Genomic DNA, 177,589 nt, shown 5'->3' with positions numbered 1-177,589 from the left:
CGGGGTGATCCCCGGCATGAAGTCGGGCGACATTCTGGGCCATGAATTCATGGGCGAAGTCGTGGAAGTGGGTCCCACGGTGACGTAGAAGACGTCGACGGCCTTTTCGCCATAGGTGCCGATATGGGCCGAGCCGATGGTGAGCGACAGATCTGAGATCTCGCGGGTCAGTGCATAAAGAAGGCCGATACGGTCGAGGCCGGAAACCTCGATGACAGTGAATTTTTCCGAGATGGCGTTGGACACCGAGACCTGCGCGGGCAGGCTGAAAGGCCTCAAGCGCTTGTTGTGGCGCGATTCCTTGCCCAGGTCGATCAGCACCTGGCGCTTGCCCTGGAGCAGTTGCTTGACCGTATCGACGATGCGGGTGGCGCGGACCTTTTCGTCCTCGTCGGAGGTGAAGGCGCGGCGGAGGCGGAAGGTGTCGATGGCGCGGCCGTCGCGGGTGGAGAAGATCTGCGCGCCGATGATCGAGGCATCCTGCATGGTGCAGGCGCCGGCGATCAGCGACAAGAGCCGCGGATGGTCGGGCGTATAGAAGCTGACCTCGGTAATGCCTTCGAAGGCCTTGACCTTGATCGAGCCGGCAAAGGCCTGCTCGGTGGTATCGGCATTGCGGATCATCCGCGCATGTTCGAGCTGCAGTTCGGGCTCGGCGCGCAGCCAGTAGTGGTCGTAGTGGCGGGCGGTATAGGCTTCCACGTCGGCCGGCGGCCAGGTGCTGAGGCCCGCGGCCAGGGCATGGCGGGCGGCGCCGACGCGGTCGGACTGGCTGACCTGCGAATGCCCGCCCGAAAGCATGGGCTCGGTCGCATAGTAGAGCGCGCGCAGCAGCGAGCCCTTCCAGCCCGTCCAGGTGCCCGGACCCACCGCGCGGATGTCGCAGGCGGTGAGGATCATCAGCAGCGCTAGGCGCTGGGGTGACTGCACCACGTCGGCAAAGGCCTTGGCGGTTTCCGGATCCTGGATATCGCGGGCCTGGGCGATCTCGCTCATCAGGAGGTGATATTCGATCAGCCAGGCGACGGTGTCGGTTTCGGCGTCGTTGAGGCCGAAGCGCGGGCAAAGCTTGCGCGCGATGCGGGCGCCGGCAATGGAATGATCCTCGGGGCGGCCCTTGGCGATGTCGTGGAGGAACAGCGCCACATATAGGAGGCGCGTGTCGTTGAGCTGGGGCAGCAGTTCGTGGGTCAGCGGCAGCTCGTTGCGGAGGCCCCCATTGGCGATCTCGGCCATGACCCCGACGGAGCGGATCAGGTGCTCGTCCACCGTATAGTGGTGGTACATGTTGAACTGCATCAAAGCGACGATCTTGCCGAAATCGGGCACGAACTTGCCCAGGACGCCGCTCTCGTTCATCTGCCTGAGGATGCGCTCGACATAGAGCGGGCTCGTCAGGATGGTCAGGAAATAGGCATTGGCCTTGGGGTCGTTGCGCACCTTGTTGTCGATCAGCGCCAGGCTGTCGCGGATATGCTTGATGGCATCGGGGTGAAACAGCAGTTCCTCGCGCCCGGCCACCATGAAGGCGCGGATGAGGTTGACCGGGTCCTTTTCGAACACGTCGGGCGCCGCGATGTTGAGGCGCCCGGTATCGACGATGAAGGCGGTCTCGCCCTTGATCCTGGCCTTGCCCGAGCGGAACGGGGCCAGGACGCGGCCCACGAGGTCCATGTCCTTGGCGTGGTGGAATTCGAGGCTGGCGCAGATGATGCGGGTGAGGTCCCCCACATCCTTGGCGACGAGGAAATAGCGCTTCATGAAGCGCTCCACCCCCAGCATGCCGAGCCGCTCGGCATAGCCCATGCGGCGCGCCAGTTCGGGCTGCACGTCGAAGGTCAGCTTCTCGTCGGCGCGGCCGGTGATGAAATGGAGGTGACAGCGCACCGCCCAGAGGAAATCCTCGGCGCGTGAGAACAGCCGGTTCTCGGTCTCGGTCAGCACGCCCTTGGCGACGAGGTCGTGGCTGGTCTTGACCTGGTAAAAGTACTTTCCGATCCAGAACAGGGTGTTGAGATCCCTGAGCCCGCCCTTGCCGTCCTTGATATTGGGTTCGACCACGTAGCGGGTATTGCCCATCTGCTTGTGGCGCTCGTCCCGCTCGGCCATCTTGGCGGCGATGAATTCCGGGCCGGTCCTGGGCATGATCTCGGTTTCGAACCGATGCACCAATTGCTCGTAAAGCGCCCGGTCGCCGGTAAGGAACCGCGCCTCGAGCGTTGCGGTGCGCACGGTCATGTCGGCGCGGGCCATGCGGATGCATTCATCCACCGAGCGCACGGCGTGCCCGACCTTCTGGCCCAGGTCCCAGAGCATGTAGAGGATATATTCGGTGACCTGTTCGCCCCAGGGGGTCTGCTTGTAGGGCAGGATGAACAGGAGATCGATATCGGAGCCCGGCGCCAGCGTGCCACGGCCGTAGCCGCCCACGGCGGAAAGGGCGATGGCCTCGGCGCCGGAGGGATTGTCGACCGGATAGACCCGCGTCGTGGCGAAGCGATGCACGGCGGTGATGATCTCGTCCTGCGCGGCCGAGATATTCTGGGCGCAGCGGGTGCCCTTGTTGTGGGCCAGAAGTTCGGCCTCGGCGCTGGCACGGGCCTCGGCAAGGGTCTGGCGGATATGGCCGAGCACGGCGGCGCGGGCCGTGGGAGAGCGTGCCGGTTCCTCGCCCAGGAGGGCGTCGAACTCGGCCAGCAGCGTGTCTGCGGTCTTGAGCGCGAACTGCGGCTTTTTCGGCCGTGCCTCAGTTTCGGCGAGCGTCATCGCGGAGTTTCTTCAAATTATACAGCGCCTCGATAGCCTGCCTCGGCGTCATCTCGTCCGGGCGGACGGCATCGAGCGCTTCGTGAACGGGATCCTTGCCCTTGGGGACCGGGGCCGGCTGATGGGCAAAGAGCGGCAGATCGTCTAGCACGCTGGCCTTGTCCTTGGAAGATGCGGTGCCCACCGAGCGCTGCTCGAGCACATCAAGAACCTGTTTGGCGCGGGCAATGACAGGTTCGGGCAGGCCGGCCAGGCGCGCCACCTGGATGCCGTAGGAGCGGTCGGCGGCGCCGGGCCCGACCTCGTGGAGGAAAACCACCTCACCCTCCCATTCGCGCACTTTCATGGTGACGTTGGCGACGCGGGAGAGCGTCTTGGCGAGGCTGGTCAGTTCGTGAAAATGCGTCGCGAACAGCGCCCTGCAGCCGGTGGTTTCGTGGAGGGCCTCGACCGCAGCCCAGGCGATGGAGAGGCCGTCGAAGGTGGCGGTGCCGCGGCCGATCTCGTCGAGCACCACGAGACTGCGCCGCGTGGCGCGATTGAGGATGGCGGCGGTCTCGACCATTTCGACCATGAAGGTCGATCGGCCATGGGCAATGTCGTCGCTGGCCCCGACGCGGGAAAACAGCCGATCGACCACCCCGATATGGGCAGAGTCCGCCGGCACGTAACAGCCCATCTGTGCGAGGATGGCGATCAGCGCGTTCTGCCGGAGGAAAGTGGACTTACCACCCATGTTCGGGCCGGTGACCAGCCAGAGCGAGCCACCGCCGATGGTTTCGCTGCCCGAGAGATCGGCGTCATTGGCGACAAAGCTCTGGCCCTCGGCCTTGACCATCAGCTCGACCACCGGGTGGCGCCCGCCGGCAATGGCAAAGGCGAGGCTGTCATCGACCAAGGGGCGGCAATAACCACGCATCGCCGACACTTCGGCGAGAGCGGCGGTGACATCGAGTTCGGCCAAGGCATCGGCGAGGCCCTGCAACTGCGTCGTGCGCTCCAGCACCGCCTCGCGCATGCGGGCGAAGATCGCGAGCTCTATCTCGAGCGCCGCATCCTGGGCGCGGGCGATGCGGCCTTCGAGTTCGGCCAGCTCGGTCGTGGTGAAGCGCATGGCATTGGCCATGGTCTGGCGATGGATGAAGGTTTCGCGATGCGGCGGCTCGAGCAGCTTCTGGCCATGCGCGGCCGGCACTTCGACGAAGAAGCCGAGCACGCCATTGTGCTTGATCTTCAAGCTACGCACATCGGTCTCATCCATCAGCCGCGCCTGGAGGGCCGCGACCACGGCGCGGGTTTCAGAGCCCAGCGCCCGCTCCTCGTCGAGCTTGCCGTCATAAGCGGGGCGCACGAAGCCGCCATCGCGGCTCAAAAGCGGCAGGTCGTCGTCCAGCGCCAGCGCCAGTTCGCTGGCGAGAGCGCGCGGCGCGGCGCCCAGCGTGGCGGCGAGCCGCGCCAGCACCGGCGGCAAGTCTGGCTGGCGGGTGAGGTGAATGGCCAGTTCCAGCGCCGCCGCGACGGCCTTGCCGATGGCATTGAGATCGCGCGGGCCGCCGCGCTCCAGCGCCAGGCGCGAGAGGGCGCGGGCGAGGTCCGGGGCGCTCTTCAAATCCTGCCGTAACCGGGAGCGCAGCAGCGTATCGTCAACCAGCCGCGTGACCGCATCGAGCCGCTCGTTGATGGCCCCGGCCTGGCGGAGGGGCGCCGCGAGGCGATTGGCAAGGAGCCGCGCGCCGGGCGCCGTGACGGTGAGGTCGATGGATTGCCGGAGCGAGCCCTTGGACTGTCCGCGCTGGGTCAGGAGAATTTCGAGCGAGGCGCGGGTTGCCGCGTCGATGCTCATCGCCGTCTCCGCAGGATTGCCGACCGGCGCGCGAAGCGGCGCGGTGCGGCCCTTCTGGCTATCCCCGACATAACCCACCAGCGCCCCCAGCGCGGCGCGACCGGCGCGGCTGAGGGCGCTGGGATCGAAGACGCCGATGTCGAAGGCGGCGCGCAACAGCGGCATGGCGGCCTCGCTGCTGGCAGCCTCGGGCGGGATGGTCGTGGCAATGGCCGCCCAGGCCGGCGCGAAGAGGTGCTGCTCCGCCAGCGCCTGCCAGGTGGCCGCGGTGAGCAGCAATTCGGCCGGCGCCACGCGCGCCAGTTCGTCGCCGAGCTGGTCGGCCGAAAGGTCGGAAACGAAAGTCTCACCGGTGGAAATATCGGCCCAGGCGAGGGCGAAGTCGCTTTCGCCGTGGCGCACCATGGCGAGCGCCGCGAGATAATTGGCGCTGCGAGCGTCGAGGTGGTCGTCCTCGGTCAGCGTGCCCGGCGTGACGAGGCGCACGACATCGCGCTTGACCACCGATTTCGAGCCGCGCTTCTTGGCTTCGGCCGGGTCTTCCACCTGCTCGCAGATGGCGACGCGATGCCCGAGCTTGATGAGCTTGTTGAGATAGTCGTTGGCGGCGTGGATGGGCACGCCGCACATGCCGATATCTTCGCCCAGATGCTTGCCGCGCTTGGTGAGGACAATACCCAGGGCGGCGCTGGCGATCTCGGCGTCCTCGAAGAACAGCTCGTAGAAATCGCCCATGCGATAGAACAGCAGATAACCGGGATTGACGGCCTTGATCTCGAAATACTGCGCCATCATCGGCGTCAGCACCGCAGGCGCGGGGCCGGGATCGGCCTCGAATTGGGTCTGGTCCATGGGGCGCAAGAGCTGTCCGGGCTCGGAAAATCAGGCCCGGACCTTAGGCGGTTCACGGGCAAAATCAACCGGCAAGGCCGGCTTTGCCCCAGTTGTCACGGGCACCAGCTGGGCGGATCCGCAGGGACGGCCGCCGTCACCTGTCGATTTGGGCCAATATGGCGTCGACGACATCCGAAACCGGGCCCGTCGTATCGATGACAATGCCAGGCGGGTGATAGCCAGGGCGCCGGTGATGCCGCAACACCACCGCGCGTTCCTCGGGCACAAAACCCGGCTCGCCGGGCCGTCCCTCTATCCGCCTGTTCAACGTCTCGACATCGAGGTCGAGCACGAAGACCTTGTCGAAGACATCGAGAAGCCGGTGAAAATTGCGGGTGTCGCCGCAAAAGAACGTGGCTGCATGGGTCGTATCGGCCGCGGCCTCGCGCACCGCGTCGACGCGCCAGATCCAGTGGGCATAGCCCCAGGCAACCGGATCGACATCCGGGGGTGGCCCGGCCAGCGCCTCACCGGTCTCGGGGTCACCCCTATAGGCCAGCACCCGGTCGCCGTGAACGACGTGATGACCCCGACGCTCGAGTTCGGTCGCCACCGCTGTCTTGCCGGTGCCCGAACTGCCGATGACCAGATAATTCCTGATGCCCATAGCGCGCATTACCACGCGGCACGCCCCCGCAGGAAGCGCACCAAAGGCTGCGCCTAAAAAGTGGACACATAGCCCAAGCATGTTCAAATTCTAGGCATACATGGTCGGTTGCACACGGTAGAGGCCCAATAATCCAGCCCAAACAAACTGGCACGCTCATTGCATTCAAAATTGCATGCAATCGGAGACGTGCTTATGGGACTGATAGAAGGGACGGGCCTCGACAAGGTCTATTCAACCGCAACCGGACCGCTGGTGGCGCTGACCAATGTGTCCTTCACCATCAACGAGGGCGAGTTCATTTCGCTGGTGGGTCCCAGTGGCTGCGGCAAGTCCACGCTGCTCTCCATCCTGGGCGGGCTCGAACAGAAAACCGATGGTGACCTGGTGCTTGCCGGCCAGCATCACGATGCGCCGCGCCGCGACATCGGCATGATGTTCCAGACCTCGGTGCTGTTTCCCTGGCGCACCATCCGCCAGAACGTGCGGCTGCCGGGGGAAATCCTCGGGCTCGACCGGAAGCAGCAGGCCGAGCGCACCGACGAACTGCTCGATCTTGTTGGCCTCAACGGCTTTGGCGACCGCTATCCGAGCGAACTCTCGGGCGGCATGCGCCAGCGCGTCGCCCTGGCGCGGCTGCTCGCCCACGATCCGCGCGTGCTGCTGATGGACGAGCCGTTCGGCGCACTCGACGAATTCACCCGCGAAACCATGAATGTGGAGCTGCTCCGCATCTGGGAAAAGACCGGCAAGACCGTGGTTTTCGTCACCCACAATATCGGCGAGGCGGTGTTTCTCTCGGACCGCATCTTCGTGATGACGCCGCGCCCCGGCCGGCTCGAAGGCATTGTGGAGGTCGACCTGCCCCGTCCGCGCACCACCGAGGTCATGCGCGACCCCCGCTACACCGAACACGTCTACGACATCCGCCGCATGCTCGGCGTCGACCACTAAGGAGATCGCCATGGACATGACCGCTCAGGCCACCCTCCCCGGCACATCTGCCGCCGCGCGCGAAGATGCCGTGGCCCGCTTCATCGCCGCCGAAAAACGCAGACAGCAGCAAAGGCTGATCCGCAATCGCCTCCTGGCCATCGGCTTCGGCCTCCTGGTCATCGCCATCTGGTATGTGGCGACCGAATACGGCTTCGTGCACCGGCTCATCATCCCCTCGCCCGTCGACACCTTCTGGGCCACCGGCCGGGTGATGAGCGCCGACTATTTCTGGCCCAATGTCGGGGTGACGCTGTCGGAAATCGCCTGGGGTTTCGGCATCGGCCTCACCAGTGGCGTCGTCTTCGGCGTGCTGGTGGCCATGTTCGACACGGTGCGCGCCACCCTTTACCCCTATCTCGTCGCGCTGCAGGCGCCGCCCAAGATCGTGCTCGCGCCCATCTTCGTCACCTGGTTCGGCTTCGACCAGCCCAGCAAAATCGCCGTCGCCGTGGTGATGAGCTTCTTTCCGATGTTTCTCAACACGTTGACGGGCCTCTCTTCGGTCGATCCGAATGCGGTCAAGCTGATGCGCTCGCTGACCGCCGGCCGCTGGAAGACCTTCCGCCACCTGCTGCTGCCCAATGCGCTGCCGATCATGATGGCGGGCGTCAAGCTCTGCTGGACCCTCGCCGTGCTCGGCGTGATCGTGGGCGAATTCGTCGGCGCCTCGGCCGGCATCGGCTACCTCATCTACGCGATGAACTTCCAGCTCGATATCGCTGGCGTGTTCTCGCTCATCATCCTGCTCTCGGTGTTCACGCTGGTCATCTACCAGCTCATCGAATGGCTCGAGAGCCGGATCATCTTCTGGAAGCAGCTCTAAACGCAAAAGAACCGTGCGCCCCGGCACGGCAGGGAGAAACCTGGTCAAATGGAGAAAACCGCAATGAAATCCCGCCTTATCGTCACCGGCCTCATGCTGGCTGCCCTCATGGGTTCCGCCTCGGCCCAGGAGCTCGTAAAATTCCACGGCGTCACCGCCCAGGGCGGCCCGACCGCCCAGATGTTCCCCATCTTCATGGCCCAGGAGCAGGGCTTCTACGAGGATGAAGGGCTCGACGTGGTGCTCAACTATTCCAAGGGCTCGTCCGACGCGGCGCGCCAGCTCGCCGCCGGCAATGTCGACTGGGGCATCTTCTCCTCGGCCGCCACGATGCAGACCGTGCAGCGCGGCTTTCCGCTGAAGGCCATCATGCAGATCTACTATCCCGATACGTTCGACATCGTCGTGCCGGCCGATAGCGATATCCAGTCCATGGCCGACATGTCCGGCAAGACCATCGGTCTTTCCGACCTCGCCGGTGGTGAAGTGCCGATGACTCGCGCCTCGATCGTCGAGACGGGGCTGCGCGAAGGCGCCGACGTCAAGCTGGTCGTGGCCGGCGAAGGCGACGCCACCACTGTCCGCTCCTTCACCGAAGGCCGCATCCAGGCCTATGCCGGCGCCAAGCGCGACCTGCTGCTGATCCCGGCCCAGGGCGTCGAAACCCGCTCGATCACGCCCGAAGCCATTGCCCGCTTCCCGGGCGATGCCCTCTCGGTGCGGGCCGAGACCTTCGAGAGCGATCCGGAATTGCTGGTGAAATTCGTGCGCGCCACGCTCAAGGGCTGGGCCTGGGGCATGGCCAACGACGCGGAGGCCTTCGAGCTCTTGAAGACCAAGTACGCCGCCGCCTCGCTCGGCGACAATCCGGTGGCCCCGGAATTCTGGGAGCTGGTCAAATCCTACTACACGGCGCCCGAAGGCGTGGCCCAGCACGGCACCTTCCTGCCGGAGGCCTGGGACTTCTACATGACCTACCTGCAGCTCGGCGAAGGCGAACAGCAGGCGCTGGCCGGCCCCGTCGATCTCACCACGATCCTGACCGACGACATCGTCGTCGAGGCCTGGAACGGGCTCGACCTGGCCGCCGTCGAGTAGCATCTGCCTATCGGGGAGCCGCGGCGGCTCCCCACCCCCTTTTTCCGGAGATTGTCATGACTGTCCCTTCCGCTGCGCCGGAGACGATTGCGCTCGTCGTCGTGGGCGCCCATCTCAGCGGCATGCCGCTCAACCGCGAACTGCAGGCGCTCGAAGCCACGCTAATGCGGGCGACGCGCACTGCACCCAGCTACCGCTTCTATGCCCTGGCGGGCACTGTCCCGCCCAAGCCGGGCCTGCTGCGCGTCGCCGAAGGCGGGGTCGGCATAGATGTCGAGGTGTGGTCCCTGTCGCCGGCCGCATTCGGGCTTTTCGTCTCGCGTATTCCGAGCCCCCTGGGCATCGGTACGCTGACGCTGGAAGACGGTTCCTCGGCCAAGGGCTTCCTGGTCGAGGCCGTGGCCGTGGAAGGGGCGCGCGATATTTCGGAATTCGGCGGCTGGCGCAACTATATCGCCAGCCTCACGCCGGTGGACGCGGCGGTCTGATCAGTTCCCCAGAGCCGGTGCGACCTTGTCGACGCTGGTGCGCACATAGCCGAGGTGGTCGCGCATGGTCGCGGCCGCCGTGTCGGCATCGCCGGCCAGGATGGCCGCCACCACCGCCTCATGCTCTTCCACCGAACGCACCAGGCGTCCGAGGCTCTGGAACTGGGCCCGCCGGAACGGCGCCACGCGATTGCGGACACCCACCGTCACCTCGGCCAGAAAGCTGTTATGGCCGATGGCATAGATGGTTTCGTGGAAGCGGATATTGAGATCGTAATAAAGCGCCACATCGCCCTCATGGGCGGCATCGCGGCAGGCCTCGTGCGCCTCGACGAGCTTGCGCTTGTCGGCCTCGGTGGCAGCTTCCGCGGCAAGGCGGGCGCAAAGCGCTTCCAGTTCGGCCATGACCAGAAAAATCTCGTTGAGCTTTTCCGGCGTGAAGAGCGGCACGACGGCCCCGCGATGCGGCCGCGCCTCGGCAAAGCCGATGGCCTCGAGCTGGCGGATGGCTTCGCGCACCGGGGTGCGGGACACTTCAAAGCGCTGGGCTATGCTGGCTTCGTCGAGCGGCACGCCCGGCCCGATGACGCCGCGAACGATCTCATCTGCCAGCGCCAGCCGGACCCTGTCCACTGCCGTCATTCGTTTCGGTTTCGGGGCCATCACGCGCTCATTATGCAATCTTGCATGCTTTTAAGATGGGGCTTCGACGAAGTCCATGCGCCCGGAAGGCTGATCCCCCGCTTGTAGCAGAAGTGGAACAATGACGGCCGGCCACCCATTGAGGGGGACGTTTCATGGCCGGCGCCGCCCGGTCGAGACACCCCGGAGGCCCCATGCCCATTCCGCCCCGATCGCCGCAGATCTATTCGCCCGAACTCGAAGTCATCGAGCCCGATGAAGCGCAGCTTGCCCGGGAGCTGGCCGAGACCATGCTGTCGATCTCGCGAAAAGTGCATGAGGATAGCGGCCATGCCGAGCGCAGCGTCCATGCCAAGAGCCATGGCCTGCTGACGGCGCGCCTCGATGTCCTGCCCGATCTTCCCGAAGCGCTGGCGCAGGGCCTGTTCGCCCGACCGGCCAGCCACGACTGCATCCTCCGCTTTTCCACCATTCCGGGCGATATCCTCCCCGACACAGTGTCGACGCCCCGCGGCGTGGCGATCAAGGTGCTCGATGTCGGCGGCGCGCGCCTGCCCGGCTCCGAGGACGACAGCGTCCAGGATTTCATCCTCGTCAATGGCAAGCAGTTCAGTGCTCCCAATGCCAGGGCATTCCTCGCGAACCTCAAACTCCTGGCGAGCACCACCGACAAGGCCGAGGGCCTCAAGGTGGTCTTGTCCGGTGCGCTGCGCGGGCTCGAAAAGGCGGTTGAGGCTGTGGGCGGCCAAAGCGCCGTACTCAAGGCTTTGGGCGGCGAGCCGGAGCGGCATATTCTGGGCGAAAGTTACTTTTCCCAGTTGGCGCTGCGCCATGGCAAATACATCGCCAAGCTGGCTTTGGTGCCGGTTTCGGACAATCTCAAGGCGCTGACGGGGGAGCTCGTCGATATCGGCCACGACGACGACGCCATCCGCTCGGCCGTGGAAAACTTCTTTGCCCGGGAGACAGGAGTCTGGGAGCTCCAGGCCCAGCTCTGCTCGGACATTGCGACCATGCCGATCGAGGACGCGGCCGCGCAATGGGACGAGGCCATCAGCCCTTTTACCAGCGTGGCGAGCATCACCGCCCGCCCGCAGCCGGCCTGGAGCCCGGGGCGGTCGCAAGCGGTGGACGAGCGGATGGGTTTTTCCCCCTGGCATGGCATCGAAGATCATCGCCCGCTGGGCAGCATCATGCGGCTGCGGCGCCTCGCCTATGCCGAGGCCCAGCGCTTTCGCGCCCGGGCCAATGGCGTAGAAGTGGCCAGCTCGCCCAGCCTTGCCGACATTCCGGGCGAGGCGTGACCCTCAGCGCGAGAAGGTGAGGTGAACCGTGCCGCTTTCGGCGGTTTCGGCGGTGACCTTGTAACCGGTGTCGAAGCCCCGCAGGTCGTCCCAGAGATTGATGCCGCGGCCGAGGAGGATGGGGGCGATGCCGACATGCAGCCGGTCCACCAGCCCTGCCTTGAGAAATTCGCGCACCGTCGAGGCGCCGCCGCCAACGCGGATATCCTTGCCCCCGGCCGTGGCCCGGGCCGTTTCCAGTGCCTCGGCAGGGCTGGCATTGAGGAAGTGGAACACCGTGCCATTGGCAAAGCTGATCGACGGACGCGGCTTGTGGGTCAGCACATGCACCGGAATGCGGAACGGCGGCTCCTCGCCCCACCAGCCGCGCCAGTTCGGATCATCGGGGTTGTTGTGGAGGCCGAACATGCCTGCACCCATGATCTCGGCGCCCACCTCGTCGAAATAGGCGGAGGCATATTTGTCGTCGACGCCCGTGGTGCCCGAGCCGTCCTTGATGTGGAGCACGCGGTCGCGAAACGTCCGCGTGGCGCCGTAAGCGGCGGTCAACCGCATCCAGTCCTCGCCGAACGGCTTTTCGGGAGTCTGGTCGGTGGTGGTGGCGAAACCATCGAGGGAAATGTTGAGATCGACGCGTACGGCCATCAGGCCCTCCTGCTGTTATACTAAGGTGATTGCCTTTGTATCATGGCCAGACGCTAAGGCAAGTACCTAATTGTCGTTGACCGGAGAGCCTCGTCGCTGTAGAAAAGGCCATGCCGCATCATTCCACCCCGCTCGACCTTGCCTTTCACGCCCTCAGCGATCCGACGCGGCGGGCCGTCGTGTCGCGGCTGGCCGAGAGCGAGGCGCCGGTGAGCGTTCTGGCCGAGCCCTTCGACATGGCGCTGCCGAGCTTTGCCCAGCACCTGAAAGTGCTCGAGGATTGCGGCTTGATCGCGAGCGAAAAACGCGGGCGCAGCCGCTGGTGCTGGCTGGTGCGACCGCGCTTCGACGAGGCTGCGGACTGGATGGAAGCCGAGCGCCGACGGGCAGCCGATCGCCTCGACCGGCTGGAGGCCTATCTCGACAGGACGGACGATGACAAAGCTCTTTGAAACCTGGTCGCTGGAGCGCGAAATCGTGCTGGTGAAGGTGCTCAAGCACCGGCGCGAGAAGGTGTTTGCCGCCTGGATGGATCCTGCGGCCCTGGCGCAGTGGTATGGACCCGAAGGGCTTGCCATCGACAGCCACGAGGCCGATATCCGCGCCGGCGGCCACTGGCGCTTCGATATGGTGGGGCATTTCGAGGGCAAGGAGCAGCGCTTCCCCAACCTCATGCGTTTTCTGGAAATCGTGCCCAACGAAAGAATCGTTGCCGACTATGGCACGCCCGACCCCGAGGATCCCGACCGCTTCCGCGTCACCGTGACCTTTGACGAGCAGTCCGACGGCAAGACCGTGCTGACCATGCGCCAGCTCCATCCCAGCCGCGAACGGCGCCAGGTGGTCATGGCCTTTGGCGCCGTCGAATATGGCCAGCAGACGCTGGACGGGCTGGCAGCCTGGCTCGAGAGCTAGGTGCCGCGGATCAGCGAGGCCGGCTCCACCAGCTTGCGATAAAGGTGCCAGGTGGCGTGGCCGAGAATGGGTAGCACCACCGCAAGCCCGATAAACACCGGCAGCGAGGCGAGGAACACCGCCGCGCCGACGATGACGCCCCAGAGGAAGAGCGGCACGCGGTTATAGAGCACCGCCCGGAACGAGGTTTCCACCGCCACATAGGCGCCGACATCGCGATCGACCAGCAGCGGAAAGGCGATCACTGTGGTGCAGAGCACCACTAGCGCAAACAACGCCCCGAGACCCGTGCCGATGGCGAGAAGGGTGATGCCGCCCGGATCGTTCACGACCTGGTTGACGAGACCCATGAGCGTGCGGGGCGGAGAAAAGCCGAACAGCGTCTCGTAGAGCGCCTGGGCGCTGGCCATCCACAGCGTGAACAGCACGAAGAGCATGGCCCCGACGGCGAGAATCGAGCCGATCGCCGGTGAGCGCAGCACGCTGAAGGCATCGGCCCAGCCCGGCTCTTCGCCCAGTTCGCGCCGCCGCGACACTTCATAGAGCGGCAGGGCGGCGATGGGCCCGATCAAGGCAAAGCCCCCGATCAGCGGATAAAGCAGGGTCCAGGCGTGCCAGCCGTTCATCCACACCGTCAGGACGATGCCGATAATGGGATAGATCAGCATCAGGAGGACATAGTGGCTGGGCTTGGCCCAGAAGTCGGCGGCGCCGCGCCGCAGCACGTCGCCAAGATCGGCAATGGTGATCTGATGGATGACGGGCATGTCCAGCTTGTCGCCGGCGCCGGCCATGATGTGCATTCGGGCCATGTGCAGCACTCCTCCAAAATGGAGGTCGCAAGACCTGCGTGGCGCTGCCCCGGGCGCGAGACGCAGAAACTGCGACCGCTATGACGCCATACTAGGCGCGAAACCGGGAGCTTGTCGCCCCCGGTTCGGAAATTTGTGATCAGGCGGCGCCGTAGCCGCGGCCTTTGACCAGATCCTCGACCTCGTAGCGATCGGAGGGATCGTGCTGCGGGCGGTAGGTGAAGTATTCGAAGGTGGCGGGGCTCGCCGTGCCATTGAGGTCGTGCGCCGCGACGCCGACAAAGGCACCGGTGAAGCTGCCATGCGCCTGGTGGCCGCCGCACTCGTCCGACAGGATGGAGGCGTCGAGGACCGGTCCGATGGGCTGCAGGTCCTGTCCCTCGAGGGCGTAGAAGAACTGCAGCTTTTTCCCGCGGATGGTCAGCGCCAGCTTCACCTTGCCCTCGTTGGGGATCTGCACCGGGGCGGCGGGGAATTTCAAATTCCCATCCGGCCAGGACACTTCCGAACTCATCAGCAGCAGCTCGCGCTGTCCGTCGGAATGGGCGGTGACGGCCAGGTAGAAGAAGTTGTAGCGGCTGTAATAGGCCGTCAGCCCCGCCATGGTGCGCTCGTCGGTGGCGGTGAAATTCACCACGGTCTCGGCATCATAGGAAAAATGCTGCTGCCGGCGGGCGACCAGCGCCTGCTCGAACCAGGAGCCGATGGATTCGCGGCCGAACAGTGTCAGCTTGCCCCCACCGGTTGAAAAGATGCGATCGGTATCGGGCGTCCGGAGCCACTGGAAGTCCATGGGCAGGCCGTTTTCGAAGGTGTAGCGCTGCTCGGCGAAATACTTGGCCTCGTCGCGGGTGCCGGGCACCTCCACATGCAGCGACGGCACCGGGCCGTTCTTCACATAGAGCCAGTCGTCGTCGCCCCAATAGGCTTCCTGAATGGCTGTTTCGCGCCCGAGCACGCAGCGGCGTTCCTGCGTCGTCGGACGGCCGGTCAGATGCACCAGATAGGTCTTGCCCTCGGGCGTCTCGACGATGTCACCATGGCCGGCGCGCTGCAGGGCGGCCAGCGGCGCGTCTTTCGAGGTGAGGATATGCTTGTCCGGATGGGTCTCGTAGGGGCCATCGAGATTGCGCGAGCGGGCAAAGGTGCAGGCATGGTCATAGGCCGTGCCACCCTCGGCGGTCAGCAGATAATACCAGCCATTGCGCTTGTAGAGATGCGGGCCCTCGACGAGCTTGAGGTCCGTGCCCTTGTAGATGTTCTTGCTCGGCCCGACGAGCTTGCCCTGTGCCGGGTCGAATTCCTGGAGGGCAATGCCGGCGAACTTCAGCGGGCGGGTCCTATGGTCCCATAGCATGTTGACGAACCATTTTTTCCCATCGTCGTCATGGAAAAGACTCGGGTCAAAACCGGAGGAATTGACATAGACCGGGTCGCTCCACGGGCCTTCGATCGTGTCGGACCAGACGATGTAATTGTGCGCGTCCTTGAACGAGCCGTCCTTGCGCTTGACGTCGGTATAGACCAGCCAGAACTTTTCCCCGTCATGAGTGAGGCAGGGCGCCCAGACGCCGCACGAATCCGGATCGCCGCGCATGTCGAGCTGCGTCTTGCGATTGAGCGGGCGGGTGATCAGCTCCCAGTTGGCCAGGTCCTTGGAGTGATGGATCTGCACGCCCGGGAACCACTCGAAGGTGGAGGTGGCGATGTAATAGTCGTCGCCCACGCGAAGGATGGACGGGTCCGGATTGAAGCCGGGGAGAATAGGGTTTGTCAGTTGCGGCATGGTGCCTCCTGTTCTTCTCCCCATTGGGGAGAAGTTGGCGCGCAGCGCCGGATGAGGGGAAGGTCATGAAATGTGTAAGGGGGCGTCGTGAACACCCCCTCACCCGTCTCGGGCTCACGCCCGATCCACCCTCTCCCCAATGGGGAGAGGAATGGGCGCCGGCGCTCAAACGAACCGGTTGACCAGGTTTTCGAGATATTCCTGGCGGCCGGATTTGGGCTGCGGATTGATGCCGTCGGCGTGAACCTTCTTTGCAATATCAGCCAGGCTGAGCTTGCCGCCGAGGATGTCCTTGCCGAGGCCATTGTCCCAGCCGGCATAACGATCGTCGAGCAGCTTGTCGAATTCGCCGTCTTCGATCAGCGCCGCAGCGCCCTTGAGGCCACGGGCCAGCGTGTCGAGGCCGCCAATGTGGCCATAGAGCAGATCCGCCGGATCGAGCGACTGGCGGCGCACCTTGGCGTCAAAATTGAAGCCGCCCTTGCCGAGGCCGCCCTGCTTTAGGATGTAGTAGAAGGCCAGCGCCATTTCCCCGGCATTGTTGGGGAAGTGGTCGGTATCCCAGCCCGACTGGAGGTCGTTGCGGTTGGCGTCGACCGAGCCGAGCATGCCCAGTGAGCTGGCGACCGCCAGTTCGTGCTCGAAGGAGTGGCCAGCGAGGAAAGCGTGGCCGACCTCGATATTGCACTTCACCCGGCTTTCGAGGCCATAGCGCTGGAGGAAGCCGTAGACCGTGGCGACGTCGAAGTCATACTGGTGCTTGGATGGCTCCTGCGGCTTGGGCTCGATCAGGATCTGGCCCTTGAAGCCGATCTTGTCGGCATGCTCGATGACGAGGCTCAGGAACTTTGCCATCTGGTCGGCTTCCTGGCCGACCTTGGTGTTGAGCAGGGTTTCGTAGCCCTCGCGGCCGCCCCAGAGCACATAATTTTCGCCGCCCAGTTCATGGGTCAGCTCCAGCACGTTCTGCACCTGGCCGGCGGCATAGGCGAAGACTTCCGGATCGGGATTGGTGGCGGCGCCCGCCATGTAGCGGCGGTTGGAGAAGAGGTTGGCCGTGCCCCAGAGCAGCTTCTTGCCGGTCTCCTGCATCTTCCTGGCAAAGATGTCGCCGATGACGCGGACATTCTTGTTCGATTCGGCCAGCGTCGCGCCTTCGGGGGCAATGTCGACGTCGTGGAAGCAGTAATAGGGCACATCGATCAGGTCGAAGAATTCAAACGCCACTTCGGCCTTGAGCTTGGCGCCCTCGATGCCCTTGTCGAACCAGGGGCGATCGAAGGTTCTGCCGCCAAAGGGGTCGCCGCCTTCCTGGGCAAAGGTGTGCCAATAGGCGATGGCCGGGCGGATATGGTCTTCCATCCTTTTGCCGGCGACGATCTCGTCCTTGTTGTAGTGACGGAAGGCCAGCGGGTTCTTGCTGGTCTCGCCTTCATACTTGACCTTGCTCAGGCCCTTGAAAAAATCGCTCACTGCCGTGCCTCCTCGATGGCGGGATAAAGGGCGCGATATCGCGCATATTGATCGGAATAGGCGGCCGACAGCTTCGTGTCGGGCGCAATCGTGGTTCTGACGGGCGGCATGGTCATGACCTCCGCCGCTTTCGCCCCGGTGGCGGCACAGAGGCCGAGCCGGGCCGCGCCCAGCGCGCCACCGAAATCGCCGTCTTCGGGCAGGGCGATTTCCATGTCGAGATTGGTGGCCAGCATGTTGAGCCACAGGTTCGACTTCGAGCCCCCGCCCACCGCCAGCAGGCGATTGATGGAGGTGCCGGCATCGGCAAGGACGCGCTGGCAATCGCGCATGGCAAAGCTCACGCCTTCCATCACCGCCTGGGCCAGTTGGGCCGTATCGGTGGATTGCGAAAGGCCGGTGAAGGAGCCGCGCGCGCCGGCATTGTTGTGCGGCGTGCGTTCGCCCGAGAGATAGGGCAGGAAGATCGCTTCGCCCGGCCCGATGAATTGCGCCTCGGCTTCGCCCGAAAGTTCGGCCTGCTTCTTGCCGGTAATGCGGGAAAGCCAGTTGAGCGAATCCGTGGCCGAGAGGATGACGCCCATCTGGTGCCAGGTGTCGGGAATGGCGTGGCAGAAGGCGTGCACCGCCCCTTCGGTATTGGGGCTGAATGTTTCGTTGGAAACGAAGAGCACGCCCGAGGTGCCGAGCGAGACAAAGCCTTCGCCTGGGCGGATGGCGCCAATGCCGCAGGCGGCTGCCGCATTGTCGCCGGCGCCGCCGGCCACGACCACCGGGCCGCTCATGCCCCAGCGGGAAACGAATTCCGGCTTCAACTGCGCCGACACAGCCGAGCCTTCCACAAGGCGCGGCATGTGATCGCGGGTGAGGCCGGTCACGCCCAGCAGCGCATCGGACCAGTCGCGCTTGGCGACATCGAGCCACAGCGTGCCTGATGCGTCGGACATGTCCTCGACATGCTCGCCCGTCAGCAACAGCCGCACATAGGCTTTCGGCAACAGCACCTTGCGGATGCGGGCATAGATGTCGGGCTCGTGCTTCCGGACCCAGGCGATCTTGGGTGCGGTGAAGCCGGGCATGGCGATATTGCCGGCGATTTTCCTGAGGCTCGGAAGTGCCTGTTCCATCTCGCCGCATTCGGCAGCCGAGCGCCCGTCATTCCAGAGGATGCAGGGCCGCAGCACGTCGTCATTGTCGCCCAGCAGCGTTGCGCCATGCATGTGACCGGAAAGGCCGATACCCTTGACCGCGGCCAGCGCCTTGCCATGGCTTTGCTGGAGCTTGTCCACCGCATCGAGCGTTGCCGTCCACCAGTCGGCCGGGTTCTGCTCCGACCAGCCTGGCTGAGGGCGAACCGGCTCGACGGCGGGAGCGGAGGCCTCGCCGATTGCCCTGCCGTTGTCATCGATCAGCAGCGCCTTGACGCCTGACGTACCGATATCAATACCGAGAAAGGTCATGAGGCACGTACCTCATTCACATCAAACCGAAACATCCGAACGTCCTCCCACCCCCTTCGGGGCCACGCCGATTTCAAGATTGGCGTCGTGTTTAGCGCAGATTGTCGCGCAGGAAAATCCCAATTTCAATGGCATCCGCTGCCGCCGCCCGCCCGGCCTGCAGCGCCAGGGCTCGCGCGGCAGCGATGGCTTCGCGAATTTCGCCATCGGGATTCTGGTCGAGCACCACGTCGATGGCGCCGCTTCGGAGGCCGGCGCGCGTCGACGCCGTCAATTCGTGAGCAATGACACGCAGCGCGCCAGCACGACCCGAGGCTTCCAGGGCCTCGACCAGGCCGGCATTGCCGGCGCCGAGATTGTAGATCCCGGCGAGATCGGCATGCCTGGCCAGGAGCCGGGCGACGATGGCGGCGGTTTCGGTGCGCTCATCATGCCCTTCCACCGGGCCAATGATGGAAATTGCCGGAAACTCCGCGCCGAGCGCGGCTTCAAAGCCTTCGAGCCGCTCGGCATGGTCGCGCAGATGCAGCGAGCCGGCCACCACGGCCACCTTGCCACCGCCGGGGAGGAAGCGGCCCAGCAGCGAGGCCGCGGTGCGTCCGGCTGCGACATTGTCGATGCCGATGAACCTTTGTCGTGCCGAGCCCGGCAGATCGGAGACCAGGGTCATGACGACGATGCCGCGCCGATGCGCGGCCTCGATGGCTGATATGACCTTGGGTTCGTCGCTGGAGACCACCACGGCGCAGTCGCATTGGCGCGGATCAAGGCCATCGAGCCCTTCGGCCAGCGCCTCGGCATCGAGCGCCCGCACCCGGCGCATGTCGAGATGCATGCGGTCGGCCAGGGCCGACGCAGAGCGGCGCTCCACCGCCTGGGCGAGGCTGTCCATGAATTCGTTGGACCCGTCGGGGATGAAGAAAACCACTGAAAGATCGCGCGCCCGCGCCATCAGCGAGGCATTGAGATCGCGCGAGAAACCGAGCTGGGCAATGGCCGCCTCGACCTTTTCGGCCGTCGCTGCCCGCACGCCCGGGCGGCCGTTGAGCACACGGTCGACGGTGGCCAGCGAAACGCCCGCCGCTCGCGCCACGTCATGGACCGTCGCCCGGCGCCGCATCGTTTCTTCGCTCAAACCGCTTCCCCCCGGCCATGCCGCCTCGGCCTTCACACTCCCCACGCCTCACGCAAAGGTCAAGTGCGGCGTTGCGGCCGGGGGGCGAATAGCGCTACAGCTCCCGCCCGGAGCGAGAGGGACGGGAGATCACAATGGCCATCGCGGTTTCAACCTTTGGCGAACATGCCGGACAGCGGGTGGACCAGTTCCGCCTCACCAGCGATACCGGCGTCACCGTCGACATCATCGGCTATGGCGTCGCCGTGCGCGACTGGCGGGTGCCCGTTTCCGGCGGCGAGCGCTCCGTTGTTCTCGGCTTTGACCAATTTGAAGCCTATCCGGCCCACAGCCCGCATTTCGGCTCGCTGGCCGGCCGCGTCGCCAACCGCATTTCCAATGCGCGCTTCGACCTCGATGGCGTGACCTACCAACTGCCCCCCAATGCCGGCGATCTGCAATTGCATGGCGGCGCCGAGGGGCTGGGACGCCAGGTCTGGCAGGGCGAGGCCGACAGCGCCAACAACACGGTCCGGTTCACGCATTTTTCGCCCGATGGCGCCATGGGCTATCCGGGCAATGTCAACTTTGCCGCGACCTATACGCTGGATGGCAATCGCCTCCGGCTCGAGCTCAGCGCCACGACCGACCGGCCGACCCCGATCAGCCTTGTCCAGCACCAGTATTTCAACCTCGGCACCACGGACACCGTTCTCGACCACCTCTATCAGGTCAATTCCTCGGCCTATACCGAGCTCGGCGGCAACCTCGCGCCCACCGGCGCCATCCTGCCCTCGAAGAACACGATCTATGATCTCCGCGCGCCCCGCACCATGCGCGATGCCAATGGCGCGCCGGTCGACTACGATATCGGCATGGTGCTCGACACCGGCCGCCGCCACGGTGACCCGATCGCCACCGTGGTTTCGCCCGATAGGGACCTGACCCTGAGGCTCTGGAGCGACCGCCCGGGCGTCCAGGTCTATAATGGCGTCTGGACCGACGTGCCGGTGCCCGGTCTCAACGGCAGGACGTATAAGAAGCATGCCGGCTTCTGCCTCGAGGACCAGAGCCCGGCCGATGCGGTCAACAATCCGCACTTCCCCAATGTCATCCATTCGCCCGACCGGCCCTATAGCCATTGGTGCGAATTCGAGATCGCGTGAGGACTGCCGACTTCCCCGAGGTGCGCAGCCTGCTGACATTTTCCGTCAGATGTGACAGCGATGCTCACGCTCCTGTGAACGAAGCGGACGCGGCGGAGACATCTCATGGACAAGACTGAACGGCTGTTTTCCATCATGGATGCGCTGAGGCGGCATCGCCGGCCGATCACGGCTGCGGCGCTGGCCGAAGAGCAGAATGTCTCGGTCCGCACCCTTTATCGCGACATCCAGACCCTGATCGGCCTCGGCGCCCCGATCGATGGCGAAGCGGGCGTGGGCTATATGCTCAAGTCCGGATTTTTCCTGCCGCCGCTGATGTTCAGCCCGGAAGAGCTCGAGGCCCTGGTGCTGGGCGCGCGCTGGGTCGAGACGCAGCCGGACGATGGCCTGGGCGCCGCGGCGCGCAATGCGCTGGCCAAGATTGCGACCGCCTCGCCCGAGGACCTGCGCGACCGCATCAGCGATACCGCGCTCTGGCCGGTGGCCATCTGGGGCCAGCGCAAGCCGATCCCGGTGCTGGGCGATATCCGCCTCGCCATGCGGCAGGAAAAGGCCGTTTCCATCGACTATGCGGACGAGCAGGGGCGGCCCACGACTCGCACCATCTGGCCGGTGGGTCTGGCATTCTACGAAGGAAAGCAGACCATTGCCGCCTGGTGCCTGTTGCGCAACGACTTCCGCAATTTCCGCACCGACCGCATTGTCTGCCTCACCATCACCGAGGAGCGCTACGGCAAGCGCCGCTCGACGCTGGAGCGGGAATGGCGGGCGAGCTGGGTCAACGATCGCCGCCACCAGGACAGCGAGGCCGGTGACACCGGCTCCTGATCCGTCAAAGCCGAAACCCTCTAGCGCATCCGCGCGTAGAGGCTTTCGGGCCGGACCGTATCGTCGATGCGAAACCGGTGATAGGCGGGGGGATGGGCCCGCTGCCCGCATTCCATGCGCGGACAGATGCGGCAGCCGACCCCGATCGGCACGACCTGCTGCTGGCTCGAAAAATCGATGCCGTCGGAATAGATCATCTCGCGCGCGTGATGGACGGCGCAGCCAAGGCCAACCGACAGGTAGCGCCTGGGCGCATTGTAGCGATAGTCACCCTTGGTGATGGTTCGCGCGATGCAGAAGAAGCTCTGCCCATCGGGCATCTGGCTGACCTGCACATTGATGCGCTCGGGCGCGAGGAATGCCGCGTAGATGTTCCAGCGGGGACAGGCGCCGGAATGGCGCGGAATATGGATGCCCGAGAGCGAGAAGCGCTTGGAAATATTGCCGGCAATGTCGGTGCGCACCAGGTGCAGCGGAATGCCCGAAGCACCCTTCCGCTGCAGCGTCGTCATGCGGTGGCAGACCTGCTCGAAGCTGGCGCCGAAGCGCCTTCCCAGCCGCTCGATATCGTAGCGATAATCACGACAGGCCTTGAGGAAAGGCGCATAGGGCATGATCAGGGCGGCGGCGAAATAGGCCGAGAGCACGTTGCGCGCCAGGGCTGGCGCATCGCCCTCTGCCAGATCCGATTGCGCGATGATGTCGGTGATTTCGCCCTGTGCCGCCAATTGCCCGACCTGCTGGGCGAGGAGAAAATTGGCGCTCTCTGCCGGCAGCAGATCGGAAATCAGCAAGTGCCGCCTGTTTGCGTCGAGCTGCCGGGCAATGCCGTGGGGCAGGGAGGCGAGGCGCACTTCGAGGCCGAAGACATTGAAGAGATAGGTGCGGAGGCCGGCCTCGAAACTGTCACCTGACGTATCGATATCCTCGCGCACCCGATCCGCGCTGTCCTCGAGAAGAGGAAAGTGGTTGGCGTTCTCCTGGAGGAAGTCGGAAATCGCGTCCGTGGCGAGGTGAAAGTGCTCCCCGTCGCCGGTCGTCTGCGGCGCCGGGGCGCCCGCGGTGGCGAGCCGATAGCGATCGTAGAGCTTGAGCACGGCGCGGGCCGCCGCCGGATTGGCTTGGGCAAGGTCACGGATTTCGAGATTGGTCAGGTCGCTATCGGCAAAGATGTCGTCTCCGAAAACTTCCATCAGGTCACCGGCCAGCCGGCCCTCGTCGCCATCGACCAGCTCGCCGGGCTCGACGCCGAAATAGCCGGCGATGGAAAACAGCAGCGGCACGGTGACCTTGCGGCGATTGTGCTCGATGAGATTGAGATAGCTGGCGGAAATGCCCAGCGCCTGCGCCAGATCCGCCTGATTGAGATGGCGCTGCCGCCGCAGCCGTCTGATACGCCCGCCGACCTGGTTTTCCCCCGCGTCCATCGCCCTCTCCTTTACAGAGATTTACAGAAACTGATCGATCCTTGACTGTCGATTTACAGCTTTACTGCGCCTCTTGCGGCTATTTCTTGCATATCCGGCGTTGTTGTCAAATATTTACAACCAGCAGCGAGGAGAAATGAATGTCCCCCATGATCGAGCAGCGCGACGAGTACATCACCATCATCGCCCCCACCGCGACCGAAGCCATGGCACAGTTCAAGGCGCGGGGTCTGAGCGAACAGGGCTTTGCGATTGCCGGCAGGATCGGCAGGCATCAGTTCACCCTTGTGGGCGGGGAAGATGCGCAGGAACTGTTCTCCGGCGCTGGCATGATCGCCGCCACCTTCTGCCGGAAAGTGGCCATCTAGCGACCCGCGTCCGCCGGACCCCCCAAACCCAAAATGTTCCACGTGAATCCGTGTTGCCTGGCGCAGCACCAGTACAGCCATGTCCAATGAGGAGACAGATATGCTCGACAAACCCAACCAACCAGAGAGCTTTCCGGCGCCGGATTATGCGCCCGATCGCTGGCGCAATATCGCCCGCACCTATTCACCCGATGACGTGCGGCGCCTCGCCGGATCGCTGCCGATCCGCCATTCGTTGGCCGAGAATGGCGCGAAAAAACTCTGGCAATTGCTGCACTCGGAAGTCTTTGTGCCAACGCTGGGCACGTTTACCGGCAACCAGGCGGTGCAGCAGGTCAAGGCGGGGTTGAAGGCCATCTACCTTTCCGGCTGGCAGGTGGCGGCCGATGCCAATTCCTCGGGCAACATGTATCCCGACCAGTCGCTTTATCCGGTCGACAGCGTGCCATCAGTGGTCACGCGCATCAACAAGGCGCTGCAACGCGCCGACCAGATCCAGGCCATGGAGCGCCACGACGGCGTGGCGACCACCGATCTCGATTTCTTCGTGCCCATTATTGCCGATGCCGAAGCCGGGTTTGGCGGCGCGCTCAACGTGTTCGAGCTGATGAAGGCCATGATCGAGGCCGGGGCGGCCGCCGTGCATTTCGAGGACCAGTTGGCCTCGGAAAAGAAATGCGGGCATCTGGGCGGCAAGGTGCTGGTGCCGACCAGCCAGTTCATCCGCACCCTCAATGCGGCGCGGCTCGCCGCCGATGTCATGGGCGTGCCGACGCTGATCATGGCCCGCACCGATGCCGAAGCGGCGCGGCTCATCACCTCCGACATCGACGACTGCGACCGGCCCTTCGTCACCGGCGAGCGCACGGCCGAAGGGTTCTATCGGCTCAAGGGCGGGCTCGACTGCGCCATCGCAAGGGGCCTCGCCTATGCGCCCTATGCCGATCTCATCTGGTGCGAGACGTCAAAGCCCGACCTTGGTGAAGCCAGGCGGTTCGCCGAAGCCATCCGCGCGAAGTTTCCCGAGCAGATGCTGGCCTATAACTGCTCGCCCAGCTTCAACTGGGCCAAGCATATGGACGAGGCCGACATGGCAAAATTCCAGAGCGAACTGGGCGCCATGGGCTACAAATACCAGTTCATCACACTGGCTGGCTTTCACAATCTCAGCCTCACCACGTTCGAGCTGGCACGCAGCTACAAGGAGAGCGGCATGGCCGGTTACTCGAAACTGCAACAGGCCGAATTCGCCGCCGAAACCCATGGCTTTTCCGCGGTGCGGCACCAGCGCGAAGTGGGCACCAGCTATTTCGATGCCGTGTCGCTGACCGTCAGCGAGGGACAGAGCGCCACCACCGCCATGGCGGAGAGCACCGAAGCGGCGCAATTCCACTGAGCCGCACCGGCGGGTCGTTCAAGGCGTCCCGCCGATTCACGTGAAACACTTGTCCACAGCTTATCCACTGATGCCCAGGATCGGAGCCATGTCTGCGACGAGCTGCCGGGCATCGACCAGCCCGGTCGCAAAGCCAACCAGCCAGAGCAGATGCACAGCCAAGATCAGCACGGTCGCGGTGACATAACCTGGCTTGCGGGTCTTGTGGCGGAAGGTGGCCTGACCAAGGAGGCCACCCACAATGCCGAAAGCGAGGTCGAGGCCCAGAAGCGTCACCTCGCTGATGCGCCAGTGGCCGTTCTCGGCGTAGCGCTTGTCGGCGTGGCAGGCGAGGAAGGAAATGATCCCCATGCCGAGATAGGCCAGCGCTACGGCAATGGGCAATCGGTCGAGAGCGACCCCCGCAACGACGAAGACGATCAGGATCAGGGACAGCGGATAGCGCCAGTTCAGGGACGTGGCCGGCGTCGCGACGGCACCGCGGCGGCGGATTGCGAGCCCGGGCGCTGGATTGGCACCCAGAATCTCTACTGCTCGGGCCTGGAGTCGTCCGTCTTCGCCGCGCGCCGGGACAAAGGAGACGCTGTCGCCGATGCGCGGCCGGGTGGCAATGCGGGCGATGGCCGAAATATGAACGAAATGCCTTTGGCCATCGCGGCCTTCGACAAAGCCGAAGCCGCGCTCGTCATTCCATTGCACCAGCAGCCCATGTTCCGGCATGTCATCCTCCGAGGTACCTCAGCCCAAGGCTAAGACACGAGGATTAACGAGGCTGTCAGGGCGAGTCGGCAATTGCGCTCAAAAGATCGACCGCCGCAAAGGCAGTTTGATCGGTGCCGGAAAGCCGGTCGCGAGCTCGTCCCAGAAGCGGGTGCGGAGCACTTCGGGGAAGACGTGGCCCTGGGGCAGGGCGTCGCGCGCGAACCAGCCCGCTTCGCTGATGGCTTCGCCCTCGGCCGGGTTGGCAGAAACGTCGATTTCGCCCGAAACATAGTCGGCGAGGAACCAGAATTTCACGATCCGGCCCCAGCCGTCGACCAGCTCATCGATATAGGCCATGTTGCGCGTCCGGACGCGGATGCCGGCCTCTTCAAAGGCCTCGCGCTCGGCGGCCTGATGCAATTCTTCGCTGCCCTCCACGCCACCGCCGGGACCGGCCCAGAAATCGTGCCTGCCGGGCCGAAAGTGCCGGACCAGCAGGATGCGGTTGTCGCGCAGCGCCAGAACGCCGGCAGAAATGCGATGCTTCATCGAGGGTCCGATCAGGCGGCGCCGAAATTGAGCCGATAGCTCAGGGCCTCGGCAATATGGGGTCGGGCGACCTTATCGGAGGCAGAGAGATCGGCAAGGGTACGCGCCACCTTGAGCACCCGGTGATAGGCGCGGGCCGAGAGATTGAAGCGCTCCGCAGCCTGGAGGAGCAGCGACTGGCTCTCGCGATCCGGCGCCACCAGCTTTTCGATGACAGCGGACGGCGCCGCGGCATTGGTCCAAATCTGCGGGTGGCCGGCCGAGGCATAGCGCTCCGCCTGACGCTGGCGCGCGCCGGCAACGCGCCTCGCCACTTCGGCCGAACTTTCGGGCGGAGCACTGGGCGCGATCATGTCGGCGGCAGACACGGCGGGCAAGTCGATGCGGATATCGATGCGATCGAGAAAGGGGCCAGACAAGCGCGCCTGATAGTCCGCGGCACAGGCGGGCCCGCGCTTGCAGATATGGCCGGGCGTGCCGGCCATACCGCATTTGCACGGATTCATCGCCGCCACGAGCTGGAAGCGGCTGGGATAGGCAACCCGCGCGTTGGCCCGGGCGATAACGGTTTCGCCGCTTTCCAGCGGCTGGCGCAGGCTGTCGAGCACGCTGGGCGCGAATTCAGGCAGTTCATCGAGAAACAGCACGCCATTATGCGCAAGGCTCGCTTCGCCCGGCCGCACCTTCAACCCACCGCCGACGAGGGCGGCCATCGAGGCGGAATGGTGCGGCGCGCGGAAGGGCCGGCGATCGGACAGGGCGCCATTGGCCAGTTCCCCGGCAATGGACTGGATCATGGAAACATCGAGCAGCTCGCGCGGGGAAAGCGGCGGCAGGATGGAGGGGAGACGGGCCGCCAGCATGGACTTGCCGGCGCCGGGCGGACCGATCATCAGGAGGTTGTGGCCGCCCGCTGCCGCCACTTCCAGCGCCCGGCGGGCGACCGCCTGCCCGCGCACATCCACGAGATCGGGCAGGTCGCCGGGAGCGGCCAGTTGCCTTCCCGGCTTTGGCCGCGCCTGCAACTGATGCCCGGTCAGGTGATTGGCCAGCGCGATGAGGCTGTCGGCCGCGATGATGTCGATTTCCTCGCCGGCCCAGGCGGCTTCCGGGCCCGAGGCAGTGGGGCAAACGATCCCCATGCCCCTGGCGCTGGCGGCCATGGCCGCCGGCAGGACGCCGCCGACATGCGCGATGCGCCCGTCGAGCCCCAGCTCGCCCAGCGCCATATAGCCATCGAGTGCATCCTGCGGGATCGCGCCCAGGGCGCCCATCAGCGCCAGGGCAATGGGAAGGTCGTAATGACTGCCTTCCTTGGGCAGGTCCGCCGGGGCCAGATTGATGGTGATGCGCTTGGGCGGCAGGCCGAGGCCGGACGCGGTCAGCGCCGCACGCACCCGCTCGCCACTTTCACGCACCGCCTTGTCGGGCAAGCCGACGAGCACGAGTGCGGGAAATCCGGGGGCGATATGCGCCTGCACATCGACCGGCACCGCCTCGATGCCCTGAAACGCCACAGTCGTTACGCGCGCGACCATTTGCCGAGCCCCCAACCCTGGCCTGAGGCTAGCAGAGTAAGCAGGGCTCAGCAAGAACGTATAGCGAACAGAAAACGGAACGTTAACCATCCGCGCTGCCACACTGGTTACCCTAAAACTCCATTAACCGCGCCATGTTGAATCAATGGCAGTCCAGTTTTGCGTTCCGAGTATTCCGACCCATGGCCCTTACTGCCCGCCGCTCCGTCTCCGCCGCTCTGCGTGGCGCCGTTCTGAGCCTCGCCGTTGTGGCGCTGGTCGCCTGCGGCAGCGTGGGCGGGCTCTATAATGCCATTCCCGGCGACAACCGGCCCCATGCCAAGGTCGACCGGGCCCGCGGCATGCCGATCCAGGGGATCGACGTGGCGCGCTACCAGGAAAATGTCGATTTCGCCAAGGCCCGCGCCGCCGGTATCCATTTCGTCTTCATGAAGGCGACTGAGGGCAGGGACTATATCGACCCCGATTTCCGCGCCAACTGGGTCCGGGCCCGCGATGCCGGCATGCCACGCGGCGCTTATCACTTCATGACCTGGTGCTCGCTGGCGTCGGAACAGGCCGCCTGGTTTGCCCAGAACGTGCCCTTCGACCCCAGCGCCCTGCCGCCGGTGCTCGATCTCGAATGGAACAATCACTCGAGCTGCAAGACCAAGCCGAGCAAGGCCGATGCGCTCGAAAAGATCCGCTTCATGCTCGATGCGATGGAGCGGCATACCGGCAAGTTGCCGATCATCTATACCGACATGAACTTCCACCGCGACATTCTCGACGGCGAGTATTTCCCCAATGCCTTCTGGCTGCGCTCGACCGCTGCCGAGCCGCACGAGCGCTACAACAACCGCCCCTGGACCTTCTGGCAATACACCCAGACCGGCGTGGTGCCCGGCGTTCGCGGGGAAGTCGACCGCAATGTCTATTACGGCTCGACCGAGGACTGGCTGATGTTCCTCTATACCGGCTGCGACCCGCGTGCCGTCGCCGCCCTCCAGGCCACCGGCCGCTGTCTGCCGGCCAAGTAGGCCCCGGTCCAAAAAGCGGCTACTCAAGCCCGGCCGCGCCACATAAATTGCGGTGCGCAGGGCAGGAAGGGAGCGGCGGATGGATTTTCTCAGTGACTTTGGCCTCGACGGGCTCAGCATCGTGCTGATCGGCCTCGGCATCCTCGCCATTCTGGTGCTGTTCGCCGGCGCCAAGACGGTGCCGCAAGGCTACAACTACACCATCGAGCGCTTCGGCAAATATACCCGCACGCTGAAGCCCGGGCTCAATCTGATCGTGCCGTTCATCGATACGATCGGCAAGAAGATGAACGTGATGGAGCAGGTGCTGGACGTGCCGCACCAGGAAGTCATCACCCGCGACAATGCCACGGTGACCGCCAATGGCGTCACCTTCTACCAGATCCTCGATGCCGCTTCGGCGGCCTATGAGGTGACCCATCTCGAACATGCCATCCTCAACCTCACCATGACCAATATCCGCTCGGTCATGGGCTCGATGGATCTCGACGAACTCCTCAGCCATCGCGATCAGATCAATGACCGGGTACTGCGCGTCGTCGATACGGCGGTGGCGCCCTGGGGCATCAAGATCACCCGCATCGAGATCAAGGATATCGATCCGCCCAAGGACCTCGTCGATTCCATGGGCAGGCAGATGAAGGCGGAGCGCGAAAAGCGCGCCACCATTCTCGAAGCCGAAGGCCGAAGGCAGGCCGCCATTCTCAAGGCCGAGGGCGAAAAGCAGGCGCAGGTGCTGGAAGCCGAGGGCCGGCGCGAAGCGGCCTTCCGCGACGCCGAGGCCCGCGAGCGCGCGGCTGAAGCCGAGGCCAAGGCGACCCAGCTCGTGTCCGACGCCATCGCCTCGGGCAATGTCCAGGCCATCAACTATTTCGTCGCCAACAACTACATCAAGGCGCTGGAGGGCATCGCCACCGCGCCCAACCAGAAGCTGCTGATGCTGCCGGTCGAGGCGGCCAGCGTCATCGGCGCCATTGGCGGCATTGCCGAGATCGCGCGCGAGACTTTTGGCACCGACAAGCCTGCCCAGCCGCCGCGTGCGTCGAGCCGGCCGCCCTCATCCGCGCCGGACCGGGGCTGAGGCAGGCCCATGCAGATCATCGCCTATCTGGGTCAGAACGCCCCCTGGAGCTGGATGATTGCCGGCCTCGTGCTCTTGGCGCTCGAACTCGTGGTGCCGGGCGGCTACCTGCTCTGGATGGGCATTGCCGGCATTCTGACGGGCCTCCTCGTCATGTTCCAGCCGCTGGACTGGCCGCTGCAATGGCTGGTCTTCGGTGTGCTGTCGCTGGTGTCCATCCTGATCTGGGTGCGGGTGTCGCGCCGACGCGGCAGCCAGACCGACCGGCCACTGCTCAACCATCGGGCCGAGCAGTTCATCGGGCAGGAAGCAGTGCTCGACCGGCCCATAGAAGGCGGGTTCGGACGGCTGGCGCTGGGCGACAGCATCTGGCGCATTGCCGGCCCAGACCTGCCCGTCGGCCAGAGGGTACGGATCGTCAGCGCCGAGGGACCGGTGCTGCGGGTCGAGGCCGTGTAACCCCGCAAGGGTTCATTAACCATAAACTGAAAGGATGCCGCGACGGCCCCAAGGGGCACGGCCGGCGTTTCTTTGCCTGCCGTTGACGAGCGGAGCAGGGCGTGGGCCGGCGATTTCTTGGAGTGCTGAGCCTTTTGGCGGGAAGCGTAGCGCTGCCCGGCATGGTGCAGGCCGACCCGCTGATCATCGACGAAACCGCCCTTGCCAATGACCGCCTGACACCGGGAATATACCCATCTGCGCCCATGCCCGAAGGCTTTTCGGTGCCCAGCGAACCGAGCCATCCGCCAGTCGAGATCGACTGGTCGGTCGGGCTCAAGGGCAGCTACACGGCCTCAAGCGCCGGCAACGCCTTCGTCACCACGCTCAAGCCCGCCTTCACGGCGACGCATCAGGGCGTACGCACCGACCTCGTGCTTGATGGCAGTGCCGAACTGGCGCGGGCTCCCGATGGCAGCTTTGTGGTTGACGCGCTGAGCCTCAAGCTCGACGGCACCACCATGCTCGGCAGCGACACGACCGTATCAGGCACGGCCGGCCTCAGGCTGACGCAGGATCTGCCGGGCCTGCCGGGCGCCAATCCGCTGGTCAGCGTGCCGCCGCAGGTCTTGACCGGCACGCTGGGCGGGGGACTCGATCGGCAGTTCGGCCGCTTCAATGTCGGGCTCAAGGGCAACCTCGAGCGCACGCTCTATGGTCCCACCACACGGCGCGATACTGGCCTCACCGACAATGGGCAGCAGAATGTCTGGGAAGGCGATGGCACATTGCGGCTCGGCTTTGCGGCCACGCCCATCATCGAAGTGTTCGGCGAGGCGGGCCTCGGCCGCGACTGGTTCGACCAGCGGGGCGCCGATGCCACCAGCCGCAGTTTGCGCGCCGGCATAGCGGGCCAGTGGAACGGCATCTGGTCGGCCAGCGCCTCGTTCGGCGTCGGCCAGCATGATTTCGACAATGCCGGCCTCACCGACATCACCACCCAGCTCTACGACGCCAGCATCACCTATTCGCCCGACTCGACCGTCAGCCTCACGGCGGCCCTCGCCACCGCCATCACGCCCACGGGCGCCGATACCGGTGGCACGGCGAAAGTCGCGCACACGGCGTCGGCCGATGCCAGCTATACGATCAATTCCTGGCTGCGGCTGCGCGCCTCGGCCGATTGGGGCCATGCGCGCATCGAAGGCAGTGGTGAAACCGAAACCAGCCACGGCCTTGGCGCCGGCGCCGATTATCGCTTCAATTCCCGCGCCACGCTATCGGCCGACTACGGCTATGTGCACCGCGACAACAGCCTGTCCGGCACGTTCGACAGCCACACGGTCAGCCTCGGCCTGACGGTTCGGCGCTAGGGCGCCATAAGCGGGCGCCACCCCCACCCATCCTCCCCCGGCTACGGGGAGGAGCGGCACCGTGTCAGCCAAACTTATCCCCCGCCCGCAATACACCCCGTATTCTCCCCACATCAGCCGGGTGGAGATGGGGTTGCAACGATCAACCGTCCGGCGACAGTCGGGAGGGCTCTGAATTGTTACGGAGCCTGGGGCCGGGGATGGGAAATTCCGGTGTGAGCCGGCCCTAGCGAAACCCCCTGTCAGAAAGCCCGGCGCCCCGAGGCGGTTCTCGTCTCACTATACCAAAATCTCGGAGGCGAAAGCCGTCTCGGAGCTCTCATCGTCCAAACGTCACCGGGAAGCGGCAGCTTGTCCGGGGCTTCGGCCTGCCCGCGGGCAGGCGGAAGGATCTTTGAACCATCGCCTTGGCTGCGATGACCGAGGACTATTTAGAGCTCGTCACCCAGATCGAGCTTTTTCAGCTCGTCGATGAAACCGGGGCGGATATCGTCGCGATCGAGGGCGAAGACCACATTGGCGGTAAGAAAGCCAAGCTTGGAGCCGCAGTCATAGACCTTGCCCTGATACTTCACGCCGGTGAAGCGCTGCTGGCCCATCAGCGTCTGCATGGCGTCGGTGAGCTGGATCTCGCCGCCGGCGCCGCGGGTCTGCTCGGCCAGAAGGGCAAAGATTTCGGGCTGCAGGATGTAGCGGCCGGAAATGAAGAGGTTTGACGGCGCCTGGTCGCGGGCCGGCTTTTCCACCATGCCGTTGATGGCAAAGCCGGTATCGGGGCCGTCGCCGCGCACCACGACGCCATAGGAGGAAACGTCCTCCCAGGCGCATTCCTCGACGCCGATGACATTGCCGGCGCTTTCCTCATAGGCGTCCATCATCTGCCGGAGCACGCCGGGCTTGGCCTGGAAGATCATGTCGGGGAGGAGGAGGGCAAAGGGCTGGTTGCCGACGATGTCGCGGGCGCACCACACGGCATGGCCCAGGCCCAGGGGCTCCTGCTGGCGGGTAAAACTGGTCCGTCCCGCCGATGGCAGATCCTTGCGCAATTCGTCGAGCGCGGCGCTCTTGCCGCGGCTTTCCAGCGTTGCCTCGAGCTCGAACTGGCGATCGAAGTGGTCCTCGATGACGCCCTTGTTGCGGCCCGTCACGAAGACGAAGTGCTCGATGCCCGCCTCGCGGGCCTCATCCACCGCATATTGGATCAGGGGCCGGTCGACTACCGTGAGCATTTCCTTGGGCATGGCCTTGGTGGCCGGCAGGAAACGGGTTCCCAGGCCCGCGACGGGGAAAACGGCAGTGCGAACGCGGTTGGACAAGAGGCTTTCTCCCTGATGGACGCCGATCGGTCATAAAGCTAAATCAACGTCTGGCATATATAGTTGCTGCCCAATAGCATTTCCGAAACGGAGAGACAAAGCATGACCGTCCTGGTAACCGGCGGCGCCGGCTATATCGGCAGCCACATGGTGCTCGAACTGGCCGATGCCGGCGAAAACGTCGTGGTGCTGGACAACCTCGTGACCGGCTTCGACTGGGCCATCGACGGTCGGGCTACGTTCGAGCCCGGCAATGCCGGCGACATCGACCATGTGGTCAAGCTGATCGAAAAACACGGCATCACCGAAATCATCCACTTTGCCGGTTCTATCGTGGTCCCGGAATCGGTGACAAATCCGCTCAAATACTATGCCAACAACACCGCCACCTCCCGCAATCTCATCGAGGCCGCGGTCAAGGGCGGCGTGAAGCACTTCATCTTTTCCTCCACCGCCGCCGTTTATGGCATGACCGGGCTCGCGCCCGTGGTCGAGGACACGCCGCTCAATCCGATGTCGCCCTATGGGCGAAGCAAGCTGATGACCGAATGGATGCTGGCCGACGTCGCCGCCGCCCATGACATCACCTATGGCGTCCTGCGCTATTTCAACGTTGCCGGGGCCGATCCGGGCCGCCGCTCGGGCCAGTCCACGCCCGAGGCGACCCATCTTATCAAGGTGGCCTGCCAGACGGCGCTGGGCTCGCGCGAGAAGATGGACATTTTCGGCACCGACTACGAAACGCCCGACGGCACCTGCGTGCGCGACTATATCCACGTCACCGACCTGATCGCCGCCCATGCGCTGCTGCTCAAGCACCTGCGCGCCGGTGGCGAGAGCACCACGCTCAACTGCGCCTATGGGCGCGGCTATTCGGTGCGCGAAGTGGTCGACACGGTGCGCAAGGTTTCCGGGATCGACCTCAGGGCCGACGAGGGTCCGCGCCGGGCCGGCGATCCGCCCTCGATCACCGCGACGGGTGAGAAGGTCAGGAGCCTCCTCGGCTGGGTGCCCCGGCATGATGCGCTCGATGAAATCGTCGAAACCGCCTATTCCTGGGAGCGCCACCTGCTGACGCGCAACCGCTAGGGCGTTCTCGGCAAAGGTGGCCACGCGACAAAGCAGGTAGAGGGGAGTTCGATCCATGCGGTGGATGGTCCTGATCTGGCTGGCGCTGACGGCGCCGGCTCTCTCCCAACCGGTGGACAGCTTTGCCGGTTTCCTCGCGCAGTTTCGCGCCGAGGCCGTGGCGCAAGGGGTCGACGGCGCCTTCTATGACGCCATAACTGCGGGGCTGACGCCCGATCCCAGCGTGCCCAACCTCGTCGAGACCCAGCCCGAATTCACCACGCCGGTCTGGGACTATCTCGACACCCGCATCAATGCCGGGCGCATCGAGCGCGGCAAGGCGGCCATGGCGCGCAATTCCGCGCTCTTCAGCCAGGTCGGCCAGGCCTATGGCGTCGATCCCTATGTGCTGGGCGCCATCTGGGGCATGGAAACCGACTATGGCGCGGTGCTGGGCAATGACCGGCTGATCCGGCCCATCGTGCGCTCGCTGGCCACCGTAGCCTGGCAGCGCCGCAGCCGCTTTGTCGAGGACAAGGCCGATTTCGTGGCGGCGCTGAAGCTGGCGGCGGCCAATGGCGGTGTGTCGCCCATCGGCTCCTGGGCCGGCGCCATCGGGCACTTGCAGGTCAATCCCTCCAACGTGGTCGCGAATGGCACCGATGGGGACGGCGACGGGCGCGTCGACCTCCACAATTCGCTCCCCGATGCCCTGGCCACCAGCGCCGCCTATCTGCGCCGCCTCGGCTACCAGCCGGGCATGGACTGGGGTTTCGAGGTCGAGGTGCCTGAGGGCTTCGACTATCTCTTGGCAACGCGCGATCAGTTGCGGCCCATCTCGTTCTTTGCCGAGCGCGGCATCGTCAGGGTAAGCGGGCGGCAGTTTTCCGAGCTGTCGACGCCTGTCTTCCTTTATGTCCCGGCAGGCAAGGACGGGCCGAAATTCCTGATGACCGGCAATTACCTGGTGTTCAAGGGCTACAACTTTTCCGACAGCTATGCGCTGGCGATTGCCCACCTGACCGACCGCCTCAAGGGTGGCGGGTCCTTTGCCACCCCGTGGCCGCGCCAGACGCAATTCCCCGACCTGGCGCAGCGCCGGGAAATCCAGCAGGCCCTGGTGACGCTCGGGCTCTATGACGGGGTGGTGGATGGCCGCATCGGGCCGGTCACCCAGGCAGCCTATGCGCGCTTCCAGGCCATGCAGGGCCAAGTTGCCGACGGGTTTGTCACCCGTGCCTCCCACGCCGCCCTCGTGGCCGCGGCGCGGTAACGCTCGAGCGATCAACGTGGCCTTGCGGTGGGACCGGTGTTAAAAAGGCACCCATGCTGATGCGGACAAAAGTATGAAGCGGCTCGTTCTGGCTATCCTGATTGGCGTCCTGGCGCTGGCCGAGGCCGGCCCGGCTCTGGCGCAAGCGGCCGATGACACACTGGTCGTCGCCCAAGCCGAGGAGGGGCGCCGGCGCACGCTGTTCGATCTGCTGTTCGGCGAGGAGCCGCAGCCGGCGCCACAGGTCCAGCAGACACAGCCGCGAGCCCAGCCACAGCCTTCGGCAGCACCCGCTCCGGCTCCGCCTCCCGCGGCGCCGGCCATCGACAAGGCGGCCGATGCCACGCGGCTCGCCGTGTTCGGCGATTCGCTGGCCATCGACCTCACCAAGGCGCTGGAGCGCTTTTACGCCGAGGATCCCAATCTGGTGGTGATCGGGCAGGGTGTCAGTTCCTCGGGCTTCGTGCGCGACGACTTTTTCGACTGGAATGCCGCCATTGCCGAACAGATCGCGGCCGACAGTTTTGACATTGCCGTGGTCATCATCGGCATCAACGACCGCCAGGAAATCACCGCCAATGGGCAGACCTACGAGCCGCTCAGCGATGGATGGAACACGGTCTACCAGGGCCGCATCAACGCCTTTCTCGGGCAACTTCGGGCGGCTCGGAAGCCGGTGATCTGGATGGGCCTGCCGCCCATGGCGCGCAGCCAGTATTCGGCCGCCATCAACCAGATCAGTGCCCTCCATCGCATGGCGGCCTTTTCGGGCGGCGCCGAATTCATCGACATTTTTGACCGCTTTGCCGACCAGGAGGGCAAGTATGCCGCCTATGGTCCTGACGTGAACGGGCAGAATGCGCTGATGCGCAAGGATGACGGCATCCACTATTCCGCCGCCGGATCGGACAAGCTGGCCTTTTACATCAGCCAGTCGATGCGCACCTTTTATCGCGGCGGCAGGGTGAGCGTCGCGGTGGTCGATCCGTTGCAGGGCACCGACGCCGCCAGCATGTTGCGCCCGCCCTATCAGGGCCTGGGTCAGATCCGGCTTCTGGAAGTGGCGGGGGCGGTCACTCCCCTCAGTCGCGCGCCGGATCGTGCCACCGACCTGGTGGTCAATGCGGACTTCCGCGAGGTCGCGCCGGCTTTTCCGCTCGAGCAGTTGATCCAGGCGCCGGTCGGCCGGGTCGATGCGTTTGGCCTGGGTATCGTCCCGGGCGAGGACGACGCGCCGAACGCGGGCGAGGCTCAATAAGGGCCGACGGCCTCGGCGATCGGTGACAGCATTTCGGACCGCGCGGCGCCGGTCCCGGCCACGCTCGTGGCCATGATGGCAAAAATCAGCAGAACCAGAGCAGCGGCAAGACGCATAGGGAATTTTCCCATTGGGATTGCTGCGACTTCCTTGCGCCTCCAGGCAGCGGGTTGCAACGACAGCGTTAAGCTTTGCTTAACGTCTAAAGTTTTCAGAAATTTGACGAAAATCCCGTCAGGCGCCGAGTAGACCGCTCGACTTGATGCCGTCGAACACGAACTGCACGGCCAGCGCCGCGAGCAGAATGCCGACCATGCGCGAAACGACGGACAGGCCGGTGAGGCCGAGCAGCCGCTGGATCGGGATGGCGATCAGCAGGGTCAGCCAGCACAGCGCCAGGATGACGACAATGGCGGCCAGCACCAGCCAGAATTCGAGATCGGACTTGGCGCCGGTGGTGAGCAGGATGACCGCCGAGATTGCGCCTGGGCCAGCCATCAGCGGCATGGCGAGCGGAAAGACCGAAATGTCGTGGCTCTGGCGCGCTTCGCTTTCTTCCTCGTCGGTCGTGCCGGTGCCGCCCGAATGACGGGCGAACACCATGTCGATGGCGATGAGCAGGAGGAGGATGCCGCCGGCCGTACGCAGCGCCGGAATAGTGATGCCGAAGACATCGAGGATGGCATTGCCGAGCACAGCGAAGAACAGCAGGATGCCGAGCGCCACGAGCACACCACGGGTCGCGAAGATGCGCCGTTGCTCGGGCGTATTGTCCTTGGTGAGCGCCGCGAAGATAAAGGCGATGTCGGCAACGCCGACCGTCGCGAACAGCGTGGCGAATGCGACAAGGAAGGTGTTCATCTCTGCCCCCGGACCCAAAGCAAAGCACTAGGGCATTTGCCCCGTCGCGCCAAGTCTGGCGCTAGCTGCGGCGCTTCTCGATGGCGTCCCAGATCAAGACGGCAATATCGGGTCCGCCAAAACGCTTGATCTCGCGAATGCCGGTGGGTGAGGTGACGTTGATCTCGGTGAGGTAGCCGCCGATGACGTCGATGCCGACAAAGATCATGTCGCGCTCTTTCAGCGCCGGACGGATGGCGGCGCAGATCTCCTGCTCGCGCTCGGTGAGCGGGCTGAGTTCAGGGCGGCCGCCGACATGCATGTTGGAGCGCGCCTCGCCATCGGCGGGAATGCGATTGAGACCCATGACCGGCTCGCCATCGATGATGATGATGCGCTTGTCGCCCTTGCGCACGTCCGGCAGGTATTTCTGGATCATGAACGGCTCGCGATAATTCTGCTCGAACAGCTCAAGCAGGCTCGCCAGGTTATGGTCGCCTTCCTGGATGAAGAAGACGCCGGCCCCGCCATTGCCGTAGAGCGGCTTGACGATGATGTTGCCGTGCTCCTTGCGGAAGGCGTGAATCTCGGCCCGGTCGCGCGTCACGAGGGTCGGCGGCATCAGGTCGGGGAATTCGGTGACGAGAATTTTTTCCGGCGCATTGCGCACGGCTGCGGGCGGGTTGACCACGAGGGTCTTGGGATGGATGCGCTCGAGCAGGTGGGTAAGCGTGATGTAGTTCATGTCGAAGGGCGGGTCCTGGCGCATCAGCACCACGTCCTGGGTGGACAAATCCACCCGCCGCGCGTCGCCCAAAGTAAAATGCTGGCCCTTTTCCGCGTCGGTCACCGTGATGGGCTGGGCCAGCGCAGAGACCTTGTTGTCGCGCATGGAGAGGGTGTCGGGCGTATAGTGCAGCAGTTCATGTCCGCGCGCCTGCGCTTCGAGCATCATGGCGAAGGTCGAATCGCCGCGCGGATTGATGGTTGCGACATGGTCCATCTGGACGGCGACTTTGAGCGTCATGAGATTTCTCAGTAAGCGGAAAAGGCATTGATGAGATGGCGCGGCCAGCGGCCGGGCGCAAGCAGAATTACGTCGAAGCGGAAATCGCGGCCCTGCGCCTCGGGATTTTTCGCCAGCCACAGATGCGCCGCGCGGATGATGCGGTCGCGGTGGATGGAGGCATAGGTCAGCGCCTCGTCGGCGTCGCGGGCTCTTTGCTTGACCTCGACGAAGACGATGGTCTTGCCCTTTTCGGCGACGAGGTCGATCTCGCCCGGCGCGGTTTTGAAGCGTCGCTCGCGGATGCGGTAGAGCTTTGCCTGCAGCCAGAGCGCCGCCAGCGCTTCGCCGCGATGGCCGCGCTGGTAGGCGGCGAGGCGCTTGCTACTGGGCGTTTTTGAGGGCGAGCGCGGCATCGTAGACGTCCTTGCGCTTGAGACCGAACCGGGTGGACACCTCGTCGACCGCAGCGCGCAGCGGCTGGTCCGTCATGGCCTGAGACAGGGCCGATTGCCAATCCTCGGCGGAAGGCCCGCTGGGCTCGGCGGCACCGGCCACCGAGATGACCGCTTCGCCCTTGGTTTCTTCGGCAGCGAACTGGGCCGCGAGCTCCGCGAGAGTGCCGCGAAATGTGCGCTCGAAACGCTTGGTCAGCTCGAGGGAGACGGCGGCCTGTCGTTCGCCCAACTGTTCATTCATGGCAGCCAGGGTGTCGGCCAGGCGCCGGGGGGACTCATAAAAGACCAGTGTTTCACGTGAATCGACGTGCTTCTTCAACGCGTTGGCGCGGGCACCGGCCTTGGGGGGCAAGAAACCATGGAAGGCAAAGGCATCGGTGGGCAGGCCCGCAACGACCAGCGCGGAGAGCAGGGCGGAAGCGCCGGGAATGGGAAAGACCGGAAGGCTCTGTTCGGCGAGGGTGCGCAAAAGCGGGAAGCCAGGATCGGAAAGGAGGGGTGTTCCGGCGTCGGAAATCAGCGCGATGGCCGCGCCGCCAGCAATGCGGCCGGCAATGTAGTCGGCCTTGTCGCGCTCGTTATGCTCATGAAAAGCCTGGCGTTTTGCCGAGATGCCATAGTGGTCGAGCAGCTTGGCCGATGTACGCGTGTCCTCGCAGAGGACAAGTTCCACAGCGGCCAGGGTTTCCAGGGCGCGGAGGGTGATATCGCGCAGATTGCCGATGGGGGTGGCCACGACATAAAGGCCCGGCGCCAGGGCAGGGGCGGTGAAACGGCTGCCGGCGATGAAATAGTCGGTGTTTTCCTCGCCCATGCCGCGCCTTTCCGTTCTCAACCCTTGGTTAATCAATTGGGAGGAATTTGTTAACAGACTGTGAGCGCTAGGGACCGCATTCAGTGGGAAAAGGTGAAATCGCGGGGAGGCTGACGCGCCGCTCGGTTCTGCTCGGGCTGGCGGCTTCGCTTGCCGCCTGTTCGCCGGGCGGAATGCAATGGGGATCGCGATCGCTCAGCCTGCCCTGGGGCGGCGGTGCCGGCGCTGACACGGGCGCGGGCGCCATGACGCCCATGGCCACGACCCCGTCGGAGCGGTTCGGGCGCGGTCCGGTGACGGTAGCCTTGCTGCTGCCGCTTTCGGGCGAGCCCACGCTGGCGCAACTTGGCCTGGCGCTGGCCAATGCCTCCAAGCTGGCCATCGGGTTTATCGAAGCCAATCCCAATATCGCGGAGAACATCACCATCTCGCTGCGCGACACCGGCAGCACGGCGGCCGGCGCCACGAGTGCCGCCCAGGCCGCCGTCGCCGAGGGGGCCAAGCTGGTGCTGGGTCCGCTGACCTCCGAACAGATCACGGCGGCAGCGGGGGTGACCCGCCCGGCCAATATCCCGATGATCGGCTTTGCCAATAATGGCAGCGTCGCCGGTGCAAACGTCTACGTGCTCAATGTCTTGCCCGAAGCAGAGATGAAGCGGGCGCTGACCTATATGATGAGCCAGGGCCGGCGGGGACCGGCCGGCATTTTTCCGTCGACACCCTATGGCGAGGCGCTGGCCGCCGCCTTCCGCACCCAGGCCATTGCCGTCGGCTTCAATCCCAGCGCCGTCTATACCTTTTCCGATATCAGCGAAGCGCAATCGATCATTGCCCAGGCCAAGCCGATCGTGGACAAGGGCATGCTCGACGCCCTGTTCATCCCCGACCGGGCCAGCGCCCCGACCTTTGCGGGCCTTCTTGCGCAATCGGGCGTGCGGCCGGACGATGTGCAATTGGTCGGCTCGGCCGATTGGGCCAATGATCCGGGCCTCCTTGCCAATCCGGCGCTGGTCGGCGCCGTGTTCCCGGCTGTGGACGAGGTCGGGCTCAACGCGATCAGGGCGGACTACCAGGGCCGGTTCGGCTCAGCACCGCCGCAGATGGCCACCATTGCCTATACGGCGACGATCCTCGCCAATGTGAACACGCTTTCCATGGCCACGCCGCCGTATAATCCGCAGCTCATGACCAATCCATCCGGCTTTGCGGGCCGCGATGGGCTGTTCCGCTTCAACAGCAACGGCCGCAGCGATTATGCGCTGGTGATCAAGAAGATCGGGGCAGGGGGCGTGGTCAGCGTTGCGGATGCGGCGAAGCTTTAGGGTTCCTATGAAGGCCCCCTCACCCGGCCTTCGGCCGACCTCTCCCCAGAGGGAGAGGTGTCGCTGCGCGACTAAGCCGCGAGGTCCGCGACCACGGCGTCCAGCACCGGAAAACCCTTATCCGTGACGCGGATATTGCCGTTAGGGAGAGTTTCGACGAAGCCGTAGCCCTTCAAGGCCATGATCTGTTGCTCGGAAATGCCGCGGCCGGAAATGGACATGAAACGGCTGGGCGAGATGCCTTCCTTGAGCCTCAGGCCCATGACCAGGAACTCGTCGCCCTGTTCTTCCCAGGTCAGCACGTCATCGGTGACCATGCCATGGCCCTGGCTGTTGACCAGTTTCAGCCATTCAAAGGGCATGCGCTCGGTGGCGGTGGCGTGGCGCTGGTGGTTGACCATGAGGCGGCCGTGGGCGCCCGGGCCGATGCCGGCATATTCGCCGTAGCGCCAATAGAGCATGTTGTGCCGCGATTCCTGGCCCGGCACGGCATGATTGGAAATCTCATAGGCCGGCAGGCCGGCCTGCGCCGTCAGCTCTGCGGTGAGCTCATAGAAATCGGCGGCCAGGTCCTCGTCGGGCATTTTGAGCTTGCCGGCCTGATGCAGGTCGAAATAGCGCGTGCCCTGCTCGATGGTGAGCATATAGAGGCTGATATGGCCTTGGGCGAGCCAGAGACCTTCCTTGAGCTCGTCCTCCCAATCTTCCAGCGTCTGCTTGGGACGCCCATAGATGAGATCGAAGCTCGAGCGGTCGAACACCGACTGGGCAATGCGCACGGCGGCGACGGCCTCGTCGACTGTGTGGCGGCGCCCGAGTTCGGCCAGCGGGCCTTCGCGCAGAGATTGCACGCCGAGCGACACGCGGTTGATGCCGGCGGCGCGGAAACCCCGGAAGCGATCGACCTCGACCGAGGTCGGGTTGGCCTCCAGCGTGATCTCGGCATTGCGGTCGATCTGCCACTCTTCGGCAATGGCATCGAGAATGGTGCCAACGGCCTTGGGCGACATCAACGAGGGCGTGCCGCCGCCAAAAAACACCGACTGCACCAGCCGCCCCGGGGACAGCGCCGCCATATGGGCGATCTCACGCTTGTAGCCCTCGACAAAGGCGTCCTCGTCGAAGGGGCCGCGATGGACGTGCGAATTGAAATCGCAATAGGGGCATTTCGAGGCGCAGAAGGGCCAGTGGACGTAGATGCCGAAGAGGTCGTTGGGGTTGGTCATCTTCGACCTCGCGACATGGCCTCCCTCCCCCCTTGAGGGGGAGGGTTGGGGTGGGGGGTGGTGAGGTGGGACACGACAACGACCCCCTCCCCAGCTCTGCTAGGGTCCTTCGGACCCAGCGGCGCTACCCTCCCCTCAAGGGGGAGGGTGAGCACGCGCCAAAGCTGCTGGGCGTTGTTGTCACCCATGTTCAATCTGCTGCTCGACAAACTGCGCGAAGGCGCGGGCGCGGTGGGACAGGCCCTGCTGGCCCGGAGACCAGGAATGCTTGGTTTCGGCGGCCATTTCCCCAAAGGTCTGGTCGTGGCCGTCGGGCATGAACATGGGATCGTAGCCATGGCCGATATCGCCGCGCGGCGGCCAGACCAGGGTGCCGTCGCAGCGGCCGACATAAAGCACATCGCGTCCGTCGGGATGGGCGAGGCAAAGCGTGGCGTTGAACGAGCCGCGCCGCTGGCCCGGCGAAATGGCGCCGGCGGCCTGGAGGGCATCTTCGACGCGCTTCATGGCGCGGGTGAAGTCGCGCGGCACACCGGCCCAGTCGGCTGTATAGACGCCGGGATCGCCGTTGAGTGCATCGACGCACAGACCCGAATCATCTGACAGCGCCAGCATGTTGGCGCCCCGCGCCGCCGCATGGGCCTTGGTGCGGGCGTTTTCGGCAAAAGTGGTGCCGGTTTCTTCCGGCTCGGGCAGGCCCAGTTCGCCGGCGGAGACCAGTTCGAGGCCGAAGGGTTCGAACAAGTCTCGGAATTCGCGGAGCTTACCGGCGTTGTGGGTGGCGATGCAGAGGCGATCGCCGGGGCGTAGGCGGGGAATGGTGGTCATTTGGCCTCCAGCGCGCGGCGGATGTCGTTCCAGATGGCGCAGTTCTGCTGGTCAAAGGCTGCGTCCTGACGGAAGGCTCCCTCACCCGCTGCGTTGCGGCGACCTCTCCCCCAGAGGGAGAGGTGTCGCTGCGAGACGCCATGCACCCCCTGCACCTCTCCCTGGGGGGAGAGGTCGACGGCGGAGCCGGCGGGTGAGGGGGCCTTGAACCGGAAAAACATCATGCGTCCAGCGCCGCCTTCTGCAGGGCGGAGAGTTCGCCGATGCCCTGTTCGGCCAGGGCCATGAGGCTGGCGAGTTCCTCCCGACTGAACGGCGCGCCTTCGGCAGTGCCCTGGATTTCGACGAACTTGCCCGAGCCGGTCATAACGAAATTGGCGTCGGTCTCGGCTTCGACGTCTTCGAGATAATCGAGATCGAGCACCGGCGTGCCGCGATAAATGCCGCAGGAAACGGCAGCGACCGAATCCTTGAGCACCTGGCCCTTGGTGAGCTTGCGCTCGTCCATCCAGCGGATCGCATCAACCAGAGCCACATAGGCGCCGGTGATGGAGGCGGTGCGGGTGCCGCCATCGGCCTCCAGCACGTCGCAATCGAGCGTGACCTGAACTTCGCCCAGCGCTTCGAGATCGACCACGGCGCGCAGCGAGCGGCCGATGAGGCGCTGGATTTCCTGGGTGCGGCCGGATTGCTTGCCGGCGGTCGCCTCACGACGGGTGCGCGAACCGGTGGCACGGGGCAGCATGCCATATTCGGCGGTGACCCAGCCCTGGCCCTTGCCGCGCAGCCAACCGGGGACACTGGTTTCGACCGAAGCGGTGCAGAGGACCTTGGTATTGCCGAAGGCGACGAGGCAGGAGCCTTCGGCCTTCATGGCGACATTGCGCTCGAGGGTTACCGCCCGCATATCGCTCGGCTGACGTCCGGATGGCCGCATCATGATTCCAGAAATAATTGCAGTTAACCGCCTCTTAACCCTCATGGGGCCCGCTCACAAGCGCCCGGCGCTTGGCGGATGGGGACGAAGGGCCTAAATGAAGGGTCAGGGTTAAAGTCGAGAAGTTTAATCAAAGCACCATGACACGGCCGGCCGAAGACTTCCTCTCGGTGCTCAATTCCCGCAGCCAGGAGATTTTCCGGCGCCTGGTCGAGCGTTATCTCGATACCGGGGTGCCGGTGGGGTCGCGCGACCTGAGCCGCCTCCTGCAGGTGGAGCTCTCCCCCGCCTCTGTCCGAAATGTGATGGCCGACCTCGAAGACCTGGGGCTGATCGCAGCGCCGCACACCTCTGCGGGCCGGGCGCCAACCCAGCAGGGCCTGCGGTTCTTTGTCGATTCCATGCTCGAAATCGGCACCGTCAACGAGAGCGAACGCAGCCAGATTTCGCGCCATATCGAAGGCACGGCGGGACATGCCCGGGTCGAGGATGTGCTGGCTGAAGCGTCATCACTCCTGTCGGGCCTCAGCCAGGGGGCAGGCGTGGTGATCGCCACCAAGGCCGACATGGTGCTCAAGCATATCGAATTCGTGCGGCTCGATGCCTCTCGCGCCATGGCGATCCTGGTGGGCGAGGACGGACAGGTGGAGAACCGCATTCTTGACCTGCCGCCGGGCTATACCGCCAGCGCACTGCAACAGGCGGGCAATTACCTCGCCAATTATGTCGTGGGCAGGACGCTGTCGGAAGCGCGAAAAGTGCTCAACGAGCGCCGCGCCGAGCAGCGGGCGGAGCTGGACGAGCTGACGCAGAAGCTGGTCGATGCCGGCATCGCGACGCTGTCCGCGCCGGATGGGAACAATGCGCCGACGGTGATCGTGCGTGGCCGGGCCAATCTCATCAACGACGCCATGGCCAGCGACGAGCTGTTGCGCATGCGGCAATTGTTCGACGAGCTGGAAAGCAAGGACGGGCTGCTCGACCTCCTGGGCGATGCCGAGCGGGGCCAGGGCGTGCGCATCTTTATCGGCTCGGAAAACAAGCTCTTTTCGCTGTCCGGCTCGTCGGTGATCCTTTCCCCCTACAAGGATGCCAATGACCGGATCGTGGGCGTGCTTGGGGTGATCGGGCCGACGCGGCTCAATTATGCGCGTATCGTGCCTGTCGTGGACTATACCGCCAATGTCATCTCCTCGATGATGGCGCGGAAGCGGAAATAGTCACGCGCCGCCCCTCAGGCATGGCCTTCGTGGCCTTCCCGCCTCAAGTCGCTCCACTGGAGCGATTTGCCCTGCGGGACGGCGGCAAGGGTTGAAACTTCCAGCCGCTTGGCCGATATGGCGGGCAAGAGATTTACCCAATTGGGAAAGAAGACCAGATGAGCGACGAAAACGCCGCCCAGGGCGATACGCCGGAAACCGAAATCCCCGCGACCGAGACGCCGGAAGTCGATCCCGTCGAGGCGCTGCGCGCCGAGAATGCCGAGCTCAAGGATCGCGTCCTGCGCAGCCATGCCGAGATGGAAAACCTCCGCAAGCGCACCGAGCGCGACGTGGCCGATACGCGATCCTATGCCATTGCCGGCTTTGCCCGCGACATGCTGACCGCCACCGATGCGCTGAGCCGCGCGCTGATGGTGATCCCGGCCGAAGTGCGCGAAACCGCCGATGGGTCGCTCAAGAGCCTGATCGACGGCATCGAGCTTGCCGACCGCGAAATGCAGCGGCTTTTGGCCAAGCATGGCGTCAAGCCGATCGAAGCGGCGGGCCAGAAGTTCGACCCGCACAAGCACCAGGCCATGTTCGAAGTGCCCAACCCCAATGTTCCCGAGGGAACGGTGGTGCAGGTGGTGCAGGAAGGCTTTGCCATCGGCGAGCGCGTGCTGCGTCCGGCCATGGTGGGCGTGGCGAAGGGCGGCGCGGCTGCCCCTGCCGGCGACGATGGCGTCGACAAGAGCGCCTGAGATTTTGGGATTGCGGATTTGGAAAGGGCGTCCGGCGGGCGCCCTTTTTGTTGTGGGTGGGGGATCGCCACAAACTCGATCCGGCGCCTCCCCCGTGACGGGGGAGGTTGGGAGGGGGTGCGCCACAAGCAAGGTGCGAGCCGGTCCCCCTCCCTAGCTTTGCTAAGGCCTGGCGGCCTAGCGGCGCTACCCTCCCCGCAAGGGGGAGGGTGAAGAGGGCTACCCCAAAATCTCGCGGCTGATGACCCGCTCGACGCCGGCTTCTTCCATGTCGGTCCAGGCCCTTGCCAGTGATCCGTTGGAATCGATGGCGCGGGTCGCGTCCTCGATGACGGTGACATCAAAGCCGCCGGCGGCGGCGTCCAGCGCGGTCCAGGCGACGCAGAAATCAGTAGCGAGGCCGACGATGTAAAGCCGGCCGACATCGCGTTCCCCAAGATAGCCGGCAAGGCCGGTCAGGGTTTCACGGTCGGCTTCCTGGAAGCCGGAATAGCTGTCGATGCTCCGGTTATGGCCCTTGCGGATGATCAGTTGGGCGTGGGGGATTTTGAGGTCGTGCGAGATCTCGGCGCCGCGGGTCTGCCAGACGCAATGGTCGGGCCAGAGCACCTGGGTGCCGTAATGGAGTTCCGTGGTCTCGAAGGGTGCCTTGCCGGGATGCTGGCTGGCAAAGGAAATGTGGTCGGCCGGGTGCCAGTCCTGTGTGAGGATGACATGCGAGAAGCGCGTGGCAAGCTGGTTGATCAGCGGCACGATCTCGTCGCCACCCGCTACGGCGAGACTGCCGCCGGGCAGGAAATCGTATTGCACGTCGACGACGACGAGGACGTCTTCGGGGCTTATGGCAATGGTCATGTGGTCTCCCGGTCTACCCATTCTGCCGGCACGAGGCCGCGCACGGAATTGCCCAGCCAGATTGCCTCGGCAAGGCGAAGGTCGGCAAGGGTGAGGACCCCTTCTTCTGCCTTGCCCGTGGCGAGGAGCTCGGCCCGCAACGTGCCGGGGAGGAGGCCGGAGGCGAGCGGCGGGGTGACGAGGCGGCCGGCCCGCTCGACGAAGAGATTGGTAAAACTGCCTTCGGTCAGCTCGCCGCGCTCGTTGAGGAAGACGACTTCGTCGAGCCCCCTCTCGTCATGGGCGCGCTGGCGCGGCTCGTCGTAAAAGGCGCGGTTGGTCGTCTTGTGCGCGAGCCAGATCGAGGCCGAATCGAGACGGTGCTCCGCAATGGCGAAGCGGAACTTTTCCGGGGTCGGGGGCAGGGGCACGGCGGTGAGGCCAAGGCCCGTGCCGCCAAGCGTCAGGCGCACACGCATGGGGCCGGTCCAGTCCCCGGCTTTCTCCGCAAGAAAAGCCGTGGCGGAGGCGCGGGTGACGGGCAGGGCGAAATAGGTGGCGGAGCCGAGGAGCCGGTCGAGGTGGCGATCAAGGAGCGCGTAGCCTTCGTCCGGCGTCCATTTGAAGGTTTCGATCAGCGTCACCGGCGGGGCGGGATCGGACAGGAATTTGAGCTTGAGCAGCGCCTCGTCATATTCGTCGCGCGCCGTGGAATCGGCGACAATGCCGCCGCCGATGCCGATGACCCCATTGCCGGACGCATCGATGACGGCGGTGCGGATGGCAACGTTGAAGGCGAAATCGCCATCGGGCGCGATATAGCCGACCGAACCGGTATAGAGGCCGCGGGCCTCGGTCTCCACCTCGTGGATGATCTCCATGGCCCGCAATTTGGGGGCGCCGGTGACCGAGCCGCAGGGAAAGAGATTTTCCAGCACGTCGAGAATGCCGATATCGGGCAGTTTGCGCGCCTCGATCCCAGAGGTCATGGTGTGAAGGCTCGAAAAGGTTTCCACCGTGAAGAGGTCGGTGACCTCGACCGAGCCCACTCGGGCGATGCGGCCGAGATCGTTGCGCAGAAGATCGACGATCATCAGGTTTTCGGCGCGATTTTTCTCGTCGGCGGCCAGGGCGACGCGGCCGGCTTCGTCCTCGGCCAGGGTGCGGCCGCGTTTCAAGGTGCCCTTCATCGGGCGCGCCTTGAGCCGGTCCCCTGTGCCGGAGACGAAAAGCTCGGGCGAACGCGACAAGGCATAATGATCGCCGGCATGGATATAGGCGCCATAGGCGACGCGCTGGCTCTGGGCGAGGGTCCGGTAGAGGCCGAGAGGATCGCCCTCAAGCGCAAAGCGGGCGCGCAGGGTGAGGTTGACCTGATAGGTATCGCCGGCCGCGATTAGTGCCTCGACCCGCTCGAAGGCCTGCCTATAGGTTTCGAAGTCAAGCGAGGGTGAAAGCCCAGTGGCTCTGCCCTCGGCAGCGCCATCGAGCAGCGTCGCGACGCCGGCGACGTTGGGGCGCTCGGGCGCGTCGTAAAGCCCGAACCACAGAAGCGGCGTGGCGCTTCGCTCGGGCAACAGCGCTTCCAGCCGCTCCTCGAACAGGAAGCCCAGTTCGTAGGCCAGGTAGCCGGCGGCCCACAGACCGTCCCTGCCGGCCTCGGCGAGGCGGGCGAGGGCCTGGCGCGCCCCGGCGGCATCATGGGCCACCAGCACTTCGCGGGGCCGCGAAAACAGCAGGCTTTGGCCGTCGGGATCAAGATTGTCGTGCAGCAGCACGGTGCCGGGTGTGGTCATGGCCCGCTTCTAGCCAATTTCGCGGACCGGCGGAATGCGCTCCTGCGGTTAACCGCGCCCCGCGACGGGGGCTTGGCGACTTACTTCGGCAGTGGCAGATAATACTGATCCGGGGGCAGAACGCGTCCGGTTTGAGGGACACATCATGAAAACGCATCTGCTGGGTGGCCTTGCCGCCCTTGCGCTCGTGGCCGGCATTGCGCCCGCCGCGGCACAGACCGTGGAATTCACGGTCATCAACAACTCTTCCTACGACCTGCACTATTTCTACACGACACCGAGCAACGAGGACTACTGGGGCGAGGACCTGCTGGGCGATAGCGGCATTCTCGAAGCCGGCTACCAGGCGACCGCCACCATTGGCGACGGCTCCGACCAGTGCCTCTATGACTTCAAGTTCGTGATGGACAACGGCGCCGAACTGATCGAACCGTCGATCGATATCTGCAGCCTCAATTCCTATACGATCAACGACTGATCCAGCGACGGGCCGCCTGACGCAATCGGGCGGCCCACGTACAGCCTGCCCCTGCCACTTTTGCTCGAAACGCTTCCGCGCCGTGCTTGAAGCCTTCCCGGCACCCCCCTATATACCCCCCGAGGCCCCGAAGGGGGCGATTTGAAACCTACGAGGGACCCCGGCCCTTAGAGGGGCCAGGAAGCTGCTTTCGCTGAGAGGGCTTCGTGGTGGGTTCGCTGAATGAGAGGCAAGAGTTATGGCAAAAGTTATCGGTATCGACCTCGGCACGACCAATAGCTGCGTGGCCGTCATGGACGGCTCCAATCCCAAGGTGATCGAGAATGCGGAAGGCGCGCGCACGACGCCGTCCATGGTCGCGTTCTCCAAGGACGGCGAGCGCCTCGTCGGCCAGCCGGCCAAGCGCCAGGCGGTCACCAATCCCGAAAATACCCTGTTCGCCGTCAAGCGCCTGATCGGCCGTCGCTATGACGACAAGGTCGTGGCCAAGGACAAGGACCTGGTGCCCTTCAAGATCACCAAGGCCGACAATGGCGACGCCTGGGTCGAAGCCAATGGCGACAAGTATTCGCCCAGCCAGGTTTCGGCCATGGTGCTGCAGAAGATGAAGGAAACCGCCGAAAGCTATCTCGGCGAGACCGTGACCCAGGCCGTGATCACCGTGCCGGCCTATTTCAACGATTCGCAGCGCCAGGCCACCAAGGACGCGGGCAAGATTGCCGGCCTCGAAGTGCTGCGCATCATCAACGAGCCGACTGCGGCCGCACTGGCCTACGGCCTCGACAAGAAGAATTCGGGCACCATCGCGGTCTATGACCTCGGCGGCGGTACCTTCGACGTGTCGATCCTCGAGATCGGCGATGGCGTCTTCGAGGTGAAGTCCACCAATGGCGACACCTTCCTCGGTGGCGAAGATTTCGACATGCGCCTCGTCGATTATCTGGCCGACGAGTTCAAGAAGGAGCAGGGCATCGACCTCAGGTCCGACAAGCTCGCGCTGCAGCGCCTCAAGGAAGCTGCCGAAAAGGCCAAGATCGAGCTTTCGAGCGCGACGCAGACCGAAATCAACCTGCCCTTCATCACCGCCGACGCTTCGGGTCCGAAGCACCTGACCCTCAAGCTCTCGCGCTCCAAGCTCGAAAGCCTCGTGGATGACTTGATCCAGCGCACCATCGACCCGTGCAAGCAGGCGATGAAGGATGCCGGCGTTTCGGCCAGCCAGATCGACGAAGTTGTGCTGGTGGGCGGCATGAGCCGCATGCCCAAGGTGCAGGAAGCGGTTAAGCAGCTGTTCGGCAAGGAGCCGCACAAGGGCGTCAACCCGGACGAAGTCGTGGCGCTTGGCGCTGCCATCCAGGGCGGCGTGCTGCAGGGCGACGTCAAGGACGTGCTGCTGCTCGACGTGACGCCGCTGTCGCTGGGTATCGAAACGCTGGGTGGCGTCTTCACCCGCCTCATCGATCGCAATACCACGATCCCGACCAAGAAGAGCCAGACCTTCTCGACTGCCGAAGACAACCAGAATGCGGTGACCATCCGCGTCTTCCAGGGCGAGCGCGAAATGGCGGCTGACAACAAGCTGCTCGGCAACTTCGACCTGGCCGGCATTCCGCCCGCCCCGCGCGGCGTGCCGCAGATCGAAGTGACCTTCGACATCGACGCCAATGGCATCGTCAACGTGTCGGCCAAGGACAAGGGCACCGGCAAGGAACAGCAGATCCGCATCCAGGCCTCGGGTGGTCTCAGCGACGCCGACATCGAAAAGATGGTCAAGGACGCCGAGGCCAATGCCGAAGCCGACAAGCGCAAGCGCGAAGCGGTGGAAGCCCGGAACCAGGGCGAGTCGCTGGTCCACTCGACTGAAAAGTCGCTCAAGGACTATGGCGACAAGGTTTCGGCCGAGGACAAGGGTGCCATCGAAACTGCCATTGCCGACCTCAAGTCGGTGCTGGATGGGGACGATGCCGAAGCCATCAAGGAAAAGACCGCGACCCTGGCGGAAGCCTCGATGAAGCTTGGCGAAGCCATGTACAAGGCATCGCAGGCCGAAGCCGAAGCCAAGGCCAACGGCACCCGCGACGAGGATGAAGACGACGTCGTCGACGCCGACTTTGAAGAGGTCAAGGACGACGGCGACGACAAGAAGTCGGCGTAAGTTTGATCTGAGTGAATGACGAGGCCCCGGTGGAAACACCGGGGTCTTTGTTTTTGGGGGACAAGGAAGGTGGATTGCCGGTCCCCGGGTCAGGCCCGAGGATAGCCGGCAATGACGAAGGCGGGGACAGTCCCCGCTTCCACCCCCATCGTCACCACCCGGCTTGTCCGGGTGGTCCATTTCGCGGCAAGCTCATTGCATGAGGGGGGATACGTCTACATTCTCGCGTCCAAGAAAAACGGCACGCTCTATACAGGCGTGACCTCCAACCCTTCGCGTCGCTGGTTCGAGCACCAGCACAGCCTGACGCCGGGATTTACGTCTCGCTACGGCGTCAAAACACTAGTCTGGATCGAGCAGCATGATCTCGTGGTTGCGGCCATCCGGCGAGAAAAAGAAATCAATCGGTGGCCTCGGCAATGGAAGGTCAACCTCATCGAGGCCGCCAATCCCGAGTGGAAAGACGTTTCGGACTGGTTGTTGGGAATTTGAGGCATGGCATGGATTGCCCGGACGAGCCGGGCAACGACGAGGGAATGGAGGGATTCGTGGATCCGCCATGGCCCGCCCACACTTCTTCGTTTCACGTGAATCCTTGTCCCGCCCCGCCACCCTTGCTAATACCCGCGCGCCTGCCCATATGCGGGTAAACGGGCCGGCCTAGCCGGCTTTTGCATATTCCCACCAGCGCGACGACCAGACCGGCGCGGCGAATTTGAAAGAATAGACCTTGGCCAAACGCGATTTCTACGAGGTGCTCGGCTGCCAGAAGGGCGCCGACGACGCGGCCCTCAAGAGTGCCTATCGCAAGCTCGCCATGCAGTTTCACCCGGACCGCAATCCGGGCAATGCAGAGGCGGAAGGCAAGTTCAAGGAAATCAACGAAGCTTATGACACGCTGAAGGACCCGCAGAAGCGCGCCGCCTATGACCGCTTCGGCCACGCGGCCTTCGAGAATGGCGGCCGGGGCGGCGGCGGTGGCTTCGGGCCTGAATTCACCTCGTCCATGTCCGACATTTTCGAGGACATTTTCGGCGACTTCATGGGTGGCGGAGGCCGCCGCGGTGGAGGCGGTGGCGCCGCGCGGATGCGGGGCTCGGACCTCAGGTACAATCTCGAGATCGACCTCGAGGAAAGTTTCGAGGGCCGCACCGTCGAGATCGACGTGCCGACCCTGGCATCCTGCGAGACCTGCGAGGGTTCCGGCGCCAAGCCCGGCACCGGCACCCATACCTGCCGGCAGTGCAACGGCCATGGCAAGGTGCGTGCAGCCCAGGGCTTTTTCACCATCGAGCGCACCTGCCCGGTCTGCCAGGGCCGTGGCCAGATGATGGACCAGCCCTGCACCGATTGCGGTGGCCAGGGCCGCAGGCAGCAGAACCGGAAGCTTTCGGTCGACGTGCCCAAGGGCATCGAGGACGGCACCCGCATCCGGCTTGCCAATGAAGGCGAGGCCGGCTTGCGCGGCGGACCGCCGGGCGACCTCTACATCTTTGTTTCGATCAAGCCGCACCAATTGTTCCAGCGCGATGGCGCCGACCTTTATGCCCGCGTGCCCATTGCCATGACCACGGCGGCCCTGGGCGGCGAATTCGAAGTGCCGACGCTCGACCAGTCGCGCGCCAAGGTGAAGGTGCCGGCCGGCACCCAGCCGGGCCAGCGCGTCCGCCTCAAGGGCAAGGGCATGCCGGTGCTGCGTTCGAAGGATGTCGGCGATCTCTATGTGCAGCTCGACATCGAGACGCCGCAGAACCTCAGCAAGCGCCAGCGCGAGCTGCTGGAAGAATTCGCGCGGCTCGAAACCGAGGAGACCAACCCGACCTCGGGCGGCTTCTTCGACAAGCTCAAGAAAATGTTCGAGGCTTGAGCCCGGCGCTGCGCGCCAAATCACGCCAGTGGCGTGATTTGAGGGCTCAAGGCCACGAGACCTAAGGTCGAGTGGCACGAAGGCGCGGCTCACTCGGGCCCCGCGCAGCAGGTCTGGGGGACCACACGCCGTGCATGACATCGTCCTGACCTTTGACGACAATTTCTGGGGACCGGGCTATGCGACCATGCGCTCGCTCTGCCTCACCAGCCGCGACCCGAAGAGCCTGCGCTTCCACGTGTTCCATACCGGTCTTCTGCCGGAGAACCGTGCGCCGATCGAATCCATCGCCGCGGACTATGGCGCCGAGGTCCGGCTGGTGGATCTCAAGGAAAGCGACATCCTGGGCGGGCGCATCGCCGCCTTTCCGCGCATCCGCATGAAGCGGCTCAACCCAATCGTCTATGTGCGGCTGTTCCTGGCGGAAATGCTGCCGGCAGAGACGAAACGCGTCCTTTATATCGACGCCGATACCTTTGTGCGCAATCCGATCGAAAATCTCCTTTCGATGGACATGCAGGGCAAGGTCATAGCCGCCGTGCTGCAGCCGGACCGGATGCATTGCATTGCCGGCACCGACCTTCGGGCGCGTTCGGCCTTTTCCATGACCGAGCCCTATTACAATGCCGGGGTCATGCTGATCGATCTCGAGCGCTATGCGAGGATCGACTTCGTCGCCGGCATCAGCGCGCTGCCGGCCGAGGAGCTGGAGCAGTTCTACTACGACCAGGACATTCTCAACTATGTGCTGAAGGGGCAGTTCCTGGAGCTCGATCCGCGCTGGAACATGCAGAATCCCGAGCCGGCGCATGAGGTCTTCGACCCGCACATCCTGCACTATTCGTCGGACAGCCGGCCCTGGTGGCCCTGGTCGCGCGTCGCCTTCAAGCGCACCTACCGGCACCTGATGACCAATGCCCACTTCTACCGCTACCAGCGCGAGCAATATAAGCGGCTCGTCCGGCGCTGGCTTCGCCTCGGTTAGGGCAGGGCCGGCCAGACCGGCCCCGCACCGGTCTTATTCGGTCGGGAACTGGCTCATGTCCATCCAGGTATATTCCCAGACATGGCCATCGAGATCGGCGATGGCGCGGCCATACATGAAGCCGTAGTCCTGAGCCTCCCGCTGCTCGGTGCCACCAGCCTTGAGCGCGGCGTCGGCAAGGCGGTCGACATGTTCGCGGCTGTCGCAGGTGAGGGCATAGAGCGCAGCGATCTGCGTCCTGGCATCGGGAACCGGCTTGCCGGAAAACTCGGTGAACTTATCGTGAGTCAAGAGCATCACGTAGATCGTGTCGCTGATGACGATGGAAGCCGCGGTCTCGTCGGTGAACTGGGGATTGTGGTCGAAACCCAGCGCCTTGAAATAGGCCTTGGAGGCTTCAAGATCGCGCACGGGGACGTTGATGAAAATCGACGTGGACATGATGGTTTCCTCAATGATCTGATGAGCCTAGCTTCGTGCAGTCGCTCTGCCAAGGCGACGAGGGAGCGGCGCCGGGTTCGACATTGATTATCGACGGAGACGAAATGAAGACGGCGCTCACCCTTTCGGGGTCCATCCGCAAGGGGTCCTATAACCGCGTGCTGCAACAGCATATGGGTCGCAAGCTCGGCGCTGCCGGCGTGGCGGTGACCGAAATCGACCTCGCGGATTTCGACATGCCCATCTTCAACGAGGATCTCGAGCCGGACAATGTGCCCGAGGCGGCAGGGCGGCTGGCCGAGATGTGGCGCAGCCACGACATCGTCTTCATCGCCACGCCCGAATATAATGGCGGCGTGCCGCCGCTCTTGGTCAATACCGTGACCTGGCTCTCGCGGCAGAAGCCGAGCCCGTTCCGCCACGCCGTGTTCGGCATTGGCGGCGTTTCCTCGGGAAAGTATGGCACCATATGGTCCTTGAGCCACCTGCGTGACAGCCTCACCAAGGTGGGGACACTGATTGTCCCGACGCTGCTCGGCATCGGCCCGGCCGAGGATGCCTTCGACGCCAAGGGCGACCCGGTGGAGCCGGCCATCATCCGCAAGGTCGACCAAATGGTCAGCGAACTCACCCATTTCAGCCGGGGATAGGATTGCGCGCGCTCTATCTCACCCATCCCCAGGTCCAGATCGATGCGGCCGTACCGGTGCCGCTGTGGGGGCTGTCTCCCGTCGGCCGGGCCCGTGCCGAGGCCTTTGCCGGGCGTGGGGTGATCCCTATAGGGGCCATGGTGTTTTCGAGCCGCGAGACCAAGGCACTGGAACTGGCCGAGCTCGTCGCCGCCGCTGCCGGCACGCCCGTCATGTCGGACCACCAGATGGGCGAGAACGACCGCAGCGCCACCGGCTTCCTGCCGCCGGCTTTATTTGAAGCCCATGCCGACCGGTTCTTTGCCCAGCCGCAGCAAAGCGCCGATGGCTGGGAGCGGGCCATTGACGCCCAGGCGCGGATCGTTGCCACCGTGCGCACCGCATTGGCCTCGGTCCCGGTTGGGACGTCGGTGATCTTCTGCGGCCATGGCGCGGTGGGCACTCTGCTCAAATGCCGGATCGGCGATCGGCGGATTTCGCGCGAGGAAGACCAGGGCAGGATCGGCGCGCCAGGCGGCGGCAATGGCTTTCTCTTCGATCTCGCGACCAAGCAGTTGCTGACCGACTGGACGCCGATGGAGGAAATCGGACGCGACTGGTTCGCCTGAACCCTATCGCCCGGTCCAAGGCTCGAGGCCAAAAAGCTCCAGCGCGTCGCCAAGGGCCGGGGCGAGCCGATCAAGGCGGTCGGTTTCGCCCTCGACATCGCGCAACCGCATGGGGCCGGCCATGGGCATGGCGGCAACCAGCGCCGACCCGGCTTCGGTGATCGAGACATTGCGGGCGCGCCGGTCCTCGGGATTGGAGCGCACCTGGCACAAGCCCTTGCGTCGCAAATCATCGACCGCCTGCCCGAGGGTCGCGGCATGGGCCAGCAGCGCCTTGCGCAGGGCGGCGAGGGGAATGTGCGGACGCTCGGAGACGATGTGCAGCACGGCCAGTTGCAGCGTGGTGATGTTGTATCGCCGCTTGAGATCGAGTTCGAAGGCCTTGAGAGCGGTGTCGAGCCGCATCCAGGCCACCATGGCCGCCAATGCCTGCTGCTGCATGTCAAAATCCTGAAAGCCCAAGCGAAAGCCGCCTGATATGACGCCATAGCAAGGCGCCGCAAGCCCGTTATGGCGCCATAGGATCAAGACGGGGCTTGCTCTTGCGAGCGATGTGTGAGAGCGGAGAGCAAATCAGCACAAAGGATGAAGACCATGGCTGGCCAGTTGATCGTGGGCCTCGACGTTTCGTCACGCGCGCGCGCGGAGGAGATCGTCGCACTGCTGGGAGACAGCGTCGACTTCTACAAGATCGGCTACCAGTGCTTTTATGGCGCAGACGGCTACAACCTGGGCAAGGCGCTGATCGCGGCGGGCAAGAAGGTGTTCTTCGATCTCAAACTGCTCGACATCGACAACACCGTCGAAAAGGGCGTCGCCGCCTTTGCCGAAACCGGCGCGGCCATGCTGACCGTCCACGCCTATCCCAAAACCATGCGCGCCGCGCAGAAGGCGGCCCAAGGATCGAGCCTGACCGTGCTCGGCGTCACCGTGCTGACCTCGATGGACGACGAGGACGTCAAGGAAGCCGGCTATGCCCGCGACGCGTCCGGTCTCGTGGCGCTCCGCGCCCAGCAGGCCAAGGAAGCCGGCATAGGCGGCATCGTCGCCTCCGGGCAGGAAGCCGAAATGGTGCGCACCATTGTCGGCTCGAAAATGGCTGTCGTGACGCCCGGCATCCGTCCCGTCGGCGCGGAACTCGGCGATCAGAAGCGCGCCATGACTCCGGTCGACGCGCTCAATGCCGGCGCCTCGCACCTGGTGGTGGCGCGCCCGATCATCGGCGCCGCCGATCCCGCCGCAGCGGCGAAAGCGATTTTGGCGGAGATGGATGGGAAGACGGGGCAACGGGTGAGCGTGGCTTAGAAGCGCTCTCAGGCGAACCCCTCCACCGGAAACGCGATTGGCCTCCAAAGGTGTCCCACCTTCCAACGCTCGGCCTGAAGCCTCTCACATTCCCTGAGCAGAACGGCAACCCTGTTGCCGTCCCTCGCTCGCACCAGGTCCAGCAGCTGTGCGTGATAGGCATGGCATTCCACACCGTCCGGCGCCACATCGAAATACCGCGCCGGCATGCCTGGGTTTGCCGCCCGCCGTGATACGGGATCGTCAGCCAAGTCCTGCGCAAGCAGGGGCTCGGCTTCATCGAAACGGCCCATAGCGGCCAAGGCCCGACCATAGCGGCCGTTGTAATTCGGCAAGGCACTTGGACCAAAAAACCGCGAACTGACCCTGCTGTTTTCTTCGACAAACGCCTCAATAGACGTAATTTCCGCTAAGCCCAATCGAAGGCCGTCCTCAAGAGCCATCTCGAATTGCTTTTGAAAGCTCGGATCGTCGGAAGGCGGGACATCCAACTGTCTGCTCCACATGAATGCAGGCACATGGTGCATTTCGTATAGCGGATCATCAAAACAATGCACTGTTGCCAGCTGTTTCGAGCTGGTCCGGTCGATGAAGAAACCCGAATGAAATGATCCACCTCAGGCAGAACGATCAGTCGGCCGATCTGAGCGAAATCAGGATGGCGCGCCAGGAACGGGCGCGTCCAGCGCTTGACCTCAACGATTGTGGTCATTGGGTTTGATCTCAATGATGTAGATGGTGGCGTTGGGGTATCGTATCGCGAGTCTCATGGCCTGCCGCAAGAGTTGATCACCCCGTTGGAACGGGATGATCGCATTGCAGCCGGATGGGTGGATAAGTCGGCTACTTCACCAGTGGCACAGGCCGACTGTGTTCACCGGGTCTGCGCTTGCAATGCGCCGCACCAAGTTGGCGCTATTGATTGCCTAGAGGCGAGTAGTCGTACCCCACCAGCCCGTGCTTCTGGGTCAGTTCGGACAGGTCGATCTGCGGCCTTGCGCCGATGTGGCTGATGACTTCGGAGGCGGCGAGGCATCCGGTCTTGAGTGCCGAATCCATTGTCTGGCCGCGGGCGAGGCCGAGGAGGAAGCCGGAGGCGAAGAGGTCGCCGGCGCCGGTGGCATCCACCACCTTGTCGACCGGGTAGGCCGGGACCGAGATGACTTCGCCATTGAACACGGCCATGGCGCCCTCGGCGCCCATGGTGATGGCGGCGACTTCCGCATCCTTGGCGATTTCGCGCACGGCGGTGCCGAGGTCATCGGTTTCGTACAGGGACTTGAGCTCATTCACATTGGCAAAGACGTAGTCGATGGTCTTCGAGCGGATGAGATCGAGGAATTCGGCGCGATAGCGATCGACACAGAACGGGTCGGACAGAGTGAAGGCGGCAGCGCGCTCGTTCTTGTGGGCATAGTGGGCGGCCAGGACGAAGGCTTTCTTGGCCTCGACCGGATCCCACAAAAAGCCTTCCATATAGGTGATGGCCGAGCCGCCGATTTCATCGGGGTTGATGTCGCGCTCGGTCAGTTCGTGGCAGGCACCGAGATAGGTATTCATGGTGCGCTCGCCATCGGGTGAGACGAAGATCATCGAACGGGCGGTGAGCGCGCCATTCTTGAGGCGCGAGGTATTGTAGTGGACACCGATCTGGGTGAGGTCGGCATCGAACACGTCGCCCAGGGGATCGTCGGCCACCTTGCCGACAAACGCGGCACGGCCGCCCAGCGAGGCGACACCCGCGGCGGTATTGGCGGCCGAGCCACCGGAAATCTGCTGCCGGCCCAGCGGCATCTTGGAATAGAGGTCCTCGGCCCGATCGGTATCGATCAGGTGCATGATCCCCTCTTTCATGCCCTCGCGCTCGATAAAGCCGGGTTCGACCGGAGCGATGATGTCGACAATGGCATTGCCGATGGTCAGCACGTCGAAGCGGGTCTGGGTCATGTGGGGGACGGTCCGGGTTTGGGTCAAAAGGGCCGTGAGCCGGTTTAGAGCATGATGGCGCAGCGGGCAACGGTTTCCGGGCATTCCGGTATGTGCCGCCGGCCGCAGGACCGTGCCGTCAACCTCTCGTTCACCATGTCATCCTGGCGGGGGAACTGACGTCGGCGTCCAAGGTTTTCGCTGACAGGAGACAGGGACACGCCATGCTGACTTCCCAGGAGCTGGACAACAGGCTGAAACATTCATGCCGCAAGCTGCGCGCCTGGGCCTGGATGAGCACGGTATCGACGCAGAAGGAGGACATTATCGACATCCTCCACGACGAGGCGCGCGAGCTGGTCGACCTGGGGTTGCAGCACCCCGATCACGCCAAGCGTATCGGCTCGATCATCGTCTATTACCGCCGCCTCATCGAGCAAGTGCGCGATCGGACCGCCAACGCCGCCTGAACAGGTCAAAGGCTCGACAGAATTTCCTCGATCAACGCCTCGGTGTCTTCGCCGGCGCGCAAGGCGATCTGACCATCGAGCAGCAGCACGGCAAGGCCATGGACCTTGGCCCAGGCGGCCAGCGCCCTGATGCGGCCCGAGCCGACATCGCCGCCGATGACATGACGCAACGTATCGAAGGCGGCATTAGCGGCCATGGCCAGGCCCGGCCGGGCGTCCTTCTTCAACTGCGGCGAGAACATCAGGCGAAAGAGATTGGCGTTTTGAAGGGCAAAGACGACATAGGTCTTGCCCATGGCCGCCATCGGATTTTCCGGCTCGGAAGCCGCCACTGCCTCCATGCGCGCCGAAAAACGCTGGAAGCCAGTTACGGCCAGCGCTTCGAGCAGGGCGGCGCGGCTGTCGAAGTGACGATAGGGGGCGGCCGGCGACACGCCGACGGCGCGCGCCAGATCGCGCAGTCCGAGCCCGGCCTCGCCCTGCTTGTCGAGGATGATCAACGCTGCCTCAAGCAGCGCCTGGCGCAGGTTGCCATGGTGATAGGGGCCGTTGGAAGGTGATGTTGACATTGATTACATGCTGATTCAAATTGTAAGCACTGTCAACATGGAGCCAAGGCATGGATTGGGATCTGGTTCTGGCCTCGGCGCATCACCTGGCGGTCTTTACCCTTGTGGCCCTTTTTGCCGCCGAGTTCGCGCTGCTGCGGCCCGGCCTTGCCGGCGCCCGGATCGGGCAGCTCGCGCGGATCGACGCCGCTTATGGCGCGGTGGCGGGCGTAGTCATCGTGGTGGGCATCATCCGGGTGATCTTCGGAGCCGTCGGCTGGGAATATTATGTCGGCAACCACGCCTTCTGGGGCAAGATGGGCGCGTTCCTCGTCATGGGCCTCCTCACCATGCCGCCGACCATGGCGGTGCGGCGCTGGGTCAAAGCCGGGGAAGGCATTGCCGAATATGCTCCGCCCGCCGAGGAGATTTCCCGCAACCGACGCTTCCTGCACCTCCAGGCCGCAGTGCTGGTGCTGATCCCGATCTTTGCCGCGATGATGGCGCGGGGCTATGGGAGCTAGCCCCGCACCTTCGGAACGCCATCACTTCCTTCGTCATTGCCCGGCTTGACCGGGCAATCCATGGACCACCCGGTCAAGCCGGGTGGTGACGACGAACATATGAGCCCTGCTACCGTCCCACCGGCAAGGGCGTCTTGGGCTTGAACAGGCACCACTCCCGGATCGGGCAGCGCCAGCATTCGGGCTTGCGGGCCTTACAGATATAGCGGCCATGCAGGATCAGCCAGTGATGGGCGTGGAGCATGAAGCGCTCGGGCACCTGTTTGGTCAGCGCCTTTTCCACATCGAGCGGCGTCTTGCCGGGCGCGAGGCCGGTGCGATTGCCGACGCGGAAGAGGTGGGTATCCACCGCGATGGTCGGCTGCTTGAAGTAGATATTGAGCACCACATTGGCGGTCTTGCGGCCGACGCCGGGCAGCGCTTCGAGGGCTTCGCGGTCGGCAGGGACTTCGCCGCCATGCCGTTCGATCAGCAGTTGGGAGAGGGCGAAGACGTTCTTCGCCTTGCCACGATAAAGCCCGATGGTCTTGACCAGTTCGGTGATCTGTTCGACGCCCAGCACCACCATGGCCTCGGGAGACGGCGCCAATTCGAAGAGGCGTTTGGTCGCCTTGTTCACTCCCGCATCGGTAGCCTGGGCCGAGAGCACCACCGCCACAAGGAGGGTGAAGGCATTGACATAATCGAGCTCGCCCTTGGGCTCTGGCTCGATCTCGTGGAAGCGCTCGAAGATGGCTTCCGCCGCCGCCCGGCCCAGCATTTTCACTTTTTTGGGTCTCGGCATTCTCTCGGCCCCGTTTTTCTGGCAGTATTTCAGCCAAGAGGCGAAGCGATGCAAGTCACCACAACCAGCCCGCTATTTGCCGCCACCCTGCGGCCCGATGGATCGCTCCGCACGACAGGCGGATGGATTGCGCTGGTGGTTGCCGCGATCGTGGGCACGCCCTTCCTCATTGCCATTCCCGAATTCGTGGTGCCCGGCCTTGTCGCCTATGGCCTCGCCGCCGGCGGGCTCGTGGCCATGAGTCTCCGGCAATCGCGCCAGCAACGCGTCAGCCAGCAGGTGACGCTCTGGCCCGACCAGTTGGAAGTGACCACGAGTGCTCCGGGCCTCGAGCGGCAATTGCAGCGTTTCGACCCGGCCCAGGTACGGCTGCGGCTGCAACGCGATTCGTTCGAGCGGACGACCGGCGTTTTCCTGCGCTCGGGCCAGGGGGAAGTGGAACTCGGGGCGTTCTTGTCCACCGCCGACAAATCAAGTTTCGCCAAGGCCTTTGGCGTGGCCCTGCGCCGGGCACGGCGCAGCCACTAGCGCAGAGTCAAAACCGGGTCGCGGCCCCCGACGACAGGCGCTAATTTGTCGGGACATTCGTGACAGGAAAGACCCGGACATGAACCAGCACATGACGCTTGCGCCGGACAGCGACTACGACACCATTCGCGCTGCCATCCGCTATCTCAGCGAGAACGGCCCCGACGCCACCGATCTTGCGCGCTTTTCCCGCGCCCTCGGCCTTACCGAGCGGCAGTTGACCGACCTTTTCCGCCGCTGGTGCGGCCTGTCGCCGAAGAGCTTTGCCCAGGCGGTGGCGTTGGACCATGCCAAGAGCCTGCTGCGCGATCAGGTCAGCGTGCTCGACACCACCTATGAAGTGGGGCTCTCGTCCACCTCGCGGCTGCATGACCTGTTCGTGACCTATGAAGCCATGCCGCCTGGCGTGTTCCGGGCCGGCGGGGCGGGGATCGACATGGTGTGGGGCGTCGCGCCGTCGCCCTTCGGGCTCGCCGTGGTGACGGCGACCGATTACGGAATTTCCGGCCTCGGTTTTGCCGACGCCGACATGAGCATCGAGGATGCCTTTGCCGACCTCGCCAATCGCTGGCCCAAGGCGCGGTTTACGCGCGACGATGCGCGGATTGCCCCGCTCGTGGCTGGTATTTTCGAGCCCCAGCGCTGGTCAGCCGACCAGCCGGTGCGCGTGGTGCTGATCGGCACCGACTTCGAGGTAAAAGTCTGGGAGACGCTCCTCAAGATCCCGGTGGGGAAGGCGGTGACCTATTCGGGTGTCGCCAACCATATCGGCCGGCCCAGCGCCTCGCGTGCCGTGGGCGCCGCCGTGGGCAAGAACCCGATCAGCTTCGTCGTCCCCTGCCATCGCGTCGTCGGTACGTCAGGGGCGCTGACCGGCTACCACTGGGGCGTACCGCGCAAGCGGGCGATTTTGGGCTGGGAAGCGGGCGTGGTTTCGGCGGCGCATTGAGCCATTCGCGCATTGCTCTCATGGCCATCATCACCGGAGCGAATTGCCTTCGGCACGGTTCGACGTTTCACGTGAATCGGCAGCAGGCTGGAACTCAATCGTCCTCGAAGGCATAGTGCTTGCACAATCGACTTGGGGGGCTGTCATGCCGGTGGAAGTCCGCGCCATTGTCACCGGCGTTTTCGTAGCGGCCGCGCTGATGCTGGCATGGTTCCTGTCACACACGATCCTCATCATTTTCGCCGGGGTGCTGATTGCCTGTGTGTTGGATGCGGCTGTGCGGGGCCTGCGCCGCCTCGTTCCGGCGCCAAGACCCTTGCTGCTGGTCATCGTCAGCGTGCTGATCCTCGCCGTGGCGTTGGCGGCTCTGTCGTTCGGCGGCGTGAGCCTTATTCTTTCGGTGCAGGATCTCTGGCGCATGCTCTCCAAGGAAGTGATGCGGCTCTACAACCTGGCGATCGATTCGGGTGTCCTCGATACGTTCAGCCGCGCCGAACTCGAAAGCATGATGCAGAACTTCCTGCCGGATCCGGGCGGGCTGGTGTCGCAGGCAGGATCCTTCTTCGGCAGCACACTGGGTGTGCTCAGCAATGTCGTGGTGATCATCTTTCTGGGGCTGTTCTTTGCCATCAACCCCGCCGTCTATCGCGACGGGTTCCTGCTGCTGATGCCGCAGCGGCACCGTCCGCTGATACTCTCGGCGCTGACGGAAACGGGCGAGGCCCTGCGTGGCTGGATGGTGACGCAGCTGGCGATGATGGTTCTGATCGGTACGCTGGTAGGGCTGATGCTCTGGGCGCTGGGGGTCCCCAATGCGCTGGTGCTGGGGCTGCTGGCGGGATCGCTCAACTTCATCCCGTTTCTGGGGCCCATCTTCTCGGCCGTACCGGTGCTGCTGACGCTGGCGGCCGAAGACACCAATGTGCTGATCCTGGGTGCGGTCGGCCTGCTTCTGATCCAGAATCTCGAGGGCTATATCCTCACCCCGATGCTGCAGCAGCGCATCATCAAGCTTTCGCCCGCCTGGTCGCTCAGCATAATGGCCGCAATGGGCGCACTGTTCGGGATCACCGGCATCGCCCTGGCGACGCCGGTCTATGCCGTGGCACGGGTATTGGTGCTCAAGCTCTATGTCGAGCCACGCGAGGGGCGGGCCGTATCGCTGGGCCGCGAACAGCGGCGCCTGATCATCACCCCGCCCGCCAGCACGCCTAAAGCGTGACGCGCTCGATCAGCTTGCCATCCGGGCCGATGCGATAGGTAGTCGGCTCGCCGGTGCCGATTTCGCGGGCGAGGATTTCGTCGGGGGTGAGACCCTCGATGGCCATGACCAGGGCGCGCAGGGAATTGCCGTGCGCGGCGACCAGCACGGTCTTGCCGCCCTTGAGCTGGGGCAGGATTTCAGCCTCGTAATAGGGCAGGGTGCGGGCTGCCGTATCCTTGAGCGACTCGCCGCCCGGAGGGGGCACGTCGTAGGACCGGCGCCAGATCAGCACCTGCTCTTCCCCCCACTTGACCCGAGCATCATCCTTGTTGAGGCCCGAAAGGTCGCCATAGTCGCGCTCGTTCAGAGCGACATTGCGCGTGATGGTGACGTTGAGGATGCCCATTTCCTCGAGCATCAGGTCGAGCGTGTGCTGGGCGCGGCGGAGAGCCGAGGTGTAGTAGAGATCGGGGACGATACCGGCGGCCTTCAGCGCCTTGCCCGTGGCGCGGGCCTCGCCTTCGCCCTTTTCGGTGAGGTTCGGATTGCGCCAGCCGGTGAAGAGGTTCTTGAGGTTCCATTCGCTCTGGCCGTGGCGAACGAGGATCAGCGTGCCGCTCATATTTTTGGTCCTTGAATCGAAGTTGGTTCAGTCACTAAGGCCGAGCACGTCAGCCATGGAATAGAGGCCCGGTTGCTGCCCGGCGGCCCAGCGCACGGCCTTGATGGCGCCATTGGCATAGATGGTACGGTCCTGGGCGCGGTGGTTGAGCTCGATGCGCTCGGACGGGCCGGCGAGGATCACCATGTGGTCGCCGATGACATTGCCGCCGCGCAGGGTGGCAAAGCCGATGGTGCCGGCTTCACGCGGGCCGGTATGGCCGTCGCGCACGCGCACCGAATGGTCCTTCAAAGCGATATTGCGGCCCTGGGCCGCTGCTTCGCCCAGCATCAGCGCTGTGCCCGAGGGGGCATCCACCTTCTTGTTGTGATGCATTTCGAGGATTTCGACATCGTAGTCGCTGAGCGCCCGCGCGGCCTTTTCGACCAGCGCCGTCAGCGCCACCATGCCGGGCGAGAAATTGCCGGATTTGACGATGCGGGCGCCGGCACTGCCCGATGCGGCAATGGCCGCGTCGTCGGCTTCCGAGCAGCCGGTGGTGCCGATGATGTGCACAAGGCCCTTTTCCGCCGCCAGCCTTGCCAGCGCCACGCTGGCCGCCGGGGCGGTGAAGTCGATGATGGCGTCAGTCTTATCGAGCAGGGCGGACGCGTCGTCGGTGACGGGGACACCAAGCGCCTCGATACCGGCAAGCGTGCCCGCATCCTTGCCGATGGCCGCCGAACCGGCGCGATCCAGCGCGCCCACCAGCTCGACGCCGTCATGGGCGGCAACCGCCGCGATATTGGCGGCGCCCATGCGTCCGCCCGCTCCGGCCACGATGATGCGCAGACTGGTCATGGGGTACCTCCTCAAACACCCCGCCTATAGCAGCGCCGCACCGCGCCGCCAACCGGGATGCCGCAGCAGCCGGCTCTGTGCTACGATTCGGCAAAACCAAGAAGAGAAGTGGAGGCGTCCATGACCCTCACCAATGTGCTGGCCGGTGTCGCCGTGGAAGACCTCGGCCACTCCCTGGTCTGGTACGAATACCTGTTCGGCCGCCCGGCCGATGCGCGGACCATGGTCGACGTGGCCGAATGGAAACTGCCCGGCGGAGGCTGGGTGCATGTGATGAGCGATGCCGACCGGGCCGGGGCGAGCGTGGTCATGCTGATCGTCGACGACATTGCCGAGGAACTGGCGCGGCTCGAGCTTCATGGCATCAAGCCGGTGGCCAAGGCGATCGGAGATTTCTTCAAGACCGCCAAGCTCAGGGATCCGGACGGGAACCTGATCATTTTGAGCCAGCCGCAGCAGGGGACGTATTAGGGGCGGCCACGGAGCTTCTCCCTCCCCCTTGCGGGGAGGGCAGCGGAGCTTGGCGAAGCCTTAGCGAAGCTGGGTGGGGGGATGGCGGACATCCAGTTCGTGGGCACCCCACCCCAACCCTCCCCGTCAAGGGGAGGGAGTTGGATCGAGCGCGCCCAGGTCCTAAAGCCGCTTCAGCTTTACCTCTTCGACGCGGTGGTTCTTGCCCTTTTTCAGGATCAGGTCGGCGCGGCCGCGGGTAGGGAGGACGTTTTCGAGCAGGTTGGGCAGGTTGATGGTCTTCCAGACATTGCGCCCGAAAATGCCGGCCTCTTCCTCGCTCATTTCCGAGAACTTGCGGAAGAAGGAACTGGGATCGCGGAAGGCGGTTTCGCGCAGGCGGAAGAAGCGCGTGAGATACCAGTCGCGCAGGTCGTCCACGTCGGCGTCGATATAGATCGAAAAATCGATGAAGTCCGAGGCGAAGAGGATGGGCTTGCCGTCGCGCGGCAGTTCGCCGGGCTGGAGGATGTTGAGACCTTCAACGATGAGGATATCGGGCCGGTCGATGATGACCTCCTCGCCCGCCACGACGTCATAGACGAGGTGGGAATAGACCGGCACGGCGACCTTTTCCTTGCCCGACTTGATATCGGCCAGAAAATTGACGAAGCGCGCCCGGTCATAGCTTTCGGGAAAACCCTTGCGGTGCATGAGGCCACGATCTTCCAGCACCTTGTTGGGGTGGAGGAAGCCGTCGGTAGTAACGAGATCGACTTTTGGGCTCGAAGGCCAGCGCGACAGCAGCGCCTGGAGGATACGCGAAGTGGTCGACTTGCCCACCGCCACTGACCCCGCGACGCCGATGATGAAGGGGACCTTGTCGCCCGGCGTGTTGAGGAAGCGCGATGAGACGCGGTGGAGACCCTGGATGGCCTCGACATAATAGGCCAGCAGCCGCGAGAGCGGCAGGTAGACTTCCTCGGCTTCGGCCAGCGAGATTGGGTCGGTCAGGGCGCGCAGCCGTTCGATATCGCCGGCGTCGAGCGTCATCGGCTGGCCGTTCCTCAGATCGCTCCACTGCTGCTTGGTGAAGGTCTGGTAGGGGTCGAGGGCGGGAACACGCTTGGCCATTACGCGCCGGTCCCCCGATTGGCCTTTTCGACGAGGCCTGACTGCGCTGTGCGCGCGTCGAGCTCGGCCATGACTTCGGAGAGCGGCACGCCTTCGGCTTTGAGCACAACCAGCAGGTGGTAGAGCACGTCGGCACTTTCCTTGACGAGCTCGGCCCGGTTGTGGGTCACCGCCGCGATCACCGCCTCGGTGGCTTCCTCGCCCAGTTTCTGGGCAGCCTTCTCAATGCCGCGGGCGATCAGCTTGGCGGTGTAGCTCTCCTCGGGAGAGGCGGCAGCGCGCAGGGCAATGCGCGCTTCGAGGTCTTCAAGGGTCATATTTTTTGTCCCATCCACCGGATGTCACCTCGGCGAAGGCCGGGGCCCAACTTGAGATCTCAGGATGGATCCCGGCCTTCGCCGGGATGACAGTCTGAGGGTGTTTAGATCATGAGTTGAACGGCGTCGTCATCCGCAACCTTCGGCTCAGGCCATGCGCATGGCAATGCCGCGCTCGGCCATATAGGCCTTGGCCTGCGGAATGGTAAAAGTGCCGAAGTGGAAGATGGAGGCTGCCAGCACGGCGCTGGCATGGCCTTCCGTGACCCCATCGACGAGGTCTTGCAGCGTGCCGACGCCGCCCGAGGCGATGACCGGCACTTCCACCGAATCGGCAATGGCGCGGGTGAGCTTGAGATCGAAACCCGACTTGGTGCCGTCGCGATCCATCGATGTCACCAGCAATTCGCCGGCGCCGCGCTCGACCATGCGGGCAGCGAATTCCACCGCATCGATGCCGGTCGGCTTGCGCCCGCCATGGGTGTAGATTTCCCATTCCGACCTGTTATCGCCGCCCACTTTCGCATCGAGCCGCTGCTTGGCATCGACCGAAACAACGATGCACTGATTGCCGAACTTGTCGGCGGCGCGGGCGATGAAATCGGGATCGCTCACCGCCGCCGAATTGATCGCGACCTTGTCGGCGCCAGCCAGCAGGAGCTTTCGGATATCGTCGATGGAGCGGACGCCACCGCCGACGGTTACCGGCATGAAGCAATGCTCGGCCGTGCGCGCCACGACTTCAAAGATCGTGTCGCGGCCTTCGTGGCTGGCGGTGATGTCGAGGAAGGTCAACTCGTCCGCCCCGGCGGCGTCATAGGCCATGGCCGCCTCGACCGGATCGCCGGCATCGACCAGGTCGACGAAATTGACGCCCTTCACCACGCGGCCGCCGGCGACGTCGAGGCAGGGAATAATGCGGGTCTTGAGGCTCATGGATTTGCCTTCTGCATCCGCCCCCAGGCGATGCGATGGATGATGAGAATGACCAGCCAGACGATCAGCGCGCCACCCCCAAGGGGAATGGTCGCCAGCATGAACCAGCCCATGACGCCCGTGAAATAGAGAAGGCCGCCCACGTCCATGCCCAGCACGATACAGGGATGGACAGTGGCCTCGTTGACCGTGCAGGCATTGGCGTCGGCGACGAGATAGGTGAAGTAGACCGAGAGCAGCGGCGCGGCAGCGAAGAGCGCGATCACCACGAAGAGGATCGCATAGGTTCGCCAGGGAAAGCGCGCCGGCCGCCTGTCGCTCATGCAGCCCTCAGCCGTGCCAGTGCTTCACGTGAATCAATGCGCCCGTCATAAAGGGCGCGGCCGGAAATGGCGCCTTCGAGCACCTGGTATTCCGGCTGGGTCATGCGCTCGATATCGTCCATCGAGGCAAGGCCGCCCGAGGCAATGACCGGGATTGAGGTGGAGCGTGCGAGCTCCAGGGTCGAGGGCCAGTTGATGCCGGCGAGAATGCCGTCGCGGTCTATATCGGTATAGATGATGGCGGCGACGCCGGCGCCTTCGAAGCGCTTGGCCAGTTCGATAATGGAGAGCTCAGAGGTCTCGGCCCAGCCCTCAACCGCCACCATGCCGCCCTTGGCGTCGGTGCCGACGGCCACCTGGCCCGGCCACTTGTTCGCGGCTTCCTTGACCAGCTCGGGATTGCGCACGGCGACGGTGCCGAGGATGACGCGGGCGAGACCCTTGTCGAGCCAGGCCTCGATATGTCCGAGCGTGCGAATGCCGCCACCGAGCTGCACCGGAAAGTTCACCGTCTTGAGGATGGCTTCCACCGCAGCGCCATTGACGCTCTCGCCGGCAAAGGCACCGTTGAGGTCGACGACGTGGAGATATTCAAAACCCTGGTCTTCGAACGACTTGGCCTGGGCAGCGGGGTCGTCGTTGAAGACGGTGGCCTGGTCCATGTCGCCGAGCTTGAGGCGCACGCACTGGCCGTCTTTCAGGTCGATGGCGGGGAAGAGGATCATGCAAACGACTCCGGCATGGAAAAAGGCCCCCTCACCCGCCGCTGCGCGGCGACCTCTCCCCCAAAGGGAGAGGTGAAGAAGCGACGGCGCCCTCCTACCACCTCTCCCTGGGGGGAGAGGTCGGGTCGAAGGCCCGGGTGAGGGGGCCTTGGTGGGGCCATCATCACGGCGCCCATCCCAAAAAATTCTCGATCAGTTTCAGGCCCAAGGCTTGGCTCTTTTCGGGGTGGAACTGGGTGCCGAAAATGTTGTCGCGGCCGACGCAGGCGGTCAGCGCGCCACCGTAATTGGTGGTGGCGACGAGGTCGGAAGGATTGTCCGTCTTCAGGTGATAGGAGTGGACGAAGTAGGCGTGGAGCCCATTCTCGCCTGTCTCGATGCCATCGAGCAGGACATGCGGGCGCGCGGGAAAAATCGTGTTCCAGCCCATATGCGGGATCTTGAGGCCGCGATCCGATGGCGCGATCTTTTCGACGGCGCCGGGAATCCAGCCGAGGCCCTTGGTGACAACCTTTTCGCGGCCCTCGCTGGCCAGGAGCTGCATGCCCACGCAGACGCCGAGGAAAGGCGTGCCGCCGCGGATGACGCGCTCGTCAAGCAGGTCGATCATGCCGGGAACGGCCTCGAGGCCGGCCATGCAATCGGCAAAGGCACCGACGCCGGGCAGCATGATGCGATCGGCCTTGCGCACCACATCGGGATCAGCGGTGACGGTGATGACATCGCTCTGGCCGCGTTCGGCGGCGACACGCTCGAAAGCATTGGCGGCGGAGCGCAAATTGCCCGCGCCATAGTCGATGATGGCGACGGTCGTCATTTCGCGGCCTCCAGAACTGCAATCCGCGCCAGATCGGCATCGGTGGCAAAGCGATAGCCTTCGGGCCGATAGCCGCGCCGCTGCCAGGACCGGCGCAGGGCCCCGGGCGCGGCAAAGCCGCAGGCGATCGCCAGGAGGATATAGAGCCAGATGGCAGCATCCGGTCCGGTCCAGCGCGCGGCCACGACGATGCTCCCCAGGCCGAGCACGAACAGCGCCAACTGATCCCAGAGGCGATGGGCCAAGGCATGGACGGGCGGCAGCAGCGTCGCGGACCAGGAGAACTTTTCCGGCACCGCCTGGGGCAGGGCCTCGGTTCCGGGCTTGGGCGCGAGGATGGCGTAGAGGGTCACAATTGTCTCCAAAACCCCGATGTCATCCCGGCGAAAGCCGGGATCCATCTTGAGATCTCAGGATGGGCCCCGGCTCAAAGCCGGGGTGACACCCGTGGTTGGGGGTGACTTAGTGCAAAAGCGCCCGCAGTGAAAGGGCTAGAGCACGCCCTTGGTGCTCGGCACGCGGTCGGCCGTGCGGGGATCGATCTCGACGGCATCGCGCAAGGCGCGGGCGACGGCCTTGAACATGGACTCGGCCAGGTGGTGATTGTTATCGAAATAGAAGTTTTCGATGTGGAGCGTGATGCCGGCATTGACGGCAAAAGCCTGGAAGAATTCGCGGAACAGCTCGGTGTCGATGTCGCCGATCTTGCCTTGCGAAAACTCGGCCTTGAAGACGAGGAAAGCGCGGCCGGAGACGTCCAGCGCGGCGCGGGTCAGCGTGCCGTCCATGGGCAGGTCGCAGCTCGCATAGCGGCGGATGCCCTTCTTGTCGCCCAGCGCCTCCTTAATGGCCTGGCCCAGGGCAATGCCGACATCTTCCACCGTGTGGTGAAAATCGATGTGCAGGTCGCCCTTGCAGGTCACGTCCATGTCGATGAGCGAGTGGCGCGAGAGCTGGTCGAGCATGTGATCGAAAAAGCCGACGCCGGTCGCCATCTTGTGCGCGCCGGTGCCGTCGAGATCGATCGAGACGGAGATCTCGGTCTCGTTGGTCTTGCGGGCGATTTTTGCGGTGCGCATGGCAGGTCTCCGGAATTCGGACGCTGAGTACCAGATAGGCATGAGCGCGTGAAGATTGGGTTTCTTCACTCTCCTTTTGGGGGAGAGGTCGGGTTGCGGAGCAAACCGGGTGAGGGGGCCTCATCGGCTGCTTTCGAGAAAGGCCCCCTCACCCGCCGCTTCGCGTCGACCTCTCCCCCAGAGGGAGAGGTGGGCTCCACCCGGTTGCAATCGCTTCATGCCGCCCTAAATATCACTCAACAGTTCGGAGTAATTCCCCCAATGAGTGAACATCAATCCCCCGGCTGGCACGGGACGACCATCGTTTCCGTGCGAAAGGGCAACAAGGTCGTGGTGGCTGGCGACGGCCAGGTTTCCATGGGCCAGACGGTGATGAAGCACGGCGCCAAGAAGGTGCGGCGGCTCGCCGGCGGCAAGGTGATCGGCGGCTTTGCCGGATCGACCGCCGATGCCTTTACCCTGTTCGAGCGCCTCGAAGGCAAGCTCGAGCAGTATCCCGACCAGTTGATGCGTGCCGCCGTGGAACTGGCCAAGGACTGGCGCACCGACCGGTATCTCAGAAAGCTCGAAGCCATGATGATCGTGGCCGATGCCAAGGACACGCTGGTGCTGACCGGCAATGGCGACGTGCTGACCCCCGATCATGGCGTCATCGCCATCGGCTCGGGTGGCAATTATGCGCATTCGGCCGCGCTGGCCCTCCATCAGGCCACCGATCTCGATGCCGAGGACATTGCCCGCCGCGCCATGAAGATTGCCGAGGAAATCTGCGTCTATACCAATGGCAATGTGACGGTCGAGACCATCGAGTTCTGATCCGGTGACCTATTCGATCAGACGCCTGGGCGCGGAGGACTTGGCCGCCTATCGCGCAATTCGCCACGAGGCCCTGGCGAATCATCCGGAGGCCTTTGTCGCCACGGCGGAGGCCTTTGCGCAGAAAGGCGACGATGAGATCCGGCAGACGCTGGAAACGCTGACCGTCTTCGGGGCGATCCTGCCCGATGGACGCCTGGGTGGCATCAATGCCTTCCTGCGCGATGGCGGCGCCAAGGAGCGGCATCGCGGCTGGATGATCCAGGTCTATGTGCGGCCCGAACATCGCGGCACCGGCATGTCCCGGGCGCTGGTCGAACATCTGGTCGATCACGCGAGGAGTCAGGTGATCCAGATCCATCTCGGCGTCTGGTCGGAGAACGAACCGGCCATCCGCCTCTACCAGAAGCTCGGCTTCCAAACCTATGGCACCGAGCCCCGCTATCTCTTCGTGAACGGTCGATACATCGACGAACACCTGATGGTGCGCTTTCTCGACAAGGCACCAGGAAAGACAAGCAATGAGTGAAACCAATTTTTCGCCGCGCGAGATCGTCTCCGAGCTCGATCGCCACATCGTGGGACAGGCCGACGCCAAGCGCGCAGTCGCCGTTGCCTTGCGCAATCGCTGGCGCCGGCAGCAATTGCCGGCCGAACTCCGCCGCGAGGTGAGCCCCAAGAACATTCTGATGATCGGACCGACCGGTGTCGGCAAGACCGAGATCTCGCGCCGCCTCGCCCGGCTGGCGCAGGCGCCCTTCGTCAAGGTCGAAGCGACCAAGTTCACCGAGGTCGGCTATGTCGGCCGCGACGTCGAGCAGATCGTCCGTGACCTCGTCGAAGCCGGCATCACCGTCTTGCGCGACAAGCGCCGGCGCGACGTGCAGGCCCAGGCGCACCACAATGCCGAGGAGCGGGTGCTCGACGCCCTGGTCGGCACGTCCGCGACGCCGTCGACCCGCGAGAGCTTCCGCAAGAAGCTGAGGGACAACGAACTCGACGACAAGGAAGTCGAGATCGAGATGCAGCCCTCGCCCGGCGCCGGCGGCTTCGAAATCCCCGGCATGCCCAATGGCGGCATCGGCATGATCAATCTTTCCGACATGTTCAAGCAGGCCATGGGCGGGCGCGGGGTCAAGCGCAAGATCAAGGTCAAGGATGCCTATGAGCCGCTGATCGCCGAGGAAGCCGACAAGCTGCTCGACCAGGACCAGCTCAAGGCCGAGGCCATCGAGCTGGTGGAAAATCACGGCATCGTCTTTATCGACGAGATCGATAAGGTCGCGGCCCGTGAGGGTGGCGTGCAGGGCGGCCCGTCGCGCGAAGGCGTGCAGCGGGACCTGCTGCCGCTGATCGAAGGCACGACCGTCGCGACCAAGTATGGACCGGTCAAGACCGACCATATTCTCTTCATCGCCTCGGGCGCCTTCCATGTGAGCAAGCCCTCGGACCTGCTGCCCGAATTGCAGGGCCGCCTGCCGATCCGGGTGGAACTCAAGGCGCTGACGCGCGAGGATTTCATCGGCATTCTGAGCGACACCGAGGCCAGCCTCATCAAGCAATATGTGGCATTGATGGGCACCGAGGGCGTGACCCTCAGCGTGACGCAGGACGCCATCGAGGCGATTGCCGATGCCGCGGTGAAGGTCAATTCCAGCGTCGAGAATATCGGCGCCCGTCGCCTGCAGACGGTGATGGAACGGCTGGTCGAGGAGATCAGCTTCGACGCGCCTGACCGTAACGGCCAGACCATCACCATCGACGCCGCCTTTGTCCGCGAAAAGGTCGGCGTGCTGGCCGGGGATACGGATTTGAGCAAGTTCGTGTTGTAGGCCAAGGCATCAGCTACACAGTGCCACCCCGGGCCGAGCCCGGGGTGTTTTCATGTGGAGCACCAAAACTGGCGACACCCACCGGGTCATCCCGGTGCAGGCCGGAACCCATATCCGATCACAGGTCGGCTCTGAACTCCCGGACAGCACGCAGCATGGATCCCGGCCTACGCCGGGATGACATCGTGCTTGGGGTGTCTGCCGCGATTAGCGCTTCCGCGCCGCCCGCTTCACCAGTTCATCGCGCAGAAATCGCAAGTCCTCGGGCTCCAACCGCTCGATATTGTCGCGCAGGCGGTTGGCCAGTTCCGTCGCCTCGGGCACGAGGCCGCCCGTGTCGATGGTGACCTTGGGATCGGAGATTTCGGCCAGGCGCTGCAGTTCCTCGGCTTCGTCCCAGATGACATTGAAATAGGCGATCATGCGGTGGAGGAGGAAGCTCGTCGGCTGGCCGCGCTTACCGTGTTCGAGGGCAGACAGATAGGCCGAGGACACATTCAGAGCCGCCGCCATTTCCTTGAGGGAAATGCCGCGCGCCTCGCGCAGGGCCCGCAATTTGGCGCCGAGCGGGGTCATTGGCGCCGCAGGCGCACATACCACGCCCCCTCTCCGCCATGGCCACGCGCCGCCACGCTCCAGCCCGAGATCAGATGCGACAGGCCCGGCTCGCTGAGCCAGATCGGCAGCATGGTTCTGAGGATGCCGCGCTCGGTCATGGCGGCGATGTAGTCATTGTCGGTCTTGACCCCCTTGCCGGTGATGACCAGCACGGTGCGGTCGCCGCGAGCCGCCCGCGCACCGATGAAGCGCCGCAGCGTCTCGCGGGCCTCGTTCTGGGTCATGCCATGAAGGTCGATCCTGCCATCGATATCGATGCGGCCACGCCGGACCTTCTTGTGGATGGCGGGATCGACACCCTTTTCCACCACCGGGACCGGGCTGGCCGGCGCCTGGTAAGGCGCGAGAAAAGGCTTGCCGGATGTGAGCGGCTTGGGCGGTGACTTAACCCGTGGGGCTGGGTCCGGCTCGGGTACAGGCAAGGTGCCGTGACCCAGTTTCAAGAGACCCTTGCGCCGCAGCGGTTCCACGGTCTCGGCGACCGTGGTCCAGAGATGGAAGTCGTGCGGCAGGCGCTTCGAGTGGCGCTTGGACATGGTCGGGCCTGCCGGGAGAAGATCAATCGAGCTGGCTGGTTGCCACGACCTTCCAGTTCGGATCGCGCGACTTGGGATTGCGCGCAAAGGTCCATTCATCGGCGATGGTCTGGACCTGGTCGGCATTGCCCTCGACGAGATTGCCGTCCTTGTCGCGCGTGGCCGAAACCACTTCGGCGTGGAAATCGACCGTGACGGTGACGTCCTTGCGGTCGTATTCGGCATCGACGATGGCGATCTTGGGCAGGCCGACAAAGGTAAAGTCGACCGTGTGGCCGGCGGCTTCACGATCGGCGATGGCGCGCTGGAAGCTTTCGAAGATCGGCTTGTCGAGGAGATCGCGCAGGGTCTGGCGATCGCCGGCCGCATAGGCCGTCACGATCATCTCATAGGCCTGCTTGGCGCCTTCAAGGAAACCCTTGGGCGAGAAGGTGGAATCAGCCTCGACCACGGCGCGCAGGCCGGCCGCGAGCTCGGCATTGCCGGCGGCAGCCTGTTCAATCTCGGCCTCGGTCTTGCGGGCGCGGCGTTCATCATCAAGGTCCGGCTGGGCGGGACGCGGCCGCAATGGCACCACCGTTTCGTCCTTGGCATCCGTCGGCTTGTCCGGGCGCGACGAGCGCGTGCGATCCACAGGCGGGCGTTCATTGCCTGTACGGGTGCCGAGCACCGACCGCAGCCGGAACAGCACGAAAACAGCAACGGCAATGGCGATGAGTGTCGGCAGATCGAGGAAACCGTCCATGAAATGGGCACCTTGCGCGGGAAGCGTCGACAAAAAACTGATGGGGGCGCTCGTTCTGCGCCGCGACTTTCCTATATATAGGGAAAGCTTTAGCCCGAAACCAGTTCACGTTGGGGCGAGTTGCGTTTTTGCCGCGCCCCACCGCGCGAAGAGACAGAGATAAGACCTTGGGCCGCCTGATCGGTATTTGTTTTCTGCTGCTGCCGCTGATCGAGATCGCGCTGTTCATCGTCGTCGGACGGACGATTGGCCTCCTGCCGACGCTGGGCCTCGTGATCCTTGCCGGCATTGCCGGCGGGCTTATCCTGCGCCAGCAGGGCCTGCAGGCAATTGCCCGCCTCAGGAACAATGTCAGCGCCGGCACCATTCCCGGCCGCACCATGTTCGACGGCATGCTGGTCGGGCTGGCGGGAATCCTGTTGATCGTTCCGGGTTTCCTCAGCGACCTCGTGGCGCTGACCCTGCTCGCGCCCCCGGTTCGCGGCTGGCTGTTCTCGTCCCTCGCCGGACGGGTCCGGGTAGTCGAGACCACGACGACCTATCGCCGCTACGAGCAACCCACCGCATACCCGGATGACGAGATCCGATCAATCGAGCTCCGCGATGAGGACTGGCGTGACAAGCGCGACTAGGCCGCTTGGCTTGTCCGTCTCAGCCAAAAGTGTTAGCCACTCGCCCAATTGCCTGAACTCGCCACTTAAAAGGACCAGATAATGGCCGATGAAAACCAGGGCGCGGCAGCGCCGCAGCCCGGCCAAGCGCCCAGCATGAACCTTGTGGGTCAGTATATCCGCGACCTTTCCTTCGAAAATCCCGGCGCGCCGACCACGCTGCTCAGCGGCGGCGCCAATCCGGCCTTCAACGTCTCGATCTCGGTTGGCGTCAAGAAGCAGAACGACGAAATCTATGCGGTCGAGCTGACGCTCAATGCCAAGGCCAATCGCGACGAAACCGTGCTGTTCAATGTCGAGCTCGTCTATGGCGGCATCTTCCGCCTCAAGAACGTGCCGGAAAACCAGCTTTCGCCGTTGCTGATGATCGAATGCCCGCGGCTGATCTTCCCGTTTGCCCGCCAGGTCCTGGCCAGCGTCACCCAGCAGGGCGGCTTCCCGCCGCTGATGATGGAGCCGGTCGATTTCTCCGCCATCTATCGGCAGAACCTGGCCAAGCTGGCCCAGCAGAATGGCGGCACTGCTGCGCCGCTGGTCGAGCCGGCCAAGCCGAACTGATCGCGACATCAGTCACAAACCAAAAACCCCGGTGCGAACCGGGGTTTTTCTTTTTGCCAGTGGGTGGATAGCCTATTCGGCCGCGGCCTGCTCTTCATACTGCGCCCAGATGGCGCTTTCGCCCATCTTGGCCACGAAAGCAGCGTGCGCCACCGCCTCGGCGTCGGAAATGCGACTGGGCAGGGCGACCGGCCGCTGCGCCACGGCGATGCGCGCCACGGTCGCGCCCGAAACCGTGGTTTCCACTTCGGCCACCAGCGCCAGGCTAACCTGCTTGCCGCCGATCAGCTCCAGATAGACTTCCGCGAGGATTTCGCTGTCGAGCAGCGCTCCATGCAGGGTGCGGCGGGAATTATCGATGCCGTAATGCTTGCAGAGCGCATCGAGGCTGACGCGGGCGCCCGGATGCTTCTGGCGGGCCACCATGACCGTGTCGATCACCGCATTGTCGAGCGTCTTGCGGCCGATGAGCTCAAGCTGGTGGTTGAGAAAGCCCATGTCGAAGGGGGCATTGTGGATGACGAGGGTCGCGTCGCCGATAAAGGCGAGAAAATCGTCGGCTACGTCCCTGAAGACAGGCTTATCGGCCAGGAATTCCTCGCTGAGCCCATGCACGCGAAACGCCTCTTCGGGCATGGAGCGCTGGGGATTGATGTAGACGTGAAAGTTCTTGCCGGTGGGAATGTGGTTGATCAGTTCGACACAGCCGATTTCCACCAGCCGATCGCCGCCGGTTGGCGAAAGGCCCGTGGTTTCGGTGTCGAGTACGATTTCCCTGATCATGGATCCTGCCGTCTCAAGTCCGCCACGAGGTCGGCGACCTGTGCTTCGATCTGCTCGGGCGCCTGCGCCGTATCGAAGAGCCAGGTGGCCCGTCGCTTCTTTTCGGCCTGTGGCATCTGACGGGCAAGGAGGGTCTCGAGCTTTTCCACGGTCATGCCCGGCCGGGCCAGAACCCGTTGGCGCTGGATCGTGTCGTCGACATGGGTGACGGCAATGGCATCAAACCCATAGTCATGGCCGCTTTCGAACAATAGCGGCACTTCCACCGCGGCCGCCACGTGCCCGTCACGCTCGGCGGCATCGAGGAAGTCTGCAATTTTCCGGCGGACCAGGGGATGCACCACGGCCTCGAGCCGCTTGAACCCGGAAGAATCGGCGGCAAGACGGCGCGACAGCTCCTGGCGGTCGATGATGCCGTCGCGGCTCACACCTGGAAACAGCGCCTCCACCGGGGCCACTGCCTCGCCGGCATAAAGCGCGGCCACCGCCGCATCGGCGGAAAAGACCGGCACGCCAACGGCAGCAAAGGCCTCAAGCAGGGTCGACTTGCCGGTGGCGATCGAGCCGGTGACGCCGATCCGCTGCATGGCTCAGTGATCCAGCGTTTTTTCCACCAGCGCCCGTAATTGCGGGGTGACGGTGGGGGTGACGCCGAACCAGGCGGCAAAGCCGGGCACGGCCTGGTGCAGCAGCATGCCCAAGCCATCCACGGTGCGCAGGCCATGCGCGCGCGCCTCGGCCAGGAGCGGGGTTTCGAGTGGCGTATAGACGATGTCGGTTACGAGCGTAGTCCTGGGCAACAGGCCCATGTCGAGCCAGTCGAACCGCGTGCCATGCATGCCGATGGAGCTGGTATTGACCACAAGGCCGATGCGCGGCGCCAATTCGTCGAAGGCCTCGAAGCCGTGCGCCTCGAAGGGACCATCGATCTCCTCGATCAGCGCCTGGGCATTAGCCAGGGTGCGGTTGAGGACGTGGACCTGGCCGCCATTGCGGCGCCGCAGCGCCACAAGCACGGCCCGTGCCGCCCCACCGGCGCCGATGATGAGGGCGTCCTTGGGACCATCCGACCAAGTAGGGGCATTGGCGTCGAGATTGCCGAGAAAGCCCAGATAGTCGGTATTAGTGCCGTGCACCTTGCCGTCGCGAACCACAAGCGTGTTGACGGCGCCGATCATGCGGGCGAGGTCGTCGACGCTGTCACACAGGGCAAAGACCGCTTCCTTGTGGGGAATGGTCACATTGCCGCCGGCAAATTCCCCGGCGCGCAGCCGCTCGAAAAAGGCCGGCAGGTCGGCCGGCGCCACGTCGATGGCCTCGTAGCTGCCATCGATGCCGTGCTCGGCCAGCCAGGTGCCGTGAATCAGCGGGGAACGGGAGTGGGCGATGGGATGCCCGATGACGAAGGCCCTGGTGGTCAACGCTCAGTCCTGATGTTCAAGGAGTTCGGGTGCGATATCGCGCAATGCCGCAAGCAGAGGAAGCAGCGGCAGCCCGAGAATGGTGAAATAATCGCCGCTGACGGTGTCAAAGAGCCTGATGCTCGGGCCTTCGAGCCGATAACTGCCGACCGAGGCAAGAATGGCACCGCCTTCGAGATCGAGTACCTGGTCGCGCTCCTCGGTGGAAAAGCTGCGCATCGTCAGCTCGGCTGTCTGCAGATCCGACCACAGCATGATCCCGTCCCGCACCAGTGTCACGGCGGCATGGAGGCGATGGGTCTTGCCGCGCAACCGGTCGAGCTGGGCCTCGGCCTCCTGGCGCGAGGATGGCTTGTGCAAAAGCTCCGGCCCCAGCGCCAGGGTCTGGTCGGCGCCGATCACGATGGCGCCGGGATGGAGCGCGGAAATCCCCTCGGCCTTGCGCCGCGCCAGCAGCAAAGCGACATCCCGCGCATCGCCACCAGCCTCGAGCGCCACGGTTTCGAGACCACGTTCGTCGATGGTCGCCGCAGCGCTGAGGAAGCGCAACCCGGCCTTGTCCAGCAGGGCTTTGCGGGTGGCACTGGCGGAAGCGAGGATAAGCATGGGACGAGTTTTTCCACACAGTCATCCCCAGCTCAAGGCCGAACTGTGGACGAATGGGAGCAAGTTTTCGAGGGGAGCGGACTTGTTCGACCTCGCTCATAATTTGTTAACAGATGGTTTCGACGGGTGCTGCCGAGGCCCGGTGGAAAGCTCTGGGGAAAGCGGTCCGGAGCGCGGAAGGGATATACGCAGCCCCGTCCACAGCCTGAATCGAATCGTTGACTCGGGAGTCGGCGGATTAACCTCTCGTTAAGAGGTGTGGCGGCGTTAAGCTTTGGGTAAGGTTTAAGAGCTGTTCACACCTCGTTAACTTCCGCCTGCGCGCAAGTGTCACCGAAGGCCGAGATTGTGGGTGACGCTGAATTCCAGCTAAACACCGCCATAAAGATAAAGAAGCGAAGCTAAGAAAGACTCTTTATCGGGTTTTGAAGGGATGAACGCATGGCTCCGGTGACCGACAGGAAATTGCTCGCCACTGTCCTTGGACAGCGGCAAGAGCGCCCCCCGATCTGGATCATGCGTCAGGCCGGACGCTATCTGCCCGAGTATCGCCAGACCCGGACCCAGGCCAGGGACTTCCTCGAACTCTGCTATACGCCCGATCTTGCCGTGGAAGTGACGCTGCAGCCGCTGCGCCGCTTCGACCTCGACGCAGCTATTCTCTTTTCCGACATTCTCGTCATTCCCGACGCCCTGGGTCAGCAAGTGCGTTTTGCCACCGGCGAAGGCCCGCTGCTCGAGGCTTTGGATGAGAAGGGCGTCGTGGGGCTTCAACCCGAAAGGGCCATGGCGCATCTGGCGCCGGTACTGGAGACGGTCAGGCGACTTCGCGCTCAACTGCCTGCCGACAAGACGCTGATCGGCTTTTGCGGCGCTCCCTGGACCGTGGCGACCTATATGCTGGGCGGCCGCGGCTCGCCCGACCAGTGGGTGGCCCGGAAATTCGCGCTCGAGCATCCCGCTGCTTTCGACCGGCTCATGGATGTGCTGGTTGAAACCTCGATCACCTACCTTGCCGCCCAGTTCGAGGCGGGTGCCGACGTCGTGCAGCTCTTTGAGAGCTGGGCGCTCAATCTCGACGATGCAAGCTTTGCCCGGAACGTGATGGAGCCCAACCGGCGTATCGTCGAGGGTTTGCGCCAGCGCGTGCCCAATGCGCCGATCATCGGTTTTCCGCGCGGCGCGGCCGGGAACCTCCGGCGGTATGCGGCGACGACCGGGGTCAATGCGCTGGGCGTGGATTTCGCCACCCCGCTGGACTTCGTGCGAGATGCGCTGCCGGCGAGCCTTCCCGTGCAGGGCAATCTCGATCCGCTGCGGCTGGTCGTGGGTGGCGACGCCATGGAAAGCCAGGCGCGTGCCATCATCGAGGCTTTTGCCGACCGCCCGCATATTTTCAATCTGGGGCATGGCATCGTGCCGGAAACCCCGATTGCCCATGTCGAGCGCCTAATCGACCTGGTCAAGAACGGCTAATTCGCCACCGAACTGTTGAGGAGTTCGCCATGTATGAATGGGTCAAGGCGCTGCATGTCATCTCGGTCATCGCCTGGATGGCCGGGATGATGTATCTGCCGCGCCTCTTCGTCTACCACGCCGATTGCGCGGTCGGCTCGGAGAAGTCTGAAACCTTCAAGGTCATGGAGCGCCGGCTTTATCGGGGCATCATGACCCCGGCCATGATCGCGACCTGGATCTTCGGGCTCTGGCTAGCCTTCGGTTTCGGCATTGTCGATTTTTCCCAAGGCTGGATGTGGCTCAAGGCGGTGATGGTCATTGCCCTCAGCGGTGTACATGGGCTTTACGGGTCGCTGTTGCGCGCCTTCCAGCAGGATCGGAACACGAGGAGCCACAAGTTCTTCCGGGCGATCAACGAAATTCCCTTCGTCATCGCCATCGTCATTGTCATCGCGGTGATCGTGAAGCCGTTCTAGCTTACTCGTCCGCTGCGTTTCACGTGAATCCGGTCCGGCGATTTTGATTCGCGTCCGGCAGGAAGTCTTGAAACTGCGGCCGGATCAGGCTAAATGAATGCAACGGCATCCCCTGATTGCGCGACCGCCCGGTTGCTGCGCGGGTGCCGAACTTCCCCTTCCTTTGTGACTGTCCAGTCTTACCGATATCCCTCAAGGGTCGTTTCGCATACATGCAGAATATCAAGCTCAGTGAGCTCAAGGCCAAATCCCCGGCTGAACTCTTGGCATTCGCCGAGGAACTCGAGGTCGAAAACGCGTCGACCATGCGCAAGCAGGAGTTGATGTTCGCCATTCTCAAGGAATTGGCAGCCCAGGACATCAACATCGTTGGCGAAGGCGTGGTCGAGGTGCTCCCCGACGGGTTCGGCTTCCTGCGCTCGCCCGATGCGAACTATCTTCCCGGCCCCGACGACATCTATGTCAGCCCCAGCCAGATCCGCCGCTTTGGCCTTCGCACGGGCGATACGGTCGAGGGCGAAATCCGCTCTCCCAAGGAAGGCGAGCGCTATTTCGCCCTTCTCAAGGTTTCGACCATCAATTTCGAAGATCCCGAGGCCGTCCGCCACAAGGTGAACTTCGACAACCTCACCCCACTTTATCCCGAAGAGCGGCTTCGCATGGAGCTGCCCGATCCCACCATCAAGGATCGCTCGGCTCGCCTCCTCGATCTCGTGGCGCCACTGGGCAAGGGACAGCGCGCCCTGATCGTTGCTCCGCCGCGTACTGGTAAGACCGTATTGTTACAAAATATCGCACAATCGATCGCCACCAATCATCCCGAATGCTACCTCATCGTGCTCCTGATCGACGAGCGCCCGGAAGAAGTGACCGACATGCAGCGCTCGGTGCGTGGCGAAGTCATCTCCTCTACCTTCGACGAGCCGGCCTCCCGCCACGTCCAGGTCGCCGAAATGGTGATCGAAAAGGCCAAGCGTCTGGTGGAACACAAACGCGATGTCGTCATCCTGCTCGACTCCATCACCCGTCTCGGACGCGCGTACAACACGGTCGTACCGAGCTCTGGCAAGGTGCTGACCGGCGGCGTCGACGCCAATGCCTTGCAGCGCCCGAAGCGCTTCTTCGGTGCCGCGCGTAATATCGAAGATGGCGGTTCGTTGACGATTATTTCCACGGCACTGATCGATACCGGCAGCCGCATGGACGAAGTGATCTTCGAAGAATTCAAGGGCACGGGTAACTCGGAAATCGTGCTCGACCGCAAGGTTGCCGACAAGCGCGTCTTCCCGGCCATCGACATCAACAAGTCCGGTACCCGCAAGGAAGAGTTGCTGGTCGAGCCCGATATCCTCCGGAAGATGTATGTGCTCCGCCGCATTCTCAATCCGATGGGCACGATCGACGCCATGGAATTCCTCACCGACAAGGTCCGCCAGACCAAGACGAATTCCGATTTCTTCGACTCGATGAACACCTAGCCGGCCGCCATGCGGTCAGGCGACACGATCATGGCACTGTCCTCCGGCACCCTGCCGGCGGGAGTGGCGGTTATACGCCTGTCCGGGCCGCTGGTCCGGACCGCTTTAGACGCCGTTGCTGGCGGTATTCCCCGACCGCGTCATATGAGCCTTCGCCATATCGGCCATTCTAGGCGCCTCGATCAGGGCCTCGTGGCCTACTTTCCCGCCCCGAACAGCTTCACCGGTGAAGACTGTGCCGAACTCCAGGTGCATGGGTCTTCGGCTGGCGTAAAAGCAATTCTCAACGACCTTAGGGCGTTAGGACTGCGCCTGGCTGAAGCCGGCGAGTTCACCCGGCGTGCCTTCGAGAACGGCAAGCTGAATCTCGTGGAGATCGAAGGCCTGGGCGATCTTCTCAATGCAGACACGGAGAAGCAGCGCCAGCAGGCGCTCGCCCGGTTTGACGGCGGCCTCAGCCGTGAGATCGATCAGTGGCGCGACACCCTTCTGGATCTACGCGCAGAAATCGAAGCGCGCCTCGATTTTTCCGATGAAGGCGACGTTTCTGACGACCTGCCGGTAAGTTGGCAGGCTCAGCTTGAGGACCTGGAACACGCGATCGGCAAGGCGCTGGCGTCGGTGGATTCCGGCAGGATCGTGCGCGAGGGTATCCGCGTCGCGCTGGCGGGAGCACCCAATGCCGGCAAATCCAGCCTGATCAACGCCTTGGCCAAATCCGATATTGCCATCGTTTCCGACGAGGCGGGGACTACCCGCGACGTCCGAGAAGTGCCGCTCGATATTGGCGGGCAGCTTTTCATCCTGCTCGATCTGGCCGGTCTTCGCGACACCGAAAGCCGTGCCGAGGCCGAGGGGATTCGTCGTGCCGAACAGGCAATCGCTCAGTCCGACATCGTTCTCTGGCTCCGAGCACCCGATGCTGATGACGTCGCCAAGCCAGCAACCCATGGTCGCGTTCTGACTGTAGCCACCAAGGCCGATCTCGGACCTCTTACGGGCCAGGACCTCGTCGTGTCGACCGAGACCGGCGCCGGGCTAGATGACGTGATAAACCGGTTGCGAAGTCTTGGGGAAGACCTGGCGGGTGGTGAGCCCGCTCTTGTGAGCCACGCGCGAGATAGGGACGCACTCACGGCGGCCCTGGCTGGCCTGGATGAAACGAAGCGCGCCTTCGGTGATTGGGAGCTGGCGGCTGAAAGTCTGCGGCACACTTCAGCGGCCTTGGAACGACTCATTGGTCGCATTGATGCCGAGCGCGTGCTCGACCGACTTTTTGCGAGTTTCTGTATCGGCAAGTGACGGGCGAAAGTGATTCACGTGAAACATTCGGCGTCGATCCACACGGCGAAGACAATTGATTCACGTGAAACATTGGCCTATGTCAGGCGCCTTGGAGAAATTGCCATGACTGACTATGCCGTCATTGTTGTCGGCGGGGGCCATGCCGGCTCGGAGGCCGCTGCGGCTTCGGCCCGGCTAGGCGTTCCAACGGCGTTGATCACCCATCGCTTCGCTACCATTGGTGAGATGAGCTGCAATCCTGCTATCGGCGGATTGGGCAAGGGTCATCTCGTCCGCGAAATCGACGCGATGGACGGGTTGATGGGACACGTCGCCGACCAGGCTGGCATCCAGTTCCGTGTGCTCAACCGGCGCAAGGGTCCGGCCGTGCGCGGGCCGCGTGCCCAGGCCGATCGCAAGCTCTACCGCGAAGCCATGCAGGCCGCGATTGTCACCCAGCCGAACCTCGAAGTCATCGAGGGCGAAGTTGACGATATCGAAGTCACCAATGGCGTCGTCTCCGCCGTCCGTCTGCTCGATGGCCGTCGCTACGGTACGAAGGCCGTGGTGCTGACGACAGGCACGTTCCTGCGCGGCCTCATTCACCGCGGTGAAGAAACCACACCAGCCGGGCGCTTGGGTGAGAAGCCGGTGCTCGGCCTCTCGACCCGCCTCGAAAATCTCGGCCTGGCGCTCGGGCGCCTGAAGACCGGGACGCCGGCGCGCCTTGAAGGCAAGAGCATTGACTATTCTGTTCTTGAGGAACAGCCAGGCGACACGCCGCCTGAGCCGTTCTCAGCGCTGACCAGCTCCATCACCACGCCCCAGATATCCTGCCATATCACCCGCACCACGGCGGAAACCCACAAGATCATCGCCGACAACATCCATCGCTCGGCCATGTATTCCGGGCGTATCCAATCGCGCGGGCCGCGCTATTGTCCATCGATCGAGGACAAGATCGTCCGCTTCGCCGATCGCAACAGCCACCAGATTTTTCTGGAGCCTGAAGGGTTGGATGACAGCACTGTCTATCCGAACGGCTTGTCGACGTCGCTTCCTGCTGACGTGCAGGAGGCCTTCCTCCGTTCCATGCCCGGCCTTGAGCAGGTCGAGATCATCCGCCCGGGCTACGCGATCGAATACGATTATGTCGATCCGCGGGAACTCCGGCCGACCCTCGAGGTCAAGAAGCAACCCGGCCTCTACCTGGCTGGCCAGATCAATGGCACGACGGGTTATGAAGAGGCGGGGGCGCAGGGTCTTCTGGCTGGCGCCAATGCGGCGCTGGCCTCGAAGTGCGCCGAACCGATGATCCTTTCGCGCACCGAGAGCTATCTCGGCGTCATGATCGATGACCTGGTGACCCGCGGCGTGAGCGAACCTTATCGCATGTTCACGTCGCGCGCGGAGTTCCGCCTGCACCTGCGTGCCGACAATGCAGACCAGCGACTCACCGATCTTGGCTTGGACAAGGGTCTGGTCGGCGAGAAGAGGGAGGCGGTCTACCGCAGAAAATCCGATGCGCTGAAGGCCGGGCGGATACTGCTGGGCACCCTCTCCGCATCGCCTAGCGAAGCACGCAGGGCTGGTCTCACCGTCAATGAGGACGGCAAGCGCCGTAGTGCATTCGAGCTTCTTTCTTATCCGGATATTGAGGCGGATGACCTGACACGTCTGTGGCCGGAAGTGGCGGATATCGCGCCCTCCATTCTGGAACAGGTGGCCATCGACGCGCAGTATGCGGTCTATCTCGATCGCCAGAAGGCGGATATCGAGAGCGTCCGTCGCGACGAACAACGTTCGATTCCCGATGACATTGACTACGTCGCCATTCCCGGGCTTTCCATGGAACTGCGTCAGAAGCTCAGCCAGCAGCGTCCGCAGACAATCGCGCAGGCGCAGGCGATGGATGGCATGACTCCGGCAGCAATTACCCTTCTGCTAGCGGTCATCAGACGCGGCACCGTGCGCAAGGCGAGCTGATGGCGGATATCTCGGCCATCCGACCCTATGCGGATTTCCTCTCCCGGCCTGTCGAGGCCGTGGCGGCTGACCTGGAATCCTATGCCAAACTGCTGACCAAATGGCAGGCCGTGCAGAATCTTGTTTCACGTGAAACACTGAGCCAGGTCTGGACGCGGCATTTTGCCGATAGTCTACAGGTTTTGTCCCTCATCAAGCCGTCAGATCGATTGTTCCTCGATTTCGGCAGCGGTGGCGGCTTCCCCGCTCTCCCTATGGCAATTGGGTCGAAGGGAACCGACCGGCATTTCGTGCTGATTGAACCGACGGCGCGAAAAGTCAGCTTCCTGCGGACGGTGGCCCGCGAACTCGATCTCAGCGTCACGGTCATCGGCCGGCGCAGCGACCAGATTGATTCACGTGAAACAGGTGTGCCTGACGTAATCACATCGCGCGCGCTGGCGGCAATGCCGCAATTGTGCGCTTGGATCGCACCATTTTTCGGCCCCCAAACGCGTGCCTTGTTGCACAAGGGGCGAGAACATGTTGAAGAGCTCGCGGAATCGAGTGCGCAGTGGCACCATGACGTGATAGTAACTAAGAGTGATACCGATCCGGGCGGCGTGATCGTCGAGATTACCAACTTGCGCGGGAAATCAGTAAGTTAGCGGCAGACGGAGGCCAATTTGGCACCCCGGATATTGACTTTGGCCAATCAGAAAGGCGGCGTGGGCAAAACCACGACAGCCATCAACCTGGCAACCGCGCTGGCGGCTATTGGCGAGCGCGTCCTGATCGTCGATCTCGACCCGCAAGGCAATGCTTCGACGGGTCTCGGAATTTCGCGTAACGATCGCGCCGTTTCCGCCTATGACGTGCTGGTCGGCGAAGCCACGGTGCCGCAAGCGGCGATCATGACCAGCGTCCCCAACGTGGCCATCGTGCCCTCGACCATGGACCTCCTCGGCGTTGAACTGACGATTGCCGGTCAGGCTGATCGCGCCTTCAAACTGCGCAACGCCTTCAAGCAGCTCGACGAGCTCCGGATCAACGACCAGGAGGTCAGTTACATTCTCATTGACTGTCCGCCATCGCTGAACTTGCTGACCGTCAATTCCCTCGTGGCCGCAGACGCGGTGCTGGTGCCGTTGCAGTGTGAATTCTTCGCGCTGGAAGGTCTCAGCCAGCTTCTGCAGACGATCGAGCAGATTCGCTCGACGCTCAACCCGCGCCTTTCCATCCAGGGCGTGGTTATGACCATGTTCGACAAGCGCAACAATCTCAGCGAGCAGGTCCTCCACGACGTGCGCAGCGAGATGGGTGAGCTGGTCTATGAGACCGTCATCCCCCGCAATGTCCGCCTCAGCGAAGCGCCATCCTATGGCAAGCCGGCTTTGCTCTACGATCTGAAATGTGCTGGGAGCCAGGCCTATCTGCGCCTCGCCACTGAAGTCATCCGCCGCGAACGGCGGCTGGCCGCTGCCTAGGAGCTGATATGACCGACAAACCAACGCGTCTGGGCCGGGGCCTTGCGGCATTGATTGGCGACATGGCGGCCATCGAGGGGGCGCGTGTCACCGAAATGGGTTCCGGCGGCAAGAAGCTGCCGGTCGATTTCATTATCGCCAATCGCGCCAATCCGCGCCGTACCTTTGATGCCGAGCAGCTCGAGGAACTGACGAACTCGATCCGTGAAAAAGGGGTCATGTCGCCGCTGCTGGTGCGGCCGACCGACGACCCCAACATTTTCGAGCTGATCGCCGGCGAGCGTCGCTGGCGCGCTGCGCAGAAGGCGGGTCTGCACGACGTTCCGGTGATCATTCGGGACGTCGACGACAAGGAAGCGCTCGAACTCGCCATCATCGAGAACGTGCAGCGCGCCGATCTCAACCCGCTGGAAGAAGCCATGGGCTATGGCCAGCTGATCGAACAGTTCGACTACACCCAGCAGGATCTGGCCCAAGTCATCGGCAAGTCCCGATCACACGTGGCCAACACATTGCGCCTGCTGCGCCTGCCGGAGGACGTGCGGGGCATGGTGGCGTCAGGCACGCTGACGGCTGGCCACGCCCGGACGCTCATTACCGTCGAGGATCCGGCTGCCCTGGCGCGGCAGATCGTCGACAAGGGCCTCTCGGTGCGCGAGGCAGAAGCCCTCAGTCAGCAGCGAGACCTGCCGCGGAAAAAGCCCGTGGTGGATACGGAAGCGCGTGATGCGGATACGCTGGCGCTGGAGCGCAAGCTGGCTGACGCTCTCGGTTTGAGCGTGGCGCTCAATCATTCCGAACGTGGCGGCAAGCTGGAAATCCGCTACAAGACTCTCGAGCAGCTCGACGACATCTGCCTGAGGCTCATCGGCCGCGTGAACTAAGGTCTTGTTCTGAAAGCTGTTCCACGTGAAACCGCCCTGTTGAGGGCGGTTTTTTGCTAATGCGTGGCTGCCATCATGCAGAGCGCCAGGGTCGTCCGACGCAGAACCGCATCGGCCAGTTGCGGACGTCGGCGCGTGTCGGAAACGGCCTGCAACAGCCTCTCGGTGGCGGTCGCAAGGCTTGGATCCGTCCAGAGCCGCAATTGCTGCTCTAGGGCACCCAGACGCGAAAAATGCGGCTTGGGCCTTAAACCATCGAGCACGGATCGCGGCGACTTGCCCGCATCCACTTCGACGCGCCAGCGCCGCAGGTTGCCAAAATGCGTATTGAGCATGGCAAGCAATTGCTGCGGATTGACATTGGCGGCCAGAGCCCGATTGAGGGCCAGTTCGAGCTTTTCGGCGTGGCCGCCGCCGGTGGAATCCAGGATGGCGTCGATGGCCAGCGCGCCGTTGTCGGCGCACAGCAACAGCACGTCCTCGCGGGTCAGCGTCTTGTTTGACGCCGCATAGAGCACCAGCTTTTCCAGTTCTCGTCTGGTGATCTCGCGGTCATTGCCGAGGATGTCGCGCAGGGTGGGCGCGACGTCGGCGTCCGCGCGGATGCCGGCCTGATTGAACGTGTCCCGCATGAGCGCCAGCAGCGTTTCGTCGGTATCCGGGTAGCAGGGAAGGGCGCGACCCAGCTTTGCCGCCTCCACCAGGGCTCTCAAGGCATCGCGTGGGGGGAGGTTATCGGCCTCAAGCACAATCGCAGTACCACCCGGATCGTCGCGCAGCTCCGTGAGGGGCATGACGATGCTCTTGGTGGCATTGCGCACGCGGATGATGCGCTTGCCACCGAACAGCGACACCGAGCGCGCTTCGAGCACCAGTAGAGATGGGTCGGCCTGCAGCTCCGGCCCATCGAATATGGTGACATTGGCTGAGGCCGGATCGTCGCCGCTGAAATAGCGGATCAGCCGCTGGGCAGTTTCCCGCACCAGGCCGCCATCGGGCCCATAGGCGAGAAAAATTCCCTCGCTGAGATCGGGACGCGCCAGGTAGCGCGCCACTTCATGGGCTTTGAGCGCCGTCATCTCAAACGACGATGTTGACGATGCGGTCTTGCACGACAACGACCTTTTTGGGTGTCTTGCCGTCGAGAGCCTTCTGAACCACGTCCAGCGCCAGAACCTGCGTTTCCACCTCCGCCGCCGCCATGCCCTTGGGCACGGTGATTTCGCCGCGGCGCTTGCCGTTGACCTGGATGGGCAAGGTTACTTCGTCGTCGACGAGCAGCGCCGGATCGACTTCGGGCCAACCGGCATCGGCCACAAGTCCTTGTTTCCCAAGAACTTCCCAGCAGGATTCGGCCAGATGCGGCATCATCGGGTTGATCAGCTGCACCAGCCTCTCGACGCCTTCGGCCAGCGCAAATGCGAGGGCTGGGCCGGGCTGGCTGTCGCGGGCCTTGGCCAGCGCGTTGGTCAGCTCGTAAATGCGGGCGACCGCGCGGTTGAAGCCGAGACCCTCGATATCGGTGGCAACGCCGGCGACGGCGCGGTGTACGATCTTCCGCAACGCCTTGGCATCGGCATCATCTGGCGCAACAGTGCCGGTGGGTTGTTTCGAAATTTCAACACTATCGTTGACCAGGCGCCAGACACGCTGCTGGAAACGGCTGGCGCCTTCGACGCCGGCTTCTGTCCATTGCACGTCGCGTTCCGGCGGCGAATCCGACAGCATGAACCAGCGCGCCGTATCAGCGCCGTAGGTGGCGACGATCTGGTCGGGGTCCACGACGTTCTTCTTGGACTTGCTCATCTTTTCGACCGAGCCAATGGCAATGGGCACGCCGGTCTGGATGTGCCTGGCGGTGCGCGCCTCGCCACCGCTGTCGATGATCACGTCGGTCGGCGGCACCCATTCGCCCTGCTGACCCTTATAGGTCTCATGCGTCACCATGCCTTGCGTGAACATGCCCTTGAAGGGTTCGTCCAGCCCGACATGGCCGGTGGCCTTCATGGCGCGGGTGAAAAAGCGCGAATAGAGCAAGTGCAGGATCGCATGCTCGATGCCACCGATATACTGGTCCACCGGCAGCCAGCGATTGGCGACATCGGGGATGGTCGGCGTATCGGCCTGCGGGGCGGTGAAGCGGGCGAAATACCACGAACTATCCACGAAGGTGTCCATGGTATCGGTCTCGCGCCGGGCCGCAGCGCCGCAATGCGGGCAGTGAACATGCTTCCAGGTCGGATGGTGGTCCAGCGCATTGCCGGGCTTGTCGAAGTTGACATCCTCGGGCAGCACCACCGGCAGGTCCTTCTTGGGCACGGGAATGGTGCCGCAGACCTCACAGTGAATCACCGGTATCGGGCAGCCCCAGTAACGCTGGCGGGAAATGCCCCAGTCGCGCAGGCGATAATTGGTTTCGATCCTGCCCTGCGGCTTGCCGTCGACGCTTCGCGCGCCGAAATATTGAGCGATTTTGCTCTTGGCCTCGTCGATGGAAAGGCCGTCGAGGAAGGTGGAATTGAAGATGTTGCCAGCGTCAACATAGGCTTCGTCGCCGACGGCAAAGCTCGCCGGATCGGCGCCCGGCGGCAGCACGACGGGGATCACGGACAGGCCGTATTTGCGGGCCAGGTCGAGGTCGCGCTGATCATGCGCCGGACAGCCGAAAATGGCGCCGGTGCCGTAGTCCATGAGAATGAAATTGGCGACGTAAACCGGCAGAGTTTCGCCCTCGATGACCGGGTGTTTCACGCGCAGGCCGGTGTCAAAGCCCTGCTTTTCTGCTTTTTCCAGCGTTTCGGTGGCGGTGCCATGGCGATGGCATTCGGCCACGAAGGCGGCGAGGGCAGGGTTATTGGCAGCCAGTTCGGTGGTCAGCGGGTGGTCGGGCGAGAGGCCGATGAAGGAGGCACCGAAAATGGTGTCCGGACGCGTGGTGAAGACTTCCACGCTGGTCGCAGCGGTCTTGTCGGAGGCCACCAGTTCGAACAGCAGCCGCAGGCCCTCAGACTTGCCGATCCAGTTGCGCTGCATGGTGCGCACCTTTTCCGGCCAGCCGGTGAGGCCGTCGAGCGCTTCCAGCAAGTCCTCGGCATAGTCGGAAATCTTGAAGAACCATTGGGTCAGTTCGCGCTGCTCGACCACGGCGCCGGAGCGCCAGCCCTTGCCGTCAATCACCTGCTCGTTGGCCAGCACAGTCATGTCGACCGGGTCCCAGTTGACCTTGGACGACTTGCGGGTGATGAGCCCGGCGGCCAGCATGTCGATGAACATGGCCTGCTGGTGCTTGTAATAGTCGGGCGAGCAGGTGGCGATCTCGCGCGTCCAGTCGATGGACAGCCCCATCGACTTCAACTGGGCCTTCATCGCCTCGATATTCTGGTAGGTCCAGGTGCCCGGATGGGTCTTGCGCTCGATGGCGGCATTCTCGGCCGGCAGGCCGAAGGCGTCCCAGCCCATGGGGTGCAGCACATTCTTGCCGCGGGCGCGATGGTAGCGGGCCACCACGTCGCCCATGGAATAGTTGCGCACATGGCCCATGTGAATGCGCCCGGACGGATAGGGAAACATTTCGAGGACGTAGTAAGGCTCGCGCGGATCGTCATTGGCGGTGACGAAGCTCTTCTGCTCGTCCCACACCTTCTGCCATTTCGGTTCGCTTTCGCGCGGATTGTAGCGTTCGCCGCTCACTTGTCGTCGTCCTTGCAAGATTTGACGCTTGGCGTGCCGCAAGGGGCGGCGCAGCTTGCGTTTTTAAGGGTTTTTGGCTACCCGGACCATCACCAGAAATCCCCTTTAAGGTCAACAGAAACGGGGCCTTCCTATGGCCGATCGCGTCGACGCCGCTGCCACAGCTCTCGGCTATATCAAAACCCGCATGGAAAAGGCGCGCCGCCGCTTCGGCGCCCCGCCCGAGCATGTTGAGCTGGTGGCGGTCTCCAAAACCTTTGGGGCTGACGCCATCGCACCCTTCCTGAAGGCGGGGCAGCGTGTGTTCGGTGAAAACCGCGTGCAGGAAGCCAAGGAAAAGTGGCCTGCCCTGCGCGAGCGCTATCGCGATCTTGAACTTCACCTGATCGGCCCGCTCCAGACCAACAAGGCCCGCGAGGCGGTGGCCCTGTTCGACGTCATCGAGACGGTCGACCGCGACAAGCTGGCGGCGATGCTCGCCGAGGAGATGTCGAGGGCCAGGCGGCGCCTGCCATGTTTCGTGCAGGTCAATATCGGTGGCGAGGAGCAGAAGGCCGGCATCCCGACCAACGAGGCCGTGGCCTTTGTCGAGCGCTGCCGCACGGTCCACGGGCTCGATATCGTGGGACTGATGTGCATTCCGCCCGACGGGCAACCCGCGGGCCCCTATTTCGCGCTTCTCGCACAACTGGGGAAGGAGGCCAGCGTAGCGAGCCTCTCCATGGGCATGAGCGGCGATTTCGAAACGGCCATCGCCATGGGCGCAACGCATGTGCGGGTGGGGTCGGCACTTTTCGGCAAGCGCTGAAGTCGTTCCGCGCGCCTTCGCCTTGCCCCAATAGCCAGGTCTTCTCGACCCGGCCCGCAACTATTTCGCGCTTTGATACGTTGCTTGCGGTTGAATAACGCCGTTGTGATTGGCTGGCCAAAAACACGTCGCAATACAGTGACTGTGGTTAGTCCGGACGCAAAAAGACCGGAGAATACAATGAACAAGCGACGCATTCTGGTCGTGGATGACGATGCGGACCTGCGCCAAACCCTGGTGGACCAACTACAAGGCGAGCCGGATTTCGATATTCTCCAGGCCGGTACGGCCAATGACGCGCTGACCGCCGTCCGGCAGAACAATATCGAGCTGACCATTCTCGATGTCGGCCTGCCCGACATGGATGGCCGAGAGGCCGTCAAGCTGATGCGCCAGGAGGGCTACAAGAGCCCGGTGCTGATGCTGACCGGCCATGACACCGATGCCGACGAGATCAAGGGTCTCGAGGCCGGGGCCAATGACTATCTCACCAAGCCCTTCCGTTATCCGGTCCTGCTCGCGCGCATCAATTCGGCGTTGCGGCAGCGCGACCAGAGCGAAGATGCAGTCTTCACCATCGGCCAATACAGCTTTCAGCCCGCCGCCAAGGTGCTCGAGACCAATGACGGCATCAAGGTCCGCCTGACCGACAAGGAAACCTCGATCCTCAAATACCTCTATCGCCAGGGTCCCAAGACGATCACGCGCGATGTGCTCCTCAAGGAAGTTTGGGGCTACAATAACCGCGTCACCACCCATACGCTCGAAACCCATATCTATCGTCTGCGGCAGAAGATCGAGCGCGATCCGTCCAATGCGCGCCTGCTGGTGACCGAGGACGGCGGCTATCGGCTTGTCCCCTGATATCAGGACAAGGCCGTTCATTTCCGGTCCGAACTGACTTATAGCTTGGCGAACGGCCGCCCGCATGCAGTGGGCGGCCATTGGCGCATCGGGTCTGGTTCTCATGAGAATGGATGATGCGGCCGGGGTCCTGGCCCGGGCCGACTTCTTCGACATCTGCGACGAAGAGCAATTGCGCATGCTCGGCTTTGCCGGCGACCGCAAGCATTTCGAGGCCGATGCCGTCATCTACAAGGCCGGCGACACGCCCACGGGAGCCTTTGTGCTGATCGACGGCACCGTCAAGGCCCGCCACGAAGGCGCCGAGGCGGGGAAGCCCTATGCGCTTTCCGAACCCGGCAGCGTCATTTCCCCCACCGCGCTGATCATCGACAAGCCACGGCCGGTGACCTTCACCGCCGTCACCGATTGCGAACTGCTGTTCGTGCCCCGCGCGGCCTTCATGAAGCTGGCACGGCAACATCCGGAACTGGCCGAACGCGCCGCCCAGCGCATCCAGCAGGACCTCGGGCGCTACATGCACGCGCTCGAGCCCCTCAAGGGCAAGATGAAGGGGGCATAGTTCCTCTCCCGTTTACGGGAGAGGGGGACCGCCGGCAGGCGGTGGAGAGGGGTGCAGCACGCACCATCTCTCCTGATCGTTCCATCTCATTCAATGCTTTTGGCACCCCCCGCCACCACGCTTCGCGTGGTCCCCCTCCCCCGCGAGCGGGGGAGGATGGCATCGGTGCCGTCCGGCCGATCTAGGCCCGCGCAAACCGCGCGATCACCGGCACGTGGTCGCTGGGCTGCGGGTCATAGCCGCGATAGGCCTTGATGATCTCGACGCCCACCGAGCGTTCGGCCACATCGGCGGTCGACCAGATATGGTCGAGCCGCCGGCCCTTGTTGGCCAGTTCCCAGTTGGCGCTGCGATAGCTCCACCAGGAATAGAGCTTTTGGTCGTAGGGCACGTGCTTGCGCACGAGGTCGGTCCAGCCGTGGCCACCCTGGAGGATGGCGTTGAGCGCCTCGGTCTCGACCGGAGTATGGCTGACGATCTTGAGGAGCTGCTTGTGGCTCCAGACGTCGTTTTCGTGCGGCGCGATGTTGAAGTCGCCCGCGATCAGGTGCCCGCGCTGGAACACCGGCTCGGTGAACCAGGTGGTCAGTTCAGAGAGGAAACCCAGCTTGTGCTTGAACTTGGGGTTGATCTCCGGATCCGGTTCGTCGCCGCCGGCGGGAATATAGAAATTGTGGAGCGTGAACGGCCCGTGGCCCATATCCACCAGCGCCGAAACGTGGCGCGACTCCTCGATCTCGCAGAAGACCCGGCTCGACACGTCGGTCAGCGGGAATTTCGAGACGATGGCGACGCCGTGATAGCCCTTCTGGCCATGCACGGCCATGTGCGGATAGCCCGCCTCGATGAAGGCATTGCGCGGAAACTGGTCGTTGGTGCACTTGATCTCCTGCAGCATCAGCACGTCGGGCTGATATTTTGCGAGGAAGTCCAGCACCATCGGCAGGCGCAGACGAACCGAGTTGATGTTCCAGGTGACGATGGAATGGGTCATGGGGACGTCCGATAGTCAGCGGCAGGCTGCGCTCTTATCGCCAAGTGTGCGCAAGGGGTAAAGCCGGAAATGGCTGTTAGGTGGAGACTGCTGACGGGCTGTGTCAGTGTTGACCCAAGGAGCGTCCTGCATACTCCACTGACATCCCGGCGAAGGCGGGGGATGCATCCTGAGATCTCAAGCTGGGCCCCGGCCTTCGCCGGGGTGACAGGCGGTGGATGAGCGGTGAAGCCCGGGCAGCCTCCATGCTTCACGTGAATCACAACAAAAAGCCCGACCTTGCGGCCGGGCTTTTCAATTCGACAATGCGAAAGAGCTTATTCGCTCTTGGCTTCGCCTTCAGCGGCAGCGGCCTGCTCGGCGGCGGCAGCAGCGGCTGCGGCTTCCGCATCCTTGGCAGCCTGCTCGGCGGCAAAAGCCTCGGCAGCGGCGATCTTCTCGGCTTCGCGGGCATCCTTGGCGGCCTGGGCAGCCGAACGCTCGGAGGCTTCGATCTTGCGGGTACGCGAATTGGTCGATTCGAAAATACGAGCCGACTTGCCGCGGCGATCGCGCAGGTAATAGAGCTTGGCGCGACGGACCTTGCCGCGCTTGATCACTTCCACCGAAGCGATATTGGGCGAGAAGATCGGGAACACGCGTTCCACGCCTTCGCCATAGGAAATCTTGCGGACGGTGAAGCTTTCCATGATGCCGCCGCCGGAGCGGGCGATCACGACGCCTTCATAGGCCTGGAGACGTTCCTTGTCGCCTTCGCGGATCTTGACCCACACCTTGACGGTATCGCCATGGGTGAAATCGGGAAGTTCGCGCTTTGCGGCGAGTTCCGCCACGTGCTCGGCATTGAGCTGTTCGATGATGTTCATGTTCGATCCGTTCGATCTTTTCATAGGAGCGATTTCCGGGGTTTTGACCCCGTCGCCCGGTCTTGGTTGGTAACGGAAGGGCAGTCTTCTTGGTCTTTTCCGGTGCCGGTCCGAAACGCCGGCACGCGAATGGGCGGCTCATAGGGGAATTTTGTTGGAGAGTCTAGTTGTTTTAGACCAGTTCGGGTCTCGATACCGGCCAGAAATACAATGCCGCCCTCGGGCTTGACCCGAGGGCCACTTCAAGCGCACCGGGTGTGGAAGCAGGTCCTCGGATCAAGTCCGAGTACGGCTCGGTGTGTGGCGCGGTATCGCGGTCTACTTCAGCAAATCTGGCCGCCGCGCCTCGGTCAGTTCCAGCGACTGCTCGTGCCGCCATTTCGCGATCTTGCCGTGGTCGCCCGAGGTCAGCACGGCCGGGATGTCACGGCCTTCAAAGCTTTGTGGCCGCGTATAGTGCGGATATTCGAGCAGGCCATTTTCAAAGCTTTCCTCGTCGCGGCTGTCCAGCGCGCCGAGGACGCCGGGAATGAGCCGCACCACGGCCTCCAGCAGCACCATGGCGGCCACTTCGCCGCCGGCCAGCACATAGTCGCCGATGGAAATCTCTTCGAGCTCCCTGCTATCGATGACGCGCTGATCGACGCCTTCGAAGCGGCCGCAGACGATGATGGCGCCGGGGCCGGTGGCGAGCTCATGGGCGCGGGCCTGGGTCAGCGGAGTGCCGCGCGGCGACATCAGGATGCGCGGCCGCGGATCGCCCTCGGGTGCCACGGTATCGATGGCCCTGGCCAGGATATCGGGCTTGAGCACCATGCCGGCGCCCCCGCCTGAAGGTGTATCGTCGACGGTGCGATGCCGATCCGTCGCAAAGTCGCGCAGTTGCGTCGCCTTGAGGCTCCACAGCCCGTCGGCCATGCCACGTCCGAGCACCGAAGCGCCGAGCGGTCCCGGAAAGAGCTCGGGGAAGAGCGTGATGATATCGGCCGAGAACATCAGTCGGGCTCTTCCTCGCCCGGATCGGCGTCGAGCGGCGGGGCAATCACCAGGTAGCCATCGGCGACGCGGATGGTGGGCACCACGGCCTTCGTGAAGGGATAAAGGAAGGTGTCGCCCGAACGCGGGTCGCGCACCTCCAGGATGTCGCCGGCGCCGTGGTCGTAGATGGCGCTGACGGCGCCGATCGAGACGCCGCTGTCGAGCCGCGCATCGAGACCGATGAGGTCGGTGTGATAGAAATCGTTCTCGTCGTCGATCTCCGGCAATTGGCTGCGCTCGACATAGAGTTCGACGCCATTGAGCAATTCGGCGGCATTGCGGTCGCGCACGCCCTCTACGCGCGCGACGAGCACGGTCTTCTGCAGGCGCGCGCTTTCGATGGTGATGCTGAGGCCCGGCCGGTTGGTGGAAAGCGGACCATAATCGGCAATGGCCTCGGGGTCCGCGGTATGGGAGGCGATGCGGACCTCGCCCTTGATGCCATGCGCGGCGCCGATCGTGCCCATCAGGATGCGGGAAGTGTCTTTGCTCATGGCATGCTCACTGCGTTTGTCTGGCTCCATTAGCAGCGCGGGCGCGGCGCGCAAGCCCTGTCAGTCGACAGGCACCAGTTCGATGACGTCATGGGTCGATTCCAGGAGCGGCAACGGCAATTCGAGCCGATAGATGCGCGGACCATCGCCGGAGATCCGGTAAATGCAGCCCACCTGGTTGCGCTCCGGATCAGCGTCATAGGCGATCGGCTGCTCGTCGCCATAGTGCAGTGCGCCCCAATAGAAGACGGCCTGTCCGGCGGAGGCCAGGCTGCCGGAAAAGCGCTGCGAGCCGCTGGTCTTGTCGATGCGGCTGCCGCCTTCGGAAACCGTGCAGTCGAAATAGCCATAGGCGGTGAGCGGCAGGATGCCGCCGAGCTTGATGGTGCGGCAGCGATAGTCGCCATCGGGAATGGCGTCGATAAAGCGGTCGCCGGTGGCGAAAAGGTCCGCGACCAGCGCGCGGTCCGCCGCCGAGGGCGACAGCAGGGCCTCGGCAAGGCCCTGCGAGCGGGCGCGCAGAAAATCGAACATGCGGTTGGAATCTGTCTCGCTGACGGTGACATCTGCGGGCACGTCGCAGGCCAGCGCGGCCACGGGCTCCAGGGCGAGGATCAAGGCCATGGCGATAGACGGGAGGCGCAGGGTCGTATGGATCACGGGTCATCTCCTTGGCGAGCGAGGGAACCTTGCACGACAGCCAGGCTTTCTCAAGGACAGCCAAAAGCGAGGTAGTTCCATGTCCCAGATCCTCACCGAACGCGACGCCATCCGCCAGTGGGTGGAGGCGCGGGGCGGCAACCCCATGCTGATGGATGTGCCCGATGGCTCGCAGAACCGGACCGTGCTGCAACTGACCTTCGGCCAGCATGCGCTCAATGCCGATGGCAATGAAGGCCCGGACCGGGTTGGTGGCTTTCGCCTGGTGAGCTGGGAAGAATGGTTCACGGCGCTCGAGGAGGGCAAGCTGGCCCTTCGCGTTTCCGACGACCCGGCCGGCGGCAATGAGGCGGAATTCGAGTTCGTCGAACGCGGCTGAGGCCGGTCAGTCCCTGGGAAAAGCCTCGATGCCATCGGCGTCGGCCTGGGCTTCGAGCGCTTCCATATCCTCGTCGGAAAAGCCGAAATGGTGCCCGAGTTCGTGCACCAGCACGTGGGTGACGATCTCGCCCAGCGTGTTGTCGTCATGCTCGGCCCAATAGTCGAGAATGGCGCGGCGGTAGAGGTAGACGGTATTGGGCATCTGCCCGGTCTGCGGCACGGCGCCATCTTCGGTCAGACCGATGCCGGTAAAGAGCCCCATCAGCTCGAACGGGCTCTCCATGCCAAAGCCTTCGAGAATGTCGTCTTCGGCAAATTCGGCCACCGAGCAGGTGACATCAGCAGCCAATGACCGGAATGGCTCGGGCAGGGTGGCCAGGGCGTGGCTCGCCATGGCCTCTATGTCGTCGAGGGTCGGCGCGTAACGGTTTTGCCAATCGACGTTCGTCATGCTCATCCCGCACGCCTCTCCAGGTCATTGCCCGGCTTGTCCGGGCAATCCATCTCACCGACTTGCCAAAGAATGGATCACCCGGACAAGCCGGGTGATGACGAAGGATCAGGTATCAGCGTCTCACCGCCACTCGCGGATGTCGACGAAGTGGCCGGCAATGGCGGCGGCAGCGGCCATGGCGGGCGACACGAGATGGGTGCGGCCCTTGAAACCCTGGCGGCCCTCAAAGTTGCGGTTCGAGGTCGAGGCGCAGCGCTCGCCCGGCGCCAGCTTGTCGGGGTTCATGGCAAGGCACATGGAGCAGCCCGGTTCGCGCCATTCAAAGCCGGCATTCTTGAAGATGACGTCGAGGCCTTCTTCTTCGGCCTGAGCCTTCACGAGGCCCGAGCCCGGCACGATCATGGCCGAGACGTGGCTGGCGACCTTGCGATCGCCAATGACGGCGGCGGCAGCGCGCAGGTCTTCGATGCGGCCATTCGTGCAGGAGCCGACAAAGACGCGGTCGAGCTTGATGTCGGTGATCTTGGTGCCGGGCTTCAAACCCATGTAATCCAGGGCCCGCCACTTGGAAGCGCGCTTGGTCTCGTCGGCAATGTCATCGGGATTGGGGACGATGCCCTGCACCGAGATGACGTCCTCGGGCGAGGAGCCCCAGGAAACGATGGGCGGCAGCTTGGCTGCGTCGAGGATGACGACCTTGTCGTAATGGGCGCCTTCGTCGGTTTGCAGCGTCTTCCAGTAGTCGAGCGCCATGTCCCAGGCCGCACCCTTGGGCGCGCGCGGACGGTCCTTCACATAGGCAAAGGTGGTTTCGTCGGGGGCGATGAGGCCGGCGCGGGCGCCGCCTTCGATGGTCATGTTGCAGACCGTCATGCGGCCTTCCATCGACAGCGAGCGAATGGCTTCGCCGGCAAATTCGATGACGTGACCATTGCCGCCGGCCGTGCCGATTTCGCCGATAATGGCGAGGATGATGTCCTTGGCGGTGACGCCCGGCGGCAGCTGGCCGTCGACGCGCACCAGCATGTTCTTGGCCTTCTGCTGGATCAGCGTCTGGGTGGCCAGGACGTGTTCGACTTCGGAGGTGCCGATGCCGTGCGCCAAGGCGCCAAAGGCGCCGTGGGTCGAGGTATGCGAGTCGCCGCAGACAATGGTCATGCCGGGCAGGGTAAAGCCCTGTTCGGGGCCGACGATGTGGACGACGCCCTGACGCTTGTCGAAGGGGTCATAGTATTCGATGCCGAAATCGCGGGTGTTTTCGGCCAGAGCGGCGATCTGGATGGCGCTTTCCGGATCCGGATTGGGCAGCGAACGGTCGGTGGTGGGCACGTTGTGATCGACCACCGCCAGGGTGCGCTCGGGATGGCGCACCTTGCGGCCATTCATGCGCAGACCCTCGAAGGCCTGGGGGCTGGTCACTTCGTGTACCAGGTGCCGGTCGATATAGAGAAGGCTGGTGCCGTCGGGATTGTTCTGGACCAGATGGTCGTCCCAGATCTTGTCGTAGAGCGTGCGCGCCTTGGTCATAGCCATGTGTTCCGGGGCAGGAATGGATAATATTGGAGTGGTTCTAAGCCCAAGCCGGGGCAGGGGTCAAGCATAACCGTACTCACGGGTACGGCACCGGTGGCCCTCTCAGGTGGCGGGGGCGTCGGTCAGCCGGCGGACGGCAAAAAGGCCAATGAGGCTGGTGTCGAGTCCGATGCGATGGCGGCACCAAAGCGCAATGCCGAGCTGGGCGACGACGCGCGAGCCCATGTTGACGGCGGCGGCGCCCACCAGCCCCCAGACCGGAATGACGAGGATCTGCAGCAGAAAGCCCAGCGCCATGATGCCGCCGAATATGCCCACATAGGCCCGCTCGTGCCCGGTCATCATCATCACGATCTTGGAGGGGCCGGTTACGGCATCGAACAGGAGGCCGAAGGACAGCAGCATCAGGATCAGCCAGCCATCGGCATAGGACGGGCCGAAAAGGCCGAGGATTTCGGTACCGAACAGTCCGAAGCCCGCGAAGATGCCGAGGGAAAAGACAAATCCCGCCCAGGAACAAAGCGCCGTGATGGCCTGGGCCTTGCGCATATTGCCGGCATGGAAATGCTCGGCCACCATGGGGGCGATGACCAGTTCGATGGCAAAGGTAAAAAGCGTCATCAGTCCGGCGGTGCGGAAGGCGTTGAAATAAAGGCCCGAGCTCTCGAGGTCGAGCATGAGGCCGACGAGGATAACGTCGGCATTGAGCGTGAAGGTCTCGATCAGCGCCCCGAGCAGCAGCCACTTGCTGAGATTGCCCCAACGCTGCCAATGGGCGCGTATCGGAGCCAAAGCCGGCAGGATCACATAGCCGTGCCGTGTCGCCATCCACATCTGCAGCGCCAGTACGCCGAGCAGCAGGCCCGCCGCCAGCGTCAGCGCATCGGGGCCGCTGAGCACGATGCCGACGGCAAAGAGGGCCAGCACCAGCGCCGGCAGGGCCAGGCGCCAGAAAATGTCGCGCGGCAGCAGGGCCGTCCACAGCGAACCCTGGGCACGCAGGGCGGAAGAATTATATTCGGCCAGCGCCAGGGGCAGGATCAGGAAAGCGGCGCCGATGAAATGCATGGCGGTGACGCCGGGCACGAGAAAGGGCAGGGAGGCCAGCGTGCCAAAGCAGAGCAGGGCCGCGATCAGGAGGCTTGCCCCGATGGTAAGGCCCGATCCGGCCGCCAGGGCCTCGCTGGCGCCGGACGCATCACCCTTGCTGCGCCGTTCGGCCCAGAGCCGCAGGATGGCGAGGGGCTGACCGGAGCCGGCAAGAATGGCTAATACCGTTGCCAGCGACAGGCCAAAGGCAAAATGGCCGTATTCGTCCACGGTCTGGGTGCGCGAAAGCACTACATAGGTGAGATAGGTGAGCCCGGCGGTCGCGACCTTGATGCCCAGCGAACCCACGGAACGCAGCAGACCGGCCTGCAACAGGCCGCTGAGGTCGCTGGGTATGCTGATCCGCATCGTGTCGCCGTGTCCCTTGGCCCCGCACGGAGAGCGGTGCCGCCACGGCCACTATGCCATGTCCGCCCTTAGGAAGCTCTTACCTGCCTCCGGGGCGGTTAATGACATTTTCGTAAGGTTGGGGCTGCGGAAAACCACGGCCCCAACGCCAGTGCGATCAGTGCCGGAAATGGCGCATGCCGGTCATCACCATGGCAATGCCGGCGGCATCGGCGGCCGCGATCACCTCGTCGTCGCGCATCGAACCGCCTGGCTGGATGACGGCAGTGGCGCCGGCGGCGACCAGGGCTTCAAGCCCATCGGCAAAGGGGAAGAAGGCGTCCGAGGCGACCACCGACCCTTCTGTCAGCGCGCCTTCAAGTCCCGCCGCCTGCGCCGCGTCGATCGACTTGCGATGGGCGACGCGGGCCGAATCCACGCGGGACATCTGACCGGCGCCGATACCGGCCGTGGCGCCATCCTTGACATAGATGATGGCGTTGGACTTGACGTGCTTTGCCACCTTGGCGGCAAGCTTGAGGTCGACCAGTTCCTGCGCGGTGGGCTGGCGCTTGGTGACGACCTTGAGCTCGCAGTCGTCGACATTCTTGTTGTCGCGGCCCTGGACCAGGAGACCCCCGGCGACCGATTTGACCAGCATCCCTGCGGCCTTGGGATCGGCGAGGCCGCCGGTCAGCAGCAGGCGCAAGTTCTTCTTGGCGGCGATGATGTCCTGCGCTTCCGGTGTCGCCGAGGGCGCGACGATCACTTCGGTGAACACTTTGACGATCTCGGTGGCGGTTTCGGCGTCGATTTCCCGGTTGGTGGCGACGATGCCGCCAAAGGCCGAGACGGGGTCGGTGCGCAGCGCCTTGAGGTATGCCGTCTTCAAATCAGCGGCCACGGCGACGCCGCAGGGATTGGCGTGCTTGATAATGGCGACGGCAGCGGTTTCGGCCGGATCGAATTCCGAGACCAGTTCGAAGGCGGCGTCGGTATCGTTGATATTGTTGTAGGACAGGGTCTTGCCCTGCACTTGGCTGGCGGTGGCGACGCCCGGGCGGTTTTCGCCGGTCTTGTAGAAGGCGGCCCACTGATGCGGGTTTTCGCCATAGCGCATGACTTCGCTGAGCGTGCCGGCAAAGCTGCGATAATTCACGTCCTGGAAATCGATCTCGCGCGCGAACCAGCTCGAAATGGCGCTGTCATAGGCAGCGGTGCGGGCATAGGCCTTGGCAGCCAGGCGCTGGCGCAGCTCGAACGGAATGCCACCATTGCGGATGGCTTCGAGGATGGCCGGATAGTCGGCCGGGTCGACGACCACGGTCACAAAGGCATGATTCTTGGCCGCCGAGCGCACCATGGCCGGGCCGCCAATGTCGATATTCTCGATGATCTCATCGTAGGAAGCACCGGAGGCGACGGTCTTCTCGAACGGATAGAGGTTGACCACGACGAGATCGATCGGCCCGATCTCATGTTCATCCATGGAGGCCTGATGCTGGGGATTGTCGCGCACCGCAAGAAGGCCGCCATGCACCTTGGGATGGAGCGTCTTGACGCGGCCATCCATCATTTCGGGGAAGCCGGTGAGATCGGAAATGTCGCGGACGGGAAGCCCGGCTTCGCTGATGAGCTTGTGGGTGCCGCCGGTGGAGACCAGTTCGACCCCGGCTTCGGCCAGCCCGCGCGCGAAATCAGCCATGCCCGACTTGTCGAATACCGAAAGCAGTGCCCGCCCGACCGTTACCGTCTTGCCCATGGGATTTCGTCTCACCGTCAATGGAGGAATTTCGGGCGCTCGCTAGCACGAGATGGCGCAAAGGCCAATCCTTTTGCGCGGCGTCTGCGCGATGCTTCCCCCTTCGTCACCACCCGGCTTGACCGGGTGGTCCATGCGAACTCGCGGGAAGGTGGATTGCCCGGTCAAGCCGGGCAATGACGATGGGGCGAGAAAACCAGGCAGGCGCGCACTATTGCTGTTCGAGCGTAAAAATCCAGGCGATCTCGGTGCCGGCGGCGATATTGGTTTCGAGCACCAGTTGGCGCGTACGGTGGAAGCCGAGATAGGCGGACTGGCGGACGCTGTCTTCCTCGCGGCATTGCGCCCCTTCCCAGAGGAAGCTCCAGACTGCGCCATTGGGCAGCGTCAGGCGGACAATGCCCTCGCCGGCCGCGCGCCGGACGACGATGCCCGGGGCAAGGTGGAACCGCAGGGCAAGCAAGCCCTGCGGATCGCCGCCGGCAATGATCCTATCCTGGCCGACCAGCGTCGTGCCTTCCGAGAGGAGGGTCAGGCGACGTTCGACCTCGACCCCGAAGCGGCCGGAAAAACCGGCGCTGGTCATGGTCAGCATATGTTCGCCGGTGTCGAGGGCCAGCGGCTTTGGCTCCGCGAGGCGGCCGCGCTGCTGGGCCGCGCCCTCGGCATCGATGGTGGGCGAGGAATGGGCAACGGCCTGGCGGAACAGCTCCTGGCTGTCGGGGAGGTCGGATGGCGCCGGGCCACAGGAGCCGACGATGAGCTCGCTGCCATGAGAAAATTCGAATGCCAGGGCGCCGTCATGGGCCTCGGCGTCGAAGCCCGGTGGTGGGCGCAAGCCGCCATCGCCGATGACCACGGCCTCGCCCGCCCGGACCACACCATAGCCACCGAGGAGACGGGAGCGACGCGAGTTGGACGGGCCATTGGCCTGCACCGCCACCAGCACGTCATGCGGCACCTGTCCGCAGCCATTGAAATAGGCCGGCTCGCCGCTGGAAAGGGTGAGGGCGTCAAGCGCTTCGTGCATCCGGTCGATACGATTGGCCAGTTCGGCCATGGCGGGGCTGCCATGGCGGCCGACGGCGCGCCTGACGCTCGCCAATTCGACCAGCAGCGAGAGTTGCAGTTTCGGATTGCGCGACAGGTGCAGCCCATCGCGATCGAGCTGACGCCCCAGCAGCGCCTCGAGCCGTGTCACATGCGTATCGATGTCGGGCACGTCGCCGACATTGCACAATTCGGCGCCCAGCAGACCGATGGCGGCGAACAGGGCCTCTACCGAATCGGTGGCCAGGGCGCCGCGCACCTTGAGGCTCTGCACCTGGGTGGAAAGGCAGCGCTGAATGGTGCGGGTCTGGTCGGGCGTGGCGCCATCGAGCACCAGGGTCAGGTGCCGGAGCCAGTTGAGGACGCGCTGGGCGGTCAGCGTCAGGGTCCAGCTATCGGCTTCGAACTGGCCTTCGCGGCCGATCCAATCGAGCACCAGTGTCCGGGCAAAGAGCTTTTCGCCGGGGTCACGCACGTCGCGGAAATGGCGCAGCCAGGAAAAGCTATGAAGGTTGTTCCACCAGTCGGGATGGTTGACGTCGAGCGAAAAGGGCGAGGCGCCGCCGGTCTCGAAGAGTTTCGAGGCCAGCAGGTAGCGCCCCGACATCATCTCGCGCACAGCCTCGCGGTCGGCGGGGCGGAAGTCGGGCAGGTCGCCCGCATAGGCATTGTCGGTCTGGCCGCGCCAGGTCCAGCGCAGCAGCGGCATGGTCACGACCGAATCGGCCAGGCCCAACGCCATGCGGCGCCCGGCTGATACCAGCCGTTCGCTCACCGGAGAGCCTCCGCCCGCGCCGGGAGGAAGGCGCGCCTGTCGCCGCCACTTGATTGCACCCGTTCACCTCACGGACCCTGGAGTAGGTCCCGTATCTGTCGCCGTTTAGCCTGTTCGCCGGAATCGCGCCACGAAGAACCCATCCATACCCGCATTTCCTTCACCCGGCGTTATCGCCGGATGCGTGCGGACAAAGCCCTTGGGGGTCACGGCGCCATCGAGACCGGGCAGTTCGGCTGACTTGACCGGCGACAGCGTCAGGCCGGGCAGGGCGTCCAGCGCCCAGGCCACCTGGTCCTCGCCTTCCGCCGCCTCGAGCGAACAAACGCAATAGATCAGCGTGCCGTTCGGTACGAGGCACCGATAGGCATTGGCCAAGAGCGCCCGCTGCAGCCGAACCCGCCCGGCTATGTCGCCGGCACTGCGGCTCCAGAGCACTTCGGGGTGGCGGCGGAACGTGCCGGTGGCCGAGCAGGGGGCGTCCAGCAGGACGCCGTCGAATGGCGTTGCCGGATCAAAGGTGGCCGCATCGGCTTCCACAACCCTGGGCGCATAGCCAAGGCGCGCCATGTTGGCGTTAAGGCGTTCGAGCCGACTGCCGTCGCTGTCGAGTGCCGTCACCTTGTAGCCGGCCTTGATCAATTGCGCGGTCTTGCCGCCGGGCGCGGCGCAGAGATCGAGCACGGCGCTGCCGGCGGGGAGGCCCAGGAGGCGCGCTGGCAAGGCCGATGCCGCATCCTGCACCCACCAGCGGCCATCATCATAGCCGGGCAGGGCCTCCACCGGCCGGTCGCGGCTTTCGAGCCGCACCGTATCGGCCAGGAGGCGCTCACCGCCCAGGGCGGTGACGAGGTCGGCGTCTTCATCGCGCAGCGTCAGGTCGAGCGGCGCGCCGTCGACCAGAGCTTCGGCAAAGCGCAACACGGCCTCGGGCCCGTAGGCGGCGGTCCAGCCGAGCGCCAGGGTCTGGGGCAGCAGCAGGGCCTCGTCCATCAGGCCGTAGCGGGCCGAATTGGCCTGGGCCCGGCGCAGGACGGCATTCATCAGGCCAGACAAGTGCCTGGCCTTGGGATCGCGCTTGATGGCTTCGACGGCCAGGAACAGGGCGCTATGGGCGCCAAGATCGGGCAGAAAGACCAATTGCGCCAGCGACAGCCGCAGCACGGCTTCAAACGTGCCCGATTTGGCCGGCATGCCCTTTTCGAGCAGATCGGCCAGCATGGCATTGATCTGGCCCTGTCGGCGCAGCGCGGTGGTGATCAGCCGATTGGCAAGGGCACGATCCCGCCCGTCAGCCAGCTCGGTGGGGCCGAGCGGAGCAAAATGTTCGCCGGCCAGAACGGCCTTGAGCCGCTGGGCAGCGGCAAGGCGGAGTTTCAGCCCCGCCGGTTCGGTGCGTTGCGCCAATTCAACAACTCAGTCTGCGGCACGCCGGCCGGTGCGGCGCGTGCCTATCCCCAGGGCCCGCGGACATTCCCGTCATCTTCGGTGCGTCCTGCGGTGGGCACACGCCAGCCGCCGCCGCTGTCGCGACCGCTCGAAGCGGGGCGTGGGCGGGGCTGGGGCCCGCGCCCCTTATCGTCCACGCTCATCTCCGCGGCAAGCCTTTGCAGGGCCTGGATGCGGTTGCCGGTATCGGGATGGGTGGAAAAAAGGTTGTCCATGCGCTGACCGGAAAGCGGATTGACGATGTACATATGCGCCATGGCCGGGTTGCGCTCGGCCGCCACATTGACCTGCCGTCCGGCAAGGGTGGCGATCTTGTTGAGCGCCGAGGCCAGCGCCAGCGGGTCGCCCGAGATTTCGGCGCCGTCCTTGTCGGCCTCGTATTCGCGCGTCCGGCTCACCGCCATCTGCACCATCATGGCGGCGATGGGGGCGAGAAACACCATGAGGAGCGCGCCGACGCCGCCCAGCGGATTGTCGCGATTATTGCCGCCGCCGAAGAACAGGCCGAACTGCGCCAGGGCCGAAATGGCACCGGCGAGCGTTGCGGTCACAGTCATGGTGAGGGTGTCGCGGTTCTTGATATGGGCCAGTTCATGGGCGACCACGCCGGCGACTTCGCGGGTCTCGAGCTGGCGCAGCAGGCCCGACGACACGGCCACGGCAGCGTTTTTCGGATCGCGGCCGGTGGCAAAGGCGTTGGGCTGGTCGGTCTCGATCACATAGACGGCCGGGGTGGGCAGGCCGGCGCGCTGGGCGAGGGTGTCGACCATGTCATAGAGTTCGGGGGCCCTGGAGCGCTCCACCGGGACGGCGTTCTGCATGCGCAGCACCATCTTGTCCGAATTCCAGTAGGCAAAGACATTGGTCGCCGCAGCGAAGAGGAAGGCGATCATCATGCCGCTGGTGCCGCCGATGAAATAGCCCACCGCCATGAACAGCGCCGTCATCCCGGCCAGGAGGACGAAGGTGCGGAAAGCATTGAACATTGTCGAACCCCTTGGGTTGGATCTCATGGCCAACTATGTTGTGTGCATCGAGGTTCCGCGCAAGCGGCGCGACAAAACGTAATGGGACCAGCGATGGCAGACGACACCACCCCACCCGAGACAACTGAAGCGGCTGAGCCAAAAATCCTCTCCCCCGCGGCGCAGCGGGCGCTGGCCGAGGCGGAAGCGCGGCGGCAGGCGATCGATGAAGCGACGGCGATGGCGCCCAAGGAGAAGGGTGGTCGCGGCGGGCTCGAGCCGGGCCGCTATGGCGACTGGGAGATCAAGGGTCTCACCAGCGATTTCTAGCCGGGGAAGAAGTCGGTGATGTTGTAGCCGGCGGCCGAAACCGCAAACGTCGTCGCGACGGTGATGATCGAGGCAACCAGCGCATATTCGATCAGGGTGATCAGCCGCTGCTGGCGCAAATGAGAAAAAACGCGACGCACGCTACACTCTTCCACTTCTGAAGACGGCGTCACCTTGCCGCAAACTAGATGAACACAAGCTGAATGCGGTCAGCTTTTCAACCCGTTAAGTGCCGGGAGCAGTTCACTTTCAATGGCCTGGGGCGTCAGCGGGCCGACATGCTTGTAGACGATGACGCCATCGGCATCGACGAGGAAGGTCTCGGGCACGCCATAGACACCCCAGTCGATGGAGACGCGACGGTCGCGGTCGGCGCCCACCGCGTCATAGGGATTGCCCAGTTCCGCAAGGAAGGCCACGGCGTTTTCCGGGGCATCGGAATGGTTGATGCCGAACATGCGTATGCCGGTTTCGGCTTTCAGCGCCTCGAGCAGCGGATGTTCGTCCCGGCAGGGAATGCACCAGGACGCAAAGACGTTGACCAGGGTCGGCTCGCCCCGGAGATCGGCCGCGGCAAAGCCGGGCGTCGCGAGCCCTTCCACCGGCGCCAGCGAAAATTCGGGCGCGGGCCGATCGATCAATACCGACCGCACCAGGCTCGAATCGCGGTCGATGGACGTGGCGAAGATGGCGACGAGGCCCACGAGCAGGATCAGCGGCAAGGCGAAGAACAGGTAGCGCATCAGTCGCGCTTGTCCCCGAGTTCGGCAAGGCGCGCCTTTACCCGCCTCGCATCATAGGCGACCCAGCCGATGAGCAGCGCGAGGCCGATGAACACGCCGGCATAGGCAGCGGTGATGAACTGGGCATGCTGGCCGAGATCGATCATGCGCCGGCTCCCCGCGCGGCCTTGCGTTCCAGCGTCATCACCCGGCGGCGGCGCACCTCGGTATGCATGGCCACGAGCTGCAGCGTGATGAAAAGGAAGGTGAAGGCAAAGAACATGACGAAAAGCGGCGTCAGGATGGAGCCGGGCATTGTCGGGCCATCGGGCCGGAAGACGCTGGCCGGTTGGTGCAAGGTCGACCACCAGTCCACTGAGAATTTGATGATCGGCACGTTGATGGCACCCACCAGGGTAAAGATGGCCACGACGCGGGCGGCGCGCAATTGGTCGTCAAAGGCACGCCACAGCGCCACGATGCCGAGATAAATGAAGAGGAGGATCAGGGTCGAGGTCATGCGGCCGTCCCATTCCCAGAACGTGCCCCAGGTGGGCCGGCCCCACATCGAGCCGGTAAAGAGCGCCATGGCGGTGAAGACGGCGCCCAGCGGCGCGGCCGCCTTCATCGACACGTCGGCCATCGGGTGGCGCCAGACCAGCGTGCCGATGGCCGAGACGGCCATGGCGCCATAGACGAACTGGCTGAGCCAGGCGGTGGGCACGTGCACATACATGATGCGCACCGTGTCACCCATCTGGTAATCGGCCGGGGAATTGAAGAATGCGAACCACAGGCCAAGCGCGAAAAGGGCCGCCGTGACGGCCACCAGCGGCCAGATCAGCGGCCGCGTCCAGTTCACGAACTGGCCGGGATGGGCCAGCCGGTTCCACCAGCTCATTTTGGGCGTGTCGTCTATGCTCATGGCGCGCGCTCTACTCTTCTCCCCAGTCTATCGCAAGGCCCGCCGCAAAGGGAGAGAGGGCCAGGGCCATGAGACTGAGTGCCGCAAGGAACAGCATGGCGGCGCTGGCTTGGTCCGGGCCGCCAAGGGGGGAAATGGCGCCCACCCCGAAGATCAGCACCGGGACCGAGAGCGGCGCGATGAGGATGGGTGCGAGCAGGCCTCCCCGCCTTATGGCCACGGTCACCGCCGCCCCGAAGGTGCCGAAAGCGGCCAGCGCCGGGGTGCCGAGCAGCAGCGAGGCGAGCGTGCGCCAATAGGTGTCCATGTCCATGGCCAGGATCAGCGCCAGAAAAGGCGAGGCCACGATCAGCGGCAGGGCCGCGGTCAGCCAGTGGGCGATCACTTTTGCGGCAACCATGCCCGGCAGCGACAGGTCGGCGAGCCTGTAGAGCGCCAGCGTCCCCTCGTCGCGGTCGGGCCGGAAGAGCTTGTCGAGGCCGAGCAGCATGGCGAGGAAGGCGGCGATCCAGATGACGCCGGGCGCGATGCGGGCGAGGAGCTCACGGTCGGGTCCCACCGCAAAAGGCACGATGGCCCCGACAATGACGAAGAACAGCACCAGCGTGAGGATATCGCCGCCTCCCGCCAGAGCCAGGCGCAGGTCCCGTCGCAGCACACCGAGAAAGCCGGTCATGCCGCCACCCCCAGCGTCAGGGTGCGCAGGCGCTCGACGGCAATCGCGTCATGGGTGGCGATGATGGCAATACCCCCGGCGTCGAGATGGGCATCGAGCAGCGCTTCCAGCAGCGCCTGGCCGTCGGCATCGAGGGCGGCGCTGGGTTCGTCCAGCAGCCAGACCGGGCGCCGGGATACGAGAAGCCGCGCCAGCACGAGGCGCCGCTGCTGGCCGGCCGACAGGTAGCCGGCGTCGAGGCCGGCAATGCGCGCGAGACCGACACGGTCAAGTGCGGCTGCCGCGTCGATGCCGTTTCGCCCATTGATGTCGGCCCAAAAATCGAGCGTCTGGCGCACGGTGAGCCGCGCCCGCACGGCATTGCGATGGCCGCAATGGTGGATGGCAGGGCCGTCATCGGGATCGTGGCCGACGAGGGCGATCTGGCCGGCAAGGGGCTGCAGGAGCCCGGCCAGGGTCAGCAGCAGGGTCGACTTGCCCGCGCCATTGGGGCCGCGCAGCAGGAGGCCGCTGCCTGATGGCACGGTGAAACTCAGGTCTGTGGCCAGCGCGGTCTCGCCATAGCCACAGGCAAGGCCCTGTGCCTCCAGACTTAATCGAAGTTGGGCCTGCCCTCTTGTCATGACCCCATCTCGTATTGGACCCATGGTGGAACTGGCAAGGGCTCTGGTGATTGACTATAACGAACTGGCTTAGAGTCATTCCAGAAAAGCGCGGATTTTCTCAGGCCCCAAGCCCCGGGAAGCCGCGTCAAAGCAGCAAGAAGGGCGGAGCATCGTGACCTCCATTGACAGCTTCAAGTCGAAGTCGACCCTCGTGGTCGGCGACAAGACCTATACCTATTATTCCATTCTCGAGGCCGAGAAGAACGGCCTTGCGGGGGTGTCGAAACTGCCCGGCTCGATGAAGGTCGTGCTTGAGAACCTGCTGCGCTTCGAAGACAACCGCACGGTCAAGAAGGAAGACATCCAGGCCATTGCCGACTGGCTGGTGACACGCACATCCGAATACGAGATCCAGTACCGTCCGGCCCGCGTGCTGATGCAGGATTTCACCGGCGTGCCGGCCGTGGTGGATCTTGCCGCCATGCGCGACGCCACCGCCAAGCTCGGCGCCGATCCGCAGAAGATCAATCCGCTCGTGCCCGTCGATCTCGTCATCGACCACTCGGTCATGGTCGACAGCTTCGGCACGCCCATGGCCTTTGCGCAGAATGTGGAGCTCGAATACGAGCGCAATGGCGAGCGCTACGAATTCCTGCGCTGGGGCCAGTCGGCCTTCGACAATTTCCGCGTCGTGCCGCCGGGCACCGGCATCTGCCACCAGGTCAATCTCGAATATCTGGCCCAGACCGTCTGGACCCGCGAGGAGAATGGCGAGATCGTCGCCTATCCCGATACGCTTGTGGGCACCGACTCGCATACGACCATGGTCAATGGCCTCGCCGTGCTCGGCTGGGGCGTGGGCGGCATCGAGGCCGAGGCCGCCATGCTGGGCCAGCCCATCACCATGCTGATCCCCGAAGTCGTGGGCTTCAAGCTCACCGGCAAGATCAACGAGGGCATCACCGCCACCGACCTCGTGCTGACCGTCACCGAAATGCTGCGCAAGAAGGGCGTGGTCGGCAAGTTCGTCGAATTCTACGGGCCGGGCCTCGATTATCTCAGCCTCGAGGACCAGGCGACGATCGGCAACATGGCGCCCGAATATGGCGCCACATGCGGCTTTTTTCCTGTCGATGCCGATACGCTCAAATATCTCTCGACCACCGGCCGCGATCCTGACCGGGTGGCGCTGGTCGAGGCCTATTCGAAGGCCCAGGGCATGTTCCGCACCACCGACACGCCCGACCCGGTCTTTACGGTCACGCTCGAACTCGACCTCTCGACGGTCGTGCCGTCGCTCTCGGGTCCGAAGCGCCCACAGGATCGCGTGGCCCTGAAGGATGTCACCTCGGCCTTTGCCGAGGCACTGCCGGAACTCAGCGGCGGGCGCATCGAGCGGACCAAGCTTCCCGCCGACAAGCAGGAAAGCCGCTATGTCTATGAAGGCGCCAATGGCGTCCATGACATTCCCGAGGAGGCCGCTTTTCCGGTCCAGGGCACCGATTATGGCATTACCGATGGCTCGGTTGTGATCGCCGCCATCACCTCCTGCACCAATACGTCCAACCCATCGGTGCTGGTCGCGGCCGGCCTTGTGGCCCGCAAGGCGCGGGCGCTGGGGCTCACGTCGAAACCCTGGGTCAAGACCTCGCTGGCCCCCGGCTCGCAGGTGGTGACTGATTACCTCACTGCAGCGGGGTTGCAGGAAGACCTCGACGCCATCGGCTTCAACCTTGTCGGCTATGGCTGCACCACCTGCATCGGCAATTCGGGGCCTTTGCCGCAGGCCATTTCCGACACGATCAACGAGAACAAGTTGGTGGCCGCCTCGGTGCTGTCGGGCAACCGCAATTTCGAGGGCCGCGTGAACCCCGACGTGCGGGCCAATTACCTGGCCTCGCCGCCGCTGGTCGTCGCCTATGCGCTGCTCGGCACGCTCAATGTGGACATCACCACCCAGCCCATCGGCACCGGCTCGAACGGCCAGCCTGTTTACTTGAAGGATATCTGGCCCACCAACCAGGAGATCGCCGAGATCGTGCGCCAGCATGTTCATGCCGACATGTTCCGCGCGCGCTATTCCGACGTCTTCAAGGGCGACCAGCACTGGCAGGCCATCGCCGTCGAAGGTGGGGAGACCTATGGCTGGAATTCCGCGTCCACCTATGTGCAGAACCCGCCCTATTTCGAGGACCTGACCATAGAACCCAAGCCGGTGACCGATGTCGTGTCGGCCCGGGTGCTGGCGCTGTTCCTCGATAGCATCACCACCGACCACATCTCGCCGGCCGGCTCGTTCAAGGCCGGCACGCCGGCGGGCAAATACCTGACCGAGCGCCAGGTGGCGCCCAGGGACTTCAATTCCTATGGTGCCCGCCGCGGCAATCACGAGGTGATGATGCGCGGGACCTTCGCCAATATCCGCATCAAGAACATGATGCTCGATGGCGTCGAGGGCGGTTTCACCAAGGGCCCGGATGGATCGCAGATGCCGATCTACGATGCGGCCATGGCCTATCAAGAGGCCGGTACGCCGCTGGTGATCTTTGCCGGCAAGGAATACGGCACCGGCTCGTCGCGTGACTGGGCGGCCAAGGGCACCAACCTCCTCGGCGTCAAGGCGGTCATCGCCCAGAGCTTCGAGCGTATCCACCGGTCCAATCTCGTGGGCATGGGCGTCGTCCCGCTGCAGTTCAAGGAAGGCGAAAGCTGGCAAAGCCTGGGGCTCGATGGCACCGAGACCGTCGATATCGCAGGGATTGCCAATCTCGAGCCGCGCGCCACCGTGGTCGTGAAGATCACGCGGGCCAATGGCGAGGTGCTCGACGTCGAAACCCGCTGCCGCATCGATACGGCCAACGAACTCGACTATTTCAACAATGGCGGCATCCTGCACTATGTGCTGCGCAGCCTTGTCGCTGCGTAAGCGCTACTTACATTTCCTGAAAACCCAAAGCGGCGGTCCCATCCGGGGCCGCCGTTTTTGGTCGTGCGTCAGGTGTCGCCGCTCGGCCACGCCGCCCATGGTATTCCGTGACTCTCACCCGCTTTTGACTAGGCAATCTTTGTGGCCTGCGCTTACAAAGACGCCCATGCTTTTTCGTCCTTTCTCCGCCCTCATTGCTGGCGCGCTGTTCGGGCTCACCCTGGCGGGCGGGGCCCAGGCCGACAATATTTCGCGCCCCAAGGCGGTGGTTGAGCTGTTCACCAGCCAGGGCTGCGCCTCCTGCCCACCGGCCGACGCGCTGCTGACCAGCCTTGCCGAGCAGGGCGATGTGGTGGCACTCGCGTATCATGTCGATTATTGGGACTATATCGGCTGGGAAGACACTTTCGGCAGCAAGGGCTTTTCCGACCTGCAACGGGGCTATGCGCGCAACTGGGGCTCCTCGCGCATCTTCACCCCGCAAATGGTGATCAACGGTGCCGAGGGCGTGGTCGGCTCCAAGCGCGCCAAGGTGCAGGCGGCCCTCGCCAATGCGGAGCTGCCGCTCTACGTGTCGCTCTCAGTGCAGGGCGACATGCTCAAGCTCGACGTGCCGGCCAATGCCGCCCTGCAAGACGCCACCATTTACCTGGTGCGCTATCTCGACCGCGCCGATGTCGCCATCGAAAAGGGCGAGAACGCCGGCAAGTCCATGGTCTATACGCAGGTCGTCGTGGACCGGCAGATCGTGGGCATGTGGGAAGCTTCCGCCGGCGCCGAGGTCAAGCTGCCGCTCGAAAAGTTCGCGCCCAGCGCCGCGGGTGGCGTCGCTATCCTGATCCAGCAAGAGCGCGACGGCCTGCCCGGGCCGATCCTTGGCGCCGCCACCTACGCCTTCTAGCCAAAAAAATACCCGCTTCAGGAGGGAAGCGGGCGAATGACTTTGGGTCTCTTCAGATAGGGGGTGGCCGGCAGGCGCGCTTTCGGTTTGGGGGCTCGGATCGCCCGCCTGCCGGCCACTGGAGGCAATGGTTGAACAGTGCCGGGTCAATGGGGCGCGTTCGGGGACAAATCGTGGCCGAAATGGGGAATTTCGCGCAGGCTTGCCAAGGCCGCAGAATGCGCCGATCATGACCGTGATGTGACAGGGTAGAGCGCGTGCAGGGTCCCCCAGACGAGAGCCGAACCAATCTGGCGCTGGTACATGTGGGCGAGCCCGCAAACCAGCCGAACCGCCCCGTGCAGCCGATTGTCGCCTTCGATCGCCGCGAGCTGATGCAGATCCTCGCCGTCTATGGCCGCAAGGTCGGGACCGGCGAGTGGCGCGACTACGCCCTGGATTTCCTCAAGGATCGGGCGCTTTTCTCCATTTATGCCCGCGTGTCCGAGCGGCCGCTCTATGTGGTCGAGAAGAACCCGAAACTGCGCAATCGCCAGGGCCAGTACATGGTCACCAATCAGCAGGGGCGTATCCTGAAGCGTGGCCATGATCTGGCGCAGGTGCTGCGTGTGCTCGATCCCGATCTGATGGTGGTCGGGTGAGCCTCCACGTGCGTCCGGCCCGTCCCGCTGACGCCGCCGCCATGAGTGCGGTGCTGATCGCCTCGATCACCGAACTCTGCCATGCCGACCATGGTGACGATCCCGCACGGATCGCCGAATGGACGGCAAACAAGACGCCGGCGGGCGTCTCCGCCATGCTGGAGCGGAGTGGATTCTATCTCTTCGTCGCCGAGCTCGACGAGCAGGTTGCGGCGGTGGGGGCGACTACGGCGGACGGTGAAATTGCCCTCAACTATGTGGCTCCGGCGGCCCGGTTCCGCGGCGTCAGCAAGGCGCTTCTCACTCATCTCGAAGCCGATCTCGTCGCGCGCGGTTTTGCCACGGGACGGCTCAAGGCCACGGCGACGGCACGCCGGTTCTACCTGGCGCAGGGCTGGGCCGGCGATGCCATGCCCGATGGCAGGATGGCCTGTTCGGCCATGCATAAGCCGCTGATCTGAGCTAGAGCGCCTTTTGCAGGTGCACGATATCGTGCCAGCGGTCGAATTTGAGACCCACTGCCTTGTAGTAGCCGACGCGCTCGAAGCCGAACTTTTCGTGGATGGCGATGGAATTGGCGGTGTCGGCGGTGATCACGGCCAGCATCTGCTTGAAGCCGAAGGCCTTGGACTGGATCAGGAGTTCGGTCAGCAGCGCCTTGCCCAGGCCCTTCCCGGTTTCGGCCGGGTCGAGATAGATCGAATCCTCGCAGGTGAAGCGATAGGCGGCGCGGGGGCGATAAAAGCTCGCATACGCATAGCCCACGACCCTGCCCTGGCGCTCGGCGATGATCACCGGATGGCCGAGCTTCTTGAGGCCCGCATATTTTTCTGCAATCGCTTCCTCGCCCGGCGCTTCGGTATCGAAGGTGATGGCGCTGTGCTCGACATAGTGCCGATAGATCGTGGTGATGGCCGGGATATCGGACCAGGAAAAAGCGCGGAGAAGCGTGTCGGACATGGCTGCACACATAAAAAGACCGCAGCCCTTTTAGGCTGCGGTCCCTGAAGTCGTCCAACCAAATTCCTTGATCATGCGATCAAGGATATCGGTACTTACTCGCGATTGCCGAACAGGCGGAGCAGCATCATGAACAGGTTGATGAAGTCGAGGTAGAGCGAGAGCGCGCCCATGATGGCATTCTTGGCCATCACGTCGGCACCGTAATGCTCGGAGTAGCTTTCCTTGATCTTCTGGGTGTCATAGGCAGTGAGACCGGTGAAGATCAGCACGCCGATGACCGAGATCGCGAAGTCCAGCATGGTCGAGCCCATGAAGATGTTCACGATCGAGGCGATGATGATGCCGATCAGGCCCATCATCAGGAAGTTGCCCATGCCGGTCAGGTCACGCTTGGTGGTGTAGCCGTAAAGGCTCATCGCGCCGAACGTAGCGGCGGTGATGAAGAACACCTTGGCGATAGAAGCGCCGGTATAGACCAGGAAGATTGACGAGAGCGACAGGCCCATCACGGCCGCGAAGGCCCAGAACACGGCCTGGGCAGCGCCCACGGAAAGCTTGTTGATGCCGAAGCTCAGCACCAGCACGAAGGCCAGCGGCGACAGCATGATCACCCAGGCGAGCGGGCTGGCATAGAGCAGCTCGGCATTGGCCTGGCTGGACATGGCCCACTGGCTGGTGAAATAGGCAACAAGGCCGGTGACCACGAGGCCCAGGCCCATATAATTGTAGACGCGCAGCATATAGCTGCGAAGACCTTCGTCGATGGCTACGGCCGAGCCGGCCCGCGCACCGAGGGTCTGACGGTCATATTCAGCCATTTTCAGGTTCCCTTTCCCAAAAAACGTGAGGCGGTTTTCTCACCGCAGGGGGCATTTGGCATTGCCACTTGCCGAGGAATATGGGGACGCCACAGAGGATTGACAAGGATATTCGGTCCCCTGCGACACATGGACTGGCCGGATAAAGCGTTTGTGTTACGGTCGGGGCGACGAATCGACCGCCAGGGAGGCTCATCATGCCCCGGCTTTTTACCGGCCTCGAAATCCCCGCCGATGTGGGATTTGCCCTTTCGCTCAAGCGCGGCGGCCTCGCCGGCGCCCGCTGGATCGATCCCGAGAACTACCACATTACCCTCAGATTTATCGGCGATGTCGATGGTCACGTTGCCGATGACGTGGCCGACAGCCTCGATCGGCTGTCCAATTCGCTGCAATTCCCCATTCGCCTGACCCATCTGGGCAGTTTTGGCGGCGACAAGCCGCGCGCGCTTTATGCCGGGGTCGAGCCCTCCGAGGCGCTAACCCGCCTGCAGGCGGCGCAGGAGCGGATGCTGCAAAAGGCGGGCCTGGCGCCGGAGGGCCGCAAGTTCGTGCCCCATGTTTCGCTGGCCCGGCTGCGCGGCACCTCTGCGGAAGACCTTGCCCGGTTCATGGCCGAGGCGGCGCGGTTCGAGCCGCTGAGCTTCGCGCCCGCCCGCTTCGTCCTTTATTCGAGCCGGGATTCGATCGGCGGCGGCCCCTATCTCGTGGAACAGTCCTATCCCCTGGCGGCGTGACGCCGTCCAGCTGGCAGCCTGAGCGACGCCGGGAGATCACACCCTTGTTAGGGCCCGGTTAACCCTTTCCCCGCCACATGCCCCTCGCCCGGGGCAGGGGTGCCCCAATCCCGCCGCCTTTGGCTTTCATTTGAAGCGAAGGCCACCGGTGCGGCGGGGAGCGGTGCGCCTTGAGATGTTGGTAACCATGTTCGGGGCACACTGGACGGGCAGAACGCCCCACGAACGGCAGCAAGACAAGAGGAAGAATTGGCGATGACGACGAAAACCGGTGGCCTTGCCCTCGGGCTCGCGGTAGCGACGGTCATGGCTCTGGCGCCGGCCGCCCAGGCGCAGCAGGCGACCGAGCTGGGCACCTTCAATGCATGGTCGGCCTATACGGCCTCGGACCAGAGCGGACAGATCTGCTTCATCATCGGCGAGCCGACATCCAGCGAACCGGCGGGCGCCAACCGCGACCCGATCAAGTTCCTGATCGTGCATCGCAAGGGCATGGGCTCGAAGAACGAGGTCCAGACCCAGATCGGCTATCCGTACAACGCCACCGATGCCAAGGCCTCTGCCGCCATCGATGGCAAGAGCTATGTCATGGCGGCGCGGGACTCGACGGCCTGGCTGGCGTCGAGCAGCGACGAACCGGCTTTCGTGCAGGCCTTCAAGGCCGGCAGCCAGCTTGTCGTGCGCGGCACCAGCCAGCGTGGAACCAATACGGTCGACACCTATTCCCTTTCCGGCGCCACTGCGGCGATGAACGCCATCGACGCGGCCTGCCAGTAAAGGCTTGCCGCTTCCGCCAGAACATTTGTAACTGGGCAGGGGTCCGCCGACCCGCTGCCCGGTTTGCCCAAGAGGTCCAAGTCCCCCCATGATCCGTCGTTCCGCCCTTCCGCTCGCCACGCTCCTCGTCCTGGCCGCCCTAGCGCCGGCCCAGGCCCAGTCGGCGCGGGTGCTCGGCGATTTCCGCGACTGGTCGAGCTATGCGGCCGATGACGGCGGCGGCACGGTGTGCTTTGCCATGACCAAGCCCAAGAGCACCGAGCCCACCCCGGAGGGCTATTCCGAGGGCTATGCCTACATCACCAATCGCCCGGGCGAGGATGTGGTCAACGAGTTCAACGTCGTGGCCGGCTACACATTCCAGACCGGCTCGATGGCCGTGGCCAATGTGGGCGGCCAGGAGTTCCCGCTCTTCACCCAGAGTGACGCCGCCTGGCTCGACGATGCCGGGCAGGCCGCCAATCTCGCCGCCGCCATCCGCTCCGGCTCGACCCTCGTGATCACCGGCACCTCGGCCGCCGGCACCGAAGTGGTGCAGACCTTCTCGCTTTCGGGCGCCACCGCCGCCCAGCAGGCGATCGGGGCAGAGTGCTAGGCCGCCATAGCCGTCCCTAAACACGGTGTCATCCCCGCGAAGGCGGGGACCTTTGTTTTCAGCGAAGCACAACGCCGGATGAGGGGTTCTGCCACATCTGCAGTTCCGTCCTCGGCTTGACCGGGCAATCCATTTCGCAGACGTCGAGGAGACGGCCAATCGAGCACAGCTCTCATGGCCTTCTCACTTCTGATCGCTCCACCGGAGCGATCAGCCCTTCGTGACAGTTCGAAGCTTTGCGAAATCCGCAGGTCTGTGCTAAACGCCCGCACTTCCCGCATTCCCAACGCCCCCGGTGTGCCTGCCATGAGCCACGCGCTGAACCTTGACCATTCGACCGCCACTCGTCCGGCCTCGGCCGCGCGGCCGTCGCTGATCGGGCTGTCCAAGGCCGGCCTTGCCGAAGCGCTGGTCGGTCACGGCGTGGTCTCGGAAAAGGAAGGCCGCATGCGCGCCTCCCAGCTCTGGAACTGGCTCTATGTCAACGGCGTCACTGATTTCGACCGCATGACCAATGTGGCCAAGCCGGTGCGCCAGAAGCTCTCCGACACCTTCAATCTCGATCGCCCGGAAATCGTCACCGAGCAGGTCTCGGTCGACGGCACCCGCAAGTGGCTGTTCCGCTTCCGCGACCCGCAGAACCCCAACATGCCGCCGGTCGAGGTAGAAACCGTCTATATCCCGGAAAGCGACCGCGGCACGCTCTGTGTCTCGTCGCAGGTGGGTTGCACGCTGACCTGCTCCTTCTGCCACACCGGCACGCAAAAGCTGGTGCGAAACCTGACGGCCGGCGAAATTCTGGGGCAGATCCTCATGGCGCGCGAGCGCCTCGGCGATTTCCCCGGCGGCGCGCGTCCCGATGACGGCGGCCTCGTGCCGGGTGGCGAAACCCGCGCCATCACCAATATCGTGATGATGGGCATGGGCGAGCCGCTCTACAACTATGACAACGTCAAGCAGGCCCTGCTGATCGCCTCAGCCGGCGACGGCATGTCCATCTCTAAGCGCCGCATCACCCTCTCGACCTCGGGCGTCGTGCCCTATATCGAGCCGACCGGCCGCGAGATCGACGTCATGCTGGCCATTTCGCTCCATGCCGTGCGCGACGAACTGCGCGACGTGCTGGTGCCGATCAACAAGAAGTGGCCGCTCAAGGAACTGCTCGAGGCCTGCAGGAATTATCCGGGCCTCTCCAATGCGCGCCGTATCACCTTCGAATATGTCATGCTCGACGGCATCAACGATTCTGATGCCGAAGCCCGCGAACTGGTGCGGCTCCTCGCCGGCATTCCTGCCAAGATCAACCTGATCCCGTTCAACCCCTGGCCGGGTTCGAACTACGGTACCTCGCCCTCGTCGCGCATCGAACGCTTTGCCGACATCGTCAACAAGGCGGGCTACGCCTCGCCCGTCCGCACCCCCCGCGGCCGCGATATCTTTGCGGCGTGTGGGCAGTTGAAGAGCGAGAGCGAGCGGCTGACCAAGAAAGACCGCGAGGCGCTGCTGGCGCTGTAGAGCCCAAGATATTGCCTATACTTGTTAATTTTAACGCGACGTTTGCTTGCGTTATTTTTCAGTATTTTGAAGATTGCATTCTGGAGGTTCCAGATGCCAATGTCTTACGAAGAGATTGTGAGGAAGCGAAAGTCCTTTGCGCTTCCGGGCTACAAGTCCTTGTTTGATGTTGGACTCGATGGTGACTATGTTTCTCCTCTCCAAATCAATTCGAGGAGCAGGAGTGGTCCTGTACTTGTGGCCTATAATTGGTTTGATGCGCCTTCTGCCATGCAACATGCTGCCGTATTGCGCAAATATGGCTATATGCCCGGTATTCCATTCAACGTTGTGATGGACAAAGCGTTAGCCATCGCCAAAATGTCGCGCGCGGACATCTATATGACACAGGCATTTCACCTTTTGCCCGCTGGGCGAAGTGACAGCATCTCGTTCCAAGACGTGGACGCTTCTTTCGATAGTATTACCCGGTTTGAGGTAGAGGGAAGAAAGGTTGTCGCACTTGGGGGGCAAGCGGCTCGGGCGTGCCGCCGTTTTGGTGTCAGTTGTTTGGAAGTTCCCCACCCCAGCGCGAGGATTGGGACGTACGACTATAAAGCTGAGCTAATCGCTGCAGCATTGACATAGCCGGCTGCTACTCCCCGGCAACCCATTGCAAAGCCCAGCGGCCTTGCCCGCTTTCGCCCAGCACATCCGCCAGTACCGGCAGCAGCACGCGCATCTCTTCTTCCAGTACATAGGGCGGATTGACCACCATCATGCCGGTGCCATAGAGGCGCGGCGGCTGGGATGAGGGGCGGATGGTGAGTTCGAGCCTGAGGATTTTTGGGATGCCCGTGCCCTTGAGCGCCTTCACGAAGGCCTCGACCTCTTCCATCTCCTTGATCGGATACCAATAGGCATAGGTGCCGCCGGGCCAGCGCTTCTGTGCCTTTTCGAGGCTCTGCACCATGCGTGAAAATTCTCCCTTTTCCTCAAAGGGCGGATCGACCAGTACCAGACCGCGCTTTTCCTTGGGGGGCAGGTGGGTTCCGAAAATGTCCCAGGCGTCGAGCTGGGTGACGCGGGTCTGGAAGTCGCCCGCGAAATTCTCCTTGAGCCGGTCGGCATCCATGGGATGCAGCTCGAAGGCCATCAGCCGGTCCTGCGGGCGCAGCATGTGCCGCGTGATGAACGGCGAGCCCGGATAGTAGCGCAGCTTGCCTTCCGGATTGCGGGCCCTGACGGCATCGAGATAGGGCGCCAGCAGGTCGGCGGCTTGAGCGGGAAGTTTCACGTGAATCAGCCGGCCGATGCCGTCCTGCCATTCGCCGGTCTTTTCCGCCTGGTCGCCCTGGAGATCATAGATGCCCAGGCCAGCATGGGTGTCGATCACCCGAAAGGCGGCGTCCTTCTTCATCAGGTAAGCGAGGATACGGGTGAGGATCGTGTGTTTGACCACATCGGCAAAATTGCCGGCGTGAAAGGCGTGGCGATAGTTCACGACCTGCGGCCTTCGGCAAAGAGGATGGTGGCGGCAAAAGCCAGGAATACCGCGGCAAAGCTCCAGTTCAGCGCCCGGGACACCCACTGGTTGTCGCGCAAAGTCGTCGTCAGCCATTCGGCGCACAGTACGGTGGCGATGACGACAGGCAGGGAGACGACGATGAACTCGACGCCCAGGACCAGGAGCTTGCTGGCCGCGGCCGGATCATCGGCCGAGATGAACTGGGGCAGGAAGGTCACGAAGAACAGCGCCACCTTGGGATTGGTGAGGTTGATGGCAAGGCCGGTCATGTAGCTCTGGAACAAGGTCGGCTGCCGCCCCGCGGCGCGCGTCACCAGCAGGCCTCCGCCGGATCGGATGGCCTGGATGGCGAGCCAGACCAGGTAGAGCGCGCCCACGATCTTGAGCACCCAGAAGGCGGCCGGCGCCGCCACGATCAGCACCGAAATACCGAAGGCCACCAGCGCCGTGTGCACGGCGATACCGGTGCTCGTGCCCAGCACTGCGGCAAAGCCATGGGCGCGGCCGAAGTTCATGGTGCGCGAGACGAAGAGCGCCATGTCGGGTCCCGGCGTCACGGCCAGCACGAAACCGGCAAGCGCAAAGGTGACAATGACGGATACATCGGGGATGAAGGCGGGCATGAAGGCTCCCAAGAATCTTGGCGCCGGACAATTGCACCAAAGCCCAGTCATGACTAGGGTGCGCCCGATTTCGGGCCTCCACCCCGGGCCACTCCTACCGAGATGCGAAAATGTCGAATGAAATAAGAAAAGTCGTGCTGGCCTATTCGGGCGGGCTCGATACCTCCATCATCCTCAAATGGCTGCAGGAAACCTATAATTGCGAGGTGGTGACCTTCACTGCCGATCTGGGCCAGGGCGAAGAGCTGGAGCCGGCGCGCAGGAAGGCCGAGATGTTCGGCATCAAGGACATCCGCATCGAGGACCTGCGCGAGGAATTCGTGCGCGACTTCGTGTTCCCGATGTTCCGCGCCAATACGGTCTATGAGGGCCAGTATCTGCTCGGCACCTCGATCGCGCGTCCGCTGATCGCCAAGCGTCTCGTCGAAATCGCCCAGGAAACCGGCGCCGACGCCATTTCCCATGGCGCCACCGGCAAGGGCAATGACCAGGTTCGGTTCGAATTGACCGCCAATGCGCTCGACCCGGCCATCAAGGTCATCGCCCCCTGGCGCGAGTGGGATCTGCGCTCGCGCACCCAGCTTCTCGCCTATGCCGAAGCCAACCAGATCCCGATCGCCAAGGACAAGCGCGGCGAAGCGCCGTTCTCGGTCGACGCCAACCTCCTGCACACCTCGTCCGAGGGCATGGTGCTGGAAGATCCCGGCGTGCCGGCACCGGACTATGTCGCCCAGCGCACCGTCGATCCGGAAAAGGCGCCTGACCAGGCCGAGATCATCACCATCGGCTATGAAAAGGGCGATCCGGTCTCGGTCAATGGCGTCAAGCTTTCCCCGGCCGCGCTGCTCACCAAGCTCAACGAGCTTGGCGGCAAGCATGGCGTCGGGCGCCTCGACCTCGTCGAAAACCGCTTTGTCGGCATGAAGTCGCGCGGCCTCTACGAAACCCCGGGCGGCACCATCCTGCTGGTCGCGCATCGCGGCATCGAATCGATCACGCTCGACCGCGGCGAAGCGCATCTCAAGGATGAGCTGATGCCCAAATATGCCGAGCTCATCTATAACGGCTTCTGGTTCTCGCCCGAGCGCGAGATGCTGCAGGCCCTGATCGACAAGAGCCAGCAGTATGTGTCGGGCGAAGTGACGGTGAAGCTCTACAAGGGCTCGGCTACGGTCATTGCCCGCACCTCGCCGCACTCCCTCTACAACATGGACCTCGTGACCTTCGAAGAAGGCGCGATTGCCTATGATCACAAGGATGCGGCCGGTTTCATCCGTCTCAACGGCCTGCGTCTCAAGACCTGGGCGGCCCGCAACAAGAAGTCCGGCGCCTGAATTCGCGCAAATGGGGCGGGTTGATGGCCCGCCCCCTTCACGAAATCGATTGAAACCGTCACATTTAATCCCGCGTTAAGCGCATCTCATTAGCTTTTCGCCAGCGTCGCGAGTTGGCTCTTTGGGGATGGGGTTGGATGCGGTCCGATGACGTCGGCAAAGTTGGGGAAGTTGCCGAAGCCCTGCTCCTGGATGCAGCGCTGGAAAGCATTCCCTATGGCTTTTGCGTCTGGTCGCCGCAGTTCCGTCTCCTCATGTGGAACAAGCACTATCGCGACTTCTACGGCTTTTCCGAGGACGCCATCCATCGCGGCATGACGCTCGAGGATGTGGTGCATCTCAGCGCTCGCCTCGGCAACCATGCCGGACAGAGCCCCGACCAGTTCTACGAACACTATACCAGCGAGCTGCTGGCCAATCGCGGCGGCGCGCGGCACAAGGCGCAGGAAGTGGTGGCCGGCGGCCGCATCATCGAAACCGCGCATGTCTATTCAGAAAAACTCGGCTGGGTGGTCACTCACGAGGACATTACCGACGAGATCGCCCGCTCGGAGAGCCAGCAGAAGCGCAAGCTCGAACTCGAACGGCAGAACATCCGGCTCGATGCTGCGGTCAACAATATCTCCATCGGCCTTTGCATGATGGATGCGCGCGGGCGCCTCGTCATCTGCAACGAGCCTTATGCCCGCATCTACAACCTGCCCATCAACCTCTTGAAGCCTGGCAGCCAGCTCGAGGACATCCTCGCCCATCTTTTCGACATGGGCATGTCCACCGGCGGCACCAAGGAAGAGTATATCGCCTGGCGCCGCGAGGTCATTTCGCGCCGCGAATACGGCAAGAACATCCACGAACTCAACAATCGCACCATCCTCATGCAGCACCATCCGATGAAGGATGGCGGCTGGGTCTCGACCCACGAGGACATTACCGAGCAGCGCCAGGCCGAGGCGCGCATCCAGCATCTGGCGCGCCACGACGCGCTGACCGACCTGCCCAACCGCATCGAGTTTCTGGAGCAGATGGCGCGGGCCGAAGCCGGCCTCAAGCGCGGCGAAATGGCCGCGGTGCTTTATATCGACCTCGACCACTTCAAGGCCGTCAACGATACGCTGGGCCATGCCGTGGGCGACGAGGTGATCAAGCAGGCCGCCGTGCGCCTTTGGGGCACGACGCGCGAGACCGACCTCCTGGCGCGCCTGGGCGGCGACGAATTTGCGCTGCTGTTGCGGCCGATCGACGGGGTGGATATGGCCGCCCGCGTCGCCGACCGCATCGTCAAGGCCATGCGCACGCCCATGATCATCGGCGGCCAGCGCATCGAGATCGGCGCTTCGGTCGGCATTGCCGTAGGCCCGGGCGATGGCATCACCACCGACCAGCTCGTCAAGAATGCCGACCTTGCCCTCTACAAGGCCAAGTCCGAGGGGCGCTCGACCTATCATTTCTTTGAAACCGGCATGGATGCCGAACTGCAGCAGCGCCGCTCCATCGAGGCGGGCCTGCGGCTCGCCATGCAGCGCGATGAACTGCGACTGATGTTCCAGCCTCTTCTGGGCCTCAAGGAAAACCGTGTCACCTGCGTGGAAGCGCTATTGCGCTGGGATCACGACGATCGCACCATTTCGCCGGTAGAATTCGTGCCGGTGGCCGAGGAAACCGGTCTCATCGTGCCGATCGGGGAATGGGTGCTGCACGAGGCCTGCCGCACCGCCGCCAGTTGGCCGGGCGAGGTGCGGATTGCGGTCAATCTCTCCCCGGTGCAGTTCCGGCAGAAGAATCTCGTCGCCCAGGTCAAGTCGGCCCTGCTCGAAGCCGGTCTCGAACCGACGCGGCTGGAACTCGAGATCACCGAAAGCCTGTTGCTCACCGACAATGAAAGCACCATTGCGGCGCTGCACGAGCTGCGCGGCATGGGCGTGCGCATTTCCATGGACGATTTCGGCACCGGCTATTCGTCGCTGAGCTATCTCAGGAGCTTCCCCTTCGACAAGATCAAGATCGACCGCTCCTTCATGCGCGATCTCACCACCCGCACCGATAGCCAGGCCATCATCAAGGCGGTGATCGGGCTGGGGCAGTCGCTGGGCATGTCGACCACCGCCGAGGGCATCGAGACCGAGGAACAACTGGTCATGGTGCGCGAACAGGGCGTCTCGGAAGTACAGGGCTTCCTGTTCTCGCCCCCGCTCAAGCCCAAGGCGCTGGCCAATCTGCTGCATTCGGAGGCGGCCAAGGGGCAGGCAAGCCTCAAGGCTTCCTGAGCGCGCTTGCCCGTCCGCTCTTCGCCTGACACTGTCGCTCCATGCGCACCGCCCTTTACGCTCGCCTGACCGCCATTGCCCGCCGCCATGCCGGTGCCGGCGGGGCCGAAGACATCGTGCAGGATGCCATGCTGCTGGCGGTGGAGGCCGGCCGGTTCGACCTCGCCAGTCCTGAAAATGTGCATTGGCTGGGCGGCGTCGTCCGCAATCGCGCCCGCATGGCGGCGCGCTCGGCCCGTCGCGCCGGGCGTCGCGACCAGCTTTGGCAGGAAAGCCGCGCCGCGCCCGAGCCGGGGCAGGGGGCGGGCCTTGCTGAAACCCTCGATGGCCTGCCGCCAGCGCTGCGGACCTTTGCGGCCCTGGTGCTGACCGGGCACAACCGGCGCGAGATCGCCTATCTGCTCGATCTGCCCGATACCGCCTTGCGCCAGCGCGTCACCGCCCTGCGCCGCCATCTGGTGAGCCGGGGTCTTGCCGCGCCCGGCGAACTCAGCGGCCTTTACCTCGACCTGGCCTATGGGCGCATCCGCGATTGCCTCCTCCCGGCGCTGCTGCGCCATGGCGGCGCTTTTGCCAGCCACGATCCGGATGGGCATTTATTTGTCGTGCGGCGCTCACAATCCGGCCCCTCGCGGCAATAGGTCCGTATCCAGCAAACAAAGGAGCTGCCCCATGGGCCTCAAGCCGAAAAAAGTCAGCGTGGTCTTTTATGTGAGCGACATCGCGCGCACCGAAGCCTTTTACAACCAGACCCTGGGGCTCCAGCTCGAGCGCATGGAAGGGGCCGAACCGTTCTGGCTCCAGGCCAGCATCGAAGGCGGCCCCGATCTCATCTTCTTCGAGATGGAGGGTGTGCGCGGCAATACGCCGGCCATCGTCTTCGAACTCGACGAGGGCGGCATCGACGACGTGGTCGCCGAATTGGCGCAGAAGGGCGTCAATATCGTCACGCCCGTCTCCGAGGCGCCCGGCGGCTGGAGTGCCGATTTTCTGGACCCGGATGGCTTTGGCCTGGGGCTCTGGCAATCGGGCGAGCTGCCGCGTTCGGTGAAATAGACCCCAGCCTCAGTGCTGGTCGCGATAGGTGATGAACTGATCGATCACCTTGCGGGCGCGGTCGAGACAGGTGGCCGCGCCTTCATCCAGGCTCGCCTTGGCGACCAGCAGTGTGGGATTGCCCTGGACAGTCCAGATCTTGGCCTCAAAGCCGTTTCCGTGATTGATGGCTTGGCGCACCGAAATACGGTGGTCCCGATAAATGTCTTCCACGCGGGTAAAGTCTCCACAAGCGAGTGTTGATCCTCGTTACGGGAGCTGGACAAGCGGAGTTTCGGCCGGGGCAGTGCCGATGCCGTGAATGGCGGGATCGTGAACGAAGACAAATCGACTTCGTTGCTGGAAAAATATGTTGTTCTCGACCGGTCGCGTGAACAATCGTGGCGTCGAATTGTTCCCGCGCTATATTGTCATATTTGTTGAATTCGGCGCTGCACAACTGTGCGCCGATCCGTTCCTCATCTGGTCAGACGAAACGTCAACCAACGAGGATCGACATGAGTGACCTTTCCCGTCGCCGCCTGCTCAAATGGACCGGTGCTTCCGCCAGCATCGCCGTGGCCGGCGCCATCCTGCCCAATTTCGGTATTTCCGCTGCGCTCGCCGCCGATCTCGGTGAAGGCGATATCGGCGTGCTCAACTATGCCTATGCGCTCGAGCAGCTCGAAGCCGCCTTCTATACCGCTGTCATCGACAACCCCTATGAAGGCATCAGTGCGGACGAGACCGAATGGCTCACCGACATCCGCGACCATGAGGTCGATCACCGCGACTTCCTCAAGGAAGCGCTTGGCGACGATGCCATCCCGGAACTGGAAGTCGATTTTTCCGCCGTGGATTTCACCAGCCGCGACAGCGTTCTCAATACCGCCAAGACCTTCGAGGACCTGGGCGTCGCCGCCTATAACGGCGCCGGCAAGCTGATCGAGAATGTCGACTACCTGGCAGAGGCCGGCCGCATCGTCTCGGTGGAGGCCCGCCACGCTGCCTTCATCCGCGACCTGCTGCAGCCCGACTCCGTCGCCTTTGCCGGCCCCGAAGTCGTCGACGACAACGGCCTCGACGCCGCCAAGGAGCCCGCCGACGTGCTGGCTGCGGCCGATCCGTTCATCACGTCCGACGTCACCGCCAATTCCCTGGTCTGAGGAGAACACAAATGACCAATCCCGTTCAGACCAGCCTGCTCTCCGGCATCGATCCGGAAATCACTGCCCGCCTTTCGGTGGACCGTCGCGCCTTCTTCAAGCGCAGCGTCGCTTCGCTCGGCATGCTGGCCAGCGCTCCCATGGTGCTTGCCGTCACGGCGCAGCAGGCCTTTGGCCAGTCGCTGCCGGCGGAGATCAAGGACGTGCTCAATTACGCCCTGACCCTCGAACATATCGAGGATTTCTTCTATCGCTCGGGCCTTGAGGCCGACGGCCTCATCCCGCACGAATATATGGCAATCTTCACCCATATCGGCCTGCACGAGGCCCAGCATGTGGCGCTGCTCGAAAGCGTGCTCGGCGCCGATGCCGTTGCCCGCCCCGAGATCGACGCCACGGCCGGCGGCCAATATGCCGACGTGCTGACCAATTTCGACACCTACTTAACCCTCAGCCAGACATTCGAGGACCTGGGCGTCGCCGCCTACAAGGGCCAGGCCGGCAATCTCATCGGCAATAACGACCTGTTGCAGACCGCGCTGCAGATCCATTCGGTCGAGGCGCGCCATGCTGCCATCGTGCGCAAGATCGGCGGCAAGAAGCCGTGGGACGGCGCCTATGACGAACCCATGAGCAAGGAAGACGTGCTGGCCGCAGCACAGCCCTTCCTGGCCTAGCGCCAGCACAAACCTTGCCACCAGCCGCCGCGTTCCCTGCCGGGCGTGGCGGCTTGTCATTGGCCCTGCAACCCCGCCCTGCAGATTGAAACCTTGTGAAACCGGCCCCTATCCTGTAAGAGCCGCGCAAACTGCCGGATCGCTCCCGACTTTGGCGCTGGCATATTCATACCGCATGGTCCGTCCTGACCGTCCCACCCGAGAGCACTCCCGTGGGAATGGTTTTGTGGATCGTGCCAACAAGGCTCGATTTCATGTCCCTGCGCAATATCGCCATCATCGCCCACGTTGACCACGGCAAGACCACGCTGATCGACGTTCTGCTCAAGCAGTCCGGCTCCTTCCGCGAAAACGAACGCGTCGAAGAACGCGCCATGGACAGCAATGACATCGAGCGCGAGCGCGGCATCACCATTCTGGCCAAGGTCACTTCGCTGCTCTGGAAAGACACGCGCATCAATATCGTCGACACGCCCGGCCACGCCGACTTCGGCGGTGAAGTCGAGCGCATCCTCTCCATGGTCGATGGCGTGGTGATCCTCGTCGACGCCGCCGAAGGCCCGATGCCCCAGACCAAGTTCGTGCTCGGCAAGGCGCTGAAGCAAGGCCTGCGTCCGATCGTTGCCATCAACAAGATCGACAAGTCCGACGAGCGCCACATGGAAGTGCTCGAGGAAATCTTCGATCTCTTTATCGCTCTCGATGCGTCGCCCGAGCAGCTCGACTTTCCGGTGCTCTACGGTTCGGCCAAGCAGGGCTGGATGGCGCTGGAGCCCGAAGGTCCCAAGGAAAACCTCGGACCGCTGCTCGACAAGGTCATCGAACACGTGCCCGAGCCTGCCGTGGAAGAAGGCGCCTTCCGCATGCTGGTCACCACCATCGAGCGCAACCCGTTCCTCGGGCGTATCCTCACCGGCCGCATCACCTCGGGCTCGGTCAAGGCCAACGACCCCATTCACACGCTCAACCGTGACGGCAAGGAAGTCGAAAAGGGCCGCGTTTCCAAGGTCCTGGCTTTCCGTGGCCTCGAGCGCACCCCGATCGACGTGGGCCAGGCCGGCGATATCGTCGCCATTGCCGGCCTTGTGACCTCGACCGTGGCCGACACGCTCTGCGCCACCTCGGTTACCCAACCGATCGCCGCCAAGCCGATCGATCCCCCGACCCTTTCGGTCACCTTCCGCATCAATGACGGTCCGCTGGCCGGCCGCGAAGGCGACAAGGTGCAGTCCCGCGTCATCCGCGAGCGTCTGATGCGCGAAGCCGAAGGCAATGTGGCCATCCGCGTCACCCCGGGCGACGACAATGACAGCTACGACGTGGCCGGCCGCGGCGAACTTCAGCTCGCCGTGCTCATCGAAAACATGCGCCGCGAAGGCTTCGAACTCACCATCGGTCGCCCGAAAGTGCTGTTCAAGGAAGAAGACGGCGTCACGCTCGAGCCGGTCGAAGAAGTCATCATCGACGTCGATGACGAGCATACCGGCACGGTCGTGCAGAAGCTCACCGAGCGCAAGGGCGAGCTGACCGACATGCGTCCGTCCGGCGTCGGCCGCACGCGTATACAGCTCCTGGTTCCGACCCGTTCGCTGATCGGCTACCAGCCTGAACTCCTGTCCGATACCCGCGGCACGGCGATCTTCAACCGCCTGTTCCACTCGTTCGTGCCGTACAAGGGCGAACTGCCGGGCCGTCGTACTGGCGTTTTGATCTCCAACGGCACCGGCCAGTCCGTGGCCTATGCCCTGTGGAACCTCGAAGAGCGCGGTCCGATGATGATCGACGCCGGCGTGGACGTCTATGAAGGCATGATCATCGGCGAGCATTCCCGTGAGAACGACCTCGAGGTCAATCCGCTCAAGGGCAAGCAGCTCACCAATATCCGCACCACGTCCAAGGACGAAGCGGTCCGCCTGACCACTCCGAAGAAGCTCACGCTCGAACAGAGCCTCGGCTACATTGCCGAGGACGAATATGTCGAAGTGACGCCCAAGTCGATCCGCCTCAGGAAGATCTGGCTCGATCCGAACGATCGCAAGCGCATGAGCCGCGCCGCCAAGACGGCCTGATCAGGGTCTGTTAAGCGGCCCTCGATAGTTTCGCATCGTCATTGCCCGGCTTGTCCGGGCAATCCATTTCTGGACGAGCATGGACCACCGGGACAGCCCCGGTGGTGACGCAGAACGAGAGGACAGCGACCGCATGACCGACTGGATCATCCAGATCATCACCGACCTCGGCTATGTCGGGATTTTCCTTGTCATGCTGGCGGAATCGATCTTTCCGCCCATTCCGTCCGAACTCATCATTCCCTTTGCCGGCTTTGCCGCCGCCAATGGCGATCTCAACCTTTTCGGCGTCCTCGCCACCGCCACGTTCGGCGCCGTGGTCGGCATGCTGCCCTGGTATTTCGCCGGCCGCCTCTTCGGTCTCGACCGGGTGAAGTGGCTGGCCGACCGGCATGGGCGTCTCCTCACCATGAATGCCGAGGAGATCGACATTGCCGTGGGCTATTTCCGCCGCTTCGGACCCATCATCGTGCTGTTCGGCCGGCTGATGCCGATCATCCGCACGCTGATTTCCATCCCGGCGGGCCTGGCCAAGATGCCGCTGCCGCTCTTTCTCCTCGCCTCCACTGCGGGCGCGCTGATCTGGAACACCTTTCTTACGCTGGCGGGCTATATCCTGCACGAGCACTACGAGATGATCGAAGTGGTACTCGATCCTCTGAGCTACCTCGTCCTTGCCGCCGTGGTGCTGATCTACCTCTTCCGCGTCATCACCTGGAAGCCGGCGCAGTCGCGCGGCTAGTTGCATCCTGCAAGGCGTGTTGCATTCTGCATCACCGCCTGTCGCTGCAAAATGCGAAACTTCACAATGGCTTAATCTCTGCTCCCCGATTTCCGGGGCGGACGGTCTGGCACGCTTCGTGCATTTGATGGCGTACCCGGATGAAGAGTTTCGCGTACCGGGTCCAAAGTCATCAGGGGCCTGCACCGCGTAATCTGGTGTGGGCCCCTATGCTTTACCCTTCTGTATGCCCGGCCTTGCCCCAGGGGCATGCAGCCACTAGATAATTCGGACCCTTTCACCGGAGACGCCAATGCGCGCCGTGCTCGACATCATCCTGATCCTCCTCCAGCTCTACTGGTGGGTGCTGCTCATCATGATCATCATGAGCTGGCTGATCTCGTTCAACGTCATCAATACGCGCAATCAGTTCGTCGCCATGGTGTGGCAGGTGATCAACCAGCTCACCGAGCCGGTGCTGCGGCCCATCCGCCGCTTCATGCCCAATTTCTCGGGTCTCGACCTTTCGCCGCTGGTGGCATTCCTGATCATCTTCTTCATCCAGTCGATCATCGGCTACTACATCTATCCGGCGGTGGTGCGCGCCGGCGTGTAGCGCGCTTCCGCATCGTCCGGACTTTGCGATCCCCGCGAAAGCTGGGATTTCTTTTGGCGCCTGCTGGACGGAACCGGCCGCGACAAAACATCGCAATTACCATTGCTTAACCCAGCAGTCCCGCTAATCTCGGTTCCCGGAGGGGGCCCGATGGAGGGCGGGGATTGGACCGGGCGCAAAAGACCCGGCCGGTGCCAGCGCGGGCCCTCGGAGGAAACTTTTCGAGGGACTTCTTATGGATCTGGCACTTTGGCTGATCGTCGCGTGCGGCGGCCTGTCTATCGTCTATGGCATCGTCACCACCCAGGGCCTGCTCAAGGCCGATGCGGGTTCGGCGCGCATGCAGGAAATCTCGGCCGCCGTGCGGGAGGGCGCATCGGCCTATCTCAAGCGGCAATACACCACGATCGCCATTGTCGGGGTGGTCATCCTGATCGCCGCCTTCTTCCTTCTGGGCATCTATGCCGCCATCGGCTTTCTGATCGGCGCGGTGCTCTCGGGCGCAGCCGGCTTCATCGGCATGAATGTGTCGGTGCGCGCCAATGTGCGTGTCGCTCAGGCCGCCGTGGGCTCGCTCAGCAAGGGGCTCGATCTCGCCTTCAAGTCCGGCGCGGTCACCGGCATGCTGGTGGCGGGGCTCGGGCTCCTCGGCATCACGCTCTATTTCATCATCCTCACCAGCATCGGTTTCGAGCCGACCAGCCGCACCGTGATCGATGCACTGGTGGCCCTCAGCTTCGGCGCCTCGCTGATCTCGATCTTCGCGCGTCTGGGGGGCGGCATTTTCACCAAGGGTGCCGACGTGGGCGGCGACATGGTGGGCAAGGTCGAGGCCGGCATCCCGGAAGACGATCCGCGCAACCCCGCAACCATTGCCGACAATGTGGGCGACAATGTCGGCGACTGCGCCGGCATGGCCGCCGACCTCTTTGAAACCTATGTGGTGACCATCGTCGCCACCATGGTGCTGGCCGCCATCATCCTGCCCGACCAATTCAAGCTCATCGGCATGGTATTGCCCCTGGCCATTGGCGGCGCCTGCGTCGTCACCTCGATCATCGGCACCTATTTCGTCAAGCTCGGAAGCGACAACAACATCATGGGCGCACTCTACAAGGGCGTCATCGCCTCGGGCGTGCTGTCGTTGATCGCGCTCCTGCCGGTGCTGTGGCTGATGTTCGGCGACATGAATGTCGCCATCGAAACCGAATCCAAGGTGTTCACCCCGTGGAGCCTCTTCTGGTGCGGCGTCACGGGCCTCGTCATCACCGGGCTCATCATCGTCATCACTGAATACTATACCGGCACCAACCGCCGCCCGGTGAACTCGATCGCCGAAGCCTCGGTCACCGGCCATGGCACCAATGTCATCCAGGGCCTCGCCGTGTCGCTGGAATCGACCGCCCTGCCGGCTTTGGTGATCATTGCCGGCATCATCGTGACCTATAGCCTTGCCGGTCTCTTCGGTATCGCCTTCGCCGTCGCGACCATGCTGGCTCTGGCCGGCATCATCGTGGCGCTGGACGCCTTCGGCCCGGTCACCGACAATGCCGGCGGCATTGCGGAAATGGCGGGCCTCGACAAGGAAGTGCGTCACAATACCGACGCGCTCGACGCGGTGGGCAACACCACCAAGGCCGTTACCAAGGGCTATGCCATCGGTTCGGCCGGCCTCGGTGCCCTGGTGCTCTTCGCGGCCTATACCGAGGATCTGAAGCACTACTTCACCGACCTCACCGTCAGCTTCGACCTCGCCAATCCTTACGTGGTGGTGGGCCTCCTCTTTGGTGGTCTCCTGCCCTTCCTCTTTGGCGGCATGTCGATGACCGCCGTCGGGCGCGCGGCCCAGGCCGTGGTGGTGGAAGTGCGCCGCCAGTTCAAGGAAAAGCCGGGCATCATGGCCGGCACCGACAAGCCCGACTATGGCCGCGCCGTCGACATGCTCACCAAGGCGGCGATCAAGGAAATGATCGTGCCGTCGCTGCTGCCGGTGCTGAGCCCCATCGTGGTCTACTTCGCCATTCTCTGGATTGCCGGCCAGGCCAATGCCTTCTCGGCCCTCGGCGCCATGCTCATGGGCGTCATCGTCACCGGCCTCTTCGTCGCCATTTCGATGACGGCGGGCGGCGGTGCCTGGGACAATGCCAAGAAGTCGTTTGAAGATGGCTTTACCGACAGCCACGGCGTCACCCACTACAAGGGCGGCGACGCGCACAAGGCCTCGGTGACCGGCGACACCGTCGGCGATCCCTACAAGGACACGGCTGGCCCCGCCGTCAATCCGATGATCAAGATCACCAATATCGTGGCCCTGCTGCTGCTCGCGGTACTGGCGAACCTGGGCATGTAGGGCGATATATCCACAACCATCGTCACCACCCGGCTCGACCAGGTGGTCCATGGGTCAGCTCACTGGATTGCCCGGTCTAGCCGGGCAATGACGAAGGGGAGGGGATCCAGATAGACAAGAGGCCCGGGGGAAACTCCGGGCCTTTTCATGTTCTCGAAGAAAAAACGTCGAACCCGTCGCGGCCGCCTCGTCGCCTTCACGAACGGGCGGCAATGATGTGGCCCGCACTCAGAGGGACAAACTAAATGCGTAAAGTGACAGCGGGCCTTTTCCACTCCGTCGATGGCGTCGTCGAGGCGCCGGATCAGTTCCAGTTCGACAGCTTCGACGACGAGCTCGGGGCCCTGCTCGGTGGCGTCATGGGCGAGGTCGATACCGTGCTCCTGGGTCGCGTCGGCTGGTCGGAATGGGCCGGCTACTGGCCCACGGCCGAACATGACCAGGATTTTGGCGCCTTCATCAATGGCGTGCCCAAATATGTCGCCTCCAATACGCTCAAGCCCGGCGACATGGCGCAGTGGCAGAATTCCAAGCTGATCGAGGGCGATGTGCTCGATTTCGTCCGCAATCTCAAGGCGCAGACGGGCGGCGAGATCGCCGTCATGGGCGGGATTTCGCTGGTGCGCCAGCTCATCTTCGCCGGCCTGATGGATGAGCTGTCGCTCATCACCCATCCTGTCGTCGCTGGCAGGGGGCGGCACCTGTTCGAGCAGGGCGATCCGACCACGCGCCTTGAACTCGTCCGCTGCGACGTGACCTCCAAGGGCAATGTGGTGCAGGTCTATCGCAAAAAGGCGGAGTAGGGACTTCGCCCGCCCCTCCTTGGAAGCCGTGATACCTTCACTGCGTCATCCCCGCGAAAGCGGGGACCTCCGTTGCCGTCGCAAACAGGGGTTCCCGCCATCGCGGGAATGATACGGTGGTGGGTCGCGTCCCGTCGGGCGAAGAAATCGACGGGCCCCTGTCGAAACGGCGCACCGCGACATTGTGCTGTAACCGCTCAAGGAGCCGACATGACCAAGCCGATTTCCGTCCAGGGCACATATGCCTGCATCCAACTCGCCGATTTCGATGCCGGCCTGGCCTTCTACGAAAAATTCATGGGCCGCGCGCCCGACGACCAGCCGTTTCCGGGCATGGCCCAGTGGCGCAACATGAACGGCGCCGGGCTCCAGCTCTGGGACGACGCCAGCCATGCAGGCCACGGACGCACCACCATCGTCGTGCCGGTCATGGCCAATGAACGCAGCCGCCTCGAAGCGGCCGGTCTCGCCCTTGGGCCCGACAACAAGGGCGACTGGGGCATTGTTGCCCAGCTCACCGATCCTGAGGGCAACGAAATTACCGTCGCCGAACCGCCGAAGAATTTTCCGGGTAACTGAGTTCTGGCCCCTTCCGGCCACCAGTCTGTGGCCACCCCCACCCGGCCTCCCCCTGAAACAGGGGGAGGAGCAGGTCGGCATTTCCCCGCGGCTCCCCCGACAAACTCGATATGTCCCTCCCCCTGTTACAGGGGGAGGTTAGGTGGGGGTCGCTTCCGCGATCTCCCCCAACCGCCTGATCACCCGCTCCCGCTCCAGCGTCAGCCCCTTGTAGTCGAGCTGTTCCGGCGTCAGGGCGGCGATCTGCTCCGCCAGGGACAGGGCGATGTTTGCGCCGTCCACATGCGTTTCCAGCCGCTCGATCGGGTCCACGGAAATGCGGATCGTAAAGGCGATTGCCCCGGTTTCCGGTAGTTTCCTGAGCGTCTGTCGCTCGACCCGCAAGAACACCGGATCGGCGCGTTCGCCACTGCCGAAACGGGGCTGGTCAGGCCCGGAGACATCCGGGTGAAACAACCGGTCATCGCCATAAAGCGAGAAATTCCAGCGGATCATCGGCGTTTCGGGCCGCATGGCGTCGAACATGCGGGCCATGATTTCCGCCTGCCGCGTTCCCGGACCAAAGCCAGGAACCGGTTGATGAATGTCGGCCAGCACCTGTCCCAACTTCTCGGCCAGCACCCAGGACGAGGGAAAGCAGAGGCACCCGGCAGTGAGGCGCCAGCCGTCGCCGTGGCGTTGGAGGATCAACAGATCGTCCTGTACCCGTTTTGATACCGCGACCAGCGGGCTGCCATGCTCCCCCGGCGTTTCCGGCTCATTATGGCGCCATAATTCGGGATGTCGGCTCCGCATGTGTTCGGTGACCAGCCCAAGCAGCTCGCCTTGCGCCGCCCTGCTTTCCGGAAGTTCGGCGAACACTTCCTCCGGCCTTCCCGCCAGGAGGCGCAGCTTCTCCTCGATTTGTGCGGCCCGGCAGGCGTCCGGCTCCAGCCAGTGTGCAGGGTCGAGCGGCCTGGTGCCGATCCTGAACAGGGGGGATGATCCATCATAGGGCGTGGGCAGGCTCATGGGGCGGCGCCGTCCCGCGCCAGGAGCGTGCCGACGATGCGCTTGATGAGGCCGAAATATTGATCGCGCTCGGCCGGCGTCAGGTCGGCCAGGGCGGCCTGGTTGATGGTTTCGGCGGCCGCTTCCACCAGGGGCAGCTTTTCGCGGGCCTTGGCCGTCAGTGCCACCAGTTGCGAGCGCCCGTCCTCCGGATTGGGCCGGCGGCTCACCAGGCCATCGCGCTCCATGCGATTAAGCGTTGCGGTCATGGTTGCCTGTTCGACGCCCGCCCGCTCGGCGATCAGCTTCTGGCTCGCCTCGCCCGCTTCGAGCGCCAGCAAGACCGGCATATGCGCCGGCATGAGGCCGATGCGGGCCAGATGCCGCTCCAGTTCGCGCACCAGGAGGCGCCCGGCCCAGTTGGTGAGATAGCCCACGGAGGTATCGCGATTGAGTGCCATTTACATAGTATGCTCAGTACTTATATAGTGTGCTAAGTATATCCTTATCTGACCGGGCAGCAAGGAGATTGGTCATGCCGCTCAAGAGTACGCCGCGTCGCTATGGCGCCATAGCAGCCACCATTCACTGGCTTTCTGCCCTGGCGGTCATCCTGATGCTGATATCCGGCATGGTCATGGGCAATGAAGACGATCTCGTCCCCGCCATCCTGCCCATTCATGTCAGCCTGGGCATCGTCGTCGGCGTACTGACCCTGTTCCGAATTGCATGGTGGGTGTTCTTCGACCGCCACCCCGAACCGGTTGCAGGCATGAGCCGGGCCCAGGAATGGGCAGCGCGCCTGGTGCATCTTGGACTCTATGGCGCCATAGTGATCATGGTGGCGTCCGGCGTGGGCATGGTGGCCCTGACCGGGGCGGCGCCAGCCATCTTTGCCGGCGGACCGCTGCCCGAATTCGACGAGGTGCCGCCCTATCTCATGCATGGCATCATGAGCCGCATCCTCATTGCGCTGGTCCTCGGCCATATCGGCGCGGCGCTGTTTCATCAGTTCATCAGGCGGGATGGATTGATCGGTCGGATGCGGGTGGGGGGATAAGCGCAAATTGCGGGGATAGTGTCTGACACCCCCACCCTTGATCCCTCCCCACAAGGGGGAGGGAGACGATGAGCACCGGCGACCGAGGCTTGCTCCTCCCTCCCCTTGATGGGGAGGGAATGAGGGTGGGGTGATCCTTGCGCCAAGTTTAAGCCAATCTACTCCACCCGCATGGCCGGCATGTGTTGGCCGTTCTGGAACAGGGTGAGGCTGCGGGCCTGGCCGTCCACCACGTCGAACGTCACCTGGGCCTCGACTGCCCGGTAGAAAAACGCCGTCTCGCTTTCGGGAAAAATCTCCAGGGCCGGTTGGTCGGTCAGTTGCGCAAAGAGCTTTCCGTCCTCGGTGGTGACCGTCATCACCACACCCGGCGCCAGGAGGTAATCGCCGGCATAGCCATCAAGGATCGCAGGATCGATCTCCACTGCCTCGCGTGGCTTGGGCTGTTCGCGCAGCGGCAGCGAAGGGTCGAGCAGATGCATGCCGATATCGTTGATGCCCTGTTCGGTCGACATGTTGGACAACACCACGACGCCATTGCCCGACATGCGCTCGAAACCGGCAAAGCTCGAAAAGCCGCCAGTGCGGCCATTGTGCCAGACGATTTCGCCCGAGCCGGTCGGGGTGATGAACCAGCCAAGCCCGATCGAGCCGCTATCGCCAATCGGTCTCGTCCGTTCCAGCATGGCGTCGAAGGCGGGCTTGAACTCGGTTTCCGTGGCGCCGCTGGCCGCCGCGATGAATTTGATCAGGTCCGCCGCGGTGGTGATCAGCGCGCCAGCCGGCGCCACGGCATCGAAATCCCAATAGTTTGCAACGGCCCCTGCGGGGTCGTGGCCGATAGCCATGCCTTCGGGCAATTCGGCGCCGAGCGCCAGGCGCGAACTCTCCATGGCCAGGGGAAACAGCACGCGTTGCTCAACCGTCTTGGCATAGGGCTCGTTGGTCACGCCCTCGATGATTTCGCCGAGTAGGGCGACGCCGACATTGGAATATTCAAAGCCCTCGCCCACAGGGCGCGCCAGTTCCTGTTCGCCGAGCCAGGCCAGGAGCTGGGTATCGGTATAGCCCGAATAGGGATTGTCGAGGCCACGCGCGGTGATCTCCGGGGGCAGGCCGGTCAGCCCGGACATGTGGGTCGCCAGATCAAAGGCGGTGATCGGCGTATCGGATGCCGGCACAACCGTGCCCTCGGGCAGATAGTCGGTGATCGGCGCATCGAGGTCGATTTCGCCATCCAATGCCAGTTGTGCCAGGACGAGGCTGGTAAAGACCTTGGTGATGGATCCGGCCTCGAAGGGCGTGAATTCGTTGACCGGTGCGGGGTCGTCGCGCCCCAGCGTGCCATGTGAGACGAAGCGGGTTTCACCGTTTTCGATCACCGCGACGGCAATGCCGACATTGGCCCCGTCGCGGTCAATCCGATCGGCCAGGATCTTCGAGATTTCGCCATTGGTAGGCATGGCCGCCTCCTGCGCCAGGGCGGTCGAGGCGAGCAGGGCGAAAGTCGCGGCGGCGAGGGCAGGCTTCATGAAAAAAAGTCTCCGGCGTCAGCTCAATGGGAGCACAACGCCGGAAATCGGGATTGGATCGCTTACTTGGCCGACTTGGCCATTTCGATGGAATCGAGAATGACCTTGCGGGCATCGGCCAGGTTGCCGATCCGGTCGATCTTGGCCCACTTGCCGGGCTCGAGATCCTTGTAGTGGGTGAAGAAGTGCTTCACGCGCTCGAGCTGGATTTCCGGGAAATCCTGGATGTCCTGGATATTGTCATACATGCGGGTGAGCTTGGAGACCGGCACGGCGATGATCTTCTCGTCCTGGCCGCCATCGTCTTCCATGAACAGGACGCCAACCGGGCGCGAGCGCACCACGGCGCCGGGCACCAGCGGGCGGGAATTCATGACGATGACGTCGAGCGGGTCGCCGTCACCGCAGAGGGTATGAGGCACGAAGCCGTAATTGCCCGGGTAGCGCATCGGCGTATAGAGGAAGCGGTCGACGAACAGCGCGCCCGATTCCTTGTCGATTTCGTACTTGATGGGCTCGCCACCAAGCGGCACTTCGATGATGACGTTGAGGTCGTCGGGCGGGTTCTTGCCGGTCGGGATCGCGTCGATATTCATTTTCACAACTGCCGTGAGGAGGGGAGGGTTGTCGCGGGCCGTTCTGCCCACAAACCCCTCCAAAGGCAAGGCCAAACGCAGACCCGCGCTGCCGCTATTTGACCACCAGCACGGGCAGGGTCGAGCGCGCCAGCACCTCGGCGACCTGGCTGCCGAGCAGCAGGCGGTTGAGCCCGCGCCGTCCATGCGAGCCCATGACGATCAGGTCCACTCCCCGCTCCGTCGCGGTTTCGAGAATCGCGTCGGCCGGGCGATGGCGGGGCAGGTGCAGGGTCTCGGGCGTGATGCCGGCCTCCTGGGCGCGGTGCCGGGCCTTGGCCAAGAGGTCCGCCGCTTCGCTGGCATAGGCCTCTTCGAGCCGCGCCACGATGGGGCCGGCATCGATGGTGCCGAAGCCGCCCGAGCCGATGCCGGTGGCGACCGGATCGGTGGCGGTCAGAATGGTGAGGCTGGCGCCGTTAAGGCGGGCCAGTTCGAGGGCAGCGTCGAGCGCCTTGCTGGCCTGCTCGGATCCGTCACTGGCAACGAGGATGGTCTTGAACATCGGTCCGGTCTCCTTGTGTCGATCAATCTGGCATGGTCATCATGGCGGCATATTGATCTGAATCATCCTTTTCCGATGCCAGCGTAACGCGAGGAGAACGAAGGTCATGTCCAGGGTTAACAGTCTGCTAACAAATTGCCTGCTGATGCTGGTCCTCGGAACAGGTTCGGCCGCTGCCCAGTCGGGCTTTGTCAGCGCCTATACCGACCTCAATCTCGACAGCGATTGCCTGGTGCTCGAGGCCGACGACTTCGGCGTTTCCTGGTCCTGCCCGGGTTACAAGGGCTTTCCGCTCAAGGTGGAGGAAGGGGACCTCCGGTTTTCATTGAGCTATGGCTTCGATGCGGACGAAAACAGCGTGGGATTTCAAACCCTTCCGCCCTTCAACCGGCTGGGCGAAAAGCTCGAATGGCGTCTGTCCAATGCCTCGGGAAGGTGGTTTCCGATAGCCACGATCGTGCGTTACCACACCGCCCATTCCGAGACGGGCGAAGATTTCGGTCAGGTTCTGGTGGTCAGCCAGATCGCGGAGGGCAATAGCTGCCACATCGCCTATGTGGATGCGCGCGCCAATGCCAACGCCAATGTGCTGGCGCAGCAAGCCGCTGATAAGGCTGGCGATTTCGACTGTCTGACCGATGAAGTCGAAATCATCGGCAAGTTCGAGGCGTACTAGTCCTCGGTGGTGCGCCCGCGGACCTGGTTGCGCAGGATAGTACGGTCGCGGCTCGAAACGCCGATCAGTTCGGCAATGCGCCAGACCATATTGTCCTCGAGCTCGTGATTCTTGCGGTCGGCAAAGACCACGGTCCACATCATGCGGATGATCTCGATGCGGTCGCCCATGTCGAGCTGGGTCAAGCCACTGGTGAACTTATAGAAATCCACCGCTTCGGCATCGTGACGGGCGGCCTCGCGCACCAGTTTGTCGACCGCGGCTTCGTCGAGGTCGTAATAGTCCATCAGGGCGCCGCGAATGGCCTTGCGCTCGTCCTCCTGCATGGAGCCGTCGACGGCCGCCAAATGCACCAGGAGGGCCGCCACGGCCAGCTTAGGGTCGTGCAGGTCGGCCGGCGCCTCGGGCTTTCCGAACAGGCGGGTCAAGGCCTCGAACATGGCAAAAGCCTCCGTCGGGGTCGAGTGAAAGGGCTGCTGCGAGCCGGTCGGCAAGCAGGAGCAGACTTAGTGATAAGCGGCGGTTTCTCAATGGGTTTTCTCCCCTACTCGCGCGCTCTTGAACGGGGTTGATGCAGGCCGGACACAGTAGGACCGCGCAAAAGGGACTCGACTCTTCTCGGATTCGGAGTCTAAATGTTCTCTCTTTGTTCACATAGCCGGTTGCCCTATGCACCCCCCGGACCAACAACAGCGCCTTGCCGCGCTGCGGGACATCATTGCCGATATCGAGCGCAAACCGGCCTTGGCCGAGGTGCGGTCGCGCGTGGAGTCCGAACAGCAGGGTGCTTTGGTTTTTCCCGCACTGCCGGCGGGACTGGTGCAGGAAATTTTTGCCGATGCGAGCCGCGATGGGGGGCTGGGCATGGGTTTTGCGCTGGCGCAGGCCAAGGCCCTTCTGACAGAGCAGCGGCCCAGCGTGTTCTATCTCCAGCTGGCATCCGATGCCCAGACTTTCGGCATGCCCTATGGCCCAGGCCTGGCGTCTTTCGGCCTTCATCCCAGTGCCATGGTGATCGTGCGGACAGCCGACATGATGGAATTTCTCTGGGCCGTCGAAGAGGTCATTTCCTGCAGTGCGGTGGCCGCCGTGGTGGCCGATATTCGTGGCACACCGAAATTGCTCAACTTCACCGCCAGCCGACGGCTCAGTCTGAGGGCCAGCGCCCATCACGTGTCGCTGTTTCTCCTGCGCTATGGGGCGAGTGCGCAGAGCAGCGCCAGTCATCTGCGGTGGAGGGTTTTGCCGCATCGCAGCGGACGAAACCCCTATGACATCAGGGCTCCCGGTGCTCCGCGCTGGCGTCTGAAGCTCGAGAAAGGCCGGGTCGCCGGACAGCGTAACGAGTGGTTTTTGGAATGGACCGACAATGGGCTTGCAGTCTTTACATCACCGTCCGCCGGAAGCCATGCGCCTCGCGCCCCGGCGCCGCTTTCTGGCTTTGTACCTGCCCTATTGGGCGACGGATTTTCTCAAGCGGGCTGATCCAACGCTCAAGGACGTGCCGCTGGTTCTTTACGAGCGGATAAAGGGCGGGTTGCGCCTGGCTGCCATCGAGCCGCAGCTGATGAAGGAGGGGTTGCGCATTGGCCAGAATCTGGCCGATGCGCGGGCCATCTGGCCAAATCTGACAGTATTGGAAATCGATCGCGCCGGACTGACTGCGGCATTCGAAAGTTTTGCCGACTGGCATTCCAATGCCAGCCCTCTGGTCTCGATCCTCTCAGATAGCGCTCCGTTTGGCGACTTGGTGCTCGATATTACCGGGGTCAGCCACCTGTTTGGCGGCGAGAGGCAGATGCTGCGCATGGTCCTGTCGCGCCTGCGCGATCTTGGCTATGCGGTCTCGGGAGCGGTTGCGCCTACGATCGGCGCGGCCTGGGCAGTCAGCCACTTTGCCCGTAGCCAGGTGGTCGAAGATGCCGATCTTGCCGCCGTGCTCGATGCCTTGCCGGTGGCGGCCTTGCGCCTGCCCGAGACGCAGGTGTCCACCTTCTTGCAGATGGGGCTCAATACGATTGGGCAGGTGCGGCATCGCTCGCGCAAGCAACTCAAGGCGCGCTTCGGATCTGCCCTCCTCCGCATCGACCAGGCTTTTGGCGATATCGAAGAGCGAATGGCGCCTCGCCTTCCGGCTGTCGAGCATCACGTGGAAAAGCGCCTTGCCGAGCCGATCAGTCTCCTGGATGACGTCTTGATGCTGACCCGTGATCTGGCTGTGCAACTGAGTTCGCTCCTTGAAGCACAAGGCCTCGGGGCGCAGACCTTCCATCTCTTCCTTTACCGGGTCGACCACAAGGTCATGACCCTGTCGCTCAACGCCGCCCGGGTGACACGCAACCCTCACCATATCAGCGATCTCTTCCGGCATCGGGCACAACGGCTGGAAGAGGAAAATTATGATCCCGGCTTCGGCATCGACATGGTGCGGCTGGCGGCCAGTAGCGTCGAAGGGCTCGAAGCGGTCCAGACCGGTGCTTTTTCGGTCGACAATGGCCTTGAAGACATCGATCGGCTCAATGACCGTCTTTCGAGCCGGCTGGGATCAACGGCGGTTCTGCAGACCGAACTTATCGCCAGCCACCTGCCCGAACGGGCCGCACGGCTGGTGCCGGCCCTCGTCAATGCCACCGTCCAACCGATTGCGGCGCCGAGGCTTAATCGCCCCTTGCGACTTTTGCCCATGCCGGAACGGGTTGGGATTACGGCACAGGTGCCTGATGGGCTGCCGGCGCTGATGGTCTGGCGACGTGAAACCTATAGACTGGTCAAGGGGCAGGGGCCCGAGCGGCTGGGCGGCGAATGGTGGCGACATGCCGTGCGGCTCAAGCTGGTCGAGCCGCCTGAACCGAAAAAACCTGAACCAGGCGAGCCCCCCAAGCCGCCGCCCTATATTCCTGACCTGCCGCTTCTCGATCCACGAACTGCAACGCGGGACTATTTCGTGGTCGAAGACCAGGAGGGCCGCCGTTTCTGGGTCTTCCGGCAAGGCCTTTATGGCGCCGGGCAGGAAATAAGGTGGTTCCTGCATGGGATTTTCCCATGAGCATGGACTTGCTTGACGAGACCGATGCGCCGCCGCCGATCCGGCTTGAGGCGCCGTTCTATGCCGAGTTCATCACCACCAGCAATTTCTCGTTTCTTCGGGGTGCCTCACATCCCGAAGAGCTGGTTGCCCATGCCATGGCCATGGGCATGACCGGGCTTGGTCTCTGTGATCGCAACAGTTTTGCCGGCGTGGTCAGAGCTTATGTGGCGGTGCGTGAAAACAAGAAGAGAAGTCCGGACTTCCGCTACTATGTCGGCGTCCGGTTGGTCTTTGCCGACGGCACGCCCGATATCATCGCCTATCCCACGGATCGGGTTTCCTATGGTCGGCTTTGCAAGCTGCTGACTGTCGCCAATAAACGCGGCGAAAAGGGCAGTCCATATTTATTGTTCGATGATCTTTTCGCTTCCAACACGCCGACCTCAGACGATGAGCAGGGACCGATCGAGGACTTTTCGCAAGGCCAGCTCTTTATTCTGATGCCTGACGAGCAAGACTGGGGACTCACTGAAAAGACATTGGACCGGCTTAGCCGCCAGGCTCCTGGACGTGTTTGGATCGCCGGCGTGCCGCGTTTTGATGGACAGGACCGCGCGCGGCTCAATCGGATTGATGCGTTGTCCAAGCGTCATGGCGCCCGGATGATCGCCAGCAATGACGTCCATTACCACCGCGCCGACCGCAGCATCGTGCTCGATGTGGTCACCTGCATTCGCGAGCATGTGACCCTGGAAGAAGCCGGCTTTTTGCTTAGCGCCAATGCCGAAAGGCATCTCAAGTTTCCCGATGAAATGGCCCGGCTTTTCGCAGAACATCCCGATGCGATTGCACAAACCCAGGCCTTTGCCGGGCGCATCAGTTTTGGCCTCGAGCAGCTCGAATACAATTACCCCGAGGAGACCATCGGCGACGGCGAGACCGCGCAGCAGACGCTGGAACGGCTGACATGGGAGGGGGCGGCACGCCGCTTTCCCGAGGGCCTTCACGACGACATCAAACGCAGCATCTGGTCCGAGCTTTGCCTCATCGCCTACAAGGGCTACGCCGCCTACTTTCTGACGGTCCATGACATCGTCAAGTTCGCGCGCGAAGAGCGGGGCATCCTCTGCCAGGGCCGCGGCTCGGCAGCCAACTCCACGGTGTGTTTCTGTCTTGAAATCACCTCGGTCGATCCGCGCAAGGCAACGCTGGTCTTTGGCCGCTTCATCTCCACCGAACGCGACGAACCGCCCGATATCGATGTCGATTTCGAGCATGAGCGGCGCGAGGAGGTGATGCAGTATGTCTACAAGAAGTATGGTGGCCGGCGGACGGGTCTGACGGCCAATGTCATTTCCTACCGCTCCAAGAGTGCCATTCGCGAAACGGCCAAGGTGTTCGGCGTTTCCGACGACACGATCGCTGCTTTCAATCAGCTTCACTGGGGCTGGGGCAGCAAGCTCGACCTGCGCGACCTGGCCAATCTCGGGCTCAATCCCGATGATCCGGTCATGGCGCAGATGTTCGAGGTAGTGAAGGTCTTGCGGGGTTTTCCGCGCCATCTCAGCCAGCATGTCGGTGGCTTTGTCATCACCCGCGACAGTCTTGAAAGCCTGGTGCCGATCAGCAAGTCGGCGATGGACAGCCGTACCATCATCGAATGGAACAAAGACGATATCGACGCGCTCAAGATCCTCAAGGTCGATATCCTGGCCTTGGGAATGCTCACCTGTCTCAGGCGTGGTTTCGAGCTCATGGAAAGCCATTACCAGCGGCCAATCAAGCTGGCGGAGCTGCAAACCGAGGAGTTCGATTATCCGGAGCGCGCCAAGCCTGTCTATGAAATGACCCATCGCGCCGACACGATCGGCGTGTTCCAGATCGAGAGCCGGGCGCAGATGACCATGCTGCCGCGCCTCAAGCCCAAGGAATTCTACGACCTCGTCATCGAGGTGGCGATCGTCAGGCCCGGACCGATCCAGGGTGGCATGGTTCATCCCTATCTCAAGCGCCGTGACGGCACGGAGCCCTGGGAGGCAAAGCCCAACGATCCGCTCGACCAGGTTCTCAAGAAAACCCTTGGTATTCCCTTGTTCCAGGAACAGGCCATGCAAATGGCCATTGTCGGTGCGGGTTTTACGCCAGGCGAGGCTGACCAGTTGCGACGCGCCATGGCCTCTTGGCGGCGCACGGGCAAAATCAACATCTTCAAGGAACGCTTCATTGCCGGCATGATCGGCAATCCCGAGCGCAACTACACTCGCGAGTTCGCCGAGCGCTGCTTTTCGCAAATCGAAGGCTTTGCCGAATATGGCTTTCCCGAAAGCCATGCGGCTAGTTTTGCTCTTCTGGTCTACGCCTCGTGCTGGCTCAAATGTCATTACCCCGATGTGTTTTTGTGTGCGCTGCTCAATTCCCAGCCGATGGGTTTTTATGCACCCAGCCAGTTGGTGCGCGATGCGACTGAACATGGCGTCGAGGTCCTGCCCGCCAGCGTCAATACGTCCATGCTGGAATCGACGCTTGAGCGGAAAAAGCGCAACCTTGCCGATCATGTCTGGCCCAGGCATCGAGCTATGATCGACCAGATACGGACCGAGCACGCCGTTCGATTGGGATTGGGGCGAGTGGAAGGTTTGGCTGACAAGGATGTCGAGCGCATCGTGGCGGCCCGTGGCGATGGTTATGCATCGGTGCGCGAAGTCTGGTTGCGGACTGGCATCCCTGTCGCAAGCCTCGAAAAGCTGGCGCGGGCTGATGCGTTTTCCTGTTTTGGGCTCAACCGGCGCGAGGCGCTCTGGACGGTCAAGGGATTGGTCGGGACGCATGGTGCCGAAACGCTGCCGCTGTTTTCCTCTGCGGGCCCTCCCGTGGATTTACAGGCAGAAGAACCGGCAGGATTACCCCTGATGTCGCCGGGAGAAGAGGTGGTGCACGATTATTCCACTCTGTCGCTCTCGCTCAAGGGCCACCCCGTGCAGTTCCTGCGACCCGTGCTGATGGCGCGTGGCACCACGCGGGCCGAAAACCTCGCAAGCATTCCCTCTGATATCAGAGTAGAAGTCGCAGGCCTTGTTCTTGTGCGTCAGCGTCCGGGGACTGCCAGTGGCGTGATCTTTGTTACGCTGGAAGACGAGACGGGTGTCGCCAATATCGTAGTGTGGCCAAAGCTGTTCGAGGACGACCGGTTGCGCAAGATCATTCTTTCAAGCCGTATGCTGGCCGTCCGCGGCAAGGTGCAATCCGGACATGGCGTCATCCATGTCATTGCAGAGAATTTCGAGGATTTGACGCCGCAGCTTCTCGATCTCTCTCACGGCAAGGACTATGGCGACCGTATTCTCGCCAGAGCTGACGAGGGAAAAACCGGCCCGCCGGGTAGCCAGAGCCGGGATCGGAATGCGGTGCGCGAAATCGAAATGGCGCGCCGCCGGGCCTATTCGGCCATGCCCAAGGGACGCAATTTTCACTGACGGCCGGAGATCGGATCAGGCAAGAAGCTTGTCGATTGCGGTGGCGAGGGACACGTCCTTGTCGCTGAGGCCGCCGGCGTCGTGGGTGGTCAGGGTAATGGTGACCTTGTTGTAGGTATTTGACCATTCGGGGTGATGGCCGGCCTTTTCTGCCAGAAGCGCCACGCGCGCCATGAAGGCAAAGGCCTCGGAAAAATCCGCGAACTTGAAATCCCGGAAGATCGCGTCGTCCCCGGCCTCGTAGCGCCACTCCACCAGCGAAGCCAGCGCCTTGCCGCGGGCCGCATCCGACAGTTTCTCGACCATGATGGCCTCCGCAATCAGCAATCGGGCAATCAACGTCCCAGCACCGGCTTGGCTCCCTCGGCCCTGTCACGATCACGCCTCGATATTAACCAGCCGTTCAGCCTTCACACCGAATCGCCTCGCCAGGGGGCGAATGAGGCAAGGGCTTGTTAATGCCTCCGGCCCCCAATGGCGGGGCAATAGGGATTTTTCCGTGCTGCTGACCCCATCGGCCCGCAAGACAATGCCAGCTCTGGACTATGTGTCCGTCATCCGCTCGGTCTATGGCGACCGCGGCGCGATGCTGGCTGGCTCGCTGGCGAGCGCCTTTGCGGCCGGGCTCACGGCCTGGAAAGTCCAATCCATCCCCCTCTATGTCGTGGCCGGCCTCTTCCTGCTGCTCGGCCTCATCCGCGACGCCAACATGCGTGCCTTCTGGAAGGCCGCGATCAGCGCCGACGACGTCGACGGGGCCGAATACTGGGAAAATCGTGCCGTCATCTGGGGCGGCGCGCTGGCCCTGATCTATGGCATGTGGTGCCTCGTCGCCATGCTGATCGTCCGCGATCCCTACGCCGAACTGGTCAGCGCCTCGCTGACCATTGCCGTCATGGTGGGCATCTGCGCGCGCAATTTCGGGCTTGATCGCCTGGTGACCATCCAGATGCTGATGGTCATCCTGCCGCTGTCGCTAGGGCTGCTGCTGCGGGGCGATTTCTTTCACCCGGTCCTCGCCATCCTCCTCATCATCATGCTCTCGAGCTTCCGCAAGCTCGCGGCCGACATCCGCGCCATCCTGCTCAGTGCCGTGCACGGGCGGGTGGAAGCGTCGCGCCTCGCCGCCGAACTCGACATGGCCATCACCACGCTCGACCATGGCCTGTGCCTCCTCGACGACAAGGGAACGGTCAGCGTCGCCAACGAACAGGCGCTGAAATTCTTTTCGCTGGTCGGTGCGCCCAACCTTCTGCGCTCGCCGCTTCCCGTGCTGCTGCGGCAGCAGCGCGACAATGGACGCCTGCCCCATGCCGCGGTCGACCGGCTGCTCGACCTGATCGAGCGCCACACCTCCGGCAAGGTTCTGCTCTGCCTGCCGGAAGGGGGATATTACGAGGTGACCGTCAGTTCCGGACGGGACCGCTGCGTGCTGTTGTTCGAGGATATCAGCGAGCGCGTCGCCGCCCAGGAACGCATCAATTTCATGGCCCGCCACGACACGCTGACCGGCCTGCCCAACCGCGCCTATTTCGGCGAGCTGGTGGCGGATGACCTGGCGGCGCGCCGTCATCAGACGCCTCCCGCTACGCATTCGCTGATGATCATCGACATCGATGACTTCAAGCATGTCAACGATACGTTCGGGCATATCGTGGGTGACCAACTGCTGGTGGACGTGGCGCAGCGGCTGCGCAATGTGCTGACCGAGGATGCAGTGCTGGCACGTTTGGGCGGGGATGAGTTCGTCATCTATGGCGGAGCGACGGGAGACCAGGCGTCCGAGCGCAGCCAACGGGTGATGCAGGCCTTTGCCCGGCCATTCAATCTCGACAGCGTGACCCTCAACGTCAATGCGAGCCTCGGGCTCGTCACCAGTGCGCTGGCCGAGGACAGTCTCGACGACCTGATGACCAAGGCCGATCTGGCGCTCTACAGCGCCAAGGCGGAAGGCAAGGCGACGAGCCAGATTTTCCATGCGCAGATGGATGTCGACTACCATTATCGCCAGCGCCTCAAGGGAGACCTGCGCCAGGCGATCGCCACCGGCGGCCTGAGCCTGGCCTTCCAGCCGCTGCTCGACATTTCGACGCGCAAAGTGGTGTCCTGCGAAGCCCTGGCGCGCTGGGACCATCCCGAGCTTGGCCCAGTGCCGCCCTCCACCTTCATTCCGCTGGCCGAGGAAATCGGCGTCATTTCCGACATCACCGAATGGGTGATCGCTCAGGCGGCGCTGCAATGCAGCCAGTGGCCGGGACAGGTCGGGGTCGCCGTGAACGTCTCGGCGCGCGATTTCCGCGCCATCGATCTGCAGGCGGTGGTGGAAACTGCCCTGGCGCGCACCGGCCTTGGAGCCGAGCGGCTCGAAATCGAAGTCACCGAAACCGCTGTCATCGAAGAGCGCGATATTGCCATCAATGTGCTTTCGGGCCTCGCGGCGCGCGGCGTCGGCATTGCGCTCGACGATTTCGGTACCGGCTATTCCTCGCTGAGCTATCTCAGTGCGCTGCCATTCTCCAAGCTCAAGATCGACCGATCGTTCGTCGCCGACATCGCCGAAAAGCCTCGGGCCCTGCGCCTTCTGACCAATGTCGCCCGGCTCGGCCGCGACCTCGATCTCGTCGTGGTCGCCGAGGGCGTCGAAACCGAGGCCCAGCTCAATGCCATGGTCGACAACACGACCATCCAGCAGGTGCAAGGCTACCTGTTCAGCCGGCCGCTGCCGCAACGCGACATTGCCGAGCTGATCTCCCGGCTCAATGCCGGCGCCCTGGCGCAGACAAAACGCCGCATTGGTTAACGCGCGTTAACATTCTGACAGATAAGAGATTTTTTCGACGCTGCGACGCTAAATCGCGGCGTATGGGGATTTTTGCCAGTGCAATTATGGCTAACAAAAGGTTAAGTCAGACTACGTACTGGGGACAGAGTTATGAGTGCGGCAAGCCCTTCCACGGCCAATGCGTCGCGATTTGCGACGACGCTGATCGACCTTCTCGATCGCATCGAATACCGGCGCGTGCGCCCGTCCGACCAGCTCGATCCGGTGTATAAACTGCGCTACGAGGCCTATCGGCGCGAGGATTTCGTGCCCATCAATTCCCAGCAGGTGACGCGCGACGAGTATGACGACGCCGACAACTGCTACTGTTTCGGCGTCTATATCGATGGCGAGCTGGTCAGTTCCATCCGCTTCCACCATGTGACGTCGCAGAACCGCACCTCGCCCAGCCGCACCATCTGGCCCGAAGTGCTTGAACCCATTCTCGATCGCGGCCAGGGCTATATCGACCCCAGCCGCTTCACGGCCGATCACGATGCCTCGCTCGCCCTCCCGGCGCTGCCGTATCTGACGCTGCGCATCGTCGCCATGGCCAGCGAGTACTTTCCGGTGCGCTACACGATCTCGTCGGTGCGCGCGGAACATGCGCCCTTCTATCGCCGCATCTTCGGTTCGGAGCGGCTGGCCGACGAGCGCTTCTGGGGTGAGCTCAAATTTCCGGTCTGCCTTTATGCAGCCGAGGTGCCTACGATCAGGGACCGTGTCGCCGACCGCTTCCCGTTCTTCATGTCGACGGCCGAAGAGCGCGAGCATCTGTTCGGCGCCATCGACGCCAGCCAGCGCGCCATCGCGCCGACGGCCCGCATGGCGCATCGCCTCCGCCAGCTCGAAGCGACACAGTAACCGGCGATTTGCGGGGGAGTGGTGCCGCTTGCGTGACTCGAACACGCGACCCCATCATTACGAATGATGTGCTCTACCAACTGAGCTAAAGCGGCGCCGATGGGCCTTAACCCGCTCGGATGGGCGATCTTTTACTGGGCGTTTCCCGCCGATGCAAGGGGCAAGGGCGCATCTGCCGGAGGCAGTGCGGTCACTGGTTCGGAGGGGGCGGGCGCAAGCGGCGCCGGCCGCGCATTGCTGGCCACCGGCACCTTCCATTCAAAGGCATCGAGACGCCCGGTCACCGGTGAAATCGGCTCCCATTCGTCGCTGATAATGCCGTCGGCAGTCCAGGCGGGATCGCGCGGAGCGCGGACGGCGCGGGCCAGCCATTCGCGGGCCTTGCCCTGGTCGCCGCTCTGGCCTTCCTCGATTTCGGCCATCAGCGTCGCCACGCCCTGGGTGGCTTCCGCGCCGGCAAAGCCGTGCAGCGCGGCGCGGGCGCGGGGCCAATCATAGGCGTCGATGGCAGCGCGGGCCATGGCCATGGCGGCGGCCCGGTGCGGGGGCGGCATTTCGATGATTTCTCCCAGCCGCTTCAGACGGTCCACGGCCGAGGCGCCGGGCTGAGAATGGGCATAGAGCGTCGCGACATCGGGGTGGCCCGTGGCCCGCCAGATGCGGCGCAGAAGGCTCTGGGCGCGCCGCGCTTCGCCGCGATTGGAATAGATGCGGGCAGCAATGAGGGCCGCCGGCACGAAGTCGGGCAGCAGTTTCAGCGCATTGAGGGCGTGTTCCAGGGCCGAATTGGGCTGGCTGGTCTCGGTCTCGCGGGCCCTGGCGGTTTCGATCACGGCCTGGCGGCGGCGCTTGCGTGCCTTGTCCTCGCGGCTGGCGGCCGGCTCGGCATTGACCATGGCCACAGCCTCGGCCCACTGGCCGCGCCGGGCCAGATCATCGAACACGGCCTGACCGGCCCATTGCGTGTCGGGCGACAGCGCCAGGGTCTTGCGGGCAAAGGTCAGCGCCGCTTCCGGCCGGTTCTGCGCCCGGGCCTGGTCGTAAAGGCCGGTCAGTGCCGCCACGGCGGTCTTCTCACTGGCAATGAGGGCGCGATAGTGCTCGCGGGCGGCCGGCATGTCGCCAAGCGCCAGGTCGGCGCGTGCTTCGAGCAGCCGTGCGGCGCCGTTTTCGGGCAGGCGCGCTTGAGCCTCGCGCGCCATGATGCGGGCCCGCGCCGGATCGCCCGCCTGCAGGGCGATGACGGCATCGGTGAGGGCCTCGACCCCCTGTTCCCGGCGCCTAGCGGCGCGCCGCCGGGCCATGGCCCTGGGCGCGCCGATAAGCCGACGTACAACAGCCCAGACCAGAATGACCAGTGCCGCGGCGACCAAGAGGATGACGACGGCCGTACCGAGCCGCGGCTGCATCCGATAGCCGGCAAATTCCAGCGTCAGCGTGCCGGGAAGAGCGATAACCCAGGCGGCGATGCCGGCAATGACCAGGCTGCCGATGATCCAGGACGCGAGGCGAATCATGCGCCGCTCTCCCCATTGAGCGCCTGGCTCCGGAGCTGCGCCAGGAATGTCTGGGCGCCGGCGAGGCTGTCGATGTCATCGGCGACGCTTCCCGCGGCATTGCGCATCGGCGCGGGCAAGGCATCGAGTTCGGCCTTTGCAGCGACAAAGTCGCGCCGCGCCACGGCGGCCTCGAGCCGTGCGATCATGGCGTCGGGACCGTCCCCCTCGACGGCACCGGATGGGCGCATGGCGATGATGCCGCGGAACCAGTCGGCAGTGGCGTCCTGCCAGCCGGCGTCGGCGTTCACCGGGCGTCCGGCCAGCATGGCGGGGAGGGCGGACGAGAGACCAGCCGCGACCGCGTCAGGGCGCGGCAGGCCATTGGCGGCACGCGCCGCCACCGGTTCGGGCACGACGGTATCGGGCAAGGCCTGGCGCAGGGCGGCAAGCTCCGTTTCATAGGCACGACCGCCGGCAAAGGCGCTTTCCAGCCCGGAAAAAATCAGCGGCAAGCGAATGGTGGCGGCGCTGGAGCCCGCGGATTCATTGGCCGACTGCGCCAGCGCTGCCATCTGCTGCTGTGTCTGGGCAAGCTGGGCCTGGGTCTGGGCCACATCAGCCTGGAGGCTGGCCAGCTCGGCCTCCACCGCTTCCACGTCGGCAGCGCTATCACTGCTGCCGGCAGCGGCCGACAGTTCCTCGACGCGGGCCGACAGGGCCGCAAGGTCCTCGGCCGAGGCGGGGTCCGGAGTGGCGGCAGGAGCTTCCGCCGCCGCCGCTGTTTCCGGCGCGGCGCTTTCGAGGGTGGCGACGCGGCTCGTGAGGGTGGCGAGCTCGTCCTGCACCGTGCCGGTGGCAGTCTCGAGCTCGGGAATGGCCGTGGCAAACTGAGCAAGGCGCGGATCGGCGGGAGCAGGGGTCGCGGCCGGGCTGGGCCAAAGCCCGAACCAGGCCAGGCCATAGGCGGCGCCAAGGCCGACCAGGCCGCCGGCCAAGCCGGCCAGCCAGGGAACGCCGCTGCCGCCCTTTTCCTCTGTGTCCGGCCGCTTAGGGGGAACGCTACTCGGCTTAGGCGTTGTGGTGGCGGCACTGGCAGCCGGCTTGTCGGCCGTTTTTTCGGCGGGCTTTGCGGTCGCTTCGGATGGCTTGCCCGATGTCGTGGGCCGTGCCGTGCCTTCCAGCACGGGCGGCTTGACCGGTCCGGCCTTGCCCGTGGACTTGGCATCGGTTGCAGGGGTGTCCTTGCCGGGGGTTTCAGCCATGGCGCTTCCTTTGCGTTTGTCCGATCATGACCCAGTTTGCTCGCGGGCAAAAGCCAGCGTCACCGCCAGCATGGCCTCTTCGCTCGGATGATCTGCCAGCACCACGCGGGTGAAATGCGCGCCGAGCAGCGGCTGCGCGACATTCTCGGACAGGCAGATCACCGGCAGGTTTGGCCGCTCGCGGGGCGCAATGAGGTCAGCGACAAGGGTGGTGAAAATCTCGGCTGTTCGCCGCGAATAAAGCAATACTGCACCGTATCGACCGGCGATCAGACCCGGTCGGACAGGGTCGGGCAGGCGGGTTTCGGCGACCATCTCATAGACCGGCACGGTAATCACCATCAGCCCATGGGGGGCGAGCGCGCCCGCAAGATCGCCACTCAGATGCCGGCCGGCGGGATAGAGCACCGGTCCTTCGAGCCGGGCCAGCGCGATCGATGTGGCCAGCGAATCAAGCGTGCCGTCGGCGGCCGTCACCTGGGCAAAGCCGAGCTTGCGCGCCTCATGGGCCGTGCGGTCACCCACGGCAAAAACCGGAATACCGCGAAGACCATCCAGTGCCCCGAGATCCTCCAATGCGCGCAGGGCATTGGTGCTGGTGAGCGCCAGGGCGGCGAAACCCTCGGGCCGGGGCACATTGGCGCCAAGGGTCTGGCGGGTCATCAATGGAGCAATTTCCGCTTCGATCTCGAGCGCTGCCAGCCGCTCGCGCGTCGCCTGGGCATCGGGCTCGGGGCGGGTGATCAGCATACGCATCAGCGGTTCCACTGCGCGAGGAAATTGGGACCAGCCTGGGCCAGAAGATCGCGACCAACGCTTTCCCCCAGGGCGACCGGATCGCTGCCCTGAGCCTCGGCGCGGAAGGATGTCTGGCCGTCGAGGCTGAGGATCTCGCCCTTGAGCGTCAACAGCCCGCCGGCAGTGCCGGACAGCGCGCCCACCGGGGTGCGGCACGACCCATCGAGCACGGCCAGCATGGCTCGTTCCGCGGCAATCGCGTCGTGGGTGGCCGCGTGGTCGAGCGGCGCGACGATATCGGCGAGACGCTGATCGCCCTGGCGAATGGCGATGCCGATGGCCCCCTGTGCCGGAGCCGGCATGAATTGGTCGGGATCGAGAATGGCGGTGGCGCGGTGGGCTTCGCCCAGACGATTGAGGCCGGCAAGCGCCAGCAGGGTGGCATCGGCGACGCCGTCGAGCAGCTTTTGCAGCCTCGTATGCACATTGCCGCGGAAGGGCACGATGGTGAGGTCGGGGCGGAGACGCAGCGCCTGGGCGGCGCGGCGAATGGACGAGGTGCCGAAACGGGCGCCTTCGGACAGATTGTCTATGCCTTGTGCCGAAACGGACAAAAAGGCGTCGCGAACATCCTCGCGTTCAAGAAAGGCGGCCAGGACCATGCCCGGCGGCAGGCCGGTCGCCACGTCCTTGCTCGAATGCACGCCAAGATCGATGCGCCCGGCGAGCAGCGCCTCGTCGATTTCCTTGGTGAAGACGCCCTTTCCGCCAATCGTGGAAAGCGTGGTATTCTCGGCCTGGCTGCGGTCGCCGCCGGTCGAGAAGACTTCGATTTCGATGCGGTCCTCAGCCACGCCATGGGCCCGCGCAAGCAACCCGCGCACCAGTTTCGCCTGGGCCAGGGCCAGCGGGCTGCCACGGGTTCCGATGCGGGCGAAGGGGGCGGGCGATTGCATGTTCGGCCAGTCCTGGTGTAGGCGGTAATCTCGTTTTTGGAGTAGACCAGATCGTCGTGACCGGGCAAGCGCAAGCCATCATTCTGGGGATCGAAACAAGCTGCGACGAAACCGCCGCCTCCATCGTCGTGCGTGATCAATCGGGACACGGCACAATTCGTTCCAATGTGGTGCGCTCCCAGCTCGACGAGCATGCGGCCTTTGGCGGCGTGGTGCCGGAACTGGCGGCGCGCGCCCATGTCGAATGGCTCGACCACATCATCGCCCAGGCGGTTGACGAGGCCGGCATTGCGCTCGAGGACGTCGATGCCATTGCCGCGACGGCGGGGCCCGGCCTGATCGGGGGCGTGCTGGTGGGGCTGACCACGGCCAAGGCGCTGGCGGCGTCGCTCGGCAAGGAGCTCATCGCCGTCAATCACCTCGAAGGCCATGCGCTGACGGCGCGGCTGACCGATGGAGTGGAATTTCCCTATCTGATGCTGCTGGTTTCCGGCGGTCACAGCCAGTTTGTGCTGGTGCGCGGCGTCGGGCACTACGAGCGCTGGGGCGGCACGATCGACGACGCGCTGGGCGAGGCCTTCGACAAGGTGGCCAAGTTGCTTTCGCTCGGCCATCCGGGCGGGCCGGCAGTGGAACGCATTGCCCGCGAGGGTGATGCCAGGCGCTTCAAATTTCCCCGACCGCTGCTGCGCGAGCAGCGCCTCGATTTTTCCTTTTCCGGGCTCAAGACCGCCGTGCGCCTCCAGGCAGAAGCCCTGGCGCCGCTTACCGACCAGGACGTGGCCGATATTGCCGCCAGTTTCCAGGAGGCGGTGACCGAAATCGTCGCGACCCGTTCGCGCCAGGCGCTGGAGCGGTTCAAGGCCGAACTGCCCGAGGCGCAGCCGCAACTGGTGGTGGCGGGTGGCGTCGCTGCCAACAGGGCCATCGCCGCCGCGCTGGCCGAGGTGGTCGCCGAAACCGGCGCAGAACTGGTCGTGCCGCCGATCGCGCTTTGCACCGACAATGGCGCCATGGTGGCCTGGGCCGGCGCGGAAAGGCTGGCGCTTGGCGCGGCCGACCGTCTCGACGTGGCGGCACGGCCACGCTGGCCGCTCGATACGCCCGACATGAGGATATCCGACGATGCGGCTCGATAGCGTAGCGGTGATCGGCGGCGGCGCCTGGGGCACGGCGCTGGCACAGGCCACGGCCATGGCCGGGCGGCCGACGACGCTGGTGGTGCGCACCGCGGAGCAGGCGGACGCCATCAATGCCGGCCGCAGCAACGAGGCGGCGCTGCCGGGCCAGAAATTGCTGCCCGGTATCAGCGCTGCCCATCGGCTGGAGACCGCTGATATCGTGGTGCTGGCCGTGCCGGCGCAGGCGACGCGAACGCTGCTTTCGGGGCTCGCTACTGAACTTCTGGCCGGGCGGCCGGTGGTGCTTTCGGCCAAGGGGCTCGAAACCGGCACGTTGGCGCGGCAAAGCGAAATCCTGGCCGACATGTCGCCCGACGCCATCGGCTTCGTGCTGTCGGGCCCGAGCTTTGCCGCCGATGTCGCGGCGGGCCGACCAACGGCGGTAACGCTGGCGGGCGACGACGCCAACCTCACTTCCGACCTGGCGACCGCCTTGGCCGGCCCCAGCTTCCGCCCCTATGCCGCCGATGACCGGATCGGGGTCGAAGTCGCCGGGGCGCTCAAGAATGTCTATGCGCTGGCCTGCGGCGCCGTCGAAGGCGCCGGTCTCGGTGCCTCGGCGCGGGCCGCCCTGATCGCGCGTGGCTATGCAGAGATGGCGCGCATGGTGATCGCCATGGGCGGTTCGGCGCATACGCTGACCGGGCTCGCGGGCCTGGGGGACCTGACGCTGACCTGCACCTCCGTGCAGTCGCGAAACTACCAGTTCGGAATGGCGCTGGGCGCCGGGCGGAACACGGCCGACATCCTGGCATCGGGCGCCAAGCTGGCCGAGGGCGTGGCTACGGCACCGGTTGCCGCGGCGCTGGCGCGGAGCCTGGATGTCGATGCGCCGCTGATCGATGCCGTCGATGCCGTGGTCGCCGGCAAGGCCGATATTGCCACCGTGGTTGCGGGCCTGATGTCCCGCCCGCTCAAGAGGGAAGCCTGATATGCTCTATGCCATGATCGCCAAGGACGCGCCCGGCGCGCTGCAGAAGCGCCTCGATACGCGTCCGGTGCATCTCGACCATCTCAATTCGCTGGGCAAGAAACTGGTCTTTGCCGGCGCGCTGCTCAATGCCGAGGACCAGCCGGAAGGCTCGATCGTGGTGTTCGAGGCCGAGACGCTGGCCGAAGCCGAGGCCATGGCGGCTGCCGACCCGTTCGTGCCGGCCGGCGTCTTTGCCAGCTACGAGGTCAAGCGCTGGCGCATTGCCATCAACAATTCCGGCGCGGAGTTTTAAGCCATGGCCTACTGGCTGATGAAATCGGAACCCGACGTCTTTTCCTTCGACGATCTCGTGGCCAAGACCAGTCGCGGCGAGGTCGAGGAGTGGCACGGCGTGCGCAACTATGCGGCGCGCAACAACATGAAGGCCATGGCGGTGGGCGACCAGGCCTTCTTCTACCACTCCAATATCGGCAAGGAGATCGTCGGCATCATGAAAGTGGTGGCCAAGGCCCATCCCGATTCCACCGCCGAGCTCAATGCCAAGGGCGAGGTGGTGTGGGAATGCGTCGACGTGCAGTCGGTCAAGCCGTTCAAGCGCGCGGTAACCCTTGCCGAGATCAAGGCGACCGAAGCGCTCAGTGAACTCGAACTGGTCAAGCTCTCGCGGCTCTCGGTCTCCAAGGTGTCGGACGCCGAATGGAAACTGCTCTGCAAGATGGGTGGCTTGTAGCCTTGAAAATTGCTCCAGTGGAGCAATTTTAGGCTTCAAGGCCCGGAGAGCTACGCTCGCAGGGCGGGGGAGATCCACATGCCCATCCAGGTGTCACGCGCCCAAGCCCAGTTCGGGTACGGACCCGAAGGCAGCATTTTCGAGATCGCGGATCCCCTGCCCGGGGACTACTGGGCGCATCCCGATCATGCCTGGTCGCCGCTTATCTCCTCGCGCATTCCCGGCCTCGAGGGCGTCTGGCTCAAATATGAGGGCTCTCACCTCAGCGGTTCGTTCAAGGATCGCATCATGTCGGCGAGCGTGGGAGAGTTGCTGGCCCAGCAACCCGATTGTCCTGGCGTCGTGGTGCCATCGAGCGGCAATGCCGCGGTATCGGCGGCGGCCCTCTGTGCCCCGCGCAAGCTGCCGATGATCGCGATCGTGCCGATGACAGTGCCCGTCGAGCGGTTGCGACCCGTTATAGCGCGCGGCGCGCTGGTCATCCGCGCGGGCGAAGGCCCGAGCCAGGCCTACGCCCTGGCCGATCGATTGTCGGACGCGCTTGGCTACTTCCGGCTCTATTCCACCTTCGCCTCGCCCTGGGCCGAGTGGGGCTGCCGCTCGCTCGGTCATGAGCTTGCGGGACAGTTGGGGAGAGAGATCACCCGCGTGGTCGCCCCCGTCAGTGCCGGTCCCGTTCTTGTGGGGCTCGCAAATGGCCTCGTGGAAGCCGGTCAGGCGCTGCCTCAACTGGTCGCCGTGCAAGCCGAAGGCTGCGCACCGATTGCGCGCGCCTTCCGGGCAGGCCAGGCAGTGGTCGAGCCTTGGATCGACGCCGTCGACACCAAGGCCGCGGCCATTGCCGACCGCCTGGCTGGCTATCCACAGGATGGCACGCGCGTGCTCGAGATCGTGCGTGCCAGTGACGGCAGCGTGGAGGCCGTCAGCGATGCCGAGCTGTCCGCGGCACGGGCGGCCCTGCTGCGATATGATGGCGTGGACGCGGAGTTTTCCGCCTGTGCAGGCGTGGCGCTCCTGATGCGTGACCGGAATGCGGATCGGAGCGGCACCGTCTGCGTCATCACGGCATCGGGCTTCAAGCATACCTTTACCGGCGATGCCCCCGAGCCCGCGCCCGACACGCTCCTGAGCGCAAAAGTCATGGCGTTCCTCGCAGACGCCGATCCCGCCGCCACTTTCCTGGGCTGAGGTGCGACCCTTCGACACCGCTATTCGCGCCGCGGCTAGAGGCGTAAGATTGCCCCCGCGCGTTTCGCGCTGGGGGATCGATCATGTCGCATTTTGCCGTCAACTGGCTGGCCGTCGTGCTGGCCGCCATCGCCGCCTATGCCTTCGGGGCCGTGTGGTACATGGCGCTCTCGAAGCAATGGCTCGTCGCGCTGGGCAAGACCAAGGACCAGCTCCAGGTCGGTTATACGCCGTTCATCTGGTCCTTTGTCGTCGAGCTGGTGATGGCCTATTTCATCGCCTTGCTGACACCGCTGCTGATGGGCGAGATCAGTGTGGGTGCCGGCGTGCTGGTCGGCGTGCATATGTGGTTCGGCTTCGTGCTGACGACGCTGATCATGAACCACCGCTACGAGGGCATGAAGTGGTCGCTGACCGTCATTGACGGCCTGCACATCCTGGGCGTCCTGGTGATCCAGGGCGTGGTGATCGGGCTTCTAGGCTAGATCGCTGCCGCTGGCCACGGGCGGAACCGTCACTGGTTCCGCTGCCGGCGCATATTTGTTGAGCAGCGGCAACTGGGTCATCGAGAAAACCACGGTCAGCGGCATGATGGCCCAGACCTTGAAGGCAACCCAGAAATCGGTGGGGAAATTGCGCCATACGACTTCGTTGAGCACCGCCAGCACGACGAAGAACAGGCCCCAGTTGAGTGTCAGCTTCCACCAGCCTTCGGGGCGCAGCTTGTAGACGTCGCCGAACACATATTTCAGCAGCGACTGGCCGAAGACGAGGCCGCCGAGCAGGACGGCGGCGAAAAGCGTGTTGGTGATGGTCGGCTTGACCTTGATGAAGGTGTCGTCCTGCAGCCAGAGCGTCAGGCCGCCGAAAACCAGCACGACGACGCCGGTCACCAGCGGCATGACCGCGATCTTCTTGAGGATCAGCCAGGAGAGGGCCAGCGACAAGGTCATGGCGCCCATGAACCAGGCCGTGGCGACGAAGATATCGGCCCGACCGTTCATGATAAAGAACACCACCAGCGGTCCGAGCTCAAGCGCCAGCTTGATGATCTGGGGACGCATCTCGTCCCAGTTGACTTCCGGTTCGGCGGTCTTGTCGGTCATTTTTTTGTCCATGGGCTCAATCTGATGTGCCGAGCCACGCGATGCAAGGGTGCAATAGGGGACAAGAATGGTGAGATTTTGTCGCTGGCGGCCCCCGCCATTCTCACCTCAACCGTTTCACCGGATCGATTTGCCCTAGCGGGGCCGCTCAAAGCCAGCAATTGCACGCGCGAAATCACGCGCCGCGAAGGGCTCGAGATCGGCAATGCCTTCGCCGACGCCGATGAAATGCACCGGCAGGCCGAATTTGCGGGCGATGGCGACGAGAATGCCGCCGCGGGCAGTGCCATCGAGCTTGGTCATGACGAGGCCCGTAACCCCGGCGCGCTGGCCGAAGATTTCCACCTGCCGCAAGGCATTCTGCCCGGTCGTGGCATCGAGGGTAAGGAGCGTTGCATGCGGCGCTTCGGGGTCGACCTTCTTGATGACGCGAATGACCTTTTCGAGCTCGTCCATCAACTCGTCGCGATTCTGCAGGCGCCCCGCCGTATCGATGATCAGCACGTCCCGGCCCTCGGCCCTGGCCTGGGTCACGGCATCGAAGGCAAGGCCCGAGGCGTCGGCACCCGCTGGCCGCGAAATGACGGGAGCGCCGGTGCGCTGGCCCCAGACCTGGAGCTGCTCGATGGCGGCGGCGCGGAAGGTGTCGCCGGCCGCCAGCATGACGGACTTGCCCTCGGCAGCAAATTTCTGTGCCAGCTTGCCGATCGTCGTAGTCTTGCCCGAACCATTGACCCCGATCATCAGGATGACGAAGGGCTTCTTGCGGGCATCGATGGCGAGCGGCCGGGCAACGGGGCCGAGCACCTTTTCGACCTCGGCGGAAAGCACGGCGCGCACGTCTTCTCCGGACACATCCCGGTCGAAGCGGTCGCGGCGCAGGGTTTCGGCAATAGCCATGGCCGTATCCACGCCCAGGTCGGCCTGGATCAGCACGTCCTCGAGCTCGTCGAGCGTCGCCGCATCGAGCTTGCGCTTGGTGAAGACCGAGGTGATCGAGGTGGTGAGATTGTCCGAGCTGCGCTTGAGGCCCGAGGCCAGCCGCTGGAACCAGCCCTGCTGCGGCGCCGCGGTTTCGGGAGCCGGAATGATCGGGGTGCTGTCCAGCCCCGTCGCGGCACGCTGCTCGATCTCTTCGACATAGTCGGGGGTCGTTTCGGGTGGGCCTGGTGGTGGCAAGTCCTCCGGTTCGGCTTCGGGCTCGGGCACATCGGGAATGGCGTCCGGCGTGATCGGCACTTCCGGAACGGAATCGGGCTCCGGGGTCGGCAATACCGGCTCGGGGGGCGTGACGGGCTCGGCGGGGGGCTCCGGGCGGGTCTCCGGCGGCGCGGGAATGGGTTCGGGCGCGGGCTGGGTGCCGAACAGGCGCTGGAAGAAGCCGGGTTTCTTGTCGGTCATTGGTGGATTTGCTTCCTTGCTGCCGTCATGCCGCGGCGCGTCGTTTTTCGCCCATCAGGCCCTCGGCATCCATGCCAGTCACTCGCACGGTGGCCAGTTCGCCCGCCTCCATGCCTGCAACGCGGACCGGGACGAATTGTTCGGTGCGGCCGATGCCGCCGCGTTCCATCAGGACGCTTTCGACCGCTCCGAGCCGGCTGAGGGTGAGTGCCGCCAACTGCTTTTCACCAGCGGCGCGCAGGTGACCGGTCCGCTCACGCGCCACGGCCTTCTCCACCTGCGGCATGCGTGCGGCCGCCGTGCCGGGGCGGGGCGAATAGGTGAAGGCATGGATATAGGTGAGGCCGGCCTCGGCGATGAAGCGCAGCGAATTGTCGAACATGGCGTCGGTTTCGGTGGGGAAGCCGGCAATGATGTCGGCGCCAAAGACCATGTCGGGCCTGAGGCCGCGGAAGCGCTCAACCACGGCCAGCGCATCATCGCGCAGGTGCCGCCGTTTCATGCGCTTGAGGATCAGATCGTCGCCCGATTGCAGCGACAGATGCAGGTGCGGCATGAAGCGTCGGTCGCTCGCCGCCTCATAGAATGCGGGATCGGCCTCTATGCTGTCGATGGACGAGATCCTGAGGCGTGGCAGATCCGGCACATGCCTGAGGATGGCCTGGACCAACAGGCCCAGGGTCGGCGCGCCGGGCAGGTCGGGGCCGTAGGAGGTGATGTCGACGCCTGACAGCACGACCTCGGCATAGCCATTGGCGACGAGCTTTTTCACCTGGTCGACGACGAGGCCCATCGGCACCGAGCGGCTGGGTCCGCGACCGAAAGGGATGATGCAGAAGGTGCAGCGGTGGTCGCAGCCATTCTGCACCTGCACGAAGGCGCGCGTATGCCCGTCCATGCCCTCGATGAGATGACCGGCGGTTTCGCGCACAGCCATGATGTCGTTGACCTGCACCTTGTCGTTGCGGCTGAGGCCGAACAGGAGGGGTGCGTAGCTTTTGGCCCGGAGCTTGTCGTTGTTGCCAATGACGAGATCGACCTCGGGCATGTCGCCAAAGGTGCGCGCCTCGGTCTGGGCGGCGCAGCCGGTGACGATGATGCGGGCGCCGGGATTGTCGCGGCGCGCCTTGCGCACGGCCTGCTTGGCCTGCTTGACGGCCTCCGAGGTCACCGCGCAGGTGTTGACAATGATGGCATTGTCGAGCCCGGCCTTTTCGGCCTCGGCCTTCATCACCGCGCCTTCATAGGCATTGAGGCGACAGCCGAATGTCAGCGTCTCCACGGCCATCAGGCGGCCTCGCTGCGTGTCCAGGCGCCGGAGGTGGGATCGAACATGCCACGCCATTCGAATTCGGCCGGGCCAGTCAGGGTGACATGGTCGTTGTCGAGCCATTCGACCACAAGGTCGCCGCCCGGAAGGGTCACAGTGGCCTTGCGCCCGGTGCGGCGGGTGCGCGCCGCGTTCACCAGGGCCGCGCAGGCAGCGGTGCCACAGGCTTCAGTCAGGCCGGCGCCACGCTCCCAAACGCGCAGGATGATCCTGTCGGGGGCTGTGACCTGGGCAATGCCGATATTGGCGCGCTCGGGAAAGATCGGATGGTTTTCCAGCATCGGCCCGAAGCGGTCGAGCGCATAGGACCAGACATCGTCCTTGACCCAGAAGGTGGCGTGCGGATTGCCGATCGACATGGCCGAGGGCGAATGGAGGATCGGGGCGTCGATTGGCCCGATCTGCAATTCGATCTGTCGTGTATCAGCAAATTCTTCGGCGAGCGGAATGTCGTACCAGGCAAATTTCGGCGTGCCCATATCGACGGTGATGAGACCGTTTTCGGCCTCCTCGCCGAAAAGAATGCCGGCCACGGTCTCGAAGGTGAAGCGCTGGCGGCCCTGCTCAGCCGACAGGGTCTGGACCACGCAGCGCATGCCGTTGCCGCAGGCCTGGGCCAGCGAGCCGTCGGAATTGATGATCTCGATATAGTTGGTGGTGCCGGGCGTGCGCGGATCATGGATGGCCATGATCTGGTCGAAGCGGGTTTCGGGCCGATTGTTGATGGCAATGGCGGCGGCCGAGGTGACGCTTTGGGTCGTGCCGCGCAGGTCAGCCACGATGATCTGGTTGCCCAGGCCGTTCATCTTCAAAAAGGGGACGTCGCTCACGGCGGTCTTCCGGATCTTGCTGCCCGATCGGCAGCCTTGCCACCCTATATGGCGGAACTATCGTCAAATTGCCAGACCGCGCCGTCGGGCTGACGCGATGCGCCCCGGCAGCTCGCGGCAATTTTCTTTAAAATTTAACGACTTGCCTTGTGCTTGCTCTTAACCAGCCGGGCAGCTTTGCCGTGCATCGCGGGCATATTGCACTAGTGTTGGGCTGGAAGAATTCTCGTTATCGCGGCCTTCCAGGGAGCCAGATCGATGAACATGCCACTCATGACCGACCAGATCATCACCGACTGGCAGCCGCATTACCCCAAGCTTTGGGGCAACCAGTCGCTGCGGCTCAGCCATAGCCTTGCCAATTCGCCGCTTTTCACCGATGCGGCGCTGGCGGCGCTGATCGATGCCAGCCCGCGCGAAGCCTACCATGTCAACTATTCGCAGAAGACGCCGGGCAATCCGCCCAAGCGCCGCGAAGGCGAGATCAAGGGGCTTTCCGGCGCCGAAGTGATCGAGACGGTCAAAAACGGCAATATCTGGGTCAACCTGACGGCGCCGGCCAAGGTCAATCCGGCCTATGGCGAACTGCTCGACGCGCTTTATGCCGAATTCGAGGACAGGGTGCCGGGCTTCAAGTCGTACAAGCGCAACCTCACCATCCTCATTTCCTCGCCCAACGTCTCGGTGAAGTATCACTCGGACGTGCCGGGGCAGAGCCTCTGGCAGGTGCGTGGCACCAAGAAAGTCTATGTCTATCCGGCCCAGGCGCCGTTCATTTCCCAGCCGGCCTTGGAAAAGCTGATCCTCGGGCAGTTGCGCGAAACCGACATGCCGTTCGAGCCGTGGTTCGACGACTTTGCCCAGGTCTATGATCTGGAAGCGGGGCAGATGCTGCATTGGCCGCTCAACGGTCCGCATCGCGTGGTCAATCATGACATGCTCAATGTCAGCTTTACCACCGAGCACTGGACCGATGAGCTGCGGAAGCACTATGCGGTCAACTATGCCAATGGCGTGCTGCGCAGCAAGCTGGGGCGTAAGACGCTCAGCCAGCAGGTGACCGGGCTTTCCTATCTCACCAAGCTCGGCATTGCCGGGGCGGTGAAATTCTCGCCGCTCAATCCGCAGAAGAAGAAGGTCTATACGGTCGACTTCCAGGTCGATCCGGCCGCGCCCGAAGGCGTGCGGGACATTCCGGCGCATCGTTTCGAGAAATGAGTTCGACGGACGCGTTCGCCGACGGCCACGACCGTCGCACCCTTGGTGCGATGGCGGCAAGCCGTGGCCTGCGCGGTGCCGTGGTGCGGACGCGGGAAGAGCTGGAGGCCCTGGCCCAGCGCTGGCTGGGCCTCGAAGACATCGCCTCTGGCACGACCCTGTTCCAGAGCCTCGGCTGGGCCCGATCGGTCTATGATTTCGAAGCGGCCCGGGGCAATGCAGCATTCGACCCGGTGGTCGTCACCATCGAGGATGGGCGGCGCCTCGTTGGCGTGCTGCCGCTCGAACGCATCCGCACCGGCACCCGCTCGCTGCTGGTGCCGCTCGGCCACGCCTTTGCGCAGATCAGCGATGTGCTGCTGGCGCCCGGCTTCGACCCGGCTGCGGCGGTGGGGCAACTGCTCCGGACCGCGTCCGCCGCGGCGCCGAGCGACTGCTTCAGCTTCCTCAAGGTCCGCGACGGCTCGGCATTGGCGCAGGGCATGCCCAAAACTCATCTGCGTACCGGCGAGACCCAGGGCGCGCCCTATGTCGCCTTTGAAGCCTTCCCCGACTTTGCCGCCTACTTTTCCACTGTGCGCGCCAAGACGCGCAAGAACATGCGCAATGCCCGCAACCGGCTGGAGCGCGAAGGCGCATTGGAGCACCGCGTCGTCGCCGACCCCAAGGAGCAGCTGGCGTTGATCGAGCGAACGCTGGGCGGCCGAGCCGATCGTCTCAGGGAGCAGGGTCTCACCTCGCGGGCTTTCCGCGATGGCGGGTTCGTGGATTTCTGCAAAGACCTGGTCGGCCGCGCCGATCTCGAACTGCTCGCCTTCTCGCTCACCCACCTTGACCGGCCGCTGGCCGAGCAATGGGGTTTCGTGCATGGCGGGCGCTATTATGCCTTTGTCGCCAGCCGCGATTTTTCCCATTCCGACGAAAGTCCGGGAAAGCTCCACCTGCGTGAAATCCTGCAGACCTGCGCCGAACGGGGGCTCGTTGGTTGCGACCTCGGCGTTCCGGCCATGCCCTATAAGCTCACCTTCGCCACCGAGACCATCGGCGTGGCCGATTATGCCCTGCCGCTGACGCCGCAAGGCTGGCTGGTCATCCAGTCGTGGGATATGTGGCTGCGTCCCAATCTCAAGCGCTTGATCCTCGCCATGCCGGCAGGATTGCGGACCCGTCTGATGCGCCTCGTCGGGCACGGCAACCAGACGGCCGAGGCCACGCAGGACCCCGTCTCCTGACATGAACTGACGGGTGCTCACCCTAGGGTGGCATCATGAGCGAACGCATATCACCCCGGATCGAACAGGCTATCGCCGCCCTGCCGCTGCGGCCTGACATGCGCGTGCTGGAGATCGGCTGCGGGCCGGGCGTGGCGGCGCGTGCCGTCAGCCGCCTGCTGACCATAGGCCGGATCGTCGCCATCGACCGCTCGACCAAGGCCATCGCGCAGGCCAAAGCCGGGTCGAAGGATGAGATGGCAGCGGGCCGGCTGGAGTTCCGGCAGGTTGCTATCGAAGATTTTGACCTGGCTGCGGGCGAGGAGAGGTTCGATCTCGCCTTTGCCATGCGGGTCGGGGCGCTGGATGGCCGGCATCCTGAACTGGAGCAAGAGGCCATGGCCCGGCTCAAGGCAGCGCTCAAGCCGGAGGGACTGCTCGTCATCGATGATCGGGCGCCAGTGCGCGCCAGGGATATTCCCGGCTTTCCTTGACTCCCCTGCCGCTTTCCCCTAAAGCCACCCCGTTCATCAGGCTTTTGCACCTGACCAGCCCACCGGGACCCCAAACGGGTACCAGACGATCCCGGAGGCCAACATCCGCCAGCGCGTAGCGCCCGCGGGTGGGTTTTGCATTTGCTCTTTTGGCACTTATCTCTCCGGGGCCATCCCCGCGAGCGAAAAGGAAAACAGATGTTCGAGAGCCTTTCAGACCGGCTTGGTAAAATTTTCGATGGCCTTCGCGGACGCGGCGCGCTCAACGCAGCCGATGTCGATGCGGCCATGCGCGAAATCCGCCGGGCGCTGATCGAGGCCGACGTCTCGCTCGAAGTCGTCCGCGCCTTTGTCGAACAGGTGCGTGAACGCGCCGTCGGCGCCGAGGTGACCCGCTCGGTGACGCCGGGCCAGCAGGTGGTCAAGATCGTCAATGACGAGCTGGTCCAGGTGCTGGGCTCGGATGCCGTCACCATCGATCTCAATGCCCCCGCGCCGGTGACCCTGCTGATGGTCGGCCTCCAGGGCTCGGGCAAGACCACGACCACCGCCAAGATCGCCAAGCGGTTGAAGGACAAGCAGCGCAAGAAGGTGCTGCTCGCCTCGCTCGACACCCGCCGCCCGGCCGCCATGGAGCAGTTGCGCGTGCTGGGCGAGCAGGTCGGCGTCGATACGCTGCCTATCGTCACCACGGAAACCCCGGTCGAGATCGCCCGCCGCGCCGAGCGCGAAGGCCGTCTCGGCGGCTATGATGTCCTGATCCTCGATACGGCCGGCCGTACCCATATCGACGAAGAGCTGATGGCCGAAACGGTCTCCATCAAGGAGATTGCCCGGCCGCACGAAATCCTCCTCGTCGTCGATGCGCTGACTGGCCAGGACGCGATCAACGTCGCCCGCTCCTTCGACGGGCGCCTGGATGTGACCGGCATCGTGATGACCCGCGTCGATGGCGATGGTCGCGGCGGCGCGGCGCTGTCGATGCGCGCGGCCACGGGCAAGCCGATCAAGCTGATCGGTGTCGGCGAAAAGATGGACGCGCTGGAAGATTTCCATCCGGCGCGCATTGCCGACCGCATTCTGGGCATGGGCGACATCGTTTCGCTGGTCGAGAAGGCCGCCGAGCATGTCACGGCCGAAGATGCGGCCAAGATGGCCAAGAAGCTCAAAAAGGGCTCCTTCGACCTCGAGGACCTGCGCGCCCAGCTCATCCAGATGAAGAAGATGGGCGGCATGGGTGGCCTCATGGGCATGCTGCCGGGTGCAGGCCAGCTCAAGAAAGCCATGGCCGGCGCCAATGTCGACGAGAAAGTGTTCGATCGGCAGATCGCCATCATCAATTCAATGACCAAAAAGGAACGGGAAAACCCGGACCTGCTCAATGCCTCGCGCCGCAAGCGCATCGCCGCCGGCGCTGGCGTCGAAGTCAGCGAGATCAACAAGCTCGCCAAGCAGCACCGCCAGATGGCCGACATGATGAAGAAGGTCGGCAAGGGTGGCATGGGTGCCTTGGGCGGCATGTTCGGCGGCAAGATGGGCCAGATGATGGGCGGCATGCCGGACCTGTCGAAAATGGACCCCAAGCAGCTCGAGCAGATGGCGCGCCAGGCCGGGATCAATCCCGAGCAATTAAAGGGCCTGCCCTCTGCCGATCTCCCCGCGCAGCAGGCGCTGCCCAGCGACGTCAATGCGCTTCTCAAATCCTCCGGCGGACCGGCCTTGCCCGGTCTTGGCGGAGCGCCCCGTTTCCCTGGCCTTCCGGGCCTGGGCAAGAAGAAATAACCGCTTAAACCGACTTACACTGACAGGACTGAAAAATGGCTCTCAAGATCCGCCTTGCCCGCGCCGGCACCAAGAAGCGCCCCTTCTACCACATCGTCATTGCCGACGCCCGTTCGCCGCGCGATGGCCGCTTCATCGAAAAGCTGGGCACCTTCAACCCGCTGCTCGCCAAGGATGCCGAAAACCGCGTCGTTCTCGACACCGAGCGCGCCAAGCACTGGTTGTCGCATGGCGCCCAGCCGACCGACCGCGTGCTGCGCTTCCTCGACGCCGCCGGCCTTGCCAAGCGTGAAGCCCGCAACAACCCGAACAAGGGTGTGCCGGGCGACAAGGCCAAGGAACGCGCCGAAGAGAAGGCCGCCAAGGCCGCTGCCGGCTCGGAAGAAGCTGCTGCCGAATAAGGTTCTGGTTTCATCACCAGGAAACAATATCCCCGGTCTTGCGACCGGGGATTTCTTTTTGTCTTTGCCATGCCCACGGGTCATTCCGGCGCAGGCCGGAATCCAGATCCGTGGTTATCTACAAGCACCGGGCTGCGGACTATCCGGCGCATGGATCCCGGCCTGCGCCGGGATGACATCGCGTCTGAGGCAGGGCCAGCGATCAAGCCTTGAGCTTGGCCAGAATCGCCGCGCCCATTTCCTCGGTGCCGACGGTCTTGCAATTGGCCTGGGCGATGTCGCCGGTGCGCAGGCCATCGCTGAGGACGGCGGAGATGGCGCCTTCGACCTGGTTGGCCAGTTCGATCATGTTGAACGAATAGCGCAGCGCCATGGCGAAGGAGGCGATCATGGCGATGGGGTTGGCAATGCCCTTGCCGGCAATATCGGGGGCCGAGCCGTGCACGGGTTCGTAGAAGGCCTTGCGCTTGCCGGTCACCGGATCGGGCGCGCCGAGCGAAGCTGAGGGCAGCATGCCGAGCGAACCGGTCAGCATGGCGGCGACGTCGGAGAGGATATCGCCGAAGAGATTGTCGGTGACCATGACGTCGAACTGCTTTGGCGTGCGCACGAGCTGCATGGCGGCATTGTCGGCCAGGATATGGTGCAATTCCACATCCGGGAAATCCTTGGCGACACCCTTGACCACTTCGTCCCAGAGCACGCCCGACTTCATGACATTCTTCTTGTCGGCCGAATGGACTTTCGAGCCACGGGTGCGGGCGAGGTCGAAGGCGACGCGGGCGATGCGGTCGATCTCGTAGGTTTCGTAGACCTGGGTGTCCACGGCGCGCTTCTGTCCATTGCCCAGATCGGTGATAGTCTTGGGTTCGCCGAAATAGACGCCGCCGGTCAGTTCGCGGACGATGAGGATGTCGAGACCCTCGACCAGCTCTTTCTTCAGCGACGAGGCTTCGGCCAGGGCCGGGTAGCAGATGGCGGGGCGGAGATTGGCAAAGACGGCCAGTTCCTTGCGGAGACGGAGGAGGGCCGCTTCCGGACGGTGTTCGTAGGGCACGTTGTCCCACTTCGGCCCGCCCACGGCGCCGAAGATCACGGCGTCGGCGGCCTTGGCCTTGGCCACGTCCTCATCGGTGATGGCGACGCCATGCTTGTCATAGGCGGCACCACCGGCAAGCCCGCTGTCAGTCGAGAAGTCCGTCAGGCCCTCGGCATTGGTCCAGGCGATGAGCTTTTCGACCTCGACCATGATCTCGGTGCCGATGCCGTCGCCGGGCAGAAGAAAAAGGGAATGGGTGGCCATGATTGCGGAAACTCCTCGTGCCGTACTGGTGGGTACACCTTGGGGCGCAGTTAGCGGTTTTTGGTGGTGTTATGCAAGGCGGCTTACGCTGCAAAACCGTTGCGATCGAAGAGGACCCATAAGACGAAGACATTGGTGAGCCCGTGGGCGAGGCTCACGTAAAACACCGAGCCGGTGCGCCAGGCGATCCATGCCCAGAGCAGGCCGAGCGCGGCAGCACCACCGATCAGGGCCATAGCGCCGCCGTCGAAGACGATGCCAACGCTCATGGCCAGCGGCACGTGCCAAGTCACGAACAGCGCCCAGCCGAGCCAGAAGCCTAGGCGGGGGCGATCACGGAACGTGCCAAGGAAGCCGCCGCGCCAGGCGATCTCCTCGACCGGGCCGTTGATAAAGGCGATGAGCAGGGCCAGGTACATGCCGCCCTGGCTCAGGATCGACGTATTGGGCACGAAATTGATGATGGCGACGAGCCCCACCTGTAGGACCAAGAGGGGCAGGATCCACCAGTCGCGCCAGGCGATCTTCTCGGAAAACAGACGCCCGTCATTGCCCTCGAGGGCGTGCCAGCCGATGACCGGCAGGCAGAAGAACAGCCAATAAAAGGTCAGCGCCAGCAGATAGCCGCCATGGCTGTCCCAGCCTGTCAGCGCCGGCACGATGAAAAACAGCGCCCCGATGAGGAGCGCTGCGTGAGCGGTGAGGGCGACCTGTTTGCCGGTCACACGATGCTGGACCTCGTGGTTGGGCAGGCTCACCATGAGGTCCTCGCGTCAGGCGTGGCTGGTTGCCGCGCCGATGCGGGCGGTCACTTCGATCTCGATCTTCATGCCTTCCTCGATCATCTGCACGATGAGCATGGAGGCGGCGGGGCGGATATCCTTGAAGACCGGACCGACGGCGGCGACGACCTCGTCGACGAGGCTGCGGTCGCCGACATAATAGACCACACGCACGGTATCCTGGATGGAGGAGCCGGCTTCCTTCAATGCCTTGTCGATGGTGGCCAGGGCATTTTTCGCCTGCTGCCCGACGCCCTCGGGCATGGTCATGGTCGCATAGTCATATCCGGTGGTGCCGGAGACATAGACCGTGTCTTCGTGGCGGACGGCACGGGAATAGCCGAAGGTGGCCTCAAAGGGAGAACCGGTGGAGACGCGCTGGACCATTTGTCGATCAACTCAGGGTTTTGTGGAGGTAATGCCGCGTAAAGCCGGGCGGATACTCGGCAAGCGTGCCGAATTCGTCATAGCCGAGCTTCTTGTAAAAGCCGGGCGCCTGGAAGGAAAAGGTGTCGAGCCAGATGCCGGTGCAGCCTTCGCGGCGCGCTACATCCTCGGCCTGGCCGATCAGGTCGGCGCCAAAGCCCTGGCCGCGCAGATGCTCGGGAATGTAAAGCAGCTCGACGAACATGCGGCTATAGGCGATGCGGGCAGTGAGGCCGCCCACGGTCGTGCCGGTCTGGGGATCGCGCAAGGCGAGAGCGATGAAGCGCGGCGGGGGAAAGCGACCCGCCGTCTGCTGTTCGTTATAGCGGATCAGGCCTTCGAGAATGGCTGCGCGCGTTTCGGGCAGCACATCGGGTTCGAAGACGATCTCCATTTCGCGTCAGAGCCAGGGGCGGCTGGCGGCCATCTTGCCTTCGAAGGCCGAGATGGACGGATCGGATTTCAGCGTGCCGGCGATATCGTCGAGGCCTTCGAGCAGGATCTGCTTGCGGCTCGGATCGATGTCGAAATGCAGCGTGCCGCCATCGGGACCCTTGATGGTCTGGGCCTCGAGGTCGATCGAGAGCGTGGCATTGGAGCCGCGCTCGGCATCGTCGAGCAGGAGTTTCAACTGGTCCGGGGTGACGACGAGCGGCAGGATGCCGTTCTTGAAGCAGTTATTGTAGAAAATGTCGGCAAAGCTGGTGGAGATCACGCAGCGGATGCCGAAATCGAGGAGCGCCCAGGGAGCATGTTCGCGCGACGAGCCGCAGCCGAAATTGTCGCCGGCAATGATGATCTGTGCCTGGCGATAGGCGGGCTTGTTGAGCACGAAATCGGGGTTTTCCGAGCCGTCCTCATTGTAGCGCATTTCGCTGAAGAGCGCCGTGCCGAGGCCGGTGCGCTTGATGGTCTTCAGGTATTGCTTGGGGATGATCATGTCGGTGTCGATATTGATGATCGGCAGGGGCGCCGCGACACCGGTCAGGGAAGTGAATTTTTCCATTGGGCTCTGGACCTCACGAAGGCATTCGGGCGCTTCCGGGACCGGCACATTCTGGCCCAAAGCGCGCTGTTGCCAGCGTCATCGCGCGAAAGCATGGTTTTGGCAAGGCTAAACCGTACCGAAGCGTACGGTTGCTGAGCGTCGGGCCGTTCACGAAGAGCAATGCGCATGGAAAAGGGACCGGTAAGCCCTTGGTGGCTACCGGTGGCTATTGGACGTGTCCCGAGGCGCGTGCGTCTCGATAGGGAAGGGAAATAGAGACGTCGCCGCCCCGGAACACCGGTTTTTCGAACCGAAACAACCCCCATTGATCGCTCGTCGCCGGGGCCAGAAGTTTCGTGAGCGCGGCACTGGAGCGACCCAGCACCGTCCGGCTCCCCCGCATCTGGTCGCTGCAGACCGCCCGTCGCGGAGGGATGGGGGGAGGATAGGGGGTCTGGAGGAGGCGGGGATAAGAATTTGGGGTGGCGGGTTTCGACGCTAGTTCAATCGATGTGGCTGCAGCACGTCACTGCCATGTGGACCACCCGCACTCATCGCGCGCCAACTCTTTAGTCCGCACGCTGGTAGTCGCGCGTACGCGATGGGACACCCTCCCCCTCGCGGGGAGGGATGGGGAGGGGGGATCGCGAGCAGGGTGTTGGACACAGGCCATCAGTGCGTGGCGCACCCCCACCCAGCCTCCCCCGTCAAGGGGGAGGTGCCGCATCGTGTTTGCTTGGACCTCATGGGCAACCACAGAACGAGCTCATGGCGGAAAGACCCGTTTCAGACGTTGAGCGCTGTGCAGCCCGGAGCTACAAGCGGACGCGTGGATAGTATGAGCAGGGGGACCGGATGCTAATAAGAGTGCAAGGCCCGACCTATTTCAGCCAGAACGACGAAACTGCCATGTTCGGGTGGCTTGGTCGCATCACCATTGTGCGCGATGTCACAGGTGAAGGGCGTGACCTTATAATTCGTCTGAAACGCGCTCCAACCGACAACCAGCTTCGCGACCTGCTTGCACTGTTCTTTCGATACAAAATGGATATGACACCACTGGCAGTACTGCGAACGGCCAAAAATGAAAGCTGGTTCTCAGATCACGACAGCTATTGGTTCGATGGGGTATTCGGGCAAACCTGAAGTCTGCTTTCGCCATCTGTGCTCGGAAAGCTGTCGGACCTCTAGCCACCCCATTGCTGCCATCAAGTACCGAGCCCTCGGGTCAGGCCCGAGGGTGACGAGCGGTGGGGTTGGGTGTTCCTCCCCCGTTTACGGGAAAGGGGCCGCCGGTCGGCGGTGGAGAGGGCAGGGGACGCTGACGTTGAGGTGGTCTTGTGCTCGTGGCGCCCCCCTCCACCATGCTTTGCATGGTCCCCCTCCCCCGCGAGCGGGGGAGGATAGGGGCGGCGCCATAAGGCCTCAGGCTGCCAGGCTCTCGCGCGCGTTGACGCCGAGCATGATGTTGAGGTTCTGCACCGCCGCGCCCGAAGCGCCCTTGCCGAGATTGTCGTAGACAGCTGCGATGACGGCCTGGTTGGTCTCGTCATTGGCGAAGACGTGCAGGGTCAGCGTGTTGGTGCCGTTATGGGCCTGGGGGTCGAGGGCGGCGGATTTGCCGAGTTTCGGGTCGTAGGGCGCGACCTGGACAAAACTGTCGGGGATCGACGCGTAATGATCGGCGAGGACGGCGTGGAGGTCCTTGCCTGACGGAATATCGGCGACCATGTCGAGATGGAGCGGCAGGGAGGTGGTCATGCCCTGCGCAAAGTTGCCGACCACCGGCTCGAACAGCGGCGGGCGGTTGAGCTTGCCGTAATGCTGCATTTCCGGCAGGTGCTTGTGAAGGAAGGTCAGCGCATAGGGCATGTACTGGCTGGCGACCACGCCGGGCGCCTCGTATTCCTCGATCATCTGCCGTCCGCCGCCGGAATAGCCGGAGACGCCATGGTAGGAGAGCGGATAGTCGCCGGGCAGCAGCCGCGCCTCGACCAGCGGGCGGGCGGCGGCGATGAGGCCCTGCGGCCAGCAACCGGGATTGGCGACATAACGGGCCTTGGCGATCTCGTCGGTCTGGCCGGCATCCATTTCGGCAAAGCCATAGGCCCAGCCCTCGGCGACGCGATGGGCCGTCGAGGCATCGATGACGCGGGTCGTGTCGTTTTCGATTAAGCGCACGCTTTCCCGTGCCGCATCGTCGGGCAGGCAGAGGATGGCGACATCGGCGAGGTTGAGCAGGCGCTTGCGCTCGTCCTGGTCCTTGCGCTTGTCATGGTCAATGGAGACGACTTCGAGATCGCGCCGGCCGGCCAGGCGCTCGCGGATCTGCAGACCCGTGGTTCCGGCTTCGCCATCGATGAAAATCTTTGCGACCATCGGCTTTTTCTCCAGTTCGGCTGCGTAAATGGACCTGACATGTGTCGAGGTCAAGACGCCGATCTATCCCATCTCTCCTCTTTGGCAGAGGGGCCGGCGCGCGCGACGGGAGCGGGGACCTTTTCCGGGACCTGTGAAAGGCTCCCTCACCCGACCCAAAGATGGGTCGACCTCTCCCCCAAGGGAGAGGTAAGACTGAGAAATCATAGGAAACGAGGATGCGCCCATGACCACGCCGCACAATCATGCCAAGCCCGGAGACTATGCCGAGGCGGTGCTGCTGCCGGGCGATCCGCTGCGGGCCAAATGGATTGCGGAAACCTTCTTCGAGGCGCCGAAACTGGTCAATTCGGTGCGCAATTGCTTAGGGTTTACCGGCACCTGGAAGGGCAAGCCGGTTTCGGTGCAGGCTTCGGGCATGGGGCAACCCTCGCTC

General features: G+C 63.9%; 186 protein-coding genes, 1 tRNA gene and 3 pseudogenes (1 of these 190 only partly in view). 95 read left to right on the top strand and 95 right to left on the bottom strand.

All coding sequences use genetic code 11. The features are described from left to right. Positions 1-82, top strand: a pseudogene (locus tag JEQ47_RS21250) (alcohol dehydrogenase catalytic domain-containing protein); the annotation flags it as partial. Positions 83-135: 53 nt separating this feature from the next. Here the strand turns inward: JEQ47_RS21250 and JEQ47_RS18270 are convergent. The 3 genes and pseudogenes from JEQ47_RS18270 to JEQ47_RS18260 all read right to left on the bottom strand — a co-directional run. Continuing rightward, positions 136-2,766 (bottom strand): annotated as a pseudogene (locus JEQ47_RS18270) ([protein-PII] uridylyltransferase); the annotation flags it as partial. Beyond that, positions 2,747-5,461: a DNA mismatch repair protein MutS gene (mutS, locus tag JEQ47_RS18265; RefSeq protein WP_198877845.1), complete on the bottom strand. Its 2,715-nt coding sequence runs from the start codon at positions 5,459-5,461 to the stop codon at positions 2,747-2,749. The pseudogene JEQ47_RS18270 and the gene mutS, both read right to left, overlap by 20 nt. A gap of 136 nt (positions 5,462-5,597) precedes the next feature. Continuing rightward, complete coding sequence (locus tag JEQ47_RS18260) at positions 5,598-6,110, bottom strand: nucleoside kinase (RefSeq protein WP_198877844.1); 513 nt, start codon at positions 6,108-6,110, stop codon at positions 5,598-5,600. A gap of 195 nt (positions 6,111-6,305) precedes the next feature. Between JEQ47_RS18260 and JEQ47_RS18255 the strand changes: the two genes are divergently transcribed. The 4 genes and pseudogenes from JEQ47_RS18255 to JEQ47_RS18240 all read left to right on the top strand — a co-directional run. Further along, a complete protein-coding gene (locus JEQ47_RS18255) occupies positions 6,306-7,064 on the top strand; it encodes an ABC transporter ATP-binding protein (protein WP_210338046.1) in 759 nt (252 codons plus the stop codon). 10 nt (positions 7,065-7,074) lie between these two features. After that, positions 7,075-7,929 carry an ABC transporter permease gene (locus tag JEQ47_RS18250; RefSeq protein WP_198877843.1) on the top strand — a complete coding sequence of 285 codons (855 nt, stop codon included), beginning with the start codon at positions 7,075-7,077 and terminating at the stop codon, positions 7,927-7,929. 63 nt (positions 7,930-7,992) lie between these two features. Next, complete coding sequence (locus JEQ47_RS18245) at positions 7,993-9,027, top strand: ABC transporter substrate-binding protein (protein ID WP_198877842.1); 1,035 nt, start codon at positions 7,993-7,995, stop codon at positions 9,025-9,027. A gap of 80 nt (positions 9,028-9,107) precedes the next feature. Next, positions 9,108-9,515, top strand: a pseudogene (locus JEQ47_RS18240) (allophanate hydrolase-related protein); the annotation flags it as partial. Here JEQ47_RS18240 and JEQ47_RS18235 read toward each other — a convergent pair. Next, positions 9,516-10,157 (bottom strand): GntR family transcriptional regulator, encoded by a 642-nt coding sequence (locus tag JEQ47_RS18235; RefSeq protein WP_236020938.1) that lies wholly within the window; start codon positions 10,155-10,157, stop codon positions 9,516-9,518. 194 nt (positions 10,158-10,351) lie between these two features. Between JEQ47_RS18235 and JEQ47_RS18230 the strand changes: the two genes are divergently transcribed. Then, a complete protein-coding gene (locus tag JEQ47_RS18230) occupies positions 10,352-11,461 on the top strand; it encodes a catalase family protein (RefSeq protein ID WP_210338045.1) in 1,110 nt (369 codons plus the stop codon). Between the two features lie 3 nt (positions 11,462-11,464). On the opposite strand, the gene JEQ47_RS18225 is transcribed toward JEQ47_RS18230, so the two are convergent. Then, a complete protein-coding gene (locus JEQ47_RS18225; protein WP_198877840.1) occupies positions 11,465-12,106 on the bottom strand; it encodes a dihydrofolate reductase family protein in 642 nt (213 codons plus the stop codon). A gap of 110 nt (positions 12,107-12,216) precedes the next feature. Between JEQ47_RS18225 and JEQ47_RS18220 the strand changes: the two genes are divergently transcribed. Continuing rightward, positions 12,217-12,558 carry an ArsR/SmtB family transcription factor gene (locus tag JEQ47_RS18220; protein WP_198877839.1) on the top strand — a complete coding sequence of 114 codons (342 nt, stop codon included), beginning with the start codon at positions 12,217-12,219 and terminating at the stop codon, positions 12,556-12,558. After that, positions 12,542-13,021: an SRPBCC family protein gene (locus JEQ47_RS18215; RefSeq protein WP_198877838.1), complete on the top strand. Its 480-nt coding sequence runs from the start codon at positions 12,542-12,544 to the stop codon at positions 13,019-13,021. Before JEQ47_RS18220 ends, JEQ47_RS18215 begins: the two co-directional genes overlap by 17 nt. On the opposite strand, the gene JEQ47_RS18210 is transcribed toward JEQ47_RS18215, so the two are convergent. The 5 genes from JEQ47_RS18210 to JEQ47_RS18190 all read right to left on the bottom strand — a co-directional run bounded on the left by JEQ47_RS18210 (position 13,018) and on the right by JEQ47_RS18190 (position 19,687). After that, entirely contained in the window at positions 13,018-13,833 is an 816-nt protein-coding gene (locus JEQ47_RS18210; RefSeq protein ID WP_198877837.1) for a DUF2189 domain-containing protein, read from the bottom strand. The genes JEQ47_RS18215 and JEQ47_RS18210 overlap by 4 nt on opposite strands. A gap of 139 nt (positions 13,834-13,972) precedes the next feature. Continuing rightward, a complete protein-coding gene (locus JEQ47_RS18205; RefSeq protein ID WP_198877836.1) occupies positions 13,973-15,619 on the bottom strand; it encodes a glycoside hydrolase family 43 protein in 1,647 nt (548 codons plus the stop codon). A gap of 165 nt (positions 15,620-15,784) precedes the next feature. Continuing rightward, entirely contained in the window at positions 15,785-17,092 is a 1,308-nt protein-coding gene (xylA, locus tag JEQ47_RS18200) for a xylose isomerase (protein WP_198877835.1), read from the bottom strand. Then, a complete protein-coding gene (xylB, locus tag JEQ47_RS18195; RefSeq protein ID WP_198877834.1) occupies positions 17,089-18,552 on the bottom strand; it encodes a xylulokinase in 1,464 nt (487 codons plus the stop codon). The genes xylA and xylB overlap by 4 nt, the downstream gene beginning before the upstream one ends. A gap of 91 nt (positions 18,553-18,643) precedes the next feature. Beyond that, complete coding sequence (locus JEQ47_RS18190) at positions 18,644-19,687, bottom strand: LacI family DNA-binding transcriptional regulator (protein ID WP_236020937.1); 1,044 nt, start codon at positions 19,685-19,687, stop codon at positions 18,644-18,646. A 134-nt stretch (positions 19,688-19,821) separates the two neighbouring features. Here JEQ47_RS18190 and JEQ47_RS18185 point away from each other — a divergent pair, with 134 nt between their 5' ends. Together JEQ47_RS18185 and JEQ47_RS18180 are read left to right on the top strand one after the other, a co-directional pair. Continuing rightward, a complete protein-coding gene (locus JEQ47_RS18185) occupies positions 19,822-20,832 on the top strand; it encodes an aldose epimerase family protein (protein ID WP_198877833.1) in 1,011 nt (336 codons plus the stop codon). A gap of 105 nt (positions 20,833-20,937) precedes the next feature. Further along, a complete protein-coding gene (locus JEQ47_RS18180; RefSeq protein ID WP_198877832.1) occupies positions 20,938-21,660 on the top strand; it encodes a helix-turn-helix transcriptional regulator in 723 nt (240 codons plus the stop codon). 20 nt (positions 21,661-21,680) lie between these two features. Here the strand turns inward: JEQ47_RS18180 and JEQ47_RS18175 are convergent, their stop codons facing one another. Then, the gene (locus JEQ47_RS18175; RefSeq protein ID WP_198877831.1) at positions 21,681-23,087 is read right to left on the bottom strand and encodes a helix-turn-helix domain-containing protein; all 1,407 of its coding nucleotides are present in this window, start codon (positions 23,085-23,087) and stop codon (positions 21,681-21,683) included. 140 nt (positions 23,088-23,227) lie between these two features. Between JEQ47_RS18175 and JEQ47_RS18170 the strand changes: the two genes are divergently transcribed. Both JEQ47_RS18170 and aceA read left to right on the top strand, forming a co-directional pair. Next, positions 23,228-23,455 carry a hypothetical protein gene (locus JEQ47_RS18170; RefSeq protein ID WP_198877830.1) on the top strand — a complete coding sequence of 76 codons (228 nt, stop codon included), beginning with the start codon at positions 23,228-23,230 and terminating at the stop codon, positions 23,453-23,455. 100 nt (positions 23,456-23,555) lie between these two features. Then, the gene (gene aceA / locus JEQ47_RS18165; RefSeq protein WP_198877829.1) at positions 23,556-24,851 is read left to right on the top strand and encodes an isocitrate lyase; all 1,296 of its coding nucleotides are present in this window, start codon (positions 23,556-23,558) and stop codon (positions 24,849-24,851) included. A 60-nt stretch (positions 24,852-24,911) separates the two neighbouring features. Here aceA and JEQ47_RS18160 read toward each other — a convergent pair whose 3' ends face one another. The 3 genes from JEQ47_RS18160 to JEQ47_RS18150 all read right to left on the bottom strand — a co-directional run bounded on the left by JEQ47_RS18160 (position 24,912) and on the right by JEQ47_RS18150 (position 27,640). Continuing rightward, on the bottom strand, positions 24,912-25,571 hold the full coding sequence (locus JEQ47_RS18160) for a DUF1294 domain-containing protein (RefSeq protein ID WP_198877828.1): 660 nt from the start codon (positions 25,569-25,571) through the stop codon (positions 24,912-24,914). Between the two features lie 78 nt (positions 25,572-25,649). Next, complete coding sequence (locus JEQ47_RS18155; protein WP_198877827.1) at positions 25,650-26,102, bottom strand: NUDIX domain-containing protein; 453 nt, start codon at positions 26,100-26,102, stop codon at positions 25,650-25,652. A gap of 11 nt (positions 26,103-26,113) precedes the next feature. Further along, complete coding sequence (locus JEQ47_RS18150; RefSeq protein ID WP_198877826.1) at positions 26,114-27,640, bottom strand: YifB family Mg chelatase-like AAA ATPase; 1,527 nt, start codon at positions 27,638-27,640, stop codon at positions 26,114-26,116. 182 nt (positions 27,641-27,822) lie between these two features. On the opposite strand from JEQ47_RS18150, the gene JEQ47_RS18145 reads away from it, so the two are divergent. From JEQ47_RS18145 to JEQ47_RS18130, 4 genes are all read left to right on the top strand, one after another. Beyond that, positions 27,823-28,659, top strand: a complete 837-nt coding sequence (locus JEQ47_RS18145; RefSeq protein ID WP_198877825.1) for a glycoside hydrolase family 25 protein — start codon at positions 27,823-27,825, stop codon at positions 28,657-28,659. A 79-nt stretch (positions 28,660-28,738) separates the two neighbouring features. Beyond that, positions 28,739-29,740, top strand: coding sequence for an SPFH domain-containing protein (locus JEQ47_RS18140; protein ID WP_198877824.1), 1,002 nt, complete (start codon positions 28,739-28,741; stop codon positions 29,738-29,740). A 9-nt stretch (positions 29,741-29,749) separates the two neighbouring features. Further along, entirely contained in the window at positions 29,750-30,199 is a 450-nt protein-coding gene (locus JEQ47_RS18135; RefSeq protein ID WP_198877823.1) for an NfeD family protein, read from the top strand. 134 nt (positions 30,200-30,333) lie between these two features. Continuing rightward, entirely contained in the window at positions 30,334-31,551 is a 1,218-nt protein-coding gene (locus JEQ47_RS18130; protein WP_198877822.1) for an outer membrane beta-barrel protein, read from the top strand. A gap of 431 nt (positions 31,552-31,982) precedes the next feature. On the opposite strand, the gene galU is transcribed toward JEQ47_RS18130, so the two are convergent. After that, a complete protein-coding gene (gene galU, locus JEQ47_RS18125) occupies positions 31,983-32,867 on the bottom strand; it encodes a UTP--glucose-1-phosphate uridylyltransferase GalU (RefSeq protein WP_198877821.1) in 885 nt (294 codons plus the stop codon). A gap of 102 nt (positions 32,868-32,969) precedes the next feature. On the opposite strand from galU, the gene galE reads away from it, so the two are divergent. From galE to JEQ47_RS18110, 3 genes are all read left to right on the top strand, one after another. Beyond that, positions 32,970-33,956 (top strand): UDP-glucose 4-epimerase GalE, encoded by a 987-nt coding sequence (gene galE / locus JEQ47_RS18120; RefSeq protein ID WP_198877820.1) that lies wholly within the window; start codon positions 32,970-32,972, stop codon positions 33,954-33,956. A 55-nt stretch (positions 33,957-34,011) separates the two neighbouring features. Next, the gene (locus JEQ47_RS18115) at positions 34,012-35,208 is read left to right on the top strand and encodes a lytic murein transglycosylase (protein WP_198877819.1); all 1,197 of its coding nucleotides are present in this window, start codon (positions 34,012-34,014) and stop codon (positions 35,206-35,208) included. 73 nt (positions 35,209-35,281) lie between these two features. Continuing rightward, the gene (locus JEQ47_RS18110; RefSeq protein ID WP_198877818.1) at positions 35,282-36,466 is read left to right on the top strand and encodes an SGNH/GDSL hydrolase family protein; all 1,185 of its coding nucleotides are present in this window, start codon (positions 35,282-35,284) and stop codon (positions 36,464-36,466) included. Here the strand turns inward: JEQ47_RS18110 and JEQ47_RS20985 are convergent. From JEQ47_RS20985 to rsmI, 5 genes are all read right to left on the bottom strand, one after another. After that, on the bottom strand, positions 36,460-36,582 hold the full coding sequence (locus JEQ47_RS20985; protein WP_268905795.1) for a hypothetical protein: 123 nt from the start codon (positions 36,580-36,582) through the stop codon (positions 36,460-36,462). The genes JEQ47_RS18110 and JEQ47_RS20985 overlap by 7 nt on opposite strands. Positions 36,583-36,700: 118 nt before the next feature. Beyond that, positions 36,701-37,327, bottom strand: a complete 627-nt coding sequence (locus JEQ47_RS18105) for a MarC family protein (RefSeq protein ID WP_198877817.1) — start codon at positions 37,325-37,327, stop codon at positions 36,701-36,703. Between the two features lie 61 nt (positions 37,328-37,388). Further along, a complete protein-coding gene (gene gshB / locus JEQ47_RS18100; RefSeq protein WP_198877816.1) occupies positions 37,389-38,333 on the bottom strand; it encodes a glutathione synthase in 945 nt (314 codons plus the stop codon). A gap of 8 nt (positions 38,334-38,341) precedes the next feature. After that, positions 38,342-38,728 (bottom strand): YraN family protein, encoded by a 387-nt coding sequence (locus tag JEQ47_RS18095; protein WP_198877815.1) that lies wholly within the window; start codon positions 38,726-38,728, stop codon positions 38,342-38,344. Beyond that, positions 38,697-39,584, bottom strand: coding sequence for a 16S rRNA (cytidine(1402)-2'-O)-methyltransferase (gene rsmI, locus JEQ47_RS18090; RefSeq protein ID WP_198877814.1), 888 nt, complete (start codon positions 39,582-39,584; stop codon positions 38,697-38,699). Before rsmI ends, JEQ47_RS18095 begins: the two co-directional genes overlap by 32 nt. 83 nt (positions 39,585-39,667) lie before the next feature. Between rsmI and JEQ47_RS18085 the strand changes: the two genes are divergently transcribed. Further along, positions 39,668-40,906: a penicillin-binding protein activator gene (locus JEQ47_RS18085; RefSeq protein WP_198877813.1), complete on the top strand. Its 1,239-nt coding sequence runs from the start codon at positions 39,668-39,670 to the stop codon at positions 40,904-40,906. A 71-nt stretch (positions 40,907-40,977) separates the two neighbouring features. Here the strand turns inward: JEQ47_RS18085 and hemW are convergent, their stop codons facing one another. The 3 genes from hemW to rph form a co-directional block, all read right to left on the bottom strand. Next, a complete protein-coding gene (gene hemW, locus JEQ47_RS18080) occupies positions 40,978-42,132 on the bottom strand; it encodes a radical SAM family heme chaperone HemW (protein ID WP_198877812.1) in 1,155 nt (384 codons plus the stop codon). 180 nt (positions 42,133-42,312) lie between these two features. After that, on the bottom strand, positions 42,313-42,960 hold the full coding sequence (locus JEQ47_RS18075) for a non-canonical purine NTP pyrophosphatase (RefSeq protein ID WP_198877811.1): 648 nt from the start codon (positions 42,958-42,960) through the stop codon (positions 42,313-42,315). A 220-nt stretch (positions 42,961-43,180) separates the two neighbouring features. Then, positions 43,181-43,897, bottom strand: a complete 717-nt coding sequence (rph, locus tag JEQ47_RS18070) for a ribonuclease PH (protein WP_198877881.1) — start codon at positions 43,895-43,897, stop codon at positions 43,181-43,183. A gap of 140 nt (positions 43,898-44,037) precedes the next feature. Here rph and hrcA point away from each other — a divergent pair, with 140 nt between their 5' ends. Next, positions 44,038-45,117 carry a heat-inducible transcriptional repressor HrcA gene (hrcA, locus tag JEQ47_RS18065; RefSeq protein WP_198877810.1) on the top strand — a complete coding sequence of 360 codons (1,080 nt, stop codon included), beginning with the start codon at positions 44,038-44,040 and terminating at the stop codon, positions 45,115-45,117. Positions 45,118-45,275: 158 nt separating this feature from the next. After that, the gene (grpE, locus tag JEQ47_RS18060) at positions 45,276-45,860 is read left to right on the top strand and encodes a nucleotide exchange factor GrpE (protein ID WP_198877809.1); all 585 of its coding nucleotides are present in this window, start codon (positions 45,276-45,278) and stop codon (positions 45,858-45,860) included. 219 nt (positions 45,861-46,079) lie between these two features. Here grpE and pncA read toward each other — a convergent pair whose 3' ends face one another. Both pncA and pabB read right to left on the bottom strand, forming a co-directional pair. Next, positions 46,080-46,715 carry a bifunctional nicotinamidase/pyrazinamidase gene (gene pncA, locus JEQ47_RS18055; RefSeq protein WP_236020936.1) on the bottom strand — a complete coding sequence of 212 codons (636 nt, stop codon included), beginning with the start codon at positions 46,713-46,715 and terminating at the stop codon, positions 46,080-46,082. Further along, entirely contained in the window at positions 46,712-48,490 is a 1,779-nt protein-coding gene (pabB, locus tag JEQ47_RS18050; protein WP_198877807.1) for an aminodeoxychorismate synthase component I, read from the bottom strand. The genes pncA and pabB overlap by 4 nt, the downstream gene beginning before the upstream one ends. 145 nt (positions 48,491-48,635) lie before the next feature. Between pabB and JEQ47_RS18045 the strand changes: the two genes are divergently transcribed. The 5 genes from JEQ47_RS18045 (at position 48,636) to JEQ47_RS18025 (ending at position 53,975) form a co-directional block, all read left to right on the top strand. Further along, entirely contained in the window at positions 48,636-48,968 is a 333-nt protein-coding gene (locus tag JEQ47_RS18045; protein WP_198877806.1) for a hypothetical protein, read from the top strand. Between the two features lie 238 nt (positions 48,969-49,206). Continuing rightward, complete coding sequence (dnaK, locus tag JEQ47_RS18040; RefSeq protein WP_198877805.1) at positions 49,207-51,123, top strand: molecular chaperone DnaK; 1,917 nt, start codon at positions 49,207-49,209, stop codon at positions 51,121-51,123. 111 nt (positions 51,124-51,234) lie between these two features. Next, on the top strand, positions 51,235-51,615 hold the full coding sequence (locus tag JEQ47_RS18035) for a GIY-YIG nuclease family protein (RefSeq protein ID WP_198877804.1): 381 nt from the start codon (positions 51,235-51,237) through the stop codon (positions 51,613-51,615). A 238-nt stretch (positions 51,616-51,853) separates the two neighbouring features. Beyond that, positions 51,854-52,990, top strand: a complete 1,137-nt coding sequence (gene dnaJ, locus JEQ47_RS18030; protein WP_198877803.1) for a molecular chaperone DnaJ — start codon at positions 51,854-51,856, stop codon at positions 52,988-52,990. Positions 52,991-53,120: 130 nt separating this feature from the next. Beyond that, on the top strand, positions 53,121-53,975 hold the full coding sequence (locus JEQ47_RS18025) for a glycosyltransferase family 8 protein (RefSeq protein ID WP_198877802.1): 855 nt from the start codon (positions 53,121-53,123) through the stop codon (positions 53,973-53,975). 33 nt (positions 53,976-54,008) lie between these two features. Here the strand turns inward: JEQ47_RS18025 and JEQ47_RS18020 are convergent, their stop codons facing one another. Beyond that, entirely contained in the window at positions 54,009-54,416 is a 408-nt protein-coding gene (locus tag JEQ47_RS18020; RefSeq protein ID WP_198877801.1) for a VOC family protein, read from the bottom strand. Between the two features lie 104 nt (positions 54,417-54,520). Here JEQ47_RS18020 and JEQ47_RS18015 point away from each other — a divergent pair, with 104 nt between their 5' ends. Together JEQ47_RS18015 and JEQ47_RS18010 are read left to right on the top strand one after the other, a co-directional pair. Beyond that, positions 54,521-55,066, top strand: a complete 546-nt coding sequence (locus JEQ47_RS18015; RefSeq protein ID WP_198877800.1) for an NADPH-dependent FMN reductase — start codon at positions 54,521-54,523, stop codon at positions 55,064-55,066. Between the two features lie 2 nt (positions 55,067-55,068). After that, positions 55,069-55,674: a histidine phosphatase family protein gene (locus JEQ47_RS18010; RefSeq protein ID WP_198877799.1), complete on the top strand. Its 606-nt coding sequence runs from the start codon at positions 55,069-55,071 to the stop codon at positions 55,672-55,674. A 3-nt stretch (positions 55,675-55,677) separates the two neighbouring features. On the opposite strand, the gene JEQ47_RS18005 is transcribed toward JEQ47_RS18010, so the two are convergent. Next, positions 55,678-56,115 carry a MarR family transcriptional regulator gene (locus JEQ47_RS18005; protein ID WP_198877798.1) on the bottom strand — a complete coding sequence of 146 codons (438 nt, stop codon included), beginning with the start codon at positions 56,113-56,115 and terminating at the stop codon, positions 55,678-55,680. A gap of 144 nt (positions 56,116-56,259) precedes the next feature. Here JEQ47_RS18005 and pyrF point away from each other — a divergent pair, with 144 nt between their 5' ends. Further along, complete coding sequence (gene pyrF, locus JEQ47_RS18000) at positions 56,260-56,979, top strand: orotidine-5'-phosphate decarboxylase (protein ID WP_198877797.1); 720 nt, start codon at positions 56,260-56,262, stop codon at positions 56,977-56,979. A gap of 8 nt (positions 56,980-56,987) precedes the next feature. Here the strand turns inward: pyrF and JEQ47_RS17995 are convergent, their stop codons facing one another. Together JEQ47_RS17995 and JEQ47_RS17990 are read right to left on the bottom strand one after the other, a co-directional pair. Beyond that, positions 56,988-57,470 (bottom strand): hypothetical protein, encoded by a 483-nt coding sequence (locus JEQ47_RS17995; protein ID WP_198877796.1) that lies wholly within the window; start codon positions 57,468-57,470, stop codon positions 56,988-56,990. 424 nt (positions 57,471-57,894) lie between these two features. After that, on the bottom strand, positions 57,895-58,926 hold the full coding sequence (locus tag JEQ47_RS17990) for an adenosine kinase (protein WP_198877795.1): 1,032 nt from the start codon (positions 58,924-58,926) through the stop codon (positions 57,895-57,897). A 203-nt stretch (positions 58,927-59,129) separates the two neighbouring features. Here JEQ47_RS17990 and JEQ47_RS17985 point away from each other — a divergent pair, with 203 nt between their 5' ends. Continuing rightward, positions 59,130-59,375 carry a hypothetical protein gene (locus tag JEQ47_RS17985; RefSeq protein WP_198877794.1) on the top strand — a complete coding sequence of 82 codons (246 nt, stop codon included), beginning with the start codon at positions 59,130-59,132 and terminating at the stop codon, positions 59,373-59,375. Positions 59,376-59,380: 5 nt separating this feature from the next. On the opposite strand, the gene JEQ47_RS17980 is transcribed toward JEQ47_RS17985, so the two are convergent. Next, complete coding sequence (locus JEQ47_RS17980; RefSeq protein ID WP_198877793.1) at positions 59,381-59,944, bottom strand: TetR/AcrR family transcriptional regulator; 564 nt, start codon at positions 59,942-59,944, stop codon at positions 59,381-59,383. Between the two features lie 50 nt (positions 59,945-59,994). On the opposite strand from JEQ47_RS17980, the gene JEQ47_RS17975 reads away from it, so the two are divergent. Then, entirely contained in the window at positions 59,995-60,447 is a 453-nt protein-coding gene (locus tag JEQ47_RS17975) for a DUF2214 family protein (RefSeq protein ID WP_198877792.1), read from the top strand. 109 nt (positions 60,448-60,556) lie between these two features. Here the strand turns inward: JEQ47_RS17975 and nth are convergent, their stop codons facing one another. Continuing rightward, entirely contained in the window at positions 60,557-61,231 is a 675-nt protein-coding gene (gene nth / locus JEQ47_RS17970) for an endonuclease III (RefSeq protein WP_198877791.1), read from the bottom strand. 48 nt (positions 61,232-61,279) lie between these two features. On the opposite strand from nth, the gene JEQ47_RS17965 reads away from it, so the two are divergent. From JEQ47_RS17965 to JEQ47_RS17955, 3 genes are all read left to right on the top strand, one after another. Beyond that, positions 61,280-61,759: a DUF2244 domain-containing protein gene (locus JEQ47_RS17965; RefSeq protein ID WP_198877790.1), complete on the top strand. Its 480-nt coding sequence runs from the start codon at positions 61,280-61,282 to the stop codon at positions 61,757-61,759. A 79-nt stretch (positions 61,760-61,838) separates the two neighbouring features. Further along, a complete protein-coding gene (locus JEQ47_RS17960) occupies positions 61,839-62,708 on the top strand; it encodes a methylated-DNA--[protein]-cysteine S-methyltransferase (protein WP_198877789.1) in 870 nt (289 codons plus the stop codon). A 145-nt stretch (positions 62,709-62,853) separates the two neighbouring features. Continuing rightward, positions 62,854-63,930, top strand: coding sequence for an AI-2E family transporter (locus tag JEQ47_RS17955; protein ID WP_198877788.1), 1,077 nt, complete (start codon positions 62,854-62,856; stop codon positions 63,928-63,930). Here JEQ47_RS17955 and JEQ47_RS17950 read toward each other — a convergent pair. Further along, a complete protein-coding gene (locus JEQ47_RS17950; protein WP_198877787.1) occupies positions 63,920-64,534 on the bottom strand; it encodes a 2,3-bisphosphoglycerate-dependent phosphoglycerate mutase in 615 nt (204 codons plus the stop codon). The genes JEQ47_RS17955 and JEQ47_RS17950 overlap by 11 nt on opposite strands. 27 nt (positions 64,535-64,561) lie before the next feature. Then, positions 64,562-65,374, bottom strand: a complete 813-nt coding sequence (dapB, locus tag JEQ47_RS17945) for a 4-hydroxy-tetrahydrodipicolinate reductase (RefSeq protein WP_198877786.1) — start codon at positions 65,372-65,374, stop codon at positions 64,562-64,564. A gap of 120 nt (positions 65,375-65,494) precedes the next feature. Here dapB and JEQ47_RS17940 point away from each other — a divergent pair, with 120 nt between their 5' ends. Continuing rightward, complete coding sequence (locus tag JEQ47_RS17940; RefSeq protein WP_198877785.1) at positions 65,495-65,845, top strand: VOC family protein; 351 nt, start codon at positions 65,495-65,497, stop codon at positions 65,843-65,845. A gap of 162 nt (positions 65,846-66,007) precedes the next feature. Here the strand turns inward: JEQ47_RS17940 and coaA are convergent, their stop codons facing one another. The 8 genes from coaA to hisB form a co-directional block, all read right to left on the bottom strand. After that, on the bottom strand, positions 66,008-66,958 hold the full coding sequence (gene coaA, locus JEQ47_RS17935; protein WP_198877784.1) for a type I pantothenate kinase: 951 nt from the start codon (positions 66,956-66,958) through the stop codon (positions 66,008-66,010). Further along, the gene (locus JEQ47_RS17930) at positions 66,958-67,275 is read right to left on the bottom strand and encodes a phosphoribosyl-ATP diphosphatase (protein WP_198877783.1); all 318 of its coding nucleotides are present in this window, start codon (positions 67,273-67,275) and stop codon (positions 66,958-66,960) included. The genes coaA and JEQ47_RS17930 overlap by 1 nt, the downstream gene beginning before the upstream one ends. 147 nt (positions 67,276-67,422) lie before the next feature. Next, entirely contained in the window at positions 67,423-68,211 is a 789-nt protein-coding gene (gene hisF, locus JEQ47_RS17925) for an imidazole glycerol phosphate synthase subunit HisF (protein ID WP_198877782.1), read from the bottom strand. Further along, complete coding sequence (locus tag JEQ47_RS17920) at positions 68,208-68,534, bottom strand: hypothetical protein (protein ID WP_198877781.1); 327 nt, start codon at positions 68,532-68,534, stop codon at positions 68,208-68,210. Before JEQ47_RS17920 ends, hisF begins: the two co-directional genes overlap by 4 nt. Continuing rightward, positions 68,531-69,259 carry a 1-(5-phosphoribosyl)-5-[(5-phosphoribosylamino)methylideneamino]imidazole-4-carboxamide isomerase gene (hisA, locus tag JEQ47_RS17915; RefSeq protein WP_198877780.1) on the bottom strand — a complete coding sequence of 243 codons (729 nt, stop codon included), beginning with the start codon at positions 69,257-69,259 and terminating at the stop codon, positions 68,531-68,533. The genes JEQ47_RS17920 and hisA overlap by 4 nt, the downstream gene beginning before the upstream one ends. A gap of 163 nt (positions 69,260-69,422) precedes the next feature. After that, positions 69,423-70,076 (bottom strand): imidazole glycerol phosphate synthase subunit HisH, encoded by a 654-nt coding sequence (gene hisH / locus JEQ47_RS17910; protein WP_198877779.1) that lies wholly within the window; start codon positions 70,074-70,076, stop codon positions 69,423-69,425. Further along, positions 70,073-70,429: a DUF2628 domain-containing protein gene (locus tag JEQ47_RS17905; RefSeq protein ID WP_198877778.1), complete on the bottom strand. Its 357-nt coding sequence runs from the start codon at positions 70,427-70,429 to the stop codon at positions 70,073-70,075. The genes hisH and JEQ47_RS17905 overlap by 4 nt, the downstream gene beginning before the upstream one ends. Positions 70,430-70,567: 138 nt before the next feature. Further along, positions 70,568-71,197: an imidazoleglycerol-phosphate dehydratase HisB gene (gene hisB / locus JEQ47_RS17900; RefSeq protein WP_407931792.1), complete on the bottom strand. Its 630-nt coding sequence runs from the start codon at positions 71,195-71,197 to the stop codon at positions 70,568-70,570. Between the two features lie 219 nt (positions 71,198-71,416). On the opposite strand from hisB, the gene hslV reads away from it, so the two are divergent. The 3 genes from hslV to hslU are packed head-to-tail and all read left to right on the top strand — an operon-like array spanning position 71,417 to position 73,803. Then, on the top strand, positions 71,417-71,971 hold the full coding sequence (hslV, locus tag JEQ47_RS17895) for an ATP-dependent protease subunit HslV (protein ID WP_198877776.1): 555 nt from the start codon (positions 71,417-71,419) through the stop codon (positions 71,969-71,971). A 4-nt stretch (positions 71,972-71,975) separates the two neighbouring features. Beyond that, positions 71,976-72,500, top strand: a complete 525-nt coding sequence (locus tag JEQ47_RS17890) for a GNAT family N-acetyltransferase (protein WP_198877775.1) — start codon at positions 71,976-71,978, stop codon at positions 72,498-72,500. After that, positions 72,493-73,803 (top strand): ATP-dependent protease ATPase subunit HslU, encoded by a 1,311-nt coding sequence (hslU, locus tag JEQ47_RS17885; RefSeq protein WP_198877774.1) that lies wholly within the window; start codon positions 72,493-72,495, stop codon positions 73,801-73,803. Before JEQ47_RS17890 ends, hslU begins: the two co-directional genes overlap by 8 nt. A 207-nt stretch (positions 73,804-74,010) precedes the next feature. Here the strand turns inward: hslU and JEQ47_RS17880 are convergent, their stop codons facing one another. The 3 genes from JEQ47_RS17880 to JEQ47_RS17870 are packed head-to-tail and all read right to left on the bottom strand — an operon-like array spanning position 74,011 to position 75,702. Next, complete coding sequence (locus JEQ47_RS17880) at positions 74,011-74,379, bottom strand: helix-turn-helix domain-containing protein (RefSeq protein WP_198877773.1); 369 nt, start codon at positions 74,377-74,379, stop codon at positions 74,011-74,013. Further along, positions 74,376-74,957: a Smr/MutS family protein gene (locus JEQ47_RS17875; protein WP_198877772.1), complete on the bottom strand. Its 582-nt coding sequence runs from the start codon at positions 74,955-74,957 to the stop codon at positions 74,376-74,378. The genes JEQ47_RS17880 and JEQ47_RS17875 overlap by 4 nt, the downstream gene beginning before the upstream one ends. 22 nt (positions 74,958-74,979) lie before the next feature. Then, entirely contained in the window at positions 74,980-75,702 is a 723-nt protein-coding gene (locus JEQ47_RS17870; protein ID WP_198877771.1) for a Tim44/TimA family putative adaptor protein, read from the bottom strand. A gap of 167 nt (positions 75,703-75,869) precedes the next feature. On the opposite strand from JEQ47_RS17870, the gene JEQ47_RS17865 reads away from it, so the two are divergent. Continuing rightward, positions 75,870-76,334 carry an FxsA family protein gene (locus tag JEQ47_RS17865; protein WP_198877770.1) on the top strand — a complete coding sequence of 155 codons (465 nt, stop codon included), beginning with the start codon at positions 75,870-75,872 and terminating at the stop codon, positions 76,332-76,334. A gap of 81 nt (positions 76,335-76,415) precedes the next feature. After that, complete coding sequence (gene secB / locus JEQ47_RS17860) at positions 76,416-76,931, top strand: protein-export chaperone SecB (RefSeq protein ID WP_198877769.1); 516 nt, start codon at positions 76,416-76,418, stop codon at positions 76,929-76,931. A gap of 72 nt (positions 76,932-77,003) precedes the next feature. Here the strand turns inward: secB and dnaQ are convergent, their stop codons facing one another. From dnaQ to JEQ47_RS17840, 4 genes are read right to left on the bottom strand one after another with little or no spacing between them, the layout of a single operon-like run. Beyond that, positions 77,004-77,711: a DNA polymerase III subunit epsilon gene (gene dnaQ, locus JEQ47_RS17855; protein ID WP_198877880.1), complete on the bottom strand. Its 708-nt coding sequence runs from the start codon at positions 77,709-77,711 to the stop codon at positions 77,004-77,006. Beyond that, positions 77,711-78,301: a dephospho-CoA kinase gene (coaE, locus tag JEQ47_RS17850; protein WP_198877768.1), complete on the bottom strand. Its 591-nt coding sequence runs from the start codon at positions 78,299-78,301 to the stop codon at positions 77,711-77,713. Before coaE ends, dnaQ begins: the two co-directional genes overlap by 1 nt. Positions 78,302-78,304: 3 nt before the next feature. After that, a complete protein-coding gene (locus JEQ47_RS17845) occupies positions 78,305-79,135 on the bottom strand; it encodes a shikimate dehydrogenase (RefSeq protein ID WP_198877767.1) in 831 nt (276 codons plus the stop codon). Between the two features lie 3 nt (positions 79,136-79,138). Beyond that, complete coding sequence (locus JEQ47_RS17840) at positions 79,139-79,741, bottom strand: Maf family protein (RefSeq protein ID WP_198877766.1); 603 nt, start codon at positions 79,739-79,741, stop codon at positions 79,139-79,141. Positions 79,742-80,182: 441 nt separating this feature from the next. On the opposite strand from JEQ47_RS17840, the gene hemE reads away from it, so the two are divergent. The 8 genes from hemE to JEQ47_RS17800 all read left to right on the top strand — a co-directional run bounded on the left by hemE (position 80,183) and on the right by JEQ47_RS17800 (position 88,773). Next, entirely contained in the window at positions 80,183-81,217 is a 1,035-nt protein-coding gene (hemE, locus tag JEQ47_RS17835; RefSeq protein WP_198877765.1) for a uroporphyrinogen decarboxylase, read from the top strand. 29 nt (positions 81,218-81,246) lie between these two features. Continuing rightward, the gene (gene hemJ, locus JEQ47_RS17830) at positions 81,247-81,675 is read left to right on the top strand and encodes a protoporphyrinogen oxidase HemJ (RefSeq protein ID WP_198877764.1); all 429 of its coding nucleotides are present in this window, start codon (positions 81,247-81,249) and stop codon (positions 81,673-81,675) included. Positions 81,676-81,887: 212 nt separating this feature from the next. Beyond that, positions 81,888-83,153, top strand: a complete 1,266-nt coding sequence (rho, locus tag JEQ47_RS17825; protein WP_198877763.1) for a transcription termination factor Rho — start codon at positions 81,888-81,890, stop codon at positions 83,151-83,153. 30 nt (positions 83,154-83,183) lie between these two features. Next, positions 83,184-84,455 (top strand): tRNA uridine-5-carboxymethylaminomethyl(34) synthesis GTPase MnmE, encoded by a 1,272-nt coding sequence (gene mnmE / locus JEQ47_RS17820; protein WP_236020935.1) that lies wholly within the window; start codon positions 83,184-83,186, stop codon positions 84,453-84,455. Positions 84,456-84,560: 105 nt separating this feature from the next. Further along, positions 84,561-86,423: a tRNA uridine-5-carboxymethylaminomethyl(34) synthesis enzyme MnmG gene (mnmG, locus tag JEQ47_RS17815; RefSeq protein WP_198877761.1), complete on the top strand. Its 1,863-nt coding sequence runs from the start codon at positions 84,561-84,563 to the stop codon at positions 86,421-86,423. Continuing rightward, a complete protein-coding gene (gene rsmG, locus JEQ47_RS17810; RefSeq protein ID WP_198877760.1) occupies positions 86,423-87,070 on the top strand; it encodes a 16S rRNA (guanine(527)-N(7))-methyltransferase RsmG in 648 nt (215 codons plus the stop codon). Before mnmG ends, rsmG begins: the two co-directional genes overlap by 1 nt. Before the next feature lie 18 nt (positions 87,071-87,088). Continuing rightward, entirely contained in the window at positions 87,089-87,889 is an 801-nt protein-coding gene (locus tag JEQ47_RS17805) for a ParA family protein (RefSeq protein WP_198877759.1), read from the top strand. A gap of 8 nt (positions 87,890-87,897) precedes the next feature. Continuing rightward, the gene (locus tag JEQ47_RS17800) at positions 87,898-88,773 is read left to right on the top strand and encodes a ParB/RepB/Spo0J family partition protein (RefSeq protein ID WP_198877758.1); all 876 of its coding nucleotides are present in this window, start codon (positions 87,898-87,900) and stop codon (positions 88,771-88,773) included. 56 nt (positions 88,774-88,829) lie between these two features. Here JEQ47_RS17800 and holA read toward each other — a convergent pair whose 3' ends face one another. Next, positions 88,830-89,852, bottom strand: coding sequence for a DNA polymerase III subunit delta (gene holA, locus JEQ47_RS17795; RefSeq protein ID WP_198877757.1), 1,023 nt, complete (start codon positions 89,850-89,852; stop codon positions 88,830-88,832). A gap of 1 nt (position 89,853) precedes the next feature. Then, positions 89,854-92,463, bottom strand: coding sequence for a leucine--tRNA ligase (gene leuS, locus JEQ47_RS17790; RefSeq protein ID WP_198877756.1), 2,610 nt, complete (start codon positions 92,461-92,463; stop codon positions 89,854-89,856). A 133-nt stretch (positions 92,464-92,596) separates the two neighbouring features. Here leuS and JEQ47_RS17785 point away from each other — a divergent pair, with 133 nt between their 5' ends. From JEQ47_RS17785 to JEQ47_RS17775, 3 genes are all read left to right on the top strand, one after another. Then, the gene (locus JEQ47_RS17785; protein WP_198877755.1) at positions 92,597-93,271 is read left to right on the top strand and encodes a YggS family pyridoxal phosphate-dependent enzyme; all 675 of its coding nucleotides are present in this window, start codon (positions 92,597-92,599) and stop codon (positions 93,269-93,271) included. 180 nt (positions 93,272-93,451) lie between these two features. Beyond that, positions 93,452-94,135 carry a response regulator transcription factor gene (locus JEQ47_RS17780; protein ID WP_198877754.1) on the top strand — a complete coding sequence of 228 codons (684 nt, stop codon included), beginning with the start codon at positions 93,452-93,454 and terminating at the stop codon, positions 94,133-94,135. Between the two features lie 103 nt (positions 94,136-94,238). Next, entirely contained in the window at positions 94,239-94,697 is a 459-nt protein-coding gene (locus JEQ47_RS17775; protein ID WP_198877753.1) for a Crp/Fnr family transcriptional regulator, read from the top strand. Between the two features lie 181 nt (positions 94,698-94,878). On the opposite strand, the gene JEQ47_RS17770 is transcribed toward JEQ47_RS17775, so the two are convergent. The 5 genes from JEQ47_RS17770 to JEQ47_RS17750 form a co-directional block, all read right to left on the bottom strand. Further along, positions 94,879-95,691 carry an exodeoxyribonuclease III gene (locus tag JEQ47_RS17770; RefSeq protein WP_198877752.1) on the bottom strand — a complete coding sequence of 271 codons (813 nt, stop codon included), beginning with the start codon at positions 95,689-95,691 and terminating at the stop codon, positions 94,879-94,881. Between the two features lie 317 nt (positions 95,692-96,008). Next, a complete protein-coding gene (gene rplS / locus JEQ47_RS17765) occupies positions 96,009-96,557 on the bottom strand; it encodes a 50S ribosomal protein L19 (protein ID WP_210338042.1) in 549 nt (182 codons plus the stop codon). Positions 96,558-96,875: 318 nt separating this feature from the next. Beyond that, positions 96,876-97,553: a tRNA (guanosine(37)-N1)-methyltransferase TrmD gene (trmD, locus tag JEQ47_RS17760; RefSeq protein WP_407931791.1), complete on the bottom strand. Its 678-nt coding sequence runs from the start codon at positions 97,551-97,553 to the stop codon at positions 96,876-96,878. Next, entirely contained in the window at positions 97,553-98,089 is a 537-nt protein-coding gene (rimM, locus tag JEQ47_RS17755) for a ribosome maturation factor RimM (protein WP_198877751.1), read from the bottom strand. The genes trmD and rimM overlap by 1 nt, the downstream gene beginning before the upstream one ends. 60 nt (positions 98,090-98,149) lie before the next feature. Continuing rightward, positions 98,150-98,749, bottom strand: a complete 600-nt coding sequence (locus JEQ47_RS17750; RefSeq protein ID WP_198877750.1) for a DUF4893 domain-containing protein — start codon at positions 98,747-98,749, stop codon at positions 98,150-98,152. A gap of 79 nt (positions 98,750-98,828) precedes the next feature. Between JEQ47_RS17750 and JEQ47_RS17745 the strand changes: the two genes are divergently transcribed. After that, positions 98,829-99,128 (top strand): hypothetical protein, encoded by a 300-nt coding sequence (locus JEQ47_RS17745; RefSeq protein ID WP_198877749.1) that lies wholly within the window; start codon positions 98,829-98,831, stop codon positions 99,126-99,128. A gap of 6 nt (positions 99,129-99,134) precedes the next feature. Here JEQ47_RS17745 and JEQ47_RS17740 read toward each other — a convergent pair whose 3' ends face one another. The 7 genes from JEQ47_RS17740 to htpX all read right to left on the bottom strand — a co-directional run bounded on the left by JEQ47_RS17740 (position 99,135) and on the right by htpX (position 108,576). Then, positions 99,135-99,587, bottom strand: coding sequence for a metallopeptidase family protein (locus JEQ47_RS17740; RefSeq protein ID WP_198877748.1), 453 nt, complete (start codon positions 99,585-99,587; stop codon positions 99,135-99,137). Between the two features lie 117 nt (positions 99,588-99,704). After that, complete coding sequence (gene leuC, locus JEQ47_RS17735) at positions 99,705-101,111, bottom strand: 3-isopropylmalate dehydratase large subunit (protein ID WP_198877747.1); 1,407 nt, start codon at positions 101,109-101,111, stop codon at positions 99,705-99,707. A 108-nt stretch (positions 101,112-101,219) separates the two neighbouring features. After that, positions 101,220-102,575: a lipopolysaccharide biosynthesis protein gene (locus JEQ47_RS17730; protein WP_198877746.1), complete on the bottom strand. Its 1,356-nt coding sequence runs from the start codon at positions 102,573-102,575 to the stop codon at positions 101,220-101,222. A gap of 157 nt (positions 102,576-102,732) precedes the next feature. Continuing rightward, the gene (purH, locus tag JEQ47_RS17725) at positions 102,733-104,316 is read right to left on the bottom strand and encodes a bifunctional phosphoribosylaminoimidazolecarboxamide formyltransferase/IMP cyclohydrolase (protein WP_198877745.1); all 1,584 of its coding nucleotides are present in this window, start codon (positions 104,314-104,316) and stop codon (positions 102,733-102,735) included. A gap of 211 nt (positions 104,317-104,527) precedes the next feature. Then, positions 104,528-106,141 carry a heparinase II/III family protein gene (locus tag JEQ47_RS21110; protein ID WP_198877744.1) on the bottom strand — a complete coding sequence of 538 codons (1,614 nt, stop codon included), beginning with the start codon at positions 106,139-106,141 and terminating at the stop codon, positions 104,528-104,530. A 105-nt stretch (positions 106,142-106,246) separates the two neighbouring features. Continuing rightward, positions 106,247-107,548, bottom strand: coding sequence for an RsmB/NOP family class I SAM-dependent RNA methyltransferase (locus JEQ47_RS17715; RefSeq protein WP_198877743.1), 1,302 nt, complete (start codon positions 107,546-107,548; stop codon positions 106,247-106,249). Between the two features lie 44 nt (positions 107,549-107,592). Further along, positions 107,593-108,576, bottom strand: a complete 984-nt coding sequence (htpX, locus tag JEQ47_RS17710; protein ID WP_198877742.1) for a zinc metalloprotease HtpX — start codon at positions 108,574-108,576, stop codon at positions 107,593-107,595. Between the two features lie 93 nt (positions 108,577-108,669). Here htpX and JEQ47_RS17705 point away from each other — a divergent pair, with 93 nt between their 5' ends. Then, complete coding sequence (locus tag JEQ47_RS17705; RefSeq protein WP_198877741.1) at positions 108,670-108,885, top strand: DUF1674 domain-containing protein; 216 nt, start codon at positions 108,670-108,672, stop codon at positions 108,883-108,885. On the opposite strand, the gene JEQ47_RS17700 is transcribed toward JEQ47_RS17705, so the two are convergent. The 6 genes from JEQ47_RS17700 to ccmA all read right to left on the bottom strand — a co-directional run bounded on the left by JEQ47_RS17700 (position 108,882) and on the right by ccmA (position 111,831). Then, positions 108,882-109,025 carry a hypothetical protein gene (locus tag JEQ47_RS17700; protein ID WP_198877740.1) on the bottom strand — a complete coding sequence of 48 codons (144 nt, stop codon included), beginning with the start codon at positions 109,023-109,025 and terminating at the stop codon, positions 108,882-108,884. The two genes, JEQ47_RS17705 and JEQ47_RS17700, sit on opposite strands and share 4 nt — an antisense overlap. A gap of 69 nt (positions 109,026-109,094) precedes the next feature. Beyond that, complete coding sequence (locus tag JEQ47_RS17695) at positions 109,095-109,628, bottom strand: DsbE family thiol:disulfide interchange protein (protein WP_198877739.1); 534 nt, start codon at positions 109,626-109,628, stop codon at positions 109,095-109,097. Next, positions 109,628-109,774 (bottom strand): heme exporter protein CcmD, encoded by a 147-nt coding sequence (gene ccmD, locus JEQ47_RS17690; RefSeq protein ID WP_210338041.1) that lies wholly within the window; start codon positions 109,772-109,774, stop codon positions 109,628-109,630. The genes JEQ47_RS17695 and ccmD overlap by 1 nt, the downstream gene beginning before the upstream one ends. Then, the gene (locus JEQ47_RS17685; RefSeq protein WP_236020934.1) at positions 109,771-110,532 is read right to left on the bottom strand and encodes a heme ABC transporter permease; all 762 of its coding nucleotides are present in this window, start codon (positions 110,530-110,532) and stop codon (positions 109,771-109,773) included. The genes ccmD and JEQ47_RS17685 overlap by 4 nt, the downstream gene beginning before the upstream one ends. A 10-nt stretch (positions 110,533-110,542) precedes the next feature. After that, positions 110,543-111,208, bottom strand: a complete 666-nt coding sequence (gene ccmB, locus JEQ47_RS17680) for a heme exporter protein CcmB (protein WP_198877738.1) — start codon at positions 111,206-111,208, stop codon at positions 110,543-110,545. After that, the gene (gene ccmA / locus JEQ47_RS17675) at positions 111,205-111,831 is read right to left on the bottom strand and encodes a heme ABC exporter ATP-binding protein CcmA (protein ID WP_198877737.1); all 627 of its coding nucleotides are present in this window, start codon (positions 111,829-111,831) and stop codon (positions 111,205-111,207) included. The genes ccmB and ccmA overlap by 4 nt, the downstream gene beginning before the upstream one ends. A gap of 151 nt (positions 111,832-111,982) precedes the next feature. Here ccmA and acnA point away from each other — a divergent pair, with 151 nt between their 5' ends. The 4 genes from acnA to JEQ47_RS17655 all read left to right on the top strand — a co-directional run bounded on the left by acnA (position 111,983) and on the right by JEQ47_RS17655 (position 116,742). Next, positions 111,983-114,739 carry an aconitate hydratase AcnA gene (acnA, locus tag JEQ47_RS17670; RefSeq protein WP_328769562.1) on the top strand — a complete coding sequence of 919 codons (2,757 nt, stop codon included), beginning with the start codon at positions 111,983-111,985 and terminating at the stop codon, positions 114,737-114,739. 166 nt (positions 114,740-114,905) lie between these two features. Next, positions 114,906-115,640: a DUF1223 domain-containing protein gene (locus tag JEQ47_RS17665; protein ID WP_198877735.1), complete on the top strand. Its 735-nt coding sequence runs from the start codon at positions 114,906-114,908 to the stop codon at positions 115,638-115,640. A gap of 290 nt (positions 115,641-115,930) precedes the next feature. Then, positions 115,931-116,281 carry a DUF2794 domain-containing protein gene (locus JEQ47_RS17660; RefSeq protein WP_236020960.1) on the top strand — a complete coding sequence of 117 codons (351 nt, stop codon included), beginning with the start codon at positions 115,931-115,933 and terminating at the stop codon, positions 116,279-116,281. Further along, positions 116,278-116,742 (top strand): GNAT family N-acetyltransferase, encoded by a 465-nt coding sequence (locus JEQ47_RS17655; protein WP_198877734.1) that lies wholly within the window; start codon positions 116,278-116,280, stop codon positions 116,740-116,742. The genes JEQ47_RS17660 and JEQ47_RS17655 overlap by 4 nt, the downstream gene beginning before the upstream one ends. Position 116,743: 1 nt before the next feature. Here the strand turns inward: JEQ47_RS17655 and JEQ47_RS17650 are convergent, their stop codons facing one another. Next, positions 116,744-117,241: a GNAT family N-acetyltransferase gene (locus tag JEQ47_RS17650; protein ID WP_198877733.1), complete on the bottom strand. Its 498-nt coding sequence runs from the start codon at positions 117,239-117,241 to the stop codon at positions 116,744-116,746. Between the two features lie 95 nt (positions 117,242-117,336). Next, positions 117,337-118,062 (bottom strand): Bax inhibitor-1/YccA family protein, encoded by a 726-nt coding sequence (locus JEQ47_RS17645; protein ID WP_198877732.1) that lies wholly within the window; start codon positions 118,060-118,062, stop codon positions 117,337-117,339. A 197-nt stretch (positions 118,063-118,259) separates the two neighbouring features. Between JEQ47_RS17645 and thpR the strand changes: the two genes are divergently transcribed. The 5 genes from thpR (at position 118,260) to JEQ47_RS17620 (ending at position 122,313) form a co-directional block, all read left to right on the top strand. Next, a complete protein-coding gene (thpR, locus tag JEQ47_RS17640; RefSeq protein ID WP_198877731.1) occupies positions 118,260-118,799 on the top strand; it encodes an RNA 2',3'-cyclic phosphodiesterase in 540 nt (179 codons plus the stop codon). Positions 118,800-119,054: 255 nt separating this feature from the next. Continuing rightward, positions 119,055-119,576: an invasion associated locus B family protein gene (locus JEQ47_RS17635; RefSeq protein ID WP_198877730.1), complete on the top strand. Its 522-nt coding sequence runs from the start codon at positions 119,055-119,057 to the stop codon at positions 119,574-119,576. Positions 119,577-119,664: 88 nt separating this feature from the next. Continuing rightward, positions 119,665-120,171 (top strand): invasion associated locus B family protein, encoded by a 507-nt coding sequence (locus JEQ47_RS17630; protein WP_198877729.1) that lies wholly within the window; start codon positions 119,665-119,667, stop codon positions 120,169-120,171. 306 nt (positions 120,172-120,477) lie between these two features. After that, complete coding sequence (gene rlmN, locus JEQ47_RS17625) at positions 120,478-121,686, top strand: dual-specificity RNA methyltransferase RlmN (protein ID WP_198877728.1); 1,209 nt, start codon at positions 120,478-120,480, stop codon at positions 121,684-121,686. Positions 121,687-121,779: 93 nt separating this feature from the next. Then, positions 121,780-122,313: a uracil-DNA glycosylase family protein gene (locus JEQ47_RS17620; RefSeq protein WP_198877727.1), complete on the top strand. Its 534-nt coding sequence runs from the start codon at positions 121,780-121,782 to the stop codon at positions 122,311-122,313. Positions 122,314-122,320: 7 nt separating this feature from the next. Here JEQ47_RS17620 and JEQ47_RS17615 read toward each other — a convergent pair whose 3' ends face one another. Then, entirely contained in the window at positions 122,321-123,169 is an 849-nt protein-coding gene (locus JEQ47_RS17615) for a 23S rRNA (adenine(2030)-N(6))-methyltransferase RlmJ (RefSeq protein WP_198877726.1), read from the bottom strand. Continuing rightward, positions 123,166-123,816, bottom strand: a complete 651-nt coding sequence (locus JEQ47_RS17610) for a LysE family translocator (RefSeq protein WP_198877725.1) — start codon at positions 123,814-123,816, stop codon at positions 123,166-123,168. The genes JEQ47_RS17615 and JEQ47_RS17610 overlap by 4 nt, the downstream gene beginning before the upstream one ends. Before the next feature lie 110 nt (positions 123,817-123,926). On the opposite strand from JEQ47_RS17610, the gene JEQ47_RS17605 reads away from it, so the two are divergent. The 4 genes from JEQ47_RS17605 (at position 123,927) to JEQ47_RS17590 (ending at position 128,470) form a co-directional block, all read left to right on the top strand. Then, complete coding sequence (locus JEQ47_RS17605) at positions 123,927-125,150, top strand: argininosuccinate synthase (RefSeq protein WP_198877724.1); 1,224 nt, start codon at positions 123,927-123,929, stop codon at positions 125,148-125,150. Between the two features lie 137 nt (positions 125,151-125,287). Beyond that, complete coding sequence (locus JEQ47_RS17600; RefSeq protein ID WP_198877723.1) at positions 125,288-127,414, top strand: putative bifunctional diguanylate cyclase/phosphodiesterase; 2,127 nt, start codon at positions 125,288-125,290, stop codon at positions 127,412-127,414. 41 nt (positions 127,415-127,455) lie between these two features. Next, entirely contained in the window at positions 127,456-128,055 is a 600-nt protein-coding gene (locus JEQ47_RS17595; RefSeq protein WP_198877722.1) for a sigma factor, read from the top strand. A gap of 31 nt (positions 128,056-128,086) precedes the next feature. Next, positions 128,087-128,470 carry a VOC family protein gene (locus JEQ47_RS17590; protein WP_198877721.1) on the top strand — a complete coding sequence of 128 codons (384 nt, stop codon included), beginning with the start codon at positions 128,087-128,089 and terminating at the stop codon, positions 128,468-128,470. A gap of 9 nt (positions 128,471-128,479) precedes the next feature. On the opposite strand, the gene JEQ47_RS17585 is transcribed toward JEQ47_RS17590, so the two are convergent. Then, positions 128,480-128,683 (bottom strand): hypothetical protein, encoded by a 204-nt coding sequence (locus tag JEQ47_RS17585; RefSeq protein ID WP_198877720.1) that lies wholly within the window; start codon positions 128,681-128,683, stop codon positions 128,480-128,482. 284 nt (positions 128,684-128,967) lie between these two features. On the opposite strand from JEQ47_RS17585, the gene JEQ47_RS17580 reads away from it, so the two are divergent. The 8 genes from JEQ47_RS17580 to JEQ47_RS17545 all read left to right on the top strand — a co-directional run bounded on the left by JEQ47_RS17580 (position 128,968) and on the right by JEQ47_RS17545 (position 137,430). Continuing rightward, positions 128,968-129,615, top strand: a complete 648-nt coding sequence (locus JEQ47_RS17580) for a ferritin-like domain-containing protein (RefSeq protein ID WP_198877719.1) — start codon at positions 128,968-128,970, stop codon at positions 129,613-129,615. Between the two features lie 11 nt (positions 129,616-129,626). After that, entirely contained in the window at positions 129,627-130,292 is a 666-nt protein-coding gene (locus JEQ47_RS17575; RefSeq protein WP_198877718.1) for a ferritin-like domain-containing protein, read from the top strand. Between the two features lie 254 nt (positions 130,293-130,546). Next, the gene (gene typA, locus JEQ47_RS17570) at positions 130,547-132,361 is read left to right on the top strand and encodes a translational GTPase TypA (protein ID WP_198877717.1); all 1,815 of its coding nucleotides are present in this window, start codon (positions 130,547-130,549) and stop codon (positions 132,359-132,361) included. Positions 132,362-132,494: 133 nt separating this feature from the next. Continuing rightward, a complete protein-coding gene (locus JEQ47_RS17565) occupies positions 132,495-133,103 on the top strand; it encodes a DedA family protein (protein ID WP_198877716.1) in 609 nt (202 codons plus the stop codon). Between the two features lie 292 nt (positions 133,104-133,395). Then, positions 133,396-133,698, top strand: coding sequence for a YggT family protein (locus JEQ47_RS17560; protein WP_198877715.1), 303 nt, complete (start codon positions 133,396-133,398; stop codon positions 133,696-133,698). A 235-nt stretch (positions 133,699-133,933) separates the two neighbouring features. Continuing rightward, a complete protein-coding gene (locus JEQ47_RS17555; RefSeq protein WP_198877714.1) occupies positions 133,934-136,048 on the top strand; it encodes a sodium-translocating pyrophosphatase in 2,115 nt (704 codons plus the stop codon). A gap of 245 nt (positions 136,049-136,293) precedes the next feature. Continuing rightward, on the top strand, positions 136,294-136,851 hold the full coding sequence (locus JEQ47_RS17550; protein WP_198877713.1) for a dihydrofolate reductase family protein: 558 nt from the start codon (positions 136,294-136,296) through the stop codon (positions 136,849-136,851). A gap of 210 nt (positions 136,852-137,061) precedes the next feature. Continuing rightward, entirely contained in the window at positions 137,062-137,430 is a 369-nt protein-coding gene (locus JEQ47_RS17545; protein WP_236020933.1) for a VOC family protein, read from the top strand. A gap of 138 nt (positions 137,431-137,568) precedes the next feature. On the opposite strand, the gene JEQ47_RS17540 is transcribed toward JEQ47_RS17545, so the two are convergent. After that, positions 137,569-138,441: a heme-dependent oxidative N-demethylase family protein gene (locus JEQ47_RS17540; protein WP_198877712.1), complete on the bottom strand. Its 873-nt coding sequence runs from the start codon at positions 138,439-138,441 to the stop codon at positions 137,569-137,571. After that, the gene (locus JEQ47_RS17535) at positions 138,438-138,881 is read right to left on the bottom strand and encodes a MarR family winged helix-turn-helix transcriptional regulator (protein ID WP_198877711.1); all 444 of its coding nucleotides are present in this window, start codon (positions 138,879-138,881) and stop codon (positions 138,438-138,440) included. Before JEQ47_RS17535 ends, JEQ47_RS17540 begins: the two co-directional genes overlap by 4 nt. A 74-nt stretch (positions 138,882-138,955) precedes the next feature. Here JEQ47_RS17535 and JEQ47_RS17530 point away from each other — a divergent pair, with 74 nt between their 5' ends. Then, positions 138,956-139,480 (top strand): cytochrome b, encoded by a 525-nt coding sequence (locus tag JEQ47_RS17530; protein ID WP_198877710.1) that lies wholly within the window; start codon positions 138,956-138,958, stop codon positions 139,478-139,480. A 158-nt stretch (positions 139,481-139,638) separates the two neighbouring features. On the opposite strand, the gene JEQ47_RS17525 is transcribed toward JEQ47_RS17530, so the two are convergent. From JEQ47_RS17525 to JEQ47_RS17515, 3 genes are all read right to left on the bottom strand, one after another. Continuing rightward, a complete protein-coding gene (locus JEQ47_RS17525; protein WP_198877709.1) occupies positions 139,639-141,012 on the bottom strand; it encodes a serine hydrolase in 1,374 nt (457 codons plus the stop codon). A 62-nt stretch (positions 141,013-141,074) separates the two neighbouring features. Continuing rightward, positions 141,075-141,608 (bottom strand): inorganic diphosphatase, encoded by a 534-nt coding sequence (ppa, locus tag JEQ47_RS17520; protein ID WP_198877708.1) that lies wholly within the window; start codon positions 141,606-141,608, stop codon positions 141,075-141,077. Positions 141,609-141,702: 94 nt separating this feature from the next. Then, positions 141,703-142,152 carry a universal stress protein gene (locus JEQ47_RS17515; protein WP_198877707.1) on the bottom strand — a complete coding sequence of 150 codons (450 nt, stop codon included), beginning with the start codon at positions 142,150-142,152 and terminating at the stop codon, positions 141,703-141,705. Positions 142,153-142,258: 106 nt separating this feature from the next. On the opposite strand from JEQ47_RS17515, the gene JEQ47_RS17510 reads away from it, so the two are divergent. Beyond that, positions 142,259-142,828 carry a hypothetical protein gene (locus JEQ47_RS17510; RefSeq protein ID WP_198877706.1) on the top strand — a complete coding sequence of 190 codons (570 nt, stop codon included), beginning with the start codon at positions 142,259-142,261 and terminating at the stop codon, positions 142,826-142,828. On the opposite strand, the gene JEQ47_RS17505 is transcribed toward JEQ47_RS17510, so the two are convergent. Continuing rightward, positions 142,825-143,268: a tellurite resistance TerB family protein gene (locus JEQ47_RS17505; protein WP_198877705.1), complete on the bottom strand. Its 444-nt coding sequence runs from the start codon at positions 143,266-143,268 to the stop codon at positions 142,825-142,827. The genes JEQ47_RS17510 and JEQ47_RS17505 overlap by 4 nt on opposite strands. A 325-nt stretch (positions 143,269-143,593) precedes the next feature. On the opposite strand from JEQ47_RS17505, the gene JEQ47_RS17500 reads away from it, so the two are divergent. Genes JEQ47_RS17500 through JEQ47_RS17490 form a run of 3 tightly spaced genes read left to right on the top strand, consistent with a single transcriptional unit; the run spans position 143,594 to position 149,329 of the window. After that, positions 143,594-144,313, top strand: coding sequence for an ImuA family protein (locus JEQ47_RS17500; RefSeq protein WP_198877704.1), 720 nt, complete (start codon positions 143,594-143,596; stop codon positions 144,311-144,313). Beyond that, the gene (locus JEQ47_RS17495; protein WP_198877703.1) at positions 144,237-145,874 is read left to right on the top strand and encodes a Y-family DNA polymerase; all 1,638 of its coding nucleotides are present in this window, start codon (positions 144,237-144,239) and stop codon (positions 145,872-145,874) included. The genes JEQ47_RS17500 and JEQ47_RS17495 overlap by 77 nt, the downstream gene beginning before the upstream one ends. Before the next feature lie 2 nt (positions 145,875-145,876). Next, a complete protein-coding gene (locus tag JEQ47_RS17490) occupies positions 145,877-149,329 on the top strand; it encodes an error-prone DNA polymerase (RefSeq protein WP_198877873.1) in 3,453 nt (1,150 codons plus the stop codon). A 15-nt stretch (positions 149,330-149,344) separates the two neighbouring features. Here the strand turns inward: JEQ47_RS17490 and JEQ47_RS17485 are convergent, their stop codons facing one another. Continuing rightward, positions 149,345-149,635 (bottom strand): 4a-hydroxytetrahydrobiopterin dehydratase, encoded by a 291-nt coding sequence (locus JEQ47_RS17485; protein ID WP_198877702.1) that lies wholly within the window; start codon positions 149,633-149,635, stop codon positions 149,345-149,347. A gap of 193 nt (positions 149,636-149,828) precedes the next feature. On the opposite strand from JEQ47_RS17485, the gene JEQ47_RS17480 reads away from it, so the two are divergent. Both JEQ47_RS17480 and JEQ47_RS17475 read left to right on the top strand, forming a co-directional pair. After that, positions 149,829-152,129, top strand: coding sequence for a putative bifunctional diguanylate cyclase/phosphodiesterase (locus JEQ47_RS17480; RefSeq protein ID WP_198877701.1), 2,301 nt, complete (start codon positions 149,829-149,831; stop codon positions 152,127-152,129). Between the two features lie 132 nt (positions 152,130-152,261). Beyond that, the gene (locus tag JEQ47_RS17475; RefSeq protein WP_198877700.1) at positions 152,262-153,014 is read left to right on the top strand and encodes an N-acyl amino acid synthase FeeM domain-containing protein; all 753 of its coding nucleotides are present in this window, start codon (positions 152,262-152,264) and stop codon (positions 153,012-153,014) included. Between the two features lie 19 nt (positions 153,015-153,033). Here the strand turns inward: JEQ47_RS17475 and JEQ47_RS17470 are convergent. From JEQ47_RS17470 to hemC, 5 genes are all read right to left on the bottom strand, one after another. Then, positions 153,034-153,109: transfer RNA gene (locus tag JEQ47_RS17470), tRNA-Thr, on the bottom strand. 36 nt (positions 153,110-153,145) lie between these two features. Then, on the bottom strand, positions 153,146-154,531 hold the full coding sequence (locus JEQ47_RS17465; protein WP_198877699.1) for a heme biosynthesis protein HemY: 1,386 nt from the start codon (positions 154,529-154,531) through the stop codon (positions 153,146-153,148). Further along, positions 154,528-155,775: a COG4223 family protein gene (locus JEQ47_RS17460; protein ID WP_198877698.1), complete on the bottom strand. Its 1,248-nt coding sequence runs from the start codon at positions 155,773-155,775 to the stop codon at positions 154,528-154,530. The genes JEQ47_RS17465 and JEQ47_RS17460 overlap by 4 nt, the downstream gene beginning before the upstream one ends. A 24-nt stretch (positions 155,776-155,799) precedes the next feature. After that, entirely contained in the window at positions 155,800-156,531 is a 732-nt protein-coding gene (locus tag JEQ47_RS17455; RefSeq protein ID WP_198877697.1) for a uroporphyrinogen-III synthase, read from the bottom strand. Beyond that, complete coding sequence (hemC, locus tag JEQ47_RS17450; RefSeq protein WP_198877696.1) at positions 156,531-157,469, bottom strand: hydroxymethylbilane synthase; 939 nt, start codon at positions 157,467-157,469, stop codon at positions 156,531-156,533. Before hemC ends, JEQ47_RS17455 begins: the two co-directional genes overlap by 1 nt. A 56-nt stretch (positions 157,470-157,525) precedes the next feature. Between hemC and tsaD the strand changes: the two genes are divergently transcribed. The 6 genes from tsaD to JEQ47_RS17420 all read left to right on the top strand — a co-directional run bounded on the left by tsaD (position 157,526) and on the right by JEQ47_RS17420 (position 161,987). Continuing rightward, complete coding sequence (tsaD, locus tag JEQ47_RS17445) at positions 157,526-158,608, top strand: tRNA (adenosine(37)-N6)-threonylcarbamoyltransferase complex transferase subunit TsaD (protein WP_328769478.1); 1,083 nt, start codon at positions 157,526-157,528, stop codon at positions 158,606-158,608. Beyond that, the gene (locus JEQ47_RS17440) at positions 158,595-159,581 is read left to right on the top strand and encodes an NAD(P)H-dependent glycerol-3-phosphate dehydrogenase (RefSeq protein WP_198877695.1); all 987 of its coding nucleotides are present in this window, start codon (positions 158,595-158,597) and stop codon (positions 159,579-159,581) included. The genes tsaD and JEQ47_RS17440 overlap by 14 nt, the downstream gene beginning before the upstream one ends. A 1-nt stretch (position 159,582) precedes the next feature. After that, on the top strand, positions 159,583-159,876 hold the full coding sequence (locus JEQ47_RS17435; RefSeq protein ID WP_198877694.1) for a YciI family protein: 294 nt from the start codon (positions 159,583-159,585) through the stop codon (positions 159,874-159,876). 3 nt (positions 159,877-159,879) lie between these two features. After that, positions 159,880-160,314 carry an EVE domain-containing protein gene (locus tag JEQ47_RS17430; protein ID WP_198877693.1) on the top strand — a complete coding sequence of 145 codons (435 nt, stop codon included), beginning with the start codon at positions 159,880-159,882 and terminating at the stop codon, positions 160,312-160,314. A gap of 78 nt (positions 160,315-160,392) precedes the next feature. Beyond that, complete coding sequence (locus JEQ47_RS17425) at positions 160,393-161,502, top strand: pyridoxal-phosphate dependent enzyme (RefSeq protein ID WP_198877692.1); 1,110 nt, start codon at positions 160,393-160,395, stop codon at positions 161,500-161,502. An 83-nt stretch (positions 161,503-161,585) separates the two neighbouring features. After that, a complete protein-coding gene (locus JEQ47_RS17420) occupies positions 161,586-161,987 on the top strand; it encodes a DUF1761 domain-containing protein (RefSeq protein WP_198877691.1) in 402 nt (133 codons plus the stop codon). Here JEQ47_RS17420 and JEQ47_RS17415 read toward each other — a convergent pair. The 4 genes from JEQ47_RS17415 to dapF form a co-directional block, all read right to left on the bottom strand. Continuing rightward, positions 161,979-162,608, bottom strand: a complete 630-nt coding sequence (locus tag JEQ47_RS17415; RefSeq protein ID WP_236020931.1) for a septation protein A — start codon at positions 162,606-162,608, stop codon at positions 161,979-161,981. The two genes, JEQ47_RS17420 and JEQ47_RS17415, sit on opposite strands and share 9 nt — an antisense overlap. A 135-nt stretch (positions 162,609-162,743) precedes the next feature. Next, positions 162,744-164,009 carry a signal recognition particle-docking protein FtsY gene (ftsY, locus tag JEQ47_RS17410; RefSeq protein ID WP_198877689.1) on the bottom strand — a complete coding sequence of 422 codons (1,266 nt, stop codon included), beginning with the start codon at positions 164,007-164,009 and terminating at the stop codon, positions 162,744-162,746. A 25-nt stretch (positions 164,010-164,034) separates the two neighbouring features. Next, a complete protein-coding gene (gene mtaB / locus JEQ47_RS17405; RefSeq protein ID WP_198877688.1) occupies positions 164,035-165,297 on the bottom strand; it encodes a tRNA (N(6)-L-threonylcarbamoyladenosine(37)-C(2))-methylthiotransferase MtaB in 1,263 nt (420 codons plus the stop codon). Next, positions 165,297-166,145 (bottom strand): diaminopimelate epimerase, encoded by an 849-nt coding sequence (gene dapF / locus JEQ47_RS17400; protein WP_198877871.1) that lies wholly within the window; start codon positions 166,143-166,145, stop codon positions 165,297-165,299. The genes mtaB and dapF overlap by 1 nt, the downstream gene beginning before the upstream one ends. Positions 166,146-166,427: 282 nt before the next feature. Between dapF and JEQ47_RS17395 the strand changes: the two genes are divergently transcribed. The 5 genes from JEQ47_RS17395 (at position 166,428) to rpsP (ending at position 171,275) form a co-directional block, all read left to right on the top strand. After that, the gene (locus tag JEQ47_RS17395; protein WP_198877687.1) at positions 166,428-167,387 is read left to right on the top strand and encodes a hypothetical protein; all 960 of its coding nucleotides are present in this window, start codon (positions 166,428-166,430) and stop codon (positions 167,385-167,387) included. Further along, a complete protein-coding gene (locus tag JEQ47_RS17390) occupies positions 167,384-168,619 on the top strand; it encodes a GNAT family N-acetyltransferase (RefSeq protein WP_198877686.1) in 1,236 nt (411 codons plus the stop codon). Before JEQ47_RS17395 ends, JEQ47_RS17390 begins: the two co-directional genes overlap by 4 nt. Positions 168,620-168,654: 35 nt before the next feature. Further along, a complete protein-coding gene (locus JEQ47_RS17385) occupies positions 168,655-169,092 on the top strand; it encodes a class I SAM-dependent methyltransferase (RefSeq protein WP_198877685.1) in 438 nt (145 codons plus the stop codon). A gap of 198 nt (positions 169,093-169,290) precedes the next feature. After that, positions 169,291-170,874: a signal recognition particle protein gene (gene ffh, locus JEQ47_RS17380; RefSeq protein ID WP_198877684.1), complete on the top strand. Its 1,584-nt coding sequence runs from the start codon at positions 169,291-169,293 to the stop codon at positions 170,872-170,874. Positions 170,875-170,909: 35 nt separating this feature from the next. After that, positions 170,910-171,275 carry a 30S ribosomal protein S16 gene (gene rpsP, locus JEQ47_RS17375; RefSeq protein ID WP_198877683.1) on the top strand — a complete coding sequence of 122 codons (366 nt, stop codon included), beginning with the start codon at positions 170,910-170,912 and terminating at the stop codon, positions 171,273-171,275. 202 nt (positions 171,276-171,477) lie between these two features. Here rpsP and leuB read toward each other — a convergent pair whose 3' ends face one another. From leuB to leuD, 5 genes are all read right to left on the bottom strand, one after another. Next, the gene (leuB, locus tag JEQ47_RS17370; protein WP_198877682.1) at positions 171,478-172,578 is read right to left on the bottom strand and encodes a 3-isopropylmalate dehydrogenase; all 1,101 of its coding nucleotides are present in this window, start codon (positions 172,576-172,578) and stop codon (positions 171,478-171,480) included. Positions 172,579-172,661: 83 nt separating this feature from the next. Further along, a complete protein-coding gene (locus JEQ47_RS17365; RefSeq protein WP_198877681.1) occupies positions 172,662-173,336 on the bottom strand; it encodes a CPBP family intramembrane glutamic endopeptidase in 675 nt (224 codons plus the stop codon). A 15-nt stretch (positions 173,337-173,351) separates the two neighbouring features. After that, positions 173,352-173,747: a RidA family protein gene (locus JEQ47_RS17360; RefSeq protein WP_198877680.1), complete on the bottom strand. Its 396-nt coding sequence runs from the start codon at positions 173,745-173,747 to the stop codon at positions 173,352-173,354. A gap of 7 nt (positions 173,748-173,754) precedes the next feature. Continuing rightward, on the bottom strand, positions 173,755-174,180 hold the full coding sequence (locus JEQ47_RS17355; RefSeq protein ID WP_198877679.1) for a GNAT family N-acetyltransferase: 426 nt from the start codon (positions 174,178-174,180) through the stop codon (positions 173,755-173,757). A gap of 6 nt (positions 174,181-174,186) precedes the next feature. Continuing rightward, positions 174,187-174,792 (bottom strand): 3-isopropylmalate dehydratase small subunit, encoded by a 606-nt coding sequence (gene leuD / locus JEQ47_RS17350; protein ID WP_198877678.1) that lies wholly within the window; start codon positions 174,790-174,792, stop codon positions 174,187-174,189. An 849-nt stretch (positions 174,793-175,641) separates the two neighbouring features. On the opposite strand from leuD, the gene JEQ47_RS17345 reads away from it, so the two are divergent. Continuing rightward, entirely contained in the window at positions 175,642-175,920 is a 279-nt protein-coding gene (locus tag JEQ47_RS17345) for a hypothetical protein (RefSeq protein ID WP_198877677.1), read from the top strand. A gap of 279 nt (positions 175,921-176,199) precedes the next feature. Here JEQ47_RS17345 and argC read toward each other — a convergent pair whose 3' ends face one another. Further along, positions 176,200-177,153: an N-acetyl-gamma-glutamyl-phosphate reductase gene (gene argC, locus JEQ47_RS17340; protein WP_198877676.1), complete on the bottom strand. Its 954-nt coding sequence runs from the start codon at positions 177,151-177,153 to the stop codon at positions 176,200-176,202. Positions 177,154-177,379: 226 nt separating this feature from the next. Between argC and deoD the strand changes: the two genes are divergently transcribed. Further along, positions 177,380-177,589 carry the 5' end (the start) of a purine-nucleoside phosphorylase gene (deoD, locus tag JEQ47_RS17335; protein ID WP_198877675.1) on the top strand. It continues 504 nt past the right edge of the window, so 210 of the gene's 714 nt are visible here — the first part of the coding sequence; its start codon is at positions 177,380-177,382; its stop codon lies beyond the right edge, outside the window.

This window comes from Devosia sediminis, assembly GCF_016411825.1.
Taxonomy (GTDB): Bacteria; Pseudomonadota; Alphaproteobacteria; order Rhizobiales; family Devosiaceae; genus Devosia; species Devosia sediminis.
This window is presented reverse-complemented; position numbering and strand designations above follow the sequence as displayed.

Excerpts from the sequence above, each read along its gene's own strand:
- mutS (WP_198877845.1), bottom strand. The coding sequence starts at position 5,461 with ATGGACCAGACCCAATTCGAGGCCGATCCCGGCCCCGCGCCTGCGGTG.
- JEQ47_RS18260 (WP_198877844.1), bottom strand. The coding sequence starts at position 6,110 with ATGGGCATCAGGAATTATCTGGTCATCGGCAGTTCGGGCACCGGCAAG.
- JEQ47_RS18255 (WP_210338046.1), top strand. The coding sequence starts at position 6,306 with ATGGGACTGATAGAAGGGACGGGCCTCGACAAGGTCTATTCAACCGCA.
- JEQ47_RS18250 (WP_198877843.1), top strand. The coding sequence starts at position 7,075 with ATGGACATGACCGCTCAGGCCACCCTCCCCGGCACATCTGCCGCCGCG.
- JEQ47_RS18245 (WP_198877842.1), top strand. The coding sequence starts at position 7,993 with ATGAAATCCCGCCTTATCGTCACCGGCCTCATGCTGGCTGCCCTCATG.
- JEQ47_RS18235 (WP_236020938.1), bottom strand. The coding sequence starts at position 10,157 with ATGACGGCAGTGGACAGGGTCCGGCTGGCGCTGGCAGATGAGATCGTT.
- JEQ47_RS18230 (WP_210338045.1), top strand. The coding sequence starts at position 10,352 with ATGCCCATTCCGCCCCGATCGCCGCAGATCTATTCGCCCGAACTCGAA.
- JEQ47_RS18225 (WP_198877840.1), bottom strand. The coding sequence starts at position 12,106 with ATGGCCGTACGCGTCGATCTCAACATTTCCCTCGATGGTTTCGCCACC.
- JEQ47_RS18220 (WP_198877839.1), top strand. The coding sequence starts at position 12,217 with ATGCCGCATCATTCCACCCCGCTCGACCTTGCCTTTCACGCCCTCAGC.
- JEQ47_RS18215 (WP_198877838.1), top strand. The coding sequence starts at position 12,542 with ATGACAAAGCTCTTTGAAACCTGGTCGCTGGAGCGCGAAATCGTGCTG.
- JEQ47_RS18210 (WP_198877837.1), bottom strand. The coding sequence starts at position 13,833 with ATGGCCCGAATGCACATCATGGCCGGCGCCGGCGACAAGCTGGACATG.
- JEQ47_RS18205 (WP_198877836.1), bottom strand. The coding sequence starts at position 15,619 with ATGCCGCAACTGACAAACCCTATTCTCCCCGGCTTCAATCCGGACCCG.
- xylB (WP_198877834.1), bottom strand. The coding sequence starts at position 18,552 with ATGACCTTTCTCGGTATTGATATCGGTACGTCAGGCGTCAAGGCGCTG.
- JEQ47_RS18185 (WP_198877833.1), top strand. The coding sequence starts at position 19,822 with ATGGCCATCGCGGTTTCAACCTTTGGCGAACATGCCGGACAGCGGGTG.
- JEQ47_RS18180 (WP_198877832.1), top strand. The coding sequence starts at position 20,938 with ATGGACAAGACTGAACGGCTGTTTTCCATCATGGATGCGCTGAGGCGG.
- JEQ47_RS18175 (WP_198877831.1), bottom strand. The coding sequence starts at position 23,087 with ATGGACGCGGGGGAAAACCAGGTCGGCGGGCGTATCAGACGGCTGCGG.
- JEQ47_RS18170 (WP_198877830.1), top strand. The coding sequence starts at position 23,228 with ATGTCCCCCATGATCGAGCAGCGCGACGAGTACATCACCATCATCGCC.
- aceA (WP_198877829.1), top strand. The coding sequence starts at position 23,556 with ATGCTCGACAAACCCAACCAACCAGAGAGCTTTCCGGCGCCGGATTAT.
- JEQ47_RS18160 (WP_198877828.1), bottom strand. The coding sequence starts at position 25,571 with ATGCCGGAACATGGGCTGCTGGTGCAATGGAATGACGAGCGCGGCTTC.
- JEQ47_RS18155 (WP_198877827.1), bottom strand. The coding sequence starts at position 26,102 with ATGAAGCATCGCATTTCTGCCGGCGTTCTGGCGCTGCGCGACAACCGC.
- JEQ47_RS18150 (WP_198877826.1), bottom strand. The coding sequence starts at position 27,640 with ATGGTCGCGCGCGTAACGACTGTGGCGTTTCAGGGCATCGAGGCGGTG.
- JEQ47_RS18145 (WP_198877825.1), top strand. The coding sequence starts at position 27,823 with ATGGCCCTTACTGCCCGCCGCTCCGTCTCCGCCGCTCTGCGTGGCGCC.
- JEQ47_RS18140 (WP_198877824.1), top strand. The coding sequence starts at position 28,739 with ATGGATTTTCTCAGTGACTTTGGCCTCGACGGGCTCAGCATCGTGCTG.
- JEQ47_RS18135 (WP_198877823.1), top strand. The coding sequence starts at position 29,750 with ATGCAGATCATCGCCTATCTGGGTCAGAACGCCCCCTGGAGCTGGATG.
- galE (WP_198877820.1), top strand. The coding sequence starts at position 32,970 with ATGACCGTCCTGGTAACCGGCGGCGCCGGCTATATCGGCAGCCACATG.
- JEQ47_RS18115 (WP_198877819.1), top strand. The coding sequence starts at position 34,012 with ATGCGGTGGATGGTCCTGATCTGGCTGGCGCTGACGGCGCCGGCTCTC.
- JEQ47_RS18110 (WP_198877818.1), top strand. The coding sequence starts at position 35,282 with ATGAAGCGGCTCGTTCTGGCTATCCTGATTGGCGTCCTGGCGCTGGCC.
- JEQ47_RS20985 (WP_268905795.1), bottom strand. The coding sequence starts at position 36,582 with ATGCGTCTTGCCGCTGCTCTGGTTCTGCTGATTTTTGCCATCATGGCC.
- JEQ47_RS18105 (WP_198877817.1), bottom strand. The coding sequence starts at position 37,327 with ATGAACACCTTCCTTGTCGCATTCGCCACGCTGTTCGCGACGGTCGGC.
- gshB (WP_198877816.1), bottom strand. The coding sequence starts at position 38,333 with ATGACGCTCAAAGTCGCCGTCCAGATGGACCATGTCGCAACCATCAAT.
- JEQ47_RS18095 (WP_198877815.1), bottom strand. The coding sequence starts at position 38,728 with ATGCCGCGCTCGCCCTCAAAAACGCCCAGTAGCAAGCGCCTCGCCGCC.
- rsmI (WP_198877814.1), bottom strand. The coding sequence starts at position 39,584 with ATGGGCGAGGAAAACACCGACTATTTCATCGCCGGCAGCCGTTTCACC.
- hemW (WP_198877812.1), bottom strand. The coding sequence starts at position 42,132 with ATGACCAACCCCAACGACCTCTTCGGCATCTACGTCCACTGGCCCTTC.
- JEQ47_RS18075 (WP_198877811.1), bottom strand. The coding sequence starts at position 42,960 with ATGACCACCATTCCCCGCCTACGCCCCGGCGATCGCCTCTGCATCGCC.
- rph (WP_198877881.1), bottom strand. The coding sequence starts at position 43,897 with ATGCGGCCATCCGGACGTCAGCCGAGCGATATGCGGGCGGTAACCCTC.
- hrcA (WP_198877810.1), top strand. The coding sequence starts at position 44,038 with ATGACACGGCCGGCCGAAGACTTCCTCTCGGTGCTCAATTCCCGCAGC.
- grpE (WP_198877809.1), top strand. The coding sequence starts at position 45,276 with ATGAGCGACGAAAACGCCGCCCAGGGCGATACGCCGGAAACCGAAATC.
- pncA (WP_236020936.1), bottom strand. The coding sequence starts at position 46,715 with ATGACCATTGCCATAAGCCCCGAAGACGTCCTCGTCGTCGTCGACGTG.
- pabB (WP_198877807.1), bottom strand. The coding sequence starts at position 48,490 with ATGACCACACCCGGCACCGTGCTGCTGCACGACAATCTTGATCCCGAC.
- JEQ47_RS18045 (WP_198877806.1), top strand. The coding sequence starts at position 48,636 with ATGAAAACGCATCTGCTGGGTGGCCTTGCCGCCCTTGCGCTCGTGGCC.
- dnaK (WP_198877805.1), top strand. The coding sequence starts at position 49,207 with ATGGCAAAAGTTATCGGTATCGACCTCGGCACGACCAATAGCTGCGTG.
- JEQ47_RS18035 (WP_198877804.1), top strand. The coding sequence starts at position 51,235 with ATGACGAAGGCGGGGACAGTCCCCGCTTCCACCCCCATCGTCACCACC.
- JEQ47_RS18020 (WP_198877801.1), bottom strand. The coding sequence starts at position 54,416 with ATGTCCACGTCGATTTTCATCAACGTCCCCGTGCGCGATCTTGAAGCC.
- JEQ47_RS18015 (WP_198877800.1), top strand. The coding sequence starts at position 54,521 with ATGAAGACGGCGCTCACCCTTTCGGGGTCCATCCGCAAGGGGTCCTAT.
- JEQ47_RS18005 (WP_198877798.1), bottom strand. The coding sequence starts at position 56,115 with ATGCAGCAGCAGGCATTGGCGGCCATGGTGGCCTGGATGCGGCTCGAC.
- pyrF (WP_198877797.1), top strand. The coding sequence starts at position 56,260 with ATGAAGACCATGGCTGGCCAGTTGATCGTGGGCCTCGACGTTTCGTCA.
- JEQ47_RS17990 (WP_198877795.1), bottom strand. The coding sequence starts at position 58,926 with ATGACCCAGACCCGCTTCGACGTGCTGACCATCGGCAATGCCATTGTC.
- JEQ47_RS17985 (WP_198877794.1), top strand. The coding sequence starts at position 59,130 with ATGCTGACTTCCCAGGAGCTGGACAACAGGCTGAAACATTCATGCCGC.
- JEQ47_RS17980 (WP_198877793.1), bottom strand. The coding sequence starts at position 59,944 with ATGTCAACATCACCTTCCAACGGCCCCTATCACCATGGCAACCTGCGC.
- JEQ47_RS17975 (WP_198877792.1), top strand. The coding sequence starts at position 59,995 with ATGGATTGGGATCTGGTTCTGGCCTCGGCGCATCACCTGGCGGTCTTT.
- nth (WP_198877791.1), bottom strand. The coding sequence starts at position 61,231 with ATGCCGAGACCCAAAAAAGTGAAAATGCTGGGCCGGGCGGCGGCGGAA.
- JEQ47_RS17965 (WP_198877790.1), top strand. The coding sequence starts at position 61,280 with ATGCAAGTCACCACAACCAGCCCGCTATTTGCCGCCACCCTGCGGCCC.
- JEQ47_RS17960 (WP_198877789.1), top strand. The coding sequence starts at position 61,839 with ATGAACCAGCACATGACGCTTGCGCCGGACAGCGACTACGACACCATT.
- JEQ47_RS17955 (WP_198877788.1), top strand. The coding sequence starts at position 62,854 with ATGCCGGTGGAAGTCCGCGCCATTGTCACCGGCGTTTTCGTAGCGGCC.
- JEQ47_RS17950 (WP_198877787.1), bottom strand. The coding sequence starts at position 64,534 with ATGAGCGGCACGCTGATCCTCGTTCGCCACGGCCAGAGCGAATGGAAC.
- dapB (WP_198877786.1), bottom strand. The coding sequence starts at position 65,374 with ATGACCAGTCTGCGCATCATCGTGGCCGGAGCGGGCGGACGCATGGGC.
- JEQ47_RS17940 (WP_198877785.1), top strand. The coding sequence starts at position 65,495 with ATGACCCTCACCAATGTGCTGGCCGGTGTCGCCGTGGAAGACCTCGGC.
- coaA (WP_198877784.1), bottom strand. The coding sequence starts at position 66,958 with ATGGCCAAGCGTGTTCCCGCCCTCGACCCCTACCAGACCTTCACCAAG.
- JEQ47_RS17930 (WP_198877783.1), bottom strand. The coding sequence starts at position 67,275 with ATGACCCTTGAAGACCTCGAAGCGCGCATTGCCCTGCGCGCTGCCGCC.
- hisF (WP_198877782.1), bottom strand. The coding sequence starts at position 68,211 with ATGAGCCTCAAGACCCGCATTATTCCCTGCCTCGACGTCGCCGGCGGC.
- JEQ47_RS17920 (WP_198877781.1), bottom strand. The coding sequence starts at position 68,534 with ATGAGCGACAGGCGGCCGGCGCGCTTTCCCTGGCGAACCTATGCGATC.
- hisA (WP_198877780.1), bottom strand. The coding sequence starts at position 69,259 with ATGATCCTCTTCCCCGCCATCGACCTGAAAGACGGCCAGTGCGTGCGC.
- hisH (WP_198877779.1), bottom strand. The coding sequence starts at position 70,076 with ATGACGACCGTCGCCATCATCGACTATGGCGCGGGCAATTTGCGCTCC.
- hisB (WP_407931792.1), bottom strand. The coding sequence starts at position 71,197 with ATGCCTATCTGGTACTCAGCGTCCGAATTCCGGAGACCTGCCATGCGC.
- hslV (WP_198877776.1), top strand. The coding sequence starts at position 71,417 with ATGAGTGAACATCAATCCCCCGGCTGGCACGGGACGACCATCGTTTCC.
- hslU (WP_198877774.1), top strand. The coding sequence starts at position 72,493 with ATGAGTGAAACCAATTTTTCGCCGCGCGAGATCGTCTCCGAGCTCGAT.
- JEQ47_RS17880 (WP_198877773.1), bottom strand. The coding sequence starts at position 74,379 with ATGACCCCGCTCGGCGCCAAATTGCGGGCCCTGCGCGAGGCGCGCGGC.
- JEQ47_RS17875 (WP_198877772.1), bottom strand. The coding sequence starts at position 74,957 with ATGTCCAAGCGCCACTCGAAGCGCCTGCCGCACGACTTCCATCTCTGG.
- JEQ47_RS17870 (WP_198877771.1), bottom strand. The coding sequence starts at position 75,702 with ATGGACGGTTTCCTCGATCTGCCGACACTCATCGCCATTGCCGTTGCT.
- secB (WP_198877769.1), top strand. The coding sequence starts at position 76,416 with ATGGCCGATGAAAACCAGGGCGCGGCAGCGCCGCAGCCCGGCCAAGCG.
- coaE (WP_198877768.1), bottom strand. The coding sequence starts at position 78,301 with ATGCAGCGGATCGGCGTCACCGGCTCGATCGCCACCGGCAAGTCGACC.
- JEQ47_RS17840 (WP_198877766.1), bottom strand. The coding sequence starts at position 79,741 with ATGCTTATCCTCGCTTCCGCCAGTGCCACCCGCAAAGCCCTGCTGGAC.
- hemE (WP_198877765.1), top strand. The coding sequence starts at position 80,183 with ATGGCTCCGGTGACCGACAGGAAATTGCTCGCCACTGTCCTTGGACAG.
- hemJ (WP_198877764.1), top strand. The coding sequence starts at position 81,247 with ATGTATGAATGGGTCAAGGCGCTGCATGTCATCTCGGTCATCGCCTGG.
- rho (WP_198877763.1), top strand. The coding sequence starts at position 81,888 with ATGCAGAATATCAAGCTCAGTGAGCTCAAGGCCAAATCCCCGGCTGAA.
- mnmE (WP_236020935.1), top strand. The coding sequence starts at position 83,184 with ATGGCACTGTCCTCCGGCACCCTGCCGGCGGGAGTGGCGGTTATACGC.
- mnmG (WP_198877761.1), top strand. The coding sequence starts at position 84,561 with ATGACTGACTATGCCGTCATTGTTGTCGGCGGGGGCCATGCCGGCTCG.
- rsmG (WP_198877760.1), top strand. The coding sequence starts at position 86,423 with ATGGCGGATATCTCGGCCATCCGACCCTATGCGGATTTCCTCTCCCGG.
- JEQ47_RS17800 (WP_198877758.1), top strand. The coding sequence starts at position 87,898 with ATGACCGACAAACCAACGCGTCTGGGCCGGGGCCTTGCGGCATTGATT.
- holA (WP_198877757.1), bottom strand. The coding sequence starts at position 89,852 with ATGACGGCGCTCAAAGCCCATGAAGTGGCGCGCTACCTGGCGCGTCCC.
- JEQ47_RS17785 (WP_198877755.1), top strand. The coding sequence starts at position 92,597 with ATGGCCGATCGCGTCGACGCCGCTGCCACAGCTCTCGGCTATATCAAA.
- JEQ47_RS17780 (WP_198877754.1), top strand. The coding sequence starts at position 93,452 with ATGAACAAGCGACGCATTCTGGTCGTGGATGACGATGCGGACCTGCGC.
- JEQ47_RS17775 (WP_198877753.1), top strand. The coding sequence starts at position 94,239 with ATGAGAATGGATGATGCGGCCGGGGTCCTGGCCCGGGCCGACTTCTTC.
- JEQ47_RS17770 (WP_198877752.1), bottom strand. The coding sequence starts at position 95,691 with ATGACCCATTCCATCGTCACCTGGAACATCAACTCGGTTCGTCTGCGC.
- rplS (WP_210338042.1), bottom strand. The coding sequence starts at position 96,557 with ATGAACATCATCGAACAGCTCAATGCCGAGCACGTGGCGGAACTCGCC.
- trmD (WP_407931791.1), bottom strand. The coding sequence starts at position 97,553 with ATGTTCTCGGCCGATATCATCACGCTCTTCCCCGAGCTCTTTCCGGGA.
- rimM (WP_198877751.1), bottom strand. The coding sequence starts at position 98,089 with ATGAGCAAAGACACTTCCCGCATCCTGATGGGCACGATCGGCGCCGCG.
- JEQ47_RS17745 (WP_198877749.1), top strand. The coding sequence starts at position 98,829 with ATGTCCCAGATCCTCACCGAACGCGACGCCATCCGCCAGTGGGTGGAG.
- JEQ47_RS17740 (WP_198877748.1), bottom strand. The coding sequence starts at position 99,587 with ATGAGCATGACGAACGTCGATTGGCAAAACCGTTACGCGCCGACCCTC.
- leuC (WP_198877747.1), bottom strand. The coding sequence starts at position 101,111 with ATGACCAAGGCGCGCACGCTCTACGACAAGATCTGGGACGACCATCTG.
- JEQ47_RS17730 (WP_198877746.1), bottom strand. The coding sequence starts at position 102,575 with ATGCGGATCAGCATACCCAGCGACCTCAGCGGCCTGTTGCAGGCCGGT.
- purH (WP_198877745.1), bottom strand. The coding sequence starts at position 104,316 with ATGGGCAAGACGGTAACGGTCGGGCGGGCACTGCTTTCGGTATTCGAC.
- htpX (WP_198877742.1), bottom strand. The coding sequence starts at position 108,576 with ATGTTCAATGCTTTCCGCACCTTCGTCCTCCTGGCCGGGATGACGGCG.
- JEQ47_RS17705 (WP_198877741.1), top strand. The coding sequence starts at position 108,670 with ATGGCAGACGACACCACCCCACCCGAGACAACTGAAGCGGCTGAGCCA.
- JEQ47_RS17695 (WP_198877739.1), bottom strand. The coding sequence starts at position 109,628 with ATGCGCTACCTGTTCTTCGCCTTGCCGCTGATCCTGCTCGTGGGCCTC.
- ccmD (WP_210338041.1), bottom strand. The coding sequence starts at position 109,774 with ATGATCGATCTCGGCCAGCATGCCCAGTTCATCACCGCTGCCTATGCC.
- JEQ47_RS17685 (WP_236020934.1), bottom strand. The coding sequence starts at position 110,532 with ATGAGCATAGACGACACGCCCAAAATGAGCTGGTGGAACCGGCTGGCC.
- ccmB (WP_198877738.1), bottom strand. The coding sequence starts at position 111,208 with ATGACCGGCTTTCTCGGTGTGCTGCGACGGGACCTGCGCCTGGCTCTG.
- ccmA (WP_198877737.1), bottom strand. The coding sequence starts at position 111,831 with ATGACAAGAGGGCAGGCCCAACTTCGATTAAGTCTGGAGGCACAGGGC.
- JEQ47_RS17665 (WP_198877735.1), top strand. The coding sequence starts at position 114,906 with ATGCTTTTTCGTCCTTTCTCCGCCCTCATTGCTGGCGCGCTGTTCGGG.
- JEQ47_RS17650 (WP_198877733.1), bottom strand. The coding sequence starts at position 117,241 with ATGTCCGACACGCTTCTCCGCGCTTTTTCCTGGTCCGATATCCCGGCC.
- JEQ47_RS17645 (WP_198877732.1), bottom strand. The coding sequence starts at position 118,062 with ATGGCTGAATATGACCGTCAGACCCTCGGTGCGCGGGCCGGCTCGGCC.
- thpR (WP_198877731.1), top strand. The coding sequence starts at position 118,260 with ATGCCCCGGCTTTTTACCGGCCTCGAAATCCCCGCCGATGTGGGATTT.
- JEQ47_RS17635 (WP_198877730.1), top strand. The coding sequence starts at position 119,055 with ATGACGACGAAAACCGGTGGCCTTGCCCTCGGGCTCGCGGTAGCGACG.
- JEQ47_RS17630 (WP_198877729.1), top strand. The coding sequence starts at position 119,665 with ATGATCCGTCGTTCCGCCCTTCCGCTCGCCACGCTCCTCGTCCTGGCC.
- rlmN (WP_198877728.1), top strand. The coding sequence starts at position 120,478 with ATGAGCCACGCGCTGAACCTTGACCATTCGACCGCCACTCGTCCGGCC.
- JEQ47_RS17620 (WP_198877727.1), top strand. The coding sequence starts at position 121,780 with ATGCCAATGTCTTACGAAGAGATTGTGAGGAAGCGAAAGTCCTTTGCG.
- JEQ47_RS17610 (WP_198877725.1), bottom strand. The coding sequence starts at position 123,816 with ATGCCCGCCTTCATCCCCGATGTATCCGTCATTGTCACCTTTGCGCTT.
- JEQ47_RS17605 (WP_198877724.1), top strand. The coding sequence starts at position 123,927 with ATGTCGAATGAAATAAGAAAAGTCGTGCTGGCCTATTCGGGCGGGCTC.
- JEQ47_RS17600 (WP_198877723.1), top strand. The coding sequence starts at position 125,288 with ATGCGGTCCGATGACGTCGGCAAAGTTGGGGAAGTTGCCGAAGCCCTG.
- JEQ47_RS17595 (WP_198877722.1), top strand. The coding sequence starts at position 127,456 with ATGCGCACCGCCCTTTACGCTCGCCTGACCGCCATTGCCCGCCGCCAT.
- JEQ47_RS17590 (WP_198877721.1), top strand. The coding sequence starts at position 128,087 with ATGGGCCTCAAGCCGAAAAAAGTCAGCGTGGTCTTTTATGTGAGCGAC.
- JEQ47_RS17580 (WP_198877719.1), top strand. The coding sequence starts at position 128,968 with ATGAGTGACCTTTCCCGTCGCCGCCTGCTCAAATGGACCGGTGCTTCC.
- JEQ47_RS17575 (WP_198877718.1), top strand. The coding sequence starts at position 129,627 with ATGACCAATCCCGTTCAGACCAGCCTGCTCTCCGGCATCGATCCGGAA.
- typA (WP_198877717.1), top strand. The coding sequence starts at position 130,547 with ATGTCCCTGCGCAATATCGCCATCATCGCCCACGTTGACCACGGCAAG.
- JEQ47_RS17565 (WP_198877716.1), top strand. The coding sequence starts at position 132,495 with ATGACCGACTGGATCATCCAGATCATCACCGACCTCGGCTATGTCGGG.
- JEQ47_RS17560 (WP_198877715.1), top strand. The coding sequence starts at position 133,396 with ATGCGCGCCGTGCTCGACATCATCCTGATCCTCCTCCAGCTCTACTGG.
- JEQ47_RS17555 (WP_198877714.1), top strand. The coding sequence starts at position 133,934 with ATGGATCTGGCACTTTGGCTGATCGTCGCGTGCGGCGGCCTGTCTATC.
- JEQ47_RS17550 (WP_198877713.1), top strand. The coding sequence starts at position 136,294 with ATGCGTAAAGTGACAGCGGGCCTTTTCCACTCCGTCGATGGCGTCGTC.
- JEQ47_RS17545 (WP_236020933.1), top strand. The coding sequence starts at position 137,062 with ATGACCAAGCCGATTTCCGTCCAGGGCACATATGCCTGCATCCAACTC.
- JEQ47_RS17540 (WP_198877712.1), bottom strand. The coding sequence starts at position 138,441 with ATGAGCCTGCCCACGCCCTATGATGGATCATCCCCCCTGTTCAGGATC.
- JEQ47_RS17535 (WP_198877711.1), bottom strand. The coding sequence starts at position 138,881 with ATGGCACTCAATCGCGATACCTCCGTGGGCTATCTCACCAACTGGGCC.
- JEQ47_RS17530 (WP_198877710.1), top strand. The coding sequence starts at position 138,956 with ATGCCGCTCAAGAGTACGCCGCGTCGCTATGGCGCCATAGCAGCCACC.
- JEQ47_RS17525 (WP_198877709.1), bottom strand. The coding sequence starts at position 141,012 with ATGAAGCCTGCCCTCGCCGCCGCGACTTTCGCCCTGCTCGCCTCGACC.
- ppa (WP_198877708.1), bottom strand. The coding sequence starts at position 141,608 with ATGAATATCGACGCGATCCCGACCGGCAAGAACCCGCCCGACGACCTC.
- JEQ47_RS17515 (WP_198877707.1), bottom strand. The coding sequence starts at position 142,152 with ATGTTCAAGACCATCCTCGTTGCCAGTGACGGATCCGAGCAGGCCAGC.
- JEQ47_RS17510 (WP_198877706.1), top strand. The coding sequence starts at position 142,259 with ATGTCCAGGGTTAACAGTCTGCTAACAAATTGCCTGCTGATGCTGGTC.
- JEQ47_RS17505 (WP_198877705.1), bottom strand. The coding sequence starts at position 143,268 with ATGTTCGAGGCCTTGACCCGCCTGTTCGGAAAGCCCGAGGCGCCGGCC.
- JEQ47_RS17495 (WP_198877703.1), top strand. The coding sequence starts at position 144,237 with ATGCGCCTCGCGCCCCGGCGCCGCTTTCTGGCTTTGTACCTGCCCTAT.
- JEQ47_RS17490 (WP_198877873.1), top strand. The coding sequence starts at position 145,877 with ATGGACTTGCTTGACGAGACCGATGCGCCGCCGCCGATCCGGCTTGAG.
- JEQ47_RS17485 (WP_198877702.1), bottom strand. The coding sequence starts at position 149,635 with ATGGTCGAGAAACTGTCGGATGCGGCCCGCGGCAAGGCGCTGGCTTCG.
- JEQ47_RS17475 (WP_198877700.1), top strand. The coding sequence starts at position 152,262 with ATGAGTGCGGCAAGCCCTTCCACGGCCAATGCGTCGCGATTTGCGACG.
- JEQ47_RS17465 (WP_198877699.1), bottom strand. The coding sequence starts at position 154,531 with ATGATTCGCCTCGCGTCCTGGATCATCGGCAGCCTGGTCATTGCCGGC.
- JEQ47_RS17460 (WP_198877698.1), bottom strand. The coding sequence starts at position 155,775 with ATGGCTGAAACCCCCGGCAAGGACACCCCTGCAACCGATGCCAAGTCC.
- JEQ47_RS17455 (WP_198877697.1), bottom strand. The coding sequence starts at position 156,531 with ATGCGTATGCTGATCACCCGCCCCGAGCCCGATGCCCAGGCGACGCGC.
- hemC (WP_198877696.1), bottom strand. The coding sequence starts at position 157,469 with ATGCAATCGCCCGCCCCCTTCGCCCGCATCGGAACCCGTGGCAGCCCG.
- JEQ47_RS17440 (WP_198877695.1), top strand. The coding sequence starts at position 158,595 with ATGCGGCTCGATAGCGTAGCGGTGATCGGCGGCGGCGCCTGGGGCACG.
- JEQ47_RS17435 (WP_198877694.1), top strand. The coding sequence starts at position 159,583 with ATGCTCTATGCCATGATCGCCAAGGACGCGCCCGGCGCGCTGCAGAAG.
- JEQ47_RS17430 (WP_198877693.1), top strand. The coding sequence starts at position 159,880 with ATGGCCTACTGGCTGATGAAATCGGAACCCGACGTCTTTTCCTTCGAC.
- JEQ47_RS17425 (WP_198877692.1), top strand. The coding sequence starts at position 160,393 with ATGCCCATCCAGGTGTCACGCGCCCAAGCCCAGTTCGGGTACGGACCC.
- JEQ47_RS17420 (WP_198877691.1), top strand. The coding sequence starts at position 161,586 with ATGTCGCATTTTGCCGTCAACTGGCTGGCCGTCGTGCTGGCCGCCATC.
- JEQ47_RS17415 (WP_236020931.1), bottom strand. The coding sequence starts at position 162,608 with ATGACCGACAAGACCGCCGAACCGGAAGTCAACTGGGACGAGATGCGT.
- ftsY (WP_198877689.1), bottom strand. The coding sequence starts at position 164,009 with ATGACCGACAAGAAACCCGGCTTCTTCCAGCGCCTGTTCGGCACCCAG.
- mtaB (WP_198877688.1), bottom strand. The coding sequence starts at position 165,297 with ATGGCCGTGGAGACGCTGACATTCGGCTGTCGCCTCAATGCCTATGAA.
- dapF (WP_198877871.1), bottom strand. The coding sequence starts at position 166,145 with ATGAACGGCCTGGGCAACCAGATCATCGTGGCTGACCTGCGCGGCACG.
- JEQ47_RS17395 (WP_198877687.1), top strand. The coding sequence starts at position 166,428 with ATGAACATGCCACTCATGACCGACCAGATCATCACCGACTGGCAGCCG.
- JEQ47_RS17390 (WP_198877686.1), top strand. The coding sequence starts at position 167,384 with ATGAGTTCGACGGACGCGTTCGCCGACGGCCACGACCGTCGCACCCTT.
- JEQ47_RS17385 (WP_198877685.1), top strand. The coding sequence starts at position 168,655 with ATGAGCGAACGCATATCACCCCGGATCGAACAGGCTATCGCCGCCCTG.
- ffh (WP_198877684.1), top strand. The coding sequence starts at position 169,291 with ATGTTCGAGAGCCTTTCAGACCGGCTTGGTAAAATTTTCGATGGCCTT.
- rpsP (WP_198877683.1), top strand. The coding sequence starts at position 170,910 with ATGGCTCTCAAGATCCGCCTTGCCCGCGCCGGCACCAAGAAGCGCCCC.
- leuB (WP_198877682.1), bottom strand. The coding sequence starts at position 172,578 with ATGGCCACCCATTCCCTTTTTCTTCTGCCCGGCGACGGCATCGGCACC.
- JEQ47_RS17360 (WP_198877680.1), bottom strand. The coding sequence starts at position 173,747 with ATGGTCCAGCGCGTCTCCACCGGTTCTCCCTTTGAGGCCACCTTCGGC.
- JEQ47_RS17355 (WP_198877679.1), bottom strand. The coding sequence starts at position 174,180 with ATGGAGATCGTCTTCGAACCCGATGTGCTGCCCGAAACGCGCGCAGCC.
- leuD (WP_198877678.1), bottom strand. The coding sequence starts at position 174,792 with ATGGAAAAATTCACTTCCCTGACCGGTGTCGCGGCGCCCCTGCCGATC.
- argC (WP_198877676.1), bottom strand. The coding sequence starts at position 177,153 with ATGGTCGCAAAGATTTTCATCGATGGCGAAGCCGGAACCACGGGTCTG.